This is a genomic window from Streptomyces sp. CB02959, from assembly GCF_002803155.1.
Taxonomy (GTDB): Bacteria; Actinomycetota; Actinomycetes; order Streptomycetales; family Streptomycetaceae; genus Streptomyces.
Genome location: NZ_NNBP01000008.1, coordinates 1 through 226,691, shown reverse-complemented (window position 1 = coordinate 226,691; position 226,691 = coordinate 1). Strand labels below are relative to the sequence as shown.

General features: G+C 73.0%; 206 protein-coding genes, 8 tRNA genes, 1 pseudogene and 1 riboswitch (1 of these 216 running past the window's edge). Of the genes and pseudogenes, 53 read left to right on the top strand and 162 right to left on the bottom strand.

The window, feature by feature from the left end:
- The 11 genes from CG747_RS15835 to CG747_RS15790 all read right to left on the bottom strand — a co-directional run.
- A protein-coding gene (locus tag CG747_RS15835) for an alpha/beta hydrolase (protein WP_100602361.1) crosses the window boundary here: on the bottom strand, window positions 1–373 show its 5' portion. It extends 752 nt beyond the left edge of the window; only the first 373 of its 1,125 coding nucleotides appear in the window; the start codon lies at window positions 371–373; its stop codon lies off the left edge, out of view.
- Window positions 370–1,653, bottom strand: coding sequence for an FAD-dependent oxidoreductase (locus tag CG747_RS15830; protein WP_257980441.1), 1,284 nt, complete (start codon window positions 1,651–1,653; stop codon window positions 370–372). The genes CG747_RS15835 and CG747_RS15830 overlap by 4 nt, the downstream gene beginning before the upstream one ends.
- A gap of 31 nt (window positions 1,654–1,684) precedes the next feature.
- A complete protein-coding gene (locus CG747_RS15825) occupies window positions 1,685–2,449 on the bottom strand; it encodes a 4'-phosphopantetheinyl transferase superfamily protein (protein WP_374701778.1) in 765 nt (254 codons plus the stop codon).
- Window positions 2,442–3,323, bottom strand: a complete 882-nt coding sequence (locus CG747_RS15820) for a 2-oxo acid dehydrogenase subunit E2 (protein WP_257980440.1) — start codon at window positions 3,321–3,323, stop codon at window positions 2,442–2,444. Before CG747_RS15820 ends, CG747_RS15825 begins: the two co-directional genes overlap by 8 nt.
- On the bottom strand, window positions 3,320–3,547 hold the full coding sequence (locus CG747_RS47195) for a phosphopantetheine-binding protein (protein WP_146022089.1): 228 nt from the start codon (window positions 3,545–3,547) through the stop codon (window positions 3,320–3,322). Before CG747_RS47195 ends, CG747_RS15820 begins: the two co-directional genes overlap by 4 nt.
- 16 nt (window positions 3,548–3,563) lie before the next feature.
- Window positions 3,564–4,613 (bottom strand): 3-oxoacyl-ACP synthase III family protein, encoded by a 1,050-nt coding sequence (locus tag CG747_RS15815; RefSeq protein ID WP_100602358.1) that lies wholly within the window; start codon window positions 4,611–4,613, stop codon window positions 3,564–3,566.
- On the bottom strand, window positions 4,610–7,516 hold the full coding sequence (locus CG747_RS15810) for a type I polyketide synthase (RefSeq protein WP_100602429.1): 2,907 nt from the start codon (window positions 7,514–7,516) through the stop codon (window positions 4,610–4,612). The genes CG747_RS15815 and CG747_RS15810 overlap by 4 nt, the downstream gene beginning before the upstream one ends.
- A complete protein-coding gene (locus CG747_RS15805) occupies window positions 7,516–7,797 on the bottom strand; it encodes an acyl carrier protein (RefSeq protein ID WP_100602357.1) in 282 nt (93 codons plus the stop codon). The genes CG747_RS15810 and CG747_RS15805 overlap by 1 nt, the downstream gene beginning before the upstream one ends.
- 71 nt (window positions 7,798–7,868) lie before the next feature.
- A complete protein-coding gene (locus CG747_RS15800; protein WP_100602356.1) occupies window positions 7,869–9,644 on the bottom strand; it encodes an acyl-CoA dehydrogenase family protein in 1,776 nt (591 codons plus the stop codon).
- On the bottom strand, window positions 9,641–11,446 hold the full coding sequence (locus tag CG747_RS15795; RefSeq protein WP_257980439.1) for an acyl-CoA dehydrogenase family protein: 1,806 nt from the start codon (window positions 11,444–11,446) through the stop codon (window positions 9,641–9,643). The genes CG747_RS15800 and CG747_RS15795 overlap by 4 nt, the downstream gene beginning before the upstream one ends.
- Window positions 11,447–11,459: 13 nt before the next feature.
- Window positions 11,460–13,247: a fatty acyl-AMP ligase gene (locus tag CG747_RS15790; protein ID WP_100602355.1), complete on the bottom strand. Its 1,788-nt coding sequence runs from the start codon at window positions 13,245–13,247 to the stop codon at window positions 11,460–11,462.
- Between the two features lie 137 nt (window positions 13,248–13,384).
- Between CG747_RS15790 and rfbC the strand changes: the two genes are divergently transcribed.
- Window positions 13,385–13,999, top strand: coding sequence for a dTDP-4-dehydrorhamnose 3,5-epimerase (gene rfbC / locus CG747_RS15785; RefSeq protein ID WP_100602427.1), 615 nt, complete (start codon window positions 13,385–13,387; stop codon window positions 13,997–13,999).
- Here rfbC and rfbD read toward each other — a convergent pair.
- From rfbD to CG747_RS15735, 10 genes are all read right to left on the bottom strand, one after another.
- On the bottom strand, window positions 13,976–14,812 hold the full coding sequence (gene rfbD, locus CG747_RS15780; protein WP_257980450.1) for a dTDP-4-dehydrorhamnose reductase: 837 nt from the start codon (window positions 14,810–14,812) through the stop codon (window positions 13,976–13,978). The two genes, rfbC and rfbD, sit on opposite strands and share 24 nt — an antisense overlap.
- Before the next feature lie 41 nt (window positions 14,813–14,853).
- Window positions 14,854–15,843 carry a dTDP-glucose 4,6-dehydratase gene (gene rfbB, locus CG747_RS15775; protein ID WP_100602353.1) on the bottom strand — a complete coding sequence of 330 codons (990 nt, stop codon included), beginning with the start codon at window positions 15,841–15,843 and terminating at the stop codon, window positions 14,854–14,856.
- Between the two features lie 95 nt (window positions 15,844–15,938).
- On the bottom strand, window positions 15,939–16,286 hold the full coding sequence (locus CG747_RS15770; protein WP_100602352.1) for a YciI family protein: 348 nt from the start codon (window positions 16,284–16,286) through the stop codon (window positions 15,939–15,941).
- A 311-nt stretch (window positions 16,287–16,597) separates the two neighbouring features.
- Window positions 16,598–17,341 (bottom strand): class I SAM-dependent methyltransferase, encoded by a 744-nt coding sequence (locus CG747_RS15765; protein ID WP_100602351.1) that lies wholly within the window; start codon window positions 17,339–17,341, stop codon window positions 16,598–16,600.
- Window positions 17,338–17,763, bottom strand: coding sequence for a DUF3224 domain-containing protein (locus tag CG747_RS15760; RefSeq protein WP_180985553.1), 426 nt, complete (start codon window positions 17,761–17,763; stop codon window positions 17,338–17,340). Before CG747_RS15760 ends, CG747_RS15765 begins: the two co-directional genes overlap by 4 nt.
- Window positions 17,764–17,801: 38 nt before the next feature.
- The gene (gene desII, locus CG747_RS15755) at window positions 17,802–19,238 is read right to left on the bottom strand and encodes a dTDP-4-amino-4,6-dideoxy-D-glucose ammonia-lyase (RefSeq protein WP_219621459.1); all 1,437 of its coding nucleotides are present in this window, start codon (window positions 19,236–19,238) and stop codon (window positions 17,802–17,804) included.
- Between the two features lie 14 nt (window positions 19,239–19,252).
- Window positions 19,253–20,551 (bottom strand): aminotransferase class I/II-fold pyridoxal phosphate-dependent enzyme, encoded by a 1,299-nt coding sequence (locus tag CG747_RS15750; RefSeq protein ID WP_100602349.1) that lies wholly within the window; start codon window positions 20,549–20,551, stop codon window positions 19,253–19,255.
- Between the two features lie 10 nt (window positions 20,552–20,561).
- The gene (locus tag CG747_RS15745) at window positions 20,562–22,121 is read right to left on the bottom strand and encodes an MFS transporter (RefSeq protein WP_257980438.1); all 1,560 of its coding nucleotides are present in this window, start codon (window positions 22,119–22,121) and stop codon (window positions 20,562–20,564) included.
- Between the two features lie 216 nt (window positions 22,122–22,337).
- Complete coding sequence (locus tag CG747_RS15740) at window positions 22,338–23,462, bottom strand: nucleotide disphospho-sugar-binding domain-containing protein (protein ID WP_100602347.1); 1,125 nt, start codon at window positions 23,460–23,462, stop codon at window positions 22,338–22,340.
- 39 nt (window positions 23,463–23,501) lie between these two features.
- Complete coding sequence (locus tag CG747_RS15735; protein WP_100602346.1) at window positions 23,502–24,317, bottom strand: AfsR/SARP family transcriptional regulator; 816 nt, start codon at window positions 24,315–24,317, stop codon at window positions 23,502–23,504.
- A 358-nt stretch (window positions 24,318–24,675) separates the two neighbouring features.
- On the opposite strand from CG747_RS15735, the gene CG747_RS15730 reads away from it, so the two are divergent.
- From CG747_RS15730 to CG747_RS15715, 4 genes are all read left to right on the top strand, one after another.
- On the top strand, window positions 24,676–25,050 hold the full coding sequence (locus CG747_RS15730) for a hypothetical protein (protein ID WP_100602345.1): 375 nt from the start codon (window positions 24,676–24,678) through the stop codon (window positions 25,048–25,050).
- On the top strand, window positions 25,044–27,329 hold the full coding sequence (locus CG747_RS15725) for a TOMM precursor leader peptide-binding protein (RefSeq protein WP_100602344.1): 2,286 nt from the start codon (window positions 25,044–25,046) through the stop codon (window positions 27,327–27,329). Before CG747_RS15730 ends, CG747_RS15725 begins: the two co-directional genes overlap by 7 nt.
- Before the next feature lie 205 nt (window positions 27,330–27,534).
- Window positions 27,535–28,902 (top strand): histidine kinase, encoded by a 1,368-nt coding sequence (locus CG747_RS15720; protein ID WP_100602343.1) that lies wholly within the window; start codon window positions 27,535–27,537, stop codon window positions 28,900–28,902.
- Complete coding sequence (locus tag CG747_RS15715; protein WP_100602342.1) at window positions 28,896–29,510, top strand: DNA-binding response regulator; 615 nt, start codon at window positions 28,896–28,898, stop codon at window positions 29,508–29,510. Before CG747_RS15720 ends, CG747_RS15715 begins: the two co-directional genes overlap by 7 nt.
- A gap of 25 nt (window positions 29,511–29,535) precedes the next feature.
- Here the strand turns inward: CG747_RS15715 and CG747_RS15710 are convergent, their stop codons facing one another.
- On the bottom strand, window positions 29,536–30,201 hold the full coding sequence (locus CG747_RS15710) for an antibiotic biosynthesis monooxygenase (RefSeq protein WP_180985552.1): 666 nt from the start codon (window positions 30,199–30,201) through the stop codon (window positions 29,536–29,538).
- Window positions 30,202–30,388: 187 nt separating this feature from the next.
- Here CG747_RS15710 and CG747_RS15705 point away from each other — a divergent pair, with 187 nt between their 5' ends.
- The 4 genes from CG747_RS15705 (at window position 30,389) to CG747_RS15690 (ending at window position 33,851) form a co-directional block, all read left to right on the top strand.
- Complete coding sequence (locus CG747_RS15705) at window positions 30,389–31,000, top strand: DUF5134 domain-containing protein (RefSeq protein WP_100602425.1); 612 nt, start codon at window positions 30,389–30,391, stop codon at window positions 30,998–31,000.
- Window positions 31,001–31,119: 119 nt separating this feature from the next.
- Window positions 31,120–32,055, top strand: a complete 936-nt coding sequence (locus CG747_RS15700; RefSeq protein ID WP_100602340.1) for a M56 family metallopeptidase — start codon at window positions 31,120–31,122, stop codon at window positions 32,053–32,055.
- Window positions 32,056–32,079: 24 nt separating this feature from the next.
- On the top strand, window positions 32,080–32,874 hold the full coding sequence (locus CG747_RS15695; RefSeq protein ID WP_100602339.1) for an HAD family hydrolase: 795 nt from the start codon (window positions 32,080–32,082) through the stop codon (window positions 32,872–32,874).
- Window positions 32,875–33,074: 200 nt separating this feature from the next.
- On the top strand, window positions 33,075–33,851 hold the full coding sequence (locus CG747_RS15690) for an SDR family NAD(P)-dependent oxidoreductase (protein ID WP_100602338.1): 777 nt from the start codon (window positions 33,075–33,077) through the stop codon (window positions 33,849–33,851).
- Window positions 33,852–33,868: 17 nt separating this feature from the next.
- Here CG747_RS15690 and CG747_RS15685 read toward each other — a convergent pair whose 3' ends face one another.
- Entirely contained in the window at window positions 33,869–34,327 is a 459-nt protein-coding gene (locus CG747_RS15685) for a hypothetical protein (RefSeq protein WP_180985551.1), read from the bottom strand.
- Between CG747_RS15685 and CG747_RS48010 the strand changes: the two genes are divergently transcribed.
- Window positions 34,322–34,555 (top strand): hypothetical protein, encoded by a 234-nt coding sequence (locus CG747_RS48010; protein ID WP_180985550.1) that lies wholly within the window; start codon window positions 34,322–34,324, stop codon window positions 34,553–34,555. The genes CG747_RS15685 and CG747_RS48010 overlap by 6 nt on opposite strands.
- A 135-nt stretch (window positions 34,556–34,690) precedes the next feature.
- On the opposite strand, the gene CG747_RS15680 is transcribed toward CG747_RS48010, so the two are convergent.
- The 3 genes from CG747_RS15680 to CG747_RS15670 all read right to left on the bottom strand — a co-directional run bounded on the left by CG747_RS15680 (window position 34,691) and on the right by CG747_RS15670 (window position 38,390).
- Window positions 34,691–36,376 (bottom strand): amidase, encoded by a 1,686-nt coding sequence (locus CG747_RS15680; RefSeq protein ID WP_100602337.1) that lies wholly within the window; start codon window positions 36,374–36,376, stop codon window positions 34,691–34,693.
- 221 nt (window positions 36,377–36,597) lie between these two features.
- Complete coding sequence (locus CG747_RS15675) at window positions 36,598–37,320, bottom strand: TetR family transcriptional regulator (RefSeq protein ID WP_257980449.1); 723 nt, start codon at window positions 37,318–37,320, stop codon at window positions 36,598–36,600.
- A gap of 188 nt (window positions 37,321–37,508) precedes the next feature.
- A complete protein-coding gene (locus CG747_RS15670; protein ID WP_100602336.1) occupies window positions 37,509–38,390 on the bottom strand; it encodes a helix-turn-helix transcriptional regulator in 882 nt (293 codons plus the stop codon).
- 148 nt (window positions 38,391–38,538) lie between these two features.
- Here CG747_RS15670 and CG747_RS15665 point away from each other — a divergent pair, with 148 nt between their 5' ends.
- The 5 genes and pseudogenes from CG747_RS15665 (at window position 38,539) to CG747_RS15640 (ending at window position 42,891) form a co-directional block, all read left to right on the top strand.
- Window positions 38,539–39,300, top strand: a complete 762-nt coding sequence (locus tag CG747_RS15665) for an SDR family oxidoreductase (protein WP_100602335.1) — start codon at window positions 38,539–38,541, stop codon at window positions 39,298–39,300.
- 16 nt (window positions 39,301–39,316) lie between these two features.
- Window positions 39,317–40,960 carry a type I-E CRISPR-associated protein Cse1/CasA gene (casA, locus tag CG747_RS15660; RefSeq protein ID WP_180985562.1) on the top strand — a complete coding sequence of 548 codons (1,644 nt, stop codon included), beginning with the start codon at window positions 39,317–39,319 and terminating at the stop codon, window positions 40,958–40,960.
- Window positions 40,957–41,418, top strand: coding sequence for a hypothetical protein (locus CG747_RS50965; RefSeq protein ID WP_374701777.1), 462 nt, complete (start codon window positions 40,957–40,959; stop codon window positions 41,416–41,418). Before casA ends, CG747_RS50965 begins: the two co-directional genes overlap by 4 nt.
- A 309-nt stretch (window positions 41,419–41,727) precedes the next feature.
- Window positions 41,728–42,118: pseudogene (locus CG747_RS49440) on the top strand (transcriptional regulator); the annotation flags it as partial.
- Between the two features lie 248 nt (window positions 42,119–42,366).
- Window positions 42,367–42,891, top strand: coding sequence for a tyrosine-type recombinase/integrase (locus CG747_RS15640; RefSeq protein WP_257980448.1), 525 nt, complete (start codon window positions 42,367–42,369; stop codon window positions 42,889–42,891).
- Here the strand turns inward: CG747_RS15640 and CG747_RS15635 are convergent.
- Window positions 42,839–44,221, bottom strand: coding sequence for a peptidase C39 family protein (locus CG747_RS15635; RefSeq protein ID WP_100602333.1), 1,383 nt, complete (start codon window positions 44,219–44,221; stop codon window positions 42,839–42,841). The two genes, CG747_RS15640 and CG747_RS15635, sit on opposite strands and share 53 nt — an antisense overlap.
- A 147-nt stretch (window positions 44,222–44,368) precedes the next feature.
- Between CG747_RS15635 and CG747_RS15630 the strand changes: the two genes are divergently transcribed.
- A complete protein-coding gene (locus CG747_RS15630; protein ID WP_100602332.1) occupies window positions 44,369–44,965 on the top strand; it encodes a uridine kinase in 597 nt (198 codons plus the stop codon).
- 498 nt (window positions 44,966–45,463) lie between these two features.
- Window positions 45,464–47,365 (top strand): AAA family ATPase, encoded by a 1,902-nt coding sequence (locus CG747_RS15625; protein WP_100602331.1) that lies wholly within the window; start codon window positions 45,464–45,466, stop codon window positions 47,363–47,365.
- 119 nt (window positions 47,366–47,484) lie between these two features.
- On the opposite strand, the gene CG747_RS15620 is transcribed toward CG747_RS15625, so the two are convergent.
- The 10 genes from CG747_RS15620 to ribD all read right to left on the bottom strand — a co-directional run bounded on the left by CG747_RS15620 (window position 47,485) and on the right by ribD (window position 56,121).
- Complete coding sequence (locus tag CG747_RS15620) at window positions 47,485–48,615, bottom strand: hemolysin family protein (RefSeq protein ID WP_100602330.1); 1,131 nt, start codon at window positions 48,613–48,615, stop codon at window positions 47,485–47,487.
- Entirely contained in the window at window positions 48,612–49,973 is a 1,362-nt protein-coding gene (locus CG747_RS15615; protein ID WP_100602329.1) for a hemolysin family protein, read from the bottom strand. The genes CG747_RS15620 and CG747_RS15615 overlap by 4 nt, the downstream gene beginning before the upstream one ends.
- Window positions 49,974–50,145: 172 nt before the next feature.
- The gene (locus tag CG747_RS15610) at window positions 50,146–50,616 is read right to left on the bottom strand and encodes a PH domain-containing protein (RefSeq protein ID WP_100602328.1); all 471 of its coding nucleotides are present in this window, start codon (window positions 50,614–50,616) and stop codon (window positions 50,146–50,148) included.
- Between the two features lie 45 nt (window positions 50,617–50,661).
- A complete protein-coding gene (gene hisG, locus CG747_RS15605) occupies window positions 50,662–51,510 on the bottom strand; it encodes an ATP phosphoribosyltransferase (RefSeq protein ID WP_100602327.1) in 849 nt (282 codons plus the stop codon).
- 54 nt (window positions 51,511–51,564) lie between these two features.
- The gene (locus tag CG747_RS15600; RefSeq protein WP_100602326.1) at window positions 51,565–51,837 is read right to left on the bottom strand and encodes a phosphoribosyl-ATP diphosphatase; all 273 of its coding nucleotides are present in this window, start codon (window positions 51,835–51,837) and stop codon (window positions 51,565–51,567) included.
- 80 nt (window positions 51,838–51,917) lie between these two features.
- Complete coding sequence (ribH, locus tag CG747_RS15595; RefSeq protein ID WP_100602325.1) at window positions 51,918–52,403, bottom strand: 6,7-dimethyl-8-ribityllumazine synthase; 486 nt, start codon at window positions 52,401–52,403, stop codon at window positions 51,918–51,920.
- 53 nt (window positions 52,404–52,456) lie between these two features.
- Window positions 52,457–53,740: a bifunctional 3,4-dihydroxy-2-butanone-4-phosphate synthase/GTP cyclohydrolase II gene (locus tag CG747_RS15590; protein ID WP_100602324.1), complete on the bottom strand. Its 1,284-nt coding sequence runs from the start codon at window positions 53,738–53,740 to the stop codon at window positions 52,457–52,459.
- Complete coding sequence (locus tag CG747_RS15585) at window positions 53,737–54,393, bottom strand: nicotinamide mononucleotide transporter family protein (RefSeq protein ID WP_100602323.1); 657 nt, start codon at window positions 54,391–54,393, stop codon at window positions 53,737–53,739. Before CG747_RS15585 ends, CG747_RS15590 begins: the two co-directional genes overlap by 4 nt.
- On the bottom strand, window positions 54,390–55,025 hold the full coding sequence (locus CG747_RS15580; RefSeq protein ID WP_100602322.1) for a riboflavin synthase: 636 nt from the start codon (window positions 55,023–55,025) through the stop codon (window positions 54,390–54,392). Before CG747_RS15580 ends, CG747_RS15585 begins: the two co-directional genes overlap by 4 nt.
- 1 nt (window position 55,026) lies before the next feature.
- Window positions 55,027–56,121 (bottom strand): bifunctional diaminohydroxyphosphoribosylaminopyrimidine deaminase/5-amino-6-(5-phosphoribosylamino)uracil reductase RibD, encoded by a 1,095-nt coding sequence (gene ribD / locus CG747_RS15575; RefSeq protein ID WP_100602423.1) that lies wholly within the window; start codon window positions 56,119–56,121, stop codon window positions 55,027–55,029.
- 187 nt (window positions 56,122–56,308) lie between these two features.
- Window positions 56,309–56,439: riboswitch (FMN riboswitch) on the bottom strand.
- Between the two features lie 165 nt (window positions 56,440–56,604).
- Between ribD and CG747_RS15570 the strand changes: the two genes are divergently transcribed.
- Window positions 56,605–57,381: an SDR family oxidoreductase gene (locus CG747_RS15570; protein ID WP_100602321.1), complete on the top strand. Its 777-nt coding sequence runs from the start codon at window positions 56,605–56,607 to the stop codon at window positions 57,379–57,381.
- Between the two features lie 60 nt (window positions 57,382–57,441).
- On the opposite strand, the gene CG747_RS15565 is transcribed toward CG747_RS15570, so the two are convergent.
- Window positions 57,442–58,695, bottom strand: a complete 1,254-nt coding sequence (locus tag CG747_RS15565; RefSeq protein ID WP_100602320.1) for an ROK family transcriptional regulator — start codon at window positions 58,693–58,695, stop codon at window positions 57,442–57,444.
- A gap of 70 nt (window positions 58,696–58,765) precedes the next feature.
- Between CG747_RS15565 and CG747_RS15560 the strand changes: the two genes are divergently transcribed.
- Window positions 58,766–60,013: an MFS transporter gene (locus tag CG747_RS15560; protein WP_100602319.1), complete on the top strand. Its 1,248-nt coding sequence runs from the start codon at window positions 58,766–58,768 to the stop codon at window positions 60,011–60,013.
- A 10-nt stretch (window positions 60,014–60,023) separates the two neighbouring features.
- On the opposite strand, the gene CG747_RS15555 is transcribed toward CG747_RS15560, so the two are convergent.
- Window positions 60,024–60,521: a thioesterase family protein gene (locus tag CG747_RS15555; protein ID WP_100602318.1), complete on the bottom strand. Its 498-nt coding sequence runs from the start codon at window positions 60,519–60,521 to the stop codon at window positions 60,024–60,026.
- Between the two features lie 790 nt (window positions 60,522–61,311).
- Between CG747_RS15555 and helR the strand changes: the two genes are divergently transcribed.
- On the top strand, window positions 61,312–63,477 hold the full coding sequence (helR, locus tag CG747_RS15550) for an RNA polymerase recycling motor ATPase HelR (RefSeq protein ID WP_100602317.1): 2,166 nt from the start codon (window positions 61,312–61,314) through the stop codon (window positions 63,475–63,477).
- A gap of 67 nt (window positions 63,478–63,544) precedes the next feature.
- Here the strand turns inward: helR and CG747_RS15545 are convergent, their stop codons facing one another.
- Together CG747_RS15545 and CG747_RS15540 are read right to left on the bottom strand one after the other, a co-directional pair.
- A complete protein-coding gene (locus tag CG747_RS15545) occupies window positions 63,545–64,930 on the bottom strand; it encodes a uracil-xanthine permease family protein (protein ID WP_100602422.1) in 1,386 nt (461 codons plus the stop codon).
- A 217-nt stretch (window positions 64,931–65,147) separates the two neighbouring features.
- Window positions 65,148–65,603, bottom strand: a complete 456-nt coding sequence (locus CG747_RS15540; RefSeq protein ID WP_100602316.1) for a phospholipase — start codon at window positions 65,601–65,603, stop codon at window positions 65,148–65,150.
- 305 nt (window positions 65,604–65,908) lie between these two features.
- Here CG747_RS15540 and CG747_RS15535 point away from each other — a divergent pair, with 305 nt between their 5' ends.
- Entirely contained in the window at window positions 65,909–66,664 is a 756-nt protein-coding gene (locus tag CG747_RS15535) for a DUF5995 family protein (protein ID WP_308303782.1), read from the top strand.
- A 90-nt stretch (window positions 66,665–66,754) separates the two neighbouring features.
- Window positions 66,755–67,687: a TIGR03619 family F420-dependent LLM class oxidoreductase gene (locus CG747_RS15530; protein ID WP_100602315.1), complete on the top strand. Its 933-nt coding sequence runs from the start codon at window positions 66,755–66,757 to the stop codon at window positions 67,685–67,687.
- Window positions 67,688–67,829: 142 nt separating this feature from the next.
- Here the strand turns inward: CG747_RS15530 and CG747_RS15525 are convergent, their stop codons facing one another.
- The 3 genes from CG747_RS15525 to CG747_RS15515 all read right to left on the bottom strand — a co-directional run bounded on the left by CG747_RS15525 (window position 67,830) and on the right by CG747_RS15515 (window position 71,621).
- Window positions 67,830–69,551: an NAD(P)/FAD-dependent oxidoreductase gene (locus CG747_RS15525; protein WP_100602314.1), complete on the bottom strand. Its 1,722-nt coding sequence runs from the start codon at window positions 69,549–69,551 to the stop codon at window positions 67,830–67,832.
- A 170-nt stretch (window positions 69,552–69,721) separates the two neighbouring features.
- On the bottom strand, window positions 69,722–70,528 hold the full coding sequence (locus CG747_RS15520; RefSeq protein ID WP_100602313.1) for a carbon-nitrogen hydrolase family protein: 807 nt from the start codon (window positions 70,526–70,528) through the stop codon (window positions 69,722–69,724).
- Window positions 70,529–70,706: 178 nt separating this feature from the next.
- Entirely contained in the window at window positions 70,707–71,621 is a 915-nt protein-coding gene (locus CG747_RS15515; RefSeq protein WP_100602312.1) for a LysR family transcriptional regulator, read from the bottom strand.
- Window positions 71,622–71,675: 54 nt separating this feature from the next.
- Here CG747_RS15515 and CG747_RS15510 point away from each other — a divergent pair, with 54 nt between their 5' ends.
- Both CG747_RS15510 and CG747_RS15505 read left to right on the top strand, forming a co-directional pair.
- Window positions 71,676–73,157 (top strand): MFS transporter, encoded by a 1,482-nt coding sequence (locus CG747_RS15510; RefSeq protein ID WP_100602311.1) that lies wholly within the window; start codon window positions 71,676–71,678, stop codon window positions 73,155–73,157.
- 17 nt (window positions 73,158–73,174) lie between these two features.
- Window positions 73,175–73,711 (top strand): nuclear transport factor 2 family protein, encoded by a 537-nt coding sequence (locus tag CG747_RS15505; RefSeq protein WP_100602310.1) that lies wholly within the window; start codon window positions 73,175–73,177, stop codon window positions 73,709–73,711.
- Between the two features lie 36 nt (window positions 73,712–73,747).
- On the opposite strand, the gene CG747_RS15500 is transcribed toward CG747_RS15505, so the two are convergent.
- The 10 genes from CG747_RS15500 to fmt form a co-directional block, all read right to left on the bottom strand.
- Entirely contained in the window at window positions 73,748–74,203 is a 456-nt protein-coding gene (locus tag CG747_RS15500) for an Lrp/AsnC family transcriptional regulator (protein ID WP_100602309.1), read from the bottom strand.
- 10 nt (window positions 74,204–74,213) lie between these two features.
- The gene (locus CG747_RS15495; RefSeq protein ID WP_100602308.1) at window positions 74,214–75,686 is read right to left on the bottom strand and encodes an amino acid permease; all 1,473 of its coding nucleotides are present in this window, start codon (window positions 75,684–75,686) and stop codon (window positions 74,214–74,216) included.
- 354 nt (window positions 75,687–76,040) lie between these two features.
- Window positions 76,041–77,504: a GuaB1 family IMP dehydrogenase-related protein gene (locus CG747_RS15490; RefSeq protein ID WP_100602307.1), complete on the bottom strand. Its 1,464-nt coding sequence runs from the start codon at window positions 77,502–77,504 to the stop codon at window positions 76,041–76,043.
- 162 nt (window positions 77,505–77,666) lie between these two features.
- Window positions 77,667–78,110 carry a barstar family protein gene (locus tag CG747_RS15485; RefSeq protein ID WP_100602306.1) on the bottom strand — a complete coding sequence of 148 codons (444 nt, stop codon included), beginning with the start codon at window positions 78,108–78,110 and terminating at the stop codon, window positions 77,667–77,669.
- Entirely contained in the window at window positions 78,107–78,577 is a 471-nt protein-coding gene (locus tag CG747_RS15480; RefSeq protein ID WP_100602305.1) for a ribonuclease domain-containing protein, read from the bottom strand. The genes CG747_RS15485 and CG747_RS15480 overlap by 4 nt, the downstream gene beginning before the upstream one ends.
- A gap of 58 nt (window positions 78,578–78,635) precedes the next feature.
- A complete protein-coding gene (locus tag CG747_RS15475) occupies window positions 78,636–79,652 on the bottom strand; it encodes a sugar-binding transcriptional regulator (protein WP_100602304.1) in 1,017 nt (338 codons plus the stop codon).
- 207 nt (window positions 79,653–79,859) lie between these two features.
- Window positions 79,860–80,540: a ribulose-phosphate 3-epimerase gene (gene rpe / locus CG747_RS15470; protein ID WP_100602303.1), complete on the bottom strand. Its 681-nt coding sequence runs from the start codon at window positions 80,538–80,540 to the stop codon at window positions 79,860–79,862.
- Window positions 80,541–80,679: 139 nt separating this feature from the next.
- Entirely contained in the window at window positions 80,680–82,902 is a 2,223-nt protein-coding gene (locus CG747_RS15465) for an NADP-dependent isocitrate dehydrogenase (RefSeq protein WP_100602302.1), read from the bottom strand.
- Window positions 82,903–83,051: 149 nt separating this feature from the next.
- Window positions 83,052–84,491: an RsmB/NOP family class I SAM-dependent RNA methyltransferase gene (locus CG747_RS15460; RefSeq protein ID WP_100602301.1), complete on the bottom strand. Its 1,440-nt coding sequence runs from the start codon at window positions 84,489–84,491 to the stop codon at window positions 83,052–83,054.
- A 101-nt stretch (window positions 84,492–84,592) separates the two neighbouring features.
- Complete coding sequence (gene fmt, locus CG747_RS15455) at window positions 84,593–85,531, bottom strand: methionyl-tRNA formyltransferase (protein WP_100602300.1); 939 nt, start codon at window positions 85,529–85,531, stop codon at window positions 84,593–84,595.
- A gap of 249 nt (window positions 85,532–85,780) precedes the next feature.
- On the opposite strand from fmt, the gene CG747_RS15450 reads away from it, so the two are divergent.
- A complete protein-coding gene (locus tag CG747_RS15450) occupies window positions 85,781–86,326 on the top strand; it encodes a hypothetical protein (RefSeq protein WP_100602299.1) in 546 nt (181 codons plus the stop codon).
- Between the two features lie 171 nt (window positions 86,327–86,497).
- On the opposite strand, the gene CG747_RS15445 is transcribed toward CG747_RS15450, so the two are convergent.
- The 14 genes from CG747_RS15445 to pyrR form a co-directional block, all read right to left on the bottom strand.
- A complete protein-coding gene (locus CG747_RS15445; RefSeq protein ID WP_100602298.1) occupies window positions 86,498–88,627 on the bottom strand; it encodes a primosomal protein N' in 2,130 nt (709 codons plus the stop codon).
- 117 nt (window positions 88,628–88,744) lie between these two features.
- Window positions 88,745–89,953: a methionine adenosyltransferase gene (gene metK, locus CG747_RS15440; protein ID WP_100602297.1), complete on the bottom strand. Its 1,209-nt coding sequence runs from the start codon at window positions 89,951–89,953 to the stop codon at window positions 88,745–88,747.
- 272 nt (window positions 89,954–90,225) lie between these two features.
- Window positions 90,226–91,455 (bottom strand): bifunctional phosphopantothenoylcysteine decarboxylase/phosphopantothenate--cysteine ligase CoaBC, encoded by a 1,230-nt coding sequence (gene coaBC, locus CG747_RS15435; RefSeq protein WP_100602296.1) that lies wholly within the window; start codon window positions 91,453–91,455, stop codon window positions 90,226–90,228.
- A gap of 141 nt (window positions 91,456–91,596) precedes the next feature.
- Window positions 91,597–91,872 (bottom strand): DNA-directed RNA polymerase subunit omega, encoded by a 276-nt coding sequence (rpoZ, locus tag CG747_RS15430; RefSeq protein WP_039638039.1) that lies wholly within the window; start codon window positions 91,870–91,872, stop codon window positions 91,597–91,599.
- A gap of 79 nt (window positions 91,873–91,951) precedes the next feature.
- A complete protein-coding gene (gene gmk / locus CG747_RS15425; protein ID WP_100602295.1) occupies window positions 91,952–92,572 on the bottom strand; it encodes a guanylate kinase in 621 nt (206 codons plus the stop codon).
- A 38-nt stretch (window positions 92,573–92,610) separates the two neighbouring features.
- Window positions 92,611–92,934: an integration host factor gene (locus CG747_RS15420; protein WP_016572363.1), complete on the bottom strand. Its 324-nt coding sequence runs from the start codon at window positions 92,932–92,934 to the stop codon at window positions 92,611–92,613.
- Between the two features lie 205 nt (window positions 92,935–93,139).
- Entirely contained in the window at window positions 93,140–93,976 is an 837-nt protein-coding gene (gene pyrF / locus CG747_RS15415) for an orotidine-5'-phosphate decarboxylase (protein ID WP_100602294.1), read from the bottom strand.
- The gene (locus tag CG747_RS15410; RefSeq protein ID WP_100602293.1) at window positions 93,973–95,082 is read right to left on the bottom strand and encodes a quinone-dependent dihydroorotate dehydrogenase; all 1,110 of its coding nucleotides are present in this window, start codon (window positions 95,080–95,082) and stop codon (window positions 93,973–93,975) included. Before CG747_RS15410 ends, pyrF begins: the two co-directional genes overlap by 4 nt.
- A 79-nt stretch (window positions 95,083–95,161) precedes the next feature.
- A complete protein-coding gene (carB, locus tag CG747_RS15405; protein ID WP_100602292.1) occupies window positions 95,162–98,473 on the bottom strand; it encodes a carbamoyl-phosphate synthase large subunit in 3,312 nt (1,103 codons plus the stop codon).
- On the bottom strand, window positions 98,466–99,608 hold the full coding sequence (carA, locus tag CG747_RS15400) for a glutamine-hydrolyzing carbamoyl-phosphate synthase small subunit (RefSeq protein ID WP_100602291.1): 1,143 nt from the start codon (window positions 99,606–99,608) through the stop codon (window positions 98,466–98,468). The genes carB and carA overlap by 8 nt, the downstream gene beginning before the upstream one ends.
- Window positions 99,605–100,192: a hypothetical protein gene (locus CG747_RS15395; RefSeq protein WP_100602290.1), complete on the bottom strand. Its 588-nt coding sequence runs from the start codon at window positions 100,190–100,192 to the stop codon at window positions 99,605–99,607. Before CG747_RS15395 ends, carA begins: the two co-directional genes overlap by 4 nt.
- Window positions 100,189–101,475: a dihydroorotase gene (locus tag CG747_RS15390; protein WP_100602289.1), complete on the bottom strand. Its 1,287-nt coding sequence runs from the start codon at window positions 101,473–101,475 to the stop codon at window positions 100,189–100,191. The genes CG747_RS15395 and CG747_RS15390 overlap by 4 nt, the downstream gene beginning before the upstream one ends.
- 4 nt (window positions 101,476–101,479) lie before the next feature.
- Window positions 101,480–102,457: an aspartate carbamoyltransferase catalytic subunit gene (locus tag CG747_RS15385; protein WP_100602288.1), complete on the bottom strand. Its 978-nt coding sequence runs from the start codon at window positions 102,455–102,457 to the stop codon at window positions 101,480–101,482.
- Window positions 102,458–102,551: 94 nt separating this feature from the next.
- Window positions 102,552–103,181 carry a bifunctional pyr operon transcriptional regulator/uracil phosphoribosyltransferase PyrR gene (gene pyrR / locus CG747_RS15380; protein ID WP_257980436.1) on the bottom strand — a complete coding sequence of 210 codons (630 nt, stop codon included), beginning with the start codon at window positions 103,179–103,181 and terminating at the stop codon, window positions 102,552–102,554.
- A gap of 222 nt (window positions 103,182–103,403) precedes the next feature.
- Here pyrR and bldD point away from each other — a divergent pair, with 222 nt between their 5' ends.
- Window positions 103,404–103,904 (top strand): transcriptional regulator BldD, encoded by a 501-nt coding sequence (gene bldD / locus CG747_RS15375; RefSeq protein ID WP_018539834.1) that lies wholly within the window; start codon window positions 103,404–103,406, stop codon window positions 103,902–103,904.
- 226 nt (window positions 103,905–104,130) lie between these two features.
- Here the strand turns inward: bldD and nusB are convergent, their stop codons facing one another.
- The 14 genes from nusB to CG747_RS15300 all read right to left on the bottom strand — a co-directional run bounded on the left by nusB (window position 104,131) and on the right by CG747_RS15300 (window position 117,592).
- Entirely contained in the window at window positions 104,131–104,568 is a 438-nt protein-coding gene (gene nusB, locus CG747_RS15370; protein ID WP_100602287.1) for a transcription antitermination factor NusB, read from the bottom strand.
- 2 nt (window positions 104,569–104,570) lie between these two features.
- The gene (gene efp / locus CG747_RS15365) at window positions 104,571–105,137 is read right to left on the bottom strand and encodes an elongation factor P (protein WP_100602286.1); all 567 of its coding nucleotides are present in this window, start codon (window positions 105,135–105,137) and stop codon (window positions 104,571–104,573) included.
- Window positions 105,138–105,203: 66 nt separating this feature from the next.
- On the bottom strand, window positions 105,204–106,310 hold the full coding sequence (locus CG747_RS15360; protein ID WP_100602285.1) for an aminopeptidase P family protein: 1,107 nt from the start codon (window positions 106,308–106,310) through the stop codon (window positions 105,204–105,206).
- 66 nt (window positions 106,311–106,376) lie between these two features.
- Window positions 106,377–107,252 carry a Pro-rich N-terminal domain-containing protein gene (locus tag CG747_RS15355; protein ID WP_100602284.1) on the bottom strand — a complete coding sequence of 292 codons (876 nt, stop codon included), beginning with the start codon at window positions 107,250–107,252 and terminating at the stop codon, window positions 106,377–106,379.
- A gap of 229 nt (window positions 107,253–107,481) precedes the next feature.
- Window positions 107,482–107,922: a type II 3-dehydroquinate dehydratase gene (gene aroQ, locus CG747_RS15350; RefSeq protein WP_100602420.1), complete on the bottom strand. Its 441-nt coding sequence runs from the start codon at window positions 107,920–107,922 to the stop codon at window positions 107,482–107,484.
- A gap of 5 nt (window positions 107,923–107,927) precedes the next feature.
- Window positions 107,928–109,019: a 3-dehydroquinate synthase gene (gene aroB, locus CG747_RS15345; protein WP_100602283.1), complete on the bottom strand. Its 1,092-nt coding sequence runs from the start codon at window positions 109,017–109,019 to the stop codon at window positions 107,928–107,930.
- Complete coding sequence (locus CG747_RS15340) at window positions 109,016–109,570, bottom strand: shikimate kinase (protein ID WP_100602282.1); 555 nt, start codon at window positions 109,568–109,570, stop codon at window positions 109,016–109,018. The genes aroB and CG747_RS15340 overlap by 4 nt, the downstream gene beginning before the upstream one ends.
- The gene (gene aroC, locus CG747_RS15335) at window positions 109,567–110,751 is read right to left on the bottom strand and encodes a chorismate synthase (RefSeq protein WP_100602281.1); all 1,185 of its coding nucleotides are present in this window, start codon (window positions 110,749–110,751) and stop codon (window positions 109,567–109,569) included. The genes CG747_RS15340 and aroC overlap by 4 nt, the downstream gene beginning before the upstream one ends.
- Before the next feature lie 105 nt (window positions 110,752–110,856).
- Complete coding sequence (locus tag CG747_RS15330; RefSeq protein ID WP_100602280.1) at window positions 110,857–111,693, bottom strand: shikimate dehydrogenase; 837 nt, start codon at window positions 111,691–111,693, stop codon at window positions 110,857–110,859.
- Window positions 111,694–111,703: 10 nt separating this feature from the next.
- Entirely contained in the window at window positions 111,704–113,542 is a 1,839-nt protein-coding gene (gene mltG / locus CG747_RS15325) for an endolytic transglycosylase MltG (RefSeq protein ID WP_100602279.1), read from the bottom strand.
- A gap of 126 nt (window positions 113,543–113,668) precedes the next feature.
- Complete coding sequence (ruvX, locus tag CG747_RS15315) at window positions 113,669–114,133, bottom strand: Holliday junction resolvase RuvX (RefSeq protein ID WP_073450312.1); 465 nt, start codon at window positions 114,131–114,133, stop codon at window positions 113,669–113,671.
- Between the two features lie 14 nt (window positions 114,134–114,147).
- The gene (alaS, locus tag CG747_RS15310) at window positions 114,148–116,817 is read right to left on the bottom strand and encodes an alanine--tRNA ligase (protein ID WP_100602278.1); all 2,670 of its coding nucleotides are present in this window, start codon (window positions 116,815–116,817) and stop codon (window positions 114,148–114,150) included.
- A complete protein-coding gene (locus tag CG747_RS15305; RefSeq protein WP_100602277.1) occupies window positions 116,817–117,152 on the bottom strand; it encodes a DUF6167 family protein in 336 nt (111 codons plus the stop codon). Before CG747_RS15305 ends, alaS begins: the two co-directional genes overlap by 1 nt.
- An 8-nt stretch (window positions 117,153–117,160) precedes the next feature.
- Complete coding sequence (locus CG747_RS15300) at window positions 117,161–117,592, bottom strand: DUF948 domain-containing protein (protein WP_257980435.1); 432 nt, start codon at window positions 117,590–117,592, stop codon at window positions 117,161–117,163.
- Between the two features lie 171 nt (window positions 117,593–117,763).
- Here CG747_RS15300 and CG747_RS15295 point away from each other — a divergent pair, with 171 nt between their 5' ends.
- Window positions 117,764–119,953 carry an AAA family ATPase gene (locus tag CG747_RS15295; RefSeq protein ID WP_100602275.1) on the top strand — a complete coding sequence of 730 codons (2,190 nt, stop codon included), beginning with the start codon at window positions 117,764–117,766 and terminating at the stop codon, window positions 119,951–119,953.
- 21 nt (window positions 119,954–119,974) lie between these two features.
- Here the strand turns inward: CG747_RS15295 and rpsD are convergent, their stop codons facing one another.
- Window positions 119,975–120,586, bottom strand: a complete 612-nt coding sequence (gene rpsD, locus CG747_RS15290; RefSeq protein WP_100602274.1) for a 30S ribosomal protein S4 — start codon at window positions 120,584–120,586, stop codon at window positions 119,975–119,977.
- 182 nt (window positions 120,587–120,768) lie between these two features.
- On the opposite strand from rpsD, the gene CG747_RS15285 reads away from it, so the two are divergent.
- A complete protein-coding gene (locus tag CG747_RS15285; RefSeq protein WP_100602273.1) occupies window positions 120,769–121,521 on the top strand; it encodes a DUF2470 domain-containing protein in 753 nt (250 codons plus the stop codon).
- A 33-nt stretch (window positions 121,522–121,554) separates the two neighbouring features.
- On the opposite strand, the gene CG747_RS15280 is transcribed toward CG747_RS15285, so the two are convergent.
- The 4 genes from CG747_RS15280 to CG747_RS15265 form a co-directional block, all read right to left on the bottom strand.
- Entirely contained in the window at window positions 121,555–122,913 is a 1,359-nt protein-coding gene (locus tag CG747_RS15280) for a replication-associated recombination protein A (protein WP_100602272.1), read from the bottom strand.
- A gap of 107 nt (window positions 122,914–123,020) precedes the next feature.
- Entirely contained in the window at window positions 123,021–123,662 is a 642-nt protein-coding gene (locus CG747_RS15275) for a vitamin K epoxide reductase family protein (protein WP_100602271.1), read from the bottom strand.
- Window positions 123,663–123,859: 197 nt separating this feature from the next.
- Window positions 123,860–125,122, bottom strand: a complete 1,263-nt coding sequence (hisS, locus tag CG747_RS15270; RefSeq protein ID WP_100602270.1) for a histidine--tRNA ligase — start codon at window positions 125,120–125,122, stop codon at window positions 123,860–123,862.
- A 12-nt stretch (window positions 125,123–125,134) separates the two neighbouring features.
- On the bottom strand, window positions 125,135–125,851 hold the full coding sequence (locus CG747_RS15265) for an MBL fold metallo-hydrolase (protein WP_100602269.1): 717 nt from the start codon (window positions 125,849–125,851) through the stop codon (window positions 125,135–125,137).
- A 243-nt stretch (window positions 125,852–126,094) separates the two neighbouring features.
- On the opposite strand from CG747_RS15265, the gene CG747_RS15260 reads away from it, so the two are divergent.
- Window positions 126,095–126,928, top strand: coding sequence for a peptidylprolyl isomerase (locus CG747_RS15260; RefSeq protein WP_100602268.1), 834 nt, complete (start codon window positions 126,095–126,097; stop codon window positions 126,926–126,928).
- Window positions 126,929–127,168: 240 nt separating this feature from the next.
- Window positions 127,169–128,398 (top strand): DUF349 domain-containing protein, encoded by a 1,230-nt coding sequence (locus tag CG747_RS15255; RefSeq protein WP_100602267.1) that lies wholly within the window; start codon window positions 127,169–127,171, stop codon window positions 128,396–128,398.
- Between the two features lie 70 nt (window positions 128,399–128,468).
- On the opposite strand, the gene CG747_RS15250 is transcribed toward CG747_RS15255, so the two are convergent.
- The 18 genes from CG747_RS15250 to pgsA form a co-directional block, all read right to left on the bottom strand.
- Complete coding sequence (locus CG747_RS15250) at window positions 128,469–129,611, bottom strand: caspase family protein (RefSeq protein WP_100602266.1); 1,143 nt, start codon at window positions 129,609–129,611, stop codon at window positions 128,469–128,471.
- On the bottom strand, window positions 129,595–129,990 hold the full coding sequence (locus CG747_RS15245; protein WP_100602265.1) for a hypothetical protein: 396 nt from the start codon (window positions 129,988–129,990) through the stop codon (window positions 129,595–129,597). Before CG747_RS15245 ends, CG747_RS15250 begins: the two co-directional genes overlap by 17 nt.
- The gene (locus tag CG747_RS15240; protein ID WP_100602264.1) at window positions 129,983–131,278 is read right to left on the bottom strand and encodes a serine/threonine-protein kinase; all 1,296 of its coding nucleotides are present in this window, start codon (window positions 131,276–131,278) and stop codon (window positions 129,983–129,985) included. The genes CG747_RS15245 and CG747_RS15240 overlap by 8 nt, the downstream gene beginning before the upstream one ends.
- Before the next feature lie 54 nt (window positions 131,279–131,332).
- A complete protein-coding gene (locus CG747_RS15235; RefSeq protein ID WP_100602263.1) occupies window positions 131,333–133,864 on the bottom strand; it encodes a bifunctional (p)ppGpp synthetase/guanosine-3',5'-bis(diphosphate) 3'-pyrophosphohydrolase in 2,532 nt (843 codons plus the stop codon).
- Between the two features lie 182 nt (window positions 133,865–134,046).
- Window positions 134,047–134,595: an adenine phosphoribosyltransferase gene (locus tag CG747_RS15230; RefSeq protein ID WP_100602262.1), complete on the bottom strand. Its 549-nt coding sequence runs from the start codon at window positions 134,593–134,595 to the stop codon at window positions 134,047–134,049.
- On the bottom strand, window positions 134,592–135,725 hold the full coding sequence (gene secF, locus CG747_RS15225; RefSeq protein ID WP_100602261.1) for a protein translocase subunit SecF: 1,134 nt from the start codon (window positions 135,723–135,725) through the stop codon (window positions 134,592–134,594). Before secF ends, CG747_RS15230 begins: the two co-directional genes overlap by 4 nt.
- Before the next feature lies 1 nt (window position 135,726).
- Complete coding sequence (gene secD / locus CG747_RS15220) at window positions 135,727–137,469, bottom strand: protein translocase subunit SecD (RefSeq protein WP_100602260.1); 1,743 nt, start codon at window positions 137,467–137,469, stop codon at window positions 135,727–135,729.
- Window positions 137,470–137,623: 154 nt separating this feature from the next.
- On the bottom strand, window positions 137,624–138,181 hold the full coding sequence (yajC, locus tag CG747_RS15215) for a preprotein translocase subunit YajC (protein WP_100602259.1): 558 nt from the start codon (window positions 138,179–138,181) through the stop codon (window positions 137,624–137,626).
- A 161-nt stretch (window positions 138,182–138,342) separates the two neighbouring features.
- Window positions 138,343–139,431 carry a Holliday junction branch migration DNA helicase RuvB gene (gene ruvB, locus CG747_RS15210; protein WP_100602258.1) on the bottom strand — a complete coding sequence of 363 codons (1,089 nt, stop codon included), beginning with the start codon at window positions 139,429–139,431 and terminating at the stop codon, window positions 138,343–138,345.
- Window positions 139,432–139,510: 79 nt separating this feature from the next.
- Window positions 139,511–140,131, bottom strand: a complete 621-nt coding sequence (gene ruvA, locus CG747_RS15205; protein ID WP_100602257.1) for a Holliday junction branch migration protein RuvA — start codon at window positions 140,129–140,131, stop codon at window positions 139,511–139,513.
- Complete coding sequence (gene ruvC, locus CG747_RS15200) at window positions 140,128–140,679, bottom strand: crossover junction endodeoxyribonuclease RuvC (protein ID WP_100602256.1); 552 nt, start codon at window positions 140,677–140,679, stop codon at window positions 140,128–140,130. Before ruvC ends, ruvA begins: the two co-directional genes overlap by 4 nt.
- A gap of 134 nt (window positions 140,680–140,813) precedes the next feature.
- Window positions 140,814–141,566: a YebC/PmpR family DNA-binding transcriptional regulator gene (locus CG747_RS15195; protein ID WP_100602255.1), complete on the bottom strand. Its 753-nt coding sequence runs from the start codon at window positions 141,564–141,566 to the stop codon at window positions 140,814–140,816.
- Window positions 141,567–141,663: 97 nt separating this feature from the next.
- Complete coding sequence (pdxT, locus tag CG747_RS15190; protein ID WP_100602254.1) at window positions 141,664–142,275, bottom strand: pyridoxal 5'-phosphate synthase glutaminase subunit PdxT; 612 nt, start codon at window positions 142,273–142,275, stop codon at window positions 141,664–141,666.
- A gap of 14 nt (window positions 142,276–142,289) precedes the next feature.
- Complete coding sequence (gene pdxS, locus CG747_RS15185) at window positions 142,290–143,201, bottom strand: pyridoxal 5'-phosphate synthase lyase subunit PdxS (protein WP_046928996.1); 912 nt, start codon at window positions 143,199–143,201, stop codon at window positions 142,290–142,292.
- A 146-nt stretch (window positions 143,202–143,347) separates the two neighbouring features.
- Entirely contained in the window at window positions 143,348–143,893 is a 546-nt protein-coding gene (locus tag CG747_RS15180; protein ID WP_100602253.1) for a hypothetical protein, read from the bottom strand.
- Between the two features lie 594 nt (window positions 143,894–144,487).
- Window positions 144,488–145,648, bottom strand: coding sequence for a glycosyltransferase family 4 protein (locus CG747_RS15175; RefSeq protein WP_100602252.1), 1,161 nt, complete (start codon window positions 145,646–145,648; stop codon window positions 144,488–144,490).
- Window positions 145,645–146,583: a phosphatidylinositol mannoside acyltransferase gene (locus tag CG747_RS15170; RefSeq protein ID WP_100602251.1), complete on the bottom strand. Its 939-nt coding sequence runs from the start codon at window positions 146,581–146,583 to the stop codon at window positions 145,645–145,647. The genes CG747_RS15175 and CG747_RS15170 overlap by 4 nt, the downstream gene beginning before the upstream one ends.
- Complete coding sequence (gene pgsA, locus CG747_RS15165; protein ID WP_100602250.1) at window positions 146,583–147,236, bottom strand: phosphatidylinositol phosphate synthase; 654 nt, start codon at window positions 147,234–147,236, stop codon at window positions 146,583–146,585. Before pgsA ends, CG747_RS15170 begins: the two co-directional genes overlap by 1 nt.
- Window positions 147,237–147,512: 276 nt before the next feature.
- Here pgsA and CG747_RS15160 point away from each other — a divergent pair, with 276 nt between their 5' ends.
- Window positions 147,513–149,711, top strand: a complete 2,199-nt coding sequence (locus CG747_RS15160) for an elongation factor G-like protein EF-G2 (protein ID WP_100602249.1) — start codon at window positions 147,513–147,515, stop codon at window positions 149,709–149,711.
- A 184-nt stretch (window positions 149,712–149,895) separates the two neighbouring features.
- On the top strand, window positions 149,896–151,554 hold the full coding sequence (locus tag CG747_RS15155) for a hypothetical protein (protein ID WP_100602419.1): 1,659 nt from the start codon (window positions 149,896–149,898) through the stop codon (window positions 151,552–151,554).
- An 81-nt stretch (window positions 151,555–151,635) separates the two neighbouring features.
- Here CG747_RS15155 and CG747_RS15150 read toward each other — a convergent pair whose 3' ends face one another.
- The 6 genes from CG747_RS15150 to CG747_RS15125 all read right to left on the bottom strand — a co-directional run bounded on the left by CG747_RS15150 (window position 151,636) and on the right by CG747_RS15125 (window position 158,246).
- Window positions 151,636–152,847 carry a YncE family protein gene (locus CG747_RS15150; RefSeq protein ID WP_100602248.1) on the bottom strand — a complete coding sequence of 404 codons (1,212 nt, stop codon included), beginning with the start codon at window positions 152,845–152,847 and terminating at the stop codon, window positions 151,636–151,638.
- On the bottom strand, window positions 152,847–153,626 hold the full coding sequence (locus tag CG747_RS15145; protein ID WP_180985559.1) for a polysaccharide deacetylase family protein: 780 nt from the start codon (window positions 153,624–153,626) through the stop codon (window positions 152,847–152,849). The genes CG747_RS15150 and CG747_RS15145 overlap by 1 nt, the downstream gene beginning before the upstream one ends.
- Before the next feature lie 116 nt (window positions 153,627–153,742).
- Window positions 153,743–154,300: an HIT domain-containing protein gene (locus tag CG747_RS15140; protein ID WP_100602247.1), complete on the bottom strand. Its 558-nt coding sequence runs from the start codon at window positions 154,298–154,300 to the stop codon at window positions 153,743–153,745.
- 71 nt (window positions 154,301–154,371) lie between these two features.
- On the bottom strand, window positions 154,372–156,354 hold the full coding sequence (gene thrS, locus CG747_RS15135; protein WP_100602246.1) for a threonine--tRNA ligase: 1,983 nt from the start codon (window positions 156,352–156,354) through the stop codon (window positions 154,372–154,374).
- Between the two features lie 102 nt (window positions 156,355–156,456).
- Window positions 156,457–157,659: a hypothetical protein gene (locus CG747_RS15130; protein ID WP_100602245.1), complete on the bottom strand. Its 1,203-nt coding sequence runs from the start codon at window positions 157,657–157,659 to the stop codon at window positions 156,457–156,459.
- The gene (locus CG747_RS15125; RefSeq protein ID WP_100602244.1) at window positions 157,659–158,246 is read right to left on the bottom strand and encodes a DUF4365 domain-containing protein; all 588 of its coding nucleotides are present in this window, start codon (window positions 158,244–158,246) and stop codon (window positions 157,659–157,661) included. Before CG747_RS15125 ends, CG747_RS15130 begins: the two co-directional genes overlap by 1 nt.
- 222 nt (window positions 158,247–158,468) lie before the next feature.
- Between CG747_RS15125 and CG747_RS15120 the strand changes: the two genes are divergently transcribed.
- On the top strand, window positions 158,469–159,194 hold the full coding sequence (locus tag CG747_RS15120; protein ID WP_100602417.1) for an exonuclease domain-containing protein: 726 nt from the start codon (window positions 158,469–158,471) through the stop codon (window positions 159,192–159,194).
- 137 nt (window positions 159,195–159,331) lie between these two features.
- Here CG747_RS15120 and CG747_RS15115 read toward each other — a convergent pair.
- The 3 genes from CG747_RS15115 to CG747_RS15105 all read right to left on the bottom strand — a co-directional run bounded on the left by CG747_RS15115 (window position 159,332) and on the right by CG747_RS15105 (window position 160,115).
- Window positions 159,332–159,403, bottom strand: a tRNA-Val gene (locus CG747_RS15115).
- Between the two features lie 84 nt (window positions 159,404–159,487).
- Window positions 159,488–159,958: an SRPBCC family protein gene (locus CG747_RS15110; RefSeq protein ID WP_100602243.1), complete on the bottom strand. Its 471-nt coding sequence runs from the start codon at window positions 159,956–159,958 to the stop codon at window positions 159,488–159,490.
- Window positions 159,959–160,043: 85 nt separating this feature from the next.
- A tRNA-Val gene (locus tag CG747_RS15105) sits at window positions 160,044–160,115 on the bottom strand.
- A 374-nt stretch (window positions 160,116–160,489) separates the two neighbouring features.
- On the opposite strand from CG747_RS15105, the gene CG747_RS15100 reads away from it, so the two are divergent.
- Together CG747_RS15100 and CG747_RS15095 are read left to right on the top strand one after the other, a co-directional pair.
- Window positions 160,490–160,903 carry an SsgA family sporulation/cell division regulator gene (locus CG747_RS15100; RefSeq protein WP_003959770.1) on the top strand — a complete coding sequence of 138 codons (414 nt, stop codon included), beginning with the start codon at window positions 160,490–160,492 and terminating at the stop codon, window positions 160,901–160,903.
- A 225-nt stretch (window positions 160,904–161,128) separates the two neighbouring features.
- Window positions 161,129–161,695 (top strand): CGNR zinc finger domain-containing protein, encoded by a 567-nt coding sequence (locus tag CG747_RS15095; RefSeq protein ID WP_100602242.1) that lies wholly within the window; start codon window positions 161,129–161,131, stop codon window positions 161,693–161,695.
- A 48-nt stretch (window positions 161,696–161,743) separates the two neighbouring features.
- On the opposite strand, the gene CG747_RS48005 is transcribed toward CG747_RS15095, so the two are convergent.
- Both CG747_RS48005 and CG747_RS15090 read right to left on the bottom strand, forming a co-directional pair.
- Window positions 161,744–161,899, bottom strand: a complete 156-nt coding sequence (locus CG747_RS48005) for a hypothetical protein (RefSeq protein ID WP_180985549.1) — start codon at window positions 161,897–161,899, stop codon at window positions 161,744–161,746.
- Window positions 161,900–161,967: 68 nt separating this feature from the next.
- Window positions 161,968–162,420, bottom strand: a complete 453-nt coding sequence (locus tag CG747_RS15090; protein WP_100602241.1) for a hypothetical protein — start codon at window positions 162,418–162,420, stop codon at window positions 161,968–161,970.
- Window positions 162,421–162,593: 173 nt separating this feature from the next.
- Between CG747_RS15090 and CG747_RS15085 the strand changes: the two genes are divergently transcribed.
- Window positions 162,594–163,145, top strand: a complete 552-nt coding sequence (locus CG747_RS15085; protein ID WP_100602240.1) for a DsbA family protein — start codon at window positions 162,594–162,596, stop codon at window positions 163,143–163,145.
- 52 nt (window positions 163,146–163,197) lie between these two features.
- Here the strand turns inward: CG747_RS15085 and CG747_RS15080 are convergent, their stop codons facing one another.
- The 3 genes from CG747_RS15080 to CG747_RS15070 are packed head-to-tail and all read right to left on the bottom strand — an operon-like array spanning window position 163,198 to window position 165,959.
- Window positions 163,198–164,028, bottom strand: coding sequence for an N-acetyltransferase (locus CG747_RS15080; RefSeq protein ID WP_100602239.1), 831 nt, complete (start codon window positions 164,026–164,028; stop codon window positions 163,198–163,200).
- A gap of 39 nt (window positions 164,029–164,067) precedes the next feature.
- Window positions 164,068–164,892: an aminotransferase class IV gene (locus CG747_RS15075; protein WP_100602238.1), complete on the bottom strand. Its 825-nt coding sequence runs from the start codon at window positions 164,890–164,892 to the stop codon at window positions 164,068–164,070.
- Window positions 164,889–165,959, bottom strand: coding sequence for a chorismate-binding protein (locus tag CG747_RS15070; RefSeq protein ID WP_146022088.1), 1,071 nt, complete (start codon window positions 165,957–165,959; stop codon window positions 164,889–164,891). The genes CG747_RS15075 and CG747_RS15070 overlap by 4 nt, the downstream gene beginning before the upstream one ends.
- 177 nt (window positions 165,960–166,136) lie before the next feature.
- On the opposite strand from CG747_RS15070, the gene CG747_RS15065 reads away from it, so the two are divergent.
- From CG747_RS15065 to CG747_RS15045, 5 genes are all read left to right on the top strand, one after another.
- Window positions 166,137–166,209 (top strand) — tRNA-Gly (locus CG747_RS15065).
- A gap of 38 nt (window positions 166,210–166,247) precedes the next feature.
- Window positions 166,248–166,321, top strand: a tRNA-Cys gene (locus CG747_RS15060).
- Between the two features lies 1 nt (window position 166,322).
- Window positions 166,323–166,394 (top strand) — tRNA-Val (locus CG747_RS15055).
- A 24-nt stretch (window positions 166,395–166,418) separates the two neighbouring features.
- Window positions 166,419–166,490, top strand: a tRNA-Val gene (locus CG747_RS15050).
- 43 nt (window positions 166,491–166,533) lie between these two features.
- Window positions 166,534–166,605, top strand: a tRNA-Val gene (locus tag CG747_RS15045).
- 225 nt (window positions 166,606–166,830) lie between these two features.
- Here the strand turns inward: CG747_RS15045 and CG747_RS15040 are convergent.
- Entirely contained in the window at window positions 166,831–167,040 is a 210-nt protein-coding gene (locus CG747_RS15040; RefSeq protein ID WP_100602236.1) for a hypothetical protein, read from the bottom strand.
- A 612-nt stretch (window positions 167,041–167,652) separates the two neighbouring features.
- Between CG747_RS15040 and CG747_RS15035 the strand changes: the two genes are divergently transcribed.
- On the top strand, window positions 167,653–169,011 hold the full coding sequence (locus CG747_RS15035; protein WP_100602235.1) for a serine/threonine-protein kinase: 1,359 nt from the start codon (window positions 167,653–167,655) through the stop codon (window positions 169,009–169,011).
- 54 nt (window positions 169,012–169,065) lie between these two features.
- Here the strand turns inward: CG747_RS15035 and CG747_RS15030 are convergent, their stop codons facing one another.
- The 8 genes from CG747_RS15030 to CG747_RS14995 form a co-directional block, all read right to left on the bottom strand.
- Window positions 169,066–169,887, bottom strand: coding sequence for an RNA methyltransferase (locus CG747_RS15030; RefSeq protein WP_100602234.1), 822 nt, complete (start codon window positions 169,885–169,887; stop codon window positions 169,066–169,068).
- 53 nt (window positions 169,888–169,940) lie between these two features.
- Window positions 169,941–171,179, bottom strand: a complete 1,239-nt coding sequence (gene cobA / locus CG747_RS15025) for a uroporphyrinogen-III C-methyltransferase (RefSeq protein ID WP_100602233.1) — start codon at window positions 171,177–171,179, stop codon at window positions 169,941–169,943.
- A gap of 164 nt (window positions 171,180–171,343) precedes the next feature.
- Entirely contained in the window at window positions 171,344–175,435 is a 4,092-nt protein-coding gene (cobT, locus tag CG747_RS15020) for a nicotinate-nucleotide--dimethylbenzimidazole phosphoribosyltransferase (RefSeq protein ID WP_100602232.1), read from the bottom strand.
- A 235-nt stretch (window positions 175,436–175,670) separates the two neighbouring features.
- Complete coding sequence (gene cbiE / locus CG747_RS15015) at window positions 175,671–176,900, bottom strand: precorrin-6y C5,15-methyltransferase (decarboxylating) subunit CbiE (RefSeq protein WP_100602231.1); 1,230 nt, start codon at window positions 176,898–176,900, stop codon at window positions 175,671–175,673.
- 172 nt (window positions 176,901–177,072) lie between these two features.
- Complete coding sequence (locus tag CG747_RS15010) at window positions 177,073–177,708, bottom strand: GNAT family N-acetyltransferase (protein ID WP_100602230.1); 636 nt, start codon at window positions 177,706–177,708, stop codon at window positions 177,073–177,075.
- A 445-nt stretch (window positions 177,709–178,153) separates the two neighbouring features.
- Window positions 178,154–179,011, bottom strand: coding sequence for a MetQ/NlpA family ABC transporter substrate-binding protein (locus CG747_RS15005; RefSeq protein ID WP_100602416.1), 858 nt, complete (start codon window positions 179,009–179,011; stop codon window positions 178,154–178,156).
- Between the two features lie 99 nt (window positions 179,012–179,110).
- The gene (locus CG747_RS15000; protein ID WP_100602229.1) at window positions 179,111–179,845 is read right to left on the bottom strand and encodes a methionine ABC transporter permease; all 735 of its coding nucleotides are present in this window, start codon (window positions 179,843–179,845) and stop codon (window positions 179,111–179,113) included.
- A complete protein-coding gene (locus CG747_RS14995; RefSeq protein ID WP_180985548.1) occupies window positions 179,842–180,900 on the bottom strand; it encodes a methionine ABC transporter ATP-binding protein in 1,059 nt (352 codons plus the stop codon). Before CG747_RS14995 ends, CG747_RS15000 begins: the two co-directional genes overlap by 4 nt.
- A gap of 666 nt (window positions 180,901–181,566) precedes the next feature.
- Between CG747_RS14995 and CG747_RS14990 the strand changes: the two genes are divergently transcribed.
- Window positions 181,567–181,935, top strand: coding sequence for a hypothetical protein (locus tag CG747_RS14990; protein WP_100602227.1), 369 nt, complete (start codon window positions 181,567–181,569; stop codon window positions 181,933–181,935).
- Entirely contained in the window at window positions 181,928–182,389 is a 462-nt protein-coding gene (locus CG747_RS14985; protein WP_374701776.1) for a hypothetical protein, read from the top strand. The genes CG747_RS14990 and CG747_RS14985 overlap by 8 nt, the downstream gene beginning before the upstream one ends.
- A gap of 46 nt (window positions 182,390–182,435) precedes the next feature.
- Here the strand turns inward: CG747_RS14985 and CG747_RS14980 are convergent, their stop codons facing one another.
- Both CG747_RS14980 and CG747_RS14975 read right to left on the bottom strand, forming a co-directional pair.
- Window positions 182,436–182,924, bottom strand: coding sequence for a GNAT family N-acetyltransferase (locus CG747_RS14980; RefSeq protein WP_100602226.1), 489 nt, complete (start codon window positions 182,922–182,924; stop codon window positions 182,436–182,438).
- A 201-nt stretch (window positions 182,925–183,125) separates the two neighbouring features.
- The gene (locus CG747_RS14975) at window positions 183,126–184,307 is read right to left on the bottom strand and encodes a glycerophosphodiester phosphodiesterase (protein WP_100602225.1); all 1,182 of its coding nucleotides are present in this window, start codon (window positions 184,305–184,307) and stop codon (window positions 183,126–183,128) included.
- A gap of 314 nt (window positions 184,308–184,621) precedes the next feature.
- On the opposite strand from CG747_RS14975, the gene CG747_RS14970 reads away from it, so the two are divergent.
- Window positions 184,622–185,290 (top strand): 1-acyl-sn-glycerol-3-phosphate acyltransferase, encoded by a 669-nt coding sequence (locus CG747_RS14970; protein ID WP_100602414.1) that lies wholly within the window; start codon window positions 184,622–184,624, stop codon window positions 185,288–185,290.
- A gap of 104 nt (window positions 185,291–185,394) precedes the next feature.
- Here the strand turns inward: CG747_RS14970 and CG747_RS14965 are convergent, their stop codons facing one another.
- From CG747_RS14965 to CG747_RS14940, 6 genes are all read right to left on the bottom strand, one after another.
- On the bottom strand, window positions 185,395–187,365 hold the full coding sequence (locus tag CG747_RS14965) for a bifunctional UDP-sugar hydrolase/5'-nucleotidase (RefSeq protein WP_100602224.1): 1,971 nt from the start codon (window positions 187,363–187,365) through the stop codon (window positions 185,395–185,397).
- 346 nt (window positions 187,366–187,711) lie between these two features.
- Window positions 187,712–189,358 carry an MFS transporter gene (locus tag CG747_RS14960; protein ID WP_100602223.1) on the bottom strand — a complete coding sequence of 549 codons (1,647 nt, stop codon included), beginning with the start codon at window positions 189,356–189,358 and terminating at the stop codon, window positions 187,712–187,714.
- Window positions 189,355–189,906, bottom strand: a complete 552-nt coding sequence (locus CG747_RS14955; protein ID WP_100602222.1) for a TetR/AcrR family transcriptional regulator — start codon at window positions 189,904–189,906, stop codon at window positions 189,355–189,357. The genes CG747_RS14960 and CG747_RS14955 overlap by 4 nt, the downstream gene beginning before the upstream one ends.
- A gap of 173 nt (window positions 189,907–190,079) precedes the next feature.
- Complete coding sequence (gene argH / locus CG747_RS14950; protein WP_100602221.1) at window positions 190,080–191,507, bottom strand: argininosuccinate lyase; 1,428 nt, start codon at window positions 191,505–191,507, stop codon at window positions 190,080–190,082.
- 115 nt (window positions 191,508–191,622) lie between these two features.
- Entirely contained in the window at window positions 191,623–192,819 is a 1,197-nt protein-coding gene (locus CG747_RS14945; protein WP_100602220.1) for an argininosuccinate synthase, read from the bottom strand.
- Window positions 192,820–192,995: 176 nt separating this feature from the next.
- Entirely contained in the window at window positions 192,996–193,397 is a 402-nt protein-coding gene (locus CG747_RS14940) for a DUF488 domain-containing protein (protein ID WP_100602219.1), read from the bottom strand.
- A gap of 142 nt (window positions 193,398–193,539) precedes the next feature.
- Here CG747_RS14940 and CG747_RS14935 point away from each other — a divergent pair.
- Window positions 193,540–193,613, top strand: a tRNA-Pro gene (locus tag CG747_RS14935).
- A 456-nt stretch (window positions 193,614–194,069) separates the two neighbouring features.
- On the opposite strand, the gene CG747_RS14930 is transcribed toward CG747_RS14935, so the two are convergent.
- The 9 genes from CG747_RS14930 to CG747_RS14895 form a co-directional block, all read right to left on the bottom strand.
- Window positions 194,070–194,612 (bottom strand): arginine repressor, encoded by a 543-nt coding sequence (locus tag CG747_RS14930; RefSeq protein ID WP_100602218.1) that lies wholly within the window; start codon window positions 194,610–194,612, stop codon window positions 194,070–194,072.
- Between the two features lie 19 nt (window positions 194,613–194,631).
- A complete protein-coding gene (locus CG747_RS14925; protein WP_100602217.1) occupies window positions 194,632–195,882 on the bottom strand; it encodes an acetylornithine transaminase in 1,251 nt (416 codons plus the stop codon).
- A complete protein-coding gene (gene argB, locus CG747_RS14920) occupies window positions 195,879–196,835 on the bottom strand; it encodes an acetylglutamate kinase (protein WP_100602216.1) in 957 nt (318 codons plus the stop codon). Before argB ends, CG747_RS14925 begins: the two co-directional genes overlap by 4 nt.
- A gap of 64 nt (window positions 196,836–196,899) precedes the next feature.
- On the bottom strand, window positions 196,900–198,054 hold the full coding sequence (gene argJ / locus CG747_RS14915; RefSeq protein WP_100602215.1) for a bifunctional glutamate N-acetyltransferase/amino-acid acetyltransferase ArgJ: 1,155 nt from the start codon (window positions 198,052–198,054) through the stop codon (window positions 196,900–196,902).
- A complete protein-coding gene (locus CG747_RS48000; protein WP_180985547.1) occupies window positions 198,051–198,203 on the bottom strand; it encodes a hypothetical protein in 153 nt (50 codons plus the stop codon). Before CG747_RS48000 ends, argJ begins: the two co-directional genes overlap by 4 nt.
- Window positions 198,200–199,228: an N-acetyl-gamma-glutamyl-phosphate reductase gene (argC, locus tag CG747_RS14910; protein WP_100602214.1), complete on the bottom strand. Its 1,029-nt coding sequence runs from the start codon at window positions 199,226–199,228 to the stop codon at window positions 198,200–198,202. The genes CG747_RS48000 and argC overlap by 4 nt, the downstream gene beginning before the upstream one ends.
- A gap of 123 nt (window positions 199,229–199,351) precedes the next feature.
- Window positions 199,352–200,389 (bottom strand): D-alanine--D-alanine ligase, encoded by a 1,038-nt coding sequence (locus CG747_RS14905; protein WP_100602213.1) that lies wholly within the window; start codon window positions 200,387–200,389, stop codon window positions 199,352–199,354.
- A gap of 222 nt (window positions 200,390–200,611) precedes the next feature.
- Window positions 200,612–202,189, bottom strand: a complete 1,578-nt coding sequence (locus CG747_RS14900) for a N,N-dimethylformamidase beta subunit family domain-containing protein (RefSeq protein ID WP_180985546.1) — start codon at window positions 202,187–202,189, stop codon at window positions 200,612–200,614.
- Window positions 202,190–202,444: 255 nt separating this feature from the next.
- Window positions 202,445–202,636, bottom strand: a complete 192-nt coding sequence (locus tag CG747_RS14895; protein ID WP_100602212.1) for a DUF1059 domain-containing protein — start codon at window positions 202,634–202,636, stop codon at window positions 202,445–202,447.
- Between the two features lie 132 nt (window positions 202,637–202,768).
- On the opposite strand from CG747_RS14895, the gene CG747_RS14890 reads away from it, so the two are divergent.
- Both CG747_RS14890 and CG747_RS14885 read left to right on the top strand, forming a co-directional pair.
- Window positions 202,769–203,872, top strand: coding sequence for a class I SAM-dependent methyltransferase (locus tag CG747_RS14890; RefSeq protein WP_100602211.1), 1,104 nt, complete (start codon window positions 202,769–202,771; stop codon window positions 203,870–203,872).
- A 130-nt stretch (window positions 203,873–204,002) separates the two neighbouring features.
- Window positions 204,003–204,776 carry a helix-turn-helix transcriptional regulator gene (locus tag CG747_RS14885; RefSeq protein WP_100602210.1) on the top strand — a complete coding sequence of 258 codons (774 nt, stop codon included), beginning with the start codon at window positions 204,003–204,005 and terminating at the stop codon, window positions 204,774–204,776.
- A gap of 63 nt (window positions 204,777–204,839) precedes the next feature.
- Here the strand turns inward: CG747_RS14885 and CG747_RS14880 are convergent, their stop codons facing one another.
- The 3 genes from CG747_RS14880 to CG747_RS14870 all read right to left on the bottom strand — a co-directional run bounded on the left by CG747_RS14880 (window position 204,840) and on the right by CG747_RS14870 (window position 207,941).
- A complete protein-coding gene (locus tag CG747_RS14880; RefSeq protein WP_100602209.1) occupies window positions 204,840–205,937 on the bottom strand; it encodes a pyridoxal-phosphate dependent enzyme in 1,098 nt (365 codons plus the stop codon).
- A 16-nt stretch (window positions 205,938–205,953) separates the two neighbouring features.
- Window positions 205,954–206,406, bottom strand: a complete 453-nt coding sequence (locus CG747_RS14875; protein ID WP_100602208.1) for a GNAT family N-acetyltransferase — start codon at window positions 206,404–206,406, stop codon at window positions 205,954–205,956.
- A gap of 68 nt (window positions 206,407–206,474) precedes the next feature.
- Entirely contained in the window at window positions 206,475–207,941 is a 1,467-nt protein-coding gene (locus CG747_RS14870; protein WP_100602207.1) for a PLP-dependent aminotransferase family protein, read from the bottom strand.
- Here CG747_RS14870 and CG747_RS14865 point away from each other — a divergent pair.
- Both CG747_RS14865 and CG747_RS14860 read left to right on the top strand, forming a co-directional pair.
- Window positions 207,940–208,887, top strand: coding sequence for a DMT family transporter (locus CG747_RS14865; RefSeq protein WP_100602206.1), 948 nt, complete (start codon window positions 207,940–207,942; stop codon window positions 208,885–208,887). The two genes, CG747_RS14870 and CG747_RS14865, sit on opposite strands and share 2 nt — an antisense overlap.
- 190 nt (window positions 208,888–209,077) lie before the next feature.
- A complete protein-coding gene (locus tag CG747_RS14860) occupies window positions 209,078–209,287 on the top strand; it encodes a DUF1918 domain-containing protein (protein ID WP_100602205.1) in 210 nt (69 codons plus the stop codon).
- A gap of 50 nt (window positions 209,288–209,337) precedes the next feature.
- Here CG747_RS14860 and CG747_RS14855 read toward each other — a convergent pair whose 3' ends face one another.
- The gene (locus CG747_RS14855) at window positions 209,338–210,561 is read right to left on the bottom strand and encodes a glycoside hydrolase family 10 protein (protein ID WP_100602204.1); all 1,224 of its coding nucleotides are present in this window, start codon (window positions 210,559–210,561) and stop codon (window positions 209,338–209,340) included.
- A 159-nt stretch (window positions 210,562–210,720) separates the two neighbouring features.
- On the opposite strand from CG747_RS14855, the gene CG747_RS14850 reads away from it, so the two are divergent.
- Complete coding sequence (locus CG747_RS14850) at window positions 210,721–211,590, top strand: 3-hydroxybutyryl-CoA dehydrogenase (protein ID WP_180985545.1); 870 nt, start codon at window positions 210,721–210,723, stop codon at window positions 211,588–211,590.
- Window positions 211,591–211,929: 339 nt separating this feature from the next.
- The gene (locus CG747_RS14845) at window positions 211,930–212,187 is read left to right on the top strand and encodes a hypothetical protein (protein ID WP_100602202.1); all 258 of its coding nucleotides are present in this window, start codon (window positions 211,930–211,932) and stop codon (window positions 212,185–212,187) included.
- 12 nt (window positions 212,188–212,199) lie between these two features.
- Here CG747_RS14845 and CG747_RS14840 read toward each other — a convergent pair whose 3' ends face one another.
- The 9 genes from CG747_RS14840 to infC all read right to left on the bottom strand — a co-directional run bounded on the left by CG747_RS14840 (window position 212,200) and on the right by infC (window position 221,804).
- The gene (locus CG747_RS14840) at window positions 212,200–212,730 is read right to left on the bottom strand and encodes an NUDIX hydrolase (RefSeq protein ID WP_100602201.1); all 531 of its coding nucleotides are present in this window, start codon (window positions 212,728–212,730) and stop codon (window positions 212,200–212,202) included.
- Between the two features lie 48 nt (window positions 212,731–212,778).
- A complete protein-coding gene (locus CG747_RS14835; protein ID WP_100602200.1) occupies window positions 212,779–214,116 on the bottom strand; it encodes a transcriptional regulator in 1,338 nt (445 codons plus the stop codon).
- A 168-nt stretch (window positions 214,117–214,284) separates the two neighbouring features.
- Window positions 214,285–216,810, bottom strand: a complete 2,526-nt coding sequence (pheT, locus tag CG747_RS14830; protein ID WP_100602199.1) for a phenylalanine--tRNA ligase subunit beta — start codon at window positions 216,808–216,810, stop codon at window positions 214,285–214,287.
- Complete coding sequence (gene pheS / locus CG747_RS14825) at window positions 216,810–217,934, bottom strand: phenylalanine--tRNA ligase subunit alpha (RefSeq protein WP_100602198.1); 1,125 nt, start codon at window positions 217,932–217,934, stop codon at window positions 216,810–216,812. Before pheS ends, pheT begins: the two co-directional genes overlap by 1 nt.
- A 165-nt stretch (window positions 217,935–218,099) precedes the next feature.
- The gene (locus CG747_RS14820; RefSeq protein ID WP_100602197.1) at window positions 218,100–219,215 is read right to left on the bottom strand and encodes a sensor histidine kinase KdpD; all 1,116 of its coding nucleotides are present in this window, start codon (window positions 219,213–219,215) and stop codon (window positions 218,100–218,102) included.
- A 74-nt stretch (window positions 219,216–219,289) separates the two neighbouring features.
- Window positions 219,290–220,153 carry an RNA methyltransferase gene (locus tag CG747_RS14815; protein ID WP_100602196.1) on the bottom strand — a complete coding sequence of 288 codons (864 nt, stop codon included), beginning with the start codon at window positions 220,151–220,153 and terminating at the stop codon, window positions 219,290–219,292.
- A gap of 143 nt (window positions 220,154–220,296) precedes the next feature.
- Window positions 220,297–220,683 (bottom strand): 50S ribosomal protein L20, encoded by a 387-nt coding sequence (gene rplT / locus CG747_RS14810; RefSeq protein WP_100602195.1) that lies wholly within the window; start codon window positions 220,681–220,683, stop codon window positions 220,297–220,299.
- A 107-nt stretch (window positions 220,684–220,790) separates the two neighbouring features.
- Complete coding sequence (gene rpmI, locus CG747_RS14805; RefSeq protein WP_016576627.1) at window positions 220,791–220,985, bottom strand: 50S ribosomal protein L35; 195 nt, start codon at window positions 220,983–220,985, stop codon at window positions 220,791–220,793.
- Between the two features lie 123 nt (window positions 220,986–221,108).
- Window positions 221,109–221,804, bottom strand: a complete 696-nt coding sequence (infC, locus tag CG747_RS14800) for a translation initiation factor IF-3 (protein WP_100602194.1) — start codon at window positions 221,802–221,804, stop codon at window positions 221,109–221,111.
- A gap of 379 nt (window positions 221,805–222,183) precedes the next feature.
- Between infC and CG747_RS14790 the strand changes: the two genes are divergently transcribed.
- Window positions 222,184–222,573: a DUF1844 domain-containing protein gene (locus CG747_RS14790; protein WP_100602193.1), complete on the top strand. Its 390-nt coding sequence runs from the start codon at window positions 222,184–222,186 to the stop codon at window positions 222,571–222,573.
- A gap of 82 nt (window positions 222,574–222,655) precedes the next feature.
- On the opposite strand, the gene CG747_RS14785 is transcribed toward CG747_RS14790, so the two are convergent.
- The 4 genes from CG747_RS14785 to CG747_RS14770 all read right to left on the bottom strand — a co-directional run.
- On the bottom strand, window positions 222,656–223,423 hold the full coding sequence (locus CG747_RS14785) for an MIP family channel protein (RefSeq protein WP_100602192.1): 768 nt from the start codon (window positions 223,421–223,423) through the stop codon (window positions 222,656–222,658).
- A 136-nt stretch (window positions 223,424–223,559) separates the two neighbouring features.
- The gene (locus CG747_RS14780) at window positions 223,560–224,291 is read right to left on the bottom strand and encodes an SseB family protein (protein ID WP_100602191.1); all 732 of its coding nucleotides are present in this window, start codon (window positions 224,289–224,291) and stop codon (window positions 223,560–223,562) included.
- 246 nt (window positions 224,292–224,537) lie between these two features.
- Window positions 224,538–225,707: a type VII secretion-associated serine protease mycosin gene (gene mycP / locus CG747_RS14775; protein WP_100602190.1), complete on the bottom strand. Its 1,170-nt coding sequence runs from the start codon at window positions 225,705–225,707 to the stop codon at window positions 224,538–224,540.
- A partial coding sequence (locus tag CG747_RS14770) for a hypothetical protein (RefSeq protein WP_308303781.1) occupies window positions 225,704–226,691 on the bottom strand: 988 nt, incomplete at its 5' end. The genes CG747_RS14770 and mycP, both read right to left, overlap by 4 nt.

Sequence of the window (226,691 nt, the reverse complement as noted above, 5' to 3'; positions counted from 1 at the left end):
CGGCGGGGTGGGTGACGGTGAGCCGTTCCACGCGGAGCCGGCGGCCGGCGGTGCCGCGGCGCCAGCGGTCGAAGGCGGCGGTGCAGGCGTCCTGGGCGCGCTGCCGCCCGGGCCCGTCGACGTAGGGGAAACGGCCCAGGGCGTAGTGCCGGCAGGCGTCCAGCAGGCGGCCGCGGGCGGTGAGCCGGTCGCCGGCCGCGCACCACTCCCCCGCCCAGGAGCCGGGCCCGTCGGCGTCCCCGTCGGGGGTGCGGATCCGGGCGAGCAGGGTCCGGCAGTGGGCCGGGGGGAGGCCCTGGGCGCGGGCGTGCAGCATGACCAGGTCGCGGAGTTCGTCGAGGTGGCCGGCGCGGGTGGTGGCTGCGGTGGTCACGGGGTCTCCAGGGGGCGGGCCGGGCGGCGGAGGCGTTGCCGGCCGGGGAAGTAGACGGGTTCCAGGACGCGGCGGCGCAGGGCGGGGGTGTGGTGCAGGGCGCGGTAGGCGCCGCGGCGGAGGGCGACGGCGAGCGGGGCGGCGAAGGCGAAGACCCGTTCCTGGCGGAGTTGGAGGGCGCGGGCGCGGCGCACCACGGGTGCCCGGTGGGACTGGTAGCGGGCCAGTGCCGCGTCCAGGGCGGGCGGGTCGTGGTGGTGCAGGGCGGGTGCGGTGTGGGCGGCGAGGGCGACGGCGTCGGCCAGGGCGTGGTTGACGCCCTGGCCGAGGACCGGGGAGAGGGTGTGGGCGGCGTCGCCGACGAGGGCCAGGCCGGGGGCGTACCAGTGCGGGACGTCGGTCGAGAAGATGTCCAGGAGGGCGGTGCCGGACCAGCCGGTGAGGGTGTGGCAGGCGGTGTCGGCGAGTTCCGGGGCCAGTTCGGCGAGGCGGCGGTGGAGGGCGGCGACGCCCTGGGCGCGCAGCTGTTTGAAGCCGCCCTTGGGGATGTTGAGGCCGACCCGGAGCCGGCCGTCGGCGCTGGGGAGGAAGAGGCCGTGCCGGTTGCCGCGGATTCGGACCTGGTAGGCGTGGCGGTCCCAATTGCCGTGCGGGAAGGGGAGTTTGAGCCAGATGACGTCGCGGTCGAGGGGGGTGCTGTGCCAGGGCAGCGCGGCGAGGTCGCGGACCGTGCTGTGCCGCCCGTCGGCGCCGACGGTGAGGGCGGCGCGCACCTCGACGGTGCCGTCGGGGGTGGTGGCGGCCACCCCGCGGACCCGGCCGGCGTCGTCCCGTAGCAGAGCGGTGACCGTGGCCCGTTCGAGGGTGGTGACCGCTCCGGTCCGGTGCGCGGCGTCGGCCAGGGCGGCGGTCAGGGTGGGCTGGGGGATTTCCAGGGGGGTGCGGTAGGCGTACGGGAAGGAGTCGAAGTCGACGGCGAGGACGGTGTGTCCGCCGTCGGCGACGGTCAGCCGACGTACCGGCAGGGCGGCCGTGCGCAGCCCGTCGAGGACGCCGAGTCCGGCCAGCAGCCGTACCGCGTCGGGGGCGACGGACTCCCCGCGGAAGGCCCGGCGGGCGGTGCCGTTCTTCTCCAGGAGGACGGTGGAGCGGCCGTGCCGGGCCAGTGCGAGGGCGAGCGCGCGACCGGCGGGTCCACCGCCCACGACGCAGACGTCCGCGGTCAGTTGACGCTCCGTCATGTTGGCCCTCGGCTGCCGTTTCGCTTCCGGTCCGGTCATCGCCCCTCCCGTTTTCTTCCGTTCGCCCCGGTCACCGTTCGGCGTCCGCGAGTTCCAGGAGGGCCTGCATCAGTCCCTCGTCGAGCATGGTTCCGGCGGCGGTGTCGCCGGTGTCGCCGAAGCCGGCGTCGTACCGCGCGATGCTGATGGTGTAGTCGCCGGCCACGGTGTGGGTGGCGAACGACCACTCCTCGCCGGTGCCCGGCGCGCCGTCGGGGCACAGCACGGTGACCGGGCGGTCGCCGGGCCCGAAGCCGAACTCGGTGAACGGGAAGCGCATGCCCTGGCCGATCGCCTTGCTGTACGCCTCCTTGAGGGTCCACAGCCGGATCAGTGCGGCATTGCGGTCGGCTTCGGGGACGGCGTCCAGCATGCGCCGCTCGGCGGGGGTGCAGACCTGCCGTTCGATGCCCGTGCGGGCCATCCGGCGGTCGGACAGTTCGGCGTCCACGCCGATCCAGCCGCGCCGGGTGAGGCCGACCAGCAGCAGGTCGTCGGTGTGGCTGAGGCTGATGTCGATCTGGTCGAGGCCGCGCAGGTAGGGCCGGCCGCCGGGTTTGTAGGCCAGTTCGACGGAGTGCGGCGCGGCGTGGATGACCGAGCAGGCGGCGTACTTGAGCAGCAGCCGCGAGGCGACGAACCGGCCGCGGACCTGCGGGTGCGACATCTTGCGGTAGCGCGGGTAGTCGCGGCCCAGCAGGGCGCGCAGCCGGGGGTCGTCGGGGTCGGCCGGCAGCCAGCCTCCGGGCCGGGCGTGCACCACCACCGAGCCGCTGCCCGCGAGGGCGTCACGCACCGGCTGCCAGGGACCGTCCGGTCCCGGTGTGTGCAGCACGGCGATCGCCGGCCCGGCCGGGCCGACCGTCGGGAGTCCCGGAAGGACCGGCATCCCATTCCTCCAAGCGGCGCACCAGATCGTCCAGGAGTTCCGCGGCCGCGGCGCCGTCCAGCACACGGTGGTCGAAGGTGAGGCCCAGCCGCATGACCGGGGCCGGGACGATCCGGCCGTCCCGGACCACCGGGCGCGGGGCGGTGCGTCCCGCGCAGAGGGTGACGGCGGTGCCTCCGTAGGAGTGGAAGGTGTCCACCCGGCGGTGCCCGAGGGAGCTGACGGCGAAGGTGCCGAGGAGTGCCGCCCGCCGGTCGGGGGCGCGGACCGCGGCGCGGAAGGCGAGCCGTCCCAGGGGCGGGGGCAGTCGGCGCAGCAGTCGCAGGCCGGCCGCGCCGGGCAGGGTCGCCGGGTCGTCGTCGCGGCAGCGGACTACCCATTCCTGGACGGCGTCCAGGTCGAGCCGGTCGGCGCCGGTGAGGACGGCGGTGCGGACGGTGCGGTGGCCGCCGTGGGTGCGGTCCAGGGCGAGTTTGGCGTTGACCGCGCGGTAGCGGGCCAGGCGGGGGCGGGCGGTGCCCAGGGCCGCGGCGTTGGCCTCCGGGTGGGCGGCGAGCGTGCGGGCCCCGGCGAACAGCAGGTAGCTGACGGCGGAGTAGCGGCGGCTCGCCTCCCGGGCGGCGGCCCGGTGCGCCTCGACCGCCGACATGTCGACGTCGGCGGCCAGGTGGACCGGGGCGGCGGCGCGGGCCCAGTCGAGGAAGTAGCGGGTGTGCCGGCGGGCCCGGTCGGGGTGCCGGGTGGCGGTGCCGGGGGTGCGCCGGGCGGGGCGGGCGGTCACGGGCGCACCGCCAGGTCGAAGAGGGCGGTGAGGCTGGCGGCGCCGAGGACCTCGGCGACCGGTACCGGCCCGCCGAGCGCGTCCTCCAGGGCGGTCACCAGCCGCAGCAGGTGGACGGAGTCCCATTCCGGCAGGTCGTCGAAGGCGGTGCCGGCGTCCTCCGGGCGCAGGTGCAGCCCGAGTTCGTCGTTGGCCAGCTCGATCAGGTCCAGTACGGTGCGCACGGTCGTGCCTCCCCTCTCATGCCGCTTCCAGCGCGAAGGCGGCTTCGATCCACTTGCTGGACTCGATGGCGACGCCCAGGGCCCGGTCGCCGGGGGCCATCTCGGCCAGCAGCCGGGCCAGTTGCAGGAACGGCAGGGCGTTGCCGGTGTTGCCGGTCTCGGTGACGCAGGAGACCGCGGTGCAGTCCGCGCGCAGTCCGGCGGCCTCGCGCAGCGTGGCCTCGATGGCGGCGGTCATCCTGCCGCCGAGCTGCGGCGGCAGCAGGAAGTCCACGGTGGCGGGGGGCCAGCCGGTGGCATCCAGCAGTCCGGTCAGTGCGGCGCGGGCCATCGGCGGGACGTGTTCCTCGACGGCCTTGTAGTCCTCGCTGACGCCGGGGGCGGTGCGGTCCCGGTCGGCGCTGCCGAACCATTCGACGATCTGGCCGGGTTCGCGGTCCCGGCCGTGCATGCGGTGGGTGGTGTGCCGCAGCTCCACGGCGTGGCCGAGCGGGTCGCCGGTGAGGACGGCGGCGCCCGCGCCGTCCCCGAACAGTGCGTAGTTGACCAGCGCGCGGGGTGGCAGTCGGTGCAGCGGGCGGCCCAGGTCGAGGTGCTTGGTGCAGACGTCGCCGCCGAGGACGAGGACGGCGGGGGCCCGGTCGGGCGGGGGCGGGGTCTGCCCGAGGAGCGCGGCGGCGAGGGACAGGGCCTGGACGGCGCCGGCGCAGCCGGACTGGAGCTGGTAGCCGGGGACGCCGTCGATGCCGAGCCGGTCGGCGACGGTGGCGGCGGTGGTGGGCATCAGGGTGTCGGGGGTGGCGGTGGCCAGCACCACCGCGTCGATCTCGTGCGGGCCGATGCCGGCGGTGTCCATCGCCTGCCGGGCGGCGGCGGTGCACAGGTCGGCGAGGGTGTGCCGGATCCGGCCGTCGGTGAGGTCCACCGCGAAGTGCCGGGTGCGGGTCCCGATGAAGGACTCCACCCAGGCGGGCAGCAGGCCCAGGCGCTCTCCCAGGGTGGCGTTGTCGACGGGCGGGCCGGGGAGCGCGGTGCCGGCGGCGGCCACGTACACCGGGGCGGTCATGCGCGTACTCCGGAGCAGCGCAGCCGGAGGTGTTCGGCGAGGCCGCGCGGGTCGGTGACGCCGTCGAGGAGTTCGGAGAGCGGCACCGCGGCCAGGGCGGGGAAGGACTGCTCGATGCGGTGCCGCAACTCCATGATCATCACGGAGTCGAAGCCGAGGTCCTCGTAGAAGCGGGCGTCGGCTGGTACGTCGGACGGCTCCCGCCCCAGGACGGCGGCGGTGGTGGCGAGGACGGTGTCGAGCATCGCCTCGGGTCCGTCCGGCGGTGCGGCGGTCGGCACCGGGGGCGGCGCGGTGGGCCGGGGGGTGGTCTCCGGGCGGGCCCAGAAGCGGGCGGCCGTGGCGAAGGCGTGCGGGCGGAGGCGGTGCGGGGTGCGCTCGACCGGTGCGTAGAGCGCCGCCCAGTCCGGGTCGAGTCCGCTGCGGTAGAGCGCGGCGGCGAGTTCAGCCGCTTCCCCGCCGGTCGACTCCGGCCCCTGGCAGGCGTGGCGGCACGCCTCTTTCGGCAGCGGCACCAGCCGGTGCGCGAGCGGGGCGAGGACCGGGCGCGGTCCGATCTCGACGAGGTGGGTGGGGCGGTGCGCGCGGTACAGCCCGCGCAGCGCGTCCGCGAACCGCACGGGGGCGGTGAGGTGGTCGGCCCAGTAGGCGCCGTCGAGCGCTTCGGAGTCGCCGCACCGCCGGCCGTGGACGGTGGAGTGGAACGGCACGGTGGGCACCTTGCCCGGCACCTCCGCCGCGGCCCGCGCGAACGGTTCCCGCATCGGCTCGACCAGCGGCGAGTGGGCGGCGTGCGAGACCGGCAGCCACCGGCTCCCGACCTTGCCCGCCGTCAACTCCCTTTGGATGGATGTGAGTTCCGTGCGGGAGCCGGACAGGACCACGGCGCGGGGGCCGTTGACCGCGGCCAGTGCCACCGTCGCGGTGCCGCGGACCAGTTCCCGGGCGTCCTCCGGTCGGCAGCGGGCGGCGAGCATCGCGCCGCCGGCCGGCAGCGCGCCCATCAGCCGGGCCCGCCGGGCGACCAGCCGGGCCGCGTCCGGCAGCGTCAGCGCCCCGGCGGCGCAGGCCGCGGCGTACTCCCCGCTGCTGTGGCCGAGCACCGCGACCGGGCGGACACCGAGGTCGGCGACCATCCCGGCCAGCGCGTACCCGACGGCGAAGAGCGCGGGCTGGGCGCGCTCCGTACGGTTCACCCGCTCGTCCCCCGAGAGCACCGACTCCGCCACGGAGTGGTCCAGGTGGGGGTCGAGGGCGGCGGCCGCGGCGTCGAAGTGGCGGCGGTAGGACGGCACGGCTGCGTACAGCCCGGCGCCCATGGCCGGGTACTGGGAGCCCTGCCCGGTGAAGAGGAGGGCGACGGACGGCGGGCCGTCCGGGCGGGCGAACCGGTCGGAGTGGCCGAACACGTCCGCGTCCAGCGCCGCCGCCCGCAGCTCCCGGGCGACGGCGGCCGGGTCGGTGGCCACCGCCGCGAAACGGTACGGCAGGCGGGTGCGGACGGTGTTGCTGGTCCAGCAGGCGGCGGCGAAGGCGGACCGCGGGACGTCCGGCAGCGCCTCCGACTGGACCAGCAGGTTCCGCTGGAGTCCGGCGGCGCTGTCCGCGCTGAGCGTGAACACCCTGGGGACGGCGTCCGACGCGGGTGGTGCGAAGGGGCGCTCGGGGGCGGTGCCCAGGACCACGTGGGCGTTGCTGCCACCCATCCCGAAGCTCGACACGCCGGCCAGCAGCTGCCCCCGCGGCGGCAGCGGCACCGGCCGGTCCGGGAGGCACAGCCCGGCCCGTTCGGGCCCGGGACCCGGGGTGTCGTCCCCCGCCGCGTAGCCGGGCGGCAGCGTCCGGTGGTGCAGCGCGAGTACCGCCTTGATGAGTCCGGCGATGCCCGCCGCGCCCTCGGCGTGCCCGATGTTCCCCTTCAACGAGCCCACGTGGCAGGGCAGTTCACGGTCCTCGGCGCCGTAGGTGTCGCCGAGGGCGCCCAGCTCGATGAGGTCGCCCAGGCGGGTGCCGGTGCCGTGCGCCTCGACGAAGGCGACCTCGGCGGGGCGGACCCCGGCGCGGTGGCAGGCCGCGGTGATCACCTCGCGCTGGGCGCCGCGGCTGGGGGCGGTCATGCCGTTGCTGCGGCCGTCCTGGTTGATGGCGCTGCCGCGGATCACCGCGTAGACGGGGCGGCCCTCGGCCAGGGCGTCCTCCAGGCGGCGCAGCACCACCGCGCCCACCCCTTCCGCCCGGCCGATGCCGTCGGCCGCGGGGCTGAACGGTTTGCAGCGGCCGTCCGGGGCGGCCAGCCCGGAGCGCGCGTAGACCGCGTCGAGCGCGGCGGTGAGCAGGACGTTCACCCCGGCGGCCACCGCGTGGTCGCACTCCCCCGCCAGCAGCGCGGTGCAGGCCAGGTGCACCGCGACCAGGGAGGAGGAGCAGGCGGTGTCGACGGTGAGGCTGGGGCCGCGCAGGTCGAGCTGGTAGGAGAGGCGGTTGGCGAGCATGGCGTGGCCGGTGCCGGTGCCGGTGCGGGCCGAGACGGTGGCGGGGTCGGCGAGTTGGAGGGCGGTCCAGTCGTCGGTCATGGTCCCGGTGTAGACGCCGACCTGGGTGCCGGCCAGGGCCGCGGGCGGCGTGCCGGCGTCCTCCAGGGCCCGCCAGACGCACTGCAGCAGCAGCCGCTGACGCGGGTCCATGGCCTGGGCCTCGGCGGCGTCGATCCCGAAGAAGGCGTGGTCGAAGGCGTCCGCGTCGTCGAGGTAGCCGGCCGGCCGCTCGCCGCGGCGGCCGTCGCCGCGGGCGGGCGGCGGTGGGCCGACCGCCTGCCGGCCGTGGCCGAGCAGCCGCCAGAACTCCTCGGGGTCGGCGGCGCCGGGGAAGGCGCAGTCCAGGCCGGTGACGGCGATGCCGAGCATCAGTGGGCCCCGGGGGCGGGGCGGGCGGCGACCGCGGCGCAGGCGCACAGGTGGCGGGAGAGGGCGGCGACGGTGGGGTGGTCCCAGACCACCGTCGGCTCCAGGACCAGCCCGTAGGCGTCCTCGATGTCGCCGCACAGGCTCAGCGCCGCCACCGAGTCCAGGCCGCTCTCGGCGAACGGCACCGCGGTGTCCAGGTCTTCGACGGGGCGCTCCAGGTATTCGCCGAGGCGGGCCAGCAGCCAGGCCCGGAACTCCGCCTCGTCGGGCCGGTTCTCCATGGTGAACTCCTTTTGCAGCGGGGGCCCTTCGCGGACCCGGGCGGGGGCCGCGCGGGGCGGCCGGGTCCGGTTCAGTCGGCGAGCGGGGTGTCGTACAGGTCGTAGCTGCGGGCGTCGCGGTGGCGGGCCAGGACCTCCTCGACGACCCGCGCCTCGCACCCGTCGGGGCGTTCGGGGGTGTCCAGGCCCAGGCGCCGGGCGATCCGGTGCAGTGCCCCGGCGAGCCAGCCCGGATCGCCGAGGAACGCCTGGCCGGGGCCGCCGGCGGGCACCGTGTGGTGCAGCCAGACGCCCAGGCAGGCGGCGCCGGCCAGGACCAGGGCGTAGCGGTCGGCGAGGGCGTAGGCGTGCGGACTGGCCAGCGCCGTGCGGTCCTTGGGCGAGAGCCGGCCGCAGGCGTCCTTCAGGCGGTGGAGTTCGGCCACGAGTGAGGCGGCGAGGGTGGTCAGGGCGGGCCGGTAGGCGCCGAGGTCGGTGCGGGCGGTGAGGGCGTCGGCGTGCGCGACGAGGGAGGCGGCGAGCGAGTCGCGGGGCCCGGCCAGTGCCAGGCGCTGGAAGTCGACCGGCGGCAGGCCCTCGCAGGGCCGGAACAGTGCGGCCGGCGCCGGCCCGTCGCGCAGCCACGAGCGGCGGGCCAGGCGGGGCAGCTGCGGGATGATGGTGGCCTGGCAGGCGGCGGTCCCGGCGTGCCCGAGGCTGATCACCGGCAGGTCGCGGACGTGCTTCTGGAACATCCCGTAGCGCCCGTCGCGGACGTAGAAGCTGGCGCCGAGCACGGTGGACAGGTCGTAGGTGGTCTCCCCCAGCATCTTCGGGACCAGGTACTTCACCACCGCGGCCAGCACGCTGCTCTCGGCGGGCAGTACGTGCACCGCGCGGGTGGCGGCCAGCGCGAGGCTGTCGCAGATCAGCAGGTCGAGGAAGGCGCCGGCCAGGGTGGACCGGGCGTGCGGGATGTCCAGGACGGGCCGGGAGTGCAGCTGCCGGTCCAGGGCGAAGCCGACGACGGTGCGCAGTGCGGAGTCGGCGCCGCCGAGCAGCATCGACGGCACCGCGCTGCGGGTCAGCTGGAAGGAGCGCAGGGCCAGTTCGACGCCGTCGCCCTCGCCGCCGACCAGGGCGTCCCCGGGCACCGGGCAGTCGGTGAAGTCCAGGCCGCCGAGCTGGCAGCCGCGCATCCCGACGCTGGGGTAGGCCGGGAGGTACGCCAGCCCGTTGGGCGGCAGGAGTTCCTTGTCGACCAGCAGCACGGAGTGGCTGCGGCTGCCCGGCTCCGGGCTGGTGCGGGTGAACAGCACCAGGGCCTCGGCCCGTTCGGCGTTGTTGATGACCTCCTTGCGGCCGTTGAGGAGGTAGCCGTTCTCGTGCCGGTCGGCGCGGAACTCGTTGCGTACGAAGTCGTTGCCGTGGGCGAGTTCGTGGTAGGCGACGGCCAGCCGGCCGCCGCCCATCAGCAGGTCGGCGGTCCACTGCTGCTGGCGGGGGGTGCCGGCGGCCCAGACGGCGACCGCGGCGAGGAAGGAGGAGGCACCGTAGCCGAGGCCGAGCGCGCCGTCCCGGCGGAAGACCGTGCGCAGCACCCGGGCGAGGGTGTCGACCTGCACGAACCGGCCGCCGAGGGCGGTGGGCACGAACTCGGCGTTGAGCCGGTACTCGGCGAGCATCCGCTCGGCCGCGGGCAGGAGTTCGGCCCGCTCGTCGGCGTCCAGCAGCGCGGTGTCGCGCAGCGGGTTGGCCAGGTCGGTCCGACTGCCGAAGCGCTTCTCCAGTGAGGCGATCCGGGCCCGTACGGCGCTCTCCTCCGATACGGAAGGGGGGCGGGTGCCCTGGGCCGATGACAGGTTCATCTGGGAGCTCCTTCGGCCGTCGTCGACGGCAGCAGTGAGAAGACCTCGCCGCGGAGGTACTGGTCGGTCAGCCGGTCGGTGAGCGGGCCGAAGACCGCGTCGTCCGCGGCGGCCCGGGTGGCGGTCCGGTCCCCGGTGGCGGGGTCGGTGGGGCCGGTGGCGTCCAGCCTGGCCAGCAGGCGGTGCAGGGCGGGTTCCAGCCAGATGGCGGCGGGCCAGTGGCGGCCGATCCGGGGGGCGTGGCGCCAGACGCCGAGGCAGGCGGCGCCGGCCGTGCACAGGGCGAGGGCGGCGGCCCGGTCGAAGCTCTCCGGCGGGGTGCCGGTGACGGTGTGGGCGGCCTTGGGGAGCGCGGTGAGCAGGCGGGCGGCGCGGGCGGTGAGCCGGTGGGCGGCGCGGGCGGCGCCGGCCAGGGCGGGGTCGGCGGCGGCCGCGGCGGTCAGCGCCGCGGTGTGGTCGGGCAGCGCGCCGAGGATGCTGCTGCCGTGCCGGGAGATCAGTGCCAGGTCCGCCAGGCGGGCCGGCGGCAGGGGGGCGTCGGGGTCGTAGAGGGCCGGGTCGGGCAGCCGGTCGGGGGTGGCCGGGTGGTGCCGGGCCAGGGCGCGGAACTGGGAGATCAGGCCGTAGAGGTTGACCATGGTGTTGCCGTCGAAGACGGCCACGATGCGGTGGTCGCGCTCGGTCTTCTGGAAGCGGCCGTCGGCGAATTCGGCGGTGAGGTAGGAGCGGGCGCCGAGGAGGCCGCCGAGCCGGGTGAGGACGTCGTCGACGACGGTGGGCACCAGGTACTTGGCGACGGCGGAGGTCAGGCTGAGTTCCTGCGGCAGCAGGTGGATGCTGCGGGCGGCGACGGTGCTGAGCGCCTCCATGGCCAGCAGGTCGGCGTAGATCTCGCCCAGGGTGCGGCGGGTCAGCGGCAGTTCGGCGAGGGTGCGCCCGTAGAGGCGGCGTTCGCGGGTGAAGCGGACGGCGAGGCGGAGGCCCTGGTCGGCGGCGCCGAGCGACAGCGCCGGGCACAGGGTGCGGGAGATCTGGAGGGACTTGAGGACGATCTCGGCGCCGGCGCCGGTGTCACCGACCAGGCTGCGGGCGGGCAGCACGGCGTCGTCGAAGGTGATGCCGCTGATGTCGGCGCCGCGGATGCCGTGGGTCGGGACCTTGGGGAGTTCGCGGTAGGCGGCGGGCAGGTCGCGTTTGTCGGCGAGCAGGATGCTGAAGGCGCGCGGGCCGGGGTCCGGTCCGGTGCGGGCCAGGAGGCAGACCAGTCGGGCCCGGGTGGCGTTGTTGATCAGCCACTTCTCGCCGTTGAGGAGGTAGCCGGCGGCGACCGGCCAGGCGGTCACCTCGCCGGCCATCAGATCGCTGCCGTGGTAGCGCTCGGTCAGGCCCAGGGCGACCGCGTCCCCGGCGTGCACCCGGTCGGCCAGCCGGCGGGCGGCCGCCCGGTCGCCGGAGACCCAGACGCAGACCGAGCCGAGGAAGGTCTTGGCGTGGGCGACGGCGACGGTCAGGTCGCGCCGGGCGAGGGTGCGGACCAGGCCCAGCAGCTCCTGGTAGCTGCGGAGCCGGCCGCCGTGTTCGGCCGGGACGTAGTGGTCGGGCAGTCCCCACAGGTCCAGCAGGGCGCAGGCTTCGGCGGGGAAGGTCTCGGTGGCGTCGGCGGCGGCGGCGCGGGCGTAGGACAGCATGCCCGCGGGGTCCTCGGGGTCGCCGAGGTAGCTCTCCAGGCGCTCGGCGGGGGTGCGCCGGGGCGCGGTGTCCTCGTCGGGCGGGGTCCACAGGTGGCTCATGGTGCGCGGCATCGGCGGCGTCCCTTCAGTTCTGTCCGGGCTGGCCGGCGGGCCGGTCGGTGTCGCGGGCGAGCGGGCCCAGCAGCCGGTCCAGTTCGGGGCCGGCGACCCGGTGCAGGGCCTGGAGTTCGCCGGCGAGAAAGAGGGCGCGCATCGCCCCGCGTTGGACCTTGCCGCTGGTGGTGCGGCGCACGGTGCCCTGCGGGACGAGCAGTACGCAGTCGGCGCCGACCTCGAATTCGGTGGTGACGCGCTGGCGGACGGCGGAGGCCAGGGCCGGCATGTCGGTGCCGTAGGTGCCGCGGTCGCGGAGTTCCTGGACGACCACGACGTGGTCGCGGTCGTCGCCGACGCCGAAGACGGTGCAGCAGCCGAAGAGGGAGCTGACCTTCTGGACGGTGCGTTCGATGTCCTGCGGGTAGATGTTGCGGCCGGAGACGATCAGCATGTCCTTGAGGCGTCCGGTGACGTACAGCTCGCCGTCGTGGAGCGCGCCGAGGTCGCCGGTGCGGAGGTAGCCGCCCTCGCCGTCGGCGCGGGCGCAGCGGAACACCTCCTGGGTCTCGTCGGGCCGGTTCCAGTAGCCGTGGGCGACGCTGCCGCCGCGCAGCCAGATCTCGCCGACCCGGCCGTCAGGCAGTGCCCGGCGGGTCTCGGGGTCCACGACGCACACCTCGATGTCCTGGGGCCGTCCGCTGCTGACGAGTTCGCGGGTGGGGCGGCCGTCCTCGGGGGCGGTGAGGCGGTGGTCCTCCAGGGCCGCGGCGTCCACGGTCCGGGTGACGGTGCCGGCGCCGGGGGTGGCGCCGCTGACGATGAGGGTGGCCTCGGCCATGCCGTAGCAGGGGTAGCACGCCTGGGGGCGGAGCCCGACGGGCCCGAAGCGGCGGGCGAAGGCGCGCAGGGTGTCGGCCCGGACCGGTTCGGCGCCGTTGACGGCCCGTTCCCAGCGGGAGAGGTCGAGGCCGTCGAGTTGCTCGTCGCGGATCCGGCGCAGGCACAGGTCGTAGGCGAAGTTGGGGCCGCCGCCCGCGGTGATGCCGTGGTCGGTGACGGCCTGGAGCCAGCGGACGGGGCGGCGGACGAAGGTCGCGGCGGGCATCAGGACGCCGGTGCCGCCGAGCCAGAGCGGGTGCAGCAGGTGGCCGATGAGGCCCATGTCGTGGTGGAAGGGGAGCCAGCTGCCCATCCGGGTCTCCTGGTGGGTGCCCAGGGCCCGCGAGATGGCGAGCTGATTGGACATCAGGTTGCGGTGGGAGACCATCACGCCCTTGGGGTCGCTGGTGGACCCGGAGGTGTACTGGAGGAAGGCGATGTCGTCCTCGGAGACGTCCGGGTGGGACCAGGCGTCCGGGTCGGCGTCCTCGGGGTCCATGGCGTCGGTGGCCAGGCACGGCAGACCGCCCTGGCCGTGGGCGGCGAGCAGCCGGGAGATGTCGGGGGCGCCGGCGCTGTCGGTGAGCACGCAGTGCGCGGCGGTGTCCTTGATGATCCCGAGCAGCCGGTCGACGTTGTGGCGGGCGCCGCCGGGCAGCGGGGCGGGGACCGCCATCGCCCCGGCGTAGAGGCAGCCGAGGAAGGCCGCGGCGAACAGCGGGCCCTGGCTCTGGACGACGACGACCGGGCGGCCGGAGGCGCCGTGGCGTTGCAGCCAGCAGGCCACCGCGCGGGCGGCACGGTCGAGTTGCGCGTAGCCGAGGCGTTCCGGGGTGAGTCCGGTGCCGTCCTCGGTCAGGAAGACCAGGGCGTCCTGGGTGGGCCGTTCGGCGGCCCGGGCGGTCACGAGCTCGATGAAGTTCCGGTGCTGCGGCACGGCCGGCCCCCTCGCCGTCTTCGTATGTGCGGGCGATTCCGAGGATGGGCGGGGGCGCTCGACCTCCGCTTGAGCAGCGGTCGTCCGGCGGGCGGCACGCTGGGCGGGTCGGCTGCCGTCGGAATGGGGTGGTGCGGGTGCGTCCGCTGGGGATCGAGGGTGTGTGGCTGTGGGAGCCGAGGGTGTTCCCGGACGAGCGGGGCACCTTCCACGAGTGTTTCGCCGAGGCCGGGTTGCGGGATGCGGCCGGGCACGGGCTGCATCTGGCGCAGGCGAACGTGTCGGTGTCCCGGCGCGGGGTGGTGCGCGGGGTCCATTTCGCGCAACTCCCGCCGGGCCAGGCCAAGTACGTGACGTGCGTGCGGGGCGCGGTGCTGGACGTCGCGGTCGACGTGCGCACCGGGTCGCCGACGTTCGGGCGCTGGGAGGCGGTGCGGTTGGACGACCGGAACCGGCGCGCGGTGTATCTGGCGGAGGGCCTGGGGCATGCGTTCATGGCGCTGGAGGACGACAGCACGGTGATGTACCTGTGCTCGGCGCCGTACGCGCCGCGGCGGGAGTTCGGGGTGGACCCGTGCGATCCGGCGCTGGGCATCGCCTGGCCGGGCGACGTCGCGCCGGTGCGGTCGGCGAAGGACGCCGGGGCGCCGTCGCTCGCGGCGGCGGCGCGCGCCGGGCTGCTGCCGTCGTACGCGGCGTGCCGGGAGTGGTACGCGGGCCTGCGGGGCTCAGCCGGCGGTGCCGTGCAGTGAGCGGGCCAGCGCGTCGTGCCAGTGGGGCAGGGCGGGGAGTCCGGCGGCCCGCCAGCGGTCGTGGCCGAGGACGCCGTAGGCGGGCCGGGGCGCGGGCTGGGCGAGCCGGGCGGTGCCGGTCGGGTGGACCCGGTCGGGGTCGGCGCCGGTGAGGGCGAAGACCGCGCGGGCCAGTCCGTACCAGGTCGTGGCGCCGGTCGAGGTGGCGTGGTAGATCCCGGCGGGCGCCCGGCCGGTGTGCGCGGCCCGGCCCAGCAGGAGCAGCTGCCGGGCCAGGTCGCGGGTCCAGGTGGGCTGGCCGTGCTGGTCGTCGACGACGTCGACGTGGTCGCGTTCGGCTTGGAGGCGGCGCATGGTGCGGACGAAGTTGTGGCCGTGGCCGGCGTACAGCCAGGTGGTGCGGACGACGTAGCCGGTGTCGGGGAGCCGGGCGAGGACGGCGCGTTCCCCGGCGAGCTTGCCGCGGCCGTAGGCGTTGACGGGGGCGGTCGGGGCGTCCTCGGCGTAGGGCGTGGTGGCGTCGCCGGGGAAGACGTACTCGGTGGAGAGGTGGAGCAGCCGGGCGCCGTGGTGGTGGCAGGCGTCGGCGAGGTGGGCGGGGCCGTCGCCGTTGATGCGCCGGGCCCGGGCCTCGTGCCGTTCGGCGGCGTCGACGGCCGTCCAGGCGGCGCAGTTGAGGACGGTGGCGGGGCGGTGGGCCCGGACGGCGGCGTGCACGCTGCCGGGGTCGGTGACGTCGAGGGCGGTGCGGTCCAGGCCGGTGACCTGCTGGCCGGCGGCCCGCAGGACCGCCAGGCACTCCCGGCCGAGCATGCCGCCCGCGCCGGTCACCAGCCAGCCGGCGGGGCGGCCGGTCACGGCAGTGCGGCGCGCCGCAGCAGCGGCTGCCACCAGTCGCGGCGGGCGGTGTACCAGGCGACGGTCTCGGCGAGGCCGGTGGTGAAGTCGCGGCGCGGGGCGTACCCCAACTCCTTGCCGATCTTGGTGTGGTCGACCGAGTAGCGGCGGTCGTGGCCCTGCCGGTCGGCGACGTACTCGACGCTCTCCCAGCCGGCGCCGCAGGCGTCCAGCAGCAGTCCGGTCAGTTCCTTGTTGGTCAGTTCGGTGCCGCCGCCGATGTTGTAGATCTCGCCGGGGCGGCCGGCGGTGCGGACCGCTTCGATGCCCTGGACGTGGTCGTCGACGTGCAGCCAGTCGCGGACGTTGAGGCCGTCGCCGTAGAGGGGGACGGTGCCGCCGTCCAGGAGGCGGGTGATGAACAGCGGGATGACCTTCTCGGGGAACTGGTACGGGCCGTAGTTGTTGGAGCAGCGGGTGACCCGCACGTCCAGGCCGTGGGTGCGGTGGTAGGCGAGGGCGAGCAGGTCGCTGGACGCCTTGGAGGCCGCGTAGGGCGAGTTGGGGTCGAGCCGGTCGGTCTCCAGGGAGGAGCCGGTCGGCACCGAGCCGTAGACCTCGTCGGTGGAGACGTGGACGAAGCGGCGGCCGCCGGCCCGCAGTGCGGCGTCCAGGAGCACCTGGGTACCGAGCACGTTGGTGCGGACGAAGTCGCCGGCGCTGCTGATGGAGCGGTCCACGTGCGATTCGGCGGCGAAGTGCACGACGGTGCCGTGGGCCGCGACCAGCTCGCCGACCAGGGCGGCGTCGGCGATGTCGCCGCGTACGAAGCGGTAGCGGGGGTGGTCCTCGACCGGCCGGAGATTGGCCGGATTTCCGGCGTAGGTGAGCTTGTCGAGCACGGTGAGGGTCACGTCGGCCGTTTCGGGGCCGGTGAGGAGCGTGCGGACGTAATGGGATCCGATGAATCCCGCGCCGCCGGTCACCAGAATTGCGTTTTCGGTCATCGTTTACGTCCTTCTCCTCCGGTCGGCCCGCGAAGCCGGGGCCGCGCGGTGGCGCGGCACCCGGCGCATCCGCGGGACGCAGACGATGCGGTCGGCTATTCGGCCGCCCAGACGGGCCGCACCTCAAGCGTTTCGGGCGTCGGCCAGGTCTTGGCGATCTCGACGGCGGCGGCCCGGTCGGCGGCCTCGACGAGGATGAACCCGCCGAGGGTCTCGTCGACGTCGGCGAACGGGCCCTCGGCGGCCTCGCGGGTGCCGTCGGCGGACCGGCGGACCGTCACCGGAGCCACCGTGGCGGTCTCGAACGCCTCACCTCCGACGAGGGTACCGGCCTGCGCCTGCTCCCCCATCCACCCCTCGATCTGCTTGCGGTAGGCGAGGTGGTCCTCGTCCAGCAGCTTCCTGGACTCGGTGTTCTCCAGCATGACGATCGCGAACTTCATCCGTGCTCTCCTTGTCACAACGTTCCGGAACGGACCGGAATTCACGCATTCCGCAATTCCGGAATCCCCTAATCCAGGAATCCCGGAACCCAGGAATCCTGGGGAATACTCGACGATGCGGCGAAGCCGTGTCAAGCCGCATCGATTTTCCGCATCCGAGGGCCGCGAAGGAAATTGGGCAGGCCGGCAGAATACCTGGCGGCGGGTGGATTCCCGGACTTCCCACACTCGCACCGCGGGTAATTCGCGCGTATTTCCGTATTCCGTTTCACCGGACCGTTCGACCGGCCCGTTTCACCGGTCGGCCGTGGTCACTTCTCGGCCACCGTCACGCAACAGCGCCAGCACTGTTCGCGCGCCCGGTCCTGGCCGGGCAGCGCACGCACCGCCGCCAGTACCGGTTCCACCACCTCCTCCCACTGCGCCGCGCCCAGCCCCATCAGGTACGAGAACTGCCGCCCGGTGATCGCCCGGGCCAGGTCCCGGGGCGACATCCGGGCCCACTGCTCGACCGCCCGGCGCTGCACGACGAGCGCGGCGCCCCGTGCGCGCAGCGCCGCGGCGACCTCGACCGGGCCGTCGGGCCGGCGCTGGAGGACGTCGAGCCCGGCGGCCGCGGCCATCAGGTCGGTGGGTTCCGGTTCCGGGCGGCCGTGCAGCGCGACCAGCCGCCCGCCGGGGCGCAGCACCCGCACCGCCTCGGCGAGGGTGCCGGCCACGTCCCCGGTCAGGTGCAGGACGTTGACCAGGACGACGTTGTCCACGGTGGCGTCGGCCAGCGGCAGCGCCCGGGCGTCGCCGACCGCGACCACGTCGCCGAGCCGCTGCCGGGCGCGGGCCAGCATCGGCACCGAGAGGTCGACCCCGGCGACGGTCCGGCCGCGTTCGGCGAACGCGGCGGCCACCAGGCCGGTGCCGACGCCCGGTTCGAAGACCGCGCCGGGGGCCAGCCACGGCTCCAGCGCGTCGGCGATCCGGCGGCCGTGCGGCAGCCCGCCGAGCGCGGTGTCGTACCGTTCGGCGGCCGCGTCGAAGGCCACCGGCGCGGAGGTCATCCGTCCGACCCGTCGGGGGCGGGGCCGGCGAAGTCGTAGGTCAGGACGAAGGGGTGGCTGCCGTCGGCCGCGTCGAGGACCCGGCCGGTCCCGCGGATGCCGCGCAGTTCGCCGGTGCCGGAGTCGGGCAGGATGTCGATCTGCGCCTCCCGGCCGGCGGCGGTGGCGCGGGCGCTGTGCCGCAGCACGAAGGTGCCAGTGCGGTCGTGGACTCGGCCGGTGAAGCGTTCGAAGCCGACGTAGGCGGCGGAGGTCTCCACCTGCCCCTTGGCCATCAGCATCTCGCCGGTGCTGGCGCCGTCCAGTTCGCCCCAGAACTTCTTGGTCAGGCTGGTGCGGGTCAGGCGTGCCCCCTCGGCCTCGTCGTACGGGGTCTCCTCCCAGGTCTCGCCGCGGAAGTTGCCGGTCGCGGTCAGGCTCACTGTGCTTCTCCTCGTCTGTGCCGTGGTCGTCGGTGGGGTCAGCGGCGTTCCTCGGCCGAGGCCACGGGGCCGGTGTGGTGCAGCAGTCCGCGGTGGGCGGCCCAGCCGGCGCCGGTGTCGGCCTCCAGTTGGCTGAGCCGGGCGGTCACCGCCTGGTCGAAGCCGTCCAGGAAGAACTCGTCGCCCTGGGCGGGGACGATGTGCGGGTCCTCGGCGAGGTACTTGCCGATCACCTCGCGCAGCCCGGTCTGCGGGGTGACCCGGCCGGCGATGTAGCGGTCCGCCCCGGGGAGTCCGGGGAAGCCGGCCTCCCGGTAGAGGTAGACGTCGCCGAGGACGTCCACCTGGACGGCGACCTGCGGGTGGGCGGCCGGCCGCATGGTCTGCGGGGTGATCCGCAGCAGCTTGGTCTCCTTGCCCTGGCGGAGGCTGTTGAGGGCGTAGCCGTAGTCGACGTTGAGGGTCGGGGTGCGGCGGGCGGCGTACTCCTCGAAGGCCAGCAGGGTTTCCTGGAGTTCGGCGCGCTCGGCGGGGCTGATCCGTCCGTCGGGCTCGCCGCTGTAGTCCTCGCGCAGGGTGAGGAAGTCGACCGGGCGGTCCGGGGCGGCCTCGTTGATCTCGGCGAACAGGTCGATCAGGCGGTGCAGGCGGGCGACCTGGCCGGGCAGGACGACGTAGTTGAAGCCGACGCGGAGGTCCGAGCCGCGGTCCCGTCGCATCCGGAGCAGGTTCTTGATGTTGTTCTTGACCCGCTCGTAGGCGCCCTTCTTGGTGGTGGTGGCCTGGTATTCGGCCTCGTCGGTGCCGTAGAGGGAGGTGCGCAGGGCGTGCAGGTCCCACAGGCCGGGCTGGCGCGTGAGGGCCTGCTCGGTGAGGGCGAAGGAGTTGCTGTAGCAGGAGAGTCTGAAGCCGCGTCCGGCGGCGTGGGTGATCAGTTCGCCCAGGCCGGGGTTGGTCAGCGGCTCCAGGCCGCCGGAGAGGTAGAAGCGGTAGGGGTCGTCGGTGGGGGCCTCGTCGATCAGCGCGGCGAACATCTCGTTGCCGGGCGTCACGGACCGGGCCTCGTAGCGGGCGCCGGTGACGCGGATGCAGAAGCTGCACCGGAACATGCAGGTCGGGCCGGGGTAGAGGCCGACCCGGTGCGGGAAGGCGGTGCGGCCTGCGAGGACCGCGTCGATCGCGCCGGACGCCTCCAGCGGCAGGAAGGTGTTGTCCCAGTACTTGCCGGTCGGCCCCTGGGTGACGGCCCGTCGCAACTCCGGTACGGAGTCGAAGAGTTCCAGGTGCCGGGCGAACTCCGTGCGGTCCAGGCCGAGGCGGGCGCGGGCGGTCTCCAGGTGGGTGAAGGGGTCGTCGATGTAGAACTGGGCGAGCGCGGCCAGCCGGCCGGCGGCGGCCCGTTCCCCCTCGGGCAGCCGCGCCCCGACGACCGTCTCCAGTTCCGTCGCGGCCACACGGGTCGAGTCCAGTGCCATGTCCGGTTCCTCACTCATCGGGGGTGTCCGTCGGGGGCGTGCGCCGGGGTGGCGGCCGCGCGCCGCTCGCGGACCCGGTGGGCGGTCAGCGGCCCGTGGTCCACCGCGACGCGCAGGATGTCGCAGATCACCCGGGCGTCGTCCGGGCCGAGTTGGGTCCCCGTGGGGAGGGCCAGGACCTTCGCCGCCAGGGCCTCGGTGTGCGGGAGGACCGGCACCGCGGCGTCGGGCGTGCGGTAGGGGCGCATCTGGTGGCAGCCGGGCGCGAAGTAGCGGCGGCCGATGACGCCTTCGGCGCGCAGCACCTCCAGCAGGTCGTCCGGGCCCAGGCCGCAGGCCGGGTCGGCCTCGACGATCGCGTACTGGTAGTTGTTGGTCTCCCGCTCATCGAAGCCGGCCAGCCGCAGCGCGGGGACGCCGGCCAGCCCGGCCCGGTAGGCGTGGTGCAGCATCCGGTTGTGGGCCACGGTGCGGGGCATCGCCTCCAGGGAGGTCAGGCCCATCGCGGCGGAGCTCTCGGCCATCTTGCCGTTGGTGCCCGCCCACTGGACCTCGCGGGCGTCGTCGAAGCCGAAGTTGCGCAGGCTGCGGACCCGTTCGGCCAGGGCGTCGTCGTCGGTGAGGACGGCGCCGCCCTCGAAGGCGTTGACGACCTTGGTGGCGTGGAAGCTGAAGACCTCGGCGCTGCCGAAGCCGCCGACCGGCCGGCCGGCGCTGGTGACGCCGATGGCGTGCGCCGAGTCGAACAGCAGGGTCAGTCCGCGGGCCGCGGCGAGCGACTCCAGTTCCCGCACCGGGCAGGGCCGTCCCCACAGGTGCACGCCGATGATGCCGGTGGTGCGCGGGGTGAGGACGGCTTCGACGGCGGCCGGGGAGAGGTTGCCGGTGGCCGGGTCGACGTCGCAGAAGACCGGGTCGAGGCCGAGCCAGCGGACCGCGTGCGCGGTGGCCGCGAAGGTCATCGCGGGCACGATCACCTCGCCCGTCAACTCCGCCGCGCGGATGGCGAGTTGGAGTCCGATGGTGGCGTTGTTGGTGGCCACCGCGTGCCGGACGCCGGCGACCCGGGCGACCCGTCGTTCGAACTCCCGGACCAGCGGCCCGTCGTTGCTGAGCCACCGCCGGTCCAGTGCCTCGCCGATCCGGGCGAGGAGCCGGGCGCGGTCGCCGATGGTGGGGCGGCCGACGCTCAGCTCCTCCCGGAAGGCGGCCGGCCCGCCGAATACGGCCAGGTCCGTGACGGTGCGCTTGGCCCGGCCGGCGCGCGCCGTTGCCGGTGGCCGCTCCGCGAGCCGGCCGCCTGTCGTCAGCATGTCGGCCTCCTCAGACCGCCGAGGCGGGAGCGTCCTGGGCCGGGCCGCCGAGGGTGGCGGCACCGGGTGCCTCGGCCGTACCGGGCGCCCCGGCCGTACCGGGTTGCCGTCCGATCAGCAGCCCGGCCAGCGCCCCGCCGACCAGCAGTGCCGCGGCGGCGACCAGCAGGCTCAGCGACATCCCGGAGGTGAAGGCGTGCTGCACCTGCGCCAGGACCCCGCCGTCGCCCCGGCGGTGTGCGGCGTCCAGAGCCGCCGGCAGCGAGCGGTCCGCCGCGGCGGACACCGAGGACGGCACGAGGGACACGAAGCGGCCCATCAGGATCGCGCCGAGCACCGCGACGCCGAGGCCGGTGCCGAGCTCCTGGAGGGCGCTGTTGACGCCCGACCCGGTGCCGGCCCGCTCCGGCGGGATGGCGCCCATCAACGCGTTGGCGGTGACCGGGATGGCGATGCCGAGGCCGGCGCCGATCAGGACGAGGGCCAGCAGCATCCCGGCGTAGCCGATACCGTCCGCGGCGACCCAGGCGAGGACCGCGAGCCCGACGCCCGAGACCGCGAGGCCGGCCGCCGCGGTGCGCGGCGCGCCGAGGCCCGCGATCACCTTGGGGCTGACCACGCTGCTGCACACGAACACCGAGACGGCCATCGGCGCCACCCGCAGCCCGGCCTCCAACGCGCTGTAGCCCAGCACCAGTTGGAGGTGCTGGGTGAGCAGGAAGAGCGCACCGCCCATGCCGAGCGCGGCCAGCACCCCGCCGGCCACCGCACCGCTGAACCGCGGGTCGCGGAAGAGCGCCACGTCCAGCATCGGGTAGGCCGCCTTCCGCGACCAGACGGCGAAGCCGACCGCGGCCGCCGCGCCGACCAGCGCCGACAGCAGGACCTGCGCGGAGGTCCAGCCGTACTCGGGGATGGCGGTCACCGCGTACAGCAGGCCGACGGTCGCCACGATCGACAGCAGGCCGCCGAGCAGGTCGGGCCGCTCGCCCTCCGGATCGCGGGTCTCGGGCACCAGCACCGACACCGCGATCGCCCCCAGCAGCGCGATCGGCACGTTGACCAGGAAGACCGAGCCCCACCAGAAGTTGGCCAGCAGGAAGCCGCCGACCAGCGGGCCGATGGCGATGCCCAGGGCGGCGGTGGCCGCCCAGGCGCCGAACGCCTTGGGCCGCTCGGCGTCGTCGAAGACCCGCACCAGGACGGCCAGCGAGCTGGCCATCAGGAAGGCCGCGCCGACGCCCATCACCGCACGGGAGGCGATCAGTTGCGTCGCGGTGCCGGACAGCGCCGCGCCCAGCGAGCCGGCGCCGAACAGGGCGAGGCCACCGGCCAGCGCCCGTTTGCGGCCGTAGCGGTCACCGAGGCCGCCGGCCGCGACCAGCAGCCCGGCCTGGACGAGCGAGTAGGCGTTGAGGATCCACTGGAGCTGGGTGGTGGTGGCGCCGAGCTCGGACGACATCGACGGGATGGCGACGTTGAGCACGGTGTTGTCGAGTACCGCGGTGAGTACGGAGATGCAGATGACGGCGAGAATCCACCACCGCTTCGGGTGGCGCTGATCGGCCACGATGTCCCCTCTTTCTGTCCGTGATGGTCCGACGGGTGGTCCGGGGGTCGGGTGGACCGTCCGGTGGTCCGGCGGATGGCCCGGTGGTCGGATGGACCGTCCGGTGGTCCGGCGGATGGCCCGGTGGTCGGATGGACCGTCCGGTGGTCGGGTGGACGGTCCGGTGGGTGGTGCGGCGGACGGTCCGGTGTCGGTGGGTGCGGGTGCCGGCCCGGGTCAGGCGCCGGCCAGGTCGACCAGGCGCGGGACGAGTTCGGCGGGGCTGGGCATGGCGGCGATCTCGGCGCGCACCTCGTCCGCCGCCTCGTACAGCGACCGGTCCGTGAGGAGCCGCCCGATCAGCGCGGTGTCCAGGCCGCTCGACGGCGAGACCAGGCCGACGCCGCGGCGGGCCATGGCGTTCGCGTAGATGCTGCGGTAGCCGCCGCCGGGCAGGGCGACCTGCGGGAGTCCGGTGTGCAGCGCGGTCAGGGTGCTGGCGGCGCCGCCGTGGTGGAGGGCGGCGGTGCAGGTGTCCAGCAGGGCGTTGAGCGGCAGCCAGCTCGCGGTGCGGACGTTGTCCGGCAGGGTGCCCAGGCCCTCGATCTCGGCCTCGGTGAGCGCGCAGACGAACTCCGCGTCGAACTCCGGCGCGGCCTCGATCACCTGCTGGAGCGGGCCGAGCCCGTTCGTCAGGGACGACACGGTGCCGAACGTGACGCCGATCCGGGGCCGTTCGGGCCGCCGGGTGAGCCACTCCGGCAGCACTCCGCCGCCGTTGTAGGGCACGCAGCGCATCGTCCAGCCGTCGCTGCCGGCCGCCATGCTGGGCGGGGTCACCTCGATGGTGGCGCGTCGCTCGGGCAGTCCGGTGACACCGTGCCGGTCCGCGGCGTCGGCCATGTGCTCGGCGAGCAGTTCCGGGATGCCGGTGGCGTCGGCGAAGCCGAAGCCCTGCTCGACGGCGGGGACGCCCAGCTTGGCGGCGGCGATCAGGGCGGCGCCGTTCATCTCCGAGTGCAGGATCAGATCCGGCCGGAACGCCTCGGCGGCGGCGACCGTGCCGTCGGTCAACTGCGAGCAGAGGTAGGCGAATCCGGGCACCGCGCCCTTGAGGTCGGGGATGCCCTTCTCGATCTCCCGCATCAGGTCGGGGCGCTCCTGCGCGAACTTGCCGAACAGCTCGGCCATCGTCAGATGCGGCAGGACGTCGACGACCGGGAAGCCGGCCGAACGGGCGATCAGGCCGTCCTGCGCGGCCGCGTACGCCACTTCGTGGCCGGCGGCCCGCAGGGCCCAGGCCAGACTCACGGTCGGGAAGACATGGCTGACGGCGTGGGTGCAGCAGACGAGTATCCGCATGTCGGCTCTCCGGTCGCAGGCTTCAGGTCCGCGACCACGCTAGAAACCGCGCGTCGAGGGCGACTTGAGTCCCGCCGGAAGCGCCTCCAGTCCCCGGTCCCCGGCGAGGACGGCGCGCTGTATCCGCTGGAGCCGGGCCGAGGGCTCCAGTCCCAGTTCCTCCACCAGTCCGGCGCGCAGCCGCTGGTACGCCTCCAGAGACCGCCAGGCGCTGCCGGAGCGGTAGTGCGCGATCATCAGCTGGGCGCAGAAGCTCTCGTGCATCGGGTGACGGGCCATCAGGACCCGGAGTTCCGGGACCAGTTCGGCGTGCCGGCCGAGCCGCAGGTTGGCCTCGATGCACAGTTCCTGGACGGCCAGCCGGTCCTCGTCCATCCGCAGCACTTCCAGTTCGAGGACGCTGCCGGCGCGGACGTCGACCAGTGCGGGGCCGCGCCACAGGTCGAGGGCCCGGCGCAGCACCTCGGCGGCGTCGGCGTGGTCGCCGGCCTCGAAGGCGGCCCGGCCGTGGGCGGCGAGCCGGCCGAACTCCTGGGTGTCGACCGTGCCGGGCCGGACCCGCAGCAGGTAGCCGCCGTGCTGGGTGACCAGCACGTCCTTGGCCTCCCGGGACGGATCGCCGGCCAGCGCGGCGCTGATCAGCCGGCGGAGCTGGAGGATGTACGTCTGCAGGGTGGTGGCCGCGCTGCGCGGCACTGCCTGGCCCCAGATCTCCTCCATCAGCGTCGACACGGTCACCATGCGGTCGGCGTTCAGCGCCAGCAGTGCGAGTACCTGGCGCGGTTTGCCCGCGGTCGGGACCACGCAGGCGCCGCGCTCGTGGGCCGCGAGCGGCCCCAGCAGTGTGATGTCCACTTCCAGCTCTCCCCCTTCGTCGTCCCCGGCAGCGCGGGGCTTAGCGGAGCATGCCCGGAGAGTCGCATTACCGGAGGTCGCGGGCCCAGTGAGCGGCACACGAGGGCGGGCGTGAATTTTTCATGCCGGAGAGGTGAGCCCGGCACTGTCCGCACCCGGGGGGCCTCCGCAGAATCCTTCCCCAACGGCTCCACGGCGACGGCCGCACACCGCATCCCGGATCGGCCCCGTGGCCACCGCCCCACGGCTCGCGCACGATCTGCACGGGCACCACCGCACAGCCACCGTACGTCCGGCGCGCCCGGCTCACGTGGCGCGCCCGGCGCATCCGTCTCATTCGACACAGGGGGATCCACCGATGAGCTCTACGGCCGGCTACACCTCGCAGGACTGGCGTTTCGCGGTACTGGCCGCGCGCAGCGGACTGGAAGCGGAGCTGGGCGCGCGGTTCGGCGCCGACCCGGTGGCGGTACTGGCCGAGTTCGGCCTGGCGGAGCACGCCCCGGCGGAGCTGCCGGCGCTCTGCGCGGGCCTGGTGATCGAGGACCTGGACCGGCCGGCACCGGCCGGCGCGCTGTCCGCCAGCAACGTCTGCATCACCGGCAACTTCTCCGAGTACACCGAGTACACCGAGTACAGCGAGTTTGCCGAGTACGCCGAGTTCACCGCGGACCACGGGGACGGCACCCCGCTCACCGCCGCGCTCGCCACCGCCGGGCCGGTCGCATGTTGACGGCCGCCGACGGGCCCCGGGTCGGCTTCAAGCGCCACCTGCGGACCGACATCGTCGCCGGCGAGGCCGTCTACCTCCGCTCCGAGCAGGGCGTGACGGCGCTGCGCAGCCCGCACATGGCCGAGCTGGCCCGGCTGCTCGACGGCACCCGCACCCTGCCCGACCTGCTGCGCGAGGCGTCCGCCGCGATGCCGGCGCTGGAGGCCGGCCGGGTCATCGGCCGGCTCGCCCGGTCGGGTCTGGTCGGCTACCGCGACCCGGCCGCCGAGGAGACCTGCGACGCGGCCGCCCTGGCCTACTGGGACCTGCTGGGCCTGCACGGCGACACCGCAGGCCGCGGGGTGGCCGGCACCCCCGTGGCCCTGCTGGCCCTGGGCCGGGCCGACCTCGGTGCGGCCCGCGCCGCCTGCCTCGCCTCCGGCCTGACCCTCGTCGCCCCCGGTGCCGAACAGTGCGCCGGTCTCTCCCTCGTACTGTGCGACGACTACCTGCACCCGGGCCTGCGCGGCATCGACGCCGCCCACCGGCTGGCCGGCCGCCCCTGGCTGCTGGCCAAACCGTGCGGCCCGAACCCGTGGGTGGGCCCGGTCTTCGGCGCCCCCGACGGCCCGTGCTGGTCGTGTCTGGCGCACCGATTGCGCGGCCATCGCGCCGCCGAGGCCCCCGTGCAGCGGGCGCTCGGCTGCGCGGGACCGGTCGCCGTCCCCGAGGCGTCGCTGGCGGCGGGCCGGGCGATGGCCCTGCACACCGCCACGCTGGAGGCCGCGAAGTGGCTGGCCGGGGTGCGGACCGACGGCCAGCACGCGGTGTGCGCGCTGGACACCCTGACCCTGCGCACCGACCACCACCAGGTCACCCGCCGCCCGCAGTGCCCCGACTGCGGCGACCCGGGGCTGCTCGGCGCCCGGCTGCGGCGCCCGCTCGCCCTCACCTCCCGCCCCAAGGTGGACGGCGGCGGCAACCACCGCGCGCTGCGCCCCGAGGAGGTGCTCGACCGCCACCGCCACCTCATCGGCCCGGTGACCGGCATCGTCGCCGAGAACCGGCCCGACGAGCGCACCCCCGACGGCATCAACTGCTATGTCTCCGGGCACAATCTGGCGCTCACCGGCCGCAGCCTCGCCGGGGTCCGCAGCTCGCTGCGCAGCCGGAGCGGCGGCAAGGGCGTGACCCGCGTCGAGGCCGAGGTCAGCGCGTTGTGCGAGGCGGTCGAGCGGTACAGCGGCACCCGCCAGGGCGACGAGCCGACCGTCCGCGACACCCTGACCGGCCTCGGCGCGGCCGCGCTGCACCCCAACGACTGCCAGCTCTTCGACGCCCGCCAGTTCCGGGACCGTACGCGGTGGAACGCCCGGCACTCCGCCTTCCAGCAGGTCTGCCCGCCCTTCGATCCGGACCGCCCCACGGAGTGGACGCCGGTCTGGTCGGTCACCGGTCGCACCCACCGCCTGCTGCCGACCTCGATGCTCTACTACTCCCCGCACTGCGTCGACGCTCCCCCCGATCTGCCCTGGGCCGACTCCAACGGCAACGCGGCGGGCGCCAGCCTGGAGGACGCGGTCGTCCAGGGCTTCCTGGAGCTGGTCGAACGCGACGCGGTGGCCCTGTGGTGGTACAACCGCACCCGTCAACCGGCGGTCGGCCTCGGCGCGTTCGACGAGCCCTGGATCAGCGCACTGACCGAGGTCTACGGCCGGCTGCACCGCCGCGTCTGGGTCCTGGACCTCACCTCCGACCTCGGCATCCCCGTCATGGCCGCGCTGTCCCGGCGCACCGACGGCCCGGCCGAGGAGATCGCGTTCGGTTTCGGTGCGCATTTCGACCCACGGCTGGCGCTGCGCCGGGCGCTGACCGAGATGGGCCAGCTGCTGCCCACGGTCGTGGACGCCCCCGTACCCGGCAGCACCCCGTCGGCGACCGAACGCGAGCTGCGCGCCTGGTGGTCCGGTGCCACCACCGCCGGCCAGCCCTACCTGCTGCCGGACCCGGCACAGACCCCGCGCACCCCCGGCGGGTACGGCTACACCCCGCGCCCGGACCTGCGCGACGACCTCGACGCGATCGAGGACCTGGTCCGCGCGCACGGCATGGAGCTGCTGGTCCTCGACCAGACCCGGCCCGACATCGGCCTCCCGGTGGTGAAGGTGCTGGTGCCCGGGTTGCGGCACTTCTGGGCCAGGTTCGCCCCGGGCCGGCTCTTCGACGTCCCGGCGGCACTGGGCCGGACCGACCGCCCCACCGCCTACGCGCGGTTGAACCCGGTCCCGATGTTCATCTAGCCGCGAGGTTCGGGGGGAACGCCGCCACACCGCCACACCGCCGCACCGCCACGCCCTGCGATCGGCGCTCGGGGGCAACCGAGATGGGGCACTCCGAACACATATCTGACGAACCGACATCCTCTCGTACGCCTTCAGGAGATAGATTCAGGCGACCACTCCGCCGCAGGCCGTGAAGGGGGATCCGAGGGTGGCCCGTTTACGCATGCCGACGCCCTTCGCCGGAGACGAGGACCAGGACGGGGAACCGGCCGGCGCGACCCCCGGCCGGCCGGGCCAGCGGCTGCCCGAGCGGCACATCCCGCCACCCCGCCTGGCCCGGGCCGTCACCGTCACCGTGCTGGTCGGCTACGGCGCGGTGACCCTGCTGAACGTGCTGCGCGGCCATCCCCGGCCCGGGGAGACGCTGGCCTGCCTCGCCTCGGTCGCCGCCGTCTTCACCGTTCAGTTCGTGCACTCCGCCCCGGCCTCCCGCCACTGGCCGCCCCGCCGCAAGGCGTTCACCCTGGGCCTCCAGGCGCTGTTGACCTACCTCCCCTTCCTCTGGTTCGGGATCAACTGGGGCAGTATGGCCGGACCGTTGGCAGGATCGATTCTGCTCATGTTGCCGGGGCTCCTGGGCTGGTTGCTGTACGCCCTGGTCTGCGTCAGCATGCTGACCTACTCGCTCACCCTGGGCCTGTCCGTCCTGGACGTCTGCTACTTCACCATCGCCAGCGTGCTGACGGGTCTGGTCATCTTCGGGCTGTCCCGCCTCACCGACCTCGTCCAGGAAGTGCACGCGGCCCGCAGCGAACTCGCGCACCTGGCCGTCGCCAACGAACGGCTGCGCTTCGCCCGCGACCTGCACGACCTCCTCGGCTACAGCCTCTCCGCGATCACGCTCAAGAGCGAACTGACCCACCGCCTGGTACTGGTCCGCCCCGCCCAGGCCCGCGAGGAGATCACCTCGATCCTGGAGATCTCCCGCCAGGCACTGTCGGACGTCCGCGTCGTCGCCAGCGGCTACCGCGAGATGTCCCTGGAGGCCGAAGTCGCCTCCGCGGAGTCGATGCTGGCCGCGGCGGGCATCGAGGCGGAGGTCTCGGTCGGCGGCGGCCGGCTGCACCCGGTCGTCGGCACGGTCCTGGCCACCGCCCTGCGCGAGGGCGTCACCAACATCCTCCGGCACAGCAAGGTCCAGCACTGCTGGATCACGGTGGCCTACGAGGACGACGACGCGGACCCGGCGGACACCCCGGACGTGGCCGGAACGGTCCGGTTGACGCTGGTCAACGACGGTGTCCCGGAACGGCTTTCGTCCCGCGAGGAGCTCAACGACGGCAGCGGGCTGGGCAACCTGTCCACCCGTCTCACCGAGATCGGCGGCCGCCTGGCCGCCGGCCCCGTGGACGGCGGCCGCTTCCGACTCGTCGCCACGGCCCCGCAGACGCCGCTGCGACGGCCGGATGCCGCGCACCCAGGAAAGGAAACCTCCCCGCACAATGAACAGCACCACGGACAGCAGCCCGGAGATCGGTCCGGAGCGGAATCCGGACACCTGGACGGACAGGGGGAATCGCAGCGATGTTAGAACTCAAGGTTCTGCTCGCGGAAGACGTTCACATGATCCGCGGCGCCCTCGTGGCTCTGCTCGAACTGGAGCCTGACCTCTCGGTCGTGGCCGCCGTCGACCGCGGGGACGCCATCCTCCCCGCCGCGCTGGAACACCGGCCCGACGTCGCCGTCATCGACATCGACCTGCCCGGCATCAGCGGCCTCACCGCCGCCGCCCAGCTCCACGAGGAACTGCCCGGCTGCCACACCCTGATCCTCACCAGCCTCGGCCGACCCGGCACCCTGCGCCGGGCGCTGACCGCGCGGGTCTCCGGCTTCCTCCTCAAGGACGCCCCGCCCGACCAGCTCGCCGAGGCGGTCCGCGGGGTCGCCGCCGGCCGCCGGGTGATCGATCCGCAACTCGCCCTGACCGCCTGGGACTCCCAGGAGAGCCCGCTCTCGCCGCGCGAGCTGGAGGTACTGCGGCTGGCCGCCCAGGGCGCCGACGCCGCCGAGATCGCGGGCCTGCTGTACCTCTCGAAGGGCACGGTCCGCAACTATCTGACGGCCATCGTCAGCAAGCTCAACGCCCGCAACCGGATCGACGCCATGCGGATCGCCGAGGACGCCGGCTGGATCCCCTGAGCCGCGCGGCCGGCCGGTCGGCGGATCAGCCGACCCCGCCCCCGGACTCCCGGGGCCCCGGTGCCGACACGCTGGAGACCAGCCGCGTCTCGGTGGTGCGGACTCCGGCCAGCCCCGGCAGCCACGGCTCGTGGGCGAGGTAGGTGGCGCCGTCCATCGCGGTCCGCGCCACCTCCCGATCGGTCCACCAGATCGCCTCCAGGTACCGCTCCGGCGAGACCGTGGAGCGCAGCAGCTCCACGCCGCGGATCCCCTCGACGCCGGTCAGCGCGTCCGCCCGGACCGCCAACCGCTGTTCGAACTCCTCCGGGTCGTCCACCTCGTAGTCGACCAGCACCACCACACCGTGCCCCGCCCCGCCCGCCGCCCGGCCGGCACCGCGCCGCAGCACCGCGGCCATCTTGTCGCCCTGGGTCTCCACCAGGGCGCCCAGCCGCCGCACCTGGTCCAGGAACTCCTCGTTCCGGGTCACCTTGACGAAGGCGTCGTCGTCCTCCCAGGAGTTGAGGTGCACATAGCTGCGCGGGCTGCCGGTGTGCCGGACGAGGGTCGAGGCCACGAAGCCCGCGCGGGCGCCGAGGAACTCCGCATGGCCGCGGAAGCAGCGTTCGAAGCGGTCCGTGTTCCCTTTGACGGAGAAGCGGTTGACCACCGTCAACGCCCCGTTCGGATCGTGGGCGAAGCCAGGCATCGGGCAGCCTCCCTCTGCAATTCGGGTATCCCACTCTGCCAGCGCACTCTCGATTCCCGCTTGAGTCCGGCTCTCCCGCAACCCGCGCCCTGCGCTCCCGGATTGCGCCCGTGCGCTCCCGTGTGCCACGCCGCGGCCGGGCATCCTGCCGATGCCCACCGTCCCCCCGGTCCGGGAGGTGTCCCCCGTGCACACACCGCCGCTGGTCGGCTGGCTGCTGGTACTGCTGTGTGCCGCCACCGGCGGCTACTGCCTGACCCGTGCCCGCACCGGCCCCCCGGCACAACGCGTGACGGCCCGCGGCGAGGCCCTGATGGCCCTGGGCATGGCGGTGATGGCGCTGCCGGCGTCCGCGGTGGCGCCGCCCGCGTGGGCGCCCTGGGCGTACACCGCGGTGTTCGGCGCGGCCGCGCTGTGGGGGCTGGTGCGGCGCCATCTGCACCACGCGGTGGGCGCGCTGGCGATGGTCTACATGGCGCTCGCCATGGTCGGCATGCCGGGGATGCACGACGGACACGGCATGCCGGGGGGCGGGCACCCGACGGCCGCGATGACCGGGATGACGGGCATGGCGGAGACGGCCGGGGGGCTGCACACCGCCCCGGCCGGCGTCCCGCTGCTGACCGGCCTGCTGCTCGCCTACTACACGGTCTACGTGCTCGCCGCCGGGATCCGGCTGGCCCCGGCGGGCACCGCGGCCGGCGGGTCCCGCACCGCGGGCGCCGGGCCGCCCACGGTCCTGCGGGCCTGCCAGGTGGCCATGGGGCTGGGCATGCTCGCCATGCTGCTGGCGCTCTGAGGGCCGGCCGCCGGCACGGGCCCCCCGTCCCGCGCGCCACACCCGTCCGCGGCGTGGTGTACGTCACTTCCGCCGCGGGACCGTACCAACCGGTAGCCGGCCGCTCATAGGCTGACGCCATGATGGTCCCCCTCACGCTGATGATCCTCGGCGTGCTGGCCGCGGCAACGGCGCCGCGCCTGATGGCCCGTTCGGACTGGCTCGACCGTGAGCCGGTCCTGGCCCTGTGGGTGTGGCAGTGCGTGGTGGCCGGTGTCCTGCTGTGCTGTGCGCTGGCCATGTCGCTGAGCGCGGCCGCCGCATGGGACGCGATCCGCAGCCCGGTGTTCGGCTTCGCCCCGCGGGTGGTCGTCGAGGCGTACGCGCTCAACACGTACGGGCCGTGGGCCGGTGTGCTGGCGCTGCTGCTCGCCGGTGGCGGCGCATGGACGGTGGTGGCGCTGACCCGCGAGGTGCGGGCGGCGCGGGCCCGCCGCCGGCGGCGCCGGACCGAACTGCGGCGCCGCTCGCCGCTGCTGCCCGGCGAGGACCCGCGCGGCGGCCGCCTGGTGGTCCTGGAGGGCGACCGGCCGGGGGCCTTCTGGCTCCACCACCCCTCGCCCCAACTGGTCATCACCACCGCGGCGTTGCAGCGCCTGAAGGGCCATCAGGTCGATGCGCTGATCGCCCATGAGCAGGGCCACCTCCGGGCCCGCCACGACGTCCTGCTGCACTGCGCGGCGGCGCTGGCCGGCGGCTTCCCGCAGGTCCCGGTCTTCGCCGCGTTCCGCGACCAGGTGCACCGCCTGGTCGAGATGGCCGCCGACGACGTCGCCTCGCGCCGCTTCGGCCGGCTGACCATCGCCCTGGCGCTGGTCGAACTCAACGAGGACCGCGGGGTGTTCGGGCCCTGCCCGCCCCAGCTCGCCCAGGTCCCGCAGCGGGTCGACCGGCTGCTGGCCCCGGCCGCCCGGTTCACCCCCGGCCGCCGGCTGCGGATGACCGCCTACGCCCTGCTGCTCCCCGCCGTCCCGCTCCTGGTCGCGTTCGGGCCCGGACTCTGCGCACTCCCCTGACCGGCCGCCCGGACAGCCGCCACCATGGTCACCATGACGACCACCAACGGCGCATCCGGCACTACGGCCGGCGGCGGGATCGACGGCGTGCTGTTCGACTTCTCCGGGACACTGCTGCGCATCGAGCCGACCGCATCCTGGCTCCGCGCGTCCCTCGCCGCCTTCCACGCCGCCCCCGGCACCGCGCCCTGCCCCCTCACCGAGGCCGAGATCGCCCGGCTGGCCACCGCCCTGGAGCGGGCCGGCGCCCTCCCCGGCGGCGCCACACCGGCCACGGTCCCCGACGCGTTGACCGACCTCTGGGACGTCCGGGACCGCGACGCCCACCACCACCGCGCCCTCTACACCGGCCTCGCCCGCCAAGTCCCCCTCCCGTACCCGGAGTTGTACGACCCGCCGGGCGCCGACCGGTCCCTCTACGACGTCCTCTACGAGCGCCACCGGACCCCGGACGCCTGGGTGCCCTACCCCGACGCCGCCGAGGTGCTGACCGCCCTCCACCACCGCGGTATCCGTGTCGGCGTCCTCAGCAACATCGGCTGGGACCTCCGCCCGGTCCTGCGCGCCCACGGCCTCGACCACCACCTCAGCGCCTGCGTCCTCTCCTTCGAGCACGCCCTGCAGAAGCCCGATCCACGGCTCTTCTCGCTCGCCTGCCGGGAGTTGGGGGTGGCACCGCCGCGGGTCCTGATGGTCGGCGACGACCGCACCGCCGACGGCGGCGCCACCGCCGTCGGCTGCGCCTACTTCCCGGTCGACCACCTCCCCGTCCACCGCCGCCCCGGCGGCCTGCGCCCGGTCCTGGACCTGGTCGACTGACCGACCGGGCCAGGGAACGCCGGGCCCCGGAACGCCGAGGCACGGGGAACGGGGATCGAGGAACGCGGAAACGCAGCCGCGGGGCCGCGCCGTCCGGAAGGGGTGGCGCGGCACGGCACGGTATGTGATCGTCGGGGAGCCCGCTGCTCTGCCGCGCCGCGCCGACCCGCGGCGCTCCTTCCGACCAGGAGGCCGACCCCGTGCCCACCCCGTACCTCGAAGCGCTGTTCTCGCTCACCGGCCGCCGGGCCCTGGTGACCGGGGGCAGTTCCGGGATCGGGCAGGCGATCGCCGAGGCGCTGGGCCGCGCCGGGGCCGCCGTCGTCCTGATGGCGCGCCGCCCGGACCCGTTGCGGGCCGCCGCCGAGGAGTTGCGGGCGGCGGGCTGCACGGCGGACTGGGTCGCCGCCGACCTGGGCGACCGGGCGGCGGTCCGGGCGGGCGCCGACGAGGTGGCGCACCGGTTCGGCGAGCCGGACATCCTCGTCAACGCCGCCGGGGTCAACCCCCGTCCGCCCATGGACGAGTTGAGCACCGAGGAGTGGGACCGCACGATGGCGGTCAATCTGGACGCCCCGTTCCTCCTGGGCCGGCGCTTCGGGCCCGGCATGGCGGAGCGGGGCTGGGGGCGGATCCTCCACATCGCGTCCCAGCAGTCGGTCCGGGCGTTCGGCAACAGCGGCGCCTACGGGGTGTCCAAGGCAGGACTGGCGGCCCTGACCCGCTCCCAGGCCGAGGCGTGGTCCCGGCACGGCGTGTGCGTCAACGCCCTCGCCCCGGGCTTCGTCCGCACCCCGCTGAACGCGGCGGTCTTCGCCGACCCGGTGCGCACCGAGGCGATGGCGCGCCGGACGATGGCCGGCCGCAACGGCGAGCTGGCCGACTTCGCGGGCGCCGCGGTGTTCCTGGCCGGCCCCGGGGCGGCGTACGTCACCGGCCAGACGGTGTTCGTGGACGGCGGCTTCTCGGTGACGTGAGGCCCGCCCGCCGTGCCCTAACTCCCCGCCTCCACCATGGAGTCGAGGATCCCGCCGACCGCCTCCTCGCCGATGCCCGGGTGCAGGAACGCCAGCCGGGCGACGGTCTCGCCCTCCCACACGCTGGGGGTCACGAAGGCCGTCCCGGACGCCAGCAGCCGCTTGGACCAGGCGTAGTAGTCCTCCGGCCGCCAGCCGGTGCGGCGCACCAGGACCACGGTCAGCTCCGGCTCGCGCAGCAGTTCCAGGCCGTCGGTCGCCCGCACCCGGTCGGCGGTCCAGCGGGCGATCCCGGCGCCCCGGGCGACGGCGTCGCGGTAGGCGTCGGTGCCGTGGACGGCCAGCGAGAACCACAGCGGCAGGCCGCGCGGGCGGCGGGTGAGGTGGTAGGCGTAGTCGCTGGGGTTCCACTCGCCCGGGGTGTCGCCGTCTGCGCCGTGGATGGCGTCGAGGTACGAGGCGTCCTGGGTGTGCACCGCGCGGGCCAGGTGCGGTGCGCGGTAGAGCAGCGCACCGCAGTCGAAGGGCGTTTCCAGACCGCCGGCCTGGCCGGCACCCTGGCCCCGGCCGCCACCACATGGCTCTTCACCAGCGCCGGCAACTCCTGGACCCCGGTCGCCCTCGCCTTCGCCGGCATGGCCCTGCTCAGCGCGGTCTGCCTGGTGGCCCAGGGACGGCGCGAATCCCGCGGGGCGTCCGGCTGACGCCGCCGGGCACCGCGGGTCGGCACGCAAGCCCCGGGCGCGCCCGGCCGAGGCAGGCCCCGGCCTGGCATACCGCCCCGCGGCGTCCGCCGCACCCCGCCCCGGCCGCCGCGAACCGCTGCCGGACCCGCTCCGTCAGCGCGGCGTGCCGGGGCCGCCGGCCGCGGTCCCACCGACCGTCGGCAGATACCGCGGCGCCCGCCAGGCGTGCAGGCGGTGTTCCACGGCGGCCCCCAGCGACAGGAGCGCGTCGTCCTGCCGGTTGCCGGCCATCAGGAGCAGTCCCACGGGCAGCTCGTCCACGAATCCGGCCGGCACCGACAACGACGGGTACCCGGCCACGGCCGCGGGAGTCGAGGACGGGACGACGTCGTTGTCGCCCCGTGCGCAGTCGGTCGTCCAGGCGGGCGGGTTCGTCGGCGCCGCGATGGCGTCCAGCCGGTGCGCGGCCATGGTCTCGTCGAGGGAGCGCCGGGCGAGATCCGACAACTCCGCCCGCGCGGCCCGGTACTTCGGATCGCTGGTGGACGGCGCGGCGAGGGCCCGCTCGAAGAGTTCCTGGCCGGCGAAGCAGGACCGTTCCGCCGGGTGGGTGCGGTTGAAGGCGATCAGCTCGGCGAGGTTCCGCGGCCCGTTGCGGGTGGCGAGGTAGGCGTCGATGTCCCGGTGGAACTCGCTCAGCAGCACCGGGAATTCGAGTTCGGCCAGGCGCTCCTGGTACGGGGGCGTCACCTCGACGACCTCGGCGCCCGCGGTACGCAGCCGCTCCGCGGTCCGGGTCAGCACGGCATCGACCTCCGGCCCGAGCGAGGGCAGCCGCCACAGGCCGATCCGTTTGCCACGCAGGCCACCGGAGCGCGTCAGCCCGTCCGGGAGGCCGGCGGTACCGCCGGGGCGCGCGGTGTCACGCCCGCTGAGCACCTCGAAGGTCAGCGCGGCGTCGATCACGTTGCGCGCCATGGGCCCCGCGGTGTCCTGCTCGGCGGAGATCGGCACCACACCGGCCTGGCTGACGAGGCCGAGACTGGGCTTGTGGCCGACCACCCCGTTCATCCCGGCCGGGCACACGATGGAGCCGTCGGTCTCGGTGCCGATCGCCACCTGCGCCAGCGACGCGGCGAGCGCGGCGGCCGAACCCGCGGAGGACCCGCACGGATTCCGGTCCAGTACGTAGGGGTTGTGGGTCTGCCCGCCGACCGCCGACCACCCCGAAGTCGGCCTCTCCGCACGGAAGTTCGCCCACTCGGACAGATTGGTCTTGCCGAGGATCACCGCCCCCGCGTCGCGCAGCCGGGTCACCACGGCGGCGTCGCGGCCCGGCGGGCTGCCGGCCAGCGCCAGCGACCCGGCCGTGGTGGGCAGATCGCGGGTTTCGATGTTGTCCTTGAGCAGGACGGGGATGCCGTCGAGCGGGCCGAGGGGGTCGCCGCGCCGGTGCCGGGCATCGCTGGCGGCCGCCTGGCGCAGGGCCGTCGGGTCGGTGCGCAACACGGCACGGATCGTGGGGTCGATGGCCTTGATCCGCCGCAGGTAGGCGGTGGTCAGCGCCGTCGAGGTCAGGGAACCGCGCGCCATCCGCGCCTGGAGTTCCGGAATGGTCACGGTGTCGAGGTCCACGCCGATACCGCCTTCGCGATCGTCGTAACGGCCGGCTTCGGGTGCCGGCGCCGCCGACCCGCCACCCGACGGCGCGGCTCCGCCGCTGCGGTACCCGGCGGCTTCGGCGTCGCCCGCACCCGAAGCCGGCGCGCCCGCGCACAGCGACCCCACCACCAGGGCACCGATCACCGTGGCGATACTCCGCTTCCTCCTGCTCCTCATGAAGCCCAGCGGACTACACCCCGACGCCCCTGCACAAGAGCCATTCGCGCCGCGTCCGATGGCGGGGCCCAGGCCCGCCGGGCCCCTCGGATCGCCGCCCCACGGCGGGGAACCGTGAACGTCGCCAGCATCCGACCGTCCAGACCGCCCGCGTACCGTCCCGACCGCCCGCGTACCGGCGCGGCCACGAGCCGACCCTCGCCCCGTACGAAACGGGCCCATCACAGCACGCCGGAGCCGCCTGCCCCCCTGCCATCTGCCACGGGCGCATGGCGCCGCCCCACCTCCCCCTCCACACCCTTCGCCCCCTTGCGGGAGACCGCGGTCTGGGCCATACCGGGCAGGAAGTCGGTGAACAGTTCGTGCACCTCGTGCACCAGGGGCCGCAGCACCCGGAAGCGGGCCAGCGACACCCCGCGCGCCGTCAGCCGGGCACCGCGCCCGGCCAGCCGGCGGCTGCGCTCACGCCCCTTCGAACGGTCGAAGACCCAGTACAGCACCAGCCCCATCTGGGACAGCCACATCAGCTCGGGCAGCGTCTCGGCGAGTTCGGCCGGCACCTTCGCCTTCGACCCCGCCAGCACTTCGCGGTGCACGTCGATGGCCGCCTCGCGGGCGTGCTCGGACTCGGCCGAGAAGGGGCTGAGCGGGCTCTCCGGGTCCGCGGCGTTCTTGAAGAACTGGGCCGCGAACTCGTGGTACGGCGCGGCAATGTCCAGCCACACCCGCAGCACCCCGGCCAGCCGCTCCTCCAGGTCCGTCTCCCGGTCCAGTACGTCGCGGACCGCCGCCCGGTGCTCGGCGGCGATCCGGTCGTAGAAGCCCTGGATCAGGTGCTCCTTGCTCGCGAAGTAGTAGTACGCGTTCCCGACGGAGACCCCGGCCTCCTTGGCGATGGCCCGCATCGTGGTCTTGTCGTAGCCCCGCTCCTGGAACAGCCGCATCGCCGTCTCCAGGATCAGCGTGCGGGTCTGCTCGCTCTTGGCCGATCGGGGCTGGTTCTCTGCTGGCACGGTCAGAGCCTAATCGCGCACCCCGCGGCCGCCGCGGCAGCCCTGCGGAGCCCAAGGACGGCGCCCGCGGCGCCCCCGCCCACCGCACCGGCGCACCAGGGACCGCGCCCCACCACGGCTCACGCCCCGATCGGACCGCCGACATCGCCGCCCGGCCGGCCGGCCAGCAGCCTCACCCGTTCCTCCGTCCGCGATCCCGGCTCCGGCGTGTACACCACCAGCAGCTGATCCGGCTCCCCCGGCACCGCCAACGTCTCGTACGGCATGTCGAGTTCGCCGACCACCGGGTGCATCAGACGCTTCGCGCCGTACCCCTTCTCCTTCACCTGATGGTCCGCCCACAATCGACGGAAGTCCTCACTTCCCCGCGACAACTCACTCACCAGCACGGCCAGTTGAGGGTCCTTCGGGTGGTTGCCCGCGTACAGCCGCAGATGGGCGACCGTCTCCGCGGCCACCGCCGGCCAGTCCAGGTACAGCTCACGGGCCTGCGGGACGAGGAACACCTGCCGCGGCATGTTGCGGTCCTCGGGCGCCATCCGCGAGAAGCCGACGACGGCGTCACCCAGACCGTTCCACGCGAGTACGTCCATCCGGCGGCCGAGTACGAACGCCGGGGCCTTGTCGATGGTGTCCAGGAGGAGCCGCAGGCCGGGGCGGACCTCCTGGGCCGCGGGACCGCCGGCGGAAGCACGGCGGGCCGCGGACGCGCGCCGCACGGCGGGCCTGGCCACCCGCCGCAGGTATTCCTGCTCGGTGCCGTCGAGGCGCAGCACCCGCCCGATGGCGTCGAGGACGGCGTCCGAGACCGAGGGGCCGCGGCCCTGTTCGAGGCGGATGTAGTAGTCGACGCTGACGCCCGCGAGCTGGGCGACCTCCTCGCGGCGCAGACCCGGCACCCGCCGCCTGCCGTGGCCCGGAAACCCGACCTCCTCGGGCTGGATGCGAGCGCGCCGGGAGCGCAGGAAGTCGCCGAGTTCCCGGCCGGTGGCTATGTCCATGCCGGCGATCCTAGGCCGTGTCCCCGCCGATCCTGGTACTGCCAGACCCAGGAAAACGGCCACCCTGGGTAAGCGCGGCGCCCGGCAGCAAGGTGGGTGCAGTCACCGGGAAACACCCGGCAACGACCCCACCGAACCAGGAGTTCCCATGACGTACGACACCCTCACCGGCCGCACCGCCGTCATCACCGGAGCCGCCAGCGGCATGGGCGCGGCCACCGCCAGGTCGCTCGCCGCGCACGGGGTGCGGGTGGCGCTGCTCGCCCGCCGCGCCGAACGGCTGACCGAGCTGGCCACCACGATCGAGGCGGCCGGCGGACAGGCGCTCGCGGTCGCCACCGACGTCACCGACGCGGCCTCCGTGACGGCGGCGGTGGAACAGGTGCACGCCGCGTACGGCGAGGTCGACCTCGTGGTCAACGCGGCCGGCGTGATGCTGCCGAACCCCGTCACCGAGGGCCGCGCCGACGAGTGGCAGCGCATGCTCGACACGAACGTGACCGGCGCACTGCACGTCATCCGCGCCTTCACCCCGGACCTGATCGCGGCGGCCGCGGCGGGCCGGACCGCGGACCTGGTGAACATCTCCTCCATCGGCGCCCACATCGCGTTCCCCCACTACGCGGTGTACGGCGCGACAAAGGCCGCCCTGACGTACCTCTCGCAGTCCCTGCGCACCGAACTGGGCCCGCGCGACGTCCGCGTCACCAACATCGAACCCGGCCTCACGGACACGGAACTGGGCGGCCACATCGACAACCCGGAGCTGTCCGGCCAACTGGACGGCATGTTCGACGCACTGATCGGCCTCTCCGCGGACGACATCGCAGACCTGATCGCCTACACCACAAGCCGCGCCCGCCACGTCAACCTGCGCCAGGCGATCGTGCTGCCGACACGACAGGCGTGACACCAACGGACGATGGCTGGATGACGGCGCGGAGGGCGGACAGGGCGGCCTGGCGTTGCCGACCGGCTTCCCGCCGAGTAGGGGTGCGGCGGAGGCGGTGGCCACGAGCGCGCTCACGCTTCCGATGCGTTTCAGCAAGCGCTGGATGATCGACCGGACCATCGAGGAGCTGGAGCGGTTCCTGGTTCCTGCCTGGCAGACCAAGGAACGTCCTTGGCTGGACGGGGAGTTGATTTTCGTTCTCGACGCGGATTGTCAGACCTGTCTGGCAGGCTTCGTTCTCACCTACAGCGGTGCCGATGGCCTGCGGGTGACGTCCCCTGGCGTTTCCGTGGACGCTGGCGTCACGGCCGGTATGGGGGCAACAGCCTCAGAGGACGGATTCGTCAGGAATGAGGGCAGCGGCGGTGAGCAGCACCAGGAGACGTCCGCAGTGGGCACCGAGCCGAGTGCCGGTGGTCGATCCGTTACCGGCAGGGGGAGCATGGTGGCGGAGACGCCCGTAGGCGAGTGCGGGCCGCCGTCCGTCGACCTGGTCTCCATGCCGTGGCTGCCGGTGCAACGCACGGACGGAACGGTCACGGAGGTCTCCCTGCTCGGGTTGTTTGAACTGGCGGCGCCTCTGCGCCGGTTGGTGGGTGACGTACCTACCCAGGAGATGGCCCTGCTGCGAATGCTCCTCGCGATCGTTTACGACACGTTGGACGGTCCTGCGGAGGTGGAGGACTGGGAGGATCTGTGGCTGTCGGACGACCCGTTCTCCGCGGTGCCCGGATATCTCGAACGTCACCGGGAGCGTTTCGACCTGTTCCATCCCGAGCGCCCGTTCTACCAGGTCGCCGACCTGCGTACCGCGAAGGGTGAGGTCGCGCCGCTGAGCCGGATCGTGGCGGACGTGCCCGTCGGCGAGCCCTTCTTCGCCATGCGACGCCCCGGAGTCGATGCGCTGTCCTGCGCCGAAGCCGCTCGGTGGCTCGTGCACGCCCACGCCTACGACACCTCCGGGATCAAGTCCGCCATGGTGGATGACGAACGAGGGAGATCGGGAAAGGCCTACCCCTTGGGTGTGGGAACCCTCGACAACCTGAGGGGAGTCTTCGCCGAAGGCGACACCCTCCAGAAAACCCTGCTGCTCAGCCTCATCGCCTTGGAGGAGGCACAGGCCGGGGCAGATGACACCGCTGGCGAGGACGTGCCCGTCTGGCGGCGGACCGCCCCACCAGGTCCGAGCGAACGTAAGGGCTCTCCCGGGAAGGCAGACCCCGCGGGACTGCGGGACTTGTACACCTGGCAGTCACGGCGAACACCGGGGCGTGGGGCGCCGGCTGCGGTCCTGCGTTCCGGGATCGCCAGATGGTTCACGCAGGTGATCACGGCGAGTGAGATCGACCCGGGCATGCTGGTCCGGCTGCGTCTGCTCGGTGCGGTCTACGGCACCCAGCAATCCGTCATCGACGAGATCGTGGACGACTCCGTCGTCCTGCCTGTGATCACCTTGCACGAGGCGAACCCGATCTCGGGCCGGGTCGAGCACTGGTTCCGCGCCCGACTCACCACTGTCCTGGGACCGCCAACTTTGCCTCCCGGACGCAGAGTTGCCCTCCCGTCTCAATCCGACGCCGGTTCCGTATCCCATCAGCATGCCGAGAGCACTCGATGACCACAACCACGGTGCAGATCGACAACGAGAGCACGGTACGGAGCAGCGCCCTCAACGATCCGCCTTGGCACTCCCTCCCTCGTGCGGCCGCAGTGCGCACCATCAACCGGCTGCAAGGTGGGTATCGGCAGGACAAACCAGCAGCAGTGGCTGCGGTGGCACTCTTGCGCCGTGAAGCCGGGCAGGACGCTCATAAATACCACCCCGGCCACTTCACCGCAGGCGACCCACCCAACCAGGCCGTCACGGCAGCCGCCCAGTGCATGTACGGGATCGCCCACGCCGTAGTGACAGCACTGGGCTGCGCCCCCGAGCTCGGCTTCGTGCACGCAGGAAACGAACGCTCCTTCGTCCTGGATATCGCCGACCTCCACAAGACGGACATCGGCATCCCCGCCGCCTTCGACGCATCGGCCGAAGGCGCGGAAGACGTCGCCTCCCAAGCAAAGCGGCCATGAGGCGGCGCTTCGGGAATCACTAAGGGAAGTCCTATGCATGGTTCTGCCGGATCTATTCGCATCGATAGCGAAGTGCCGCTTTCTCTGGAAGTGAGCAAAATCCACTCGTTGGCCGTATGAAGCAGCAGGTCGCGGCCTGTGGTCCCCGCATCCGCGGGGGTGGTCCCTGCACGGGCGGGTCCGGGCGGCCGGCCTGTAGGTGGTCCCCGCATCCGCGGGGGTGGTCCCCATGCGCCCGAAGAGCGCGATGTCGACCGAGTGTGGTCCCCGCATCCGCGGGGTTGGTCCCGGGCCGAGGTCGCCCGACTCATGCAGGCGCGGGCGAAGGAGCTGGGCATCCCTTCTGGCGACCAACCGCACCACCGCGTGGAAGTGGAAGCAGGGCCAGGAACCGGACGCCGACGCTCAGCGCGTCCTTGCCGACCTGCTGTGCGTTCCGCACGAACGGGCCCAGACGGAAGGATGGCCGCGCCGGCTTCCCGTATGGGAGGTCACCGGGCTTACTGTTCCCTGGACAGAGGCCGCTACCGTCGAGGCACTGGCTGACCTGGTGGGGAGTGGCCGCATGGACCGTCGGGGTTTTCTCACCATCACCGGCCCCGCCCTGACGGGGCTTGCAGCGAGCTGGGCCGAGGCGCCCTCCGCCTTCGCATCCGCCCTCAACGGAGATCGCAGTACGGAGGTCGTTGGCGTAAGCACCGGCAGCGGGCGGAAACTGCGGTCCTGCAGCTGCGACCGCAGCCCGTCGAGAGAATCCCAGACGCCCTGCCCGGCCGCGATGGACCGGGCCGTGCAACCATCCACGAGCGGCACGCCCAGCCCAGCGGCCGACGGCGCTCGGCCGGATGGCAGTTGATAACGATCACCGCCGTCGTCACGGCGGGCGTAGGAGTCCGGGGACGTGCGAGTCCGGCTTGCCGCCGCGACGTTTTCTCCGCGCAGGCCAAGGTGGGAGAGGCCAGCTGCGCGGCAAGTGGGCTCCCCCATGGATCGCCTGCTCGGAGAGCTGACCAGGCGGCCCACCTCTGGGATTTTTCAGGGACTTTCAGCTCTTTCCGAGGGAGTTTCGAGGGACTTTCGGCCGCCCAAGACAGGAAGCCCCTGAAAGATCGGAAAGGGCCTCCGCCGCAGGTCGGAAGCCCTTTCCAGGGTGACCCCGGAGGCACGATCCACCCCGGCCTTTTCCATAACTCCTGGGACCGCGCCCTCAAACGCCTCGATCTTCCCGACCACAACCCGCACGACCTCCGACACAAGCGGGCCACCGTGCCCCAGAGCAACGGTGTGCCCATCCACGAGGTCTCGCGCTGGATGGGCCACAGCTCCATCAAGATCACGGTGGACCGGTACGGCCACCTCGCCCTCGACGGCAGCGAGCGCTGTCGTCAGGTCATCGAGGCCACCTTCGGGGTGCACATGCTCAACGGATTCCCAGCTCCGCGAGTACCCGGTGCTGAGTTGGTGCCGGCTTAGTCGGGAAGTAGAGGTAGCAGACACCTCCGCTACCGCTCTTGACCTGCCCCTTGTCGTCGTGCCGCTTCGTCCTCAGCCAAATGTTTTCGAACTGCCGGCGCTTGTAGACGCGGCGGACGGCGGGGTCGTCGGGGGAGGCCGGGTCGTTGGCGATGACGTCGCCGGTCTTGGTGAAGCCGATGACGGTCATCAGGTGGCCGGCGGTGCCGTAGCCGGCGCCGTCGAGTTCGGTCTTGAGGAAGGACTGGGAGGTGATGACGGGGATGCCGGCGTGGACGAGGTGTTCGACGTCGGTGAGGGAGGAGAGGCGGGTGACGATGCCCTGCAGGTCGTGGTAGGTGGCGGCGTAGGCGGCGTTGAAGGGCCAGTTGCCGCAGCCGTTGTACTGGTAGTCGAAGGTGTAGCGGGCGGCGTGGCAGACCTGGGGGTCGGCGTAGGAGGGGTCGACCCAGGAGAGCTGCTGCGGAGTGGGGCGGCGGCCCCAGTGCTCGATGATCATCTGCGAGGAGGTGGGGCTGCACCACGCCTCTCCCCCGTTGTCGTACTGGGGGTACTGGCCCTTGTGGATCTCCTGCGAGTAGCGCGGGACGCGCAGTTCGCGCCCGACGAGGCCGGGGGGCGAAGCCGGGACCTCGAAGCGGTCGGGGAGGTCGGAGGCCATCGCGCCGACGCGCCAGACGGTGGGGGTGTCGGTGCTGCCGGGCCGGCGGTAGAGGGTGAGGCGGAGTTCGTAGGCGGCCAGCCGGAGGCCGCTCGACGGGTCGTCGACGGCGAAGGTGTCGGTGGAGACGGCGCTCCGGCCGTCCTTCTGGTCGTCGACGGAGGTGCGCCGGATGTCGGTCTCGCCGTCGCCCGCGGTCCAGCGGCCCATGACGTACCAGGGGGTGTGACCGCCGTCGGAGTACGTGCCGCGCAGTTCGACGGCGATCCAGGTGCCGGCGGGGGTGTGCGCGTTCCAGGAGGCGACGGCCTCGGTGGCCGGGACCGGGAGGCGGTGCGCCGGGCTGGTCCAGGTGGCGTATTCCCAGGTGGCCGTCTTGCCGGTGTGCGGGTCGCGGTAGTCGGTGGTGCCGGCGGGGCGGGCGAGGCCGATGCCGGGGCGGGGGCCGGACACCACGCGGGTGCCGTGGCCGGTGCCCTGGCGCCAGTCGGCGGCGGTGGTCCAGGCGTGGTAGTCCACGGGGCGCTTCGATCGGGGGGTGGCGGCGGGAGCCGGTGGGGCGGGGCGGCGGCCGGGCTCGCCGGCGGCCGCGGCCAGGGGGGCGGCGGCACCCGCCGCGGCGGCGAGCGCGGCGGCCAGGACGGTGCGCCGGGGCGCGGAGCTGGTCATATGAGGTCCCCCAGTCGGTGCGGACGGATGGCGGTGCGGACTGTGCGGGTGGGCTCAACTATCTCCGCTACCGGCGGGCTTAGGAAGGCGGTCCGACGCGCGTCGCGCCACGAATATTGGTGTGGACCACTGGCGTACGCTGGTGGGATGACACCGGTCCAGGACCCCGTACTGACCTCGCTGGCCGCCCGGCTGCACACCCTGGCTCCCTCGTGCGGCCCGGTGCGGCTGATCGCGGTGGACGGGCACGCGGGCTCCGGCAAGAGCACGTTCGCCGGACGGCTGGCCGAGGCGCTCGGCGGCGCCCCGGTGGTGCATACCGACGACCTCGCAACCCATGAGGAGCTGTTCGCCTGGAGCGACCGGTTCCAGGAGCAGGTGCTGGCGCCGCTGGCCCGGGGCGGGACGGCGCGCTACGAGGTGTACGACTGGGTGCGTCGGGAGTTCGCGGAGGTGCGGGAGTTGGCGCCGGCGCCGGTGGTGCTGGTCGAGGGCGTGGGCACCGGGCGGCGCGCACTGCGGCCGTACACCGCGTGCCTGCTCTGGATGGAACTGGCGAGCGAGCGTTCATGGGAACGGGGCCAACTCCGGGACGGGCCAGGGCTCTCCGCGTTCTGGGATGGCTGGATTCCGGCGGAGCGCGCGCACTTCGCGGCGGATCCGTCCCGACCGCACGCCGATCTCCTGGTGCACCAGGGACAGATGGGGTACGAGGTGCACGTGGGACCGGCCGACAGGACGTGACCGGGCCCGGATTTCACCCTGTGTAGCCGACCTTGGCTGACACGCCGACAGTTGCCGACCGGGACCCGCCGAGTGCTCCAACTCGGCTTGACCTAGGGGGCGTACAGGACTTACGTTCTCAATGTGCGGTTCAACGGACCGCCCGCAGACGCGAAGCCCCCGGTTGTTCCCCCGTGATCGGGGGCTTCGTTCTGTGCGAAAGTACCTTCCGCGGCGCTCGCCGCGCATCACTTCCCTCACCCAGGGTCACCACCTTCTTCGCGCCGATGCGCCCCCTCGCCCGCCCCCCGCTTCCACCTCGTGCCGCCCTCTACGGCCTGCACCGACAGCGCAGGTACGATGCGAGTCTGTGCCACCGCAGGATCCGGACCCGGGTGCGTGGCAGGGCAACTCCCGCCCGCCGCACGCCGGTTCGGCCAGGGCCTGCCAGGCCCTGGGCCCACGGCCCGGCACACGTCCGGTGGAACACCACGGGGGGACGTTTTGTGGGGGGACGGGATGGATGTCGGCGCTCAGGGTTCGCCCGCCCCGGCCGAACTCGCCTGGCTACGCGCGGTCGACGCCTACACCATGGGGGCCTACCCCCAGGCCGAGGAGGAGTTCCGGGTCGCGGTGCGCCTCGATCCGTCGATGGCCGACGCCTGGCTCGGGCTGCACGCGCTGCGCGCGGACACCGCCATGGCGCTGCTGCGGATGCACCAGCACCGGGACCGCTTCGGTGAACAGCGCGCCCGGCACCGACGCTCCCTCAACTCCTGGTACTGGCTGGGCTGGTGGGTCCAGCCCGTCCTGGAGACCGGCCGCGACCTGCTGCTGGCGCACGCCTCCCACTGGCTCGACGGCCGCCACGTCGCCGAACTGGACCAGGCGCTGGCCGGCTGCCCACCGGTGGAGACCGACCCCCAGGTGCGCTTCCTGCACGCCTGCCGCGCCTATCTCGTCAAGGACTGGGACCAACTCGTCCGGCACACCGAACCGCTGCTCGGCGATCCGGTGCTGGGCATCGAGGCGGGGCTGTTCGGCGGGATGGCGCGGGTACGGCTGGAGATGTACGGGCAGGCCGAACCGCTGCTGGCCGCGGCGCTGATGCGCTGCCGCAGCGAGCAACCGCAGCGCAAGGAGCTGCGCTACTGGCTCGCCCGCGCCTACGAGGGCACCGGCCGCAGCGCCGCCGCACTCCCCCTCTACCGCGCGGTGCACCGGGTCGACCCGACCTTCATGGACACCGCGGCCCGGCTGGCCGCCATCGCGGAGGCGGACGGCCTGGACGAGGGCACCGGCCTCGCGGCGGTCTCCGCCCAGGGCCCGGCCCAGGAGGCCGGCGCCGACCTCGACCCGCTGGCGCCGCTGGACCCGGTGGACGGCCGGGAGCTGCTGCTCGCCGACGAGCCGGCCGGGCCGGCCGCCGAGCCGCCCGGCCCGCCCGCCGGGGAAGGCGGCGCGGCCCGCATCAAGACCACCGCACCGGGACGGCGCGGCGGCGAACTCCTGCCCACCGGGCCGGCCGACCCGGTGCTGCTGGAGAAGGCGCTGGCCGAGCTGGAGCGGATGGTCGGCATGGAGCCGGTCAAACGCCACGTACGGGCGCTCTCCGCGCAGCTGCGGATGGCCCGGCTGCGCGCGAGCCAGGGCCTGCCGGTGGCGCCCCCGAAGCGGCACTTCGTCTTCTCCGGCCCCTCGGGGACCGGCAAGACCACGGTGGCCCGGATACTCGGCCGGGTCTTCTACGCGCTGGGGCTGCTGGGCGGCGACCATCTCGTGGAGGCCCAACGGGCCGATCTGGTCGGCGAGTTCCTCGGCCAGACCGCGGTCAAGGCGAACGAGCTGATCGACTCGGCGCTGGGCGGGGTGCTCTTCGTCGACGAGGCGTACAGCCTGTCCAACTCCGGCTACAGCAAGGGCGACGCATACGGCGACGAGGCGCTCCAGGTGCTGCTCAAGCGCGCCGAGGACAACCGCGACCGGCTGGTGGTCATCCTGGCCGGCTACCCCGAGGGCATGGACCGGCTGCTGGCCGCCAACCCCGGCCTGTCCTCGCGGTTCACCAGCCGCGTCGACTTCCCCAGCTACCGGCCGCTGGAACTCACCAAGATCGGCGAGGTGCTGGCCGCGGAGAACGGCGACCGCTGGGACGAGGAGGCCCGCGACGAACTGCGCAGCATCAACGGCCACGTAGTCGAGCAGGGCTGGATCGACGAACTGGGCAACGGACGCTTCCTGCGCACCCTGTACGAGAAGAGCTGCGCCTACCGCGATCTGCGGCTGTCCACCTGGCAGGGCACCCCGACCCGGGACGACCTCGCCACCCTCCGCCTGCCGGACCTGATGCAGGCCTACGGCGAGGTGCTCTCGGGCCGCGGGCCGGATCCGCAGGCACCGCCGAAGGGGCTGGACCTCTGAGGACCGTCCGCTGGATCGGGATCTGGCCCGGCCGTGAGCGCGGACCGGCCCCGGGGCCGGAAACGCGTGGGGCGCGCCGGTGGTCCGGCGCGCCCCACGGCGTCGTGGCCGTCCGGCGGTCAGCCGGCCAGCGCGGGGTCCTCGGTCGCCAGTGGCGCCTCCTCGTGCGGCCCGCCGACCCGCTCGGGCCCCTTCCGCGGCGCCGCACCGGCCTGCGGTTCCGTCCGGTGCGCGGGGTCGCGGACCTCGCCGACCAGCATCTCCAGGACGTCCTCCAACGCGACCAGGCCGAGCACCCGGCCGGTGGGGTCCGCGACCGCGGCCAGGTGGGAGGCGGCCCGGCGCATCGCCGTCAGGGCGTCGTCCAGGGGCAGTTCGGCGCGCAGCGTGGCCATCGGGTGCCAGATCCGCTGCGGCACCGCCCGGTCCCGGTCCTCCAGGTCCAGGACGTCCTTGACGTGCAGATAGCCCATGTAGGCGCCGCCCGGTGCGCATACCGGGAAGCGGGAGTAGCCGGTCCGTACGGTCAGCGCCTCCACCTGGCGGGGCGTCACCGTCGGCTCGACGGTGATCAGCCCGGCGGGGTCGAGGAGTACGTCGGTGACCGGGCGGCTGCCGAGCTCCAGGGCGTCGGAGAGCCGCTCCTGCTCGCCCGGGTCGAGCAGGCCCGCCTGGCCGGAGTCCTCGACGAGGTGGGTGAGCTGCTCACTGGTGAAGACCGCCTCGACCTCGTCCTTGGGCTCCACTCCGAAGAGCCGCAGCACACCGCCGGCCAGGGCGCCGAGCAGCGCGGTGACCGGTCGGCACAGGCGGGCGAAGGCGACCAGTCCGGGGCTGAACCACAGGGCGGTCTTCTCGGGATCGGCCATCGCGAGGTTCTTGGGGACCATCTCGCCGATGACCAGGTGGAGGAAGACCACCAGGGCGAGGGCGATGGCATAGCCCAAGGGGTGGACCAGGGCCTCGGGCAGCCGGACGGCCGCGAAGACCGGCTCCAGCAGGTGGGCGACGGTCGGTTCGGCGACCGCGCCGAGGGTCAGGGAGCAGATGGTGATGCCGAACTGGGCGGCGGCCATCATCTGCGGCAGGTTCTCCAGGCCGTGCAGGACCCGGCGGGCCCGCTTGGAGCCCATCGTGGCGAGCGGTTCGATCTGGCTGCGGCGGACCGAGACCAGGGCGAACTCGGCGCCGACGAAGAAGCCGTTGGCGAGCACGAGCAGGACCGCGAAGAGGAGCTGGGCCACGGTCATCGGGCCACCTCCGCACCGGCCACGACCCGCTCGCGGGCGGCCTCGGGGACGACGGGGGCCAGCCGGACCAGTCGTATCCGCTCGGCGCGGTGGTGTGCCACCAGCCGCACCCGCAGCCGCCAGCCGTCGAGTTCCGCGGTGTCGCCGGGCGCCGGGATCCGGCCGAGTATGTGGGCGACCAGTCCCGCGACCGTCTCGTACGGGCCCTCGGGGGCGTCCAGGCCGATCCTGCGCAGGGTGTCGACCCGGCAGCCGCCGTCGGCGTCCCACGCGGGGCGGCCGTCCTCGGGCGGCGCCTGGCCCAGTTCGGGCAGGTCCACCCGGTCGTGCTCGTCGCGGACCTCGCCGACGAGTTCCTCGATGATGTCCTCCAGGGTCACCACGCCGGCGGTGCCGCCGTACTCGTCGACGACCACGGCGATCGGCTGCTCGCTGCGCAGCCGCTCCAGCAGCGGCTGCACCGGCAGCGTCTCGGGCACCAGCAGCGGCGACACCGCGATCCGGGCCGCCGGGATGCGCAGCCGCTCCTCCGCGGGGACCGCCAGCGCGTCCTTGAGGTGCACCATGCCGACGATCTCGTCGAGCCGGGTGCGGTAGACGGGGAAGCGGGAGAGCCCGGTGGCCCGGGTGAGGTTCACGACGTCCTCCGCGGTGGCGTTCGCCTGGAGGGCGCTGACCCGCACGCGGGGCGTCATCACGTTCTCCGCGGTGAGGTCGGCGAGCGAGAGGGTGCGGACGAAGAGGTCCGCGGTGTCCTGCTCGATCGCCCCGGCCCGCGCGGAGTGCCGGGCCAGCGAGACCAGCTCGCCGGGGGTGCGGGCGGAGGCCAGTTCGTCGGTCGGTTCCACGCCGAGGGCGCGGACCAGCCGGTTGGCGACGGTGTTCAGCAGGGTGATCACCGGCCGGAAGAAGCGGGAGAACGCGTCCTGGGGGCCGGCGACGAAGCGGGCGACCTGGAGCGGCTTGGAGACCGCCCAGTTCTTGGGCACCAGTTCGCCGATGACCATCTGGACGGCGGAGGCCACCAGCATGCCGATGACCACCGCGATGCCCGGGACGGCACCCCGCGGCAGGCCCAGGGCGAGCAGCGGGCCGGACAGCAGCTCGGCCAGCGCCGGCTCGGCGAGCATGCCGACCACCAGGGAGGTGATGGTGATGCCGAGTTGGGTGCCGGAGAGCTGGAAGGAGAGTTCACGCAGTGCGGAGACCACGGTGCCGGCCCGTTGGTCGCCGTCGGCGGCGGCCCGTTCGGCGTCCGCCTTCTCGACGGTGACGAGGCCGAACTCGGCGGCCACGAAGAAGCCGTTGGCCAGGATCAGTGCGAGTGCCGCAAGGAGGAGCAGCAGGGGGCCGGTCATGCCGCCGCCTCCGTCGTATGCGGGGGTTCGGAAGGGGCGGCGCAGGTACTACAGGACGATCCGTCCATTGCCGGAGGGAGTCACTCCTCGGGTCGTTGGGTCCCACGGAGGGGCGGGGCGCGGGCGCACCCCGGAGAACAGAGTAAACAGCGGGGCCCGCGTTAGGGCAGGCTCATCGGGCCGTGTGGTCGACGGCACCGTGGGTCTCGACGAGGTCGCGCAGGGCGCGGGCGTCGCGGATGGCCTGGTCCCGGGCGATGCCGGGCTGGATGCCCATCGCGGGCAGACTGGTGCCGTCGGCGAGGTCCAGATGGACCCAGGGGTCGCCGGCACGGAGGTTGACGCGGACGACCTGGGCCCAGGCCAGGTCGCGTCGGGTGGTGAGGTTGACGACCGTGACGCCCTCCTGCCGTGCGACCACCCTGGGGCGGCCGAGCAGCAGGAGGACGGCGCCCACCAGCACTCCCGTGCAGACGAAGCTGATCCGCTCGCCGCCGCTCAGCGCCGGCAGCAGCACCGCGATCGCGGTGAGCGCGGCGAGCTGGGCGATGCCCACGGTGTACAGGACGGCCCGGGTGCGGGTCGGCCGGAAGGTCACCGGGAGGCCGGGCAGGGCGGGAGCGGGGGACGCGGGCGCGGACACGTGTCGTCTTCCGTCAGGTGGTGTGGGAGTGCTGGCTACGGTCCGTCAGAGCCGGCAGGCGTGGATGCCGGTGGTGAGGATCGCGCGGGCGCCGAGGTCGTAGAGCTCGTCCATGATGCGCTGGGCGTCCTTGGCCGGGACCATGGAGCGGACCGCGACCCAGCCTTCGTGGTGCAGCGGGGAGACGGTCGGGGACTCCAGACCCGGGGTGAGCGCCACGGCCTTCTCGACCTGGTCGACCCGGATGTCGTAGTCCATCATCACGTACCGGCGGGCCACCAGGACGCCCTGCATGCGGCGGAGGAACTGGCGGACCTTCGGGTCGTCGTCCGGGGCTCCGGTGCCGCGGATGACCACGGCCTCGGACTTCAGGATCGGCTCGCCGATGATCTCCAGGCCGGCGTTGCGCAGGGTGGTGCCGGTCTCCACGACGTCGGCGATGATCTCGGCGACGCCGAGCTGGATGGCCGTCTCGACCGCTCCGTCGAGGTGGACGACGGAGGCGTCCACCCCGTTGTCGGCGAGGTGCTTGGTGACCAGGCCGGAGAAGGAGGTGGCGATGGTCATCCCGCCGAACTCGCTGACGTCCTTGGCGGTGCCGGGACGGGTGGCGTAGCGGAACGTGGAGCCGGCGAAGCCGAGCTGGAGGATCTCCTCGGCCGGCGAGCCGGAGTCCAGCAGCAGGTCGCGGCCGGTGATGCCGATGTCGAGCTTCCCGGAGCCGACGTAGACCGCGATGTCGCGGGGGCGCAGGAAGAAGAACTCGACGTCGTTCTCGGCGTCGACCAGGACCAGTTCGCGGCGGTCCTTGCGCTGGCGGTAGCCGGCCTCATGGAGCATCGCCGACGCAGGCTCGGACAGTGAACCCTTGTTGGGGACAGCGATGCGCAGCATGACAGCGATTTCCTTTGCGGCTCAGGGAGTTGGGGAAGTGCGGAGGGGGCTGGATCAGAGGTGGGCGTAGACGTCGTCGAGGGAGATCCCCTTGGCGACCATCATCACCTGGAGGTGGTAGAGGAGCTGGGAGATCTCCTCGGCGGCGGCGTCGTGGGACTCGTGCTCCGCGGCCATCCACACCTCCGCGGCCTCTTCGACGATCTTCTTGCCGATCGTATGGACACCGGCCTGCACCAGCTCGGCGGTGCGGGAGGTGGCGGGGTCGCCGGTGGCGGCCTTCTGCTGGAGCTCGGTGAAGAGCTCCTCGAACGTCTTCTTGGACATGATGGCGCCTACCCTACGCGGTGATGCCACAGCGGCGTGCAGCGCCTCGGGCGAAGGCCGGTGGCCGGTGGCGGGTGGGCTCAGCGCCAGGGCTCCGCGACGGTGCGGAGCGTGGTGGCGGTGGCGACCGCGGCGGTGACCGCCTCGTGGCCCTTGTCCTCGGCGGATCCGGGCAGTCCGGCGCGGTCCAGTGCCTGCTCCTCGGTGTCGCAGGTCAGCACGCCGAAGCCGACCGGTACGCCGGTGTCCACCGCGACCTGGGTCAGGCCCTGGGTGACGCCCTGGCAGACGTAGTCGAAGTGCGGGGTGCCGCCCCGGATGACCACACCGAGCGCGACCACCGCGTCGTAGCCGCGGTCGGCCAGGACCTTGGCGACGACCGGCAGCTCGAAGGCGCCGGGCACCCGCAGCAGCGTCGGCTCGTCGATGCCCAGCTCGCCCAGGGCCCGCAGGGCGCCCTCCACCAGGCTGTCCATGACCTGCTGGTGCCACTGTGCGGCGATCACGGCCACCCGCAGGTCGCCACAGTTCTTCACGGTCAGTTCGGGTGCGCCCTTGCCGCTCATGCTTCTCCTCGTACGGGTTGGTGCCGGTGCGTGGTTGACGGGGTGGTCGGGGGTTACTGGTTGCCGCAGGTGGTGGGCGCGCCGTCCAGCCAGGGCAGGTCGTGCCCCATCCGGTCGCGCTTGGTGCGGAGGTACCGCAGGTTGTGCTCGCCGGCCTGGACGGGCATCGGTTCGCGGCCGGTGACGGTGAGGCCGTGGCGCACCAGGGCGGCGCTCTTCTCGGGGTTGTTGGTCATCAGGCGGACCGAGCGGACGCCGAGGTCCCGGAGCATCTGGGCGCCGGCGCCGTAGTCCCGGGAGTCGGCCGGCAGCCCCAGTTCGAGGTTGGCGTCGAGGGTGTCCCGGCCGCGCTCCTGGAGCTCGTAGGCGCGCAGCTTGGACAGCAGCCCGATGCCGCGTCCCTCGTGGCCGCGGAGGTAGACCACCACCCCGCGGCCGGCCTCGGTGATCCGGCGCAGCGACTCCTCCAGCTGGGGGCCGCAGTCGCAGCGCAGCGAGTGGAAGACGTCGCCGGTCAGGCACTCGGAGTGGACCCGGACCAGGACGTCCTCGCCGTCGCCCAGTTCCCCGGCGACCAGCGCGATGTGCTCGACGCCGTCGACCGTGGAGCGGTAGCCGTACGCGGTGAACTCGCCGTGCGCGGTGGGCAGCCGGGTGGTGGCCTCGCGGCGGACGGTGGGTTCGGCGGACCGGCGGTAGGCGATCAGGTCCTCGATGGAGATGATCGCCAGGCCGTGCTTGCGAGCGAACGGGACCAGTTCGGGCAGCCGCAGCATGGTGCCGTCCTCGCCGGCGATCTCGACGATGGCGGCGGCCGGGCGGAGTCCGGCCAGCCGGGCGAGGTCCACCCCGGCCTCGGTGTGGCCGTTGCGGACCAGGACGCCGCCGGGCTTGGCGCGCAGCGGGAAGACGTGGCCCGGTCGGACGAAGTCGCCGGGGGCCGAGCCGCCGGCGGCCAGCAGCCGGAGGGTGGTGGCGCGGTCGGCGGCGGAGATACCGGTGCTGACGCCGTGCGCGGCGGTGGCGTCGACCGAGACGGTGAACGCGGTGCCCATCGACTCGGTGTTCCGGTCGACCATCTGCGGGAGGTCCAGCCGGTCCAGGTCGGTGCCCTCCATGGGGGCGCAGATCAGGCCGCGGCACTCGCTCATCATGAACGCGACGATCTCCGGGGTGGCCTTCTCGGCCGCGATGATCAGGTCGCCCTCGTTCTCCCGGCTCTCGTCGTCCACCACGACGACCGGCCGGCCGGCGGCGATGTCGGCGATGGCCCGCTCGACCGGGTCCAGCGCGAGGTCGCCGCTCTCGGTCTCGTACCAGCTCTGCAGTGCGGTCATGCCGCGACTCCTTCCAGTGCGGGGCTTTCGGCGGCGGCCCGCGAGCGGAGCCACCAGTCGCGCATGCCCCAGGCGACGAGGGCGAGGTAGACGACGTAGACGAGGCCGGAGAAGGCCAGGCCGCTGCTGAAGGCGAGCGGGACGCCGACCACGTCGACCAGCAGCCAGGCGAACCAGAACTCGACCAGTCCGCGGGCCTGGGCGACCATCGCGGCGAGCGTGCCGACGAAGATGTAGGCGTCCGGCCAGGGGTTCCAGGACAGCTGCGGGACCAGGGCGAACAGGCCGCCGACGGCCAGCGTGCCGAGGGCGGTGCCGCCGATCAGCAGCCCGCGCTCGCGCCAGCTGGCGAACCGGACGGCGATCGAGCCGTCCTGGGCCTGCCGGCGGCCGCGCTGCCACTGCCGCCAGCCCCACAGCGCCACCCCGATGACCAGGAGCTGCTTGCCGACCCCGCCGCTGAGGTGGGCGGAGGCGTAGGCGGCGACGAGGATGACGCCGGACAGGAACTGGGTGGGCCAGGTCCATATCGAGCGCCGCCAGCCGAGCGCCAGGGCGGCCAGGCCGACGGTGTTGCCGATCATGTCGGACCAGATGACGCGCTGTCCGAAGGCCGTGAAGGCCGGCCCGTTGAGCCAGTCCAGGACGCTCACCGGTCCATCTCCTTGATCTCCGCGAGGTCCTCGGTGTCCTTGTCGCCCCGGCCGAGCAGTCGCTCGACGTACTTGGCGAGGACGTCCACCTCCAGGTTGACCGGGTCGCCGGGCTGCTTGATGCCGAGGGTGGTCAGGGCGAGGGTGGTGGGGATGAGGCTGATGGTGAAGTAGTCGTCGGCGGCCTCGACGACGGTGAGGCTGACGCCGTCGACCGTGATGGAGCCCTTCTCGACGACGTAGCGGGCGAGCCGGACGGGCAGCGCGACCTTGACCAACTCCCAGTGTTCGCCGGGGGTGCGCTCGACGATCGTGCCGGTGCCGTCGACGTGGCCCTGGACGAGGTGGCCGCCGAGCCGCCCGCCGAGGGCCATCGGGCGCTCCAGGTTGACCCGGGAGCCGGTGGTCAGCGCGCCGAGGCTGGAGCGGTGCAGGGTCTCGGCCATCACGTCGGCGGTGAACTCGCCGTCCGCGGTGTCCACGACGGTCAGGCAGACGCCGTTGACCGCGATCGAGTCGCCGTGCTTGGCGCCTTCGGTGACGACGGGGCCGCGGAGCCGGAAGCGGGCGGCGTCACCGAGGTCCTCGATGGCGGCGACCTCACCCAGTTCTTCGACGATTCCGGTGAACACTTCAGTTCTCCTCGGGACGGGAGTGGCGAATGGGGGTGGCGGTGATGCGCAGATCGGGGCCGAGCCGGGCGGTGTCGGTCACATCGAGCCGCAACGCCTGGGTGATGGTGGTGATTCCGGCGTCGCCGACGGCGGACGGGCCGGCGCCGAGCAGCACCGGCGCGAGATAGCCGACGACCTTGTCGACGGCCCCCGCGGCGAGGAAGGCCCCGGCCAGCGTCGGCCCGCCTTCGAGCAGCGCGGACCGCACGTCGCGGGCCTGCAGCGCCTGGAGCAGAGCGGGGATGGACAGGCCGCGCCCTTGCGGGGCGCGGGGCAGCCGGACGAGCGGGGCGAGCCCTTCGAGGTGGGCGGCGTCCGCGTCCTCGGCGACCGCGATCAGGGTCGGCGCGGTGCCGTCCAGGACCCGGGCACCGGCCTTGACGGCGCTGGCGCTGGAGTCGACGACCACCCGCAGCGGCTGGCTGACCGCGTCGTCCGCGAGCCCGGAGACCCGCGCGCCGAGTTGCGGATCGTCGGCGCGGGCGGTGCCCGAGCCGACGATCACGGCGTCCGCGGCGGCGCGCAGCCGGTGCACGTCGGCGCGGGACTCGGGCGAGGAGATCCAGCGGCTGGTGCCGTCGGCGGCGGCGATCCGGCCGTCCAGGGTGGCGGCGTACTTCCAGAGCACGAAGGGGCGGCCGCGCAGCACCGAGGTCAGCCAGGCTTCGTTGCCGGCCGCGGCCTCGTCGGCGAGCAGTCCGCCCTCGACGTCGATCCCGGCCTCGGCCAGGGTCAGCGCGCCGCCGGTGGCGGAGGGGTTGGGGTCGGCGACGGCGTAGACGACGCGGGCGACCCCGGCGTCTATCAGCGCCTGGGCGCAGGGACCGGTGCGACCGGTGTGGTTGCAGGGTTCCAGGGTGACGACCGCGGTGCCGCCCCGGGCGCGTTCGCCGGCGGCGTGCAGGGCGTGGACCTCGGCGTGCGGCCCGCCGGCCCGCTGGTGCCAGCCCTCGCCCGCGGTGCGGCCCGCGGAGTCCAGGACGACACAGCCGACGACCGGGTTCGGGCTGGTGTGACCGAGGCCGCGGGCGGCGAGCTCGATCGCCCGGCGCATCGCCGCGGTCTCTACGGGGGCTGGGGTGGCCACCGGGTCCTCCTGCCTCTTCGGGCACGGACTCCGGGGCTGTCTGGACGACAGGAGCGGACGCTGAAGCCACAGCACACCAAAGTCGGCACACACGACCCGACCGGAAACCACGTCCGGACGTGCCGCCGACGGCGGTGTACGTCAAGCTCGCCCGCCGCGCACTGCCTCCCATCCGGACTTTCACCGTCGGTGCAGGAATTTCACCTGCTCAACCGGCCGCTGGCTGCGGACGGGTCGCGGACTATTACCGCCGGTTCGGAATTACACCGACCCCGGAGTGCGCTGCTGCTTATGTCAGTACAGCCTCAGTCTGCCACGGCCGATCGTCGCCCATGCGAGCGAAGCCCTGTGGGCTGCCTCACAGGGCGCGGGCGCGCCGCCCGTCACGACCGCGCCCGGTACTCCGTCATGGGGCGGTACCCCTCTCCCCACTTCAAGGACGGATCCGCGATGACGGAAAAGACGGAAATCCTCGTCACCGGCGGCACAGGCACCCTCGGGCACGCGGTGGTCGGCCGGCTGCTGGACGGCGGCCACGGCGTCCGATCGCTGAGCCGGCACCCGCACACCGGCGCCGGGCGGCGGCGCCCCCGGTCGTACGCGGTCGACCTGCGGGACGGCACCGGGCTGGCGGAGGCGGTGGCGGGTGTGGACACGGTCGTGCACTGCGCCTCCACGCCCGCCGGCGGCGACACGGAGGCGGCCGGGCGGCTGATCGAGGCGGCGGGCCGGGCCGGCGTCCGGCACCTGGTCTACATCTCGATCGTCGGCGTGGACCGGATCCCGCTGCGCTACTACCGCACCAAGCTCGCCGTGGAGCGCCTGGTGGCGGGGGCCGGGATCGGCTGGACGGTGCTGCGGGCGACGCAGTTCCACGACCTGCTGCTCCGGCTGGTCAAGGCGGGCGCCCGCTCCCCCGTGGTCCCGGTGCCGGCCGGGATCCGCGTCCAGCCGGTGGACTCCGGTGAAGTGGCCGACCGGCTGGCCCAGTTGGCGCTGGGCGGGCCGGCCGGGCGGGTCGCCGACCTGGGCGGTCCCGAGGTGCTGACGGCGGACGAGGTCGTCCGGATGACGCTGACGGCGGGCCACCGGCGGCGACTGCCGCTGCCGGTGTGGGTACCCGGCGCGACCGGGGCGGCGCTGCGGCGCGGGGAGAACCTCGCCCCGGAGCACGCGGTGGGCCGCCGCACCTACGCGGAGTTCCTGGCGGAGCGGGCGGACGGGTGAGCCCGGCGGCCGGTACGAGGCGGTGACGCGGGCACCCCCGCCGAGGCCGGCCGGGCCCGCTCAGCCCGCGGCGCCGAACAGGTCGTCCTGTGCGGCGTCCCGGGCGGCGAGCACCGCACCGCGCAGCACCGCCCGGCCGCCGACCGTCCCGGCCCGGACCTCCGTGCGCAGCGGGGAGAGCCGGGCGAGGTGGTCGGCGACGCGCCCGGCCAGCGGGTCGCCGCCGGCCCGGCCGATCTCGCCGCCGAGCACGACACACCCGGGGTCGAGCACCGCGCACACCCCCGCCACGCCGAGCGCGATCCGGGCGGCCAGGGCGTCGAGGAAGGCGGCGCCGCCGGCGCCCTCGGCCACCGCGTCCCGGACCAGTGCCTCGGCGGGCGGTGCCTCGGTGCGTGCGGGGCCGTCGTCGGCGGCGGTCGGCGCGCGGCCGTGCTCCGCGGCGAGCCGGCCGATCGCGGCGGAGCCGGCGAGGGAGTGGAAGCCGCCGTCGCAGCCGGTGGCGGAGGGCAGTCCGCCGGTGCCGGGGACCGGCAGGAAGCCGATCTCGCCGGCGCCGCCGGAGGCACCGCGCCGCACCGCCCCGTCCAGGACCACCGCGGCGCCGGTGCCGTGGCCGAGCCAGAGCAGGACGAAGGTGTCGCGGTCGCGGGCGGCGCCGTCCCGCTGTTCGGCGAGGGCGGCGAGGTTGACCTCGTTCTCCAGCAGCAGGGTGCCGGTCCCGCGGTCGCGCAGCGCGTCGATCAGCGCGTCGTGCCAGGCGGGGGCGGAGCCTCCGAGCCGCCCGGTGACCGGGTCGACCAGGCCGGGCGCGCCGATGGCGAGGGCGTGCGGAGCGGCGGCCCCGGCCTCGGCGAGCGTGCCGTCGATGGTGGCGAGCGCGCCGGCGAGCGCGCCGGCGAGCGCGCCGGCGAGGGCCGCCGCGGTGGTGCCGGCGGCGCCGGGCGGGTCGACGGGGACGGTGCGTTCGGCCCGTACCTGCCCGAGGAGGTCGGCGACCGCCACGGTGAGGGAGTGGGTGCGCAGGTCGAGACCGAGCAGATGGGCCCGGTCGGCGACGATCCCGTAGAGCCGGGCGTTGGGGCCGCGCCGCTGGGCACCGCTCTCGCCGACCACGGCGACCAGTCCGGCCTCCTGGAGGCGGTCGACCAGGTCCGCGACGGTGGGGCGGGACAGGCCGGTCAGCTTCTTGAGCTGACCGGCCGTCAGCGGCCCCTCGGACTGGAGGAGTCGGAGCGCCAGCCGGTCGTTGATCAGCCGGGCGGTGGCCGGGGAGGCGGTACGGCCGGCGGCTGCCGCGAGCGGTGCATGCATGGCTGGATTCTTCCATCCTCGCGAACCGTCACCCTTATTATCAGGCAGGGTTCCTGATAGTTTACCGGCCATGGCTGGCAACGGCGTTCCCGGCGCCATTCCCCGTGCCCCGCTCCCCCGACTCCCCGACCGCCGACTGCGCCGCGCCCGCTGGGCGATCGCCGCGGTGTTCCTCGTCCACGGCTCGGTCACCGGCAACTTCGCCACCCGCATCCCCTGGATCCAGGACCACACCCAGATCCCGCCGGGCCAACTCGGCCTGGCCCTCGCCTTCCCGGCGATCGGCGCGTCGCTGGCGATGCCGCTGGCCGGCCGGATCAGCCACCGCTTCGGCGCCCGCGCCGCGCTGCGCGCCCTGCTCGCACTGTGGACGCTGTCCCTGGCCCTGCCCGCCCTCTCCCCCGACGTGTTCGTGCTCTGCGGCACCCTGCTCGTCTACGGCGCCACCTCGGGCATGGCGGACGTAGCGATGAACGCGCTGGGCGTGGAGACCGAGGACCGGCTGGGCCGCCCGATCATGTCCGGGCTGCACGGCATGTGGAGCGTGGGCGCGCTGCTCGGATCGGCGGTCGGCACCGTCGCCGCGCACACCGGCACCGATGCCCGGCTCCATCTCGCCGGCGCCGCCCTGGTGTCGACCCTGCTCGGGGCGCTGGTCTGCCGGGGCGTACTGGATCTGCGCAGCGCCCCGGAGGAGCATCCGCCGCCACGCTTCGCGCTGCCGCCCCGGTCGGCGCTGATCATCGGCGCCATAGGGTTCTGCGCGGTGTTCGCCGAGGGTGCCTCGCTGGACTGGTCGGCGGTCTACCTCCGCGACCGGCTGGGTACGGACGCGGGACTGGCGGCCGCCTCCACCACCGCGTTCTCCTGCATGATGGCGGCCGCCCGGCTGGCCGGGGACAAGGTGGTGGCCCGGTTCGGCCCGGTCCGCACGGTCCGGGCGGGCGGGGCGCTGGCCACCCTCGGCGGACTGCTGATCGTCACTGCCGGCCACCCGGTGCCGGCGATGGCCGGCTTCGGCCTGGTCGGCCTGGGGATCGCGGTGGTGGTCCCGCTGGCGTTCGCCGCGGCCGGCCGCAGCGGCCCGGCGCCCAGCCAGGCCATCGCGGGGGTGGCCACGATCACCTACACCTCGGGGCTGATCGCCCCCTCGGCGATCGGCGGCATCGCTCAGGCGACCTCGTTGACCGGCTCGTTCGTCCTGGTCACGGCGCTGACCTTCGGCCTGGTGGCAGGGGCGCGGGTACTGCGGGCACCGGCCCGGACGGCCTCGGCGGGCGCACCGGCCGCCACCGAAAGCGGCCTGGAGCGCTCCTGACCGCGGCGGCTCAGGCCGCTTCGGCCCCGGCGGCCGGCACCTCGCCCGCCGACTCCGGCCGCAGCAGGTCCGCGGCGATCGCCCGGCCCCGGTCCGACCACAGGGTCGGCCGCAGCGCCTGCGGGTCGACGCGGACCAGGACGCGGTGGCCGCGGGCGTGGGTCTCGGTGCCGTCGGCGGAGCAGAGCCGGAAGCCGTAGGTGAGGCCGGTGCGGCCGAGGCGTTCGACCCACAGGTGCACGGCGTAGCGGCCGGCGCGGGTGACCGGGCGCTCGTAGGAGACCTTCATCTCCTTGACGACGTTGCACATGTCGCCCGCGGCGGCCCAGTCGCCGTCGAAGCCGAAGCCGAACCCGTGCCAGTACTCGGCCCAGGCCCGCTCGGCCAGCAGCGGATAGCGGGAGTTGTGGAGCATGCCGAGCGCGTCGAGGTCGTCGAAGTGGACGGTGACGGGGACCAGCTGCCCGTAGGCGACGGGGTCGGCGGCCTGGCGGGGTTCGACGCTCACGGGTGGTGCTCCTGGGGAATCCGAGTGGGTGATCCGGTGCCCGCGGCACCGGTCGGGGCCGGCGCGACAAGCCCGAACCATCCTAAGCGGCCGCTTAAAAGCGGTGTCACCGGGTGAGCCGGTGACACGAACGGCACGAACGGCCGGGACCACACCCGCCCCGCACCCCGCCCCGTCGACGGCCTGCCGGTCAAGGTCCCGGCCCAGGTCCCGGCCCAGGTCCAGGTCCACGACCCGACGCGTGCGCCTGCGCCGACGGGGCCGTACACCGCCCATGCGTCTCCCGCGGACGAATGCGAACTCCCCTTCCTCACCGGCGAGTTGGCGCTCGTACGGACCGGCCGCCGTCCCCACCCGACGGCCGCCACGCTCCTCGCCGAAGTCCCGGACGCCCGCGGGGCGTTGCCGGTATCGCTCAGGATCGGCCGCGGGCAGCCGCAGCGCCGACGGCGACACCGTCAGGGGGCCCAGAGGGCCGAGGGGGGGGTGAGAGCTGGTCCGTCCGCATCGGACGAGAGGGGCGAAGGGGAAGAGCCGCTCCTCGCCACTCTCAACGTATAGCGCACCAGGGGGCTTGCGGCAAGGCCCAGGGGGTGCCGCAGAATCACCGGCCGAAGCCAGTACCTGCGGAAAGAGGAGATGCACGACGTGTGTGTGCGGTTGTCAGTGCGGGCGGCGGGCGGGGGCGTCGAGCCGGTGGCGGAACGCGCGTCGCGGGACCTCGGTGCCGGCGTGCGGAGGTCCGCGCCGTCGGGCTTCGCGGGCGCGACCTCGGAACGGAGCTGACGACATGACCCCCTCGACCACCAGCGCGTTCGACCTTCCCGACCAGCTCTCGCCCAAGGCCGACCCGATACTGATCGCCGGCGACGAGCAGCACTTCGCCGCCATCGCCGAGAGCCTTGAGCAGACCATCGCCGAACTCTCCGACCGCCTCGACGCCGAGCGCAGGGCGCCCGGCGGCCTGGGCCGGGCGGCGATGGAACGGGACGCCGAGATCCACCGGCTGACCGGTCGCCTGCGCGCTCTGCGCCGCTTCGGCTTGGACCTGTGCCTCGGGCACACCGTCGGCGCGGACGGCTCCGGGCCCGTGTACATCGGGCGGCTCGGCCTCACCGACGCCGCGGGGCGCCGACTGCTGATCGACTGGCGCTCCCCCGCGGCCGAGCCGTTCTTCGCGGCGACCCACGCCGACCCGATGGGTCTGGCGAGCCGCCGCAGGTACCGCTGGACCGGTGGCCGGATCAGCGACTACTGGGACGAGGTGTTCACCGCCGACGGGCTCGACGGGCACGCCGCGCTCGACGACCAGTCCGCCTTCATCGCCAGCCTGGGCGGCACCCGGTCGGCCCGGATGCGCGACGTCCTCGCCACCATCCAGGCCGACCAGGACGCCATCGTCCGGGCGGGCTCGCGCGGCGCCCTCGTCGTCGACGGCGGTCCCGGTACCGGGAAGACCGTCGTCGCGCTGCACCGCACCGCCCACCTCCTCTACTCCGACCCCCGCCTGGGGCACCGCCGGGGCGGGGTGCTGTTCGTCGGCCCGCACCAGCCGTACCTGGCCTACGTCGAGGACGTCCTGCCCAGCCTCGGGGAGGAGGGCGTGCAGACCTGCACCCTGCGGGACCTCGTCGCCGAGGGCCCCGGCGCGGCGAGCGAGACCGATCCGGACGTGGCCCTGCTGAAGTCGTCCGCGGCCATGGTGCAGGCGATCGAGAAGGCCGTCAGGTTCTACGAGGAGCCGCCCACCGAGGAGATGACGGTCACCACCTCCTGGTCCGACGTCCGGCTGACCGCCGACGACTGGGCCGAGGCGTTCGACGCGCCGGCCCCGGGCACTCCGCACAACGAGGCGCGCGAGGAGATCTGGGACGAACTGGTCGCGATCCTGCTGGACAAGCTCGACGGCGACATCCCGCCCGACCTGTTCCTGAGGTCGCTGCAGCACGACGAGGAGCTGGTCACCACCCTCAACCGCGCATGGCCGCTGCTCGAAGCGGCCGACCTCGTCGGAGACCTCTGGTCGGTACCCGCCTACCTGCGGATGTGCGCTCCCTGGCTCAGCCGCGACGAGGTCCGCACGCTCCAGCGCAAGGCGGCTCCCCAGGACTGGACGGTGTCCGACCTGCCGCTCCTGGACGCGGCACGGCAGCGGCTCGGCGACCCGGAGGCGGCGCGGCGCAAGCGTCGGCAGCGCGCCGCCGTCGCCGCCGAACGGGCGCGGATGGCCGACGTCATCGACAACGTGCTCGCGGCCGACGACGACGGCGAAGGCGCGGTGACGATGCTGCGCGGACGGGACCTGCAGGACAGCCTGATCGACCGGACCGCGCTGCCCGGCACCGACCCCGCACCGCTGGCCGGCCCGTTCGCGCACATCGTCGTGGACGAGGCCCAGGAACTGACCGACGCCGAGTGGCAGATGCTGCTGCTCCGCTGCCCGTCCCGGAGCTTCACCATCGTCGGGGACCGCGCCCAGGCCCGGTACGGGTTCACCGAGTCGTGGCGGGAGCGGCTGGAGCGGATCGGGCTGGACCGGATCGAGGTGGCCTCCCTGAGCGTCAACTACCGGACGCCGGAGGAGGTCATGGCGGAGGCCGAGCCGGTCATCCGGGCCGCGCTCCCGGACGCCAACGTGCCGACCTCCGTCCGCAGCAGCGGCATCCCCGTCGTGCACGGATCCGTTGCGGATCTGGACGCGGTCCTCGATGACTGGCTCGGCGCGCATACCGACGGGGTGGCCTGCGTCATCGGCGCCGGTGACAGCGGAGCGGGCACGTTCCGGGAGACGTCCCGCGTCCGGTGGCTGACCCCGGGGCTGTCGAAGGGGCTGGAGTTCGACCTGGTCGTCCTCGTCGACCCGGAGGCGTTCGGCGAGGGCGTCGCAGGGGCGGTCGACCGCTACGTCGCGATGACCCGGGCGACCCGGCAGCTCGTCGTCCTGACGAGCGCGTGACGCCGACCGGGGCGAGGGGCGCGCGGCCCGACGCCCACCGGCCGGTCGTCGCGGTCAGTCCTCGCGGTCAGTCCTCGCGGCCGGTTGATCCGTCGTAGTCGCTGGTTCCGGCGTCGAGGAGCGGCATCTGGCGCCGGCCGGCTCCCTGCGAGAGCCAGCGCAGGGAGTGGTACCCGGTGAGCACGATCAGCGTCCCGAGGGCGATTCCGCCGAGTTCGAAGTGCTCGGTGAACTTCAGCGAGACGCCGCCGATGGCCATGATGATGCCGGCCGCGGCGGGGATGAGGTTCAGCGGCAGGGTGAAGTCCACCTTGTTGCGAATCCAGATCTGGGCGCCCAGCAGGCCGATCATGCCGTAGAGGATGACCGTGATGCCGCCCAGCACCCCGCCGGGGATCGCGGCCACCACCGCGCCGAACTTCGGGCACAGGCCGAAGAGCACCGCGAAGACGGCCGCCGCGGAGTAGGCGGCGGTGGAGTAGACGCGGGTCGCCGCCATCACGCCGATGTTCTCGGCGTACGTCGTGGTGGCGGGGCCGCCGACCGCGGTCGACAGGACCGTCGCCGTGCCGTCGGCGACGATGGCCATGCCCATCTTGTCTTCGAGGGGGTCACCGGTCATCTCGCCGACCGCCTTGACGTGGCCGGCGTTCTCCGCGACCAGGGCGACCAGAACGGGAAGCGCGACGAGGATCGCCGAGGCCGAGAAGTTCGGTGCGTGGAACGTCGGGAGGCCGATCCAGTCGGCCTTCTCGACGCCGGAGAAGTCGATGCGCCAGTGGTCGGTCACCTTCCCCGCGCCGTTGGCCGCGTGGATCATTCCCGTGGTGCGGTCGAGGACCCAGGACAGTACGTACCCGAAGACCAGGCCCAGGAAGATGGCGATCCGCGACCAGAAGCCGCGCAGGACGACGAGGGCGAGGCCGGTGAACAGCATGGTGGCCAGTGCCGTCCACTGGTCCTGCGGCCAGTAGGTCGATGCCGTCACCGGGGCGAGGTTGAAGCCGATGAGCATGACGACCGCGCCGGTCACCACGGGCGGCAGCACCGCGTGGATCACACGGGCGCCGAGAATGTGGATGACGATCCCGCAGCCCGCCAGGCAGGCGCCCACGACGAGCATCGCCCCCGTCAGCGTGCCGGCGTCACCCCCCTGACCTGCGATCACGGCGGACACGCCGACGAAGGAGAGCGACGAGCCCAGGTAGCTGGGGATGCGTCCGCGGGTCATCACCAGGAAGAGGACCGTGGCCACGCCGGATGCCATGAGGGCCAGGCTGGGGTCCAGACCCATCAGTACCGGGGCGACGAAGCACGCGCCGATCATCGAGACGACGTGCTGGGCTCCGAGCGCGATGGTGCGGCCCCACGTCAGGCGTTCGCCGGGCTTGACCACCTCCCCCGGCTTGAGATGCCGCCCGTCCCCATGAAGCTTCCACCCGAAGCCGGCCATGATCACTCTCCACTTCCGTGACGCCCTGCACGCCACAGAGCCGAAGTGATTCATAGTCGAACTACTGCTTCAGGACAAACTAGGCACCACCGCGCCGCACACCCGCCGCCACCTGCTGCGGACCCGGCTCCCGCGCGCCGCGCGGAGCGGCCGCCGGCGCGGGACGGTCCGGGGCGCGGGCGGTGGGCCGCGCCGCGCCCCGGACCGTCGCCCGGCGCTACCTGCCGAGGTTCTTGACGGCCTCGTAATACGTCCAGGCCAGCCCGTTGCAGGACACCTTCTTCGCGCCGGAATAGCCGGCGCATATCCGTTTCAGGTCCGCATAGAGGGCACTGTCCAAACGCGCCTTGTTGGCGGTGAAGGTTCCCGCTTTCTTGTAGTTGCGGTAACCGAAGTCGTGTCGGGCGCAGGAGAGCTTGAACGGGAAGCCGAAGGGGTTGTCCGGCGACTTGGAGCAATAGTCGGTGGACCAGTCGAAATCGTAGGCGGCCCATTTCCCCTGATTGTTGCGGGCCGCCAGCCAGTTGGCGTAGCTGGTCGCACTGGTCTGTGTGAAGCTCGCCATCACCTGCGGCTTGTCGGCGGGGGCGGCCTGGGCCGGGGCGGCGGCCACCGCCAGTGCGGAGACCGCCAGCAGCGGTGCGGCCAGTGCGGCGGCAAGTCTTCGGGACACGGTTCAACCTCCGGAATTCTGCGCCGCGTTCATGCGGCGTTTCCTGGGATGCCGAATGGAGATGTCCGAACTGGGCTGTCCGAAGGGACATGGGTGTGCTCACGGGACTTCGCGGGGAGAGCGCCGCCGCGTCGGCCCGGACGGAATCACGCAGCACGCATCGACGCGGTAGGCGCACCACGGGAGCGAAACGGCGCGGGACGGCGGGAAGGGCTTCGGAGCGGTGGGCCGATTATTACCCCGTTCCGGTCAACTGGCCACAGTCATCGGCGTGTTTAGGGGTATCGCGATGTCACGCTGAGCGGATGACGACCCTTCAGCAGCACGGCGGAAACGGCCCGCGGCACACCGCCGCCGAACCCGCCGCCCGGTCCGCCGACGGCTTCGGACCTGCGGCGGCGGCAGGGGTGGCGCACGTACTGGCGCGGATGCGGGCGCTGGACCGGGTGCTGCCCGCCGACGACGGGGTGGCCGTCTTCAACCGGGTCTACCTGGCCGTCACCGAGGCCGTCGCGCGGCGGGCAGGGGACGGCGCCTTCGAGGACCCGGCGGCCGCCGGTGAGTTGGACGTCCAGTTCGCCCGCCGCTACTTCACCGCGGTCGACGCCGACGCCACCGGGCTGCGGCCGCCGGCCTGCTGGCGGCCGCTGTTCCAGCTGCGCCGGCATCCCGGGGTCCGCCCGCTGCAGTTCGCGCTGGCCGGCATCAACGCGCACATCGGCCACGACCTCGCACTGGCCGTCGTGGACGCCTGCCGGGCGCTGGACTGCGAACCCCCGGACCTGGAAGGCGACTTCGACCGCATCGGCACGATCCTCACCGGCCTGGAGGAGGGCATCCGGGAGACCTTGATGCCCGGCCCCGACCTCCTGGACATCGCCGATCCGCTCACCCACCTCATCGGCTCCTGGAGCCTGGAGATGGCCCGCGACGGCGCCTGGGCCGCGGCCCGCATGATGTGGGGCGTCCGCCGGCTCCCGGAGGTCGCCGAGGAGTTCGCCGACCGCCTGGACGCGAGCGTGGGTGTGATCGGCCGCTGTCTGCTGACCCCGCTGGGGTAGTCCGCGGCGCGGTGGCCGGTCGGCGGCGGCGCGCCACGACCGCCGCCGAGTTCGTTCCGCTGCCGGGCGCCTCGCCGTAGGGTGCCGCCCATGACGTTACGACTGGGACTGGGGCTGCCCCAGATGCCGCAGTACGACCCGCGGTGCGCGGTGCGGGACGTGGCCCGCGCCGCGGAGGAGATCGGCTTCGACAGCGTCTGGGTCTTCGAACGGACGGTGTTCCCGCACGAGCCCCTCGACGGGCTCTACGGCGTGCCGGGCCTGCCCTGGCCCGACTTCTACCGGCGGTGCGCCGACCCGCTGGTCACCCTCGCACTGGCTGCCGCCGTCACCGACCGGGTCCGGCTGGGCAGCAGTGTGCTGGTCTCCGGGCTGCACGCGCCGTTCCCGCTCGCCCGGACGCTGGCGACGCTGGACGCGGCCGCCGGCGGACGGGTGCTGGCGGGCCTGGGCACCGGCTGGTCCCAGGACGAGTACCGGGCCGCCGGGGTCACCGCGTACGCCGACCGCGGCGCCCAGCTGGACGAACTGCTGGATGTCTGCGCGGCGGTCTGGGGCCCCGACCCGGTCGCCTACCGGGGCCGCTGGACGGAGCTCGCGCCGGCCTCGGTCGGCCCCAAACCGGCCCGTCCGATCCCGGTCTACCTGGCCGCGGGCGGCGGCCGGGCCCTGGACCGGGTGGCGCGGCGCGCCGACGGCTGGCTCCCGGCCCACCTGACGGGCGAGCAGCTCACCCCGCTCCTCGCCCGGCTGGCCCGGGCCGCCGAGCGGCACGGCCGCGACCCCGGGGAGCTGGACGTCGTGCTGCGGGTCGGGGTCGAGCTGACCGCGGCGCCGCTGCCCGAGGCCGGGCGCCGCCCGTACACCGGCAGCCACGACCAGGTGCTGGCGGATCTGGCCGGCGCCGCGGAAGCCGGGGCCCGGGAGGTCCTGGTGGACCTCCAGGTGCACTGCCGGGACGGCAAGGAGCTGGCCGACCGGGCCGCCGAACTGCACGGGCGGGTCCGGGCGGCCGGCCTGTAGCACCCGCGGGACCGCCCGGGCTCCCGTACACGGCCCCGTACGCGGAAATGCGGAGGGCCCCGGATCAACCGGGGCCCTCCGCACGTCGGTCGGCGCGCACGCGAGCGGTCCGCTCAGGGCGTGGCGCCCGCTCCGGAGGCGCTCAGTCCTCCGGGAGCTCCACCGGCGCGATCTCGTCGTAGACGTCGCCGGGGCCCGGATTGGTCCCGTCGGTGCCGCCGCCGAGGTGGTGCATCACGCCCCACACCACGTTCAGTGCGGTCTGGATGGCGCCCTCGGCCCAGCCCGCCGTCCAGGAGATGTCGTCACCGGCGAGGAAGATGCCGCGCTTGTCCTCGGGGAGCAGCTCCTGCATGAAGTGGGTGAACAGGCGCCGCTGGTAGCGGTAGTGGCCGGGCAGGTTGGCCTTGAACGCGCCCATGAAGTAGGGCTCGTTCTCCCAGGACACGGTCACCGGGTTGCCGATGATGTGCTTCCGGATGTCGACCTTCGGGTAGATCTCGCCGAGCGACTTGAGCATGACCTCCATGCGCTCGTTCGCCGACAGCGGCAGCCACTTCAGGCTGTCGTCGCACCAGGTGTAGGAGAGGCAGATGACGGCCGGCTGGTCCGGGCCGTTGTCCAGGAGGTACGTCCCGCGCGTCATGCGGTCGGTGAGCGTCATCGACATCACGTCGCGGCCCGTCTCGTTGCCCTCGTCGTCGACGGCCTTGTCCAGCCAGAACGGCCGGTCGACGGGGACGAAGAGCTTGCTGGACTCCATGTAGTGGGTGCGCTCGATCGCCGTCCAGTGGTCGATCGGGAACAGGTCGTCGTCGCAGTCGATCTTCGAGAGCAGCATCCAGCTCTGCGCGGTGAAGACCACCGCCTTGTACGAGCGGATGTCGCCGGAGGCGTCGGTGACGGTGATGCGGTTGCCGGCGGTGCGGTGCAGCCGGGTCACGGCCGGCCGGGGCGCGCCGTCGTGCAGCGACGACAGCGAGGTGCCCGGGGCCCAGTGCACGATCTTCCGCGGCGCGCGCTCCCAGAGGCGCAGCGGCAGCTGCTGGGAGCCGCCGACGATGCCGCGGTGGTGGTCGTCGGCCTCGGTGTAGACGACCCGCAGGATCTCCAGGATGGAGTTGGGGAAGTCGGTGTCCCAGCCGCCGGTGCCGAAGCCGACCTGGCCGAAGATCTCGCGGTGCCGGAAGGAGGTGAACGCCTTCGAGTCGCAGAGGAAGCCGTAGAAGGTCTGGTTGTCGAGCTTCTCGACGAGCTGCGCCCAGATCTCGCGGATGCGCGGCACGTCGCGCTCGCGCATGGCCTGGTTCATGTCGGAGAAGTCGGCGCCCTCCTCCAGGCAGGCGTTCCACGCCTCGGCGACCTGGCGGTAGACCGCGGGCAGGTCGTCGAGGGTCTCGGCGTAGTGCGACTCGCCCTTGAGGTCGACGACGGTCGACGGGGTGGCCTCGGCGAGCGGGTTGGGGAACGGCGCGGTCTCCAGGCCCACCAGGTCGATGTAGTGCTGGAGCGCCGTCGAGGACGGCGGGAAGCGCATCGCGCCCAGCTCGCAGTTGAGCACGCTGTCGTCGCCCGCGGCGGAGCAGCCGTCGAAGCCGACGGTGCGCAGCCGGCCGCCTATCTGGTCCGCCTCGTAGACGACGGGCTTGAGGCCCATCTTCATCAGCTCGTACGCGGTGACGATGCCGGAGAGGCCGCCGCCGACGATCGCCACCTCGGTGCCCTGCTCGGTCGCCGGGATCTGGCCGAGGCCCGCCGGGTGCGCGAGGTAGTCGTCGTACGCGTAGGGGAAGTCCGGGCCGAACATGGTGATCGGCGGCTGCGCGGAGGTGTGCGGGACGGCGGGGGGCACCGTGGACGTCATCGGGGCGGACTCCTTGCGGGCGGGGGCGGGGGCGGGGCGTATCAGGGCGTATCGGGCGCGGGTGGGCGCGGCGGGGCGCGCTCGTGTCCGGTGGGGTGGTGCGGGGCGCCGCGGCTGACCGGGGAACGGCACGGAGGCGGGCGGGGCCGCCGGGCGCGGTGGGGCGGCGGTCAGGCGAGGTCGGTGTAGAGCTCCGGCCTCCGGTCCTGCAGGTAGGGGTTGTTCTCCCGCGCTTCCTTCAGGAACTCCGGGTCGACCGCGGCCTGCACCAGCTGCTCGGAGCGTCCCGCGCGGGTGCGGACGACGCCGTCCGGTCCGGCCAGGCAGCTCAGGCCGACGAACTCGAACTCGCCCTCCGCGCCGACCCGGTTGACGTAGGCGACGTACATCTGATTCTCGAAGGCGCGCACCGGGATCATCTGCTCCGGCACGATCTGGAAGGGGTGCATCTGCGCGGTGGGCACCAGCAGCAGATCGGTCCCGGCCAGCGCGTGCGCCCGGACGTTCTCCGGGAACTCCACGTCGTAGCAGATCAGCAGGCCGATCCGGATCCCGTCCAGCTCCGCCTGGACGACCGTCCGGTCGCCCGGGGTGAACCACTCGCGCTCGAAGCAGCCGAAGAGGTGGGTCTTGCGGTAGTTGGCGAGCGCCGTGCCGTCGGGGCCGATCAGCTGGGCGGAGTTGTAGACCACGCCGGTCTCTTCGGGGGCGCGCTCCGGGTAGCCGTAGAGCACCGCGATGCCGTGTTCGGCTGCGATTCGGCCCACCGCCCGGGCGCTGTCGCCGTCCGCCGGCGCGGCGAGGCGGTGCACGTCGCCGCCGATCGCGTAGCCGGTGAGGAACAGCTCGGGGCAGGCGAGCAGCCGGGCGCCGGTCGCGGCCGCCTCGCGGGCCGCGTCGGCAAGCACCGCCAGGTTGTGCGCGACGTCGCCGGGCCGTCCCGAACTCTGGAGCAGGGCGGTGTGCAGCGGCGACATGGGACCCCTCGGCGGTGGTGGTTCGGGTGGGACGCAATGACGGTACGGTCCGCCGACGATCCGGGACAAGGCGCCACCGTTGCGTGGCGACGGACGATTCGTTGCGCTTTCAAGGGCCACCGCGGCGATTCGTTGCACGCGGCATCCGGCCAGGTCGGGCGGGTGCCGGCGGGGTGACTCAGGCCACCGCGGCGGCCACCGTCTCGCGCACCACGCCGCGCAGCCACCGGTGGCCCGGGTCGGCCTCCTGCCGCGGGTGCCAGGCCATCGCCATCGCCATCGGCGGCAGGTCCAGCGGGATGGGCAGGGTGCACAGGCCCAGCCCGCGGACCATCGACGCCGCGACCCGCTCCGCGGCCATGCCCACCGCGTCGCTGTCCCGCACCATCATCAGCGCGGCCGCGACGGTCGGCACGGTGGCGATCACCCGGCGGCGCAGCCCGAGTTCGGCGAGCGCGGTGTCGATGGGGCCGGCCAGCCGTCCGCGCCGGGAGAAGCTGAGGTGCGGGGCGGCGGCGAACCGGCGGGCGGTGAGGGGCCGGGTGGTCAGTGGGTGGCCCGCCCGGACGACGGCGACCGCGCGGTCGTCGAAGAGCCGCTCGGTACGGATCTCCGGCTCCGGTCGGTCGATCATGCCCAGCTCCACGTCGGCCACCCCGTCCCGGAGCAGCGGCAGATCGACATGGCTCTCGCCGAGGAAGCGCAGCGCCACCCCCGGCGCCTCCCGGGCGACCCGGGCGACCAGGGCGGGCCCGAGGGCGGTGACGAACAGGTCGCTGGCGTTCAGCGTGAAGATCCGGTTGAGCTGCGCCGGATCAGCGGGGGCGGACGGGGCCAGCACCCCGTACGCGGCCTCGACCAGCTGCCGCACCTCGGCCTTGATCTCCAGTGCACGCGGGGTCGGCACCATGTGCCGTCCGGCGCGGACCAGCACCGGATCGCCGAGGGTCCGGCGGATCCGGCCGAGCGCCCGGCTCATGGCGGGCCCGGAGAGCCCGAGCCGGTCGGCGGCCGCGGTCACACTCTCCTCTTCCAGCAGCGCGTCCAGCGCGATCAGCAGGTTGAAGTCGATTTTTGCGTTCTGCGCAATCATGGAGTGCACACCTTGCATTTGAGATCAACTGAACGCGACTCTAGCGTCCCCGCCATGACCACCTCAGCAGCGCCGCCGACCGGCGCCATTTCGCCCCGGCGCGCCCGCCGGCGCTCCGTCACCGCCGCGATGTGCGCCTGCGTCCTGGTCGCGCAGTCCCTCGTGGCCGCCATGAACCTGGCCATACCGAAGATCGCCGCGAGCGGCCTCCACCCCACCCCCGCCCAACTGCTGTGGATCGTCGACAGCTACGTCCTGGTCTTCGCCGGTCTGCTGATCCCGGCCGGCGCGCTCGGCGACCGCTACGGCCGAAAGGGCACCCTGCTCACCGGGCTCGCGGTCTTCGGCACCGGCACGCTGGTCAGCGCCCTGGCGCCGACCCTCCCCGTACTGCTGACCGGCCGCGCCGTCTCGGGCGCCGGGGCCGCACTCCTGGTACCGGCCACCATGTCCGTGCTCCTGCACGCGTCCCCGCCCGGACGCAAGGCGGCGGCGGTCGCGGTATGGAGCCTGGCGATCGGCGTCGGCGGGATGGCGGGGAACGCGGGCGGCGCGCTGATCCTCCAATACCTGCCCTGGCAGGGGCTGTTCTGGGGGTACGTGCCGCTGGCGGTGCTCCTGCTCGCGTGGGTGGCGCGGTCCGCGCCCCGGGTGCCGCGGCAGACCGCGGCCCTGGACCTGCCGGGCTCGGCACTGCTGGCCCTGGGGTCCTTCGCCCTGCTCTTCGGCATCATCGAGGGCCCCGGACTGGGCTGGGCCTCGGCACCGGTCCTCGGCGCCTTCGCCCTGGCCCTGCTGCTGTTCGCGGTCTTCGTCCGGCACGGTCTGCGGGCCGCGCACCCGGTGCTGGACCCCCGGCTCTTCCGGCTGCCGCGACTGCGCGCCGGCACCGCCGGGATCGCCGTCGGCTTCTTCGGGATGTTCGCCCTGTTCTACGTCAACGCGCAGTTCCTCCAGTACGTGAAGGGCTATCCGCCGCTGCGGACGGGCTTCGCGATCGTCCCGCTGGCCTTCGGGATGATGGCGGTGACGCGGTACGGGATGCGCCTGGCGCAGCGGATCGGCGAGGCCCGGACGTCCGGCGCCGCGCTGCTCCTGGTGGCCGTCGGCCTGCTGCTGCTCGCCACCGCCGACGCCGGCACCCCCTACCTGCGCTACCTGGCGTACCTGCTGGTGATGGCGGTCGGCGCGGGCCTGGCGCTGCCGACGCTGTCGCATGCGATCGTGGCGTCGGTGCCGGCCCACCAGGCCGGTATGGGCTCCGGACTCCAGGGCGCGGCACGGGAGTTGGGCGCGGCACTGGGCATCGCCGTGGTCGGCACCGCACTGTCGGTCCGCTACGCCGCGGGCACCGGACACGGGACGTCCACGGCGGCCGCGTTCACCGACGCCGCCGCGTTGGGCTACCGCATCGCGGCGGCCGTGGTGCTGGTGGTGGGCGCCGCGGTGACGGTCGGCCTGCGCTCCCGTCGGCCCGCCGACGCGCCGCCCGTGGAGGCGGCCGCCACGCCCGCCCTTGACCTCAAGTCCACTTGAGGTCACAGGATCACCACATGACCGCACACGAGGCAGCAGCCACCGTCCCGACCCCGCCCGCCACCGACCCCGCCCACCTCCGGACGGCGCGGCAGCTCCAGCACCTCACCGACCGCGCCGAGATCACCGACCTGCTGGACCGCTACCTGCGCTCCCTGGACGAGGGGGTGTTCGACGAGGCGTGGGGCCGCGCCTTCTACACCGAGGACGCCACGGCCGAGATGCCCCTCGGCACCGTCCGCGGCCGGGACGCCGTGGTGGCCCGGATCCGGGAGGGGATGGCCCTGTTCGACCGGACCGTGCACCTGGGCGGCAACGCCGTCATCGAGATCGACGGCGACCGGGCCACCGCCCGCGGGGCCCAGCTCAGCACCCACGTGCTGGCGGACGGGTCCGAGGCCCTCTTCGTCTCCGGCGGCCACGCCGACACCGCCCTGGTGCGGACCCCGGACGGCTGGCGGATCGCCGCCTCCGCGCTCCGCGTCGTATGGACCGAGGGCACCCCGCCGCGCCTGCCGGCGGGCATGGGCCCGGCGCACGCCGCCCGGCGGTAGCGCCCCGGCGGTGGCGCCCCGGCCCGAAGGCTGGCTTTAGCCGGGCGCGCCCGACCCGTAGCGGCGCAACAGCGGGGAGAGGACCAGGACGGACTTGGTGCGCTCGACGAAGGGTTCGCCGGCGATCCGCTCCAGTACCCGCTCGAAGTGCCGCATGTCGGACGCGAAGACCTGCACCAGGGCGTCCGCCTCACCGGTGACGGTGGAGGCGGACGCCACTTCCGGATAGCGCGACAGACCGCGGTGGATCGCGTCCGGCGAGGTGTTGCGGCGACAGAAGATCTCGATGAACCCCTCGGTCTCCCAGCCGAGGGCGGCCGGGTCGACGCGCACCGTGAACCCGGTGATCGCGCCGTCCGCCCGCAACCGGTCCACCCGGCGTTTGACCGCCGGTGCGGACAGTCCGACCTCCTGGCCGATGTCCGCGTAACTGCGGCGGGCGTCCTCGGCGAGGGCGTGGACGATGCGTTCGTCGAGATCGTTCAGTCGCACTGCGGGTGGGTCACTTCTCTGCGGTGGCCAATCGGGAGCGGCGCATGCCGTATCCGAAGTAGATCACAAGGCCGACCACCATCCAGACACCGAAGACCACCCAGGTCACCGGGCCGAGGCTGCCCATCATGTACAGGCAGAGCAGGAAGCCGATCGCCGGGAAGACCGGCGAGAACGGCGTGCGGAACGCCCGCGGCATGTCCGGCCGGGTCCGGCGCAGCACGATCACGGCCACGTTGACCAGCGCGAACGCGAAGAGCGTACCGATGCTGGTGGCGTCGGCCAGCTCACCGAGCGGCACCGCCGCGGCGAGCACGCCGCAGAAGAGGGAGACGATCACGGTGTTGACCCGGGGCACGCCGCTCTTGGGGTGAACCTTGGAGAACACCGTGGGCACCAGCCGGTCCCGGGACATCGCGAACAGGATCCGGGTCTGGCCGTAGAGCACGGTCAGCACGACGCTGGCGATGGCGACGACGGCACCGAAGGCCAGCAGGACCGACCAGTAGTTGTGACCGGTGACGGTCTTGAGGATCCCGGCCAGCGCGGCCTCCGAGCCCTTGAACTCCTCCCACGGCAGGGCACCCACCGCGATGGCCGCGACCAGGCAGTACAGGGCGGTGACGATCACCAGCGAGAGCATGATCGCGCGGGGCAGGTCGCGCTGCGGGTTCCGGGCCTCCTCGCCGGCCGTGGAGGCGGCGTCGAAACCGATGTACGAGAAGAACAGGGTGGCGCCCGCGGCGCTGACCCCCGCCATGCCCATCGGCATGAAGTTGGCGTAGTTGCCGGACTTCACACCCTGGATCGCGACGCCACAGAAGAGCAGCAGCGTGATGATCTTGACGATCACCATGATGGTGTTGGCGCGGGCGCTCTCCTTGGCACCGCCCAGCAGGAACACCATCGCCAGCAGCACGACCAGCAGCGCGGGCAGGTTGAAGTAGCCGCCCTGGCCCGGCGGCGCGGACAGCGCGGCGGGGATGGTGACGCCCAGCGTCCCGTTGAGGAACTCGTTGAGGTACTGGCCCCAGCCGACCGCGACCGCGGCGACCGAGACGCCGTACTCCAGGATCAGGCACCAGCCGCAGACCCAGGCGATCAGCTCACCGAGGGTGGCGTAGGCGTAGGAGTACGACGAGCCGGAGACCGGGATGGTGCCGGCCAGCTCGGCGTAGGAGAGCGCGGAGAACAGCGCGGTGATACCGGCGATGACGAAGGAGAGCACGACCGCGGGGCCGGCGTCCGGGACGGCCTGGCCGAGCACCACGAAGATGCCGGTGCCGAGCGTGGCACCGATGCTGATCATGGTCAGCTGCCAGACGCCCATCGAGCGGCGGAGCGTGCCCCCCTCGCCCTGGCCGCCCTCGGCGACCAACCGCTCGACCGGCTTGCGGCGCATCAGCCGAGTGCCGAGTCCACCGCCGGCGGGCGGCGGGGAATAGCTGTCCCCTGGGGGCGGGGCAGCGCCGTTCTCCAACACTGGGGGCTCCTTCGTCACTGCCGGTCAGACTGACACATTCCGGCACATTCCGGTGACGAGACCACGGCGGCCGGACAGGCAGGACGAACCACCCTGCAGCAGGAGACCGCCGAGCAGGCGGTCTCCGCCACTCCACGTACAGCGCATGACACTACGGCCCCTGCTTGACCTGCCGTAATGCACGATCCTTGCGCAATCACGGTGGTTCGTTGCGCACGGCGGCGAAGGGCAGCGGAATGTTGCGCTCCACGCAGTCAATCACGGCGGCGCCCGGAGAACGCCACCGGCCCCGCACCAGGTCGGTGCGGGGCCGGTGAGCGGCGCGTGCGGAGCCGTCGGCGGGCTCCGGCGGGGTCAGTTCCAGCTGTCGTGCAGCGGCTTCCCCTCGGCGTAACCGGCGGCGCTCTGGACGCCGACCACGGCCTTCTCCGTGAACTCCGCCAGTGAGGCGGCGCCGGCGTACGTGCAGGAGCTGCGGACGCCCGCGATGATCGAGTCGATCAGGTCCTCGACTCCGGGACGGGCCTGGTCGACGAACATCCGGGAGGTGGAGATGCCCTCCTCGAACAGCGCCTTGCGGGCGCGGTCGTAGGCCGACTCCTCGCTGGTGCGGTTGCGCACCGCACGCGCCGAGGCCATCCCGAAGCTCTCCTTGTACGGCCGGCCGTCGGCGGTGTGCTGGAGGTCGCCCGGCGACTCCAGCGTGCCGGCGAACCACGAGCCGATCATGACGTTGGACGCGCCCGCGGCCAGCGCCATGGCCACGTCGCGGGGGTGGCGGACACCGCCGTCGGCCCAGACGTGCTTGCCGTACTTCTTCGCCTCGGCGGCGCACTCCAGCACCGCGGAGAACTGCGGCCGGCCCACACCGGTCATCATGCGGGTGGTGCACATCGCGCCCGGCCCGACACCGACCTTGATGATGTCCGCGCCGGCCTCGATGAGGTCGCGCACACCGGAGGCGGCGACGATGTTGCCCGCGACGATCGGGACGTGCGGGTCCAGCGCCCGGACCGCCTTGACCGCGCTGATCATCGATTCCTGGTGGCCGTGCGCGGTGTCCACGACGAGGGTGTCCACACCCGCCTCCAGCAGCGCCTTGGCCTTGCCGGCCACATCGCCGTTGATGCCCACGGCGGCCGCGATCCGCAGCTTGCCGCCCTCGTCCGTGGCGGGGGTGTACAGGGTCGCGCGCAGCGCGCCCTTGCGGGTCAGGATGCCGACCAGCCGGCCGTCCGCGTCGACCGCCGGGGCCAGCTTGCGGTTGGCGGCGTCGAGGCGGTTGAACGCCTCGCGGGGGTCGATGTCCGCGTCCAGGACCAGCAGGTCCTTGGACATGACCTCGGCCACCTGGGTGAAGCGGTCCACCCCGGCCAGGTCGTGCTCGGTGACGACGCCGACCGGCCGGCCGCCCTCGACGACGATGCCGGCGCCGTGCGCCCGCTTGGGCAGCAGCGACAGCGCGTCCGCCACGGTCGAGACCGGGGACAGCACTATCGGCGTGTCCAGCACGAGGTGGCGCTGCTTGACCCAGGTGATGACGTCGGTGACGACATCGATCGGGATGTCCTGGGGGATGACGACCAGACCACCGCGGCGGGCCACGGTCTCGGCCATACGGCGGCCGGCGATCGCCGTCATGTTGGCGACCACGAGGGGGATGGTCGTGCCGGAGCCGTCGCGCGAGGCGAGGTCCACAGCCTGGCGGGAGCCCACCGCCGAGCGGCTGGGCACCATGAACACATCGTCGTAGGTCAGGTCGTAGGGCACCGAAGAACTCTCTTCGAGGGCGCCGTTCTTCGGATTGAGGAATCGCATACCGCCAGGATACGGGCCCTGACCAGGACTCATGTGATAGTCCTACGGCCCCGCGAGCCGTGTGTGTGATCCACCAATCCGGTGTCCACGCACCGGGACGCCGGCTCACGGGACGCATGCGCAAGGTCGCGGAACGGCGTCCGGGACGGCCGGCTTCCCGGGCTAGACCCCCTGCCGGCCGCGCCCGCCGGCCATGATCACCGCGAGCCCGGTGTCGGTGTCCCGCCAGTGCCCCACGGCGTCCGCCAGCACGCCCTCCACCACGCCCCAGTCCTCCGGCACGGCGGCCGCGTAGCCCTGCCAGCCGGTGATGACCAGCAGCCGGCCGCGCGACGGGGGGCACCAGGACAGGTCGGTGAGGCAGTCGGCCAGCGCGTCCCAGTTGTGGCCGAAGTACGCGGGGAAGTCCAGGGCCGCCGCGCACCGGTCCAGGAAACCGGCCTTGTCCGCGACCCCCGCGAGGTCGAGTGCGGCACCGTCCCACCCCGCGTCCCGGGCCGCGGCCAGGGCGTCCGCGACCGGGCGGTCGGCCGGCCAGGGCAGCACACCCGCGGGCGTCCGCCCGTCGAGCACCGCGGCCAGCGCCCGGGGCACCTCGGCGCTCACCGCAGCACCGCCTTGAAGCTCTTGTAGTGGTCCTCGGTGTAGAAGAACTCGTGCTGCTTGCCGGTGATCAGGCGGCGGGCGCCGCGGTTCCGGGAACCCGGGGTGTCGACCGTGTACTCGTGGTAGTAGCCGCGCGGCTCCTTGGGCAGCTGCTTCTCGTAGTTGCCGAAGACGGTGCCGTCCTTGGGGTACGGGAACGGTCCGCCGGCGTCGATCAGCTTGAGGGTGCGCTGCGCCTCGGCGGGCAGCCCCTTCGCCGGCACGGTCGGCAGGCCCTTGGCCCAGCCCGGTGCGGCGCCGCCGGGCGACCGGGGGTCGGCCGTACCGGTCGCAGCCGGCCGGTGCGTGCCGGCCGAACTCCCTTTGCCGTCACCGCCGGTGGAACAGCCGGTCAGGACGAGAAGCAGCGCGGCGAGCAGCGCGCCGAGGACGGCGGCGGCCCGGCGCGGGGCGGTGTGGATCAGCATGGGCCGATGCTGTCACAGCCACGCGCCGGCTGCCCGGCGGCGGGCGCGCCGGGCCCGCTCACTTCCCGTCCGGGTCCGCCCGGTCCAGGGCCGGCCGCGGGCCGGGACCGGTCTCCAGCAGCAGGTGGTCGGCGGCCGCGGTGTCCGTCACCAGGCTCGTCACCAGGCCGGAGCGCAGCACCGCGCCGATGGCCGCGGCCTTCCGGCGGCCGCCGGCGATCGCCACCACCTCGGGGATCCGGCGCAGCCGGTCGGCCTCGACGGTGATGCACCGCTCGCCCAGGTCGCGGCCGACGCGCCGCCCCTCGCCGTCGAAGAGGTGCGCGGACATCTCGGCGGTCGCGCCCAGCGAGGCGTAGTGCTCCCGCTCCTCCTCCGACAGCATGTCGTAGACGGTCGAGACGCCCGGCTCCCACGAACCGATGGAGACGCAGGCGACGGTGACCTTGTCGAAGTACTCGAAGGCGCGGGCGATCCCGGTCTGGCCGCGCAGCGCGGCGGCGGTCGCCGAGTCGGGCAGCAGCATCGGCGCATAGATCGGATGCGCCTCGCCGCCGGAGACGTCGGCCGCGCGGCGGACCGCCTCGACCGATCCGCGGTCGGCGGTCCCGGCGTCGTAGACCCCGGTCAGCTGGACGACCGTGCACGGCGGCAACCGGTGCAGGGCGGCCGCCATGTGGATGGTCGAGCGGCCCCAGGCGAGCCCCAGCACATCGCCCTCGGCGACGAGCTCGCCGAGCAGGTCGGCGGCGACTTCGCCGAGGTTCTCCGGGTCGGCGGCGTCCTCGGTGGGGGTCCCCCCGCCGAAGGCAGGGGGAGCGTCCGCGGGCGATTCCACGACGACCGCGTGCCGCAGGCCGTAGCGGGCGCGCAGGGCGTCGGAGCGCTCCGCGTCGAGTTCGGAGGGCACCCGGATCTCGATCCGTACGAGATCGCGCTCCAGTGCCGTCTCCAGCACACGGGCGACCTTGAACCGGCTGACGCCGAACTCCTCCGCGATCTGGATCTTGGACTTGCCCTCAAGATAGAAACGGCGGGCCATGGCCGCAGCCTGCACCAGCTCGGCAGGGCCCATTCCGGACTGTGGGCGGCTGGCTACCACGAAATTCTCCCCTTTTGCGCATCTGATCGAGTCTTTGCTCATCCTTTCAGAAACCCGAGGTGTACGGGGACCACGAGCGTCACGACAGGCATGAACGCTCGGTTGCCACCAGGTCAACCGATGGCGCGGACCACACCGGACGGACCGGTTCCGCGCCCCGTACGGGCCGGGCCGACTCGATCAGTGAGCGCAGCCCCAGCTCCCGGCCGTCGCCGCCTCGGCCTTCTCCCGCAGGTCACGGACGGCCTTGGCCGGGTCGTCCGCCCCGTACACCGCGGAACCCGCGACGAACACGTCGGCGCCGGCCTCCGCGCACCGCTCGATGGTCTCCGCCGAGACACCGCCGTCCACCTGGAGCCACATCTGGAGTCCGTGCCGCGAGATCAGCTCACGGGTGCGGCGGATCTTCGGCAGCATGATGTCCAGGAACGCCTGACCGCCGAAGCCGGGCTCGACGGTCATGATCAGCACCATGTCCAGTTCGGGCAGCAGGTCCTCGAACGGCTCGATCGGGGTGGCCGGCTTGAGCGCCATCGACGCCCGCGCGCCCTTGGCCCTGATCTCCCGCGCCAGCCGCACCGGTGCCGCGGCCGCCTCCGCGTGGAAGGTGACCGAACCGGCCCCGGCCTCCACGTACTGCGGCGCCCAGCGGTCCGGGTCCTCGATCATCAGGTGCAGGTCGAGGGGGGTGTCCGTCGCCTTGCTCAGCGACTCGACGATCGGCACGCCGAGGGTGAGGTTGGGGACGAAGTGGTTGTCCATCACGTCGACGTGGAGCCAGTCGGCGCCCTCGACGGCCTGTGCCTCCTGGGCGAGGCGGGCGAAGTCGGCGGACAGGATGCTGGGGTTGATCAAGGCCATGCCCCCAGTATGGCGGTCCGTTCGCGGACGGACCCCGCCGGGCGGGGAGAGCCCCGTCACCCCGCGGCGCGGGTACGCGCCATGCCGCCCCGGCCGGTCGCGCGGCCCGGCCGGGGCGGACGAGGTGGTGCGGCGGCGATCAGCCCTTCAGGGCCGCCAGCGCCTGGTTCAGCGTCTTCGACGGACGCATCACCGCGGACGCCTTGGCCGGGTCGGGGCGGAAGTAGCCACCGATGTCGGCCGGGGAGCCCTGCACCGCGATCAGCTCGTCGACGATGGTCCGCTCCTGCTCGGTCAGCGTCTTGGCCAGCGGCCCGAACGCCTCCGCGAGCTGCGCGTCGTCGGTCTGCTTGGCCAGCTCCTGGGCCCAGTAGAGCGCCAGGTAGAAGTGGCTGCCGCGGTTGTCGATACCGCCCAGCTTGCGGCTCGGCGACTTGTTCTCGTTCAGGAACGCACCGGTCGCGCGGTCCAGGGTCTCGGCGAGGACCTTGGCACGGGCGTTGCCGGTGGTCGTCGCGAGGTGCTCGAAGCTCACCGCGAGCGCGAGGAACTCACCCAGGCTGTCCCAGCGCAGGTAGTTCTCCTTGACCAGCTGCTGGACGTGCTTCGGGGCGGAGCCGCCGGCGCCCGTCTCGAACAGCCCGCCGCCGTTCATCAGCGGGACGACCGACAGCATCTTGGCGCTGGTGCCCAGCTCCAGGATCGGGAACAGGTCGGTCAGGTAGTCACGCAGGACGTTGCCGGTGACCGAGATGGTGTCCTCGCCGCGGCGGATCCGCTCCAGGGAGAAGGTGATCGCCTCGACCGGGGCCAGGATCTTGATCTCCAGCCCCTCGGTGTCGTGCTCCAGCAGGTACGCCTTGACCTTCTCGATCAGCTGGGCGTCGTGCGCACGGGTCGCGTCGAGCCAGAACACCGCCGGGTCGCCGGTGGCGCGGGCACGGGTGACGGCCAGCTTCACCCAGTCCTTGATCGGCGCGTCCTTGGTCTGGCACATCCGGAAGATGTCGCCGGCGCCCACGGTCTGCTCCAGGACGACGTTGCCGGCGCCGTCGAGGACCCGCACCGTACCGGTGGCCGGGATCTCGAAGGTCTTGTCGTGGCTGCCGTACTCCTCGGCCTTCTGCGCCATCAGGCCGACGTTGGGCACCGAGCCCATGGTGGCCGGGTCGAGCGCGCCGTGCGCCCGGCAGTCGTCGATGACGGCCTGGTAGATGCCGGCGTAGCTGCTGTCGGGGAGCACCGCGAGGGTGTCGGCCTCCTGGCCGTCCGGGCCCCACATGTGGCCGGAGGTGCGGATCATGGCCGGCATCGAGGCGTCCACGATGACGTCGCTGGGGACATGCAGGTTGGTGATGCCGCGGTCGGAGTCGACCATCGCCAGCTCGGGGCCCGCGGCCAGCTCGGCGTCGAAGGACGCCTTGATCTCGGCGCCGTTCGGCAGGGCCGCAAGGCCCTTGTAGATGCCGCCGAGGCCGTCGTTCGGGGTCAGCCCGGCCGCCGCGAGCGCCTCGCCGTACTGGGCGAACGTCTTGGGGAAGAAGGCGCGCACGACGTGGCCGAAGACGATCGGGTCGGAGACCTTCATCATCGTGGCCTTCAGGTGCACGGAGAACAGCACGCCCTCGGCCTTGGCCTTCGCGACCTGCGCGGCCAGGAACTCCCGCAGCGGACCGACCCGCATCACGGAGGCGTCCACGACCTCACCGGCCAGGACCGGCACCGACTCGCGCAGCACCGTGGTGGAGCCGTCGTCGCCGGCCAGCTCGATGCGGAGCGCACCGTCCTCGGCGATCACCGCGGACTTCTCGGTGGAGCGGAAGTCGTCGGCGCCCATGGTCGCCACGTTGGTCTTGGAGTCGCCGGTCCAGGCACCCATGCGGTGCGGGTGGGCCTTGGCGTAGTTCTTGACCGACGCGGGCGCCCGGCGGTCCGAGTTGCCCTCGCGCAGCACGGGGTTGACGGCGCTGCCCTTGACCTTGTCGTAGCGGGCGCGGATCTCGCGCTGCTCGTCGGTCTTCGGGTCGTCCGGGTAGTCCGGGAGCGCGTAGCCCTGCTCCTGGAGCTCGGCGACGGCCGCCTTGAGCTGCGGGATGGAGGCCGAGATGTTGGGCAGCTTGATGATGTTCGCGCCGGGCGTCTTGGCCAGCTCGCCGAGCTCCGCGAGGGCGTCGGCGATCCGCTGGTCCTCCTTCAGGTGCTCCGGGAAGCTGGCGATGATCCGACCCGACAGCGAGATGTCGCGGGTCTCCAGCGTCACCCCGGCCGTCGAGGCGTACGCCTCGACCACCGGCAGGAACGAGTACGTCGCCAGGGCCGGGGCCTCGTCAGTGTGGGTGTAAATGATGGTCGAGTCAGTCACCGGGTACTCCGCTCCATCCACGTCTCAAATATTGCTCGACATCAAGATATCAAGATTGCTCGACATCAAGATATCCGTGCGTCGAACCGCTCCCCCGGCGGCCGCTCCCCCTTACGGGCGGAACCGGCCACCGCGGCCGCGCGGACCCGTCAGGCAGTCCGGCGCAGCAGCGCCAGATACATCGCGTCGGTCCCGTGCAGATGCGGCCAGAGCTGGACATCCGGCCCGTCACCGAGCTCCGGCACGCCCGGCATCAACGGCCGGGCGTCGATCCACTCGGCCTCGGCGGCCGGCCCGCCGCGCCCCTTGAGGACGTCCTCCACCACGGCCCGGGTCTCCGCCGGATGCGGCGAACAGGTCGCGTACCCCACCACACCGCCGATCCGCACCGCCGCCAGCGCCTGCCGCAGCAACTCCCGCTGCAGCGGCGCGAAACCGTCCAGGTCCTCGGGCCGCCGCCGCCAGCGCGCCTCGGGCCGGCGGCGCAGCGCCCCCAGGCCGGTGCACGGCACGTCCACCAGCACCCGGTCGAAGGCCCCGGGGCGCCACGCCGGACGGGTGCCGTCGGCGGCGATCACCGCGTACGGACCCGGATTTCCCTCCAGGGCCCGGGCCACCAACCGTGCCCGGTGCGGCTGCTTCTCCGACGCCACCAGCGCCGCGCCCCGCTGCGCCGCCAACGCGCCCAGCAGCGCCGCCTTGCCGCCCGGCCCCGCGCAGCCGTCCAGCCAGGTGCGGTCCGGGCCGTCCAGCGGCGCGGCGGCCAACGCCAGCGCCACCAGCTGACTGCCCTCGTCCTGCACGCCGGCGCGCCCCTCGCGCACCGCGTCCAGCGCACCCGGCTCCCCGCCCTCGGCGAGCCGGACCGCGTACGGCGACCACCGGCCCGGCACCGCGCCGTCCTCGCCTGCGGCCGCCAGCAGTTCCTCGGCGGTGGACCGGCCCGGCCGCGCCACCAGCGTCACCTCGGGGCGCTCGTTGTCCGCCGCCAACAGCTCCTCGATGCCCGCGCGACCGCCGCCGAGGGCGTCCCAGAGCGCGGAGACGACCCAGCGGGGATGGGCGTGCACGATCCCCAGATGGTCCTCCGGGTCCTCGTCGTACTCCGGGGCCACCCGCTCCAGCCAGCCGTCCAGATCGTGCGCGGTGAGCTTGCGCAGCACCGCGTTGACGAACTTCGCCCGGCCGTCGCCCAGCACCACCCGGGCCAGGTCGACGGTGGCGCTGACCGCGGCGTGCGGGGGGATCCGGGTGCCGAGCAACTGGTGCGCACCGAGCGTCAGCACGTCCAGCACCGGCGGGTCGACCTCGCGCAGCGGCCGGTCGACGCAGGTGGCCAGGATCGCGTCGTAGGTGCCCTGGCGGCGGAGCGACCCGTAGACCAGCTCGGTGGCCAACGCCGCGTCCCGGGCGTCGAAGTCACCGGCGTCCCGCGCCTTGCGCAGCAGCGGCGGCAGGACCAGGTTCGCGTACGCGTCCCGCTCGTCCACCGCCCGCAGTGCCTCGAACGCGAGGATCCGGACCGGGTCCTTCTTCGGGCGACGGTAGGGCTTGCGGGTGCCGTGGCGACGCGGCTGCTGCTGACTCACAGAAAGGTGCTCCGGTATTACGGGACGGGGGTTCGCCCCAGCCTACGCGGGCCCGAAGCCGGGGGCGCGCGGACGGCCCCCGCGAGCGCACCCCGCCCCGGTCAGCCGCCCAGCTGCTCCCCGGCCGCGATCCGCACCCCGCGCGCCCAGTCCGCCGCCTGCATCGGCTTCTTGCCCTGCGGCTGGACCCACAGCAGCTGGAGGGGGTGGCTGCCGGTGCCCACGTGCACCGTCTTCTTGGTGACGGCCAGTTCGCCCGCCGGCAGGGCCGGTCCGTCGTACTCGGCGGCGGGGGCGGCCGACATCACCTTGAGCCGCTCCTCGCGGAAGACCGTCCAGGCACCGGGCGCCGGCGCACAACCCCGCACCACCCGGTCCACCCGCAGCGCCGGGGCGGTCCAGTCGATCCGGGCGTCCTCCACCTCGATCTTCGGGGCCAGCGTGACCCCCTCCTCCGGCTGCGGCACCGCCTTGAGGGAGCCGCCCTCGATGCCGTCCATCGTGGCGACCAGCAGACCGGAGCCGGCGAACGCCAGCCGGGTCAGCAGATCCCCGCTGGTGTCGGTCGGCCGGACCTCCTCGGTGAGCACCCCGTACACCGGGCCGGAGTCCAGCCCCCGTTCGATCTGGAAGGTGGTGGCACCGGTGATCTCGTCACCGGCGAGCACCGCGTGCTGCACGGGCGCCGCACCCCGCCACGCGGGCAGCAGCGAGAAGTGCAGGTTGACCCAGCCGTGGGCCGGGATGTCCAGCGCGACCTGGGGCAGCAGGGCACCGTACGCGACCACCGGGCAGCAGTCCGGCGCGATCTCCCGCAGCCGGGCGAGGAAGTCCTCGTCGCGCGGCTTGGCCGGCTTGAGCACCTCGATGCCGGCCTCCTCCGCACGCTCCGCGACCGGGCTGGCCACCAGCCGGCGGCCCCGTCCGGCCGGCGCGTCGGGCCGGGTCACGACGGCCACCACCTCGTGCCGGTCCGAGGCGATCAGGGCATCGAGGGCGGGTACGGCAACCTCGGGGGTACCTGCGAAGACAAGCCTCATGGGTGACGGACTACCTCTCACACGCTGCGGAACGACGCACCAGTCTAGGGGCCTTGACGCAGGTCATGGGCCGGAACGCCAGGGGGCGTGCGAAGTCATCCGCGCCCCGCGCACACGCTCGTACGCCCCTGCACCGTGACCAGAGCCGCTCTTGGCGCGTTGGTCAAACAGCATTGACCGATTCCGGGCCGCTTTGGCGGCCCGAACGCTTTCACCCATCCTTTCCACGCCGGTTCGAGAGGCTTGCCCATGGCCGACCACGCAACCCACGACGCCCAGGCGCGCGCCAGCCTGCATCTCCTGGTGCGGGACATCGAGCGGGTCCGCCGGCAGGTGGACGCCCTGCGCACGCTCACCGCGCAGCTCGGCAACGTCTACCGGCCGCGACGCACGGGCCCCTCCGCGGGCTTCGTCGTCTACGGACGGGCGCCCGCCCCCACCGTGCGCCTCGCCCAGGAACTCCGCGACAGCGTCGAAACGCTCGTCACCGCGGCCGTCGACTTCGACCGCTCACTGGGCTTCTCCTGGGACGCGGTGGGCTCCGCACTCGGCGTCACCAAGCAGGCGGTGCACCGCCGTTACGGCGCCCGGCGGGCCACCACCCAGCCGTCCGGCGACAGCGGCGAAACCGCGGTGCGCCCCTCCGACGCCCCCACGGCCCGCGCGATCAGCATGGCCGGCGGCCTGACCGCGAACCCGTCCGTCCCCGCCGCCCGCACCCTGCCCACTCAGCCCTCCGCCTCCTCCCGCGACGAGGCCCGCCCCGGCGCCTTCCCCGGCCCCCGCAACGGCTGACTCCCCCTCGGACTCCCCCCTCGGACTCCCCCCTCGGACTCCCCCCTCGGACTCCCCCTCGGATTTCCCCCACGGTCGCCCCGCAGCGGAACCCGGGACCGTCCGCCGACCACGGTCCCGGGGCGACGTGCGGCCCCCACGGGACCTGGCGACGGGGCCCGCGCACCCGGCTCAGCCCAGATCCGGCGGATCGATCCGCACCCGGACCGGCTCGCCCTCCCGCTTGACCAGCCGGGCCGCCCGCGCGGCCTTCAACGCCGCCGCCAGCGCCGCGCCCTGACCCGGGCGGACCCGAACCAGCGCACGCTCCCAGACCTCGCCCGGCGGAGGATCGCCCGGCCGCCGCGGCCGCCCGGGATCCGGCACCGGCAGCGGAACCGGACCCAGCACCTCGGCCCCCTCGGGAAGCTCGGCAGCCCGCAGCAGACCGGCCACGTCCTCGGCACGACCCGCCACCGCGGCCATCCGCGAAACCGGCGGGAACCCCAGCTCCGCCCGCTCGGCCAACTCGCGCACCGCATGGCCGACCGGATCCCAGCGCACCAGCGCCTGGACCGGTCGCAGCGTCGGCTCCGCGATCACCGCGACCGTGCCGCCCTCCGCCTGACCGCGGACCAGCGCGGCCGCACCCATCCAGCGGCGCAGCGCCTCCTCGCCGGCCCGCAGATCCGGCCGCCCCAGCAGTGCCCAGCCGTCCAGCAGCAGCGCGGCGGCGTACCCCTCGCCCTCGGCGACCGGTTCGGCACCGGGTGTGCTCACCACCAGCGCGGGGGCTGCGGGCACCGACGCCAGGACGTGATCACGCCCCGACGTGCGCACCGGAACCGCCGGGAACGCCCGGCCCAGCTCCTCCGCCGTACGCCGCGCGCCGACGATCCGCGCCCGCAGCCGGGTGCCGCCGCACTCGGCGCAGTGCCAGTCCGACTCCTCCCGGCCGCACCAGGCGCAGGCCAACTCGCCCGCCTCGCGCGCCTCCAACGGGCCGGCGCACGCCCGGCAGCGGGCTGGTTCCCGACACCGCTCGCACGCCAACCGGGGGGCATAGCCCCGCCGCGGCACCTGCACCAGCACCGGACCGCGGGCGAGCCCGTCCCGCACGATCTGCCAGGCCATCGACGGCAGCCGGGCGGCGCGCGCCGCGGCGTCCCGGGCCTCGTCGCCGTCCCCGACCGTACGCACCAAGGGGGCGGCGGCCCGCACCCGCTCCCGGTCGGCGGCCAGCGGCCGTGCCCAGCCGGTCTCCACCAACTGGGCCGCCTCGACCGTGCAGCTCAACCCGCCCACCAGGAAACCGGCCCGCTCGCCGACCGCACGCTGGAGGAGCACTTCCCTGGCGTGCGGCTGGGGAGCGTGCGGATCGCTGTGACTGCCGTCCCCGTCGTCCCAGAGCGCGACCAGTCCCAGCCCGGCGACCGGCGCGAACATCGCGGCGCGCGTCCCGACCACCGCGCGCACCGAGCCCCGGCTGACCGCCAGCCAGCGGCGGTACCGCTCCTCGGGCCCGGACTCGGCCGTCAGCACCACGTGCCGGCCGGCTCCGATCAGCTCACCGAGCGCCGCGTCCACCCGGGCCGCGGCCCGCCCGTCGGGCACCACCACCAGCGCCCCGCGCCCGCCGGCGAGCGCCGCGGCCGCCGCCCGCGCCAGCTCCCCCGGCCAACTCGGTCCGGGCAGCGCCGTCCACACCGCCCGCGGCGCGTCCCCGCGCGCCAGCGCCTCCAGGAACCCCGGACCGGCCCCGTACCGCTCCCAACTCCCGGGATCCGGCGGGGCATTGGGGGGCAGCGGCGCGGGCGACGACTCGGCCTCGACCCGTGCCCGGCGCGGCGGCACCGCCAGTTGCACCACATCCGCCAGCGACCCGGCATAGCGGTCGGCGACCGCCCGGCACAGCCCCAGCAGCTCCGGCGTCAGCACCCGCTCCGGCGAGAGCACCTGGGCGAGCGGCGCCAGCACCCCGCGGAACTCGCTCTGAGCCGTCCGCTCCACGATGAAACCGTCGACCAGCCGGCCGCCCTCGCGCCGGCCGCCCTTCTCCCCCGCCCCGAACCGCACCCGCACCCGCACCCCGGGCTGCGCCTCGGCGTCCATCGCGGCCGGCACCGCGTAGTCGAAGAACCGGTCGAGGTGCACCGGCCCCTTGTCCACCAGCACCCGCGCCACCGGCAGCTCCGCCGCCAGCGCGGCCCCCCGCCAGGTGCGGGGCTTGGCCCGCTCCGCCTTCGTCTCCCGCACAGCCTCCCGGATCAGGGCCAGCTGCTCGCCCTGCTCCCCCGGATCCCGCCCGTTCTCCCTGCTCACAGCAACCAGTCTTAGCAGACCCCACCGACAGCGGCCGGAGCCCGTGAACGGCCGAGGGCCCCGGACCGTCCAGCGGTCCGGGGCCCTCGGGGGAAGCCGTGGCGGTGCGGAGCCCTTTTACAGGCCCGCGGCCTTGCGCAGGGCGTCCACCCGGTCGGTGCGCTCCCAGGTGAAGTCCTCCAGCTCACGGCCGAAGTGGCCGTAGGCGGCGGTCTGGGAGTAGATCGGGCGGAGCAGGTCGAGGTCGCGGATGATCGCGGCCGGGCGGAGGTCGAAGACCTCGCCGATGGCAGCCTCGATCTTCTCGGTGTCGACCGCGTTGGTACCGAAGGTCTCGACGAAGAGACCGACCGGCTCGGCCTTGCCGATCGCGTAGGCGACCTGGACCTCGCAGCGCGAGGCGAGGCCGGCGGCGACGACGTTCTTGGCGACCCAGCGCATGGCGTACGCGGCGGAGCGGTCGACCTTGGACGGGTCCTTGCCGGAGAAGGCACCGCCACCGTGGCGGGCCATACCGCCGTAGGTGTCGATGATGATCTTGCGGCCGGTCAGGCCGGCGTCGCCCATCGGGCCACCGATCTCGAACCGCCCGGTCGGGTTGACCAGCAGGCGGTACTCGTCGGTGTCCAGCTTGATGCCGTCCTCGACGAGCTGGTTGAGGACGTGCTCGACGACGAACTCGCGGATGTCGGGCGCGAGCAGCGAGTCCAGGTCGATGTCGCTGGCGTGCTGGGAGGAGACCACCACGGTGTCGAGGCGGACGGCCTTGTTGCCGTCGTACTCGATGGTGACCTGGGTCTTGCCGTCGGGGCGGAGGTAGGGGATGGTCCCGTTCTTGCGGACCTCCGACAGCCGGCGCGAGAGGCGGTGCGCCAGGTAGATCGGGAGCGGCATGAGCTCAGGGGTCTCGTCACAGGCGAACCCGAACATCAGGCCCTGGTCGCCCGCGCCCTGCCGGTCCAGCTCGTCGTCGTCGCCTTCGACGCGGTTCTCGTAGGCGGTGTCGACGCCCTGGGCAATGTCCGGCGACTGCGCACCGATGGACACCGAGACGCCGCAGGAGGCGCCGTCGAAGCCCTTCTTGGACGAGTCGTAACCAATCTCCAGGATCTTGCTCCGGACGAGATTGGGGATGTCGGCGTACGCCTTCGTCGTCACCTCGCCGGCCACGTGCACCAGGCCGGTGGTGATCAACGTCTCCACGGCGACCCGGGACGTCGGGTCCTCCTTGAGGAGAGCGTCGAGAATGGTGTCGCTGATCTGGTCAGCGATCTTGTCGGGATGGCCCTCGGTGACGGACTCCGAGGTGAACAGGCGGCGGGACACATCGCTCCCTGGGGTTGCAGCGGCTGCTGGCTGATCATTTAGCGGAACGGCCGAGAGCTGCGCTCGGCCAAATCCACTGCCAGTTTATCGGTCGAACGTGGCGCTTGGGCACGCAGTCTCGATTTATGGAACCCCCGTGACCTGGGACACCACTGACTCACGGTAGTGACGATCACCTTGAGAATCAGTCGGGTCAAGAGGACACGCCGAATTTCAGGGGCCGATCAGGGTGCCCGAGAGCCCGGTCCGGGGGTTACCCGCAGGGGTGAACGTCAGGGGCGCGGATCGGCCAGACGGGGGATGACCAGGTCCCAGACGGTGTCGGCGAGCGCTTCCTTCGGACCGTAGGGCACGGCGGCCTCGGTGCCGTCCGTGGCCAGGATCACGGCCTCGTTCTCGGCCGAACCGAAGGTCTTGTCTTCGCCGACCTCGTTGACGACCAGGAGATCGCAGCCCTTGCGGGCGAGCTTGGCCCGGCCGTTGGCAAGGACGTCGTCGGTCTCGGCGGCGAAGCCGACGACCAGCTGGCCGGGGCGGGCCCGGTCCGCGGAGAGCTCGGCAAGGATGTCCGGATTTCGCACCAGGGTGACGGGTTCCGGCTCCTGGCCCTCCTGCTTCTTGATCTTCCCGGTGGCGTAAACCGCAGGGCGGAAATCGGCCACCGCGGCGGCCATCACCACCGCGTCGGCGTCCGCCGCGGCCTTCAGCACGGCCTCGCGCAGCTGCCGGGCGGTGCCGATGTGGATCACGTCCACACCGGCCGGGTCGGGCAGCTCGGTGTTGCCGGCGACCAGGGTGACCCGGGCACCGCGGGCCGCGGCGGTACGGGCCAGGGCGTAGCCCTGCTTGCCGGACGAGCGGTTGCCCAGGTAGCGCACCGGGTCCAGCGGCTCCCGGGTGCCGCCCGCGCTGACCACGACGTGGCGACCCGCGAGGTCCTGCGGCAGGCCCTCGGCGCCGCGGGCCAGCACCTGGCGGCACAGGTCGAAGATCTCCACCGGGTCCGGGAAGCGGCCCTTGCCGGTGTCGACGCCGGTAAGCCGGCCCACCGCGGGCTCGATGACGAGCGCGCCGCGGCGCCGCAGCGTGGCGACGTTCTCCTGGGTGGCGGGGTTCTCCCACATCTCGGTGTGCATCGCGGGCGCGAAGATCACCGGACAGCGGGCGGTGAGCAGGGTGTTGGTCAGCAGGTCGTCGGCGAGGCCGTGGGCGGCCTTGGCCAGCATGTCGGCGGTGGCCGGGGCGACCACGACGAGGTCGGCGGCCTGACCGATGCGGACGTGCGGGACCTCGTGGACGGACTCCCAGACCTCCGTGGTGGCCGGGTTGCCGGACAGCGCCGACCAGGTGGCCTCGCCGACGAAGTGCAGCGACGAGGCGGTCGGCACCACCCGTACGTCATGGCCGGACTCCGTGAGTCGGCGCAGCAGCTCGCACGCTTTGTACGCGGCGATCCCGCCACTGACCCCCAGGACGACCCTGGGCCGCTCCCGCTTGTCCATCGATTCCCCGCTCCCCGAGCCTAGGTCCGAACGCATGTCCCTCAACCTATGCCCTCACGGCACACCAAGGGCCCGGCAGGTCCCCCGGCTACACGCCGGGAGGTACCTGTGCCGGGCCCTTGGTGAGGGACGCGGTGCCGCTTACTGGCCGGCCGGACCCTCGATGGCCTCAGAGGTCAGCAGGCCGGCGTTGATCTCGCGGAGCGCGATCGACAGCGGCTTCTCGTGCACGTGGGTGTCGACCAGCGGGCCGACGTACTCCAGCAGGCCCTCGCCGAGCTGGGAGTAGTACGCGTTGATCTGGCGCGCACGCTTGGCGGCGTAGATCACGAGGCTGTACTTCGAGTCGGTGGCCTCGAGAAGCTCATCAATGGGTGGGTTGATGATGCCCTCGGGTGCGGTGATGGAAGAGGACACTCTCTACCTTCCGAAGGGGGATGAAGCAGGTGATGGCGCACAGGCGCCGAAATCAGCGGCGCCGCGATCGGGACCGGAGTCAGTCGCCGGAGGTCCGGTCTTCAGGGCGGCGCAGCATCAAGGCTAGCAGCTCACGGCTGACGTCCTCGACGGAGGTGTTGACGAGCGTCACGTCGAACTCCTTCTCCGCCGCGAGCTCGATCCGGGCCGCCTCCAGGCGCCGCTCGATGACCTCCGGGGCCTCCGTGCCGCGGCCGGTGAGCCGGCGGACCAGCTCCTCCCAGCTCGGCGGGGCCAGGAAGACCAGGTCGGCGTCCGACATGGACTCGCGCACCTGGCGGGCGCCCTGCAGGTCGATCTCCAGAAGGACCGGCTCGCCGGCCGCCAGCCGGTCCAGCACCGCCTGGCGCGGGGTGCCGTAGCGGTTGCCGGCGAACTCGGCCCATTCCAGCAGCTCACCGTTGGCGACCAGCTTGTCGAATTCCTCGTCCTCGACGAAGAAGTACTGGACGCCGTGGCGCTCCCCCGGGCGCGGCTTGCGGGTGGTGGCCGAGACCGAGAGCCAGATTTCGGGATGGACCTTGCGCAGATGCGCGACGACCGTGCTCTTGCCGACCCCCGAAGGGCCGGAGAGCACGGTCAGGCGCGGTTGTCTGGCCGGGGGAACCGGGGCGGACCCCCGGGAGACTGCTGAACTCATGCAGCGATTATTCCAGCTTCCCGGCAATGCCGAGAAACTCAGGAACCCGTGCTGCCGAACTCACGCTCCAGCGATGCGATCTGGTTGGAGCCCAGACCGCGCACTCGGCGGCTCTCGGAGATGCCGAGCCGCTCCATGATCTGCTTTGCGCGGACCTTGCCCACGCCCGGCAGGGACTCCAGGAGGGCGGAGACCTTCATCTTGCCGATGACATCGTTCTTCTGGCCCTGCTGGATGACCTCGTGCAGGGAGGCCCCGGAGTGCTTGAGCCGATTCTTGACCTCGGCGCGCTCCCGGCGAGCCGCGGCGGCCTTTTCGAGCGCGGCAGCGCGCTGTTCAGGGGTAAGGGGCGGAAGAGCCACGCCTACGTCACCTCGGATGTCGAACTGTCGGATACGGACCGGTGTGGAACCTAGTCGCCCCGCAACAGCGGAGCAACGAGCAACGCGCTTACGTGCAGTGCTCTCGTCGGAGACTAGCGGCCGATGGCGCTGGAGTCAGCGAGAACAGACGAAAAGTCCTGGTCAGACTCAGCTGACCAGGACATTTCGGGACCAAATAACCTCGTTATGCGACCGCCGCGCGCACTTCGTCGGCACAGCGGGTCGCCGCCGCGCGCAGCGCGCCGACGTCCGGACCGTGCTTCAGCACTCCCCGGCTGACGCTCGGCACCACGTTGCGGACCGCCTTGCCGAAGACGGTGGGCAGGTCGGCGGGGGTGGCGCCCTGCGCCCCGATGCCGGGTGCCAGCAGCGGGCCGTTGATCGCCAGGTCGAAGGCGGAGAGATCGCCGAGCGTGGCGCCGACGACCGCGCCGAAGGACCCCAGCGGCTGGGCCCCGGCGTTCTCGGCGGCCAGGTGGCCGAGCATGGTGGCGGCGACCGTGCGGCCGTCCTCGCGGACCGCCCGCTGGACCTCCGCGCCCTCCGGGTTGGAGGTCAGGCCGAGCACGAAGAGGCCGGCGCCGTTCTCCCGCGCCAGCTCCACGGCGGGCTTCAGCGAGCCGAAGCCGAGGTACGGGGAGACCGTCAGCGCGTCCGAGAACAGCGGCGAGTCCGGGCGCAGGAACGCCTCGGCGTAGGCGCCCATGGTGGAACCGATGTCGCCGCGCTTGGCGTCCATCAGGATCAGAGCGCCGCGCTCCCGCGCCTCCTCGACGGCGGTCTCCAGGACGGCGAGGCCGCGCGAGCCGAACCGCTCGAAGAAGGCCGACTGCGGCTTGAAGACCGCGACCTGCTCGCCGAGGGCCTCCACGACGGTCCGGGTGAACCGGGCCAGGCCCGCCACGTCGTCGTTCAGGCCCCAGTCGGCCAGCAGCGAGGCGTGCGGGTCGATGCCGACGCAGAGCGGGCCGCGCTCGTCCATGGCGCGGCGCAGACGCGCGCCGAAGGGTTCGAGGCTCATCCGGTCACCTTCTTGTGGTCGGCGCCGACCGCGTCGGCGAGAGTGGCGTACGGGCTGTTGCGCAGGCGCGCGGCGAGGCCCTTGTGGATCGCGCGGCACCAGAACGGGCCCTCGTAGATGAAGGCGCTGTAGCCCTGGACGAGGGTGGCGCCGGCGAGGATGCGCTGCCAGGCGTCCTCGGCGGTCTCGATGCCGCCGACCCCGATCAGGGTGATCCGGTCGCCTACGCGGGCGTACAGGCGGCGCAGGACCTCCAGGGAGCGCTCCTTGAGGGGCGCGCCGGACAGGCCGCCGGTCTCGGCGGTCAGCTTCGGGTCGGAGGCCAGGCCCAGGCTCTCGCGGGCGATGGTGGTGTTGGTGGCGATGATGCCGTCCAGGCGCAGCTCCAGGGCGAGGTCGGCGACCGCGTCCACGTCCTCGTCGGCGAGGTCGGGGGCGATCTTGACCAGCAGCGGGACCCGGCGGTCGGTGACCGTGCGGTCGGCGGCCTCGCGGACCGCGGTGAGCAGCGGGCGCAGGTGGTCGACGGCCTGGAGGTTGCGCAGCCCCGGGGTGTTCGGCGAGGAGACGTTGACGACCAGGTAGTCGGCGTGCCGGGCCAGGCGCTCGGTGGAGGTGACGTAGTCGGCGACCGCCTCGGCCTCCGGGACGATCTTGGTCTTGCCGATGTTGACGCCGACCGTGGTCCGGAAGACGGGGTTGCGGGCGGCCAGGCGGGCGGCGACCGCGGCCGAGCCGTCGTTGTTGAAGCCCATCCGGTTGATCAGCGCGCGGTCCGGCACCAGCCGGAACAGCCGCTTCTTGGGATTGCCGGGCTGCGGCTGGGCGGTGACGGTGCCGATCTCGACGTGGTCGAAGCCGAGCATCGCCATCCCGTCGATGGCCACGGCGTTCTTGTCGAAGCCGGCGGCCAGGCCGAAGGGGCCGTGCATCCGGCGGCCCAGGGCCTCGGTGCGCAGTTCCTTGTGGCGGGGGGCGAGGGCGGCCGCGGCGAACGTGCGCAGCACGGGGATCCGCGCGGCCAGGCGGATCCAGCGGAAGGCCAGGTGGTGGGCCTTCTCGGGGTCCATGCGCTGGAAGAACAGCTGGAAGAACAGGCGGTACATGGTGGGCGGGCCTTTTCGCGAGGAACGGGTCGGTGGGCTCATGAAGAGGGGGACACCATCCGGTGTCCCCCTCTCGGGCCTACTCCTCGCGGGCCGCGGTCAGATGTCGGGCGTGCTCCTGGAGGGAGCGCACCCCGACGTCGCCGCGGGACATCGCCTCGATGCCCTGGACGGCGGCGGCCAGCGCCTGGACCGTGGTCAGGCAGGGGATGCCGCGGGCCACGGAGGCGGTGCGGATGTCGTAGCCGTCGAGCCGGCCGCCGGTCCCGTAGGGGGTGTTGACGATCAGGTCGACCTGGCCGTCGTGGATCAGCTGGACGATGGTCTTCTCGCCGTTCGGGCCCTCGCCCTCGGACTGCTTGCGGACCACGGTGGCCTTGATGCCGTTGCGGCGCAGCACCTCGGCGGTGCCGGAGGTGGCCAGCAGCTCGAAGCCGTGGGCGACCAGCTCACGGGCCGGGAAGATCATCGAGCGCTTGTCGCGGTTGGCGACGGAGACGAACGCGCGGCCCTTGGTGGGCAGCGCACCGTAGGCGCCGGCCTGCGACTTGGCGTACGCCGTGCCGAAGACCGAGTCGATGCCCATGACCTCGCCGGTGGAGCGCATCTCCGGGCCGAGGATGGTGTCCACGCCGCGGCCCGAGGCGTCCCGGAACCGCGACCAGGGCATGACCGCCTCCTTGACGGAGATCGGCGCGTCCAGCGGCAGCGTGCCGCCGTCCCCGGCCTTGGGGAGCATGCCCTCGGCGCGCAGCTCGGCGATGGTGGCGCCCAGCGAGATCCGGGCGGCGGCCTTGGCCAGCGGGACCGCGGTGGCCTTCGAGGTGAAGGGCACGGTCCGCGAGGCGCGCGGGTTGGCTTCGAGGACGTAGAGGATGTCCCCGGCCATCGCGAACTGGATGTTGATCAGTCCGCGGACGCCGACGCCCTTGGCGATGGCCTCGGTGGAGGCGCGCAGCCGCTTGATGTCGAAGCCGCCGAGGGTGATCGGGGGCAGCGCGCAGGCGGAGTCGCCGGAGTGGATGCCGGCCTCCTCGATGTGCTCCATGACGCCGCCGAGGTAGAGCTCGTGGCCGTCGTAGAGCGCGTCCACGTCGATCTCGATGGCGTCGTCGAGGAACCGGTCGATGAGGACCGGGTGCCGGTCGATCAGGCCGGCGTGCCGCTCCAGGTACTCGGCCAGCGAGGGCTCGTCGTAGACGATCTCCATGCCGCGGCCGCCGAGGACGTACGAGGGGCGGACCATCACCGGGTAGCCGATCTCGGTGGCGATGGCCTTCGCCTCGTCGAAGGAGAAGGCGGTGCCGTACTTGGGGGCTGGCAGGCCCGCCTCGGTCAGCACCCGGCCGAACGCGCCGCGCTCCTCGGCCAGGTCGATGGCCTCGGGCGAGGTGCCGACGATCGGCACGCCGTTGTCCTTGAGGGCCTGCGCCAGGCCCAGCGGGGTCTGCCCGCCGAGTTGGACGATGACCCCGGCGACCGGGCCCGCCTGGGATTCGGCGTGCACGATCTCCAGGACGTCCTCCAGGGTGAGCGGCTCGAAGTAGAGCCGGTCGGAGGTGTCGTAGTCGGTGGAGACGGTCTCCGGGTTGCAGTTGACCATCACGGTCTCGTAGCCGGCGTCGCTGAGCGCGAACGAGGCGTGGACGCAGGAGTAGTCGAACTCGATGCCCTGGCCGATGCGGTTGGGGCCGGAGCCGAGGATGATCACCGCGGGCTTCTCGCGGGGCGCGACCTCAGTCTCCTCGTCGTAGGACGAGTAGAAGTACGGGGTCCGGGCCGCGAACTCGGCCGCGCAGGTGTCGACCGTCTTGTAGACCGGGCGGAGGCCGAGCGCGTGCCGCACCTCGCGGACGACGTCCTCGCGCAGGCCGCGGAGGTCCGCGATCTGGACGTCCGAGAAGCCGTGACGCTTTGCTTCCGCAAGGATTTCCGGTTCGAGCGTGTCGGCGGCCGCGATCTCGTCCGCGACCTCCTTGATCAGGAAGAGCTGGTCGACGAACCACGGGTCGATCTTCGTGGCGTCGAAGACCTCCTCCGGGGTGGCGCCGGCCCGGATCGCCGCCATGACGGTGTTGATCCGGCCGTCGGTGGGGACCTGGGCCCGCTCCAGCAGCTCGGCCTTGTCGCCGGGCTCGCCGGTGAAGGCGAACTGGCTGCCCTTCTTCTCCAGCGAGCGCAGCGCCTTGTTGAGCGCCTCGGTGAAGTTGCGGCCGATGGCCATCGCCTCGCCGACCGACTTCATGGTGGTGGTGAGGGTGGCGTCGGCGGCCGGGAACTTCTCGAAGGCGAACCGCGGCACCTTGACGACGACGTAGTCGAGGGTCGGCTCGAATGACGCCGGGGTCTCCCGGGTGATGTCGTTCGGGATCTCGTCCAGGGTGTAGCCGACGGCCAGCTTCGCGGCGATCTTCGCGATCGGGAAGCCGGTGGCCTTGGAGGCCAGGGCCGAGGAGCGGGAGACCCGGGGGTTCATCTCGATGACGATGACCCGGCCGTCCTCGGGGTTGACCGCGAACTGGATGTTGCAGCCGCCGGTGTCCACCCCGACCTCGCGGATCACGGCGATGCCGATGTCCCGCAGGACCTGGTACTCGCGGTCGGTGAGCGTCATCGACGGGGCGACGGTGATCGAGTCACCGGTGTGCACGCCCATCGGGTCGAAGTTCTCGATGGAGCAGACGACCACGACGTTGTCGTGCTTGTCGCGCATCAGCTCCAGCTCGTACTCCTTCCAGCCGAGGATGGACTCCTCCAGGAGCACCTCGGTGGTCGGGGAGAGCGTCAGGCCCTGGCCGGCGATCCGGCGCAGCTCCTCCTCGTCGTGGGCGAAGCCGGAGCCGGCGCCGCCCATGGTGAAGGAGGGGCGGACGACGACCGGGTAGCCGCCGAGCTCCTCGACGCCGTTGAGGACGTCGTCCATGGAGTGGCAGATGACCGAGCGGGCGGACTCGCCGTGGCCGATCTTGGCGTTGACCGCCCTGACGACCTCCTTGAACAGGTCGCGGTCCTCGCCCTTGTTGATCGCCTCGACGTTGGCGCCGATCAGCTCGACGCCGTACTTGTCGAGGGTGCCGGCCTCGTGCAGCGAGATGGCGGTGTTGAGCGCCGTCTGGCCGCCGAGGGTCGGCAGCAGCGTGTCCGGGCGCTCCTTGGCGATGATCTTCTCGACGAACTCCGGGGTGATCGGCTCGACGTAGGTGGCGTCGGCGATCTCCGGGTCGGTCATGATCGTGGCCGGGTTGGAGTTGACCAGGATGACGCGCAGGCCCTCGGCCTTGAGGACCCGGCAAGCCTGGGTGCCGGAGTAGTCGAACTCGGCGGCCTGACCGATGACGATCGGGCCGGAGCCGATGACCAGGACGGACTGGATATCGGTGCGCTTAGGCACGCTGGCCCTCCATCAGGGAAACGAAGCGGTCGAAGAGGTACGCGGCGTCGTGCGGGCCGGCGGCCGCCTCGGGGTGGTACTGCACGCTGAATGCCGGCTGGTCGAGGAGCTGAAGCCCCTCCACCACGTTGTCGTTGAGGCAGACGTGGGAGACCTCGGCGCGGCCGAAGGGGGTGTCGGAGACCTTGTCGAGCGGCGCGTCCACGGCGAACCCGTGGTTGTGCGCGGTGACCTCGACCTTGCCGGTCGTACGGTCCTGCACCGGCTGGTTGATGCCGCGGTGCCCGTACTTGAGCTTGTACGTGCCGAAGCCCAGCGCCCGGCCCAGGATCTGGTTGCCGAAGCAGATGCCGAACAGCGGGGTCTTCCGGGAGAGCACCTCGCGCATCACGCCGACCGCGTGGTCGGCGGTGGCCGGGTCGCCGGGCCCGTTGGAGAAGAACACGCCGTCGGGGGCGACCGCGTAGATGTCCTCGGCGGTCGCGGTGGCCGGCAGCACGTGCACCTCGATGCCGCGCTCGGCCATCCGGTGCGGGGTCATGCCCTTGATGCCGAGGTCGACGGCGGCCACGGTGAACTTCTTCGTGCCGATCGCCGGGACGACGTACGTCTCCTTGGTGGCGACCTGCGCGGAGAGGTCGGCGCCCTGCATCTCGGGCTGCTGGCGCACCTCGGCGAGCATCGTGCCCTCGTCGGGCAGCGCGTTGCCGGAGAAGATGCCGACCCGCATCGCACCGCGCTCGCGCAGGTGGCGGGTGAGCGCGCGGGTGTCGACGCCGCTGATGCCGACGACGCCCTGGTGGCGCAGCTCCTCGTCGAGGGAGCGCTGGGAGCGCCAGTTGGACGGGACGCGGGCGGGGTCGCGGACGACGTAGCCGGAGACCCAGATCCGCGCGGACTCGGGGTCCTCGTCGTTCACGCCGGTGTTGCCGACGTGCGGGGCGGTCATGACGACGACCTGGCGGTGGTACGAGGGGTCGGTCAGCGTCTCCTGGTAACCGGTCATGCCGGTGGAGAACACCGCTTCACCGAAGGTCTCCCCCACGGCCCCGTAGGCACGGCCGCGGAAGGTGCGGCCGTCCTCCAGGACGAGTACGGCGGGGATTTTGGCGGTCCCCTTGGTGGAGGTCGTCATCGTGCGCCTTCCGTTTCACTGTGCTCGGTGGTGTGCTCGGTGGTGCTGAGCTGGTTGAGGGCCTCGACCCAGGCGGGGTGCTCGGTCGCCTGGTCGGAGCGGAAGCCCGAGTCGATCTGCCTGCCGCCGTGTTCCCAGGTGACGACCAGCAGGCCGCCCTCGGGGAGGACCTTGCCGGCGATCCCCTTGTCGAGGCGGGCGCCGCGCAGGGCGGCGGCCGGTACGAAGAAGTCCGTGGCGCCCGGCCGTACGACGGACAGGCCCTGGTCGGTCAGGGTCAGTTCGGCCCGGCTGCGGGTGCCCAGGCCGCGGGCGACGATCCGGTCCAGCCACTGCCCGGCGGTGGTCGAGCCGTGGTAGCGGCCGCTGAGGGCCAGCCGGGGCTCGCCGGCGTCGGCCGGGGCGGTCGGCAGCTCGGGCAGATCGCCCTGGAGGGTGCCGCGCCACTTCCAGCCCTGGCGCATCAGCCAGTAGACGAAGACGACGAAGACCAGCAGACCGACCACCCAGGCGATGCGTCCGGCCCAGTCGGTGACCGGGGCGGAGTGCGGTTCCGCGGCCAAGTGGATGAGTGAAGGAGTCACGCGAGCTTCCCGTCGACGAGCGTTGCGCGGCCTCGCAGGAAGGTGTGGGTGACGCGTCCCGGCAGCTCACGGCCCTCGTAGGGGGTGTTGCGGCTGCGGGAGGCGAAGCCCGCGGGGTCCACCTCTCCACGGTAAGCGGAATCGACCAGGGTGAGGTTGGCGGGCTCGCCGGCTGAGATGGGGCGACCGTGGGCCGCCAGCTGCCCGATCCGCGCCGGGGTGGCGGACATCCGGTCGGCGACGCCGGCCCAGTCCAGCAGCCCGGTCTCGACCATGGTGTGCTGGACGACCGACAGGGCGGTCTCCAGGCCCACCATGCCCATCGCGGCCGCGGCCCACTCGCAGTCCTTGTCCTCGTGCGGGTGCGGGGCGTGGTCGGTGGCGACGATGTCGATCGTGCCGTCGGCGAGGGCCTCCCGCAGCGCCATGACGTCGCGCTCGGTGCGCAGCGGCGGGTTGACCTTGTAGACCGGGTTGTAGCTGCGCACCAGCTCGTCGGTGAGGAGCAGGTGGTGCGGGGTGACCTCGGCCGTCACGTCGATGCCGCGGGACTTGGCCCACCGGACGATCTCGACGCTGCCCGCGGTCGAGAGGTGGCAGATGTGGACCCGGGACCCCACGTGCTCGGCGAGCAGCACGTCCCGGGCGATGATCGACTCCTCGGCGACGGCCGGCCAGCCGCCGAGCCCCAGCTCGGCCGAGACGATGCCCTCGTTCATCTGGGCGCCCTCGGTCAGCCGCGGCTCCTGGGCGTGCTGGGCGACGACCCCACCGAACGCCTTCACGTACTCCAGGGCCCGCCGCATGATCACCGCGTCGTCGACGCACTTGCCGTCGTCGGAGAAGACCGTGACGCCGGCCGCCGACTCGTGCATCGCGCCCAGCTCGGCGAGCTTCTTGCCCTCCAGGCCGACGGTGACGGCGCCGATGGGCTGCACGTCGCAGTAGCCGCTCTCCTTGCCCAGCCGGTAGACCTGCTCGACGACGCCGGCGGTGTCGGCGACCGGGAAGGTGTTGGCCATGGCGAACACCGCGGTGTAGCCGCCGCTGGCCGCGGCCCGGGTACCGGTCAGGACGGTCTCGGAGTCCTCCCGGCCCGGCTCGCGCAGATGGGTGTGCAGGTCGACCAGGCCCGGCAGGAGGACCTTGCCGTCGGCCTCGACGACGTCGGCGCCCTCGGCGGACAGGCCGGTGCCCACCGCCTCGATGAACTCCCCGTCGATCAGCACGTCCTGCGGCGCGCCGCCGAGCACCTTCGCACCGCGGATCAGGATCTTGCTCATGGTCTTACTTCTCCTCGGTACGGGGGTGGGTGACGGCGGGCTCGTTGCCGCCGAGCAGCAGGTAGAGGACGGCCATGCGGATGGAGACGCCGTTGGCGACCTGCTCGATGACCGTGCAGCGGTCGGAGTCGGCGACCTCGGCGGTGATCTCCATGCCGCGGACCATCGGCCCGGGGTGCATCACGATGGCGTGCTCGGGCATCCGGGCCATCCGGTCGCCGTCCAGGCCGTAGCGCCGCGAGTACTCGCGCTCGGTCGGGAAGAAGGCGGCGTTCATCCGCTCGCGCTGGACCCGCAGCATCATCACGGCGTCCGACTTGGGCAGCACGCTGTCGAGGTCGTAGGAGACCTCGCAGGGCCAGGTCTCGACGCCGACCGGCACCAGGGTGGGCGGCGCGACGAGGGTGACCTCGGCGCCGAGGGTGTGCAGGAGGTCGACGTTGGAGCGGGCGACGCGGCTGTGCAGCACGTCGCCGACGAGGGTGATGCGCTTCCCGTCGAGGTCCCGGCCGAGCCCGGCGTCCGGGCCGATGAGCCGGCGCCGCATGGTGAAGGCGTCCAGCAGGGCCTGGGTGGGGTGCTGGTGGGTGCCGTCGCCGGCGTTGATGACGGGGGCGTCGATCCAGCCGGAGGTGGCCAGCCGGTACGGGGCGCCGGAGGCGCTGTGCCGGATGACGACGGCGTCGACGCCCATCGCCTCCAGGGTCTGGGCGGTGTCCTTGAGGGACTCGCCCTTGGAGACGCTGGAGCCCTTGGCGGCGAAGTTGATGACGTCCGCGGAGAGCCGCTTCTCGGCGGCCTCGAAGGAGATCCTGGTCCGGGTCGAGTCCTCGAAGAAGAGGTTGCAGACGGTACGCCCGCGCAGGGCGGGCAGTTTCTTGATCGGCCGGTCGGCGACCCGGGCCATTTCCTCGGCGGTGTCGAGGATCAGCACGGCGTCGTCCCGCGTGAGATCGGCGGCCGAGATGAGGTGGCGCTTCATCCGGTTTTCTCCGGGAGTGAGGGAGGTGTACGGGAATGTCCGTTGAGCGGGCATGGGTGCGGGCCCGGGGTCACCGGGTCCGTACGCGCGTGCGCTAGCGCTCGCCGGCCGGGGCGGTCGACTCGGCCGCCGGGGACTCGACATGGCGGGACGGGTCCGGGCGCAGGCCGAGCAGCACGGCGTCGCGGCCGTCCTCCTCGGTCAGCTGGACCTTGACCGCCTCCCGCAGCGACGTGGGGAGGTTCTTGCCCACGTAGTCGGCGCGGATCGGCAGCTCGCGGTGGCCGCGGTCGACCAGGACCGCGAGCTGTACGGCGCGCGGTCGCCCGATGTCACCCAGGGCGTCCAGCGCGGCGCGGATGGTGCGCCCGGAGAAGAGCACGTCGTCGACGAGGAGGACGAGGCGCCCCTCGATGCCGTCGGTGGGGATCTCCGTACGGGCCAGCGTGCGGGCGGGGCCCAGGCGCAGGTCGTCGCGGTACATCGTGATGTCCAGCGAGCCGACCGGAATGGCGCGACCGGTGATCTCTTCGAGCTTGGCGGCCAACCGCCGGGCGAGGAAGACACCGCGGGTGGGGATTCCCAGCAGCACCACGTCGTCCGCGCCCTTGGCGCGCTCGACGATTTCGTGGGCGATACGGGTGAGCATCCGCGCGATGTCGGGACCCTCCAGCACCGGGCGGGCCGGGGCTTGGGTTCTCGATGCGGAACTGCGTGCGTCCATACGAAACGGACCTCCTTCTCCGCCTCACGGGACGGACTTTAAAGGACGTCGGAATTACGGGGTTCAGGCTATCAGGAGGCCCTCCCGGACCCGTACGCCCCCCTGACGGGCGATGGTCTGCCCCATTCGGCTTGACGAAGTCAGATTACGCTGCGTAACCTCACAGTGAGTTACCAGCCACGCGGCGGAGCCGCATGTCGATACAGCCGTCTGGGGAGCTTTATGTCCAGCGAATACGCTAAACAGCTCGGGGCCAAGCTCCGCGCCATCCGTACCCAGCAGGGCCTCTCTCTCCATGGCGTCGAGGAGAAGTCCCAGGGCCGCTGGAAGGCCGTGGTGGTGGGGTCGTACGAGCGCGGCGACCGTGCCGTGACCGTACAGCGCCTTGCCGAGCTGGCGGACTTCTACGGCGTGCCGGTGCAGGAACTGCTGCCGGGCACGACGCCGGGCGGCGCCGCCGAGCCGCCGCCGAAGCTGGTGCTGGACCTTGAGCGTCTGGCCCACGTCCCGCAGGAGAAGGCCGGCCCGCTCCAGCGCTACGCCGCCACCATCCAGAGCCAGCGCGGTGACTACAACGGCAAGGTCCTCTCGATCCGTCAGGACGACCTGCGCACCCTCGCGGTGATCTACGACCAGTCGCCCTCGGTGCTCACCGAGCAGCTGATCAGCTGGGGCGTGCTGGACGCGGACGCCCGCCGGGCCGTGCAGCACGAGGAGATCTGACCGCTCCGAAGCCCCGCGCTTCACACGCAGAAACGTACCGCCGCTCCGGGCTTCCCGGGGCGGCGGTCCGCGTTTCCCGGGCCTGCGGGCACCGGCCGGGCTTCCCGTACAGGCGGACGACTGGACGGCGCGCAGACGCACGACGACGGGCCCGGAGCGATGTCCTATCGCTCCGGGCCCGTCGTCGTGCCTCGGTTCTCAGCAGATCAGCGGCCTCGCGGCCGGATCAGCGCGTCTCCTCGCGGCGCAGCCCCGGCTTCAGCTCCTTGAGCCGGGCGAGCAGGCCGTTGACGAACGACGGCGAGTCGTCGGTGGAGAACTCCTTGGCCAGCTGCACGGCCTCGTCGATCGCCACCGCATCCGGCGTGCCGTCCACCCAGAGCAGTTCGTAGGCCCCGAGCCGGAGGATGGAGCGGTCGGCCGCCGGCATCCGGTCCAGGTCCCAGTCCACGGAGTAGGTGGAGATGAGCTCGTCGATGCGGGCGATGTGCTCCGCGTACCCCTCGACCAGTTCCAGGGTGTACTCGTGCACCGGCGGCTGGCGGGGGTCGGTCCGGGCATGGCGCATCCAGTCCGCGAGCACGGACTGCACATCGGCACCGCGCTGGTCGGCCTCGAAGAGGATCTGGAAGGCGCGCTTACGGGCCTTGGTGCGGGCAGCCACGGTTAGCTGTTCACCCGGCCGAGGTAGTCGCCGGTACGGGTGTCGACCTTGATCTTCTCACCGGTGGCGATGAAGAGCGGGACCTGGATCTCGTAGCCGGTCTCCAGGGTGGCGGGCTTGGTGCCACCGGTGGAGCGGTCGCCCTGGAGGCCCGGCTCGGTCTCCTTGATGACGAGCTCGACGGCGGCCGGCAGCTCGACGTAGAGGACCTGGCCCTCGTTCTGCGCGACGACGGCCTCGAAGCCCTCGAGCAGGAAGTTGGCGGCGTCACCGACGGTCTTGCGGTCGATGTGCAGCTGGTCGTAGGTGTCCATGTCCATGAAGACGAAGTAGTCGCCGTCCATGTACGAGAACTGCATGCCACGCTTGTCGACGGTGGCCGTCTCGACCTTGGTACCGGCGTTGAAGGTCTTGTCCACCACCTTGCCGGAGAGCACATGCTTGAGCTTGGTGCGGACGAAGGCCGGGCCCTTACCGGGCTTGACGTGCTGGAACTCTACGACGGACCAGAGCTGGCCGCCGTCGAGCTTGAGCACCATGCCGTTCTTGAGGTCGTTCGTGGAAGCCACGGTTGCGGAATCTCCTGGACTACAGGTGGTGGGTACCGAGGAACCGCCCCCAGCGAGCCCGGTGGCTCACAGGGCGAGCAGCTCCTTGGTTGTGATCGTGAGTAGCTCGGGTCCGCCGTCCGCCTCGGGGCGCACGACGAGGGTGTCGTCGATCCGGACACCGCCACGGCCCGGGATGTGGACCCCTGGCTCGACGGTGACCGGGACGCAAGCATCCAGTTTACCCATGGCCCCGGGGGACAACTGAGGGTCCTCGTCGATTTCCAGTCCGACACCGTGCCCGGTCCACGGCCCGAGCCCCTCGCCGTGCCCCGCCCGCTCCAGGATCTGGCGGGTCACCCGGTCCACCTCGTGGCACTCCACGCCCGGCGCGAGCGCCTCCCGGCCGGCCTTCTGGGCTGCGAAGACCAGGTCGTAGAGGTCGATCTGCCAGTCCGCCGGCGTCGTGCCGATGACGAAGGTCCGGCCGATCTCGCAGCGGTAGCCGCGGTAGTTCGCGCCCAGGCCGACGGTGAGGAAGTCGCCCTCCTCGACCCGGCGGTCGGTGGGCAGGTGTCCGGCGCGCCCGGAGTTCGGTCCGGTGGCGACGGAGGTGGGGAAGGCCGGGCCGTCGGCGCCGTGGTCGACCAGGCGGCGCTCCAGTTCGAGCGCGAGGTGGCGTTCGGTGCGGCCGACCAGGATCGACTCCAGGAGTTCGCCCAGTGCCTGGTCGCTGATCTCGGCGGCGATCCGCAGGCAGGCGATCTCGTCGTCGTCCTTGACCAGCCGCTGCGCCTCGACGGCGCAGGCCAGGTCGGCGAGTCGCATCCGGGGCGCGATCCGGGACAGCGCCCGGTGGCGGGTGACGGTGAGGTGGTGCTCCTCCACGGCGAGGGTCTCCGCGCCCGCCTTGGCGGCCAGACCGGCGGCCGCCACCACGGGGTCGCTGCCGCGGGCGGGCAGCACCGAGACCCGTACGTCGTCTGCGGGGCGCCCCTCGGTGGGATCGCCGGTGAGCGGCCGGCCGCAGACCAGGACGTCGTCGCCGGGAGCCAGCAGCAGGGCCGCGCCGGGTGGGGTGCAGCCGGTGAGATAGCGGACGTTGGCGGGGCGCGAGATCAGTGCGGCGGTACTTCCGGTTGCGGCGCAGCGGTCGCGCAGCTGCGCGCGTCGGACCGCGTACAACTCGGACATATCGTCAGCGTACGACCGCTCTCCCGGGCTGGCCGTTCGAGACGGCCGGCCGGGGGACGGGGCCGGCTACCAGCTGGGCGGACTGGCGATGCTGCGGGCGACGACCTCGTCGAGCTGCCGCACGGTGGTGGCGACGTCGTGCTGGGAGTTGTCGATGATCGGCAGCCCGGAGCCGTACCAGCCGGCCATCCGGCCGTGGATGCGGGCCACCTCCTCGTCGGACAGCCGGCGGTTGCCGGTGCGCCGGGCGTTCCGCTCCAGGACGACCTCCAGGCCCGGGAGCAGCACGATCGGCAGCAGGCCGGGGCCGACGTGGCGCTTCCAGCCGCCGAGGCCGACGACCGGGCGGTCCGGGAAGACCGCGTCGTCGAGGATGCAGGAGATGCCGTTGGCGAGGAAGTTGCGCGCGGCGAAACCGCAGGTGCGGCGGGCCAGGCGGTACTGCGCCTCGGAGTTGTCGTTCCAGCCGGACTGCGGGTCGGCGAAACCGGACCGGACCCATTCGCGGACGTCGTCCAGGCTGATGTGCGCGGTCGGCACCCTGCGGGTGTCGGCCCAGTGCCGGGCGACGCTGGTCTTGCCGGCGCCGGCCGGGCCGATCAGCAGCACCGCGACGGCGGCGTGCGCGGCGTCCGCGGCGGCGTTGCCCGGCGGCGGGCTGGGCAGCGGGACGGGGGCACCGGAGGGCAGCTGGACGTGGCCGGTGATGTCGTTGCTGTGCGGCGCGGGCGGGGCCTGGTGGGGCGCGGGGGCGTGCCAGCCCTGCCCCGGGGCGGTGTGCGCCGGTGGGGCGGGGGGCGGCGGCGGGGCCGCGGGGGTGTGCGGCACGCCGGGCGGGTGGGGCTGGCCGGGGTGGGGCGTCCAGTTCATGGTCGTGCCGGCGCCCTGGGGGTGAAGTGGGCCGCGGGGCGGTGGCAGCGGAGCCCCCACTGCGTACTGCATCCGGTGGCTCTCCGTCTCGTGCGGTCGACGTGGTGCGGGGCGGCGCACCGGGCGGGGTGGCCCGGTGCGCCGTTGAGGCAACTGCGGGGCGGGTACGGGTCGTTGCCGCCCCACCGCCGGGTGGTGCTGCGGTGAACCGTACTCTCCCGGCAACCGCCAGGAGGTTTCCCTACCCCCGGCGTCCGTCGAATGAACGGCCGAGGGCACGGGTGTATGGACGGCTCGCCGGTCAGCCGTTCAGTTCCTCGGCGAGGGCGCGCAGCGCCAGGCGGTACGAGCCGATGCCGAAACCCGCGATGGTGCCGCTGGCGACGGCCGCGATGACCGAGGTGTGGCGGAACTCCTCGCGGGCGTACGGGTTGGAGATGTGCACCTCGATCAGCGGGGCGGTGCGCTGGGCCGCCGCGTCCCGCATCGCGTACGAGTAGTGCGTGAACGCGCCGGGGTTGATGACGACCGGGACGGCGCCGTCGGCGGCCTCGTGCAGCCAGCGGACCATCTCGCCCTCGTCGTTGGTCTCCCGCACCTCGGCCTCGAAGCCGAGCTCCTTGCCGAGCCGGGCGCACTCGGCGACCAGTCCGGCGTAGGAGGTGGCGCCGTAGACGTCGGGCTCGCGGGAGCCCAGCCGGCCGAGGTTGGGGCCGTTGAGGACCAGCACGCGGCGGCTCACCGGGCTCACGCCGCGATCTCGGCGTGCGCCGCGAGCAGCATCGCCGGGTCCGGGCCCTCCAGGACGGTCGGCTTGGCCAGGCCGTCGAGGACGATGAAGCGGAGCCGGTCGCCGCGGGACTTCTTGTCGACCTTCATGGTCTCCAGCAGCTTGGGCCACTGGTCGCCGCGGTAGGTCAGGGGCAGTCCGACGGAGGCCAGAACGGCGCGGTGCCGGTCGGCGGTGGCGTCGTCCAACCGGCCGGCGATCCGGCCGAGTTCGGCGGCGAAGACCATGCCGACGGAGACCGCGGCGCCGTGCCGCCAGTTGTAGCGCTCGTTCTTCTCGATGGCGTGGGCCAGGGTGTGGCCGTAGTTGAGGATCTCCCGCAGGCCGGACTCCTTGAGGTCGGCGGAGACCACCTCGGCCTTGACCCGGATCGCCCGCTCGATCAGCTCGGAGGTGTGCGGGCCGTCGGGACGCTTGGCGCCCTCCGGGTCCCCCTCGATCAGGTCGAGGATCGCCGGGTCGGCGATGAAACCGGCCTTGATGACCTCGGCCAGCCCGGAGACGTAGTCGTGGACCGGGAGGGTGTCCAGCGCGGCCAGGTCGCAGAGCACCCCGGCCGGCGGGTGGAAGGCGCCGACGAGGTTCTTGCCCTCGGCGGTGTTGATGCCGGTCTTGCCGCCGACCGCGGCGTCCACCATGCCCAGGACGGTGGTCGGTACGGCGATCCAGCGCACCCCGCGCAGCCAGGTCGCGGCGACGAAGCCGGCCAGGTCTGTGGTGGCGCCGCCGCCCACGCCGACGATCACGTCGGTGCGGGTGAAGCCGGTCTGGCCGAGCGCCTTCCAGCAGTAGGCGGCGACCTCGGCGGTCTTGGCCTCCTCTGCGTTGGGCAGCTGGATGGCGATCGCCTCGTAGCCCTGCCCGGCCAGGTCCTCGCGCAGCGCCTCACCCGTGGTGGCCAGCGCCTCGGGGTGCAGCACGGCGACGCGCTTGGCCGCGTCGCCGATCAGGCCGGGGAGTTCGCCCAGCAGCTGCCGCCCGACGAGGACCTCGTAGGGGTCGGTGCCGGCGGTACCGCCGACCTGGATGCGGGTGGCCTGCTCGGTCATGCCTGTTCCTCCCTGCCGGCGGGCCGCGCGGCGTCCGCGGCCGGCCGTAGCTCCAAAGCGTCCACGATCGCGTCGACGGCGTCCTCGGGGGTGCGGCCCCCGGTGGCGATCACGGTCCGTGCGACCTCGGTGTAGAGCGGACGGCGCCGCTCCATCAGCTCGCGCCACTGCTTGCGCGGGTTGACCGCGAGCAGCGGGCGGGGCGCGTCGAGCCCCACCCGCTTGACGGCGTCGGCGAGTTCGACGTCCAGGAAGACCACGGGCAGCCCCGTCAGCAGCTTCCGGGTGCCGTCGTCCATGATCGCGCCGCCGCCGAGGGCGAGCACTCCGCAGTGGCCGTCGAGGGCGGTGCGGACCGCCTCCCGCTCCAGCTCGCGGAAGTGCGGCTCGCCGTCCTCGATGAAGATCTCGGCGATCGGCTTGCCGGCGGTGGCGACGATGTCGGTGTCGGTGTCGCGGTACTCCACGCCCAGCCGCTCGGCCAGCAGCGCGCCCACGGTGGACTTGCCGGCCCCGGGCGGGCCGACCAGTACGACGACGGGCGCGGTCACTTGATCGCCAGGTTGTCGAGGAAGCTCTGGACGTTGCGGCGGGTCTCCGGCACGCTGTCGCCGCCGAACTTCTCCACCACCGCGTCGGCCAGCACCAGCGCCACCATCGCCTCGGCGACGATGCCGGCGGCCGGGACCGCGCAGACGTCGGAGCGCTGGTGGTGCGCCTTGGCCGCCTCGCCGGTGCTGACGTCGATCGTCGCCAGCGCCCGCGGCACCGTCGCGATCGGCTTCATCGCGGCCCGGACGCGCAGGAGTTCGCCGGTGGTCAGACCGCCCTCGGTGCCGCCGGAGCGGCCGGAGGCGCGCTTGATCCCCTCGTCGGTGGCGAGGATCTCGTCGTGCGCCTTCGAACCGGGCACCCGCGCCAGGTCGAAGCCGTCGCCGACCTCGACGCCCTTGATGGCCTGGATGCCCATCAGGGCGGCGGCCAGCCGGGCGTCCAGGCGGCGGTCCCAGTGGACGTGCGAACCGAGGCCGACCGGCACTCCGTAGGCCAGGACCTCGACGACGCCGCCGAGCGTGTCGCCGTCCTTGTGGGCCTGGTCGATCTCGGCGACCATCGCCTTCGACGCGTCGGCGTCCAGGCAGCGCACCGGGTCGGCGTCCAGCTTCTCGACGTCGGCGGGCGTGGGGTAGACGCCGTACGGGGCCTTGGCCGAGGCCAGCTCGACGACGTGCGAGACGATCTCGATACCGGCCGTCTCCTTGAGGAAGGAGCGGGCGACGGTGCCCAGGGCGACCCGGGCCGCGGTCTCGCGGGCGGAGGCGCGCTCCAGGATCGGGCGGGCCTCGTCGAAGCCGTACTTCTGCATGCCGGCGAGGTCGGCGTGGCCGGGGCGGGGGCGGGTCAGCGGGGCGTTGCGGGCCTGCTCGGCCAGCACGCTCTCGTCGACCGGGTCGGCGGCCATCACCTGCTCCCACTTGGGCCACTCGGTGTTGCCGACCATGATCGCGACGGGGGAGCCCAGCGAACGGCCGTGCCGCACGCCGCCGAGGAAGGTGACCTCGTCCCGCTCGAACTTCATCCGGGCACCGCGGCCGTAGCCGAGCCGGCGGCGGGCCAGGGCGTCCGCCACCATCTCCGTGGTGATCGGCACGCCGGCGGGAAGGCCCTCCAGCGTCGCCACGAGTGCGGGGCCGTGCGACTCCCCCGCCGTCAGCCAGCGCAACCTGCTCAACGGTGCTCCTCAGTTACTGCTCATCCGCGTACGGTCTCCTCTGAATCCTCCCACGTCGGGCAGGGCGCGCGGCGCGCCGTCCAGGGTGCGGACCGCGGCGACCACTCAGCGGGCGGCGAGCGCCGCCTCGCCCGCCCGGCGCATCGCGGCCAGCGGCGCCGGGGCCCGGCCGGTCATCTGCTCGACCTGGAGGACGGCCTGGTGGACCAGGAGGTCCAACCCGCCGACGACGGCGCCGCCGCGGTCGGACCAGGCGGCGGCCAGCGCCGTCGGCCAGGGCTCGTAGAGGACGTCGAAGAGGGTGCCGGGCCGGTCGGGTACGGCGGCGGCGAGCGGGTCGGTGCTGCCCGCCGGGGTGGTCGCGACGACCAGCGGCGCCTCGAAGGCCGCGGCGGCGTCGTCCCACGGGGCGGTGCGGACCGGGACGCCGAGCCGTTCACCCCAGCCGCGCATCTCGTCGGCGCGCGCCGCGCTCCGCACGTACGCGGTGACCTCACCGGTGCAGATCCGGGCGAGCGCGGCCAGCGCCGAGGAGGCGGTGGCGCCGGCGCCGAGGACGGCGGCCCGCTCGACCTGCTGGACGCCGCGCTCGCGCAGCGCGGCGAGCATGCCCGGGATGTCGGTGTTGTCGCCGCGCCGGCGCCCGTCGGGGGTGAACACGACGGTGTTGACCGCCTCGACGGAGGCCGCGGTGGGGCTGATCTCGTCCAGCAGCGGGATCACCGCGCGCTTGAGCGGCATGGTCAGCGACAGTCCCGCCCACTCGGGGCCGAGCTTCTCCAGGAACGCGGGCAGCCCGGTCTCGTCGACCTCGTGGCGGCCGTACTCCCAGCCGGTCAGCCCGAGTTCGTCGTAGGCGGCGCGGTGCAGCACCGGCGAGAGGGAGTGCGCGATGGGCGATCCGAGGACCGCCGCCTTCTTGTGCTCAGGACTGTGGGACACCGGCTGGCCTTCAGTTTCCGTTCTTCTGCTCTTGTTGCCGCTTGTTGAATTCCTGGACGAGCTTCTCGTGGTCGGTGTAGTTGGTGGTGAAGTCCGTCTTCTTGCCGTCCACCGAGATGAAGTAGAGCCACTTATTGGAGTTGTCCGGGTTGATCGTGGCCTTGAGCGCGTCCGCGCCGGGATTTCCGATCGGACCGGGCGGGAGTCCCCGGTAGAAGTACGTGTTGTAGGGATCGTCGTAGTGCCGGATCTCCTGCGTACTGATATTGATCTTGCTCTGGTTCTTCAGGTAGTTGAACGTCGAGTCGAATTCCAGCTTCTGGTTCGTGGCCGTGTTGGTCGGGGCCAACCGGTTGTAGACGACGGCCGCCATCTTCCGGAAGTCATCGTGCGTCATGCCCTCGGCCTGGGTGAGGCTGGCGACGGTGATGAGCTGGAGCGGAGAGTCCAGATGGAATTTCTTGGCGTTCGATTCGAGATCGTACTTCTGGTATTCCTGAGTGGCCCGCGAGATCATTTGCCGGAGCACGTCCGCGGGTTTTGCGTGATCGCCGACGCTGTACGTCGAGGGGTAGAGGAAGCCCTCCAGCGGGTCCTTGATCTTCGGGGAGTCGTCGGCCCACGACGGCAGCCCGAGGTTCTTCGCCTCGCTGTGCGCGATCTCCTTGGTGGCGCCCGCCTTGAGCTTGAGCTTCTTGTCGATCAGCGTGTAGACCGCGCCGGCCCGCAGCCCCTCTCGGATCGTCAGGCCGTTACGGCTTCGCGGATCCGACATCAGGGCTACGGCCGAGGCCGCGGACATGTGCTCGCGCAGCGAATACGAACCGGGCTGCAGAAGTTTGTCCTTCTTGCCGTCGACGGCCGCTGCGGAAAACGCGTCGGCGCTCTTGACCACGCCCTCGCGCTTCAGGATCAGGCCCATCTGCAAGATGGTGGAGCCGTCGGGGATGTCGACCTGCACAGCCCCGCTGCCCTCGCCCTCGTAGTCGGGGGCCGAGCCGAAGTGGCGCATGAGGAAGTCGTAGCCGAAGTAGCCGCCGCCACCGACGACACCGGCCAGCGCCAGCGTCACGACCAGGCAGGCGGTACCGCTGCGCCGCTTGTTCTTCTTGTTCTTGCCCTTGCGGCCCCGGCCGTCGCGGCCCGACCGGTCGTCGTCCTCGTCGTCGTAGCCGTCGTCCTCGGCGTCCGGCTCGTCGGCGAAGAACGGGTGGTCCCGCTCCCGCTTGCGCGGCTCCGGCTCGTCGGCGTCCGGTGCCGCCCGCCAGTCGTCACCGGCCGGGTCGTCGTAGGGCTCCCCGGCCGGCGGGTGCTGCTGCGGGCCGGGCCCCGGCGGGTAGTCGCCGGGACGCTGCGGATGCGGCGGCTGCCCGTACTGCTGCTGGTGCGGGTCGGACAGCGCCTGCTCCGGCATGCCGTGCTGCGGGGCCGGCGGCTGGGCCGGCATCTGGTGGGTCTCCTGGATGCCGTAGCCGTCCGACCCGCCGTAGTAGTCGTGACCCGCGTAGTTCTGGCCGGTCTGGTGCGGGGCCGGGTATTCCTGGCCCGGCTGGAGGTACGGGTCGGCCGGCTGGTGCTGCCCATACGGGTCGTACGGGTCGTACGCCGGCCGGCCGCCCGGCGGCTGGGTGCCGTCCCAGCCGCCGTGGCCCGCCGGGTACTGCTGCTGCGGGTACTGCTGCTGAGGGTGCTGCTCGTGCTGGGGGTACTGCTGCTGGGGATACCCGGTGGGCTGCTGTCCGCCCCACTGCGGCTGCTGCTCCTGGCCTCCGTAAGGACCACGGTCTCCGTAGAGCGGGTCGTCGGGATGCCACGGTTCGGAGCCGTAGCCCCGGCCATACTCGGTCATCGATCCCCTAGAGCCGAGAGGCGGGGCGCACCATCGGGGTGGCGCCTGTCGTACCGTTCCGCCTCTGCTTGCACGCGCGGCTGTTCGAACCGCCGCCACAACGCGCGGAACGTTACCGTACCGCGATCAGATGACCACTTCGACGTGCTCCCCGGGCGGCCGCCCGGACGTGCGTTCGGTTTCCAGTGCGCTCTGCAGGATGACCACCGCGGCGGCCTGGTCGACCACCGAGCGGCCCTTCTTGCTGCGGACCCCGGAGGCCCGCAGCCCGTGGGTCGCGGTGACCGTCGACATCCGCTCGTCGACCAAACGGACCCCGACGGGGGCGATGTTCCGGGCGAGTTCCTGGGCGAAGGCCCGGACCTTGGCCGCGGCCGGCCCCTCTCCCCCACTGAGGGAGCGGGGCAGGCCGACCACCACCTCGAGCGGCTCGTACTCCTCGACGATCGCCTTGAGCCGCCGGTGCGCCGCCGGGACGTCACGCCCCGGCACGGTCTCGACGGGGGTGGCGAGGACCCCGTCGGGGTCGCACGAGGCGACCCCGATCCGGGCGTCCCCGACATCCACGGCGATGCGGCGGCCGCGTCGCATGTCGCTCACGTCGGTCAGGCCGCCTCGACCACGAGGCGCTCGACGGCCTCGATGGCCTCGGGCACCGCGGCGGCGTTCTGGCCACCGCCCTGGGCGACGTCCGGCTTGCCGCCGCCCCCGCCGCCGAGCGTCTTGGCGGCGGTGCGGACCAGGTCGCCGGCCTTGATGCCGCGCTCGCGGGCGGCCTCGTTGGTCGCGATGACGGTCAGCGGGCGGCCGCCCGCCACGGTGAAGAGGGCCACCACGGCGGGGCGGTCGCCCTGGATCCGGCCGCGCACGTCGAGGACCAGCTTGCGCAGGTCGTCGGCGCCGGTGCCGTCCTGGACCTGAGCGGAGACCAGGGCCACGCCGCGGACGTCCTTGGCGCCCCCGGCCAGCCCGGCCGCGGCCTGCAGGACCTTCTCCGCGCGGAACTTCTCGATCTCCTTCTCCGCGTCCTTCAGCTTGGCCAGGACACCGGAGATCTTCTCCGGCAGCTCCTCCGGACGCCCCTTGACCAGCTCGGTGAGCTGCGAGACGACGGTGTGCTCACGCGCCAGGAAGCGGTAGGCGTCCACGCCGACCAGCGCCTCGACGCGGCGCACACCGGAGCCGATGGAGGACTCGCCGAGCAGCTTCACCAGGCCCAGCTGCGCGGTGTTGTGGACGTGCGTACCGCCGCACAGCTCCTTGGAGAAGTCGCCGATGGTGACCACGCGGACCCGCTCGCCGTACTTCTCGCCGAACTCGGCGATGGCGCCCTGCTTCTTGGCCTCGTCCATGCTCATGACCTCGGCGTGCACGTCGAGCTCACGGGCCAGCACGTCGTTGATCTTCTGCTCGACGTCGGTGAGGACCGAGCCCGGCACGGCGGCCGGCGAACCGAAGTCGAAGCGGAAGCGGCCCGGGGAGTTCTCCGAACCGGCCTGGGCGGCCGTCGGGCCCAGGGCGTCGCGCAGCGCCTGGTGGGTGAGGTGGGTGGCGCTGTGGGCACGGGCGATGGCCCGGCGGCGCTGGATGTCGATGGCGGCGTACGCGGCGGAGCCGAGCAGCACCTCGCCGACCTGCACCACGCCCTTGTGGACGATGACGCCGGGGACCGGCTGCTGGACGTCGCGGACCTCGATGACGGCGCCGTTGTCCAGCTTGATGCGGCCGGTGTCGGCGAGCTGGCCGCCGCCCTCGGCGTAGAACGGGGTGCGGTCCAGCACGACCTCGACCTCGTCGCCCTCGTGGGCGGCCGGGGCCGAGACGCCGTTGACCACGAGGCCGGCGACGGTGGACTCGCCCTCGGTGTCGGTGTAGCCGGTGAAGACCGAGGAGCCGGACTTGTCGGCGATCTCGCGGTACGCCGACATGTCGGCGTGGCCGTGCTTCTTGGCCTGGGCGTCGGCCTTGGCGCGCTCCCGCTGCTCCTTCATCAGGCGGCGGAAGCCGTCCTCGTCCACCGACAGGCCCTGCTCGGCGGCCATTTCGAGGGTGAGGTCGATCGGGAAGCCCCAGGTGTCGTGGAGCAGGAACGCCTTGTCGCCGGGGAGCACCGTGCCGCCGGCGGCCTTGGTGTCGGTGACGGCGGTGTCGAGGATGTTGGTGCCGGCCTTGAGGGTCTTGAGGAAGGCGACCTCCTCGGCGAGGGCGACCGTCTCGATCCGCTTGCGGTCCTCCAGGAGCTCCGGGTACTGCTGGCCCATCGCCCGGATGACCACGTCGAGCAGGTCGGCGACGACCGGGCCGGTGGCGCCCAGCAGCCGCATGTTGCGGATGGCGCGGCGCATGATGCGGCGCAGGACGTAGCCGCGGCCCTCGTTGCCGGGGGTGACGCCGTCGCCGATGAGCATCGTCGAGGTGCGCATGTGGTCGGCGACCACGCGCAGCGAGACGTCGGAGTCGTCGGCGGCGCCGTAGCGGACGCCGGTCAGCTCACCGGCCTTGTCGATGACCACCCGGAGGGTGTCGGTCTCGTACATGTTCTGGACGCCTTGCAGGATCATGGCGAGGCGTTCGAGACCGAGGCCGGTGTCGATGTTCTTCGACGGCAGTTCCCCGAGGATCTCGAAGTCCTCCTTGCCGATGCCCGCGCCGCGCTCGTACTGCATGAAGACCAGGTTCCAGATCTCCACGTAGCGCTCGTCGTTGACGGCCGGGCCGCCCTCGACGCCGAAGGCGGGACCCCGGTCGTAGTTGATCTCCGAGCACGGGCCGCACGGGCCCGGTACGCCCATGGACCAGTAGTTCTCCTTCTTGCCCAGGCGCTGGATGCGCTCCTTGGGCACCCCGACGACCTCGTGCCAGATGCGCTCGGCCTCGTCGTCGTCCAGGTAGACGGTGATCCAGAGCTTCTCGGGCTCCAGGCCGTAGCCGCCCTCCGCCACGGGAGTCGTCAGCAACTCCCAGGCGTACTTGATGGCGCCTTCCTTGAAGTAGTCGCCGAAGGAGAAGTTGCCGCACATCTGGAAGAACGTGCCGTGCCGGGTGGTCTTGCCGACCTCCTCGATGTCCGGCGTCCGGACGCACTTCTGCACGCTGGTGGCGGTCTTGAAGGGGGCCTTGACCTCGCCGAGGAAGTACGGCTTGAAGGGGACCATGCCCGCCGGAACCAGCAGCAGCGTCGGGTCGTCCGCGATAAGCGACGCCGACGGCACGACGGTGTGCCCGCGCTCTTCGAAGAAGCGCAGCCAGCGGCGGCGGATTTCAGCCGACTCCATCAGTGGTCCTCTTTTCCGGTGGGTCCGGTCAGCCCGGGTGTTCTCGTGGTTCGGTACGACGTTTCGAGCACCGCACGACGCGGTGCGGGCAGCTCACGCGCCTCGGTGGGCTCCGCGAGCCCGAGGGCGTCGTGCAGTTGCTCTTCACGGTCCGCCATTCCGGCCCGTACGTCCAATGCAAATTGACGCAGCCGGTGTCCGGTCTCGACGGCCTTGTCCGCGGCCTGCGCGGCGAGGCTGTCGGGCTGCAGCTTGCGCAGCTTTTGGTGGACCTTGTTGGTGGCCCACACCCCGGCGGCGGCGCCGGTGGTGAACCAGAATGCGCGGCGGAACATCGCGGTGATCAGTCCTTGGAGCGACGGGAGCGGCGCCCGCCGCGGCGGGCGCCGGGCAGGGTGCGGCCGACGACGGTGCGGTCCGGCTCGGGCAGGCCCTTCTTGCCGATCGCACGCCGTACGCCGTAGCCGAACGCGGCGACCTTGACCAACGGCCCGCCGAAGGCGGTGGAGACGGTCGAGGAGAGCGCGGAGGCGTTGGCGGTGACCTCTTGGACGTCGGCGGCGATGGCGTCGACGCGGGCGAGCTGGGTGTGCGCGGAGCGGACGGTCGCGGACGCGTCGGCGAGAAGCGGAACGGCCTGCTCGGACACCTCGGTCACCATCTTGGTGGTCGCCTTGAGGGTCTGTGCGAGCCTCACCAGCACGAGGGCGAGGAACGACACGAGGATCGCCCAGAAGACGGCCACGAGGATCCCGGCCACCTCTCCACCGGACACGCTGGCACCACTCTCCGACTGGTCTGCTCTGGTCTGGTCTCGTCCTGCTCGAACGGCAACCTTGACCTTATCGCGCCGTGACTGTCCGTCCGTACCGTGTTCCCCGTCCCGTCCGGCCACCGGAAGGGGTGATTGTACGGTCCGCATCGCCACGAGTACGCTCCGTGTGCCATGCGACGCCTCACGCGCCCTGGTCCCGCCTCCCGCCGCTCCTCCGCCCGCCCGCGGGCCCGCGGGAACCTCCCCGCGGAGCTGAACCGCTTCGTCGGCCGCGCGGACGAACTCGCCGCGCTCGACCGGCACCTGTCAGCCGACCGCCTCGTCACCCTCATCGGCCTGGGCGGCGTGGGGAAGTCCCGGCTCGCCCGGTACAGCGCAGCGATCTTGCAGGATCGCTTCTGCGACGGGGTGTGGCTGGTCGAGGTGTCCGCGCTGCACGAGGGGCACCTGCTGGACCACGCGGTCGCCGAGGCCCTGGCGCTGGCCGACCACTCCGGTCGGCCGGTGCGCACGGCGCTCGGCGCCCACCTCGCCGACCGCGAACTGCTGCTCGTCCTCGACGGCTACGAGCACCTGGTCGACGACTGCGCCGAGTTGACCGCCGAACTGCTGCGGCGCGCCCCCCGGCTGCGCGTACTGGCAGCCGGGCGCCGGCCGCTGGACCTGCCCGGCGAGCAGACGCTGCCGGTGCCCCCGATGGGCGATGCCGACGCCGCCGCGCTGTTCGCCGACCGGGCCGCCGCCGTGCTGCCCGGTTTCACCGTCGGGCCCGGCAACGAGCCGGCCGTCACCGAGCTGTGCCACCGCCTGGACGGCATCCCGCTGGCGCTGGAACTGGCCGCCGGGCGGCTGCGGGCGCTCTCCCTGGAACAGGTGCTGCACCGGCTCGACGACCGCTTCCGGCTGCTGGCCGGCACCGTCCGCGGGGCGCCGGTGCGCCACCGGACGCTGCGCACCGCGATCGGCTGGAGCCACGAGCTGTGCACCTCCGACGAGCGGCTGCTGTGGGCCCGACTGTCGGTGTTCGCCGGGCAGTTCGACCTGGAGGCGGCCGAGTACGTCTGCTCGGGACCGGACCTGCCCGTCGAGGAACTCCTCGACGTCATCGGGGAGTTGGTCGCCCAGTCGGTACTCGTCCGGGAGGAGACCGCGGCCGGGGTGCGCTACCGGATGCTGGACACCGTACGGGCATACGGCGCGGACTGGCTGGCGGCGACGGGGGACGGCGAACGGCTGCGGCGGCGGCACCGCGACTGGTACCTGGGGCTCGCGACCTGGTGCGAGCTGGACTGGTTCAGTCCCCGGCAGGCCGAGATCGCGGCCCGGATCGACGCCGAGCTGCCCAATCTGCGGGTGGCGCTGGAGCACAGCCTGGAAAGCCCCCGGGACACCCACCTCGGCCAGTACCTGGCCGGCACGCTGTGGTTCTACTGGGTGGGCTGCGGACGCCTGTCGGAGGGCCGGCACTGGCTCGACCGGGCACTGGAGCTGGACGGCGGCCACGAGGAGGCCCGGCTGAAGGCACTGTGGGTGGCGGGCTACGTGGCGGTGCTCCAGGGCGACACGGTGGGGGCGCTGGGGATGCTCCAGGAGTGCCGCGAGGAGGCCGAGCGGACCGGCAACGCCACGGCCGCCGCGTACGCGCTGCACCGCACCGGCTGCCTGGCGCTGGTCTGCGACGACATGCCCCGCGCCGAGACACTGCTGCGCGGGGCGCTGCACCACTACCGCGAGATCGGCGAGCTCAACAGCAACGTGCTGATGGGGCAGGTCGAACTGGCGCTGGCGGTGGCCTTCCAGGGCGAGCTGGACGACGCGGTGCGGCTGTGCGAGGACGTCCGGGAGGTGTGCGGGGACCACGGGGAGCGCTGGACGCTGGCGTACGCCCTGTTCGTACTGGGCTTCGCGGCGTGGTCGCGCGGGGACGGCGGCCGGGCCCGAGCGCTGCTGGAGGAGGCGCTGGCGATCGACCATTCCTTCCACGACCTGCTGGGCGCGGTGCTGGCGATCGAGCTGCTGGCCCTGGTCACGCTGAGCGAGGGCGACGTGGAGGAGGCGGCGGTGCTGCAGGGCGCGGCGGGGCGGATCTGGCCCTCGGTGGGGCTTCCGCTGTTCGGCTCGCGCCATTTCAACCAGCCGCACGCGCTGTGCGAGCGGCAGGCCCGGGAACGGCTGGGCGCGGCGCGCTACGAGCACTGCCTGCGGGCCGGCGGGCAACTGGACCTGGACGCGGCGGTCGCACGGATCCTCAAGCCCGCGGACGGCGTACCGGGCCCGCGCGGGGAGCTGCGGATCACCGCGCCGGCTCCGCACCGGCCCGCCGCCTCCCCGTCCGCGAGCGGAGGGGAGTCGGCGGGCTGAGCGGTGCGCCTGCCGGGTGGATCAGCGGGCGTAGTACTCGACGACGAGCTGCTCGTCGCAGATCACCGGGATCTCCTTGCGGTTGGGGTCCCGGTCCAGGCGGAACGCCAGGGCCTGGAGGTTGACCTCCAGGTAGCGCGGGGTCTCGCCGTCGGGGGCGTAGCCACCCTCACGGGCCACCTGGAAGGGGTGCTTGTCGCGGCTGCGCTCGCGGACCATCACCACGTCGCCGGGGCGGACGCGGAAGGACGGCTTGTCGACCTTGCGGTCGTTGACCGAGATGTGGCCGTGGACCACCATCTGGCGGGCCTGGTAGATCGTCCGGGCCAGGCCCGAACGCAGGACGAGCGCGTCCAGACGGCGCTCAAGCTCGATGATCAGGGCCTCGCCCGTCTTGCCTTCGACCTTCCGAGCGCGGTCGTAGGCACGAGCCATCTGGCGCTCGCTGATGTCGTACTGGGCGCGCAGACGCTGCTTCTCCAGCAGTCGGACCTTGTAGTCACTGCTCTGCTTGCGGCCACGGCCGTGCTCGCCGGGCGGGTAGGGACGGGCCTCGAAGTACTTGACGGCCTTCGGCGTCAGCGCGATGCCGAGCGCACGGGACTTCTTGACCTTGGGACGCGACTGGTTCACGTGGAACGTTCCTCCATGTAAGTTAGGTGAGGCTTACCTTAGCGCGAGGAGAACGCATGTTTCGACCTGGGATCCACCTGCCCGGCGCGGACCGCACCGGGACGGGTCAGCCGCGTCCCGTGGAAGACGCCCAGCGGCCCTCGGCGGCTGAGCGCGTACGAACTCTCGTCGAGTCCCATGCTATGGCGTCACTGGACATCCCCGGAGTCGAGGATCCCGACGAGAGCGGCCTCTCGGCGCCCGTCTGCCGGACCGTGACGGCCGAAGGAGACGTGCTGCTCCTGGCTCCTGGGGACTCCGCGGCCGCCCGGGCGGCCGCGCACGCCCAGGACGACGACCTACCGGTCGTGATGGAGATCACGGATGTGGCGCCGGTTTCGGTGCCCCATCGGATCCGCGGCCGCGCCTGGGTGGCCGGCTGGCTCACCCCCGTGCGCAACGAGCAGCGCGCCCGGGCCGCGATGCTGCTCGCCGAGCGGCACCCGGTCGGCGAGCTGCTGGGCGTCGGCGAGGCACTGGCCGAAGAGCCGGCCCCGGGCGCCTACGGGCGCCCCGCCTGGGCACTGCTGCGCCTGGAGGTCGGCGAGGGCGCGGTGGACGACCTGTGGGGCGCGGAGTCCTTCGAACCGGAGGAGTTCGCCGCCGCGGCACCCGACCCGCTGGTCGCCCACGAGGCGGAGCTGCTCCAGCACCTGCACGCGGCCCACGCCGAGCAGGTGCGCGGACTGTGCGCGCTGCTCGGCGACCGCAACGAGGTCTGCGGACTGCGGGACCACGCCGTCCCGGTGGGCCTGGACCGCTTCGGGCTGCGGGTCCGCTTCACCGACGGCGACCGGCGGACCTTCGACGCCCGCTTCGACTTCCCCGAGCCGGTGCGCGACGTCGCCGAGCTGCGCCGGGCGATGCACATGCTCTTCGAGGCCGCGGCCTCCTGACCGGCCGCCGCGGCCCCGCCGGCCGCACCCCGGTCAGTCGCCGTGCTCGCCGCGCAACCGGGCCCGGACCCGCTCGGCGACATCGGCGTAGCGCGCCTCGGTGCCGTGCCGGGTGGGGGTGTAGTAGCGCGTGCCGTGCACCGCGTCCGGGGCGTACTGCTGGGCCGCGATCCCGCCCGGCACATCGTGCGGGTACTGGTAGCCCTGGCCGTGGCCCAGCTTCTGGGCGCCCTGGTAGTGGCCGTCGCGCAGATGCGGGGGCACCGGCCCTGCCTTGCCGGCCCGGACGTCCGCCAGGGCCGCGTCTATCGCCAGATACGCGGCGTTCGACTTCGGGGCGAGGGCGAGCGCGATGGTGGCCTGGCTCAGCGTGATCCGGGCCTCGGGGAAGCCGATCAGCGCCACCGCCTGGGCGGCGGCCACCGCGGTCTGCAGCGCCGACGGATCGGCCAGGCCGATGTCCTCACTGGCCGAGATCATCAGCCGGCGGGCGATGAACCGCGGGTCCTCCCCCGCCTCGATCATCCGTGCCAGATAGTGCAGCGCGGCATCGACGTCGGAGCCGCGGATGGACTTGATCAGGGCGCTGGCGACGTCGTAGTGCTGGTCGCCGGCCCGGTCGTACTTCACCGCCGCACGGTCCACCGCCTCCTCCAGCGTCCGGAGGGAGATCTCCCCCTCCCCCCTGGCCAGCGCGGAACCCGCACCCGCCTCCAGCGCCGTCAGCGCCCGCCGGGCGTCACCACCCGCGATCCGCAGCAGATGGGCTGCGGCGTCCTCGGGCAGGGTGACCGCCCCGCCGAGCCCGCGCTCGTCGGTCAGCGCGCGGTGCAGCAGGCCCCGCAGGTCGTCGTCGGTGAGCGGTTCCAGGGTCAGCAGCAGCGAGCGGGAGAGCAGCGGGGAGATCACCGAGAAGTACGGGTTCTCGGTCGTGGCGGCGATCAGCGTCACCCAGCGGTTCTCCACCGCGGGCAGCAGGGAGTCCTGCTGGGCCTTGCTGAAGCGGTGGATCTCGTCGAGGAAGAGGACGGTGTCCTTGCCGTAGCCGCCCGAGGCGCGGCGGGCGCCGTCGATGACCGCCCGGACCTCCTTGACGCCGGCCGTGATCGCGGAGAGCTCGACGAAGCGCTTGTTGGTCGCCTGGCTGACGACGTACGCCAGGGTCGTCTTGCCGATGCCGGGCGGCCCCCACAGGAACACCGACGACGGCCCCGCCGGGCCGCCGGCGCCCTCGCCGACCAGCCGCCGCAGCGGCGAGCCGGGCTTGAGCAGATGCTGCTGGCCGACGACTTCGTCGAGGGTGCGGGGGCGCATGCGTACGGCGAGAGGGGACCCCGCCGGGTCCTTCTCCTGACGGTCTTCCGCGGCGGCGGTGAACAGGTCGGGCTCCACGTCTACGGAGCCTATGCCACCCCACTGACAACGCCCCGGCCGCCGTGGTCGGCGGGCCGGGGCGCGGAAGCGGTCCGGGAGGCGTCAGGGGCGCGTCCCGGGACGACTCAGAGCAGGCTGCTCCAGTACGACCACCAGCGGGTCAGGATCAGCAGCGCGATCACGCCGTACCAGAGCACCGGGACGACCCAGTGGAACTCCACGACCGCGTCGCGCAGCCCCCGGGGCGCCGGGATGATGCCGTGCTTGAGGTTGTGCACCGTGGTGTACCAGAACATCAGGACGGTCACGCACCAGGTCAGCGAGCACCACAGGCAGAGCGCGTTGATGTCGTACAGCGACTGGGTCATCAGCCACATGCAGAAGACCGCGGCCAGCAGCGTGCCGACGTTCAGGCCGAGCCAGTACCAGCGGCGGAAGCGGGCACCCGCCAGCAGGGCCATGCCGATCGCGATGACCACCGCGAAACCGACCAGCCCGGCCATCGGGTTGGGGAAGCCGAAGGCCTCCGCCTGCTTGCTCTGCATGACGCTGCCGCAGGAGATGATCGGGCTGAGGCTGCAGGCCGGCTTGAAGTTCGGGTCCTTCAGCAGCTCGAACTTGTCCAGCGTGATGATCCAGGCGGTCAGTGCGCCGAGCGCTCCGGTGATCACCAGGAGCAGAGCGAAGCCTCGACCGGAGCCGATGGTTTCCGCGGCGCTCGCGCGGTCGTCGTCGGTGGACACGTCGTCAAGCGCTGTCGTCGTCATATGGCCGTTCCGTCGGTCACGTGGGGAGGTGGGGCTCGGCCGGCGGTCCCGGCCGCGTCCTTCATTGTGCCGCACCTCCCTGTGAAGCCGGGGTGCCCTGGGCGGATCCGGGGTGATTCGGCACTCCCCGGCGTTGACGCGAGGGGGCCCGGACGGCGCACTGCCGTCCGGGCCCCCTCGGGGTCGGTACCGCCGGCTCAGGCCAGCGCCCGCCGGACCTCGTCGACCAGCGCGTCCAGCGCGACCGGAGTCTGCTCACCGCTCTGCAGGTCCTTGAGCTGGACGATGCCCTCGGCCAGGTCCCGCTCGCCGGCCACCAGGGCCAGCCGTGCGCCGGAGCGGTTGGCGGACTTCATGGCGTTCTTCAGGCCCTTGCCGCCGTAGGCGAAGTCGGTGGCGACCCCGGCCCGGCGCAGCTCGGTGACCTTGCCGAACAGGACCCGGCGGGCCTCCTCGCCGAGCGGGACCGCGTAGACGGAGGTGGCGGCCGGCAGGTCGAGGGTGATGCCCTCGGCCTCCAGGGCCAGCACCGTGCGGTCGACGCCCAGCGCCCAGCCGACGGACGGCAGCGCGGGGCCGCCGATCATCTCCGAGAGGCCGTCGTAGCGGCCGCCGCCGCCCACCGCGGACTGCGAGCCGAGACCGTCGTGGACGAACTCGAAGGTGGTGCGGGTGTAGTAGTCCAGGCCGCGGACCAGCTTCGGGTCGTCCTCGAAGGCCACGCCCGCCGCGGTCAGCAGCTCGCGCACCTGCTCGTGGTAGGTCTTGCACGCCTCGCAGAGGTAGTCGCGCAGCATCGGCGCGCCGATCAGCTGCTCCTGGACCGACTCCCGCTTGTCGTCCAGGACGCGCAGCGGGTTGATGTCGATCCGGCGGCGGGTGTCCTCGTCCAGCTCCAGCCCGCGCAGGAAGTCCTGGAGCGCGGCGCGGTAGACGGGACGGCACTCCTTGTCGCCCAGCGAGTTGAGCAGGATCCGGAAGTCGCGCAGCCCCAGCGAGCGGTACGACTGGTCGGCCAGGATGATCAGCTCGGCGTCCAGCGCCGGGTCCTCGACACCGATCGCCTCGGCGCCGACCTGCGAGAAGTGCCGGTAGCGGCCCTTCTGCGGGCGCTCGTAGCGGTAGTACGAGCCGGAGTACCAGAGCTTGACCGGCAGGTTGCCGCCCTTGTGGAGGTTGGCCTCCAGCGCGGCGCGCAGGGTGGACGCGGTGCCCTCGGGGCGCAGGGCGAGCCTGTCGCCGCCCTTGGTCTCGAAGGCGTACATCTCCTTGGTGACGATGTCGGTGGACTCACCGACACCGCGGGCGAACAGCTCGACGTTCTCGAAGCCGGGCGTCTCGATGTAGCCGTAACCGGAGTTCTTCAGCGGTGCGGAGATCGCCTCGCGCACCGCGAGGTACGTCGCGGAGTTCGGCGGGATCAGGTCGTAGGTGCCCTTGGGTGCCTGAAAGGTGCTCACGGAAGGTTCTCGTCACATTCCTCGTCGCGGAGCGGCGGTCGGGGTGCCGTCTCCGAGGCCGGCGGCCACCTGCCGGAGGAAGGGGTTGGTGGCGCGCTCGTTGCCGATGGTGGTCTGGGGGCCGTGGCCGGACAGGACGACGGTGGAGTCCTCCAGGGGCAGGCACACGCGTGCCAGCGACCGGAGGATCTCGGCGTGGTCGCCGCCCGGCAGGTCGGTGCGTCCGATGGAGCCGGCGAACAGCAGGTCGCCCGAGAAGAAGACCGGCGGAACGTCGGCCTGCTCGGGCATCCGGAAGGTCACCGACCCCTTGGTATGGCCCGGGGCGTGTGCGACCGAGAACTCCATCCCGGCCAGCTCCAGCGCGCTCCCATCGGCCAGCTCCTTGACGTCGTCCGGCTCACCCACGGTCAGTTCGCCCATGAGCTGCTGCCCGATGGAGCGGCCGAGCGCCTTCTCCGGATCGCTCATCATGAAGCGGTCCTCGGGGTGGATCCAGGCGGGGACGTCGTGCGCACCGCACACCGGGACGACCGACGCGACGTGGTCGATGTGGCCGTGGGTGAGGATCACCGCGACGGGCTTGAGCCGGTGCTTCTTGAGCGTTTCCTCGACGCCCTGGGCGGCCTGGTGGCCCGGGTCGATGATCACGCACTCCTCGCCGGCGGCGGGGGCGACCAAGTAGCAGTTGGTCCCCCAGGCCCCGGCGGGGAACCCGGCAATCAGCACGTTCGTCCTTAAAGATCGGCGGGGGCGGGCCTGCGGGGCCGCGCCCGGAACATCTCGGCAGCTCCAGAGCCTACCGGCGGGACTCCCGGCAGGGCGAACCCGTATACGGTACGGCCACGGCTGGGCCCTGCCGTCCGGCTCCCGTCGTCCGCCCGGAGGACGGGCCGGACGTCGAACGGCAGGCGGGAGTCCGACGGCAGTGCCCATTGGCAGCGATCGACGCTCAGGACAAGGAGACGACCGGTGGTCAGCAAGGACCGGCGGCGGCGCGAGCTCGCCCGGCAGAAGTACGCGCGCCAGCAGGAGCGGCGGGTCGAGACCGTGCGGCGCACCAAGCGCCGCAATGTGATCATCGCGGGTGTCGTGGCCGTCGCGCTGGCCGCCGGTGCCACCGCGTACGCCTCCGTCACGCTGATCGGCGGCGACCGGAAGGCCGGCACGGACGACGCGGCCGCCGCGACCCCGTCCCCGGCCGCCGACCCCTGTGCCCGGCCCGCCAAGGGCACGCCGTCGAAGAAGACCTGGCCCAAGGAGCCGGCGATGACGGTCGACACCTCGGCGTCGTACACCTCCGAGCTGGCCACCACCTGCGGGCGGATCACCTTCACCATGGACGCGGCCAAGGCGCCGCACACCGTCAACTCGTTCGCCTTCCTGGCGGGCCAGGGCTACTTCGACCACAGCCGCTGCCACCGCCTGGTCGACGAGCGGATCCACGTCCTGCAGTGCGGCGACCCGAAGGGCACCGGCGAGGGCACGCCCGGCTACACCATTCCGGACGAGAACCTCAAGGACCCGAGCCTCAAGGGCGACGTCTACCCGGCGGGCACGGTCGCCATGGCCAACCGCTACGACGGCAGCAACCCCAAGACCCGCGACTCCGGCGGCAGTCAGTTCTTCCTCGTCTACCAGGACAGCCAGCTGCCCCCGAACTACACGCCGTTCGGGCGGATCACCGGGGGGATGGACGTCCTGAAGAAGATCGCCGAAGCCGGTTCGCACCCCGATCCGGCGACCGGCAGCACCGCGCCCAACGCCACGGTCGTCATCAACGGGGCGGTGGTCGAGAAGTCCTGATCACAGGCGGCGGGTGTGGGCGGCTTCCGTCGTCCCCGCTGGAATTTCGGTCGTGCTGGATGCGGACAGCCGACCGCCGGTCGCCTAGATTGGCGTTGTGTAGGGTGCCTGCTCCGACGGCCTGCCACCCTCACCGCAATTCAGCCCGTCGGACCGGCCGGGGCGCTGCCCCGCCGGACAGAAACTGTGGACGATGCCGGGGGGCCACAGGCCCGCGCCGGCATCATTGGAGGAGGCGCTGTGAGCAGCGACCCATGGGGCCGCGTCGATGAGACGGGGACCGTGTACGTGCGTACCGCCGACGGCGAGCAGGTCGTCGGATCGTGGCAGGCGGGCACTCCCGAAGAGGCCCTTGCCTACTTCGAGCGCAAGTATGAGGGCCTGGTCGTGGAAATCGACCTCCTGGAGCGGCGGGTCAGGACCACCGACCTCTCGGCGAAGGACGCCCAGATCGCGATCGACCACCTGCGCGTGCAGGTCGACGAGCACCACGCGGTGGGCGATCTGGAGGCACTGAAGAAGCGGCTGGACGCGCTGGTCGGCGTGGTCGAGTCGCGGCGCGAGGAGCGCCGGGCGGCGAAGGCCCGGCAGAGCGACGAGGCCCGGCAGGCCAAGGAGAAGCTGGTCGTCGAGGCCGAGGAGCTGGCCGCCAGCGAGCAGTGGCGGGTGGCGGGCGAGCGGCTGCGGGCGCTGGTCGACACCTGGAAGGGCCTGCCTCGGCTGGACCGCAAGACCGACGACGAGCTGTGGCACCGCTTCTCGCACGCCCGGTCGGCGTTCTCCAAGCGGCGCAAGGCGCACTTCGCCTCGCTGGACGCGCAGCGCGAGGAGGCCCGCAAGGCGAAGGAGAAGCTGGTCTCCGAGGCCGAGGCGCTGTCCGGCTCCACGGACTGGGGGGCCACGGCCGCCCGCTACCGCGAGCTGATGCAGGATTGGAAGGCGGCCGGTCGCGCCCAGCGCGAGCACGAGGACGACCTGTGGAACCGCTTCCGCGGCGCGCAGGACGTCTTCTTCCAGGCCCGCAGCGAGGTCTTCGCGGAGCGCGACGCCGAGCAGCAGGAGAACCTGACCCGCAAGGAGGAGCTGGCCGCCGAGGCGGAGAAGCTGCTCCCGGTCACCGACCTGAAGGCGGCCCGGGCCGCGTTCCGGGCGGTCAACGAGCGGTGGGAGGCCATCGGCCACGTGCCGCGGGACGCCCGCCCCAAGATCGAGGGCCGGATGCACGCCGTCGAGCGGGCCATCCAGGACGCCGAGGAGGCCGAGTGGCGGCGGACCAACCCTGAGGCGCGGGCGCGCGCCGCGGGGCTGACCGGTCAGCTCCAGGACGCCGTCGACAAGCTCCAGAAGCAGATCGACGCGGCCCGGGCGGCCGGCAACACCGCCAAGGCCGACAAGCTCGGCCGGGAGCTGGAGGGCCGCAAGGCGCTGCTGGACCAGGCGCTGAAGGGCCTGGAGGAGTTCGGCGGCTGAGCCGCCGCCGCTCGTCCGTGACGGCCCGCCGGGGATTCCCGGCGGGCCGTTTCGCGCGGTCGGTGGCGCTTCACCGCCGGCTGCGGTGCCCCGTCTCCATCAGGTCCAGTGCGTGCTTGAGCACCTCGCACGCCTGGATGTGGTTGCCGGACTCCTGGAGCAGGTCGGCCAGCCGCCGGCAGACCAGTACGGCCTCCGGGCCGTAGACCTGGCGGGCCTGGTGGAACGCCTGCTCCAGAACCTCTATGGCCTCCTTGATCTGCCCGGTCTCGGCGAGGAGTTCGGAGAGCTCCAGTTGTACGGGCAGCAGGTCGCCCCCGCCGTCCGGGCCGCGCTCCCGCAGGGCGAGCCGGAGCACCGGCAGCGCGTCCCGGCTGTTGCCGGCCGCCCGCAGCATCCGCGCGAGGCCGAGGCCAGACGCCACCATGGCGGCGCGGACCTCGGCGTCGAGCACCGGCCCGGCGGGCGCGCGGCGCTGCGCCAGCGCGCGGTTGCGGGCCAGCGGCAGCCGCCCCACGCCGTTCTCCTGGGCGCGCTGGGGCAGCGGCCGGTTCTTGGCCCCCAGCCGCTCCTCCAGGGCCCGGTAGAGGGTGTCGAGGTCGATCAGCTCGGGGCCGTCGGTGATGCCGTGCCGGAGGATGCCGAGCAGTTCGCCGGTGAAGGCGGTGTGCCGCTCGCCGTCCGGGGCCAGCGCGACCCGGTCCCGTGGGGAGGCGGTCAGCACGTACGCGCCGTCCACCGCGGCCTGGGCGGCCAGGACGTCGTTGCGGCCGGCGAGGGTGCGGACGGCCCGGCCGCTGAAGCAGCAGTCCAGGACGACGACCTTGCGGCGGGCGCGGGCGGCCCGGATGGCGCCGCGCAGGTGCTGGTAGGCGACCGCGGTGTAGCCGACGCCGTCCCGGGAGCCGGTCAGGCCGAGGTAGAGGTCGGCCGACTCGGTGTCGCGCAGGCCGTGGCCCGCGAAGTAGACGACGAGGGTGTCGGTGGCCTCGTCGCCGGCGCGGTGGACGGGATCGAGCATCGCGTCGGCGCTCCCCGGGTCGAGCACCACCTCGCAGTGCGCCTCCGGCAGCCCCCAGACCGTGGCGTCGCCCAGGGTCCCCGCCAGGTCGCGGAGGTTGGTCCCGACGGCCGGGAGCGCGTCGAGGTGGCGGTAGGAGGCGGTGCCGAGCAGCACGGCCCGGGAGGCGGCCGGATCAGGCAGTCCGGTCATCGCCCCCGGGCTCCTGGGCCTCGTCGAGCAGGGCGACGATCCGGCGCACGGTCTCCGGGTCGGCGGCCGCACCGCGCGGGATGTGGACCTCGATCTCCCCGGCGCGCAGGGTGAGTTCGGGGGCGCGGCGGCGCGCGTCGCGCCACTGGAGGACCGACACGGCGAGCGAGCCGCCGGACACGGCGGTGCCGACGGCCAGTTGGAGCAGGTCGAAGCCGATGCCCATCTCGCCGGGCCGGGGCCCGCGGGAGGAGGTGAGGCTGCCGCGCACCTGGCGGTGCAGCTCCTCGTCGTCGTGCAACCAGTGCATCAGGGAGCGGAGTTCCTCCTCCGCGTCGCCGCCCGGCTCCGGTACCGCCCGTACGTCGAGATCAGTCACGATCCCGCCCCCTCCGCTGCTCGGTTGCTGCGTTGACTCGTGAGAAGAGTTCCAGCGCCTCGGCTCCCGCGCCCAGCCGCGCCAGGCACACCGCCTGCCAGTACTGGCTGGTCAAGGTGGTCGGATGATCCGGTCCCAGGGCCGAGGCGCAGACCTGGGCGACCGCGGTGAGCATCCGCACCGCTTCTTGGATGTCGCCGCGCAGGACGAGGTTGACCGCCTCGCGCTGGCGGGACCGGGCGTTGTCCGCCGTCATGCTGCTGAGCAGCAGCTGGCGGGTGCCGTCGCTGAGCGTCAGCGGCCGGTGGACGTCCCGTACGGCCGGCTCCGCCTGGGGGATCGCCGCCCAGTCCAGCAGCTCCGGGGCCGAGGAGTCCTGGGCCGGCGGGCTGTAGACGAACTCCACCGCCTGCTCGCGGGCGCGGTCGGCCACCAGCCGGCGCAACGCGCGCTCGTCGTCCGCGCTCGGCAGCGAGGCCAACAGCGCGTCGACGTCGGTGGTGGACGGCCGGTGGCCCGGTTCCTGCCCGCAGAGCGCGTCCACGAGGTGCGCCAGGGCATGCGGAACACCGCTGCCGATCCGCCCGGCCAGCTTGGGGATGCCCGGCCCGACCGCCCGTTCCACCAGCACGCCGACGTCGACCGGGTCGGTGCCCAGCGGCGGCGTGCCGACGAGCATCAGGTACAGGCAGGCGCCGAGACCGTACATGTCGGCCTCGGGGCCCGGGAGTTCACCGCGGATCAGCTCCGGGGCCATGTACTGCGGGGTGCCGATCAGCACACCGGCCTGGGTGATCGCCGGCTCCTCGACGATCCGGGCGAGCCCGAAGTCCTGGAGCACCACCCGGCCGGCCGCGGTGACCGTGACGTTGGTCGGTTTGACGTCGCGGTGCAGCACGCCGGCGGTGTGGGCGGCGGCCAGCGCCCGGCACATCCCCAGGCCGACCGCCGCCGCCACCGACGGCGGCAGCGGGCCGTGCGCCTCCACCAGCTTCGCGAGGTCCACCCCGTCCAGCAGCTCCATCACGAGGTACGGACGGTCCTCGTGACGGCCGCTGTCGTGGACCTGTACGACGCCCGGGTGGCTGATCCGGGCCAGCGCCTGGGCCTCCCGGCGAAGGCGCGTCAGGGCCAGCGCGGCGGCGTCCCGGCCGCCCGCGCCCCGCAGTTGCTTGACCGCCACCCGACGGTCGAGCTCGGTGTCCACCGCTTCGTGGACGGCCCCCATCCCGCCCCGCCCGATCAGCCGGACGAGGCGGTACCGCCCGCCGAGCACGTCCTCCCCCATCGCCCTCCCCCTCGCCCTCCCCCTCGTCTTCCCGCCGTCCGCCCCGCGCCGCGGTCAGGGCCGTCGTGCCGAGGTCACCCGGTAGACGTCGTAGACCCCCTCCACGCCGCGGACCGCCTTCAGGACGTGCCCCAGGTGCTTGGGGTCGCCCATCTCGAAGGTGAAGCGGGAGGTGGCGACCCGGTCACGGGAGGTCTGCACCGCCGCGGAGAGGATGTTGACGTGCTGGTCGGACAGGACCCTGGTGACGTCCGACAGCAGCCGGGAGCGGTCCAGCGCCTCCACCTGGATGGCGACGAGGAAGACCGACGACTGGGTCGGCGCCCACTCGACCTCCAGGATCCGCTCGGGCTGCCGGGACAGCGAGTCCACGTTCAGGCAGTCGGCGCGGTGCACCGAGACGCCGCTGCCGCGGGTGACGAACCCGATGATGGGGTCGCCCGGCACCGGCGTACAGCAGCGGGCCAGCTTCACCCACACGTCGTCCACGCCCTTGACGACCACGCCCGGGTCCGCGCTGGACCGGCGCTTGGAACGCGGCCGGATCGGCGTCGACTCGGCGATGTCCTCGGTGGCCTCGTCCTGTCCGCCGAGCGCCTGCACCAGCTTCTGGACGACGCCCTGCGCGGCGACGTGGCCCTCGCCGATGGCGGCGTAGAGCGAGGAGATGTCCGGGTAGCGCATCTCGTGCGCGAGGGTCACCAGGGAGTCGCCGGTCAGGATCCGCTGGATCGGCAGGTTCTGCTTGCGCATCGCCCGCGCGATGGCGTCCTTGCCCTGCTCGATGGCCTCGTCGCGGCGCTCCTTGGAGAACCACGCGCGGATCTTGTTGCGGGCCCGCGGGGACTTCACGAAGCTCAGCCAGTCGCGGGACGGGCCCGCGCCGGTCGCCTTGGAGGTGAAGACCTCCACCAGGTCGCCGTTGTCCAGCGTCGATTCGAGCGGCACCAGACGGCCGTTGACCCGCGCCCCTATCGTGCGGTGGCCGACCTCGGTGTGCACCGCGTAGGCGAAGTCGACCGGGGTGGCGCCGGCCGGCAGCGCTATCACGTCGCCCTTGGGCGTGAAGACGAAGACCTCGTTGCGGGAGAGGTCGAAGCGCAGCGACTCCAGGAACTCGCCCGGGTCCTCGGTCTCCTTCTGCCAGTCCAGCAACTGCCGCAGCCAGGCCATGTCGTTGACGGTGTCCTGGCCGACGCCCTTGCCGCTGCTCTTGGGCGCGTCGGTGCGCACCTTGGAGGCGCCGGCGACCGCCTCCTGCTTGTACTTCCAGTGCGCGGCGATGCCGTACTCGGCGCGCCGGTGCATGTCGAAGGTGCGGATCTGGAGTTCGACGGGCTTGCCGCTGGGCCCGATCACCGTCGTGTGCAGCGACTGGTACATGTTGAACTTGGGCATCGCGATGTAGTCCTTGAACCGGCCGGGGACCGGGTTCCACCGCGCGTGGATGGTGCCCAGAGCCGCATAGCAGTCCCGGACCGTGTCGACGAGGACGCGGATGCCCACCAGGTCGTAGATCTCGGCGAAGTCGCGGCCGCGCACGATCATCTTCTGGTAGACGCTGTAGTAGTGCTTCGGCCGGCCGGTGACGGTGGCCTTGATGCGGGCGGCCCGCAGATCGGCCTGGACCTCGTCGGTCACCACCGCCAGGTACTCGTCGCGCTTGGGTGCGCGCTCGGCGACCAGCCGGACGATCTCGTCGTACATCTTGGGGTAGAGGATCGCGAACGCGAGGTCCTCCAGCTCCCACTTGATGGTGTTCATGCCCAGCCGGTGCGCCAGCGGGGCATAGATCTCCAGCGTCTCGCGGGCCTTCTTCTCCTGCTTCTCCCGCTTGAGGTAGCGCATGGTGCGCATGTTGTGGAGCCGGTCGGCGAGCTTGATGACGAGCACCCGCGGGTCCTTGGCCATCGCCACGACCATCTTGCGGACCGTCTCGGCCTGCGCGGCCTCGCCGAACTTGACCCGGTCCAGCTTGGTGACGCCGTCGACGAGCAGCGCGACCTGGTCGCCGAAGTCCCGGCGCAGGGTGTCGAGCCCGTACTCGGTGTCCTCGACGGTGTCGTGCAGCAGCCCCGCCATCAGCGTCGCCGGGTCCATGCCCAGCTCGGCGAGGATGGTGGTGACCGCGAGCGGGTGGGTGATGTACGGGTCGCCGCTCTTGCGCTTCTGACCGCGGTGCCAACGCTCGGCGACCTGGTAGGCCCGCTCGACCTGGCGCAGCGTGGCGGTCTCGATCTTGGGGTCGTTGCTCCGGACGGCCCGCAGCAACGGCTCCAGCACCGGGTTGTACGGGCTGGAGCGCTGCACACCCAGCCGGGCGAGGCGGGCCCGGACGCGGTTGGGCGAGCCGGAGCGGCCGGCCGACGCGGTCGACAGCGACTTGCCCGGCGGCTGCGACGCGGGGGCCGGGCGGGACCGCCCGGCGGGGGCCTGGGGCGCGGCGGTGCCGTCGGCCGCGTCCTGCCGCTCGGGCTTCGACGCGTCGGGGGAAACCGCGGGCTGCGGCTTCGGCTCGTCCGGGCGCACGGCGGGGGTTCCCGCCGGACGCGGTCCGGGGGAGAGCGGCTGGGCCTCGTCTGGCAAGGGCACTCCTCATGCGGGTACGGACCCCAGGGCCTCGAAGCGGCCGGGGTGCCATGGTATCCAGCCCATGGCCATGGCTGCCGCGCGGCCATGGGTCCGGACATGACACAGCAGCGGGGGCACCCGGAATGTTCCGGATGCCCCCGCTGCGTGGACAGGTGCCGGACGGTGCCGGCGGCGGCTCAGACCGTGATCAGGGCCTCCAGCGGAGCGCCCTTCAGACCCGACTCCAGCCGCTGCCGACCGTCCAGGAAGCCCAGCTCCAGCAGCACCGCCAGGCCCGCCACCTCGGCCCCGGCCCGGCGGATGAGCTGCATCGACGCGTCCGCGGTGCCGCCGGTGGCCAGCACGTCGTCGATCACCAGGACCCGGTCGCCGGGCGTCAGCGCATCGGCGTGGATCTCGATCTCGGCGGTGCCGTACTCCAGCTCGTACGCCTGGCCGAGCGTCGCGCCGGGCAGCTTGCCGGCCTTGCGGACCGGGACGAAGCCGACCCCGGCGGCCACCGCGACCGGCGCGGCGAGGATGAAGCCTCGGGCCTCCAGGCCCACCACCTTGTCCACCCGGTAGCGGTCGCACAGGTCGACGAAGGCGCCGGTCAGCGCGCGGAACGCGGCCGGATCGGCGAGCAGCGGGGTGATGTCCTTGAACACCACGCCCGGCTGCGGGTAGTCCGCCACGTCCGAGATCCGGCTGAGGAGCAGCTCGCGCAGCTCGGCGGGGGCGCTCATCGACGCCTCCCCGAGGGGCCGCCGCGGCCGCGGTTGCGGGACGAGGCCGACTGGGAGCGCGGGCCGACGACCGCGGCGCCCTCGGCGCCCTCGGCGTCGCTCTCGGCATCGTCGTCCGGTCCGCCGTCGGTCCCCTCCTGGCGGGCCGCCTCCTTGGCGGCGGCCGAGGCGCGCTTGGCGGCGACCCGCTGGGCCAGCGCCTTCATCTGCGGCTCGCTGTTCTTCAGGTCGGCGACCAGCGGCGTCGCGATGAAGATCGACGAGTAGGCACCGGCGGCCAGACCCACGAACAGGGCCAGCGAGATGTCGTTCAGCATGCCCGCGCCCAGCACACCGCCGCCGACGAACAGCAGGCCGGCGACCGGGAGGAGGGCCACGACGGTGGTGTTGATCGACCGCACCAGGGTTCCGTTGATGCTGCGGTTGGCGATCTCGCTGTAGGTGAAGCGGCTCTGCTTGGTGATGTCCTTGGAGGCTTCCTTCAGGCTGTCGAAGACGACGACCGTGTCGTACAGCGAGTAACCGAGGATCGTCAGCAGACCGATGACCGTGCCCGGGGTGACCTCGAAGCCGACCAGGGCGTAGACGCCCACCGTGATCGTCAGGTCGTGGATCAGGGCGACCAGCGCGGCGACCGCCATCCGCAACTCGAAGGCGACGGCGAGGTAGAGCACCACCAGGACCATGAAGATCCCCAGGCCCAGCCACGCCTTGTCGGCGATCTGCTCGCCCCAACTCGGGCCGACCAGCTGGGTGTTGACGTCCTTGGCCGGGACCTTGAGGTCCTTGGCGAGCTCCTCCTGGACGGGCAGCGACTGCTTGGTGTCCAGACCGCTGATCTGGATGCGCAGCGCGCCGCCGCCCAACTGCTGCACCGTCGCCTGGTGGCCGGGGGCGGCCGACTCGACGTGGTGCTGGGCCTCCGCGGTGGAGACCGAGGTCTTCGGGGTGGTGAAGACCGCGCCGCCGGAGAACTCGATGCCCATGTGCAGACCGCGCACCGCCAGGCCGACGATGGCCGTGATGGTGATGAGGATCGAGACGCCGTACCAGATCTTCCGCTTGCCGATGAAGTCGTAGCCGACCTCACCGCGGTAGAGCCGGGCGCCGAGGTTGCCGAGCTTGGACATCTCACGCCTCCTTCGTCTGGGTGGGGGCGGTGCGACGACGGCGCAGCGAGGGCTTGGCGCCCAGGCGCTTGGGGTCGAGGCCGGACCAGGAGTGGCCGTCGGAGAAGAACTTCCGCCGGGCCAGCAGCGTCATCAGGGGCTTGGTGAAGAGGAACACCACGACCACGTCGAGGACGGTGGTCAGACCCAGCGTGAACGCGAAGCCCTGCACCTTGCCGACGGTGACGATGAACAGCACCGCGGCGGCCAGGAACGACACGAAGTCGGAGACCAGGATCGTGCGGCGGGCCCGAGGCCAGCCGCGCTCGACGGCCGGACGCAGGCTACGGCCCTCCCGGATCTCGTCCCGGATGCGCTCGAAGTAGACGATGAACGAGTCGGCGGTGATACCGATGGCGACGATGGCACCGCAGACCGCCGGGAGGTTCAGCGCGAACCCGATGGCCGGCCCGAGCAACGTCATGATCGTGTACGTCAGGACCGCCGAGACCCCCAGGCTCGCCAGCGCGACCAGCGCCAGCCCCCGGTAGTAGGCGACCAGGTAGATCACGACCAGCGCGAGGCCGATGGCACCGGCGATCAGACCGGCGTGCAGCTGCTCGCCGCCGAGCGCCGCGGTGACCGTGGTCTCGTCGTCGATCTTGAAGGAGAGCGGCAGGGCGCCGTACGACAGCATGTTGCCGAGGTCCTCGGCGGTCTGCTGGGTGAAGCCGCCGGAGATGGTGGCGTTGCCGCCGTTGAGCCGCTCGCTGACGCGCGGGTCGGAGACCACCGCGCCGTCCAGCACGATCGCGAACTGGTTCTGCGGCTGCGCCTTGGCGGCGAGCGTGCCGGTGACGTCCGCGAACTTCTTGCCGCCGTCGGAGGTGAAGTCCATCTGGACGATCCAGCCCTGGCCCTGCTGGGAGTCGAAGACCGCCTTGGCGTCCTTGACGTCCTGGCCCTCGACACCGACCGGGCCGAGCACGTACTTCTGGGAGCCGTCGTCCTTGCAGGCCACGACCGGGTCGCTGGGCTTGGCACCGGCGGCCTGCTCATTGGCCTGGGCCAGGCTCTGCTTCGTGGAGCAGTCCAGCGCCGCGAACTGCTTCTGCAGGGCCGCCGGGACGTCCGCGCCACCGGGGGCGGGCGGCGTCGGCTGCGCCGAGGGCTTGTCCGACGCGGAGGCCGAGGGCGAGGCGGACGGCTTCTTCAGCGCGTCCGTGACCGCGCGGCCCTGGTGGGACGCGCTGGCGCTCGGCGTCGGCGAGGCGCTCTGCTGGCCCTTGCCGCCGGCCTTCTCGCCGTCCTTACCGCCCTTGGAAGGGCTGGGCGAAGGCTCGGGGGCCTTGGTGCCCGCGGCGGTGGTCAGCACCGGCCGGAACGCGAGCTGGGCGGTGGTGCCGACCTGCTGGCGGGCCTGCTTCGCGTCCGTCCCCTTGGGGATGTTCACGATGATGTGGTCGCGACCCTGCGTCTGGACCTCGGACTCGGTCACACCGAGACCGTTGACCCGCCGCTCCATGATGCCGGCGGCGGTGTTCATGTTGGTCTCGTTGATCGCGTTGGGCTTGCCCGGCTGGTTCTGCGCCGCCAGCGTGAAGCTGGTGCCGCCCGCCAGGTCGATGCCCAGTCGGGGGGTCAGCGTGCCGGAGTAGAACATGCCTCCGATCAGCGCCACCATCGCGATCAGGACCAGGATCAGGGTGCGCCCTGGATGCCCCTGGTTCGCGGGCGCCCTGCGGCCCTTCTTCGGTGCTGCCACCTTGTCGTTTCTCCCTGTCCAACCCCTCGGCCTGGGATGTCTGCCGAGCGGCCACGAAGTGTTGTGGGGACGTGCCCCCGCCGGAGCCTAGACCGTCCGGGAACCGCGGTGCGCCCGATCGGGTACGTGCCGCGGCTCCCCACTACGGAACGGACTACTTCGCGTCGGCGTCGCCGGCCTTGCCGTCCTTGGCGGCGTCGCCCTTGGCGGCCGGCTCGTCGGCCTTGTCAGCCTTGTCGGTCTTGTCAGCCTTGTCGGCCTCGGCGTCCTTGGCCTTGTCGGCCTCGTCGACCGCGGCGTCGTCGCCGGCCTCGGCCTTGCCCAGGTCGATCTTGCCGGCCTTGTCACCCTTTTCGGTGGCCTCGTCGGCACCGGTCAGCGACGAGACGTCGTCCGGAACGACCGGCTTGTCCTCGCCGGTGATCGGGTCGGCACCGTCCAGAATGCGGTTGTACTCCTCATCCGCGAGCACCGCGCCGATGGCGTTCTTGGCGTAGATGGCGTGCACGCCGGGGGCGACCTCGAGGAGGACGGTTTCCTCGTGGATCTCCTTGACGGTGGCGTACATGCCACCGATCGTGCGGACGCCGGTGCCGGGCTGCATCTCGTTGCGCATCTGCTGCGCCGCCTGCTGCTTCTTCTTGGCGGACCGCGTCATCAGGAACATGGCCCCGATGAGGACGATGAAGGGGAGGAGAGTCATGATACTCACGGGACGGAAATCCTTCGCACGACCGCATCTCCGCGGTCTCATATACAGAGGTGGAAATACCGTCCATACGGACGGCATCGGCGGAGTCTAAGCGAGTCCGCACCAGTGGAACAACGCCCAGCATCGCACCGCAGTTCCTGACCGGGCGAGTCTCCGCGCCGTCATGCCTCGAACAGTCCCGCCTGTCCGCTTCCGCCCACTTGCTGCGGCGGTACCAGCCCGAGGTGGGCCCACGCCGCGGGGGTCGCGATTCGGCCACGCGGCGTACGGGCCAGCAGACCCTCGCGCACCAGGAAGGGCTCGGCGACCTCCTCGACCGTCTCCCGCTCCTCCCCCACCGCGACCGCGAGGGTGGACAGTCCCACCGGGCCGCCGCCGAACAGCTTGAGCAGGGCGGTGAGCACCGCGCGGTCGAGCCGGTCCAGCCCGCGGCTGTCGACCTCGTAGACCCCCAGGGCCTGCTCGGCGACCTCGCGGGTGATCACGCCGTCGGCCTTGACCTGGGCGTAGTCGCGGACCCGGCGCAGCAGGCGGTTGGCGATCCGGGGCGTCCCACGGGAGCGGCCGGCGATCTCGGCGGCGCCGTCCGGCTCTATCTCCACATCGAGCAGACCGGCGGAGCGGTGGATGACGCGCTGGAGCTCGACGGGGGCGTAGAACTCCATGTGGCCGGTGAAGCCGAACCGGTCGCGCAGCGGCGGCGGCAGCAGGCCGGCCCGGGTGGTGGCCCCGACCAGCGTGAACGGCGGGAGCTCCAGCGGGATCGCGGTCGCGCCCGGCCCCTTGCCGACGATCACGTCGACCCGGAAGTCCTCCATCGCCATGTAGAGCATCTCCTCGGCGGGCCGGGACATCCGGTGGATCTCGTCGAGGAAGAGGACCTCGCCCTCCTGGAGGGAGGAGAGGATCGCCGCCAGATCGCCGGCGTGCTGGATGGCGGGACCGGAGGTGATCCGGATCGGGGCACCCATCTCGGCCGCGATGATCATGGAGAGGGTGGTCTTGCCCAGCCCGGGCGCGCCGGAGAGCAGGACGTGGTCGGCGGTGGCGCCGCGGGCGCGGGCCGCCTTCAGCACCAGGTCGAGCTGTTCGCGGACCCGCTCCTGGCCGACGAACTCGGCCAGGTCCTTGGGCCGCAGTGCGGCCTCGACGGCGTTCTCCTCGCCGTCGGCGTCGGCCGCCACCAGCCGGTCGGCCGGGCCGTCGGCGGTCTCCTCGGCGGTGGACGGTGCGGTGTCGTCCCAGTTCACTGCGGATTGCCTCGCGGAGTCGGGGCGGCCGGGCCGCCTGCGTGGTCGTACGGTCGGGGGCGCGCGGGCGCGGCGGCGGTCATCGGGCCCGGTTGAGGGTCTGCAGCGCCGCCTTCAGCAGCTGCGGCACCTGCGGCGTACCGCCCGCGGCGGCGGCCGCCTCGGCCTGCGGGGCCACCGCGGCGACCGCCTCGTCGGCCTCCCGGGCGGCGTAGCCCAGGCCGACCAGCGCGGCCTGCAGCTGGTCGCGCCAGCCGGCCGGCGCCGCGGCCCCGGCCACCGGACGGGCGGTGCCGACCGGCGCGCCGAGCCGGTCCTTGAGCTCCAGCAGCAGCTTCTGCGCACCCTTCTTGCCGATGCCGGGCACGGCCGTCAGCGTCTTCTCGTCGCCCGTGGACACCGCGAGCCGCAGGGCGTCCGGGGAGTGCACGGCGAGCATGGCCTGGGCGAGCCGGGGGCCGACGCCGCTGGCGGTCTGCAGCAGCTCGAAGGTCTGCCGTTCGTCGTCGTCGGCGAAGCCGTAGAGGGTGAGCGAGTCCTCCCGGACGACGAGGGAGGTGGCGAGCTTGGCCGGCGTGCCGACCCGCAGCCCGGACAGGGTGTTCGGCGTGCACTGGACGGCCATGCCGATGCCGCCGACCTCGACGACGGCGGCGTCCGGGGCGAGGGCCGCGACCGGGCCGGAGACAAAGGCGATCATCGGGTGCCCTTCAGCGTGCGTACGGGAGCGGAGGCGCGGCGGGCCGCGGCGTGCGCCTGCTGGAGGCGGTTGACCGCGGGGGCGCGCCAGATGTGGCAGATGGCCAGGGCGAGGGCGTCGGCGGCGTCCGCCGGCTTGGGCGGTGCGTCCAGCCGCAGCAGGCGGGTGACCATCGCGCCGACCTGCGCCTTGTCGGCCCGTCCTGAGCCGGTGACCGCGGCCTTGACCTCGCTGGGGGTGTGCAGCGCGACCGGCAGCCCGCGGCGGGCGGCGCACAGCATGGCGACCGCGCTGGCCTGGGCGGTGCCCATGACCGTACGGACGTTGTGCTGGCTGAAGACCCGCTCCACGGCGACGAATTCGGGGCGGTGGGTGTCGAGCCACTCTTCTATGCCGCGCTCGATCAGTACCAGGCGGTGTGCGATGTCCGCGTCCGCCGGGGTCCGGACGACGCCGACGCCGACCATGGTCAGCGGCCGCCCGGCGACCCCGTCCACCACGCCGACCCCGCACCGCGTCAGCCCCGGGTCCACCCCCAGCACCTTCATCGGTCCCCGCCCCTTGCCGTCGTTCGGTCGTCTGTTCCTGTGTTCCTGCAGGTTAGTAGCTGCCACTGACAAACCGACGGGCCGGCGGGGTGTGTCCCCGCCGGCCCGTCGTACGACCGGTAAGTCCGCGACCGTCAGGCGTCGACCTTGGCCATGACGTCGTCGGACACGTCGAAGTTGGCGAAGACGTTCTGCACGTCGTCGCTGTCCTCCAGCGCGTCGATCAGCTTGAAGATCTTGCGCGCGCCCTCTTCCTCCAGCTCGACCTGCATGGTCGGGACGAAGTTGGCCTCGGCCGAGTCGTAGTCGATGCCGGCCTCCTGGAGCGCGGTGCGCACCGCGACCAGGTCGGTGGCCTCGCTGAGCACCTCGAAGGACTCACCGAGGTCGTTGACCTCCTCGGCACCGGCGTCCAGGACCGCGCCGAGCACGTCGTCCTCGCTCAGCTCGCCCTTGGGGACGATCACGACGCCCTTGCGGTTGAAGAGGTACGACACCGAACCGGGGTCGGCCATCGAGCCGCCGTTGCGGGTCATCGCGACCCGGACGTCGGACGCGGCACGGTTGCGGTTGTCGGTGAGGCACTCGATGAGGACCGCGACGCCGTTGGGGCCGTAGCCCTCGTACATGATCGTTTCGTACTCGGCGCCACCGGCTTCGAGGCCGCCACCGCGCTTGATCGCGGAGTCGATGTTCTTGTTCGGAACCGACTGCTTCTTCGCCTTCTGCACGGCGTCGTACAGCGTCGGGTTGCCTTCCAGGTCGACGCCGCCCATGCGCGCCGCGACCTCGACGTTCTTGATCAGCTTCGCGAAGAGCTTGCCGCGCTTGGCATCGATCACGGCCTTCTTGTGCTTCGTCGTAGCCCATTTAGAGTGGCCGGACATCCGCCTGTCTCCTTCGCGTAACCAATTTCAGAAACGATCGCCCCAGATCCTACCGGGAGGGCGGCCGGTGTCCCGAACTCCACCCCTCACGGAGCGCTTACGCACGCTCCCCCTGAGGGGTCACCGCACGCACCATGTCCACGAAGAACCCGTGGATGCGGTGGTCACCGGTCAACTCCGGGTGGAACGACGTGGCGAGCACGTTACCCTGCCGCACTGCCACGGTATGTCCACCGTACGTCGCCAGGACATCGACCGAGGCGCCGATCGACTCGACCCAGGGCGCCCGGATGAAGACGCCCTCCACCGGGCCGCCTTCGATCCCGGTGACCTCGACGGCCGCCTCGAACGACTCGTTCTGCCGCCCGAAGGCGTTACGGCGCACGATCATGTCGATGCCGCCGAGCGTCTCCTGGTCCTCGCGGGCGTCCAGCAGCTTGTCGGCGACCATGATCATGCCGGCGCAGGTGCCGTAGACCGGCCGGCCCGCCCGCACGAACGCGCGCAGCGGCTCCAGCATGCCGAACGAGACCGCCAGCTTGGACATGGTGGTGGACTCGCCGCCGGGTATGACCAGGCCGTCGATCCCGGCGAGCTCCTCGGGACGGCGGACCGGAAGCCCCTGGGCGCCGGCGTCCGCGAGCGCCTTGAGGTGCTCGCGGACGTCGCCCTGGAGCGCCAGCACACCGATGGTGGGAGTGGTGCTCATCAGTTTCTGCGTCCTTACCAGCCGCGGTTGGCGTAGCGCTCGGCCTCGGGGAGGGTGTCGCAGTTGATGCCGACCATGGCCTCGCCCAGGTTGCGGGAGACGTCCGCGATGACCTTCGGGTCGTCGTAGAAGGTGGTGGCCTTCACGATCGCGGCGGCGCGCTTGGCCGGGTCGCCGGACTTGAAGATGCCGGAGCCGACGAAGACGCCCTCGGCGCCGAGCTGGCGCATCAGCGCGGCGTCCGCGGGGGTGGCGACACCACCGGCGGAGAACAGGACGACGGGCAGCTTGCCGAGCTCGGCGACCTCCTTGACCAGCTCGAACGGGGCGCGCAGCTCCTTGGCGGCGGCGTACAGCTCGTTGTTGTCGCAGCCGCGCAGCTTGGCGATCTCGCCCTTGATCTGACGCAGGTGGCGGACCGCCTCGACGACGTTGCCGGTACCGGCCTCACCCTTGGAGCGGATCATGGCCGCGCCCTCGGCGATACGGCGCAGGGCCTCGCCCAGGTTGGTCGCACCGCAGACGAAGGGGGTGGTGAAGGCCCACTTGTCGGAGTGGTTGACCTCGTCGGCCGGGGTGAGGACCTCGGACTCGTCGATGTAGTCGACGCCGAGCGACTGGAGGACCTGGGCCTCGACGAAGTGGCCGATCCGGGACTTGGCCATGACCGGGATGGAGACGGCGTTGATGATGCCGTCGATCATGTCGGGGTCGGACATCCGGGCCACCCCGCCGTCCTTGCGGATGTCGGCCGGGACCCGCTCCAGGGCCATGACGGCGACGGCACCGGCGTCCTCGGCGATCTTCGCCTCTTCCGGCGTGACGACGTCCATGATCACGCCGCCCTTGAGCTGCTCGGCCATACCGCGCTTGACGCGAGCGGTTCCGGTCTCGGGGGTCTGGGGCGTAGTGGGCGTGCTGGACACGTTGACCTCACTCAGTGCGGGTGGTTGCGCTTCGGCGCCTACACAACCGTGGGTCAGTGACCTGGGAAAAGGGCCAATTAGAGGTCAGTGGCTTGCGGCGTCTACCGTCTCGGCATGCGGAAGGCCCGCTTTCGCTTCGTGGTCGGTCAGCTCCCGACCGAGCGGTCGTCCAATACGGCCGGCGCCTCGTCGTCCATCTCGAAGGCCAACGGGAACGGCGCATGGCCGGCCAACCGCAGATAACGGACCACCCGGTGCCGGCGGACCGCCCGCGCCGCCCGCACGGCGTCATTGTGGAACCGGCGCGCCATCGGGACCCGCCGCACCGCCGCGGTCAGCTCCGCGACCGTCCGCTCGCCACCCGGAGCCTCCCGCACCGCCTCCAGCTGCGCCTCGTCCTCGAAGACCGCCCGCAACGCCTGGCTGAGCTCGCTCTCCGCGACCTCACGGTGGTCCTCCGCCGCCTGCCGGGCCTCGTGCGCGGCCTGATAGAGCACGATCGACGCGGCCGGATCCAGCACACCCGACGTCCCCACCTCCTGCGCGACCGAGGCCCGCCGGAGCAACTGGGCGTCCAACGCCGCCCGGGCCGCGTCGATGCGCGCGTGCAGCCGGTCGAGCCGACCGGCCGTCCAGCTCAGGTAGACACCGATCAGGACGATCGCGGCGGCGATCCAAATAAACGTCGTCACGGCCGGTCACGCTATCGCGATCGGCCGCGGTGGTTGGTTGGGGCCCGCACGTTGTCGGCCTCCCCGCCGTGGGGGTTCGCGTTTTGCGCCTCGCGGCGGGTCCGCTGCGCGGGGCTGGGCCTCGCACGTTGCCGGGTGCGGCGTCGTTTCGCCTGCGGCGGGCGTTGCCGCTGCGCGGGGCTGGTCGGCCGCGGTGCCGGGTCTGTGGGGTGGGGGTGTACCGGACTGCTTCGCTTTACGTCCGGCACACCCCCACCCCACAGACCCGTCCCCTCCCGTTGGTGGGTGGAATTCAGGTGAGTTGGGGTGTCCTTAGGGGGACGGTGCGGGTCCGCTGTCGAGTGGTGACCGGGGCGATCAGCGACCGGGAGGCGACCACTCACGCTGCCCCCCACCCACCGTCTTTCCTCACCACCACCGGGAGGGGTCGGGTTGGAGGGGTCGGTGTGCAGGACGTAAAGCGCAGCAGTCCTGCACACCGACCCCTCCAACCCGACACCGCACCCAACAGCCCCGCGCAGCGGACAACAGCCAGCGCCGCCAGGCGCAACGGCGAGAAACCCCCACGGCGGGACAGCCAAAAACGTCCGGGGACTAATCCTTGGCCAGCCAGCGACGCCCCCGCGCGCCCACCCGTTCGTCCGTTGCGACTGCCGACGCGCCGGCGGCCACCGTCTCGTAGACGGCGAGGATGTCCGCTCCGACGGTGGTCCAGTCGAAGCGGCGGACGTGCTTGCTGCCGCGTTCGCGGAGTTCGGCGAGCCGGTCGGGGGTGTTCAGCAGGCGGACGGCCGCGGCGGCGAGCGCCTCGGCGTCCTCGTTGGCGAAGAGTTCGCCGGCCTCGCCCTGGTCCAGGACCTGGGCGAACGCGTCGAGGTCGCTGGCCAGTACGGGCGCCGCGGCGGACATCGCCTCCACGAGGATGATGCCGAAGGACTCACCGCCCGTGTTGGGCGCGACGTAGACGTCGACGCTGCGCAGCAGCCGCGCCTTGTCCTCGTCGGAGACCATGCCGAGGAACTCGACCCGGGAGCGCAGCTCGGCGGGCAGGTCGGCGACCGCTTCCTCCTCGTCGCCGCGGCCGGCGACCAGGAGTCGGGCGTCGGGGACCGCGGCGAGGATCGCGGGCAACGCCTTCATCAGGACCGGCAGGCCCTTGCGCGGCTCGTCGATCCGGCCGATGAAGCCGATGGTGCGGCCCTGCCACTCGGGCCGGGGTTCGGCCCGGGCGAAGAAGTCGACGTCCACGCCGTTGGGGATGACCACGGCGTCGCCGCCGAGGTGCTCGACCAGGGTGCGGCGGGCGTACTCGCTGACCGCGATCCGGGCGCTGATCTTCTCCAGGGCGGGCTGGAGGATCGGATACGCGGCGATCATGGCGCGGGAGCGCGGGTTGGAGGTGTGGAAGGTCGCCACGATCGGGCCCTGTGCCGCCCAGCAGGCGAGCAGGCCCAGGGAGGGCGAGGCGGGCTCGTGGATGTGGATGACGTCGAAGGCGCCGTTCTGCAGCCAGCGGCGGACGCGTGCGGCGGAGAGGAAGCCGAAGTTGAGGCGGGCGACCGAGCCGTTGTACGGGACGGGGACGGCGCGGCCGGCCGGGACGACGTAGGGGGGCAGCGGGGTCTCGTCGTCGGCGGGGGCCAGTACGGAGACCTCGTGGCCGAGGCGGATCAGGTGCTCGGCCAGGTCGCGGATGTGGAACTGCACGCCGCCGGGGACGTCCCAGGAGTACGGGCAGACGATGCCGATCTTCACGCGGGCTCCGTTCCGGCGGCGGCGCCGCGCGGCTCCAGATCGGCGAGCCACAGCCGCTGGAGCATGTGCCAGTCGGTGGGGTGGTCGGCGATGCCGGAGGCGAAGGTGTCGGCGAGCGCCTGGGTCATGTGGGCCGCCTTCTCGGTGCGGGTGCCGTTCTCGGGCACCTCGATCTCCGGGTGGACCCGGCCGCGCATGACGGGGCTGTCGTCGTACCAGAGGGTGACCGGCAGCAGCATCGCGCCGGTCTGGAGGGCGAGCATCGCGGGCCCGGCCGGCATCTTCGTCTCCTCGCCGAAGAACTTCACCGGTATCCCGGAGCTGGACAGGTCGCGGTCGGCGACCAGGCAGACCAGGCCGCCGGCCCGCAGCCGCCGGGCCAGCGTGCCGAACGCGGCGCCGCCGGTGTGCGGCAGCACCTCCATGCCCAGGCCCTCGCGGTAGGCGACGAACCGGTCGTAGAGGGACTCCGGCTTGAGGCGCTCGGCGACGGTGGTGAACGGGGTGTTGAGCTTGGTGGTGACCCAGACGCCGGCGAGGTCGTAGTTGCCCATGTGGGGCAGGGCCAGGATCACGCCCCGGTCGCTCTTGAGGCCGTCCTCCAGGTGGTGCACGTCCTCGGGGGCGAAACCGGCCTTTATCCGCTCCGGGCTCCACACCGGCAGCCGGAAGGACTCCATCCAGTACCGCATGTACGAGCGCATCCCGGCCCGGGAGAGGTCGGCCAGCCGCTGCGGGGAGGCGTCCGGGACGACCCGGGCGAGATTGGACTCCAGGCGCTGGACGCCCTTGCCGCGGCGCCGCCAGGCGAGGTCCGCGAGCTGCTGCCCGAGCTGCACCGCGACCCCTTCGGGGAGCCGCTTGACGGTGCTCCAGCCCAGGCCGTACAGCCCGTCCGTCAGCTTTTCCGTGTCGATCAGCGTCCGGCTTCCCATCAGCCGTTCCCCCCTTGAGCGATGGTGTCGGCCTCGGCCGACTCCCGGCGTACCGTCACCACGCGTTGGCCGAGGGTGACGGCGCTGCCGACGGCGACCACCCACAGGGCGATCGGCAGCAGGACCTCGACGCCCGGCACGCCGAACTTGTGCAGCCCGGACAGACCGCAGGCGACCAGCGAGATGACCAGCCGCTCGGCCCGCTCCACCAGGCCGTTCACGTCCACCGGCAGCCCGATGGCCTCACCTCGCGCCTTGGTGTACGAGACGACCTGGCCGCTGGCGAGGCAGAAGATGGCGATCGCGCAGAGCGCCAGGCTGTCGCCGCGCCCCGCGTACCAGAGGGCCAGCCCGCCGAAGATCGCCGAGTCCGCGACCCGGTCGAGGGTGGAGTCCAGGAAGGCGCCCCATCGGCTGGAGCGGCCCAGCTGGCGCGCCATGTTGCCGTCGATCAGATCGGAGAAGACGAACAGCGTGATCACGACCGTGCCCCAGAAGAACTCACCCTGGGGATAGAAGATCAGGGCGCCTGCCACCACACCGCCGGTCCCGACGAGGGTGACCGCGTCCGGGCTGACCCCGAGACGGATGAGCAGGGCGGCGAACGGTGTGAGAACACGCGTGAAGAACGCACGCGCGTACTTGTTCAGCATGACCTTCCCGGAAAGTCGATACGGGCCGCGCGGTCAAGGGGCCACCGGCTGGCCCATCGTAGCCAGGCGGCCGTGGGGCACCGCGAACGCATCGCGGCGCGGGGTGCATCACACGGCTCGGACCCGCCTGCGCGCGCCCGCCCACGCGCCCGCGGGCACCGCCGGGCGGCCGGGTGGTGCCTTGCGAGCAGCGGGCGGGTGTGCCACGTATGGACGCATCCTGAACCCGGTGGAAAGCTCGAATCACCGCAAAGTGTCGACCTGGAGGCGAGACACATGAGCGAGAAGTCGAGTACACAACCAGGAGCCGCCGGAAGGGCACCAGCGGCCGACCGGCCCGCTGCCCTGCGCAATGTGGTGCTGGTCGGCCACAGCGGCTCCGGAAAGACCACCCTGGTCGAGGCACTCGCGCTGGCGTCCGGCGCGGTCAACCGGGCGGGCCGCGTGGAGGACGGCGGCAGCCTCTCCGACTACGACGAGATCGAGCACCGGCAGCAGCGCTCCGTACAGCTCTCCCTGGTCCCCGTCGACTGGGGCGGAATCAAGATCAATCTGTTGGACACCCCCGGATACGCCGACTTCGTGGGGGAGCTCAGGGCCGGTCTGCGCGCAGCGGACGCGGCCCTCTTCGTTGTCTCGGCGGCCGACGGCGTGGCCGGTGCGACCCGGATGGTCTGGGACGAGTGCGCGGCCGTCGGGATGCCGCGCGCACTGGTCGTCACGCACCTGGAGGCCGCCCGTGCCGACTTCGACGAGATGACCCGGCGGTGCGCGGTGACCTTCGGCGGTGACGACCTGGACGCCGTCCTGCCGCTCTACCTCCCGCTGTACGGCCCCCCGGGCGCGGACGGCCACGCCCCCGTCAACGGCCTGATCGGCCTGCTGTCCCAGCGCGTCTTCGACTACTCCTCCGGGGAGCGCACCGAGCGCGCCCCCACCGAGGACGAGCTCCCGCTGATCGAGGCGGCCCGCAACCGCCTCATCGAGGGGATCATCGCCGAGAGCGAGGACGAGTCCCTCATGGACCGCTACCTCGCGGGCGAGGAGATCGAGCTCAAGACGCTCGTTGGCGATCTGGAGACCGCGGTCGCCCGGGGCTCCTTCCACCCCGTGCTGGCCGCCGCCCCGGCCGCCGACGACGCCAAGCAGGGGCTGGGCACCGTCGAACTGCTGGAACTGATCACCGGTGGCTTCCCCACCCCCGCGGAGCGCGAGGCACCCGCCGTGACCACCCCCGACGGCTCCCCGCGGCCGAGCCTGGGCTGCGATCCGGAGGGCCCGCTCGCCGCCGAGGTGGTCAAGACCTCCTCCGACCCGTATGTGGGCCGGCTCTCCCTCGTCCGGGTCTTCTCCGGCACCCTGCGCCCCGACGACACGGTGCACGTCTCCGGCCACGGCCTGGAGGACCGCGGCCACGAGGACCACGACGTCGACGAGCGGGTCGGCGCGCTGTCCGCGCCGTTCGGCAAACAGCAGCGCCCGCTCCCCCAGGCCATCGCCGGCGACCTGGCCTGCGTGGCCAAGCTGACGCGCGCCGAGACCGGCGACACCCTCTCCGGCAAGGACGGCCCGCTGCTGATGGAACCGTGGGCGATGCCGGACCCGCTGCTGCCGGTCGCGATCCGGGCGCACAGCAAGGCCGACGAGGACAAGCTGTCCCAGGGGCTGGCCCGGCTGGTCGCCGAGGACCCCACGATGCGCCTGGAACACAATCAGGACACCCGCCAGGTGGTCCTGTGGTGCATGGGCGAGGCGCACGCCGACGTGGCCCTGGAGCGGCTGCGCTCCCGCTACGGCGTGCAGGTCGACACCGTCGACCACAAGGTCGCGCTGCGGGAGACGTTCGGCGGCTCCGCGGCGGGCCGCGGCCGGCACGTCAAACAGTCCGGCGGCCACGGCCAGTTCGCGATCTGCGAGATCCAGGTCGAACCGCTGCCGGGCGGCTCCGGCATCGAGTTCGTCGACAAGGTCGTCGGCGGCGCGGTCCCCCGGCAGTTCATCCCGTCCGTCGAGAAGGGCGTCCGCGCCCAGGCCGCCCGCGGGATCGCCGCCGGACATCCGCTCGTCGACATCCGGGTCACGCTGTTCGACGGCAAGTCCCACTCGGTCGACTCCTCGGACGCCGCGTTCCAGACGGCGGGCGCGCTGGCCCTGCGGGAGGCCGCCGCGCAGATCACCATCGACCTCCTGGAACCCGTCGCCGACGTGGGCGTCCTGGTGCCGGACGAGTATGTCGGCCAGGTGCTCAGCGACCTCTCCGGCCGCCGCGGCCGGGTCGTGGGCACCGAGCAGTCCGGCGCCGGCCGCACCCTGATCCGTGCCGAGGTGCCGGAGATCGAGATCGGGCGCTACGCCGTCGATCTGCGCTCGCTCTCCCACGGCACCGGCCGCTTCAGCCGCGGGTACCTGCGGCACGAGGCGATGCCCGGCCAGCTCGCCGCCAGAATGCGGGAACAGACCGAGATCGGCGCATAGTTAACGGCAAGTCAGCCGCCGTCCCGGACCGCCCTGTTGGGCCGGGCCGGCGGCTGTACGCTGGGGCTTCGGCCGCTGAGCCGCGCGTTCCGGGCCAACCTGCCGGCACGTCGGCCCAGCAGGTGTGCGCGGAAGCGTAGTCGGGTAGAGCGCATCAGCGGATACGCGCGTGATGGGGGCGGTAGTGGCAGACGGCTTTGACTTCAGTCCGGGGGCGCAGGTCCCCATCTCGGGCGGCGCCGGGCAGACGGCGGCGACCCAGGCCCTGGCCTCGGCTGCCTACCGGGACACCCCGCTGGCCGAGATCTCCAAGGCCGACTCCGATTCCGGCACTTCCGACATCAAGAAGCCCAAGCTGTCGCTGTTCGCGCCCGACCTCGGCGAGGCGTTCTCCCGCGCCGTCCAGGTGCGCATGCTCGGCGGCGGCCGCAAACCGCTGATCCAGTCCTTCGGCACGGAGCCGCAGACGGTCGTCGAGCACTGCCTGTCGGCCACCCGCATCCGCAAGCAGCGCGACACCCGGCTGACGATCCTGATGGTGGTGTGCGGGCTGCTCTTCCTGCCCGGGGTGCTGCTCTGGCTGGGCGCCTTCCAGCTCCGCAAGATGTTCTCCAAGGACGGCGAGGGCAACGGCATCTCCCTGCTGGGCGGGGCGCTGCTGGCCCTGCTCGCCGGCGCCGGCCTGTTCTTCATGGTCAAGCTGCCGTTCACCGGCTTCTGGCCGCTCTACGCCCGGGGCGTGCTCGTCGCCCCGGTGGTGGGCTGGTGGCTGGCCAAGCAGGTCTGCGAGCGGACCGCGGTGATCCTGCGGGAGGCGTGGAAGGGGCTCCTGGAGGGCGGCGGCGTCGCCGCGAAGATTCCCGAGGCGGTGCCGCAGGACCCCAACCACACCTCCGCCGAGACCCTCCGCCACAACCTCGCCAAGGTCTCCGCCGAGCAGCGCAGCAACGTCGTCTTCTACGCCGGCCCCAAGGGCATACTCGGGATGGGCACCCGATGGGGCAGCTGGCAGCTCGCCGAGGAGCTCCGGCCGGCCCAAGAGGGCACCGACATCCACCCCTTCCGCAGCTGGGACGTCATCCGCGCGATCCACGACCGGCTGCGCCTGCTGGAGCGCAGCCCGTTGCACACCGGCGGGTTCAAGCAGCCGCCGTCGGTCCGCCACTGGATCGTCTCGCCGGTGGGTGAGAAGGCCAAGGCCGTCTCCCGCCCCGAGGGCGCCCACGTCGACGGGTACGAGGTCCGCGACCACGAGATAGCGCGGATCTGCAACGAGCAGCAGTTCGGCAGCGGCGACCGGCACTACCTCGGCGTCCAGTTCGTCCTGTGGGACGGCCAGTTGGTGATCACGCTGATGATCACCGTCACCGTGCTCCACGAGACGCTCCGCATCGAGGTCAGCGGCCACGCCCTCGGCCCGGTCAACTCCCTGTTCACCGGCAAGCCGGAGCCCAAGACCAAGGAGGTCGCCAAGGTCGTCCGGTTCTGGGAGACCAAGACCCATACGCTGCCGCTGATCGGGCCGTCGGAGGTGGTCCGGCTCGCCGCCCGCGCCCCGCTGACGTGGTTCCCGCCGGTCCTGGACTTCCTCGGCGGCAAACTCGCCCTCCCCGAGCCGTTCGGCCTGCGGCACGTCTGGGCCGACAAGCCCTGGCGCCACCGCTTCATGGCCGACGACGCGCTGCGCGCCGCGACCCCGGTCCTGCGGGCCGTGCACGCCGCCGCGATGAACGTCCTCAAGGAGAACGGCGTCAACGTCGAGCGCTTCGACAACCGCTCCCTGGTGCTCAGCGGCATGGTCCAGAGCGCCGAACCGCACAAGGTCGACGAGTACAACGCGTAGGCCCCGCACCGCACGGACGGGCGCGCGCACGGCTTCCCCGCCGGGCGCGCGCCCGTTCCGCGTTCCGGACGAGGTCCGGGGCTAGCGGAAGATCCCCGTGTGCCCCAGCGAGTACCGCCCCGGCTGCGGATAGACCGCGAGCCCGTGCGGCCCGAGGCCCACCCGGATCTTCGCCAGGGTCTTCCCGGTGTGCGTGTCGAGCGCGTAGACCTCGGAGTTGTACCGCCCGGACAGCCACAGCACGTTGCCGTCCGCCGAGACCCCGCCCATGTCCGGGCTGCCGCCGCCGCGGATGTGCCACTTGTCGACCAGTTCGCCGGTCTTGAAGTCCAGCAGCGAGATGGACCCCTCGCCGCGGTTGGAGATGTACATGTGGCGGGAGTCGCGGCTGACGTAGAGCCCGTGCGTCCCCTTGCCGGTCGGCAGCAGCTTCGGCCGGCCGAAGTGGTCGCCGTCCAGGATCCACACACCGTCGGCCATCATGTCGGCGATGTACCAGGTCCTGCCGTCCGGCGAGATCTTCACGTCCTGCGGCATCGCCCCCTCGAACGGCAGCTTCTGCTTGGCGGTCACCTCCATCTTCGCGGTGTCCACCTTGAGCAGCTCACCGGAGAACTCGCAGGAGACGATGAAGTACTTCCCGTCCGGCGAGAAGTCGGCGTGGTTGACACCCGCGCAGTCGACCGGGACGGTCTTGCGGACCTCCATCGTGTGCGGGTCCCGGAACACCAGCTGCCGGTCCATCGACGCCATCACCACCGCGTACTTCCCGTCCGGCGTGAAGTACAGGTTGTACGGGTCGTGGACCTTGACCGGCTTGCCGGACTTGCCGGTGGCCGGGTCGATCGGGGTGAGGTCGTGCCCCCGGTTGTTGTTGACCCACAGCGTCTTCATGTCCCAGGACGGCACCACGTGCTGCGGCTGCACGCCCACCGGGATCGTCTCGATCACCTTGTACGTCTTGGGGTCGATGACGCTCACCGTGTCGGAGCCGGTGTTGGGCACGTACACCCGCGGCGGGAAGTCCTTGACCTGCGGCGCCAGCTGGTTGGGCCGGTCCGCGGCGTACAGGTCGCGTGCGTCCAGCACCGGCGGCATCCCCGGCAGGCCCTGGACGACGGCCTTGTGGGGCGAGGGCCTGGCGGACCGCGAGGCCGGGCCGGACTGCTCCCCGCCTCCGGAGCAGCCCGCCGCCACCAGGGCGCAGGCCGCGACGAGCAGCGCGGCCCGGCGGGTGGGACGGGCGGGGCGGGAGCCGGTCGGGCGGGGGTGGGTACGGTTCCGGTCAGCCATCAGGTCACTAGCTCCGTTGTCGTCACCGCGCGCAGACCGCGCCGGCGGAGGCCGTCGAGGATCGGGGGCAGCGCGGCCACCGTGCCGGCGTGCCCGAGGTGGAGACTGACGACCGAGCCCGGCCGGACGCCGTCCAGGACCGTGCGCTGGACGGCCGGGGCGCCGGGGTCGTTCGCGTCGAGGGAGTCCACGTCGTACGACAGGACGTGCGGATAGCCCGCCTGACGGGCCAGCCGGATCACCTGCCCGGTGGCCCGCCGGGTCTGCGAGGGGCGGAACCAGCTGCCGATACTTCCCGTGAGCTTCCGCAGCCGGTCGGCGCACTGGCTGATCTCGGCGTACGCGGCATCGGCGGGCAGCGCACAGATGTTGCGGTGGTGCATGGTGTGGTTGCCCAGCTCATGGCCGCCGTCCAGGATCCGGCGGGCCATCGCGGGCTGCTCGTCGAGCCAGTCGCCGACGGCGAGCACGGTGATCCGGGCGCCGGCCCGCTCGGCCTCGCCCAGCAGTGCCCCGGCCAGCTTGGGGTCGCCCCGGCCGTGGAAGGTCAACGCCACCGCGTGGCCGTCCCGCGGCCCGTGCTCGATCTCCACGGGAAGGCCGGGCGCGCGGGTCGGCGGCCGGGCGGCGGGGTGCCGGGCTGGGGCGGACCGCCCCGTCCCCTGGGGGCTCGGTCCGCCTGCGGCCGGTGCGGAAGAGGAGGCGTCCGCCGACCGCTTCGGGTCGCAGCCCGTCGTGAGCGCACCGGCGGCCGCGGCCGAGGCGGCCGCGCGCAGCACGGAGCGACGATCTAGGGAAGTCACCACCCCATTAGAGGGGCAAAAATTCCCAATCGAGGTGATATGTACGATTCATCCGAGTGCGTGTCGCCCCGTTCACCCGGCGCGCAGCACGCCTACGCCGGCCAGGCCGCGGCCAGCATCGCCCGGGTGTCGGCGAGGAGTTGGGGCAGCACCTTGGTGTGCCCGACCACCGGCATGAAGTTGGTGTCCCCGCCCCAGCGGGGGACGACGTGCTGGTGGAGGTGGGCGGCGATACCGGCACCGGCGACCGCGCCCTGGTTCATCCCGATGTTGAAACCGTGTGCGCCGGAGGCGGTGCGCAGCGCCGCCATCGCCCGCTTGGTGAAGTCCGCCAGCTCCGCGGTCTCCGCCCCGTCGAGGTCGGTGTAGTCGGCGACATGGCGGAACGGGACGACCATGAGGTGCCCGCCGTTGTACGGGTAGAGGTTCAGCACCGCGTACACCCGCTCACCGCGGGCGACCACCAGACCGTCCTCGTCCGACTTCGAGGGAATGGTGCAGAACGGACAGCCGTCCTCGGACCCCGGGCCGCTCGGCTTGTTCTCCCCCTGGATGTACGCCATCCGGTGGGGCGTCCACAGGCGCTGGAAGGCATCCTGCGTCCCGACTCCGATCTGCTGTTCCGGCTCACTCGTCATGTTGCGAAGCATATTCTCCCCGGCCGACGGGGGAAGCGGCGAGGGGCGATCCCGATGGGACCGCCCCTCTGACAACCGCTGCCTCAGACCTGGACGCGGCGCTCCACCACGTCCAGGAGCTTGGCCAGCGCCTCAGCACGCGGAATGCCGTTCTCCTGCGAACCGTCGCGGTAGCGGAACGACACCGCCCCGGCGGCCATGTCCTCGTCACCGGCGAGGATCATGAACGGCACCTTGGCCTTCTGCGCGTTCCGGATCTTCTTCTGCATCCGGTCCGAGGAGGAGTCCACCTCGACCCGCAGCCCCTTGGCCTTCGCCTCCGCGGCGAACTCCTCCAGGTACGGGACGTGGGCGTCGCCGATCGGGATGCAGGTCGCCTGCACCGGGGCCAGCCACGCCGGGAAGGCACCCGCGTAGTGCTCCAGCAGCACCGCGAAGAACCGCTCGATCGAGCCGAACAGCGCCCGGTGGATCATGACGGGCTGCTGCTTGGAGCCGTCCGCCGCGGTGTACTCCAGGCCGAAGCGGGCGGGCTGCTGGAAGTCGACCTGGATGGTCGACATCTGCCAGGACCTGCCGATGGCGTCCTTCGCCTGCACCGAGATCTTCGGCCCGTAGAACGCGGCGCCGCCCGGGTCGGGCACCAGCGGCAGCCCCTGCTTCTCGGCCGCCTGGCGCAGCGCCTCGGTGGCCTCCTCCCACTCCGCGTCCTCGCCGATGAACTTGTCGGACTCGGGGTCGCGGGTGGACAGTTCCAGCTCGAAGTCGGCCAGGCCGTAGTCGCGCAGCAGGTCGAGGACGAAGGTGAGCAGGTTGTCCAGCTCGTCCGCCATCTGCTCCTTGGTGCAGTAGATGTGCGAGTCGTCCTGGGTGAAGCCGCGGGCGCGGGTCAGGCCGTGCACGACGCCCGACTTCTCGTAGCGGTAGACCGTGCCGAACTCGAAGAGCCGCAGCGGGAGTTCGCGGTACGACCGGCCGCGCGCCTTGAAGATCAGGTTGTGCATGGGGCAGTTCATCGCCTTGAGGCGGTAGTTCTGCCCGTCGAACTCCAGCGGCGGGAACATCGCGTCGCCGTAGTTCGGCAGGTGCCCCGAGGTCTCGAAGAGGGCTTCCTTGGTGATGTGCGGGGTGTTGACGAACTCGTAGTCCGACAGCTCGTGCCGCTTGCGGGAGTAGTCCTCCATCACCCGGCGCACGACGCCGCCCTTGGGGTGGAAGACGGCGAGGCCGGAGCCCAGCTCCTCCGGGATGGAGAACAGGTCCAGCTCGGCACCGAGCTTGCGGTGGTCGCGCTTCTCGGCCTCGACGAGGAAGTCGAGGTGCGCCTTGAGCTCGTCCTTGGTCGGCCAGGCGGTGCCGTAGATGCGCTGCAGCTGCGGGTTCTTCTCGCTGCCGCGCCAGTAGGCGGCGGCCGACCGCATCAGCTTGAAGACCGGGATGTTCCGGGTGCTGGGCAGGTGCGGCCCGCGGCACAGGTCCTTCCAGCACAGCTCGCCGGTCTTGGCGTCGAGGTTGTCGTAGATGCTCAGCTCACCGGCACCGACCTCGGCGGAGGCGCCCTCGGCGGCGTCCGCGGCGGAGCCCTTGAGGCCGATCAGCTCCAGCTTGTACGGCTCGTCCGCCAGCTCTGTGCGGGCCTCGTCGTCGGACACCACGCGGCGGGAGAACTTCTGGCCGCGCTTCTGGATCTCCTGCATCTTCTTCTCGATGCGCTTGAGATCGTCCGGGTGGAAGGGCTTCTCGACGTCGAAGTCGTAGTAGAAGCCGTCCTTGATCGGCGGGCCGATGCCGAGCTTGGCCTCCGGGAAGAGCTCCTGCACGGCCTGGGCCATCACGTGCGCGGTGGAGTGCCGCAGGATGTTCAGGCCGTCGTCGGAAGTGATCTCGACGGGCTCGACCTCGTCGCCGTCGGCCAGCTCGTAGGCGAGGTCCTTCAGCTCGCCGGCCACCCGTGCGGCCACGATGCTGCGCTCGCCCTGGAAGAGGTCGGCGGCCGTAGTGCCCGTGGTCACCACGCGTTCTTCCCGCTCGGAATCGCGTTGGACGGTCACACGGACGTCTGACACCGGTCTCTCCTGACTCATGTCTCTCTCACGTCAGCGTTTGCTGCGCCCCCGAATCGTACCGAGCCGCAGGACCGCACCGCGAAACGGTTGCCGGCGGCCCCCTCAGGCGTCCGCCGGCGCCCCGTCGCACGCCGCGTCGCCCTCGTCGAATCCGCCGCCCCCGGACTCCTCCCGGAGCGCCTTCAGCAGCCGGTCCCGGTCGGCCGGATCGACCTGTACGGGGGTGACGTCCCGGCCGCCGGTGATCCGCCGGAAACCGCCCCTGCTCTCCAGCCGGCCGCTGACCCGGATCGGCAGCCCGGCCAGGTGCGCGTGCCCGGCGATCCGGTAGTCCTCCGCCGCCAGGGCCGCCCGCACCTGGCCCACGTCGGCCCCGGTGATCACCCGCAGCCGCACCGACCCCGGGCCGTCCGGCCGCTCCCGGCGCAGCCGTACGACGGTGCCGGTCACCCGCACCGGCAGCGACGGCTCGGCACGGACGTAGCGCTGCGCCGCCTGGTGGAGGGCGGGCAGGTCACCGGGCGAGAACTCGACCGGTTCGGGGCGGGCCGCGAAGCCGGCCGGGGCGCCGGCTTCGGGCGACCAGGCGATGGTGATCCGCACCCCCTCCGCGTCCCGCACCAGCGCGATCAGCGCCTGCACCAGCTCGTGGCAGACGCCCAACCCGACCGCCGCGTCGAACGCCTCCATGCCGCCGGTGGCCCGCTGGTAGTCGGTGGCGTCCCGGGCCGCGTGCAGCGCCCGCTGGAGCCCGGCGACCACTCCCCGCCCGGCCCGTACGGGGACGAACGCGGCCAGGTGCCGACCGACCGGGACCGGGCCGACCAGCACCTCGCCCAGGAACCCCTCGGCCCGCCGCTGGTGCCGGGCCCCGTAATAACCGGCCCGGGAGTAGCTGCCCAGCGCGCCGGCGGTCAGCAGGGCGCGGGCCGCCGCCCGCAACCGCTCCTGCGCCACCCAGTACGCGCTGCCGGGGCCGCCGTCGGGGACCTCGCGCTCCCAGCGCACCTCGTCGCTGGGCACCGCGAGGCCGACCAGCACCTCGCGGGCCGAGGGCGCGGCGCTCCGCTCCAGCGCGGCCAGCGCCTCGGCCAGCAGCTCGGCGCTGTCCGGAAATCGACGGTCGTGGGGCACCAGCAGGCTGGTGCCGCCCGATCCGTCCGGCGGGGTCCAGCGGGCGTAGCGGCCGGCCGCGCCGCTCCGGCGCCGCCAGCCGTGCCGGGCCAGCAGGGCGCCGAGCACTCCGGGGTCGAGCCGCGCGGGGTCCGGCGGCCGCGCGCCGTAGTCATCGGTCGGCCGGTCCATCAGGGTCTCCCTCCCGCCCCGACCCGCGTCATGATCTCGCGGAGCGCGCGGTCGTCGAAGATCCGCGTGGTCGGGATCCGCACAGTGGTCCTGCGCCGGCCGGTCACCGGATGGCCGGCGAGGTTGGTCCAGTAGCAGCAGTGCCGCAGTTCGAGGTGGTCGTGTCCGGCCCGCAGCCAGTCGTCCGGCTCCCGCGGGACGAGCATCACGACGAGGATCTTGTGCACCGCCACCGGTGTGCGGGCCAGCTTCACCAGGTGGTCGTTGTCGAGCGTGAAGGCGAAGGTGGGCCCCGGTGGGCGCGGGGCCGTCTGATAGGTGCACTTGAGCTGCACCTTGATGGTCACCTCGTCGTCGACGGTGTGACCGGGCGCGGCATGGCTGACGTGCCAGTCGATGCCGTTGTCCGGAAAGGGCTGCGCCAGCGAGCACCCGGCAGCGGCGGCGACCGCGTGCAGGTAGCCCACCTGGAGGGTTTCCATGCAGGCCGTGGTGGCGAGGCCACCGCGCTGCGGTGTGAGGGAGGGCCGGGGGTACCGCCCGCTTGCGGGGGACAGCCCGCCCGGTTCGGGCTGCGCGAGGGTCATCGCGGGTGCCTTCCGGGCCGTGCCGAATCGATGCGTCCGGGTGGCGGGGCGGGGGCCGGCGCACGGGAGCCGCCGGACCGCCGGTGCGCCGGCCCGTCCCTGTGGTTGTCTCCGCGTCAAGCGGGCCGCAAACAAGGGCGGTTCGAGCCGACCGCGACTCGGGTATCACCAGCACGGGTGACGTGCACCGTCATCCCCCGTACGACCGCGAGGAGTTGGATGATGCCGCGCTGGTATGACGGTCCACTTGCCGCCTTCGACACCGAGACGACGGGCATCGACGTCGAGCGCGATCGCATCGTCTCCGCCGCCCTGGTGGTCCAGGAAACCCCGCGCGCCGCCCCGCGCGTCACCCGCTGGCTGATCAACCCGGGCGTGGAGATACCGGAGGCCGCGACGGCGGTGCACGGACTGACGGCCGATCACCTCGCACTGCACGGCCGCTGGCCGGCACCGGTGCTGGAGGAGGTGGCCCGCGCACTGGCGGCCCAGGCGGTGGCCGGCCGCCCCCTGGCGGTGATGAACGCCCCGTTCGACCTCACGCTCCTGGAGCGGGAGTTGAAGCGCCACCGCGCCAGCTCGCTCGACGCCTACCTGGGGGCGCATCCGCTGCACATCCTCGACCCGCGCGTCCTGGACAAGCACCTGGACCGCTACCGCAAGGGCCGCCGCACCCTCACCGACCTCTGCGTGCACTACGAGGTCGAGCTGACCGACGCCCACGAAGCGGCCGCGGACGCCCTGGCCGCACTCCGGGTGGTCCGGGAGGTGGGCCGCCGCTTCGCCGACCGACTCGAAGGGCTGCAGCCGGCCGAACTCCACACCCGGCAGGCGGTCTGGTACGCGGCGCAGGCGCGCGGCCTCCAGGCGTGGTTCGCCCGCAGCGGTTCCCCGGAGGCGGTCGACCCGCATTGGCCGTTGCGGCCGGAACTCCCCGCCGCGGCCTGATTCCCGGTCAGAATTCCGCGGGAATTCCCCGGAAGACCACCGGCACCGAAACGGAATTACCGTTCCGCGGACCGCGGTCGCACCCGGCCAATAAAAAGAACCGGACCGCCTCTTGGCGGCCCGGTTCATGATCCCGGTGGGCGATACTGGGTTCGAACCAGTGACCTCTTCGGTGTGAACGAAGCGCTCTCCCACTGAGCTAATCGCCCGGGTTCCGGCGAGGTTTCCCTCGCGAACGACCTGAACGATACAGGCCGCCAGGCCCTTCCATCAAATTCCTCCTCCGGCACCCCTCACCCGCGGGCCAGCCAGGCCGCCAGGCCGCGCCGCCCGGCCCGCATCATCAGCGCGTGATTGACCCGGAACAGCGGCCGCCCCAGCAGCGCCCAGCGCCGCAGCATCGACTTGCGGACCTCCACTTCCTGCTCGAAGACGGCCCGGGTGCCGCCCACTCCGGGCACGACCGTCCAGCGCGCCCAGCCGACCAGGTCCCCGCGCATCGCTATTTCCAGCACCCCGGCCCCCGGGTCCCGCAGCGTCTCGGTCGCCACCACGGTCAGCTCGTACGGCAGGAAGGACCGGAACCGCGCGGTGCCGCCGCGTTCGCCGAGCGGGACGACCTCGCGCACCTGCGGCCACCAGCGGGGATACGACTCAGCCCGCTCCAGCACCGCATAGACGACGGTGGGCGGGGCGTTCAGCAGCCACACGCTGCGGAAGCGGTAGCGGTGCAGTCGGCACGGCGGGCCTGACGAGTCCGGCATGATCCCAGTGTGCGCCCCACGGCCCCGGAAACCCCCAACAACAGCAACGGCCCGGAGACTTGAGTCTCCGGGCCGTCGTCCGGGGTGGGCGATACTGGGTTCGAACCAGTGACCTCTTCGGTGTGAACGAAGCGCTCTCCCACTGAGCTAATCGCCCGGGCGCACCGCCAACATTACCGCACGTCGGAGGCGCTCCCGACCACGGCGGCGGCGCTGCCGACCTCCTCGGGACCCGGACGGAGCGACCCCGCACCCGATCAACCCGCCGGCCGGGGCACCCGGCACGCCGAACCGACGGAGATCATCGCAAAGCACTCCCCGTTCCGTTACTCTGCGTATTCGTGTCGCCTACGCAACGGATGGGCAGCCCTGGCGAAATTACGGCCGGAGACGATCACGCAATCCGCCGTAAGAGGTACCTGAAGCCACCCAAAACCGTCAGAGGGGTTTACAACGGCACCGTAGGTGGCATGTCGATTTCGCCGACGTGCGAATCCCCGAGCGCACACTGAGCGAAAGGCCCTGGCGCTTATGAACACCACGGTCAGCTGCGAGCTGCACCTGCGCCTCGTTGTGTCGAGCGAGTCCTCACTGCCTGTACCCGCGGGCCTGCGGTATGACACGGCCGATCCGTATGCCGTGCACGCCACCTTCCACACCGGAGCCGAGGAAACGGTTGAGTGGGTTTTCGCCCGCGACCTCCTCGCCGAGGGCCTGCACCGGCCCACGGGCACCGGAGACGTCCGAGTCTGGCCGTCCCGGAGCCACGGGCAGGGCGTCGTCTGCATCGCCCTGAGCTCCCCGGAAGGAGAAGCCCTGCTGGAAGCCCCGGCGCGGGCGCTGGAATCCTTCCTGAAGCGGACGGATGCCGCCGTACCGCCCGGTACGGAGCATCGGCATTTCGATCTCGACACCGAGCTCTCCCACATCCTGGCGGAGAGCTGAGACGCAGCACGCACACCCACCGCATCCACCCGCTCACACTTGCGACCGTCCGACTCGGGGCGACGGCGCAGGACCGAAAAGTTCACACGGCACCCATCGGCGCCGTCACCGCGGACCCACCGCGGGGACGGCGCCGAAGCTTGTCCCAGGCGCTAGAGTCGGCGACCATTCGCCAACGACACCGGGGCGGCACCGGCCGACCCCACCCGGCCAGGGAGCGGAACCGTGCTGATCACCCATGACACCCGGTGCGCGCTGGACGCGGTCGTCGACCTGCTGAACACCGCCCCCGAGGGCGACTCCCCCGGCGCCCCGGACAGCCTGACCGACCTCGCGGCCCTTACCGAGTTCGTCCGGCGCAACGACGTCAGCGACGTGGGGTCGCTCGTGCCGGACGACCTGGCCGCCGTACGAGCCGTGCGGGCGCGGTTCGCGGAGATCTTCGCAGCCGACGACGACCACACCGCGGCCGCACGGTTGAACGCGCTGGTCGCCTCCGCGGGCACCACCCCGCAGCTGACCGATCACGACGGCTACGACTGGCACGTCCACTACTTCGCGCCGGGTGCCACGGTCGCCGACCACCTGGCCGCGGACGGCGGGATGGCGCTGGCCTTCATCCTCGTCGGCGGGGAGCGCGAGCGGCTGCGGCGCTGCGAGGCGCCGGATTGCCGGCACGCCTTCGTGGACCTCTCCCGCAACCGCTCACGGCGCTACTGCGACAGCCGGACCTGCGGAAACCGGCTGCACGTCGCGGCCTACCGCGCACGGCGGCGGGAGGCCGCGGGCTGAGCAGCCGCGGTGCCGAGGCCCGTCCGCCGTACGGTGGTCGTCGGGGCGTCACAGGATGTAGAGGTCGTGTACCGCACCTAGTAGGAGCAGTAGGCCAATGAAGGCTAGGAAGAGCATCAACGGCGGCTGGGACAGCGCGAACAGGCAGCCGCGCGGTTCGGCGTACGGGGCGTCGTCTTGGGCGAGGGCGCACTCATCGTTCATCTCGCGCGCATCATCGCGCAGACGATCGTCCCGGAGACCGCAATAGGCCCCTCAGCAGCGGGAGTTCATCAGATCCCGTGCTTTTTCAGGATCGCTTCGATGTCCGAGAAGTCATCCTTGGGGGCGCTGTCCGCGGCCGGGGCCGGGGCCGCAGTGGTCTTCGGTGCCTTCCGGCCGGGGCCGAGGGAGGGCGCGGAGGCGGCCGGCGCCACCACCGGCGCTCCGGAACCCGCCGCGGCCCGGCGCTCCTTGCGGCCGGATATCCCGCGGCGCCGCTCCACCAACCTGCTGATCGCGAACAGCCCCGCGGAGACCGCGAGCACCCCGAACCCGGCCCAGACCGTGGGCTTGAAGACGATGCTGGTGACCCAGTCGACGACACCCGTCATGACCAGGCCGATCGGGATCAGGGCGAAGGCGGCGATCCGGGTCGCGGCCAGGAAACGCTTGCGGTAGGCGGTCAGCGCGGCGATGCCCAAGCCCGCTGCCGACACCGCGGCACAGACTGTCGAGGTCAGCATCCGGTCCTCCTGCCGGTCGAAGGGGCGAGCGGGCGTTCCGCGCGCTCTTCCATCCTGCCCTCTCCGACCCCGCACAGGCCATGTCCCGACCAGGACCTCAGGGAGATCTCCGGGTCGCCCTCCTCCGCAGGTCCGGGTTCCTCCCTAGGGCGGTGGGCTGGAAGACTGGCCGCATGAACGACGCCGCCGCCTCCGGCCCCACCAGTCCCGTCAGCCCCACCCGCCCCGTCCTCGACATGTGGTGCGATCTGCAGTGCCCGGACTGTGCCACCGCCCTGGCGGACGTACGGGCGCTGCGCGAGCGCTTCGGTGACCGGCTGGAGATCCGGCTGCGCCACTTCCCGCTGGCGAAGCACAAGCACGCCTACGCGGCCGCCCAGGCCGTCGAGGAAGCCGTCGAGCAGGGCCGGGGCTGGCCGTACATCGAGGCGGTGCTGGCGCGGACCGACGACCTCGGCAAGCGCGGCGAGAAGGTGCTGCTGGACATCGCCGGCGAACTGGGGCTGGACGCCGAGGAGATCGACACCGCGCTGGTCGACGGGCGGCACCTGCTGGCCGTCGACGCCGACGAGGCCGAGGGCAAGGCGATCGGCGTGACCGGCACCCCGACGTACGAGATCGGCGGCGTACGGCTGGACGGCGGCAAGAGCCAGGAGGGGCTGCGGGCCCGGATCGAGGAGATCGCCGAACGGCTGCTGGCCGAGCAGGACGCCGCGGCGGGCTGACGCACCGGGTCACCGCGGCTCCCGCCGGTCCGGCACGGGCGCCGCGGGCCGGTCAGAGGATCGGCTTCCACATGCGGTACGCGGTCGTGCGGTAGCCGAGCGAGCGGTACAGGCCGAGCGCCGGCGCGTTGTCCGGGTGGACGTTGAGCGCCAGCGAGGCACGGCCCGCGGCCAGGGCCTCCCGCTCGGCGACGAGCATCAGGCTGCGTCCGTGGCCCTCGCCGCGGTGCTCGGGCGCCACCCGCATGTCCATCACGTAGCCGCCGGGCTGCCCGGGGAGCCGCAGGGCGAGCCAGAGGGTGCCGACGTCGACGCCCTCGTGGGCGAGGACCCTCAGTACCTGGCCGGGTGTGGCCGCGCCCTCGGGGAGCAGCGCGTCGTGCTCGGCGGGCTCGGTCCGTTCGGCGCGCTCCCGGGCCATCCCCTGCGCGGTATCCGCCCGGATGCGCTCGGTGACCGCTGCGGCCAGCCAGACCGGGTACTCGGCCTCGCTCATCGGGCGGTCGCCGCTGCCGTCGGGGAGCCCGCCGGGGCGGGTCAGGGCCCGCGCCATGATGCGGCTGCGTTCGGTGTAGCCCAGGGCCGCCGAGAGTCGCACCGCGGCCTCGGCGTCCGCGGGCACGGTCAGTTCGATCTGCCGGCAGCCCCAGCCGCGCAGCACTTCCTCGGCGGCCAGCGCGGCGACCGTGGCCCGGCCGCGGTGCCGGTCGGGGGCGTCGACGCCCAGGGCCTCGATCCGGCCGGCGGTGGGCCCGAACCGGGCGTCCGTGGCCAGCTGGATCCCGCCGACCCGGCGGCTGTTGACGCAGATGTCGTAGGGGCGGGACCGGCGGCCGTCGTCGTGTCGTACTTCGGGGCCCGCGGGGCGCAGCGTAGTGGTCACGAGGACTTTTCTACTCGCCTGCGCGCGGGCCCGTCACCCTCAGCGCGGGTCGAAGTCCGCTGCCGCCTCCCGGTCGAAGATCCGCATCGCCTCGGCGGTCACCGGGCCCGGCCCGGCGGCGAGTTGGCGGTCGTCGATCCGGGTCACGGCCTGGACGTCGCGCAGCGTGGAGGTCAGGAAGATCTCCTCGGCGCTCTCCAGGACGTCCAGCGGCAGATCCGTCTCCTTGGCGCCGGCCCAGGCCACGGTCAGCGCGCGGGTGATGCCGGCCAGGCAGCCGGAGGCCAGCGGCGGGGTGTGAAGTTCGCCGTCGAGGACGACGAAGACGTTGGAGCCGGTGCCCTCGCAGAGCGCGCCGACGGTGTTGGCGAACAGCGCCTCGGAGGCGCCCCGTTCACGGGCGCGGGCGAGGGCGACGACGTTCTCGCCGTACGAGGTGGTCTTCAGGCCGGCGAGGGCGCCGCGCTCGTTGCGCGTCCAGGGGACGGTGACCGCGGCGGTGGTGTCGGGCCGGCGGCCGGCCTCGGAGGCCGCGACGACCAGGGTCGGGCCGGCCTCGCCGCGGTCCGAGCCGAGCGGGGAGAGACCGCCGGTGTAGGTGATCCGCAGCCGGCCCAGTGCCATCGGGTTAACGTCCAGGACCGCCGTGCAGCCGCGCCGCACCTCGTCGAGGTCGGGGGCGGGCAGGCCGAGCCCGCGGGCGGAGGTGGCCAGACGCTCCAGGTGGCGGGTGAGGGCGAACGCCCGTCCCCGCTCGGCCTTGATCGTCTCGAAGACCCCGTCGCCGACCGTCAGGCCGTGGTCGAAGACCGAGACACGGGCCGCCTCGGCGTCCCGCAGTTCCCCGTCGAGCCAGATCTTCATCGCTTGGGTCCTCCACTCACTTCGTGCGCACCGGACGCTACCGCGAGCAGCCGGCGCGCCTTCAACTCGGTCTCCGCCCACTCCCGCTCCGGATCCGAGTCCCAGATGATCCCGGCGCCCGCACCGAATCGGAGCACCGGGCCCTCGGGGTCGGCGCGGTCGATCCAGAACGTGCGAATGCCGACGTTGAGCCAGCCGGTACGGCGGTCGGCGTCCACCCAGCCGATGCCGCCGCAGTACGGGCCGCGCGGGGCGGTCTCCAGCTCGTCGATGATCCGCAGGGCGCTGGACTTGGGGGCGCCGGTGACCGACCCGGGCGGGAAGGTCGCGCCGAGCAGGTCCGCCCATGCGGTCTTCTCGTGGGTCTCGGCCAGTTCACCGCGCACGGTGGAGACGAGGTGGACCAGGCCGGGGTGCTCCTCCACGGCGCACAGGGCGGGGACGGTGACCGACCCGGTGGCGCAGACCCGTCCGAGGTCGTTGCGCACCAGGTCCACGATCATCACGTTCTCGGCGCGGTCCTTCGGCGAGAGGTCCGCGGCGGTGCGGCCGGTGCCCTTGATGGGGCCGGACTCGACGGTGCGGCCGTCCCGACGCAGGAAGAGCTCCGGGGAGGCGGTGGCGATCTCGACGCCGTGCCCCGGCAGGCGAATCGTTCCGGCATAGGGCGCGGGGTTGCCGCGAGCCAGGACGGCGGAGAGCGCGTCCACGTCGGCGCGCTCGGGGTCGGGCAGCGGCGCGGTCAAGACCCGGCAGAGGTTCACTTGATAGACCGTGCCGGCCGCGATGTGGTCCCGGATCCGCCGGACGCCCTCCGTATAGGCGGCGCGGTCCAGGGAACTGCGCCAGTCGGCCGGGACGGGACCGCGCCAGGCGTCGGGCCCGGGGGCGTCCGCGGCCGTGGCGGGGCGTACGTCGGCGAAGCGGGCGCAGACCACGCCCCCCTCGAAGTCTGCGGTCACCGCCCACCAGCCCGCGGAATCCAGTGCCGCGGGATCGCTGGTCACATCGCGCAGGTCGGTGGCTATCAGGCCGCCGAAGCGGGCCATCGGAGCGAAATCGTGCACGTCAGTGAGTCTATGGCGGGGCACCGTCGATCGCCCGGGCCGAGCGAGCAGCGCAGCACGCTGCACAAACGCGTTTTTGTACTGGCCCAGGAATCCGCTAGAGTTCAACACGTCGCCGGGACGCGAAAGCGCCCCGGAGGCCAGGTAGCTTCCCGACGTAGTCTGGGAGAGCCGCCCGCGGACGTAGCTCAGTTGGTAGAGCACCACCTTGCCAAGGTGGATGTCGCGAGTTCGAGTCTCGTCGTCCGCTCGATGTGGGGGATCATCCCGAGCCCCCCGCACACTCCTGGTGGAGTGGCCGAGAGGCGAGGCAACGGCCTGCAAAGCCGTCTACACGGGTTCAAATCCCGTCTCCACCTCCAAGGACGATTAGCTCAGCGGGAGAGCGCTTCCCTGACACGGAAGAGGTCACTGGTTCAATCCCAGTATCGTCCACTGACCCGGTATTGCCGGGTCCCCGCGCGATTAGCTCAGCGGGAGAGCGCTTCCCTGACACGGAAGAGGTCACTGGTTCAATCCCAGTATCGCGCACGCAGTGCCCGCGGTCGTCTTGCAGATCGATCCGCGGTCCCGAGGACGATTAGCTCAGCGGGAGAGCGCTTCCCTGACACGGAAGAGGTCACTGGTTCAATCCCAGTATCGTCCACACCCAAGGTCGAGGGCCGGAGCGGAAGCTCCGGCCCTCGGTCGTTGTATCGGTCCGGTGGGGCGGCCAACTCCCCAGGATAGGCCGGTAGTTCCCGAAAATGCCCGATGGCCGGGCATCTCCCCAGATGCCCGGCCACTCGTGCCGTCCGCCGCACCCCCGTCCCCACGGGGTTTCGGCCGAAGTGCCCGTCCCGGACCGCTCTCCCGGGACCGGGGCGCCCGCTCAGCGCCCCAGCATTCCGGCCACGGACGACGCCTGTGTGACGACGGCCTCCCAGCCGCCGAAGACCACGGCCAGGAGGAACGCCAGCGGCAGCACCATGGCGACCGCTATGAGGGGATGGCGGGTGCCGGTGGGCCGGCTGCCGCCGAGCGCGGTGGTGGCCCTGCGGCCCCGCGCCAGGAGGGCCGTCCGCCCCGTACTGTCCGCCATCGACCTGCTCCCGTCGTGATCCAGGGCGGCGGGCGTCTGACCTCGGGGGACGAGTGCTGCGCCCGCCGCTTGAGCTCAAGCCTAGGTGCGCGGGCGGGTGCCGGACGTCATGCCGTCGTACCGCTTGGCGGGCCTCCAGGAGGATGACGGGAGGGGGCCCGGCGTACTCCCCTGGGTGGAGAGGTCACGGGGTGGCCCCGGAGACATCCCTGAGTGGGGCGCGCGGCGTGGGAATCCGGCGCACGACGGGCACGAGGGGGGCATCTCGCACGAGGGGGGGCGAAACGGTGACTTCGATCACTTGGGGCGCTCCCCCGCCGGCCGTCGCCCTGCCCGTGGTGCGGGGCCCGCGGGAACCCGGCACCGTTCCGTACGCGCACCTTTCACGCCGTCAAAATCCCTTGAGAAAGGGATCATTGGGGCACATCGCGGGTAGCGGAGCCGGGGGCCGGACGGATTTCCCTCCGTGCGCCGGGGATCGGAACGGCCACGGGTAATCCGGTCGCCGACGCATGCGCGGCCTCTCAGCACAGCGAGCCGGCAATCCGTAAGCTGTGCCACGTCAGACGGTTGAGCGGAGTGGGGCCTCCCCACCGCAGGCAGGGGACGGACATGGCGATGATGCGGCTCCGACGCGAGGACCCGCGTGTCGTCGGAACGTTCCGACTGCACCGCCGGCTCGGCGCGGGCGGGATGGGCGTGGTCTACCTCGGCTCGGACAAGCGCGGGCAGCGGGTCGCATTGAAGGTGATCCGGCCGGATCTGGCGGAGGATCAGGAGTTCCGGTCGCGGTTCGCCCGTGAGGTGTCGGCCGCCCGGCGGATCCGCGGCGGCTGCACGGCGCGGCTGGTCGCGGCCGATCTGGACGCCGACCGCCCGTGGTTCGCGACCCAGTACGTCCCCGGCCCCTCGCTGCACGACAAGGTGAACGAGGAGGGACCGCTCTCCCCCGCGCAGGTCGCGGCCGTCGGGGCGGCGCTGTCCGAGGGGCTGCTGGCCGTCCATGACGCGGGCGTGGTGCACCGGGACCTGAAGCCGTCCAACATCCTGCTGTCGCCCAAGGGCCCGCGGATCATCGACTTCGGGATCGCCTGGGCGACCGGCGCCAGCACCCTGACGCACGTCGGGACGGCCGTCGGCTCGCCCGGCTTCCTGGCGCCGGAGCAGGTGCGCGGCGCCGCGGTGACGCCGGCCACCGACATCTTCTCGCTGGGCGCCACCCTCGCGTACGCCTGCACCGCGGACTCGCCGTTCGGGCAGGGCAGTTCGGAGGTCATGCTCTACCGCGTGGTCCACGAGGAGGCGCAGCTGGCCGGAGTGCCGGACGCACTGGCGCCGCTGCTCGCGGCGTGCCTGGCCAAGGACCCCGCAGACCGGCCCAGCACCCTGTCGCTGTCGCTGCGGCTGAAGGAGATCGCGGCCCGGGAGGCGCACGGGCTGTCGGGCGGGGCGTGGGAGAACGGGTCCGGTGCCGCGGACGACTGGGAGCGCGCCGAGCGGCGGCCGTCGGACCGTCCGGTCGGGCAGCGGGCCGAGGAGTACGCGCGTCAGCGGACCGAGCGGCGTACGGGGGGCACACTCGCACCGCGGCCCCGGTCGGCCCGGCCGGGGGCGCCCCGGGATGCGGCGCCCCGCGACTCGGCGGCCCGGGCACAGGGCCCGGCGTCGGGGGCGGGTTCGCGGACCGGCGGGCGGAACACCGGACGGGGGCCGGCCTCCCGCCCCACGGGGCGAAACGGTTCGCGTACTCCGGTCCGCACCGGTTCGGGCGGCCGGCGACCCGGTCCCGACCGGCGGCTGCTGCGGCAGCGGGTGGTGGTGTTCGTCGTGGTGACGCTGCTGGTGGCGCTGGGGATCGCGGCGGCCCAGGGGTGCCAGGGCCCGGCCCGCGGGCTGGGCGCGGAACGGCCGATGAGCGTCACCTCGTACGAGGTGACGGACACGGTCGGTGGAGTGGCGCAGCAGCGCTGAGGCTTGCGGGGCGGCGCCGCGGCGCACTCCTGGGTAGGGCTTTGCTCCCCCGGCCTATTCCTGGGGCGGGCGGGAGGCGGAGACCGCGTAGAAGGCGACCGCGGCGGCGGCGCCGACGTTGAGGGAGTCCACGCCGTGGGCCATCGGGATGCGGACCCATTCGTCGGCGGCGCGGAGCGCGCCCGGTGTCAGGCCGCCGCCCTCGGCGCCGAGCATCAGGGCGACGCGTCCGAGGGTGGGCGGAAGGGCCTCGTCGAGGGCGACGGCCCCCTCGGCCGGGGTCAGCGCGAGCAGCTTGAAGCCCGCTTCCCGTACCACGGCCAGGTCGCGCGGCCAGCTCTCCAGGCGGGCGTACGGGACGGAGAACACCGCGCCCATGGAGACCTTCACCGAACGGCGGTAGAGGGGGTCGGCGCAGTCCGGGGAGAGCAGGACCGCGTCCATCCCCAGGGCCGCGGCGCTGCGGAAGATGGCGCCGATGTTGGTGTGGTCGTTGACCGCCTCCATGACCGCGATCCGGCGGGTGCCGGCGAGGAGTTCGGTGGCCGTGGGCAGCGGCTTGCGCTGCATGGAGGCGAGCGCGCCGCGGTGCACGTGATAGCCCGTCACCCGCTCGGCGAGGTCCGGGCTCACGGCGTAGACCGGGGCCGGGACCTCGTCGATGACGTCGCGCATGACGTCGACCCACTTGGCCGAGAGCAGCATCGAGCGCATCTCGTACCCGGCGTGCCGGGCGCGGCGGATGACCTTCTCGCCCTCGGCGATGAAGAGTCCTTCGGCTGGTTCGCGCCGACGCCGCAGCTCGACGTCGGTGAGGCCGGTGTAGTCGCGCAGCCGCGGGTCGTCCGGGTCATCGACGGTGATGATTTCTGCCACGGGGAGAGTGTGCCTTGTCGGTGTCGGGGAGTCGGTGCCGGGGAGCGGATCGGTTACCGGGAGGGGTCGGCGGGGGCCAGGGTGACCACGTCGCCGATGACGATGACGGCCGGCGGGCGGACGCCTTCGGCCCGTACGGTCGCGCCGAGGGTGGCGAGGGTGGCGTCCACGCGGCGCTGGGCGGCGGTGGTGCCCTCCTGGACGACGGCGGCCGGGGTGTCCGCGGGGCGGCCGCATTCTATGAGCTTGGCGGCGATGGCGCCGCTGTTCTCCACGCCCATCAGGACGACGAGGGTGCCACGCAGCTTGGCGAGCGCGGCCCAGTCCACCAGCGAACGCTCGTCCTCGGGGGCGACATGGCCGCTGACCACGGTGAACTCGTGGGCGACCCCGCGGTGGGTGACCGGGATGCCGGCGGCGCCGGGGACGGAGATGGTGCTGGAGATGCCGGGAACGACGGTGCAGGGAATGCCGGCTTCGGCGAGCGCCTGGGCCTCCTCCATGCCGCGGCCGAAGACGAACGGGTCGCCGCCCTTGAGGCGCACCACGGCCTTGCCGGCCTTGGCGTGCTCGATCAGGGCGTTGTTGATCGCCTCCTGCGCCATGAACCGCCCGTAGGGGATCTTGGCGGCGTCGATGACCTCGACGTGCGGCGGGAGTTCGGCGAGCAGGTCGCGCGGGCCGAGCCGGTCGGCGATGACCACGTCCGCCTCGGCCAGCAGCCGGCGGCCGCGGACGGTGATGAGGTCGGGGTCGCCGGGACCGCCGCCGACCAGCGCCACCGAGGGGGTGTGCGGGCGGCGGTGGTGCGGGGCGGCGATGCTGCCGTCGCGCAGGCCCTCGACGATGGCGTCGCGGACGGCGGCGGAGCGGCGCGGGTCGCGGCCGGTGAGGACCGCCACGGTGACGCCCTCGCTGCGGCCGGTGGCCGGGGTCCAGGCGGTGGCGGCCTCGGCGTCGTCGGCACGGACCGCCCAGACGCGGCGCTCCTCGGCCTCCTGGGAGGCGGCGGCGTTGGCCTCGGGGTCGTCGGTGGAGATCAGCGCGTACCAGGCGCCGTCGAGGTCGCCGGGCCGGTAGCGGCGGCGCTCCCAGCGCAGCTCGCCGGTGTCGGCCATCGCCTCGACGGAGGGGGTGGCCGACGGGGAGACCAGCAGGATGTCGGCGCCGGCGGCAAGGAGGGCGGGCAGGCGGCGCTGGGCGACCTGGCCGGCGCCCAGGACGACCACGCGGCGGCCGGACAACCGCAGTCCGACGGGGTAGGCGGCGTGTTCGGCGACGGGCTCGGCCATGGTGGTGTGGGCTCCTCGTGCGGTGGTGCGAGTTCGGCGACCGTTCAGCCGCTGCGGCGCCGGAGCGGCTGAGGGGTGGTGCGGCCTGGGGGACGTACGGCCCCGGCCCACAGCCTATGGGGCTGCGGGCCGGGGGTCATGCGGGGGCCGGGCGGCCCCCGGTGTCAGCCCTTCTCGGTGACTCCGGCGGAGTCGAAGGTGGCGACCTCGTGCATGGCGCGGGCGGCGCTCTGTACGACGGGCAGCGCCAGCAGGGCACCGGTGCCCTCGCCCAGGCGCAGGTCGAGGTCGACCAGCGGGCGCAGGCCCAGCTTGTTGAGGGCCGCTACGTGGCCCGGCTCGGCGCTGCGGTGGCCGGCGATGCAGGCGGCCAGCGCTTCGGGGGCGATGGCCCGGGCCACCAGGGCGGCGGCTCCGGCGCTGACGCCGTCCAGGATCACCGGCGTGCGCAGTGAGGCGCCGCCGAGGATCAGGCCGATCATGGCCGCGTGCTCCAGGCCGCCGAGGGCGGCGAGGACGGTGATCGGGTCGGCCGGGTCGGGCTGGTGGAATTCCAGGGCCCGGCGGACCACGTCGACCTTGCGGGCGTGCGTCTCGTCGTTGATGCCGGTGCCGCGGCCGGTGACCTCGACCGGGTCGACGCCGGTGTAGACGGCGATCAGGGCGGCCGAGGCGGTGGTGTTGGCGATGCCCATCTCGCCGGTGAGCAGCGCCTTGTTGCCGGCCGCGACGAGGTCGCGGGCGGTCTCGATGCCGACCTCGATGGCCTTGAGGGCCTCCTCGTGGGTCATCGCCGGGCCCTGGGTGAAGTCGGCGGTGCCGGGGCGGACCTTGCGGGGCAGCAGCCCGGGGGTGGCGGGGAGGTCGCCGGCCACGCCGACGTCGACCACGCAGACCTCGGCGCCGACCTGGTTGGCGAAGGCGTTGCAGACCGCGCCGCCGCCCAGGAAGTTGGCGACCATCTGGCCGGTGACCTCCTGGGGCCAGGGGGTCACGCCCTGGGCGTGCACGCCGTGGTCGCCGGCGAAGATGGCAACCGCGGCCGGCTCCGGGATGGGCGGCGGGCACTTGCGGGACAGGCCGCTGAGCTGGGCGGAGATGATCTCCAGCATGCCGAGCGCGCCGGCCGGCTTGGTCATCCGCTTCTGCCGTTCCCACGCCTCGCCGAGCGCCTTGGCGTCCAGCGGGCGGATGCCGGCGAGGGTCTCCTGGAGGAGGTCGTGCGGGTCCTCACCGGGCAGCGCGCGGCGGCCGTAGGTCTCCTCGTGGACGACCCAGGACAGCGGGCGGCGCTTGGACCAGCCGGCCTGGAGGAGTTCGGGCTCGTCCGGGAACTCGTCGACGTAGCCGACGCAGAGGTAGGCGACGACTTCGAGGTGTTCGGGCAGGCCCAGTTCGCGGACCATCTCCCGCTCGTCGAAGAAGCTGACCCAGCCGACGCCCAGGCCCTCGGCGCGGGCGGCGAGCCAGAGGTTCTCGACGGCGAGCGCGGAGGAGTACGGCGCCATCTGCGGCTGGGTGTGCCGGCCGAGGGTGTGCCGGCCGCCGCGGGTGGGGTCGGCGGTGACGACGATGTTCACCGGCGTTTCGAGGATGGCCTCGATCTTCAGCTCGCGGAACTGCTTGGCGCGAGCCTTGGGCAGCGACTTGGCGTAGGCGTCGCGCTGCCGCATGGCGAGCTCGTGCATCTTGGCGCGGGTGTCGTCGGACCGGATGACGACGAAGTCCCAGGGCTGGGAGTGGCCGACGCTGGGCGCGGTGTGGGCCGCTTCCAGGACGCGCAGCAGGACCTCGTTGGGGATCGGGTCGGAGCGGAAGCCGTTGCGGATGTCGCGGCGCTCGCGGATGACGCGGTGGACGGCGGCGCGCTCGGAGTCGTCGTAGGCGGGCGCGGGGGGCGTCGCGGGCGCCGGCTCGGCGGCGGGGGCCTCGGCCGGGTGCGCGTCGTCGCCCTCGTCGTGTTCGACGAACTGGGCGTCGTCCTGCTCGTGCGGGCGGGCTTCGGCTACGGGGGCGTCGTCGGCCGGTACGGGCTCGGCCGGAACGGCGTCGGAGGCGGCCGCGGGGGCCTGCGGTGCCTGGTCGACGGCGGGCTCCTGCGGTGCGTCGGCGGTGGCCGGCTCGGCGGTCGCCTGGGCCGGGATCTGCGGGGCGGCGGGCTGCGGCCCGGCGGCCTCGGCGGGCTGGGGTGCCGGCCCGGCGGGCTGCTGGGCGGGGGCCTCGGCCTGGTCCGCGGCGGGTTCCTGAGGGGCGTCGGCCGGCACGGGCTGCTCACCCTCGGGGGCGGGCTGCGCTACGACCGCCACCACGGCGGGCTGCGGGCCCTCGGCGTCCTCGGGAGCGGCGGGCTGCGGCTGTCCGGGGTCCTGCGACTGCGTCCCGGTCGCCTCTATGACGGGCTGCTGGGCGGCCTCCTCCGGGGCCGGGGCGGCGTCGGGGGCCTGGGCGGCGCTCGCGGCCTCCTCGGGGGCCGACCGGCCTTCGGCGGCGGAACCGTCCTCGGTGGGCTGCGGCTCGGCGGGCTGCGGCTCGGCTGCCTGGTCCGCGGGCTGGTCCGCGGCGGGCTCCGGGGCCTCGGCGGCGGGCTGCTCGGGCTGCTCCGCGGGGGCCTCGGGTGCGGGCTGCGGCTGGTCCGCCGCCACGGCCTGCTCCGGGGCGCCGGAAGGCTGCTCTGCGAGCTGCTCGGTGGGCTCCTGCCCGGCCGGCTGGGCTGCGTCCTGCGGGGCCGGGGCCGCCTCGGCGGGGGCCTGGGCAGGCTCGGCGGCCTCGGGCTGCGCCGCCGCGTCGGGGGTCGCCGCCTGCTCCGGCACGGCCTGCTGAGGCGCGGTCTCGGGGGCGTCCTGGGGCGCGGCGGTGGCGTCGGCGGGCGGCTGCTGGACCGGGGCGTCCGGAGCCACGGCGTCCGGAGCCGCGGCCTGCTCGGGCGCGGCCTGCTGGGTGGCGTCCGCGGCGGTGGCCGCCTCGGCCGGTGCGTCCGCGGTCGGTGCGTCCGCGGTCGGCGACTGCCCGGCAACGGGCTCCGCCGCCTCTTCCGGGGCCTCCGCCGGAGCGCCCGGCGCGGCTTCGGGCGTCTCCGCGACGACCGGGGCGGTGGCGGCACCCTCAACGGCCGCCGCGCCCTCGGCGGGCACCGGCACCGGCTGTTCCTGCGCCGGCTCGACCGGCACCGGCGCGGCCTGCGCCTGCGCCTGTTCCACCGGTACCTGTTCGACGGGCAGTTGCTCTGTGGGCAGCTGCTCGGCGGGCAACGCGCCGTCCTGGACGGGCGGCTGGGCCACGGGCGCGGGCGTCTCCGCACCGGCCTGGTCGGCGGGGGCGGCCGCCGGCTCCGCGACGGGCATCGCCACGGCCTGGGCGGACGCCTCTCCCCACGGCTGCACCTGGGCAGGCGCGTGGGTCGGGATCTCGCCCAGCTGCGGTCCCGGCAACGGGCCGTGGCCGGCGGCCCCGTAGGACTGCTCGGCGTACAACTGGCCTTCGTAGGGCTGCTGGCCGTACGTCGGGAGGGCCGCGGCCTGCTGCTCCTGAGGGGCGGCGTCCGCGGGCGCGGCCTGCTCCGGGAACGGCGGGGCGGGCACCGCCTGGGCCTGCGCGGCCGCCGACCCGTCGTCAACCGGCTGTACGGCGGCGGGCTGCGCGGCGGCGGGCTGCTCCGCCACGGGCAGCGGCCCGGCCTGGGGCGCCTCGGCCGGAGCGTCGAGGTATTCGGGGTCGGCGGTCGGGCCGGCAGTCTGCCGGGGGGCCGGCTGGGGCGCCCCGGCGGGTCCCCGGTCGGCCAGCGAACGGACCACGCCGCCGGTCGCGTCCGGGACCGGCGGGCCCATGTGGAGCGGGCGGCGGGGCGCGGCGGCAGGGTGGGCGTGGGCCTGCTGCTGGGGGGCGGCGGGCTGCGGGACGCGGACCGCACCGAGGTCGACGGAACCGGAGTCCCGGCCGCCGCTCTCGTGGTCGCCGATCGCGGCGGCCACCGGCTGCTGACCGGCGGCGGGCTGCGGCGGCACCGCCTGCGGCTGCGGGAGCGGTTGGGCGGGCTGCGGCATCTGCTGGACGCCCTGCTCACTCCAGGCGCCCTGGGCGCCCGGCATCAGCAGGTCGTCGTCCTCGACGGCGCCGTCGGCCGGGCCGACGTAGGGATAGTCGCCCGCGTGCTGGGTGGGTCCGGGGTCGGCAGGGGTGGGAACGGCCTGCGGCTGCCCGCGGTGTCCGCCTGCGTTCTCCGGCTGTCCCTGGCCCGGGACCTGGCCGGTGTCGGTCATGCGTACCCCTCGCCCACTGCTAGTGCTCCTTCCAACCGCTCGTGCGACGCACCGACCGGTGCGCACCGACGCCCCGATAGCGAGAACGAGCGAGCGCGCCTCCCGGCACGTCCGCCCTCAAGTGCTTCATTTTCGTCCAAAACCACGGCAATTTCCGGATATTGGCGTACGAAGCCGAACGCGGAACGGCGGCGCAACGATCCGCCAGCCTACCCCGCGCGGGTGCCCTTCCTGGTCACGGGTGAGGAACGCGATAGCCGCTCAGCAAAAACACCACAGAGCGTTCACGTTCGACCCAAACGGAAGTATCCAGTTCCACGGACTGGAGAAGAGCGCATTCGACTTCGTAGCCGCCGTCGGCGAGCGCCCGGCCGAGCGCCTCGGCCTGGTCGCGGGTCGCGGCGTGGGTGACGATGCGTTCGGGGCGGCGGGCCGCGCAGGCGGTGACCACGGCCGCTCCCCCGGCGCCGATGCGCACCACGTCGGGCTCAGGGAGCTCCTCCAGGATCTGCGGTGCGCGGCCGTGCACGGCCTGGAGTTGGACGCCGTACCGGCGGGCGAGGGCGGCGGCGCGGGCGCAGGCGTCCGGGTCGGCGTCGACCGCGATGACCGCGGCGCCGAACCGCGCGGCCTCGACCGCGGCCGCCCCGCCGCCGGATCCGATGTCCCAGACCAGGTCGCCCACCCGCGGCCCGAGGCGGGCGAGTTGGGCGGTGCGCAGCTGGACGGACTCGCCCTCGCCCAGCGCCCCGCCGTAGGCGCGGTCCGGAAGTCCCCAGCCGCGCGGGCCGGTCGGGTGGCCCGCTTCGCCGCCGGGGGTGCCGGCGAGCCAGCCGGTGCCCTGGGCGGCGGCGCCGGACGGCGAACCGCCCACGACGATGACGACGTTGGGGTCGCGCCAGACGTGGTCGGCGACCTTGTCGGATGTGAGGACCGTCACCCGTTCCCGTGCGGTGCCCAGGTCCTCGCAGATGACGAAGGTGCGGTGCACGCCGTCCAGGAGGAGGGCGAGTTCGGCGGGGCCGGCGCCGGGTGAGGTGAGCACCGCGACCTTGGGGTGGGCGCGGCAGACGTTGACCGCGCGGCGCAGGTCGCGGCTGTGGGCGACGACGATCTGGGCGTCGTCCCAGGGCATGCCGGCCCGGGCGAAGGCGGCGGCTACGGAGGAGACGGCCGGTACCACCTCGACCTCCAGCCCGTATTCGGGGGCGCGCAGGGTGCGGACCACGCCGAAGAAGCCGGGGTCGCCGTCGGCGAGGACGACGGCGGTGCCGCGGTGCTGGGCGATGCGGCGGGCGGCGAGGGTGACGCTGCCGAGCCGGATCCGTTCGGCGGCCGGCGGGACCTCGGGCAGTGCGAGGTGGTGGGCGGCGCCGGCGACCAGGGTCGCGGCGGCGAGGGCGGAGCGGGCGGCGGCGGTCGGCGGAGAGCCGTCCCATCCGATCACCGTGACCCGGTCGGCCATGCTCGTCAGTCTCCTGGGGGATGGTTGAGGGTTCCCGGGTGGGCGGCGGGGGTGGTGGCCGCGTCCGGGGAGGGTGCTGCGGGATGCCGGTCCGCGCTGGTCGGTGCGGGCCCGGCCGCCGTCCGGCAGGCCGAGGGTACCCCGGCGGCCGCGGGCTGGCGGTGGTGCGGGGTCAGTTCCACTCGGGGTAGGCGAAACCGTTGGCGTCGACCATCCGGCCGGGGAGCCCGTCGAGGTCCTCGGGGAGCAGGCTCCAGACGATCTGGTCCGTGCGGAGGTCGGTCCAGGTGCCGTCGTCCGCGCGGGTGCGGGCTATGCAGGCGTTGCGCAGCACGCCCTCGCTGATGCAGCCGATCTTCTGGGCGACCTGCTGGGAGGCGGTGTTGCCGGCGGCGGTGCGCAGCTCCAGGCGCTCGAACTTCTGGTCCTGGAAGAGCCAGCGGGCGGTGGCCAGGGCCGCCTCGGACGCGTAGCCCTCGCCGCGGGCCCAGGAGGCGACGATGTACGAGATCTCGGTGGAGCGCACCCGCCAGTTGGTGTTGCCGAGTTGGACGATGCCGACCAGGCGCTGGGTGAGGAACTCGGTGACCGCGAGGTCGAGGCCGCGTCCCGCGATGCGTTCGGTGGGCGCGTACGCGGTGACCCAGGTGCGGGCGGCGTCCTGGGTGTAGGGCTGGGGCACCGCGGTCCAGGAGGCGACCAGCTCGTCGTTCATCATCTCGGCCAGGGCGGGGATGTCGTCCTCGTCGAGCGCGCGCAGCACCAACCGGTCCGTGCTGAGGGAGATGTCCGGAAAGGTGGATGTCATGCCGATGCTCCAACGCCGTTGACTGAGGTGCTCCGGATGTCACGGGCCGTGTGCGCCGTGCGACCGGAGCGGTCCTGACCGTCTTGAATGCACCAGCATGCAGCATCGGCCCGCGGGCGTGCCACGCGCCCGGGCCCCGGCGGCGCGGGGTGGCGCGAACGGGGCCCGTGACCACACCCGCCCACCCCCCGAAGGGGGGTGGGCGGCGGGGAAAAAACAAGAGGCACGGGTGGGCGGCGGGCTATAGAGGAGCGCACCCGCCGCCCCCGTAGGCGCCGACGCGCACGCTCCTCTTCCTCAATGGCGAGGACCGCTCCCGTGAAAGGCCGAACCCTGCAATACGGGCGAGCGCCGCTCCTTTGGCAGGGCGAGCGCAACCGTGGGGAAGGGCGAGCGGAATCGCTCCCCTAAAGAAGGGGAATGGCTTCCCTACGGGAACGCGGCGTCAGCTCTTTACCGGACCGAAGGCCGGGATGACCGAGCCGTCCTTGTACTTTTCCTCGATGAACTTCTTGACCTCGTCGGAGTTGAGGAGCTTGGCGAGCTTCTTGACCCGCGGGTCGTTCTCGTTGCCCTTCTTGACGGCGAGGAAGTTGGCGTAGGGGTTGCCCTTCGCCTTCTCCAGGGCCAGCGCGTCGGTGGAGGGCTTGAGCTTGGCGCCGACGGCGAAGTTGCCGTTGATGACGGCGGCGTCGACGTCCGCGAGGCGCGGCGCGGTCTGGGCCGCCTCCAGCTCGGTGATCTTGATGCCCTTGTTGTCCTTGACATCGGTCAGCGTGGCGTCGGAGCCGACACCGGGCTTGAGGGTGATCACACCGTTGTCGGCGAGCAGCTTGAGCGCGCGGCCCTCGTTGGACGGGTCGTTGGGGACCGAGACGGTGGAGCCGGCCTTGAGGTCGGAGAGCTTGTGGATCTTCTTGGAGTAGACGCCCAACGGCTCGATCTCGACGTTGACGACCGGGACGATCTGGGTGCCGTTCTCCTTGTTGTAGGTGTCCAGGAACGGCTTGTGCTGGAAGAAGTTGGCGTCCACCTGGCCGTCGTCGGTGACCTTGTTGGGCAGCTTGTAGTCGTCGAAGGTCTTGACGACCAGCTTGAGGCCCACCTGGGGCGCCAGCTTGTCCTTGACGTAGTCGAGGATCGTCGCGTGCGGGGTGGGGCTGGCGGCGATGACCAGCGGGGCGTTCTTGTCGCCCTTGTCGGCGCTGGCCGTGACGTCGGAGGGGGCGCTGCAGGCGCTGGCGCCGAGGGCGACGGCGGAGGCGGCGGCCACCGCCACGGTGATCTTGATGGTGTTACGCACGAAGAGTGCCTCTTTCTTGTACACACGGGGTCCGTGTGAGCTACGCCCGGCAAAGGGTCCGGGCTTGCGGGATGCGGGTGAAGCGGGTGGTTCGTGGGGTCAGGCGGCCTCGGTGACCGGGGCCGGCTCCTCGGTGCGGACCCGGCGCAGGCCGACCTTCAGGGAGGCGGGGCGGGTGCCGCGGCCGGCGAGCCGTCGGACGATCAGGTCGCCCAGCAGCTGGGCGACGGTGACGATGGCGACCAGCTCGACGACGGTGATGACCATGAGCCCGGTGTCGTACCGCAGGTAGCCGTAGGTGTAGGCGAGGTTGCCCAGGCCGCCGCCGCCGACCGCGCCGGCGATCGCCGAGTAGCCGATCAGCGTGATGACGGTGGTGGTGACGGCGGCGATCAGGGCCGGCAGTGCCTGCGGGAGCAGCACCTTGAAGATGACCGTCCAGGTGCCGCCGCCCATCGCCTGCGCCGCCTCCACCAGGCCGTGGTCGACCTCGCGCAGCGCGGCCTCCACGAGACGGGCGAAGAACGGGATGGCGGCGATGGCGAGCGGGACCACCGCGCCGGTCGGGCCGATCGAGACACCGACCAGGAGGCGGGTGAAGGGCATCAGCACCACGATCAGGATCAGGAACGGGAAGGACCGCCCGATGTTCGCGATCGCGCCGAGGACCTTGTTCACCACGACGTTCTGGAGCATGGCCCCGCGGTCGGTCAGGTGCAGCAGCACGCCGACGGGGATGCCGATGAGGACCGCGTAGAACGTGGACCACCACACCATGAAGAGGGTGTCGAGGGTGGCGGCGGACAGCAGCGGCTGCATGTCGTTCCAGCTCACTGGGCATCTTCCTTCTGGAGCGGGGTGGTCGTCGGGGCGTCGTCGGCAGCGGCGCCGTCGACGACGTCCACCTGCAGACCCTGCTCTCGCAGGAAGCCGATGGGGACGACGTTGTCGTCGAAGCGGCCGGGCAGTTCGATGCGCATCCGGCCGACCTGCTTGCCGCCGAGGGTGTCCATGGCGGCGCCGAGGATCGAGACGTCGACGTTGTAGGTGCGGGCCAGCTCGGAGATCACCGGGCGGGTGGCGGCCGCGCCGTGGAAGGTGACGTCGACGACGGTGCGGCCCTCGGCGGAGGACTCGCCGCCGACCGGGAAGAGCTCCCGGGCCAGCTCGGAGCCGGGGGTGGCGAGGAGTTCGGTGACGGTGCCGTGCTCGACGACCCGGCCGCCCTTCATCAGCGCGGCGGAGTCGCAGATGGTCTTGACGACGTCCATCTCGTGCGTGATGAGGACGACGGTCAGGCCCAGCTGCTGGTTGAGGTCGCGCAGCAGCGTCAGGATGGAGCGGGTGGTCTCCGGGTCCAGGGCGCTGGTGGCCTCGTCGGAGAGGAGCACCTTGGGGTCGCCGGCCAGGGCGCGGGCGATGCCGACGCGCTGTTTCTGGCCGCCGGAGAGCTGGGCGGGGTACGCCTTGGCCTTGTCGGCGAGGCCGACCAGGTCGAGGAGTTCCAGCGCCTTGCGGGCGCGGTCGCGGCGCCCGACCTTGAGGATCTCCAGCGGGAGCTCGACGTTGTCCTGGACGGTGCGCGAGGACAGCAGGTTGAAGTGCTGGAAGACCATGCCGATGTGGCTGCGGGCGGCGCGCAGCGCGGCGTTGGCGCGCTGGCCGCGTCCGCCGAGGGCGGTGAGGTCCTGGCCGGCCACGGTGACCGTGCCGGAGGTGGGGCGCTCAAGGAGGTTGAGGCAGCGGATGAGGGTGGACTTGCCGGCGCCGCTCTGGCCGATGACGCCGTACACCTCGCCCTCTCGGACGTGCAGGTCGACGCCGTCCAGGGCGGTGACCTCACGGCCTCCCGATCGGTAGACCTTGGTCAGGCCCGTTGTGGTGATCACAGGGAATTCCGTCACTGTCGAGTGCTCGGCGGCTGGCCGGGCACGGGGCATGCTGTGCGAGTGCGGCAGGGGGAAACGGGGAGCGGCGGTGGGCGCGGGGCCCGGCTCCGGGTTCCGGTGACGCGGGGCGGCCGATGGCGCGGGGGTCTCGGCGTGCGGCTCATGGTGGGGTCCCCTGCTCCTTCGGAGCGCGGGGGCAGGTCTCGCTTCGGGGCGCGAGGCTCAGACGGGGGCCCTCAGCGGTCACACATTCGACACATGCAACGAGCACCGGGCGTGGGGTACGCCTCGGTCGCGGGGGTGCGGCGGCTCGTCGTGGTCATGGCGGTCAGTAAACCAGACAGCGGTATGGCCCGATCAACCCTGTCCGCATAGCGGACAGTGGCGCCCGACCCGTGGACGGCGCCCCGCCCGGCCTCGACGATCTTGCCGGTCCGCCCGTGGCCTGCGCGGATGCCGCGGGCGGCGCGGGGGCGCGGTGGGCGGCCGCCCGGCCGGTGCGGGACAGGCTGTGGCCAACGCCACGACCGCCGGGCAGCCCCCCTCCCCGGCACCGGTCCGGCGGGCCACGGCGGGGCCGGACGCGGTGCTCCGCCCGGCGCCGATTAGCATCGGGCCCATGCTCCACAACCCCACGGCGCGCGGCCGCCTCGCCCGGAGGCCGCGGTGATCGACGCGCTGACGATCGCGGTCGGTGTGGCCGCTCTCGCGCTGGCCGCCTGGTGCGGCTTCGCCGCGTACCGCAACGAACCCACCAAGGACTGGCACTTCATCGGCATGGCCGTCGTGTCACTGCTGTGCGTCGTCCAACTGGTCGTCTCCATAGTGCAGTTGGCGCGCGGACAGTCCCCCGACAAGGGCACCGCGCTCTTCCTCGCGTATCTGATCGGGGCGGCCGCGTGCGTCCCGGCGACCGGGTTCATGTCGCTCTCCGAGCGGACCCGATGGGGTTCGGCCACCGTCGCCGCGGGATCCGTGGTGCTGGCCGTTCTGGAAGTACGGCTCTTCGACATCTGGGGAGGCGGCAGTGCCTGAGACTGCCCCGAAGGCCGCGGCGACCGATGCCGCGGAGGAGACCACGGTCCGGGATCCGGCCACGAGGCTGGGCGCGGGCCCGGGGCGGCTGCTGGTCACCCTCTACGGCGTCTTCACCGTGGCCGCCGCGTCCCGCTCGCTGTTCCAGCTGATCGCCCAGTTCGACCGGGCCCCGCTGGCGTACCTGCTGTCGGCGGTCTCCGCGCTGGTCTACGGCTTCATCACCTTCTCGCTGGTGCGCGGTGGCGAGGGGGCCCGCCGGGCGGCGGTCGTCTGCTGTGCGCTGGAACTGCTCGGGGTGGTCGGCATCGGCACCTGGACGCTGGTGGACCCGGCGGCGTTCGCGGACTCCACGGTCTGGTCGTACTTCGGCATGGACTACCTCTTCATCCCGGTCGCCCTGCCGGTCACCGGCCTGATGTGGCTGCGCCGGGCCCGTACGGCGACGGCGTAGCGCACGGTGGTGCGTCCGGGCCCGCCACCGCGGGCCCGGTCCGGCGTCACGGCGCCGCGGTGGGCTCCTTCTCCAGCGTGACCAGGCTCAGCCGGTGGGTCAGCTGCTCGGTGCCGACCGGGGCGTAGCCGTGGCTGCGGTAGAGCCGGAGGTTGCCCTCGCTGCGGTGGCCGGCGAAGAGGCGGTAGCGCTTGGCGGAGCGCTCGGCGGCCAGCCGCTGCTCGACGGCGGCCAGCAGCCGGCCGCCGAGCCCGTGCCGCTGGAGCCGGGGGTGCACGATCAGCTTGGCGATCTTCGCCGTGCCGTCCGCGTCGACCGTGCCGCGCACCGAGCCGACGACCTCCTCGCCGAGTCTGGCCACCACGACGCAGCCGGAGGCCAGTTCCGCGCGCAGGGAGTCCAACGTCTGGGTCAGCGGCTCGATTCCGTAGTCGTCGTAGAGCTCGGCCTCGGGCTGGTAACAGAGGTACTGGAGTTTGAGGATCTGCTCGGCGTCGCCGTCGGTCGCCGTCGAGATGATCACGCTCGTGCCCATGCGCGTCTGCCTCCCCTTTTCGGTTCGCTGTCCGCTTCCGGACTCCCCGGCATTCGGCGGCGGCAATCTCCGCCGGAGGCATTCTGTGCGGGCATACGGGACAAGCGGAACGGACCGGCGCCAAGCTCCCCTGTGACATTGCCAACTCAGATGAGTGGGCGGACGGGTGGAGCGGGGCGCCGGTCCGGGGCGCGGCGCGGGTCAGTGCCGGCGGAACTCCTCGGCGGCGACCAGTGCGGTGTCCGGGTTGTCCGAGAACAGGCCGTCGATACCGGTGGCGAAGAGCGCCTTGAAGTACGCGAGCGAGTTGCCGTAGTCGCCCGGGTTCTTGCCGACCTGGAAGTCCAGCGGCAGGAAGCTGTTCTCGTTCCGCACGGTGTACGGGTGGACGACCAGCCCCGCGGCGTGCGCGTCGCGGACCAGGGTGGTGGGCTTGCCGAGCCTGCCCTTGTCGTCCTGCGCGATGATCTGCGGCAGCCAGGGGCCGATGCCCTGGGCGAAGCCGGCGATCCACTTGAGCCCCTCGGGCTTGAGCAGGTCGGCGGTGGTGCGCGGGTCACCGGACTCGACGAAGTCCCAGGGCCTGACGGACGGCTCGTCGAGCAGGACGACCTTCGGGCACTTCACGCCGAGCTCGCCGAGCCGGCGCAGGCTGCTGGGCTCGAAGGACTGCAGGAAGTTCGGGGCGTGTGCGGTGTGCCGGCCGTAGCGGCGCAGCAGGTGGGCGAGCCGCTCCTCCAGGCCCAGGCCCAGCTTGCGGAAGTAGGTGGGGTGCTTGGTCTCGATGTGCAGCCAGACCGGACGGCCGCGCTCGCGCTCCTGCTTCTCGGCCCACTGCAGGGCCTCCTCGAAGGTGAGGATCGGCCAGACGCCGTTGTAGAGGGTGTTGTGCTGGCGGACGTCCGGTATGCGCTCCTTGGCGCGCAGGGTCTTGATCTCGGCGAGCGTGAAGTCCTCGGTGAACCAGCCGGTGATCTTCTTGCCGTCGATGGTCTTGGTCGTCCTGCGGCCGGCGAACTCCGGGTGCTGCGCGACGTCGGACGTGGCGCTGATGTCGGGCTCGTGGCGCAGGATCAGGTGCCCGTCCTTGGTGGGGACGAGGTCGCCGGCCTCGATGACGTCCGCCCCCATGTCGAGGGCGAGTTGGTAGGAGCCCAGGGTGTGCTCGGGGCGGTAGCCGCTGGCGCCCCGGTGGCCGACGACCAGCGGGACCGGCAGCTTGCCGGGCCGCCCGGCGGGGGTCGCCCGGTCGGCCGGGGCGGCGGCGTTCCGCGCCGGGCCGGCGGCCTGCGCCTGTCCCGCGCCGGCCAGTACCGCCGCTCCCGCACCCAGGGCCGCGGCGCCCAGTACCGTCCGTCGTCCCGGCTCGTGCCGCTTCTCCATGCCCGCGCTCCTCGTTCTGCGTCGTGTCCCGGTCCGACCCGGTGGCATTCCGGACGTTCCGGGGTATTCCGGTATATCCAGGGGCCCGGAAGGCGTCTGTGGGCTCCTTCCGGAAGCCCCATGATCGTAAGCACGGACGGGTGATGCCGGGGAGACGTCCGGAAGGACTGCGGGGAACATGGACGTAACACACGTCAACTCTGCGTATCGGCCCCGTGAACCCGATGTGCGCGCGGGAGTGACCCGCGAGTATGGTCCTGGGCTGCAGAGCGGTGCGCCCGCTTGCCACTGACCACCACGACCCGGAGGGCCCGTTGTCCCGCATTGTGCTGAAGGCGATCCTCGGACTGATGATGCGTGTCCTGTTCCGCCCGAAGGTCGAGGGCATGGAGCGGATTCCGGAGACCGGCCCGGTGATCATGGCCGGCAACCACGTCACGTTCATCGACTCGCTGTTCCTGAGCCTGGTGGTCAAGCGCCCGGTGTTCTTCATCGGCAAGGACGAGTACGTCACCGGCAAGGGGATCAAGGGCCGGCTGATGGCCTGGTTCTTCACCACCGCCGGGATGATCCCCGTGGACCGCGACGGCGGGCACGGCGGGGTCGCGGCGCTGATGACCGGCCGCCGGATCCTGGAGGAGGGCCACGCCTTCGGCATCTACCCGGAGGGCACCCGCTCCCCCGACGGCCGCCTGTACCGCGGCCGCACCGGCGTCGCGCGGCTCGCGCTGATGACCGGCGCCCCGGTCGTCCCGTTCGCCATGGTCGGCACGGACAAGGTGCAGCCCGGCGGCACCGGCCGTCCGCACCTCGCCCCGGTGACCGTGCGCTTCGGTGAGCCGCTGGACTTCTCCCGGTACGAGGGCATGGACCGGGACCGCTACGTCCTGCGGGCGGTCACCGACGAGGTGATGAGCGACGTCATGGAGCTGTCCGGCCAGGAGTACGTCGACGTGTACGCCACCAAGGCCCGCGCCGCCTGATCCCGCTCCCCCACGCCACGAAGGGCCCTGTCCTCGGACGGGGCCCTCGGCGTGTGCGGCCGCTCAGGTGCGGTGGTCCCGGCCGGACCGCGGCCGGCGGGCGCTCAGCAGGGGACCTGGAAGCCGCCGGGTGCCCGCTGGCCCTCGGCGTCGCCGGCGAGCGCCTTGCGCAGCGCCTCCTCGGGGCGCGGGATGCGGCTGCCGTCGGCCTGGAGGAGCTGCTGGTGCACGGCGACGGAGCCGATCCGGGCGCCGGGGAGGTGGGCGTTCTTGGCCGTGATGCGGTTCAGTTCGGCCGGGGACAGCCGGCGCCGGGCGCGGACGTAGGCGATGAAGCTCTCGAAGTCCCGGGTGTGCCGGACGGGTTCGGTGAACCCGGTGAAGGCGCTGAAGCCGTCCTGGTTGATGAGGGTGTACGAGGGTGCGGCGAGGCGGTAGCGGCGGGCCGGGTCGAGCGGCTCGCCGTCGATGAGGACCTCGGCGGGGTCGATGCGGTGTCCGGCGCGGCCGGTGGCGTCGAAGGTGTAGCGGACGTTGCCGGAGACGGCCAGCGGGGCGAAGGACAGACCGCCGCCGGCGGCGGACGCCCACTGCTGCTCCAGGGCGTCGTGGATCTGCCGGCCGGTGACGGTGACGGTCATGATCGGGTCGCCGAAGCCGACCGCCTTCCACGCCTGCCCGTAGGTCACCACGCCGTCCGACGCCTCGTCACGCACCAGGTCGGCGGCGATGATCGCGGCACCGACCCGCGGGGCCACCGCGATGACGGCGAGGTCGGCGGGGACGTTGCGGTGGCCGCCGGTGTCGTCCATCGGGCCGTGCGGCTGGCTGCCCGCCCAGCGTGCCCAGTCGGCGACGAGGTTGCCCATGGTGGACTCCCCCACCGCGTTGCGCCGGCGGGTGAAGGAGGCGGTCTGGATGCCGATCCGGGTGCGGGCGCGGCGGGCGCCGTAGCCCGCCCAGTAGTCGGCGATCGACTTGAGCTCCGGATCCGGCGCCACGTCCCGGGTGTTGGGGTGGTTGACGGAGGTGGTCAGCGCCCGGACCACCTTCCCGGTCGCCGGGTCGAGCCGCAGGTTGATCTCGTTGATGATCTGGCCGTAGCAGCCGGCCTCGACGAACGGGCGGGGCACGCCCTTGGGGTCGGGCAGCATCATGGTGAACGCGCAGTGCCAGTGGCCGGTGACGATGGCGTCGATGTCCGGCGAGACCCGCAGCGCCAGTTCGTAGGCCGGGCCGGAGGGGTTGCTGCCGCTCTGGAAGTCGCTGCCGGCGACCGCGCCGTCGTGCATGCTGAGGACGATCGCGTTGACGCCCCGGCTCTTCAGGGCCGCCGCGCAGCGGTTGGCGGTCTCCAGTTCGTCCAGGGTCCGCAGTCCCGGCTGGTAGGAGCCGGGGAAGGACTCGGTGCCGATGGCGGTCAGATGGATGAAGCCGATCGGCAGGCGGCGGCCGCGGCCGGCGTCCACGTGCACGATGTTGTACGGCGGCAGTACCCGCCGGCCGGTGTCGTGCCACACCATGTTGGCGCTGTAGTAGGGGAAGTTCGCGCCGCGGAAGCGGTGGCCGGTGGAGTCGGTGAAGGAGACGTCGCGGCCGACGATCGGGAACGGGCGGCCGCGTTCCATGTGTTCCCGGAGGAAGACCGTCGACTTGTCGAACTCGTGGTTGCCGGCCGAGGCGAAGTCCATCCGCAGGGCGTTGAGGGCTTCGATGGTGGGTTCGTCGGCGAAGGAGGCGGCGTCGAACTCCCAGCCGGAGAAGAGGTCACCGGGGGCGAAGAAGAGGGAGTTGCGCCGTCCGGCGCGCAGCCGCTCCAGGTGGGCGGCCATGTAGGCGACGCCGCCGACGGTGTAGCGCTTGCCGCCGGCGCCGGTGATGACGGAGTTGGCGCCCGGGGCGCCCTGCAGATAGCCGTGCAGATCGGTGATGTTGAGCAGCTGGACGTCGACGTACTCGTCGGCCGTGGCGGCGTCGCGGGCGTGGCCGGTGGCGTAGGCGTTGCTGCCGATCGCGCTGGCGGTGGCCATCGCCCCCGCGGCGGTTACGAAGGACCGTCGTCCGATGTCGCGCACTGCGTCACTCTCCTGAGCGGGTCCGACCGTTGGGGGGACGACGGGAGAGTCAAACGAGCCGCGCGGGACAACCGGTCACCAGGACGCGTACCGGGCGTGAACGGCAGGGGACAGTCGCCCCCAGGGGCGTGTCCTGTGGATCATGGCCGGTGCGCGCGGTCACGTTCCACGGGACACGCCTGGGTGGGGGCAGGGGGCGAGGCGCTGTCCCTCGTTCGCCCGCCGGGTGGGCCTTACGGGTGCCCGGTCGGGGGTGGGGCGGGGACCGCTGGGCGGGTCGGGCGGGAGAGGGCTGCGCGGGTGGGGCGGGAGAGTGCCGGGCGGGAAGGGACTGCCGGTGGGCCGGTCACGGGCGTTCGGACGGGCCTCCGGCGCCGGAGCCGGCCACCGGTGCGGTCTCGGCGTCCGCCGTGGGCTCCGGGGTGGCCGTGCTGTCCCCCAGCCGCTGGCCGTGGAGCAGGAACCAGGCGGCCACCGCGGCGCCCAGCAGCAGCACCGCGCCGATCCCGGCGGCGGTGTCCACGCCGCTGACGAAGGAGTCCTGAGCGGCCTTCAGCAGGGCGGCGCTCTGGTCGGCGGGGAGGTGCGCGGCGGCGTCCACGGCGCCGCCGAGCGAGGAGCGGGCGGCGTCGGCGACGTGTTCGGGCACGCCCGCGGGGGTGATGAAGCCCTGGTAGATGCTGGTCACGATGGAGCCCAGCAGGGCGATGCCGAGCGCGGCACCCAGTTCGTACGCGGTCTCCGAGACCGCGGAGGCGGCGCCGGCCTCCTCCTTGGGCACGCTGGAGAGGATGACGTCGGCGGTGACCGTGAAGGCGAAGCCGGCGCCGACGCCCACGACGAAGAGGATGCTGCACAGCGCGAAGGTGCCGGTGTCGCCGTGCAGGGTCATGCAGCCGGCGAGTGCGAGGCCGACCACCGCCAGCCCGCCGCCCACCACCAGGCGCACCGACAGCCGCCGGGCGACCCAGCCCGCCGCCAGACCGGCACCCACCGCGCCGATCGCGGCCGGGAGTTCGATCAGGCCGGCGTTGAACGGCGAGCGCATCTGCACCATCTGGAGGAACTGGGAGAGGAAGAAGACCAGTCCGGACAGGCCGAGGATGGTCAGCAGGTTGGCCAGGACCGCGCCGGTGAAGCCCCGGTGGTGGAAGAGCTTCATGTCCAGCAGCGGCGAGTCGAGGGTGAGCTGGCGGCGGACGAACAGCAGCAGGGCGAGCAGGCCGAGCACGGCGGACGGCCCGATGTCCCACCGGAGGCCGTGCACCGCCGCCTCCTTGATGGCGTAGACGACGCCGATGATGCCCACGAGGGACAGCAGGACGCTGGGGATGTCCCACGGGCCCGGGTCGGGGTTGCGGGACTCCGGGATCACCTTGGCGCCGACGACGACCAGCAGCGCCATCACCGGAAGGTTGATCAGGAAGACCGAGCCCCACCAGAAGTGGCCCAGCAGGAACCCGCCGAGGACCGGTCCGACCGCCGTACCGGCCGAGGCCATCGCGCCCCAGATGCCGACCGCCAGGCTGCGTTCCTTCGGGTCGTGGAAGAGGTTGCGGATCAGGGCGAGGGTGGCGGGCATCAGCGTCGCACCGGCCACGCCCTGGAGGGCCCGGGCGACGATCATCATCGACGGGCTGGTGGCGTAGGCGGCGAGCACCGACAGCGCGCCGAACGCCATCGAGCCGATCAGCAGCAGCTTCTTCCGGCCGACCCGGTCGCCGAGGCTGCCCATGGAGACCAGCAGACCGGCGATGACGAACGAGTAGATGTCACCGATCCACAGCAACTGGGTGCCGGACGGCCGCAGATCCTCACTGAGGAAGGGGGTGGCGAGGCCAAGCACGGTGGCGTCGACGCCGACCAGCAGGACCGCCAGGACCAGGACCGAGAGTGCGAGCCAGCGGCCCGGCCGGGGCTGCTCGTCCGCATGGGCCGAACCGGCCCGTCCCGAGGCCGAACCAGCCCGCCCTGCGGCTATGGGATCGCTCATTTCTCCATGCTCCGTCGGATGCCGCCGAGCAGCAGCTCGGCGATCGAGTGGTTGAGGTCGTTCCGGGCCACGCGGCCTTCGTGCACCGCCCAGGCGCCGGCGCCGAGGAGGCCGTAGAACGCTTCGGTCAGCCAGGCCGTACCGAGGTCGACCCGGAAGTCGCCCTCCTCCTGGCCGCGGCGGAACAGCGCGGCGAGCCGGGCGTCGAGCCGGGCCCAGCCGGCGTTGACCGGCCCGCTCTCGAAGAGCTGGTTCTCGGTGAAGAGGAAGCCCAGCACGCCGGCGACCGGTTCGGCCTCGCGGATCAGGCGGCGCAGCGCCCCGGCGGCGTCCCCCTCGTCGAGCCGGGCGACGTCCATCGCCCGCGCGAATTCCGCTATGCCGTGCTCCTCCAGGGCGCGGATCAGCGCGTCGCGGCCCGCGAAGTGGCGGTGCAGGGTCGCCCGGCTGATGCCCGCGGCGCGGGCGATCTCGTCCATCGAGGTCGTCGCGCGGCGGCTGAGCAGCGCGGCGGCTTCGGTGAGTACGCGTTCTCGATCCACGGCCATGAGACGAAGAGTATCCGAATGAGACACTGATGTCTCACTGAAATTTTCCGGGCCGCACCTGCCGCCGCCCACCGGAGCCCCGGCGCCGGGCACCGCCACAACGCGCGGCGGCCCCCACCCGATCGGGTGGGGGCCGCCTCACCGGCCGGCGCGCGGCGCCGGCCGTACTCCCGTCACTTCTTGGCCGCAGCCCACTCCTGCTGCCCCACCAGGTCCGCCCGCACCTCGGCGAGCTGCACCGCCACCGCCGACGGCGCGGTGCCGCCGCGGCCGTTGCGCGCCGCGAGCGCGCCGGGGACGTTGAGGACACCCCGGACCTCGGGCGTCAGGTGCGGCGAGATCTTGGCGAACTGCTCGTCGGTGAGCTGGTCCAGCTCGATGCCCTGCGCCTCGCACTCCTTGACGCACTCACCGGCCACCTCGTGCGCCACCCGGAACGGCACGCCCTGCTTGACCAGCCACTCCGCGATGTCGGTGGCGAGCGAGAAACCGGCCGGCGCCAGCTCCTCCATCCGCCCGCGGTTGACGGTCAGGGTGGCCATCATCCCGGTGAACGCCGGGAGCAGCACCTCCAGTTGGTCGCAGGAGTCGAAGACCGGCTCCTTGTCCTCCTGGAGGTCCCGGTTGTACGCGAGCGGCAGCGCCTTCAGCGTCGCCAGCAGCCCCGTCAGGTTGCCGATCAGACGCCCCGACTTGCCCCGCGCCAGCTCCGCGATGTCCGGGTTCTTCTTCTGCGGCATGATCGACGAGCCCGTGGAGAAGGCGTCGTGCAGGGTCACGAAGGAGAACTCCTTGGTGTTCCAGATGATCACCTCCTCCGCGATCCGGGAGAGGTTGACCCCGATCATCGCGGTGATGAAGGCGAACTCCGCGACGAAGTCCCGCGCGGCCGTGCCGTCGATGGAGTTGCCCACCGAACCGCGCTCGAAGCCGAGGTCGGCGGCGACCGCCTCCGGGTCGAGGCCGAGGCTGCTGCCGGCCAGCGCACCCGAGCCGTACGGCGAGACCGCGGTCCGCTCGTCCCACTGGCGCAGCCGCTCCGCGTCCCGGGTCAGCGCCTGGACGTGGGCGAGCACATGGTGGGCGAAGAGCACCGGCTGGGCGTGCTGGAGGTGGGTGCGGCCGGGCATCGCGACGTCCGAGTGCGCCTCAGCGAGGCCGATCAGCGCCTCCTGGAGGTCGGCGAGCAGCCCGCCGATGATCCGGGCGTGGTCGCGCAGGTACATCCGGAAGAGCGTGGCGACCTGGTCGTTGCGGGACCGGCCGGCGCGCAGCTTGCCGCCGAGGTCCGGGCCGAGCCGCTCCAGCAGCCCGCGCTCCAGGGCGGTGTGCACGTCCTCGTCGGCGATGGTGCCGGTGAACGAGCCGTCGGCGACGTCGCGTTCGAGCCGGTCCAGCCCCTCGATCATGCGGGCCAGTTCGTCGGCGGTGAGCAGGTCGGCCTTGTGGAGCACGCGGGCGTGCGCGCGGGAGCCGGCGATGTCGTAGGGGGCCAGCCGCCAGTCGAAGTGGACGGAGGCGGAGAGTTTGGCGAGCGCCTCGGCCGGCCCGTCGGCGAAGCGGCCGCCCCAGAGCCGGACGTCGCCGTTGTTGCTGCTCACTAGCTGTGCTCCTCGTGGATGGTGGGTTCGCGGCGAGCGCCGGACGGACTGACGGTCAGCCCGCTCGACGCTCGAACGGCGGGCGGGTCGGACCCGTGCGCCGGGTCCCGGAAGGTCAGCCTGTCAGGTCACGCCGTGCGGCGATCTTGCTCGACATGCCGAAGAGTTCGATGAAGCCCTTGGAGAGCGACTGGTCGAACGTGTCGCCGGTGTCGTAGGTGGCGAGGCCGAAGTCGTAGAGCGACTGCTCGGACCGCCGGCCGGTGACCACGGCGCGGCCGCCGTGCAGGGTCATCCGGATGTCGCCGGAGACGTTCTGGTTGGCCTCGTCGAGGAAACCGTCCAGGGCCCGCTTGAGCGGCGAGAACCACAGGCCGTCGTAGACCAGCTCGCCCCAGCGCTGCTCGACCTGTCGCTTGTAGCGGGCCAGTTCGCGCTCGACGGTGACGTTCTCCAGCTCCTGGTGCGCGGTGATCAGCGCGATCGCACCCGGTGCCTCGTACACCTCACGGGACTTGATGCCGACCAGCCGGTCCTCGACCAGGTCGATCCGGCCGACGCCCTGGGCACCGGCCCGCGCGTTGAGCTGCTGGAGGGCCTGGAGGACGGTGACCGGCCGGCCGTCGAGGGCGACCGGCGCCCCCTCCTTGAAGGTGATGACGACCTCGTCGGCCGCACGGGCGGCGGCCGGGTCCTCGGTGTACGCGTACACGTCCTTGGTCGGCGCGTTCCAGATGTCCTCCAGGAACCCGGTCTCCACGGCCCGCCCGAAGACGTTCTGGTCGATGGAGTACGGCGACTTCCTGGTGGTGGCGATCGGCAGGCCGGCCTTCTCCGCGAAGGCGATCGCCTTGTCCCGGGTCATCGCGTAGTCGCGGACCGGCGCGATGCACGTGAGGTCGGGGGCGAGGGAGGCGATACCGGCCTCGAACCGGACCTGGTCGTTGCCCTTGCCGGTGCAGCCGTGCGCGACCGTGGTCGCGCCGTGCTTCCGGGCGGCGGCGACCAGGTGCTCGACGATGGCCGGCCGGGACAGCGCGGAGACCAGCGGGTAGCGGTCCATGTAGAGGGCGTTGGCCTTGATCGCCGGGAGGCAGTACCGGTCGGCGAATTCCTCCTTGGCGTCGGCGACCTCGGCCTCCACGGCGCCACAGGCCAGTGCACGCCGGCGGATGGCCTCCAGGTCTTCGCCGCCCTGGCCGACGTCCACCGCCACGGCGACGACCTCGGCGCCCGTCTCCTCGGCGATCCAGCCGATGCAGACGGAGGTGTCCAAACCGCCCGAGTAGGCGAGTACGACGCGCTCAGTCACGGGCTTCTCCTCACGGTCGCGCATGCACTGATAGGCATAAGTATGCACTCGACCGTATGTTTCGTCAACGAACTCGGAAAACCGCAGGTCGGCAGCGCCCCTTCGATGCGATGCCACCGGGACATCGATGCGGCAACGGCGTTGCGCGGAGCCCGGAGCGCCGCGTTCCGCCCCCGTCAGCCCTCCCCGAGCACCTCCCGCAGCACCGCCGCATGACTGAGCGGCACCGCCTTCGTCGACGTCAGCAGCGTCAGCGGACCACCCGCCGCCAGCTCCCGCAGGTGCGCCAGCGCCTCCCCCGCCGCCCCCTCGGCCAGCTCGGCCCGGTAGCGCTCGGCGAACTCCCCGAACCGCTCCTCTTCGTGCCCGTACCACGTGCGCAGCTCCGACGACGGCGCCACGTCCTTGCACCACTCGACGCCGGCGATCCGCTCGTCCCCCTTCGCCATCCCCCGGGGCCACAGCCGGTCCACCAGGACCCGCACCCCGTCCACCGGCTCCGGCGGGTCGTACACCCGGCGGACCTCGACCTCGTGCGACGCCTTCGATTTCTTTGGTTTGGGTGACTTTGCGGGCATATAGCCATCGAATCACGGCTGCCGCGCGCCCGCCCGGAGGCCCGGGAACGCCTTCAAGGGGCCCCGCTTTGGATTCATCGGCCAGGACAGGGTATTTTTCTGTCTGCACGCCCCGACCGGGACTCCCGGTCGGAACGAGCACCGGGACGTGGCGCAGCTTGGTAGCGCACTTGACTGGGGGTCAAGGGGTCGCAGGTTCAAATCCTGTCGTCCCGACGGTGCAGTAAGGGCTTCGGCCCAGCTCAGAGGCCCTGTCTTCATCACTGGAGACAGGGCCTCCGTCGTACCCGCCCTTCATCGTGTCACCGCTTGTCACAGACACCTGTGGATCACGCTCCGCCCAGAAGCTCCCCGAGCTTGTTGAATGAACGAGCGGACCTCTGACTCATCCCACGGACGACGGTCTGCCCGCTCACGCCGGCTGCTCTGTCTTGGGGGATCACCTGAGCGCCGCTCCCGTGGCGCATGCCGGGAGACCGCGGGTAGCTCCACTACGGAGACGCGGAGCGCCTCAACGGGGTTCACATCCTGTCGTCCCGACGGTGCAGAACACAGGCCGAAGGCCGTCTTCGCAGGGATGCGAAGACGGCCTTCGGTCGTTGTGTACGGCGGCGGGCGGGACCGACGCGGCACCGCCCGGCGGGCGGGCCCCGGCCACCGGCCCCGTCGGCCCTACCGCGCCCCTTCCGCCAGTTGGAGGAGGTGGTCGGCGAGCTGCTGGCCGCCCGTCGGCTCGCGGCTGATCAGGAGCAGGGTGTCGTCGCCGGCGATGGTGCCGAGGATGTCGTGCAGCTCCGCCTGGTCGATGGCGGAGGCCAGGAACTGGGCGGCACCCGGCGGGGTGCGCAGGACAACGAGGTTGGCGGAAGCCTCGGCGGAGATGAGGAGTTCACCGGAGAGGCGGCGCATCCGCTCCTCCTTGGCGGACTCCCCCAGCGGTGCCCGCGGCTTGCGGTCGCCGCCCTCGCTCGGTACCGCGTAGATCAGCTCGCCGCCGGTGTTGCGGATCTTGACCGCGCCCAGTTCGTCCAGGTCGCGGGAGAGCGTCGCCTGGGTGACGGAGAGCCCGTCGTCGGCGAGCAGCTTGGCGAGCTGACTCTGGGAGCGGACCGGCTGCCGGTTGAGGATGTCCACGATCCGGCGGTGGCGGGCGGTGCGGGTCTGCGGTACGGCCGGGCCGCTGTTCTGCGACTCGTTGCCCTGCGGCTCGGTCATCGTTGCGTCAGTCTCCGGATCATCGTTCCCCGTTGGCCGGTTGTCCGGCCGTCTTGAGGACGCCGGGGAGCTTCTGGAGGAAGGTCTCCACCTGCTCGTCGGAGACGATCAGCGGCGGGGCGAGCCGGATGACGTCCGGCGCGACCGCGTTGACCAGAAGTCCCGCGTCCTGGGCCGCCTGTTGCACCTGCGGCGCGAGGGGCCCTGTCAAGACGATACCGAGGAGCAGGCCGGCACCGCGGACCTGGCCGACCAGCGGGTGCCCCAGGGCCTCGATACCGGAGCGCAGCCGCTCGCCGACCCGCTTGACGTGGTCGAGGAGGCCGTCCGCCTCGATGGTGTCCAGCACGGCGAGGGCGCCGGCGCAGACCACCGGGTTGCCGCTGAACGTCGAACCGTGCGAGCCGGGGGTGAGCAGCTCGGCGGCCGGCCCGAAGGCGAGGGTGGCGCCGATCGGGAGACCGCCGCCGAGGCCCTTGGCGAGGGTGATGACGTCCGCTTCGACGCCCTGGGCCAGGGACTCCAGCCAGTGCCCGGTGCGGCCGATGCCGGTCTGGATCTCGTCGAGGACCAGCAGGGTGCCGGTGGCGGTGGTGATCTCGCGGACCGCCTTGAGGTAGCCGGGCGGCGGGACGACCACGCCGTTCTCGCCCTGGAGGGGCTCCAGGATGACGAAGGCGGTGTCGGTGGTGACGGCGGCCCGCAGGGCCTCCACATCGCCGTACGGGACGTGGTCCACGTCGCCGGGCAGCGGGCGGAACGGGCCCTGTTTGGCGGGCTGGCCGGTGAGGGCCAAGGCGCCCATGGTGCGGCCGTGGAAGCCGCCGGCGGTGGAGACCATGTGGGTGCGGCCGGTCAGTCGGCCGATCTTGAAGGCGGCCTCGTTGGCCTCGGCGCCGGAGTTGGAGAAGTAGACCCGGCCGGGCCGTCCGGCGAGCGCCAGCAGCCGCTCGGCGAGGGCCACGGTGGGCTCGCTGACGAAGAGGTTCGACACGTGGCCGAGAGTGGCGATCTGGTCGGTGACCGCGCGGACCACCGCGGGGTGGGCGTGGCCGAGCGCATTGACCGCGATCCCGCCGAGGAAGTCGAGGTAGGCGTTGCCGTCGGCGTCCCACACGGTGGCGCCCTCGCCCCGGACGAGCGGGACGCGGGGCGTGCCGAAGTTCTCCATCATGGCGCCCTGCCAGCGCCGGGTCAGTGCCTCGTTGCCGACCGGGCCGTGGCCGGTCTCCGGGCCCCGGGTGGCCGGGGTCCCTGCCGTCTCGCTCATGCCGCCCCCTCCGCGGTGTGGTGTGCGGTGCTGTTGCCCTGCGGTTCGGTGGCCGGTCCGGGGTCCGGGACCACCATCGTGCCGATGCCTTCGTCGGTGAAGATCTCCAGCAGGATCGAGTGCTGGACCCGGCCGTCGATCACGCGGGCGTTGCGCACCCCGTTGCGCACTGCGTGCAGGCAGCCCTGCATCTTCGGGACCATGCCGCTGGCCAGGTCGGGCAGCAGCTTCTCCAGCTGGCTCGCGGTGAGCCGGGAGATCACCTCGTCGCTGTGCGGCCAGTCCTCGTAGAGGCCCTCGACGTCGGTGAGCACCATCAGCGTCTCCGCGCCGAGTGCCGCCGCCAGGGCGGCGGCGGCGGTGTCGGCGTTGACGTTGAAGACGCCGGCGGTGTCGCCGTCGTCGCTGCTGCGGGCGATGGACGAGATGACCGGGATCCGGCCGTCGTCCAGCATCGCCTGGACCGCCCCGGCGTCGATCGCGGTGATCTCGCCGACCCGGCCGATGTCGACCTGCTCGCCGTCGACGTCCGCGTAGTGCTTGGTGGCGGACATCAGCCGGGCGTCCTCGCCGGTCATGCCGACGGCGAGCGGGCCGTGCTCGTTGAGCAGGCCGACCAGCTCGCGCTGGACCTGGCCGGCCAGCACCATCCGGACGACGTTCATCGCCTCGGGCGAGGTGACCCGCAGTCCGCCCTTGAACTCCGACTCCAGGCCGAGGAGTTCGAGCTGGGCGCTGATCTGCGGGCCGCCGCCGTGGACCACGACCGGGCGCAGTCCGGCGTGCCGCAGGAAGACCACGTCCTGGGCGAAGGCCCGCTTGAGCTCGTCGTCCACCATCGCGTTGCCGCCGAACTTGATCACCACGGTCTTGCCGTGGTGCCGGGTCAGCCAGGGCAGCGCCTCGATGAGCGTGCGGGCTTTGGGGAGCGCGTTGTGCTTGCGGGTGGTCATGCGGCGGCCTCGTTCCGCTCCGTGGGGTGTCCGTGCGATGTGCGCCGGTGCGCGGCGGGTCCGGTCATGAGGAGTACGCGCTGTTCTCGTGGACGTAGTCGGCGGTGAGGTCGTTGGCCCAGATGACCGCGGACTCCGTGCCGGCGGAGAGGTCGGCGGTGATCCGCACCTCGCGGTAGCGCATGTCCACCAGCTCCCGGTCCTCGCCCACCGAGCCGTTCCTGCAGACCCAGACGTCGTTGATCGCGACGTTGAGCCGGTCCGGGTCGAAGGTGGCGGAGGTGGTGCCGATGGCGGAGAGCACCCGGCCCCAGTTGGGGTCCTCGCCGTGGATGGCGCACTTGAGCAGGTTGTTGCGGGCGATGGAACGGCCGACCTCGACCGCGTCGTCCTCGGTGGCGGCGCCCACGACCTCGATGCGGATGTCCTTGCTGGCGCCCTCGGCGTCGCCGATCAGCTGCCGGGCCAGGTCGGCGCAGACCTCCCGGACCGCCTCGGCGAAGGCGTCCGGGGCCGGGGCGATGCCGGAGGCGCCGGAGGCCAGCAGCAGCACCGTGTCGTTGGTGGACATGCAGCCGTCGGAGTCGACCCGGTCGAAGGTGGTGCGGGTGGCGGCGCGCAGCGCGGTGTCCAGCTGCTCGGCCGGCACGTCGGCGTCGGTGGTCAGCACGACGAGCATGGTGGCCAGGCCGGGCGCGAGCATGCCGGCGCCCTTGGCCATCCCGCCGACCGTCCAGCCTTCCCGGGTGACCTGGGCGGTCTTGTGGACGCTGTCGGTGGTCTTGATGGCGATCGCGGCCTTCTCGCCGCCGTGGGCGGTGAGTTCGGCGGCGGCCTTCTCGACCCCGGGCAGCAGCCGGTCCATGGGGAGCCGTACGCCGATCAGTCCGGTGGAGGCCACCGCGACCTCCGCGGCGCTGTGCCCCGCCAGCACCTCGGCGACCTTCTCCGCGGTCGCGTGGGTGTCCTGGAAGCCGAGCGGGCCCGTACAGGCGTTGGCGCCGCCGGAGTTGAGGATCACCGCGGAGACCCGGCCGCCCTTGAGGACCTGCTCGGACCAGACGACCGGCGCGGCCTTGACGCGGTTCGAGGTGAACACGCCGGCGGCGGCCAGCCGCGGCCCGCTGTTGACCACCAGGGCGAGGTCGGGGTTCCCGTTCTCCTTGATCCCCGCGGCGACGCCCGCCGCGAGAAAGCCCTGCGCTGCCGTCACACTCACTGCTTCTCCTTGTTCGCCCCGCCGCAGTGGCGGCTCGTGTCGACGTCGCCCGCGCGGCGCGGCGGTGCGGCGTTCTCCCCCGGTGCCTTGCGGGCCTGGGAGGTTTCCCCGTGCGTCTGCGGCCCGACGGCTGCGCGTACGACGCTCACGGCGCGACTCCGGTCGTGGAAAGTCCCAGCTCCTCGGGGAGGCCGAGGGCGATGTTCATGCTCTGGACCGCGCCGCCCGCGGTGCCCTTGGTGAGGTTGTCGATGGCGCTGATCGCGATGATCCGGCCGGCCGCCGGGTCGAGGGCCACCTGGATCTGCGCGGCGTTGGAGCCGTACACGGTGCCGGTGGCGGGCCACTGCCCCTCGGGCAGCAGCCGGACGAACGGCTCGCCGGCCAGCGCCTTCTCGTAGGCGGCGCGGACCGTCCCGGCGTCGACGCCGGGCCGGGCCTTGGCCGAGCAGGTGGCGAGGATGCCGCGGGGCATCGGCGCCAGGGTCGGGGTGAAGGACACCGCGACCCGCTCGCCGGCCGCCGCGCTGAGGTTCTGGATCATCTCCGGGGTGTGCCGGTGCCCGCCGCCCACGCCGTACGGGCTCATCGAGCCCATCACCTCGGAGCCGAGCAGGTGCGGTTTGAGGGCCTTGCCCGCGCCGGAGGTGCCGGACGCCGCGACGATCACGGCCTCCGGTTCGGCCAGGCCGGCCGCGTAGGCCGGGAAGAGCGCGAGCGAGACGGCGGTGGGGTAGCAGCCGGGGACCGCGACGCGCTTGGCCCCCGCCAGCGCCGCGCGGCCGCCGGGCAGCTCCGGGAGGCCGTACGGCCAGGTGCCGGCGTGGGCCGAACCGTAGAACGCCTCCCAGTCGGCGGCGTCCTTCAGCCGGAAGTCCGCGCCGCAGTCCACGACCAGGACGTCGGGGCCGAGCTCTTCGGCGACCGCCGCGGACTGGCCGTGCGGCAGCGCGAGGAACACCACGTCGTGGCCGGCCAGCGCCTCGGGCGTGGTCGGCGCCAGCTCCCGATCGGCCAGCGGGCCCAGATGCGGTTGGAGCGCGCCCAGGCGCTGCCCCGCGTTGGAGTGGCCGGTGACCGCCCCGATCTCGACCTCCGGGTGCCCCAGGAGCAGGCGCAGGAGCTCACCCCCCGCGTATCCGCTCGCACCGGCGACTGCTGCTCGTACCGTCATGCCCCTGGACCCTCCTTATCGATGGCATGACTATACGGACTGCGGCAGTTTTATGCAATGGGTCCGGCGGTTTTGCGTATGCCCCGGCGTGCGACCACACCCGCGGTGCCGGCGCGGCCGCGCTCAGCGCGTCGCGAGGTCCACCAGGCGCTGGATCAGGTCGGGGTAGGTCCAGCCGGCCCCGGCCGCCGCACGCGGTACCAGGCTCCCCGCCGTCAGGCCCGGGAGCGCGTTCGTCTCCAGGCACTTCGGCTCACCGCCCGGGTCGCAGCGGAAGTCGGTGCGCGAGTACGCGGCGCCGCCGAACCCCAGGGCCTGGTGCGCGCGGCGGGCCAGCTCCTGCATCCGGCGGGCGAAGTCGGCCGGGATCCGCGCCGGACACACTTCGGCGACCGCCCCGGGCTGGTACTTGGCCTGGTAGTCGAACACCGGCGTCGTCAGCTCGATCTCGACCACGGGCAGCACCTGGTCGCCGACCACGGCCACGGTGAACTCCCGCCCCGGCAGGAACGGCTCCACCAGCATCTCCACCCCACCGGAGCGCACCTCGGCCGCCACCCGCTCCAACTGCGGGAGCGAGTCGACCCGGTGGACCGACACGCTCGAACCGTCCGCGACCGGCTTGGCCACCACCGGCCCGGCCGCCAGCAGCCGCCGCACGCCCTCCGGCACCTCATCCGCCCCGGGCCGCCACAGCGCCCGCTCGGCCACCGGCACACCGGCCGCGCCGAGCACGGCCTGCGCCCGCCCCTTGTGCCACGCCGCCGCGCAGGCCGCGCTGCCCGCACCGGTGAAGCGCACGCCCGCCATCTCCAGCAGCGCCTGCACATGCCCGTCCTCGCCCCAGCCGCCGTGCAGCGCGACGAACACCGACTCCGCGCCACGCAGCAGCTCCAGGACCGGCCCCCCGGTCAGGGCGGCATGCATCCGCGACCGCAACCGGTCCCGGCCCGACGGGGACGGCGGCTCCTTCCCGACCGCGATCCCGTCGACCGCGTCACCGGGGCGCAGCGGCCCGGCCAGGACCGGCACCGCGGCGGCCGGGTCGACCAGCACCACGTCGTGCCCCCGCTCCAGCAGGGCCCGGGCCACCGACGAGCCCGAGGCCAGGGAGACGTCTCGTTCCGAGCTCTCGCCACCGCACAAGATCACGACACGCATAACGGGCTTCCGATCAGTTGGACGTGCTGGTTCTGTCAGTCATGTCGGCCGTGCGAGTCCCGTCATCCCTGTTGGCCCTGTCGACCCTGCGGCATGCCGTTTCGCCACTGTTTCCGATCACGGTGAGGCAGCGTAGCGACCGTAGTTGGATTTTCCAAGCATGTGCTTTGAAAAACAAAGTCGTGGTGTCAGGTGGCGCCGCCGCGCCCGATGGTGCCCGGCTCAGGCCCCGTACACCCGGTCCGTGTTGCGTTCCGGTGCCGGGCGGAGCCGGGCCGCCGGGCCCTCGGCGAAGGCGCGCAGCAGGTTCTCCGTGGTGCGGGTGACGAAGGCGCCGGTGCGGCGGTCCAGGCCGTGGTCGCGGCCGTTGTCCCGGCTGCCCGCCATGAGGGCCTCGACCCAGCGCATGGTGCCGGTGGCGAAGACCCCGGCACCGCCCGGGACGGTGTAGTAGGCGGAGTCGGCGTGACTGGCGCGGCCCCCGCAGACCAACGGGGAGTGCGCGACGATCTCCAGGTCGGCGGGGGTGGGGGTGCCGGGCGTGACCCGGTCGTACTCCACGCCGACCAGGTGCGCGAAGGCGTCGCCGGCCCGGACGCCGGTGCCCTCGAAGAGCCAGTGGTCGGCGCCGTGGACGACATAGGGCGCGTCCGTCGGATAGCCCTCGTAGAAGACGCCGGTCAGCGTCGACTCCGGGTCGGCGGCGGGTGGCTCGCGGAAGTCGTGGGTGGGCGGCTCGTCGTGGGCGGCGAACCGGGGGTCGTCGCGGTAGGCGGTCTTGTAGCAGGTCACGGTGCGCAGCGGGCCGCCCGGCCCGGCGTCCAGGCGGACCCGGCGGAAGCAGGCGTTGGCACCGAGGAAGGCGATGTTGGTGCCGGTGTCGCGGGCCCGGGTGACGTGGTCGCGCTGCTGCGGCGTCCAGTATTCGTCGTGGCCGAGGGAGAGCACGGCGGTGGCGCCGCGCAGTGCGGACGGGTCGCGGTGGACGTCCACCGAGGTGGTGTAGGCCAGCGGCAGGCCGAGGCGTTCCGCCAGCACCACCAGGGCGCGCTCGTAGACCAGGAACTTCTCGGCGCCGGTGGCGTCGTAGGGGCGGTCGAAGCTGACGGCGAGCGAGCGGGTGGCGTACGAGCCGTCCCGGCCCCGGTAGAGGCTGTGGCCGCCCCAGGCGTTGTACGCCTGCCAGGTCGTCACCGCGTGCATCAGGACCGTGCGGGCCGCCGCGCCGGCCGAGCGGACGACCAGCGGGACGTACCGCTGGTGGCCGTGGTCCGCGTCGAGGCGCAGCAGGTAGGCGCCCGGCGGCCAGCCGTCGGTGCGGACGGTGGCGGTGCGCGGCCAGCCGGCTTCCACCGTGCGGGTCCCCGCCACCCACCGCGGGGCGGGGCCGCGCCGCCCGGCGAGCCGGTCCGAGCGCCACACCAGCCGGGCCTGGGCGCCGCCGTACCAGCCGACCCGGTAGGCGGAGACGCGGAAACCGGGCGCGGTGGTGGAGACGTGCAGGCCGAACTCCTCGCCGGGCAGCACGCTCACCCGGTCCGGGTAGCCCTCGATCGCGTCCGGCGGGCCGGTGGCGCGCAGCCGCCAGTCCGGGCTGCCGGGGCGGGTGCGCTCGGCGTCGAGCGGGTCCGTGGGCGGCCGGCCGTGGGCGGTGCCGCCCGGGGAGCCGCAGCCGGTCAGGCCGGTGGCGAGCGCCGCGATCCCGGTGGCGGTGCCGAGGAAGTGCCGGCGGTCCAGACCGGCGCGCGCCCGGTCCGCGGTGTGCCGATCCCCCGTGCCGTGCGCCGCGCCGTCCGCCATCGGCCCGCTCCCGTCCGTGCGTTCCCGGTCGTCCCGGCGGCCGTGTCCGCGGCCGTACCGTCCGGTGGCCGTACCGCGGCGCGGCGGCCCGGGACGCGCCCGGTCGGTGCACCGTCCCAGGACGATCCTGCGCCGGGTGGCGCGACCGGACGACCTCAGCGGGCCCGAACGCGGGTACCGGGGCCCGCCCCGGACACGGAGGACCCGGCCGCCGCAGAGGGACGGCCGGGCTCGGTCCACCGCTCCGGCGGCGGCTCACGCGGGCTGCGGCATCTCGTTCCTGAGGGACTTGCGGAGTTGTTCGCGCAGTTCGGGGCTGTCCGTGTGGCCGTGCACGGCGATCGCGTGCGCGGTGGCGGCGCGGAGCACTTCCTCCTCCTCGCCGATGAGGACGAGGGTGCAGTTCGTCTCACTGGGGTGGTCCCGGCAGTCGATCATCTTGCGCATCACCCACCACCTCCTCACCTCCAGTGTCGGCCGCCCGTACCCGCCCGGCCCCGCGTATACGGGGAACCGCGTATGGCGCACAGGCCGCCGGAGCTGGTGCAGTGGAGGGAGTGAGGCGAGGAGGTGACGGCCATGGCGGTTTCCGCCCCGGCCGCACCGGGCGCCGCCGGGAACGGCGGGACCACCCGGGAGGACCGGGTGGGCGCGTTCCTGGAACGGGTGATCACCGACGGCGGGGCCGCGGTCGCGGGCCTGTGCACCTCCCTCGGCGACCGGCTCGGGCTGTACCGGGCGATGGACGGCGCCGGCCCGCTGACCTCCGCGCAGCTCGCCGCCCGCACCGGGCTGGTCGAGCGGTACGTCCGGGAGTGGCTGGCGGCCCAGGTGGCCGGCGAGTACGTGACGTACGCGCCGGACCGCGACACCTACCAGCTGCCGGACGAGCACGCCGCGGTCCTCGCCGACCCCGGGCTCCCCAGCTACGCGGCCGGTTTCTTCACCATGCTGCAGGCGCTGTACGCCACCGAGAACAGCCTGATGGAGGCGTTCCGCACCGGCGAGGGCATCGGCTGGGAGGACCACGGAGCGGCGCTGTTCGAGGGCACCGCGAAGTTCTTCCGCCCCGGCTACACGGCGGCCCTGGTGCCGGAGTGGCTGGCCGCGCTGGACGGCGTGGTGGAGAAACTGGAGCGCGGCGGCACGGTGGCGGACGTCGGATGCGGCTACGGGTACTCGACGGCGCTGATGGCGCGGGCGTTCCCCAACTCCCGCTTCACCGGCTACGACTTCCACCGCCCGTCCGTCGAGACGGCCCGCGGGATCGCGGCCGAGCAGGGCGTGGCCGACCGGGTGTCCTTCGAGGTGGCGGCCGCCGACGACTTCCCCGGCAAGGGCTTCGACCTGATCACATACTTCGACTGCCTGCACGACATCGGCGACCCGGGCGCCGCGCTCCGGCACGCCGCGCACGCGCTGGCCGAGGGCGGCACCTGCATGATCGTGGAGCCGAACGCCTCAGCGCGCGCCGAGGAGAACGCCAACCCGGTCGGCCGGGTGCTGACCGCCGCCTCGGTGGCCGTCTGCCTGCCCTCCGCGCTGGCCCAACACGGTCCGCAGGCCCTGGGGAACCACGCGGGAGAACGGGCCCTGCGGGAACTCGCCGACGCGGCCGGGCTGCACCACTGGCGACTGGCGGCCCAGAGCCCGGTCAACCGCGTCTATGCCGTCGGGCGCTGACGCGCCCGACGCCCCCGGCCGGTCTTCCCCCGGCCGGCCGGGTGGCCCCGCTCCGGGCGGCTCCCCACAACGCCGGGGAGCCGTCCCGAGCGGCCTTGACCTGTGCCGGAGGGCTCGGCACGCTGGACGTATGAGCGCGGCCGCGGAGGCCGGCCTGCGGCGCATCCTCTCCGTCGTGGACCTCCTCATCGACGCCGTGGACGAGGACACCCTGGTTCCGGCGCTGCTCCCCCTGCTGCTCGGCGCGCTGCCCGGCGACAGCATCATCTGGTCGCCCCGCCCGGACCCGGTCCATCCGCTCCGCACCCTCCCGGACGACCTGCTGAGCCAGGACGTGCTGGACGCGTTCGACCGGGGGTGGTGGTGCGACTCCTTCGTCCGGCACACCCGGATCGGCAGCGGCACCCCGCTGCGCCGCTCGGCCCTGCAGACCCCGGGCGAGTTCCACGCGCTGCCCGTCTACGCCGACGTCTACCGGCCGTTCGGCGCCGAGCGGCAGTTGGCGATGTCCTTCCCCGCCGGGTACGCCGCGGGAGCGCCGCGGCGGGTCTCGGTGGTGGTCAGCCGCGACCGCAGCGGCAGCGACTTCAGCGACGCCGACGTGGCCGCCGCCCATCTGCTGCGCACCCGCCTCAGCCGGGTCCTGGGCCGCCTGGCCCCACCGGCCCCGGCACCGGCCCGGGACCTGGTCACCCGCCGCGAATCGGCCGTACTGGGCCTGCTCGCCGACGGCCTGACGAACCAGCAGATCGCGCACCGGCTGGAGATCAGCCCGCGGACCGTCGACAAGCACCTGGAGCACGCCTACGCCAAGCTGAAGGTGGCCGGCCGGGTCGCGGCGGCCAACGCCTGGCTGATGCGGGAGGCGGGACCGCCGCCCCCCGGGCCGGACCACGCGGCGTGACCCGCCGGAGCGCCTCAGGGCCGTCCCGCGGCCCCGGGGCTCGCTCCACCGGGCGGACACGCCCTAGTCCGCCGGCCGCGGCCAGGCCCATTCCCCGGTCCGCGCGAACCGCTCCAGCAGCGCCTCGTACGGCGCCGGGTCGAGCCCCTTGGCGGCCAGCCAACCGGGGTCGAGATGGGTGGTGCGGTAAGGCTCCGCGCCGTCCCCGGCGACCAGGACCAGACCTCCCCGGGCGCCCTCGGACCGCAGTCGCGCGGCGAGGTGGCAGGCCGCCCACAGGGCGGTGCCGGTGGCCGGGCCGCAGGCGAGGCCGGCGGTCGTGTGCAGCCAGCGCATCGCGGCGACGGAGGCGGCGTCCGGGACCGGGACGACCAGGTCGATCAGGTCGGCCCGGAAGCCGGGTTCGGTGCGCGGGCGGCCGATGCCGGGGATCCGGGACGGCATCCCGGTCGCGTAGTCGGCGCAGCCGCTCGCCCACGCCGGGAAGTAGGCGGAGTTCTCCGGGTCGGCGACCGCCAGCCGGGTCGGCAGGCGGTGGCTGCGCAGGTGGTGGCCGAGGGACGCGGCGGTGGCGCCGGTTCCGGCACCGGCCACCAGCCACTCCGGTACCGGATGGCGGGCGCCCCGCAGCCCGGCCAGGATCTCCTCGGCAAGGCCCGGCAGCGGGCCCGGCCCGTCCGGTGGCCCGGCGGCCGCGGCGAAGTGGTCGAGGAGGTGGCCGCCGGTGCGCTCCGCCAGTGCCCGGGCCTCCTCCAGTACGGCCGCCGGCGGCAGTTCGCCGATCCGGCAGCGGCCGTCGTACCGCTCGATCCGGGCCCGCACGGCGGCCGGTGCGGTCCGCGGCAGGACGGCGGTGAACGGCAGGCCCACCAGGCGCGCGAAGTACGCCCCGGCCACCGCCGCGGCGCCGCCGCTGCCCATCACCACCGGCGTCCCCCCGGCCAGCGCGCCGTTCTCGACGGCGGCGCGGAACTGCTCCCGCAGCAGGCGGTGCTTGATGCTGCCGGTGGGGTGCGCGGACTCGTCCTTGACGTGGAGTTCGAGCTCCGGGAGGGCGGGCAGGCGCAGGGGCCGCAGCGGGGTGGGCGCGGCGTCGGCGGCCAGCCTGCCCAGCGCCCGGGCCGCCCAGGCGCCGGGCGGCGGTACGGGATCCCCGGTCACGAGGGGGCTCCCGGCGTCACGGGGCGGCCGGGCCCGGGTCGAGCAGCCCCAGCGTCATCCACTGGTCGGGGGCCGTCAGCGGCCGGAAGCCGATCTTCGCGTAGACGCCGTGCGCGTCCTTGGTGGCGAGGGTGATCCGGGCCAGCCCGTGCGGGGACAGGTGGTCGGCGACCGCCTCGACCAGGGCGGTGCCCAGTCCCTTGCCGCGGTCGTCGCGGGAGACGTAGACGTCGCAGAGCCAGGCGAAGGTGACGTAGTCGGTGACGATCCGCGCGTAGGCGGCCTGGCGCCCCGAACCGGCTTCGTACAGGCCGAAGTTGAGCGAGCCTGCGATGGCCCGGTCGTGGTGCTCGCGGGAGCGGCCGAGGGCCCAGTAGGAGTCGGTGGCCAGCCAGTGGTGGACCAGGTCGGAGTCGAGGCGGTCCGGGTCGGTGGAGATCTCGTAGCCGTCGAGGGCGCGGGCAGTCATGCCGGGAGACTGGCAGAAGGGGCGGGCCCGCGTCGAACGGGTTCCCGAACCCGGCCCTTCCACCTGGTTCACGCCACGGGGACGTCCAGTTCGTCGCAGGCGGCCCTGAGTCGGTGGATGCCCTCGGCCAACTCGCCGGCGCCGGCCGCCGAGGCGAAGCTCAGCCGGAAGTGGGCGGCCGGCGGCTCGGCGGGGAAATAGGGGCGGCCGGGCGCCACCGCGACGCCGGCCCGCAGCGCGGCGCCGGTCAGCGCCGCCTCGTCGGTGCCGCCCGGCAGCCGCAGCCAGAGGTGGTAGCCGCCGGGCGCCGTACGCTCCCCGGGGCCCCCGGTGCCCAACGCCGGCAGCTCGCGCTGCAGGGCGGTCCGCAGGGCCTGCCGGCGCACCTGCAACTCCCCTGCTATCAGCCGCAGATGACGGCTCCAGGCGGGCGATCCGACGAGTTCCAGCGCGGCTTCCTGGAGCGGACCGGGCACGAAGAAGCTGTCGACGACCTGGATGGCGCGCAGCCGGTCGAGCACCGGGCCGCGGGCCGCCAGGGCGCCCACCCGCAGACTCGGCGAGGTCGCCTTGGTCAGCGAACGGACGTGGACCACGGTGCCGTCCGGATCGTCGGCGATCAGGGTCGGCGGCAGCGGGGGCGCGTCGGCGTGGCCCAGCAGCCGGGCGAAGTCGTCCTCGACCACGAAGGCGCCGGCCGCGCGGGCCACCCGCAGCACCTCCCGGCGGCGCTCGGCGGCCAGCACCGTGCCGGACGGGTTCTGGAACAGCGGCTGGCAGATGAACAGCCGGGCGCCGCTGGCCCGGAAGGCGTCGGCGAGCAGATCGGTGCGGACGCCGTCGGCGTCCACCGGGACCGGGACCGGGCGGAGCCCTGAGGCGCGGGCGACGGCCAGCATGCCGGGGTAGGTCGGCGACTCGACGAGGACCGGCGCGCCGGGCGCGGCGAGGGCGCGCACCGCCGCGGTCAGGGCGCTCTGGCCGCCCGCGGTGATCAGGACGTCGCTGGCGGCGAGCGGGCCGCCGGGGCCGCCGATCTCCCGGGCGAACCAGGCCCGCAGCTCCGGCACCCCGCCCACCGGCGGGCGGCTCCAGGCGCCGGGCCGCCGGCCGGCCCGCGCCAGCGCGGCGGCCAGGGCGCGTTCCGGCTGGAGGGTGGCGTGCAGATAGCCGCCGTTGAGCTCGATGACGCCGGGCGCGGGGGTGGCGAGTGTGGCCAGGACTCCGGAGGCGTCCACGCTGCGCGGCACCTGGTCACCGGCCGGTTCGGCGCTCAGCGCGATCTCCTGCCAGGAGGTGTCGGCCCGGCGCGGCGTCGCACGGCCGGGCTCGGCCCGGAACGCCCCGGCGCCGGGGCGGGTGACGACCAGCCCTTCGGCGACCAGCTCGGCTAGCGCCCGGGAGACCGTCACCGGGCTGACCCGGTGCCGCTCGACCAAGGTGCGACTCGACGGCAGCTTCTCACCTGGAGAGTAGCGCTCCAGCTCCTCTCGGAGGATCGCGGCCAGCTCGGCACCACTGCTACGCTCATGCATGAGAGCCAACGATAGCGCTATCGCCCCCTCACCGATAGCGGTCACCACCCCGGCCCCGGCCCCCGCCGCGGCGCACCCGCCGGCCCACGCGTCCGGCTCCGGCGCCCTCCTCGCCGCCCTCGGTGTCGCCACCTTCTCCCTGACGTTCCCGGCGACCGCCTGGGCGCTGGAGGGCATGGGCCCCTGGACGGTGGTGATGCTGCGCAGCGTGCTGGCCGCCGCGCTGGCCGGTTCGTGTCTGGCGGCCTGCCGGGTCCGGGTGCCCGAACGCCGCCACTGGGCCGGTATCGCGGTGGTCGCGGGCGGGGTCGTCCTGGGCTTCCCGCTGCTGACCACCCTCGCGCTGCAGACCTCGACCACCTCGCACGCCGCCGTGGTCATCGGCCTGCTGCCGCTGGCCACCGCCGCCTTCTCGGCAGTGCGCACCGGGGCCCGGCCGTCCCGTACGTTCTGGGGCGCCGCGCTGGTCGGCGCCGCCGCCGTCATCGGCTTCGCGGTGCAGCAGAGCGGCGGCACGCCGGGCACCGGCGACCTGTTCCTCTTCGCGGCGCTGCTGGTGTGCGCGGCGGGCTACGCCGAGGGCGGCCGGCTGGCCCGCCACATGCCGGGGTGGCAGGTGATCGGCTGGGCGCTGGTGCTGGCGCTGCCGGTGACCGTGCCGGGCGCGGTGTGGGCGCTGGCCGCCGAGCCGCTGCACCTGACGGGTCACGCGGTGGCCGGGCTGCTGTGGCTGGCGGCCGGCTCGACGTTCCTCGGGATGGTGGTCTGGTACCGCGGGATGGCCGCCATCGGCGTCACCCGGGCCAGTCAACTCCAGCTCGCCCAGCCGCTGCTGACCCTGATCTGGTCGGTGGTGCTGCTCGGCGAGCGGCTGCCGCCGGCCGCGCCCGTGACGGCGTTGGCGGTGCTGGGGTGCATCGTGGTCACCCAGCGGGCGCGGAGCTGACGGCCGCGGGCCGGGCGGGGCGCGGCCGGCTCACCGGGTGCGCTCCGGCCCTGCGGACATAAACTGGCGGCGATGGCAGGAGTGCCGTCCGGGCCGTTCCCGGGCCCGCAATCCGTTGGCCGTTCCACCGCCCGGTCGTCGTGCGCGTCGGCCGCCCGGTAGGCGGCCGCCCGAGGCGGGAGGAGCCCAGATGCACGCGAGCAAGGGCGACCGGCTGCTGGTGCACGGCAGAACGGTCGGTCACGGCGACCACATGGTCGAGATCGTGGAAGTGCTGGGGATCAACGGCGAGCCGCCCTACCGCGTCCGCGCCGAGGACGGCCACGAGACGATCATGTGGCCCGGCCCGGACTGCGTCGTCCAGCACCCCAGGTCCAAGGAACCGCACACCATCCGCTGACGGACCCGCGGCGGTGGCGGGCCCCCGCCACCGCCGCGCTCGTGCGACCGTCACACCCCGGCCGCGGCGCCCCCGTAGTGGTCCTTGACGACCCGGGCCAGCGCGCCCAGCGGATCCCGCACCACGTCCTTGGCCGAGAAGAAGACGTGCCCGCCGACCTGCGGGTACCGCCGGGCGAAGGTGACGTGGCGGGAGAGTTCGGCCGGGTCCCGCCAGGCTTCGGGCTGCCCGGTCCGGCCCGCCTTGTAGAGGGCCTCGCCGATGTAGAGGTCCACCCGGGTGCCCGCCACGGTCCGGGCCCACCACGGCACCAGTTCCGCGTAGTCGGCGGCGGCGAAGCCCAGCGGCCAGTACACCTGCGGCACGATGTAGTCGAGCCAGCCCTCCCGCACCCAGCGGCGGGTGTCGGCGTAGAGGTCGTCGTAGGTCTGCACCCCGGCCTCGGTCCGCGAGCCGTGCGGATCGGTCGCGGCGTTGCGCCAGACCGCGAACGGGCTGACGCCGAACCGCACCCGCCGGCCCGTCCCGGCGATCCGCTCCCGCATCTCCCGGATCAGCAGGTCGATGTTGTCCCGCCGCCAGTCGCCGCGGTCGGCGAAGCCCGCGCCGTACGCCTCGTAGGCCGCGTCGTCGTGGAACGCCTGGCCGGCGACCGGGTACGGGTAGAAGTAGTCGTCGAAGTGCACCCCGTCGACGGGGTAGCGGTGCACCGCGTCCAGCATCGCGTCCTGGACGAAGCGGCGGACCTCGGGCAGCCCCGGGTTGTAGTAGAGCTTGCCGCCGTACGGGAGGACCCACCCCGGATGCCGGCGGGCCGGGTGGGTGGGCGCCAGCCGGCCGGGGTCGGCGTGGTTGGCCACCCGGTACGGGTTGAACCAGGCGTGCAGCTCCAGGCCGCGCCGGTGGGCCTCGCGGACCGCGAAGCCCAGCGGGTCCCAGCCCGGATCGCGGCCCTGTACGCCGGTCAGGTACTGCGCCCAGGGCTCGTACGGCGACGGCCACAGCGCGTCGGCCGTCGGCCGCACCTGGAAGAACACCGTGTTCAGCCGCCGCTCGACCGCCCGGTCGAGGAGCGCGACCAGTTCCCGCTGCTGGGCGGCGCGGTCCGGGCCGGGCCGGGACGGCCAGTCCACGTTCGCCACCGTCGCCAGCCACATCCCGCGCAGCTCGCGTCCGGCCGGGGCGCCCCGGCCCTCCGCGGCACCCGCACCCAGCAGACAGGAGGCGGCACCCAGTGCCGCCGCGCCGAACCCGCGGCGTGTGATCCCTCGCATGAAAAGCCCCCATCTTGTCCGTTTCGTCCCATGTAGCAGCCTCAGAATGCCCGCCCCGGCGCCGTCCTCCCAGCACCTCGCGGAGTAACGTCGGGGGCGAGGCGGGCGTCGGACCCTTACGGCGTACCGCCAGTCCTGAAGATCAGCGAAAGGCACGAGGTGACGGACTCATTCGCCGACATTGCACGCGTCGGAGTGGTCGGCTGCGGCCAGATGGGCGCTGGCATCGCCGAGGTGTGCGCCCGCGCCGGGCTGGACGTCAAGGTTGCGGAGACCACCGGCGAGGCATTGGAGCTGGGGCGCACCCGCCTGACCAACTCCCTCGGCAAGGCCGCCGAACGCGGCAAGATCACCGTGGCCGAGCGCGATGCGACGCTCGGCCGGCTCAGCTTCACCACCGACCTCGGTGAGTTCGCCGACCGCGACCTCGTCATCGAGGCCGTGGTGGAGAACGAGCAGGTCAAGACGGAGATCTTCCAGGTGCTCGACCAGGTGGTGGTGCGCCCGGACGCGATCCTGGCCTCCAACACCTCGTCCATCCCCCTGGTGAAGCTGGCGGTCGCGACCTCCCGGCCCGACCACGTCATCGGCATCCACTTCTTCAACCCGGCACCGGTGCAGAAGCTCGTCGAGCTGATCCCCGCCCTGACCACCGGCGAGGAGACCCTCAAGCGCGCCGAGTCGCTGGTCGAGAACGTGCTCGGCAAGCACGCCATCCGCGCCCAGGACCGCTCGGGCTTCGTGGTGAACGCCCTGCTCATCCCGTACCTGCTCTCCGCGATCCGGATGTTCGAGTCCGGCATGGCCAGCCGCGAGGACATCGACAACGGCATGGAGCTGGGCTGCGCCCACCCGATGGGCCCGCTCAAGCTCTCCGACCTGATCGGCCTGGACACCGTCGCCTCGGTCGCGGCCTCCATGTACGAGGAGTACAAGGAGCCGCTGTACGCCGCTCCCCCACTGCTCCAGCGGATGGTGGACGCGGGGCGGCTGGGGCGGAAGTCCGGGTCGGGGTTCTACTCGTACTGAGGGCGCCGCTCCGCCGGGGCGGAACGGGGGCCGTCCGCCCGCCGCTCGGGGGATGGTTCGGCGGGCGGATCCGGCCGGCGGGCGCCCGACCGCCGGCTTCGGCCCCCGTATCCAAGAGTCAACTCCCTTTGGGCCGTTGATGACAGTGTGTGAATGCGCCATCTCGGTGCGCCCGCTTCACACCCCGTGCGAAACGCTCACGCCGCGTCACTTCGCACGGGGTGTGAACCGCTGACCCGTATCTCCCCGTCGCACACGCTCCCGCCTTCCTTCCCAGCGCAGTTGACTGGTGCGGGTAACCACCCGACCGCCACCAGGAGAAGGAAAGAGGAGCGGAACGTGACCGCCCACCAGGACACCGATCCGATCGCCGCCGACTTAGCCGAGCTCAGACGCCTACTCGACGTACGCACCGCCACCGTCGACGGCCAGCTCAGGCTGCAGGCTCAGCGCTGCGAGCAGACCACGCGTGACGCGGACGAACTCCAGGCCCGCGTCACACGGTTGGAGAGCCGCCGCTGGCCGCTCCCCTCACTCGCCGCGCTCACGGCGCTCGCGGCGCTGGCGGCCGCCCTGTGGCAGGCGTCCGGGCGCTGACGCCGGCCGACTTCAGCCGAGCCGGATGTGGTGGAGCATCAGCAGCGCCGCGGCCATGTTCGCGGCCGGCACCTCCCCCCTCAGCACCATGTCGGGCACCAGCTTGAGGTCGACCCACTCCCGCCGGTCCGACTCGAAGTCGTCCTCCGGGGCGCCGAGGTACTCGGCACGGTCGGACCAGTAGATGTGGTGCCGCGCGTCGGTGAGGCCGTTGGACGGCTCCACCGTGAGGAGGTGGTGCAGGGGCCCGGGTCGCCACCCGGTCTCCTCCACCATCTCCCGCGCGGCCGCGGCGGCCGGATCCTCCCCGTCCTCCACGACGCCGGCGGCCAGCTCCCAGCCCCAGCTGTCGGTGATGAACCGGTGCCGCCACAGCAGCAGCACCTCATTGGCCTCGTTGACCGCGGTGGCCACTGCGACCGGCCGCATCCGGATCAGGAAGTGATCCAGGTGACGGCCGTCGGGGAGGGCCACATCGGCCAGGTTGACCCGGAACCAGGGATTCGCGTAGACCGGCTTTTCGCTGAGATTGTTCCAACGCACGTAACTGCCACCTTCCGCTTGAGGGCCGGCAAGGTGACACGAGCCCGGTCACAGCGGAACGCGCAGCACCTCGTCGATGAGATCGGCAGCCTCGTCCGTCGCGGAGCTCCCGGTCTCCGCCAGATGCTCGCGCACCGCTCGCAGCCGGTCCCGCAGGCGTTGCGACTCCATGCCCCGGGCCTGCTCCGTCATCTCCGCGGCATTGGCCACGGCCCGGTCCGCGTCCCCTTGGCGCAGCTCGATATGGGTGAGCATGGCCAGCCGGTGCACCCGGCCGCGGTCATGTGCGGGGGTGTCCACGGCGGCGTCCGCCTGCTCCCGGGCGGCCCGCAGGTCCCCGAGGCTGAGCAGCGCCTCCGCCACTTGTACGTTCACCAGGCCCGGCTGCACGTAGCCCGTCTCGGCGGGCTCCATCCCGGGGCGGATCCGCTCCGCCGCCGCCTCGGCCCGCCGGATGCAGTCCAGCGCGCCGGCGCCGTCGCCCAGTCGCGCGTACGCCTTGGCCTGCATGGCGTGGAGGTCGGCGGAGAGCGCCGGGGTGAGCTGTCCGCCCGCGGTGCGCAGCGCCGCCTCCGCGAAGGCGACCGCCTGGCGGTATTCCCGTACGAAGAGGGACTGGTTGACCAGCAGCGCGATCACATACGCGCCGAGTCCGCGGTCCCCGCTGGCCTTTGCCAGCCGCAGCGCCTGATGGAAGTAGCGCTGGGCCAGCCCGAGAGAGTCCGAGTCGTACGCGCAGATGCCCGCGACGGCCACCAGTCCACCGGTCGCCCGGTGCAGCTGACGCCCCGTCGCATCGCTGTAGCTGCCCCGCAGCAGCGGCGCCGCCTCGGTGTTGAGGAATCCGACGATGCGCGCTCTGGTAGCGATACCACCCGCCTTCCGGTACATCTGCTCGTAGTGGGTCCGCGCGGCCCGCAGCATCTCGATGTCGGCCATCCCGACCCGGGTCACCCCGTCGCGCGAGACGTCGAAGTCCTCCGGCGGGTTCTCCCACTCCCATACGGGGATGATCGCGGACGTCCCGGTGAGCGCGGGCGCCGCGACCACGTGCGGCCGCTGCTGCTCGTCGGACCGCCACAGCGCGGTGGCCCGCTCGACGAACCCCGACAGCGGGGTGCCCGGAGCCTGCGGCGTGCCGGGCCCGCTGAGCCCGATGTCGGCCAGGCCCACCGGCCGGCGCAGCCGTTCGCCGAGGATCTCGCAGATCAGGTCCGGGACCTGCCCGCGCGGCCGCTGCCCCTTGAGCCACCGCGCCACCGCGGTGTGCTCGTAGCGGAGCGCGAGCCCGCGCCGCCGCCCGAGGTGGTTGATCCGTGCCGCGAGCCCGGCGTGCGAGACACCGGCCTCGTCCAGGATCGCGTCGAGCAGCGTGTTGGGTTCCATGCCTCGCCCCCCAGGGACGTACGGACTCCGTAAGTCCAGCGTAATCAGGGGGAGTTCACACGGGGTGCGAACCGGATGCGGTGAACGGCCGCCGATCCGCGGGAAACGCGACGGGCCCCCGCCCACCACCGTGGACAGGGGCCCGCATCCGGCACGAGGCCGGCGGCGTCAGCCGCGCAGGGCCGCGCCGACCCGCTCGACCGCGACGGCGACCGCCGCGTCCCGGGCCGCGGTGGCCTCGTCGGCCGTCAGCGTCCGGTCGTCCGCCCGGAACCGCAGCGCGTAGGCCAGCGACTTCTTGCCGGCGCCCACCTGCTCACCGGTGAAGACGTCGAACAGCCGCACCGACTCCAGCAGTTCGCCGGCGCCGTCCCGGAGGGCGGTCTCGACGTCCGCCGCGGCCACCGAGGCGTCGACGATCAGCGCGACGTCCTGCGTGGCGACCGGGAACGTGGAGATCCGCGGCGCCTTCAGCGCACCGGACGCGGCCCGCTCCAGCCGGTCCAGGTCGATCTCCATCGCGCTGGTGCGCTCCGGCAGACCCAGGGTCTTGACGACCCGCGGGTGCAGCTCACCGGCGTTGCCGACGAGCACCTCCTCGCCGTCGACCAGGGCGAGCAGCGCCGCGCACCGGCCGGGGTGCCACGGGGCGTGCTGGTCCTGGCGGACGATCAGCTCGACGCCCGCCTCACGGGCGACGGTCCGGCCCGCCTCGACGGCGTCGGCCCATCCGGCCGGGTAACCGGCAGCCCACCAGCCGGCCTGCTCGCGGGCGCCGGCCAGGACCACCGCGGCCCGGCGCGGCTGCTGCGGCAGCGAGGCGTCCAGCGAGGCGATCTCGTCGTCGGTCGGCCGGCGGTCCACCACCAGGCGGCGGGCCGGCTGCTCCTGCCCGGTCGCCCGGAAGACCGGACCGGTCTCGAAGAGCGCCAGGTCGTGGTTGCCCCGCCCGTAGTTGCGGCGCAGCGAGGCCAGCAGCCCGGGGATCAGGGTCGTGCGGAGGTCCGGCTCCTCGTCCGACAGCGGGTTCACCAGGGTGACCGCGTCCCGCCGCGGGTCGTCCGGCTCGATGCCGAGCTGGTCGAGGACGGCGGAGCCGGTGAACGGGTAGTTCAGCGCCTCGACGTACCCGGCGCCGGCCAGCGCGCGGCCGACCCGGCGGTGCAGCCGCTGACGCTCCGTCAGACCACGGCCGGCAGGCGGCAGCGGCAGCGTGGAGGGCAGGTTCTCGTAGCCCTCCAGCCGGATGACCTCCTCGGCCAGGTCGTTCGGTTCGCTGAGGTCCGGGCGCCAGGACGGCACCGTGACCACCAGCTCGTCCTGCCCGTAGACGTCGCAGCCCACCTGCTGGAGGCGGCGGACGACGGACTCCCGCCCGTAGGCCACACCGGCGACCTTGTCCGGGTGGTTCGCCGGGATGGCGATCGTCCGCGGCCCGCGCGGCGAGACCACCTCCGTGACGCCCTCCTCGGCGGTGCCACCGGCGAGCAGCACCAGCAGGTCCACGGTGCGCTGCGCCGCCGCGGACGCCGCCTCCGGGTCCACCCCGCGCTCGAAGCGCTTGGCGGCCTCCGACGACAGCTTGTGGCGGCGGGCGGTCCGGGCGATGGAGATCGCGTCGAAGTGTGCGGCCTCGACCACCACGTCGGTGGTGCCGTGCAGCCGCCCGGTCTCCGGGTCGACGACCGGCGCGGCGATCTCGGTGTTGGCGCCGCCCATCACACCGGCCAGCCCGATGGGGCCGCGGTTGTCGGTGATGACCAGGTCCTCGCCGGTCAGCACCCGCTTGGTGCCGTCCAGGGTGACCAGTTCCTCGCCCGGGGTGGCACGGCGCACACCGATCGGACCGTCGACGGTCGTCCGGTCGTAGGCGTGCAGCGGCTGGCCCAGCTCCAGCATCACGTAGTTGGTGATGTCCACGGCGAGCGAGATCGGCCGCATCCCGGCCTTCTGCAGCCGGCGCTGCATCCAGATCGGGGTACGGGCCTCCGGCTCCAGGCCGGTCACCGTGCGCGCGGTGAAGCGGTCGCAGCCGATGGGGTCGCCGATCTGGACCGGGTAGCCGCCGGCGTTCGGCGGCGCCACGTCCAGCAGCGCCGGGTCGCGCAGCGGCAGCCCGAAGGCGATGGCCGCCTCGCGGGCCACCCCGCGCAGCGACAGGCAGTAGCCGCGGTCCGGGGTGACGGCGATGTCCAGCACCTCGTCGACGAGCTCCAGCAGCTCGATCGCGTCGGTGCCCACCTCGGTCCCGGGCGGCAGCACGATGATGCCGCCGCTGCCGTCGTCGCCCATGCCCAGCTCGTCGCCGGAGCAGATCATGCCGTGCGACTTCCTGCCGTACGTCTTGCGCGCGGCGATCTTGAAGTCACCGGGCAGCACGGCGCCGGGGAGGACGACCACGACCTTGTCGCCGACCGCGAAGTTCCGCGCACCGCAGACGATCTCCTGCGGCTCACCGGTCCCGTTGGCCGGGCCGACGTCCACCGTGCAGAAGCGGATCGGCTTCTTGAAGCCCTCCAGCTCCTCGATGGTCAGCACCTGGCCGACCACGAGCGGGCCCTTGAGGCCGTCGCCCAGCCGCTCGACGGTCTCGACCTCCAGGCCGACCCCGATGAGCTTCTCCTGTAGGTCGCGCCCGGTCGTCGTCGCCGGCAGGTCGACGTACTCCCGCAGCCAAGAAAGCGGGACCCGCATCAGATCTCCATCCCGAACGGCCGGGTGAACCGGACGTCGCCCTCGAACATGTCGCGCATGTCTTCCACGTTGTGCCGGAACATCAGCATCCGGTCGATTCCGAACCCGAAGGCGAAGCCGCTGTACTTCTCGGGGTCGACGCCGCAGGCGACCAGCACCTTGGGGTTGACCATGCCGCAGCCGCCCAGCTCGATCCAGCCCTCGCTGGAGCAGGTACGGCAGGGACGGTCGGGGTTGCCCACGGAGGCGCCACGGCAGACGTAGCAGACCATGTCCATCTCGGCGGACGGCTCGGTGAACGGGAAGTAGTTCGGCCGCAGCCGGGTCTTCATGTCCGGACCGAACAGCGCCCGGACCATGTGGTCCAGGGTGCCCTTGAGGTCCGCCATGGTCAGGCCCTCGTCGACGGCGAGCAGCTCGATCTGGTGGAAGACCGGGGAGTGCGTGGCGTCCAGCTCGTCGGTGCGGTAGACCCGCCCCGGGCAGACGACGTACACCGGCGGCTCGCGGTCGACGAGCGTACGGGCCTGCACCGGCGAGGTGTGGGTCCGCAGCACGACGCCCGACTCATCACCCTGGGTGCCGTTGCCCTGCACGAAGAAGGTGTCCTGCATCTGGCGCGCCGGGTGGTCCGGCACGAAGTTCAGGGCGTCGAAGTTGAACCACTCGGCCTCGACCTCGGGGCCCTCGGCGACCTCGTAGCCCATGGCCACGAAGACGTCGGCGACCCGCTCCATGAAGGTGGTCAGCGGGTGGCGGGCGCCGGCCGGGACCCGGTCGTACGGCAGCGTGACGTCCACTGCCTCCTCGACCAGGACGCGGGTGTCGCGCTCCGCCTCCAGCTCTTCCTGGCGGGCCTTGAGCGCCTGGTTGACGCGGCCGCGGGCCTGGCCGACGCGCTTGCCGGCGTCCGCCTTGGCGTGCGGGGGGAGGGCGCCGATCTCACGGTTGGCGAGGGCGAGCGGCGAGGTGCCACCGGCGTGCGCGATCTTCGCCTGGGCGAGCGCGTCGAGGTCACCCGCGGCGGCGATGGCGGCCAGCGCCTCATCGACCCGTCGGGCGATCTCTTCCGGTTTCAGGGCTTCGACCTCGACAGGGTCGTACGACTTATTGGGTGCGGACATCTCTTCCCGTGCTTCCGGTGGTGTGGCTTGGCGCGGCTCGCTTCGCCTCGGCTCTGCGCCCGCGTGTCCGCGATGCCTGTGCGCCAAAGGTGCCAAAGGTCAAGTCTAAGGGGCGGGCCGCCGGCGGCCCGTCCGCCCCTGGGTGCGGGGCGCCCGCCGTGTCCCCTAGGCCAGGAAGGCCGGGGCCGCGACGGGCAGGCTAAATCGGAACTGGGCGCCGCCGGCCGGGGCCCGGCCGACCGTGATCGTGCCGCCGTGGGCCTCGACGATGCCCTTGACGATATAGAGGCCCAGCCCGGTGCCACCGCGCTTGCTGCCCCGCCAGAAACGGGTGAACACGCGGCTCATCGACTCCTCGGGGATACCGGGGCCCTCGTCGCTCACGGTGACGCTCGTCCCCTCTCCGCCACTGGCGTCCTTCACCGGTCCGACCTCGATGGTGACCGTTCCCTCGCCGTGGCGCACCGCGTTTTCCAGGAGGTTGCCCAGCACCTGGTCCACCTTGTCCGGGTCTGCCCACAGATCGGGCAGCGGATCCCGCATCCGGATCAGGAAGCGGTCCGGCCGCTGGCCCGCGGTGGCCTGCGCCTGTACGTGCCGCCGGACCGCCGCGATCATGTCGACCCGCTGCCGGCGGACCTCCAGCCGCCCGGAGTCGATCCGGGAGATGTCCAGCAGCTCGGCGATCAGCCGGGTGACGCGGTTGGCGTCGGCGTCCACCGTCTCCAGCATCAGCCGCTTCTGGTCGTCGGTGAAGCGTTCCCACTTCTGGAGGAGGGTGGCGGTGAAGCCCTTGACGGAGGTGAGCGGCGAGCGCAGCTCGTGGGCGACGGTGGCGATCAGCTCGGCGTGGCTCAGCTCGGTGCGCCGCCGGGCCTCGGTGCCCCGCAGCCCGATCACCAGCCGCCGCACCGGGCCGGTGGGCCGGGTGCGGACATAGCGGGCGGAGACCAGCACCTCGCGGCCCCCCAGCAGGAGGTTCCGCTCCGGCTGGCCCCGGCGGATGGCGAGTCCCCCGTACGGGTCGGTCAGCTGCCACCAGCGACGGCCTTCGAGGTCCTGCAACGGCAGGGCGTCCCCGACCGGGCGCCCCAGCGCGGCGGGCGGCTCGATACCGGTGATCCGGGCGGCGGCGGCGTTGAAACAGATCACCCGGCCGTGCTCGTCGGCCACGACCAGACCGTCGGGGAGGTCGTCGGGGGTCAGTCCGAGGTCCGCGCCGGACCCCTCGGGCGGGCAGCCGTCAACGACGGCAGCCCTGGCCGAAGTCCTCGCCGTCATCGCCGTGTTACCCCCTTCCGGGCCGGAGCTGGCAAGACTACTAGCTCGGCCCGGCCCGGCCGGCGGGATCGCGACTACGCCCCTCCGGCGGGTGACGTCCCGCGGCAACCTCCGGTGGTGCGCTGGGCGCGCGCAGAGGCGTACAGGCACACCGCGGCGGCGGTCGCGAGGTTGAGGCTCTCGGCCCTGCCGTGAATGGGCACCCGCACGACGGCGTCGGCCAGCGCCCGGGTCTCCTCGGGCAGTCCCCACGCCTCGTTGCCGAAGACCCAGGCGGTCGGCCCGCCCATGGCGCCGGCGTCCAGCTCCCCGTCCAGGTCGCGGTCGCCGGCCCCGTCGGCGGCCAGGATCCGCACCCCGACGCCCTGCAGCCCGGTCACCACCTGCTCCACCGGCACGCCCACCGCGACCGGCAGGTGGAACAGCGAACCCACCGACGCCCGCACCGACTTGGGGTTGTAGAGGTCAACGGAGGCGTCGGTCAGCACCACCGCGTCGGCGCCCGCGGCGTCCGCGCAGCGCAGCACCGTACCGGCGTTGCCGGGGTCACGGACGTTGGCCAGCACCGCGACCAGCTGCGGGCGCGCGGCCAGGATCTCCTCGAACGGCGAGTCCAGGAACCGGCAGACGCCCACCAGCCCCTGCGGGGTGACGGTCTGGGAGACGTCCGCGACGGTCTTGTCGTCGGCGAAGTGCACCGGCACGCCCGCCGCCCGGGCCGCCTCGACGATCTCGGTGTGCCGCTCGGCGGCCTCGACGGTGGCGAACAGCTCGATGAGCGTGGGCGCTCCCCCGGCGCGGTGCGCGACGGCCTCCCGGACGGCCTGCGGCCCCTCGGCGATGAACCGGCGTTCCTTGCCCCGGAAATGGCGCCGGGCCAGCCGCCGGGCGGCGGCGACTCGCGGGGAACGCGGGGAGATCAGCTCGGGGGTGCCCATGGGCGGCGGCTCGCTTCTTTCGTTCGGTGCGGGAACCCGGTGCGGACACAGGGCGGCCGGAAACGCGGCGGACCCGCAGGCCGGGGCCCGCGGGTCCGCAATCACAACGCCGTCACGACGTCACAACGCTGTCAGGCTGGGATTCAGGCAGCAGCCTTCGGGGCGTTGACGTCGCTCGGCAGCGCCTTCTGCGCAACCTCGACCAGCGCGGCGAACGCACCGGCGTCGGTGACCGCGAGGTCGGCGAGGATCTTGCGGTCCACCTCGACGTTGGCGGCCTTCAGACCCTGGATGAAGCGGTTGTAGGTCATGCCGTTGGCGCGGGCAGCGGCGTTGATGCGCTGGATCCACAGCTGACGGAAGTCGCCCTTGCGCTTCTTGCGGTCGTTGTAGTTGTAGACGAAGGAGTGGGTCACCTGCTCCTTGGCCTTGCGGTACAGGCGCGAGCGCTGGCCGCGGTAGCCGCTGGCCTGCTCCAGGATCGCCCGGCGCTTCTTGTGAGCGTTGACTGCCCGCTTGACGCGTGCCACTTGTTAACTCCTTGTAGCGGGGCCGTGGTTGTTCGTCACACGGCCCGAATCGACGTGGGGTCCCGGTCGGGACGGTGCGCCCCGCCTGTGCGGCGGAGCGCCCCGGCTCACTTGCCGAGAAGCTTCTTGATCTTCGCGGCGTCGCCCGGGGCCATCTCGGCGTTGCCGGTGAGGCGACGCGTCACGCGGGACGACTTGTGCTCGAGCAGGTGGCGCTTGCCGGCGCGCTCGCGCAGCACCTTGCCGGAGCCGGTGACCTTGAAGCGCTTGCTGGCACCGCTGTGCGTCTTGTTCTTCGGCATGCGCCGTTCTCTCCTCGTCAGTGGCGCCCCCACCGGCGAAGACCGGCATGCGGGAGCGTCAGATGTATCGGTTGTTCCGGGGCTGGTGCCCCGGCCTGAATCCGGGGCAGCCCACCCGAGAGCTCACGCCTCGGCGGGTTCCTCAGCGGGCTCCTCGGCGGATTCCGCGGGAGCCCCGCCCTGGCGCTCCGCCTTGCGGGCGGCCTGCGCCTCACGGGCCTCGGCCATCGCTTCGGTCTTCTTCTTGTGCGGACCGAGGACCATGATCATGTTCCGGCCGTCCTGCTTGGGGTTCGACTCGATGAAGCCGAGCTCCTGGACGTCCTCCGCAAGCCGCTGGAGCAGTCGGAAGCCCAGCTCGGGGCGAGACTGCTCACGGCCACGGAACATGATCGTGATCTTGACCTTGTCACCCTGCTTGAGGAACCGGACGACGTGACCCTTCTTGGTGTCATAGTCGTGCGGGTCGATCTTCGGCCGGAGCTTCATCTCCTTGATGACCGTGTGCGCCTGGTTCTTGCGCGCCTCACGGGCCTTCATAGCCGACTCGTACTTGAACTTTCCGTAGTCCATGAGCTTGCAGACCGGCGGACGGGCGTTCGCCGCCACCTCGACGAGGTCGAGGTCGTACTCCTGCGCAAGCTCCAGGGCCTTGGCAAGCGGCACAATGCCGACCTGCTCGCCACTGGGACCGACGAGTCGCACCTCGGGGACGCGAATCCGGTCGTTGATGCGGGGCTCGGCGCTGATGGATCCTCCTCGGTAGCACCACGCGACGGCCTGGCGGACTGCCGCGTAACGTCTGTTCGGTGTGACCAACCGCGCCGGTACATCAAAAAATGCCCCGACGGGACACAGGCGGGGCTCCACGTGGATCAGGAGCACCGCCGCGAAATCTCGCGGGGCGCAGCCGGACCGTTGACCCGCCAACCTGAGATCGGTCGGGTGGGAGATCGGAGCCTCCACTTGTGGGCCGGTCACTGAGGTGTCCGGCCGGTCGCAGCAACCAGAATACACGAGTCAAGGGGTGACCTCCCACTCTCGTGCTGACGCAGCGGGGCCTCCCGTCCGCGCTCCCCCGCTCTCCGGGGCCCCGGTGCCGCGTCACCCCGGCCCCGGAGGGCTCCCGGGCACGGGGCCGCCGGACGGGGTCATAGGCTGGGGGCGACCCCTCCAGCAGGAAGTGAAGCCCCAGCACATGAGCGAGCAGACCCCCCAGCAGCCGGCCGCGTCGGAGACCGCCGGCCCGGCGCAGCCCGACTTCGACACCATGACCCGGGACATCGCCGAGGTTCCGGCGGTGGAGGTGATCACCACGGTCGCGGTGCACCTGATGAGCTCGGCGGCGGTCAACCTCGGGCTCGCCGAGGACGGCGCGGACCACAAGGACCTGGACGAGGCCCGCAAGCTCATCCACGCGCTGGCCGGGCTGGTCACCGCCAGCGCCACCGAGATCGGCTCCTACCACGCGGCGCCGCTGCGGGACGGCCTGAAGTCGCTCCAGCTCGCCTTCCGCGAGGCGTCGGTGGTGCCCGACGAGCCGGGCCAGGGCCCCGGCGAGAAGTTCACCGGGCCGGTCTACGGCTGAGCCCGGCGGGCGGACCCGCGCGACGACGAGCCCCGGCCCCGTGCGGCCGGGGCTCGTCGTCGTATGCGCGCCGGGACGCGCCTCAGACGCGGTCGCCGGAGGCCGGTTCGTCCGGCGTGGTCGGCTCGCCGCGGGCGGTCCGGTCGGCGATCACGACCGGCTCCTGCGGCGGATGGGTGATCTGGTGCACCACCGCCGCCAGTGCGCCGCCGATCAGGGGCGCGAGGATGAACAGCCACACCTGGGTGATGGCCGCACCGCCCGCGAAGAGGGCCGGGCCGAGGCTCCGCGCCGGGTTCACCGAGGTGCCGTCCAGCGGGATGCCGATGAGGTGGACGGTGGCCAGGGCCAGGCCGATCGCCAGACCGCCGAAGCCCAGCACCGCGACCTTGTGCGTGACGCCGAGCACCACGAAGACGAACAGGAACGTCATCACGATCTCGGCCACGAACGCGCCGCCGAGGTTGATGTGCACCGCCGAGCGGTCGCCCCAGCCGTTCGTACCGAAGGCCGCGTGGGTCTGGAGTCCCGGTACCTGCTTGGCGACCAGGAAGAGCAGGGCGGCTCCGACGATGCCGCCGAGGACCTGCGCGATCCAGTACTCGACGGCCGTACGGACCGTGATGCGCTTGGCAAGGAGCATGCCGAGCGTCACCGCGGGGTTGATGTGGCAGCCCGAGATCGGGCCGAGGGCGTAGGCAAGCGCCAGCATGACGAAGCCGAAGGCCAGGGCGATGCCGAAGGTACCGATGTATTCGCCGGCCAGCACTGCCGCGCCGACGGCGAAGAACACCAGGAGCAGCGTGCCGAGGAATTCGGATACGACCGTGCGGGTCTCCGTGGTCTCCATGGGCTCTCCTCGCGTGGATCTTGAGCTCTCCTCGCATTGTGCGGCCCGGAGGACGAAGCCGCCCGTTGGGCGCGGGCGCCGCCCGGCCCCGGGAGAGCCCCGCGAAGGCCGTCCCCGCGGCCCGGATCCCGGCGGATCAGCGCTGGTAGAGGAGTTCCCCGGAGGCTTCGGCGCCGGGCGGGAGGAGGGCCAGGTCGAGGCCCCGGACCAGTCGGGCGCGGAGGGTCTCGTCGGTGGCCAGCGCCTGCGCCAGCCGCTGGGCGGCCTCGGCGGGGACAGCGTCGGCGGCGAGGCCCAGGGCGAGGGTGCCGTCGGTCTCGGCGGACCGCACCAGCCGGGCGAGGACGACCGCGGGCTCGGCGGCGAGGAGGGCCCGCAGCGCCTCGGTGACGGCCGGGTCGGCGAGCGGGTCGGCGGTGGTGCGGCCCTCCGCCAGTGCCCGCAGGGCGGAGCCGGTGAGCTGGTAGGTGACCGGTCCGGCCAGGTCGATGACGACGGTGTCGGCCTGTTCGTGCGCGGCGGCCAGCAGGGCCTGCCGGAGCGGCACGGCGACCGGGCGGGCGTCCGGGCGCCAGCGCTGGAGGGTCTCCATGGAGGTGAAGGCGGGGAGCGCGCGGCGGCCGTCGGGAGCGGTGAGGGTGGGCACCGCCATGTCGCTGGTCTTCTCCCGACGCAGCCCGTCGGGGCCGGTCTCGACCTCGCCGAGGACCGCCACGACCGGGACCAGGAGGCGGGCGTCGGCCAGAGCGGCCAGCAGGGCGGGTTCGGTGCCGGGGTCCGCCGCGTAGGCCGCGAGCGCCGCGGTGAGCGCGGGGGCGGCCGAGCCGTCGTCGTCGGCGAAGCCGGGATTGGGGATGTTCTTCTGCACCCCGCGAGACTATCCACGCCCGGTACCCCGGACCGCGCCCGCCCCCGTGCCTCTCCCCTCACCCGTCACAACGGGAGGGGACGGGTCTGTGGGGTGGAGGTGGGCCGGGCGTGAAGCGCAGCAGTCCGGCCCACCCCCACCCCACAGACCCGGCACCGCGGCCGAACAGCCCCGCGCAGCGGACCGGCCCCGCGCCGCAGGCGCAAAACGCGAACCCCGCGGCGGGACGGCCGACAACGTGGGAGGTCAACTCACCGCCGCGGACCTCCGCCAGATGACGAAGGCGCCCGTGGTGAGGGCCAGGCCGGTGGCGCCGAGGGTCCAGGGGAGCCAGTTGACGGGGGTGTCGTCGGCGGGGTCGGTGACGGGGCCGGGGCCGAAGTAGCGGTGGGGGTAGGCGACGGGGGCCGGCTTCTGGGGGGTGGGGGTGAGGTTCGCGGCGGCCTTGAGGGCGGCGGCGGGGTCCACGAGGCCGGCGCCGAAGTCGTCGTCGCGGCCGCCCTGGGGGCGGTGCTGGGCGGTGCTGGTGAGCAGGGTGCGGATCTGGGCGGGGCTGAGGTCGCGGTGGGCGGAGCGGATCAGGGCGATGGAACCGGAGACGAAGGCGGCGGCGGGGCTGGTGCCCAGGCCGGAGACGTAGCCGGTGCCGTGGTCGGCCATGAGGATGTCGTAGCCGGGGGCGGAGACCGTGGCGTACCAGTGGCTGGTGGAGAAGGAGGCGCGGGCGTCCAGGTGGGTGACGGCGGTGGCGGCGATGACGCCGGGATAGGCGGCGGGGTACGAGACGTGGTTGCCCTTCTGGCCGCCGTTGCCGGCCGAGGCGACCACGGGGATGCCCTTGCCGAGGGCGTACTGGATGGCGGCGTCCTCGCGGGGGTCGGGGTGGGCGGTCTCGCTGTCGTCGCCCAGGGACATGTTGATCACGTCGGCGCCGTGGTCGGCGGCCCAGCGGATGCCGTCGGCGAGGGCGCCGGGCTTCTCGTCGCGGGCCCGTCGGCGGTCGGGGTCGTGGTCCTCCAGGATCACCCGGATCGGCAGGATCCTGGCCTCGGGGGCGACGCCGAGGATGCCGTCGGAGCGGTCGGCGCCGTGGCCGTGGCCGGCGATGACGCTGGCCATGCCGGTGCCGTGCTGGGCCCAGGTGTCGTCGCCGGGGCGGGCACCGAAGCCGATCAGGTCCTTCTCGGGCAGCACCTGGCCCTTGAGGTCGGGGTGGTTCGCGTCCACACCGGTGTCGAGGACGGCGACGGTGATCCCGGCGCCCTTGGTGGTCTGCCAGGCGTCCTGGGCGTGGATGGCCTGAAGGCCCCATTGCTGGGCGCGGATGGCGTCCGCATGGGCGGGCAGCGAGGGCAGGACGGCCAGTGCGGCGGAGGTCAGCGCGACGGTCGCGGCCCGCAGAACGGACTTGATCACGGCGCTACCTCCGTGGGCTGCGCGGGGATGCCGGACGCCGTGCGGAAGGTCGCGGTGACCTTGTCCGCCAGGCCCTTGGCGTCGTTGCCGAGTCCGGATTCGGCGGGGGTGGTGGTGACGCCGGGCTGGACCGCGGCGTCGGCGGGCTGCGGGTCGGTGACCTCGCGGCCGTCGGCGAACCCGGAGACGGCGTAGACCACGACCGGGATGTCGGTGAGTATCCGCACGGTCCAGCTGGCGCGCTGGTCGGGGCCGAAGCCCTCGGCCAGGGTGCCCTTGGCCGCCAGCGGCAGCGGCATCAGGGTCTTGCGGTTGGCCAGGTCCTTGGTGCTGAAGCGGGCGTTGAGGTCCATCATCCCGGAGCGGTCGGCCTTGGTGGTCTGGGCGCCGACGGTGATGACGCCGGTGCGGGTGGCGTCGACGTAGGTGGCGCGCAGCAGGCGGGCGCAGCCGGCCGGGGCGAGTTCCTTGGCGAGCGGGCCCTCGTAGGTGGGGGTGCAGTCGCTGTCGGGGGCTACGGCGATGCGGATCCAGGTGCGGTCGGCGCCGCCGGGTCCGGCGGCCAGTCCCTCGACGGTGCGCGGGAAGAGGGTGTCGACGGGGGTGTTGCGCCAGGCGTCCTGGCCCTTGGCGAAGGCGGCCTCGGGCGTCGGGGTGCCCTTGGCGGGGGCGTCGGTGAGCCAGCTGCCGGCCGCCGCGCCGGCCATGAGGCCGATGCCGAGGACCAGGCAGGCGGCCGCGGCGACGATCCGGGTGCTGGGCAGGCGGTCGGCCAGCGAGCGGCGCGGGGCGGGCTCGGCTCCCGTGGGGTGGGCGGGCGTCGCCGGCCAGGCCGGGGCGGGCGGGGGCTCGGGGGGGGGGGGCGGCGGGGGGCTCGCGGGGCGGTCGCCCTGCCCGTCCCACAGGGCCGCGCTGTTGGCCAGGTGGAAGGCCGCGGTGTCGCGGAACGACCGGGGGGCGCCGGCGGGCGGCGGCGGGGCGGCG

Excerpts from the sequence above, each read along its gene's own strand:
- CG747_RS15830 (WP_257980441.1), bottom strand. The coding sequence starts at position 1,653 with ATGACCGGACCGGAAGCGAAACGGCAGCCGAGGGCCAACATGACGGAG.
- CG747_RS15815 (WP_100602358.1), bottom strand. The coding sequence starts at position 4,613 with ATGACCGCCCCGGTGTACGTGGCCGCCGCCGGCACCGCGCTCCCCGGC.
- CG747_RS15810 (WP_100602429.1), bottom strand. The coding sequence starts at position 7,516 with ATGCTCGGCATCGCCGTCACCGGCCTGGACTGCGCCTTCCCCGGCGCC.
- CG747_RS15805 (WP_100602357.1), bottom strand. The coding sequence starts at position 7,797 with ATGGAGAACCGGCCCGACGAGGCGGAGTTCCGGGCCTGGCTGCTGGCC.
- CG747_RS15800 (WP_100602356.1), bottom strand. The coding sequence starts at position 9,644 with ATGAACCTGTCATCGGCCCAGGGCACCCGCCCCCCTTCCGTATCGGAG.
- CG747_RS15795 (WP_257980439.1), bottom strand. The coding sequence starts at position 11,446 with ATGCCGCGCACCATGAGCCACCTGTGGACCCCGCCCGACGAGGACACC.
- rfbD (WP_257980450.1), bottom strand. The coding sequence starts at position 14,812 with ATGCTCGGCCGGGAGTGCCTGGCGGTCCTGCGGGCCGCCGGCCAGCAG.
- rfbB (WP_100602353.1), bottom strand. The coding sequence starts at position 15,843 with ATGACCGAAAACGCAATTCTGGTGACCGGCGGCGCGGGATTCATCGGA.
- CG747_RS15770 (WP_100602352.1), bottom strand. The coding sequence starts at position 16,286 with ATGAAGTTCGCGATCGTCATGCTGGAGAACACCGAGTCCAGGAAGCTG.
- CG747_RS15765 (WP_100602351.1), bottom strand. The coding sequence starts at position 17,341 with ATGACCTCCGCGCCGGTGGCCTTCGACGCGGCCGCCGAACGGTACGAC.
- desII (WP_219621459.1), bottom strand. The coding sequence starts at position 19,238 with ATGGCACTGGACTCGACCCGTGTGGCCGCGACGGAACTGGAGACGGTC.
- CG747_RS15750 (WP_100602349.1), bottom strand. The coding sequence starts at position 20,551 with ATGCTGACGACAGGCGGCCGGCTCGCGGAGCGGCCACCGGCAACGGCG.
- CG747_RS15740 (WP_100602347.1), bottom strand. The coding sequence starts at position 23,462 with ATGCGGATACTCGTCTGCTGCACCCACGCCGTCAGCCATGTCTTCCCG.
- CG747_RS15730 (WP_100602345.1), top strand. The coding sequence starts at position 24,676 with ATGAGCTCTACGGCCGGCTACACCTCGCAGGACTGGCGTTTCGCGGTA.
- CG747_RS15725 (WP_100602344.1), top strand. The coding sequence starts at position 25,044 with ATGTTGACGGCCGCCGACGGGCCCCGGGTCGGCTTCAAGCGCCACCTG.
- CG747_RS15720 (WP_100602343.1), top strand. The coding sequence starts at position 27,535 with ATGCCGACGCCCTTCGCCGGAGACGAGGACCAGGACGGGGAACCGGCC.
- CG747_RS15715 (WP_100602342.1), top strand. The coding sequence starts at position 28,896 with ATGTTAGAACTCAAGGTTCTGCTCGCGGAAGACGTTCACATGATCCGC.
- CG747_RS15710 (WP_180985552.1), bottom strand. The coding sequence starts at position 30,201 with ATGCCTGGCTTCGCCCACGATCCGAACGGGGCGTTGACGGTGGTCAAC.
- CG747_RS15700 (WP_100602340.1), top strand. The coding sequence starts at position 31,120 with ATGATGGTCCCCCTCACGCTGATGATCCTCGGCGTGCTGGCCGCGGCA.
- CG747_RS15695 (WP_100602339.1), top strand. The coding sequence starts at position 32,080 with ATGGTCACCATGACGACCACCAACGGCGCATCCGGCACTACGGCCGGC.
- CG747_RS15680 (WP_100602337.1), bottom strand. The coding sequence starts at position 36,376 with ATGAGGAGCAGGAGGAAGCGGAGTATCGCCACGGTGATCGGTGCCCTG.
- CG747_RS15675 (WP_257980449.1), bottom strand. The coding sequence starts at position 37,320 with ATGCGGCTGTTCCAGGAGCGGGGCTACGACAAGACCACGATGCGGGCC.
- CG747_RS15670 (WP_100602336.1), bottom strand. The coding sequence starts at position 38,390 with ATGGACATAGCCACCGGCCGGGAACTCGGCGACTTCCTGCGCTCCCGG.
- CG747_RS15665 (WP_100602335.1), top strand. The coding sequence starts at position 38,539 with ATGACGTACGACACCCTCACCGGCCGCACCGCCGTCATCACCGGAGCC.
- CG747_RS50965 (WP_374701777.1), top strand. The coding sequence starts at position 40,957 with ATGACCACAACCACGGTGCAGATCGACAACGAGAGCACGGTACGGAGC.
- CG747_RS15635 (WP_100602333.1), bottom strand. The coding sequence starts at position 44,221 with ATGACCAGCTCCGCGCCCCGGCGCACCGTCCTGGCCGCCGCGCTCGCC.
- CG747_RS15630 (WP_100602332.1), top strand. The coding sequence starts at position 44,369 with ATGACACCGGTCCAGGACCCCGTACTGACCTCGCTGGCCGCCCGGCTG.
- CG747_RS15625 (WP_100602331.1), top strand. The coding sequence starts at position 45,464 with ATGGATGTCGGCGCTCAGGGTTCGCCCGCCCCGGCCGAACTCGCCTGG.
- CG747_RS15620 (WP_100602330.1), bottom strand. The coding sequence starts at position 48,615 with ATGACCGTGGCCCAGCTCCTCTTCGCGGTCCTGCTCGTGCTCGCCAAC.
- CG747_RS15615 (WP_100602329.1), bottom strand. The coding sequence starts at position 49,973 with ATGACCGGCCCCCTGCTGCTCCTCCTTGCGGCACTCGCACTGATCCTG.
- hisG (WP_100602327.1), bottom strand. The coding sequence starts at position 51,510 with ATGCTGCGCATCGCTGTCCCCAACAAGGGTTCACTGTCCGAGCCTGCG.
- CG747_RS15600 (WP_100602326.1), bottom strand. The coding sequence starts at position 51,837 with ATGTCCAAGAAGACGTTCGAGGAGCTCTTCACCGAGCTCCAGCAGAAG.
- ribH (WP_100602325.1), bottom strand. The coding sequence starts at position 52,403 with ATGAGCGGCAAGGGCGCACCCGAACTGACCGTGAAGAACTGTGGCGAC.
- CG747_RS15590 (WP_100602324.1), bottom strand. The coding sequence starts at position 53,740 with ATGACCGCACTGCAGAGCTGGTACGAGACCGAGAGCGGCGACCTCGCG.
- ribD (WP_100602423.1), bottom strand. The coding sequence starts at position 56,121 with ATGCGCCGGGCGATCGAGCTCGCCGCCCGCGGCCTCGGTCACACCAGC.
- CG747_RS15570 (WP_100602321.1), top strand. The coding sequence starts at position 56,605 with ATGACGGAAAAGACGGAAATCCTCGTCACCGGCGGCACAGGCACCCTC.
- CG747_RS15565 (WP_100602320.1), bottom strand. The coding sequence starts at position 58,695 with ATGCATGCACCGCTCGCGGCAGCCGCCGGCCGTACCGCCTCCCCGGCC.
- CG747_RS15560 (WP_100602319.1), top strand. The coding sequence starts at position 58,766 with ATGGCTGGCAACGGCGTTCCCGGCGCCATTCCCCGTGCCCCGCTCCCC.
- helR (WP_100602317.1), top strand. The coding sequence starts at position 61,312 with ATGACCCCCTCGACCACCAGCGCGTTCGACCTTCCCGACCAGCTCTCG.
- CG747_RS15545 (WP_100602422.1), bottom strand. The coding sequence starts at position 64,930 with ATGGCCGGCTTCGGGTGGAAGCTTCATGGGGACGGGCGGCATCTCAAG.
- CG747_RS15535 (WP_308303782.1), top strand. The coding sequence starts at position 65,909 with ATGACGACCCTTCAGCAGCACGGCGGAAACGGCCCGCGGCACACCGCC.
- CG747_RS15530 (WP_100602315.1), top strand. The coding sequence starts at position 66,755 with ATGACGTTACGACTGGGACTGGGGCTGCCCCAGATGCCGCAGTACGAC.
- CG747_RS15525 (WP_100602314.1), bottom strand. The coding sequence starts at position 69,551 with ATGACGTCCACGGTGCCCCCCGCCGTCCCGCACACCTCCGCGCAGCCG.
- CG747_RS15520 (WP_100602313.1), bottom strand. The coding sequence starts at position 70,528 with ATGTCGCCGCTGCACACCGCCCTGCTCCAGAGTTCGGGACGGCCCGGC.
- CG747_RS15515 (WP_100602312.1), bottom strand. The coding sequence starts at position 71,621 with ATGATTGCGCAGAACGCAAAAATCGACTTCAACCTGCTGATCGCGCTG.
- CG747_RS15510 (WP_100602311.1), top strand. The coding sequence starts at position 71,676 with ATGACCACCTCAGCAGCGCCGCCGACCGGCGCCATTTCGCCCCGGCGC.
- CG747_RS15505 (WP_100602310.1), top strand. The coding sequence starts at position 73,175 with ATGACCGCACACGAGGCAGCAGCCACCGTCCCGACCCCGCCCGCCACC.
- CG747_RS15490 (WP_100602307.1), bottom strand. The coding sequence starts at position 77,504 with ATGCGATTCCTCAATCCGAAGAACGGCGCCCTCGAAGAGAGTTCTTCG.
- CG747_RS15480 (WP_100602305.1), bottom strand. The coding sequence starts at position 78,577 with ATGCTGATCCACACCGCCCCGCGCCGGGCCGCCGCCGTCCTCGGCGCG.
- CG747_RS15475 (WP_100602304.1), bottom strand. The coding sequence starts at position 79,652 with ATGGGCCCTGCCGAGCTGGTGCAGGCTGCGGCCATGGCCCGCCGTTTC.
- rpe (WP_100602303.1), bottom strand. The coding sequence starts at position 80,540 with ATGGCCTTGATCAACCCCAGCATCCTGTCCGCCGACTTCGCCCGCCTC.
- fmt (WP_100602300.1), bottom strand. The coding sequence starts at position 85,531 with ATGAGGCTTGTCTTCGCAGGTACCCCCGAGGTTGCCGTACCCGCCCTC.
- CG747_RS15450 (WP_100602299.1), top strand. The coding sequence starts at position 85,781 with ATGGCCGACCACGCAACCCACGACGCCCAGGCGCGCGCCAGCCTGCAT.
- coaBC (WP_100602296.1), bottom strand. The coding sequence starts at position 91,455 with ATGGACAAGCGGGAGCGGCCCAGGGTCGTCCTGGGGGTCAGTGGCGGG.
- gmk (WP_100602295.1), bottom strand. The coding sequence starts at position 92,572 with ATGAGTTCAGCAGTCTCCCGGGGGTCCGCCCCGGTTCCCCCGGCCAGA.
- pyrF (WP_100602294.1), bottom strand. The coding sequence starts at position 93,976 with ATGAGCCTCGAACCCTTCGGCGCGCGTCTGCGCCGCGCCATGGACGAG.
- CG747_RS15410 (WP_100602293.1), bottom strand. The coding sequence starts at position 95,082 with ATGTACCGCCTGTTCTTCCAGCTGTTCTTCCAGCGCATGGACCCCGAG.
- carA (WP_100602291.1), bottom strand. The coding sequence starts at position 99,608 with ATGACGACCTCCACCAAGGGGACCGCCAAAATCCCCGCCGTACTCGTC.
- CG747_RS15390 (WP_100602289.1), bottom strand. The coding sequence starts at position 101,475 with ATGAGCAAGATCCTGATCCGCGGTGCGAAGGTGCTCGGCGGCGCGCCG.
- CG747_RS15385 (WP_100602288.1), bottom strand. The coding sequence starts at position 102,457 with ATGAAGCGCCACCTCATCTCGGCCGCCGATCTCACGCGGGACGACGCC.
- pyrR (WP_257980436.1), bottom strand. The coding sequence starts at position 103,181 with ATGGACGCACGCAGTTCCGCATCGAGAACCCAAGCCCCGGCCCGCCCG.
- bldD (WP_018539834.1), top strand. The coding sequence starts at position 103,404 with ATGTCCAGCGAATACGCTAAACAGCTCGGGGCCAAGCTCCGCGCCATC.
- CG747_RS15360 (WP_100602285.1), bottom strand. The coding sequence starts at position 106,310 with ATGTCCGAGTTGTACGCGGTCCGACGCGCGCAGCTGCGCGACCGCTGC.
- CG747_RS15355 (WP_100602284.1), bottom strand. The coding sequence starts at position 107,252 with ATGCAGTACGCAGTGGGGGCTCCGCTGCCACCGCCCCGCGGCCCACTT.
- aroB (WP_100602283.1), bottom strand. The coding sequence starts at position 109,019 with ATGACCGAGCAGGCCACCCGCATCCAGGTCGGCGGTACCGCCGGCACC.
- mltG (WP_100602279.1), bottom strand. The coding sequence starts at position 113,542 with ATGACCGAGTATGGCCGGGGCTACGGCTCCGAACCGTGGCATCCCGAC.
- ruvX (WP_073450312.1), bottom strand. The coding sequence starts at position 114,133 with ATGCGACGCGGCCGCCGCATCGCCGTGGATGTCGGGGACGCCCGGATC.
- alaS (WP_100602278.1), bottom strand. The coding sequence starts at position 116,817 with ATGGAGTCGGCTGAAATCCGCCGCCGCTGGCTGCGCTTCTTCGAAGAG.
- CG747_RS15305 (WP_100602277.1), bottom strand. The coding sequence starts at position 117,152 with ATGTTCCGCCGCGCATTCTGGTTCACCACCGGCGCCGCCGCCGGGGTG.
- CG747_RS15295 (WP_100602275.1), top strand. The coding sequence starts at position 117,764 with ATGCGACGCCTCACGCGCCCTGGTCCCGCCTCCCGCCGCTCCTCCGCC.
- CG747_RS15285 (WP_100602273.1), top strand. The coding sequence starts at position 120,769 with ATGGCGTCACTGGACATCCCCGGAGTCGAGGATCCCGACGAGAGCGGC.
- CG747_RS15275 (WP_100602271.1), bottom strand. The coding sequence starts at position 123,662 with ATGACGACGACAGCGCTTGACGACGTGTCCACCGACGACGACCGCGCG.
- CG747_RS15250 (WP_100602266.1), bottom strand. The coding sequence starts at position 129,611 with ATGACCGGACTGCCTGATCCGGCCGCCTCCCGGGCCGTGCTGCTCGGC.
- CG747_RS15240 (WP_100602264.1), bottom strand. The coding sequence starts at position 131,278 with ATGGGGGAGGACGTGCTCGGCGGGCGGTACCGCCTCGTCCGGCTGATC.
- CG747_RS15230 (WP_100602262.1), bottom strand. The coding sequence starts at position 134,595 with ATGAGCGCCCCCGCCGAGCTGCGCGAGCTGCTCCTCAGCCGGATCTCG.
- secF (WP_100602261.1), bottom strand. The coding sequence starts at position 135,725 with ATGTCCAAGCTCGGCAACCTCGGCGCCCGGCTCTACCGCGGTGAGGTC.
- ruvA (WP_100602257.1), bottom strand. The coding sequence starts at position 140,131 with ATGATCGCCTTTGTCTCCGGCCCGGTCGCGGCCCTCGCCCCGGACGCC.
- ruvC (WP_100602256.1), bottom strand. The coding sequence starts at position 140,679 with ATGAAGGTGCTGGGGGTGGACCCGGGGCTGACGCGGTGCGGGGTCGGC.
- CG747_RS15195 (WP_100602255.1), bottom strand. The coding sequence starts at position 141,566 with ATGTCCGGCCACTCTAAATGGGCTACGACGAAGCACAAGAAGGCCGTG.
- pdxT (WP_100602254.1), bottom strand. The coding sequence starts at position 142,275 with ATGAGCACCACTCCCACCATCGGTGTGCTGGCGCTCCAGGGCGACGTC.
- CG747_RS15170 (WP_100602251.1), bottom strand. The coding sequence starts at position 146,583 with ATGGGAAGCCGGACGCTGATCGACACGGAAAAGCTGACGGACGGGCTG.
- pgsA (WP_100602250.1), bottom strand. The coding sequence starts at position 147,236 with ATGCTGAACAAGTACGCGCGTGCGTTCTTCACGCGTGTTCTCACACCG.
- CG747_RS15160 (WP_100602249.1), top strand. The coding sequence starts at position 147,513 with ATGAGCGAGAAGTCGAGTACACAACCAGGAGCCGCCGGAAGGGCACCA.
- CG747_RS15150 (WP_100602248.1), bottom strand. The coding sequence starts at position 152,847 with ATGGCTGACCGGAACCGTACCCACCCCCGCCCGACCGGCTCCCGCCCC.
- CG747_RS15140 (WP_100602247.1), bottom strand. The coding sequence starts at position 154,300 with ATGCTTCGCAACATGACGAGTGAGCCGGAACAGCAGATCGGAGTCGGG.
- CG747_RS15130 (WP_100602245.1), bottom strand. The coding sequence starts at position 157,659 with ATGGACCGGCCGACCGATGACTACGGCGCGCGGCCGCCGGACCCCGCG.
- CG747_RS15125 (WP_100602244.1), bottom strand. The coding sequence starts at position 158,246 with ATGACCCTCGCGCAGCCCGAACCGGGCGGGCTGTCCCCCGCAAGCGGG.
- CG747_RS15120 (WP_100602417.1), top strand. The coding sequence starts at position 158,469 with ATGCCGCGCTGGTATGACGGTCCACTTGCCGCCTTCGACACCGAGACG.
- CG747_RS15110 (WP_100602243.1), bottom strand. The coding sequence starts at position 159,958 with ATGCCGGACTCGTCAGGCCCGCCGTGCCGACTGCACCGCTACCGCTTC.
- CG747_RS15100 (WP_003959770.1), top strand. The coding sequence starts at position 160,490 with ATGAACACCACGGTCAGCTGCGAGCTGCACCTGCGCCTCGTTGTGTCG.
- CG747_RS48005 (WP_180985549.1), bottom strand. The coding sequence starts at position 161,899 with ATGAACGATGAGTGCGCCCTCGCCCAAGACGACGCCCCGTACGCCGAA.
- CG747_RS15090 (WP_100602241.1), bottom strand. The coding sequence starts at position 162,420 with ATGCTGACCTCGACAGTCTGTGCCGCGGTGTCGGCAGCGGGCTTGGGC.
- CG747_RS15085 (WP_100602240.1), top strand. The coding sequence starts at position 162,594 with ATGAACGACGCCGCCGCCTCCGGCCCCACCAGTCCCGTCAGCCCCACC.
- CG747_RS15075 (WP_100602238.1), bottom strand. The coding sequence starts at position 164,892 with ATGAAGATCTGGCTCGACGGGGAACTGCGGGACGCCGAGGCGGCCCGT.
- CG747_RS15040 (WP_100602236.1), bottom strand. The coding sequence starts at position 167,040 with ATGGCGGACAGTACGGGGCGGACGGCCCTCCTGGCGCGGGGCCGCAGG.
- CG747_RS15035 (WP_100602235.1), top strand. The coding sequence starts at position 167,653 with ATGGCGATGATGCGGCTCCGACGCGAGGACCCGCGTGTCGTCGGAACG.
- cobA (WP_100602233.1), bottom strand. The coding sequence starts at position 171,179 with ATGGCCGAGCCCGTCGCCGAACACGCCGCCTACCCCGTCGGACTGCGG.
- cobT (WP_100602232.1), bottom strand. The coding sequence starts at position 175,435 with ATGACCGACACCGGCCAGGTCCCGGGCCAGGGACAGCCGGAGAACGCA.
- cbiE (WP_100602231.1), bottom strand. The coding sequence starts at position 176,900 with ATGGCCGACCGGGTCACGGTGATCGGATGGGACGGCTCTCCGCCGACC.
- CG747_RS15010 (WP_100602230.1), bottom strand. The coding sequence starts at position 177,708 with ATGACATCCACCTTTCCGGACATCTCCCTCAGCACGGACCGGTTGGTG.
- CG747_RS14980 (WP_100602226.1), bottom strand. The coding sequence starts at position 182,924 with ATGGGCACGAGCGTGATCATCTCGACGGCGACCGACGGCGACGCCGAG.
- CG747_RS14975 (WP_100602225.1), bottom strand. The coding sequence starts at position 184,307 with ATGGAGAAGCGGCACGAGCCGGGACGACGGACGGTACTGGGCGCCGCG.
- CG747_RS14960 (WP_100602223.1), bottom strand. The coding sequence starts at position 189,358 with ATGAGCGATCCCATAGCCGCAGGGCGGGCTGGTTCGGCCTCGGGACGG.
- CG747_RS14955 (WP_100602222.1), bottom strand. The coding sequence starts at position 189,906 with ATGGCCGTGGATCGAGAACGCGTACTCACCGAAGCCGCCGCGCTGCTC.
- CG747_RS14940 (WP_100602219.1), bottom strand. The coding sequence starts at position 193,397 with ATGCCCGCAAAGTCACCCAAACCAAAGAAATCGAAGGCGTCGCACGAG.
- CG747_RS14930 (WP_100602218.1), bottom strand. The coding sequence starts at position 194,612 with ATGACCGAGCCGCAGGGCAACGAGTCGCAGAACAGCGGCCCGGCCGTA.
- CG747_RS14925 (WP_100602217.1), bottom strand. The coding sequence starts at position 195,882 with ATGAGCGAGACGGCAGGGACCCCGGCCACCCGGGGCCCGGAGACCGGC.
- argB (WP_100602216.1), bottom strand. The coding sequence starts at position 196,835 with ATGACCACCCGCAAGCACAACGCGCTCCCCAAAGCCCGCACGCTCATC.
- argC (WP_100602214.1), bottom strand. The coding sequence starts at position 199,228 with ATGACGGTACGAGCAGCAGTCGCCGGTGCGAGCGGATACGCGGGGGGT.
- CG747_RS14905 (WP_100602213.1), bottom strand. The coding sequence starts at position 200,389 with ATGCGTGTCGTGATCTTGTGCGGTGGCGAGAGCTCGGAACGAGACGTC.
- CG747_RS14900 (WP_180985546.1), bottom strand. The coding sequence starts at position 202,189 with ATGGCGGACGGCGCGGCGCACGGCACGGGGGATCGGCACACCGCGGAC.
- CG747_RS14895 (WP_100602212.1), bottom strand. The coding sequence starts at position 202,636 with ATGCGCAAGATGATCGACTGCCGGGACCACCCCAGTGAGACGAACTGC.
- CG747_RS14890 (WP_100602211.1), top strand. The coding sequence starts at position 202,769 with ATGGCGGTTTCCGCCCCGGCCGCACCGGGCGCCGCCGGGAACGGCGGG.
- CG747_RS14885 (WP_100602210.1), top strand. The coding sequence starts at position 204,003 with ATGAGCGCGGCCGCGGAGGCCGGCCTGCGGCGCATCCTCTCCGTCGTG.
- CG747_RS14875 (WP_100602208.1), bottom strand. The coding sequence starts at position 206,406 with ATGACTGCCCGCGCCCTCGACGGCTACGAGATCTCCACCGACCCGGAC.
- CG747_RS14865 (WP_100602206.1), top strand. The coding sequence starts at position 207,940 with ATGAGAGCCAACGATAGCGCTATCGCCCCCTCACCGATAGCGGTCACC.
- CG747_RS14870 (WP_100602207.1), bottom strand. The coding sequence starts at position 207,941 with ATGCATGAGCGTAGCAGTGGTGCCGAGCTGGCCGCGATCCTCCGAGAG.
- CG747_RS14860 (WP_100602205.1), top strand. The coding sequence starts at position 209,078 with ATGCACGCGAGCAAGGGCGACCGGCTGCTGGTGCACGGCAGAACGGTC.
- CG747_RS14855 (WP_100602204.1), bottom strand. The coding sequence starts at position 210,561 with ATGCGAGGGATCACACGCCGCGGGTTCGGCGCGGCGGCACTGGGTGCC.
- CG747_RS14835 (WP_100602200.1), bottom strand. The coding sequence starts at position 214,116 with ATGGAACCCAACACGCTGCTCGACGCGATCCTGGACGAGGCCGGTGTC.
- pheT (WP_100602199.1), bottom strand. The coding sequence starts at position 216,810 with ATGCGGGTCCCGCTTTCTTGGCTGCGGGAGTACGTCGACCTGCCGGCG.
- pheS (WP_100602198.1), bottom strand. The coding sequence starts at position 217,934 with ATGTCCGCACCCAATAAGTCGTACGACCCTGTCGAGGTCGAAGCCCTG.
- CG747_RS14820 (WP_100602197.1), bottom strand. The coding sequence starts at position 219,215 with ATGACGGCGAGGACTTCGGCCAGGGCTGCCGTCGTTGACGGCTGCCCG.
- CG747_RS14815 (WP_100602196.1), bottom strand. The coding sequence starts at position 220,153 with ATGGGCACCCCCGAGCTGATCTCCCCGCGTTCCCCGCGAGTCGCCGCC.
- rpmI (WP_016576627.1), bottom strand. The coding sequence starts at position 220,985 with ATGCCGAAGAACAAGACGCACAGCGGTGCCAGCAAGCGCTTCAAGGTC.
- CG747_RS14790 (WP_100602193.1), top strand. The coding sequence starts at position 222,184 with ATGAGCGAGCAGACCCCCCAGCAGCCGGCCGCGTCGGAGACCGCCGGC.
- CG747_RS14785 (WP_100602192.1), bottom strand. The coding sequence starts at position 223,423 with ATGGAGACCACGGAGACCCGCACGGTCGTATCCGAATTCCTCGGCACG.